This is a genomic window from Streptomyces sp. NPDC043812, from assembly GCF_056436245.1.
The window spans coordinates 1-230,686 of the sequence record NZ_JBWKCY010000012.1 but is presented as its reverse complement, the minus strand read 5'-3'; the positions used below and the strand labels follow the sequence as shown (position 1 = coordinate 230,686).

Genomic DNA, 230,686 nt, shown 5'->3' with positions numbered 1-230,686 from the left:
GTGACCGCGGCCGATGGTGCCGAGTGCCTGGACGTCGTGCATCAGGTGCGGCCCGATGTGATCACCCTCGACGTCGTCATGCCCCGGCTCGACGGGCTTCGCACCGCCGCCCGGCTGCGGGACGACCCGCGGACCCGGCATCTCCCCCTCGCGATCGTCAGCGCCTGCACGCAGTACGAGGTGGAGAACGGGGTGGCCGCCGGCGTGGATGCCTTCCTGGCCAAGCCGTTCGAGCCGGCCGAGCTCGTCAGGATCGTGCGGCAGTTGATGTACCGGGAACGTCGGGAGGGTCCGCCGTCAGTCGACGGCAGGCATGAGGCCGGCCGGGCCGGGAGCACCAGGGGCTGAGGCCGCGCCGGGCCGGCATGTGCGACGTGCCGTGGTCCCTGTCGAGGTCCTCCACCTGACCGCATACCGAAACCGGTTCGCAAAGCGCCCCCCTTCCTCCCATACGCTTGTCCCGTGACCCCCGCCGAGCTCTCCCGTACCGTGCTGCACGCCGTGCGCCGCGCGGTGGAGGACGGTGCTCTGCGTGTGGACGTGCCCGAGAGCGTCAAGGTCGAGCGGCCACGGCCCGGAGGGCGCGGAGACTACGTCACCAACGTGGCGCTGCGGCTCGCCCGGCCCGCGGGCAGGCCGGCCGCCGATGTCGCCGAGATCCTGCGGGAGCGCATCGCGCGTGGGCAGGGTGTCGAGCGGGTCGAGATCACCGGTCCGGGGTTCCTGAACGTCACCCTCGCGGACAGCGCGCAACAGCAGCTCGTCCGCACCGTGCTGAGAGAGGGCGCACAGTACGGGGTGCCGTCGGCCGGGGGCGTGTTCCCGCACGCCGACGAGCCGCGTGCCCGAGTCTGGGCCGAGACCCTCGTACGGCTCGGCGCCCGTCCTCGCGACGGTGAGATCGTCAAGGTCGTGCCCGCAGCCCATGAGGACGTCGGCGAGGACCTTGGCGAGGGCACCGACAAGAACATCGACAAGGACGCCGACGAGGGCATCGTCGCGCGCCTGGGGTCGGACGCGGCGCGCTGGGCCTTCCTCTCCGCCGCCGCACACGACAGGCCGAGGACCGGCGGACTTCTCGTACAGACCGAGCGCAATCCGCTGCACAAGGTGAGGTACGCGTACGCACGCACGCGGGCGCTCGGGCGCAACGCCCGGCAGCTCGGCTTCGCAGCCGTCCCCGACCAGTACGTCGACGCGCCCGCCCTCACCGCCGCCGTCGGCGACCATCCCTCCGTCGTCGCCGGCGCCGCGCGGCTGCGCGCGCCCGACCGGCTCGCCCGGCATCTCGACGTCACAGCCGACGCCCTGCTCGCCTTCCAGCACACGGTGCTGCCCGTCGGGGACGAGAAACCCTCGGCCGCCCACCGTTCCCGGCTCGCCCTCGCCGAGGCTGCCGGGACGGTGCTCGCCGGTGGCCTGTCCCTGCTCGGCATCAGCGCACCCGAATACTTGTGAGACGTGAGAGAGACCAGAGACTGATGAGCCGATCCGCACACCCCGCCGGGCCCCGTCACGCCGATGTCCTTCCCGAGGGGCACTACACCGCCCCTCCCACCGACCTCAACGCACTCGACGCGAAGGTGTGGGCGAAGACGGTGGACAGGAACGAGGACGGTGCCGTCACCGTCGGCGGGATCGAAGTGACAAGGCTGGCGGAGGAGTTCGGGACCCCGGCCTACTTCCTCGACGAGGCCGACTTCCGTGCCCGCTGCCGCGCCTGGGCCGAAGCCTTCGGCAAGGACGCGGACGTGTTCTACGCCGGGAAGGCGTTCCTCAGCCGGGCCGTCGTCAGGTGGCTGCAGGAGGAAGGGCTCAACCTCGACGTGTGCTCGGGCGGAGAGCTCGCCACCGCCCTCGACGCCGGGATGCCCGCCGAGCGCATCGCCTTCCACGGCAACAACAAGTCGGCGCAGGAGATCGAGCGCGCGGTGCGTGCCGGTGTCGGGCGTATCGTGCTCGACTCCTTCCAGGAGATCGTCCGCGTCGCGCACGTCGCGCAGTCGCTCGGCAAGCGCCAGCGCGTGCAGATCCGGGTGACCGTCGGCGTGGAGGCACACACCCACGAGTTCATCGCCACCGCGCACGAGGACCAGAAGTTCGGGATCGCGCTCGCCGGGGGACAGGCCGCGGAAGCCGTGCGGCGTGCGCTGAAGCTCGACGGCATCGAGCTCATCGGGATCCACTCCCACATCGGTTCGCAGATCTTCGACATGGCCGGGTTCGAGGTCTCGGCCCGCCGGGTGGTGCAGCTGCTCGCCGAGGTACGGGACGAGCACGGTGTCGAGTTGCCCGAGATCGACCTCGGCGGCGGCCTCGGTATCGCGTACACGTCCGACGACGACCCGCGAGAGCCGCACGAGATCGCCAAGTCGCTCGGCGAGATCGTGACGAGGGAGTGCGAGGCGGCGGGGCTGCGTACACCTCGTATCTCCGTCGAGCCGGGGCGCGCCATCGTCGGGCCGACCGCGTTCACGCTGTACGAGGTGGGCACAGTGAAGCCGCTCGAGGGGCTGCGGACGTACGTCAGTGTCGACGGCGGTATGTCGGACAACATCCGTACCGCCCTGTACGACGCGGAGTACAGCGTTGCCCTGGTGTCGCGCAGGAGCGACGCCGCCCCCATGCTCAGCCGCGTCGTCGGCAAGCACTGCGAGAGCGGCGACATCGTGGTCAAGGACGCGTTCCTGCCCGCCGACCTGGCGCCGGGCGATCTGATCGCGGTGCCGGCCACCGGCGCGTACTGCCGTTCCATGGCCAGCAACTACAACCACGCACTTCGCCCGCCCGTCGTCGCCGTGAAGGACGGGCAGGCGCGGGTGATCGTCCGGCGTGAGACGGAGGAAGATCTCCTGCGTCTCGATGTCGGATAGCTGAGATAGATGTCTCGTATGGCGGACGCGCTATAGAAACTTGCGTCCGGTAAGTGAGACTGGTCCAACCGTAGAAGTAGAAGGAAACGAGGTCGGATGATGCGTACGCGTCCGCTGAAGGTGGCGCTGCTGGGCTGTGGAGTGGTCGGCTCAGAGGTGGCGCGCATCATGACGACGCACGCCGACGACCTCGCCGCGCGTATCGGCGCCCCGGTGGAGCTCGCCGGGGTCGCCGTGCGCCGGGCCGGAAAGGCCCGCGCGGGCATTCCCGACGAGCTCATCACCACCGATGCGACCGCGCTCGTCAAACGCGGGGACATCGACGTCGTCGTCGAGGTCATCGGCGGTATCGAGCCCGCCCGCTCCCTGATCACCGCGGCGTTCGAGCACGGCGCCTCCGTCGTCTCCGCCAACAAGGCGCTTCTCGCCGAGGACGGTGCCACCCTCTACGCAGCTGCCGAGCAGCACGGTCGCGATCTCTACTTCGAGGCCGCAGTCGCAGGTGCCATCCCGCTGATCAGGCCGCTGCGCGAGTCCCTCGCCGGTGACAAGGTCAACCGCGTGCTCGGCATCGTCAACGGCACGACCAACTTCATCCTCGACAAGATGGACAGCTCCGGGGCGGGGTATTCGGAGGCCCTGGACGAGGCCACCGCCCTCGGATACGCGGAGGCCGACCCGACCGCCGACGTCGAGGGCTTCGACGCCGCCGCCAAGGCAGCCATCCTTGCCGGGATCGCCTTCCACACCCGCGTGCGGCTCGACGACGTCTACCGCGAGGGCCTGACCGAGGTCACCGCCGCCGACATGGCCTCGGCGCGGCGGATGGGCTGCACCGTCAAGCTCCTCGCCATCTGCGAGCGCGCCGCCGACGGCCGGTCCGTCACCGCCCGTGTGCACCCCGCGATGATCCCGCTCAGCCATCCGCTGGCCTCGGTCCGCGAGGCGTACAACGCGGTGTTCGTCGAGGCCGAGGCCGCCGGTCAGCTGATGTTCTACGGCCCCGGTGCCGGCGGTGCGCCCACCGCGTCCGCGGTCCTCGGCGACCTCGTCGCCGTCTGCCGCAACAAGCTTGCCGAGGCGACGGGGCCCGGCGAGTCCGCGTACACCCAGCTGCCCGTGAGCCCCATGGGCGACGTGGTGACGCGGTACCACATCAGTCTCGACGTGGCCGACAAACCGGGCGTGCTCGCCCAGGTCGCGACGGTCTTCGCCGAGCACGGCGTATCGATCGACACGGTCCGCCAGCAGGGCAAGGACGGCGAGGCATCGCTCGTCGTCGTCACCCACCGCGCGCCCGACGCCGCCCTCTCCGGGACCGTCGAGGCGCTGCGCAAGCTCGACACCGTGCGCGGTGTCGCCAGCATCATGCGTGTTGAAGGGGAGTAAGGGACCCATGACCACCAACGGCACCCACCAGTGGCGCGGCATCATCGAGGAGTACCGGGACCGCCTTCCGGTCACGGACACGACGCCGGTCGTCACGCTCCGTGAGGGTGGCACGCCGCTCGTCCCGGCGCAGGTCCTCTCCGAGCGCACGGGCTGCGAAGTGCACCTCAAGGTCGAGGGCGCCAACCCCACCGGTTCCTTCAAGGACCGCGGGATGACGATGGCCATCACCAAGGCCAAGGAGGAGGGCGCGAAGGCCGTCATCTGCGCCTCCACCGGCAACACCTCGGCCTCGGCCGCCGCCTACGCCGTCCGCGCGGGCATGGTCTGCGCCGTCCTCGTGCCGCAGGGCAAGATCGCGCTGGGCAAGATGGGCCAGGCGCTCGTCTACGGCTCGAAGATCCTCCAGGTCGACGGCAACTTCGACGACTGCCTCAACCTGGCCCGCGCCCTGTCCGAGAACTACCCGGTCGCGCTGGTCAATTCCGTCAATCCGTACCGCATCGAGGGTCAGAAGACCGCGTCCTTCGAGATCGTCGACGCACTCGGCGACGCCCCCGACATCCATGTACTGCCCGTCGGCAACGCCGGCAACATCACGGCGTACTGGAAGGGGTACAAGGAGTACGCGGCGGACGGGATGGCCGGCAGGACTCCCCGGATGTGGGGTTTCCAGGCATCCGGCTCCGCGCCGATCGTGCGCGGCGAGGTCGTCAAGGATCCGTCGACCATCGCCACCGCGATCCGTATCGGCAACCCCGCCTCGTGGCAGCAGGCGCTCGCCGCGCGGGACGAGTCGGGCGGCTTCATCGACGAGGTGACGGACCGTGAGATCCTGCGCGCCTACCGCCTGTTGGCCTCGCAGGAAGGTGTGTTCGTCGAGCCCGCCTCCGCCGCTTCCGTGGCCGGTCTGCTGAAGGCTGCCGAGCAGGGCAAGGTCGACCCGGGGCAGAGGATCGTGTGCACGGTCACCGGCAACGGCCTGAAGGACCCCGACTGGGCGGTCGCCGGAGCGCCGCAGCCGGTCACGGTCCCCGTGGACGCGGCGGCTGCCGCCGAGCGCCTCGGCCTGGTCTAGGGCCTGATCCGGCGGACAGACTCTCGAGCCTGTCCGCCGGACCGCCCCGATCTGTCGGTATCCGGCTCAAAACCCTCTTGCGGCCGTCCAGTTGCCCTACGGGAAAGTATGGCAAGCGGGACAACGGCACACGTAGGGGCACGGAGGAGTCGCGACACGCATCGTGCGCCTCCTGTGCGCCCTATGTCGCAGGTGAACCTTCCTTCGATAGGCTGTACCCGAACCCGCCCCGCCGCATATGCCGCGGTGTTGTTGCCGTTGAGGCCCTCGGGTATTTCGCACCTTTCGAATAGATCTCGTACATCTCATCTCACAGTTCAGAACCAAGGAGAGTCGTCGAGCGATGGCCGGTCCAGCGTTCCGCGCCGCCGCCGTCCGGGTGCGCGTCCCTGCCACCAGCGCCAATCTCGGTCCGGGCTTCGATGCCTTCGGACTGTCGCTCGGCCTGTACGACGACGTGGTCGTCAGGGTCGCGGACTCCGGGCTGCACATCGACATCGCAGGTGAGGGTGCCGACACCCTGCCGCGCGACGAGAGTCACCTGCTCGTGCGCTCCCTGCGCACCGCCTTCGACCTGCTCGGCGGTCAGCCGCGGGGCCTCGAGGTGGTCTGCGCCAACCGCATCCCGCACGGCCGCGGCCTCGGTTCCTCCTCCGCCGCCATCTGCGCCGGCATCGTCGCCGCCCGGGCGGTCACCATAGGCGGGGACGCCAAGCTCGACGACGAGGCGCTGCTCGCGCTCGCCACGGAGATCGAGGGGCATCCCGACAATGTGGCCGCCTGTCTGCTCGGCGGCTTCACCCTTGCCTGGACCGAGTCGGGAGCGGCGCGCGCGATCAGGATGGATCCCGTCGCTTCCGTCGTTCCGGTGGTTTTCGTCCCCGGCAAGCCCGTGCTCACCGAGACGGCGCGCGGACTGCTTCCGCGTACCGTCCCGCACGTCGACGCCGCCGCCAACGCGGGCCGCGCCGCACTGCTCGTCGAGGCGCTGACCAGGCGTCCTGAGCTGCTGCTTGCCGCCACGGAGGACCGTTTGCACCAGGAGTACCGCGGCCCGGCGATGCCGCAGAGTCTCGACCTGGTGAACCGACTGCGCGCGGACGGCGTCCCTGCAGTCATCTCCGGTGCGGGCCCCACGGTGCTCGCACTGGCCGAGGACAGTGCGGCCGACAAGGTCGCACGGCTGGCGGGCGAGGGGTGGGCGGCCAATCGGCTCACCTTCGACGCGGCGGGAGCGAGCGTCCTGCCCCTGGCCACGCAGTGACACACGATTGCCGGTGGGAGAGAGGGGGAATGTTTGTTGGAGCCGGTAGTGTTAACCTCAAGTCTGCAACCGCCGTCGATGCGGCGTGGTGCTTTGCGTCCCTCATGGGGACCACCATTCTTCCGGGAGCCTCCCAAACTGCCTGAGCAGCCTGCCTGAGCAGTTTCGAGCACGCTCCGGAACCGGCACGACACCCCTCGCTTGTCCAGGAGTGGGCCGAGCAGGGGGACCTCGGGCCGGGCCTTGCACGTATGCATGTATCTCTCTCCGCCGTTGATTTGCACCGGCGGGACCACCGCTCCGACACGATCCGCTACGAAGGACCGCTGTCGGACAGCACAACCGGTCGCCGAGCCAGAAGGCCGACGTCCGCTCCAGGGAAGGACCCTTCGTGAGCGACACCACCGATCTGATGGGCGTGACTGCCGACAACAACGTCGACACCACCGCGCCCGCCGCAGGTGCTGCCTCCGGCACCACCGCACGGCGCCGCCGCTCCGGCACCGGCCTCGAGGGCATGGTCCTGGCCGAGCTGCAGCAGGTCGCGTCCGGCCTCGGAATCAGGGGTACTGCGCGGATGCGCAAGAGCCAGCTGATCGAGGTCATCAAGGAGGCGCAGGCCGGCTCTGGGGCCTCCTCCCCGGCGAAGACCGCCGACGCGGGTACCGGCGATGCCCCGGCGAAGCCGAAGCGCCGCGCCACCTCCAAGACCCGCACCGGCGACGACGCCGCTGCGCCGGCCGCGGAGAAGGCCGAGAAGGCGGACAAGGCCGAGAAGGCCGTCGCCCAGCAGCAGATCGACATCCCGGGACAGCCGGCCAGCGACGACCAGCCGGCCGGTGAGCGCCGCCGTCGCCGCGCCACCGCGCAGGCGGGCAGCCCGGAGACCCGCGCCGAGGGCTCCGTCGACGTCAAGACCGAGGTCAAGGCCGAACCGCAGTCCGACGCCAAGGCCGAGGGCGCTGTCGGCGCCCAGGACGGCGAGGGCCGCCGGGACCGCGGCCAGCGCGGTGACCGCGGTGAGCGCGGCGACCGCCGTGACCGCCAGCGCGACCGCCGCGGCAAGGGCGACGACCAGCAGGGCGGCGGCGGGCAGCGCCAGCAGCGCCAGGGCGGCCAGCAGGGCCCGCAGGGCGGCGGCCCGCAGGACGACTTCGACGAGGACGGCGGCGGCCGTCGCGGCCGTCGTGGCCGTTACCGCGACCGCCGCGGCCGTCGTGGCCGCGACGAGTTCGGCCCCAACGAGCCGCAGGTCTCCGACGACGACGTGCTGATCCCGGTCGCGGGCATCCTGGACATCCTCGACAACTACGCGTTCATCCGGACCTCCGGCTACCTGCCCGGTCCGAACGACGTGTACGTGTCCCTGGCCCAGGTCCGCAAGAACGGCCTGCGCAAGGGCGACCACGTCACCGGCGCGGTCCGTCAGCCCAAGGAGGGCGAGCGCCGCGAGAAGTTCAACGCGCTGGTCCGCCTCGACTCGGCGAACGGAATGGCGGCCGAATCCGGCCGCGGCCGCCCCGAGTTCAACAAGCTGACCCCGCTGTACCCGCAGGACCGGCTCCGTCTGGAGACCGACCCGGGTGTGCTGACGACGCGGATCATCGACCTCGTGGCGCCGATCGGCAAGGGCCAGCGTGGCCTGATCGTGGCCCCGCCGAAGACCGGCAAGACCATGATCATGCAGGCGATCGCCAACGCGATCACCCACAACAACCCCGAGTGCCACCTGATGGTCGTCCTCGTCGACGAGCGTCCGGAAGAGGTCACCGACATGCAGCGGTCGGTGAAGGGCGAGGTCATCTCCTCGACCTTCGACCGCCCCGCCGAGGACCACACCACCGTCGCCGAGCTGGCCATCGAGCGCGCCAAGCGTCTCGTCGAGCTGGGTCACGACGTGGTCGTCCTGCTGGACTCGATCACCCGCCTCGGCCGTGCGTACAACCTCGCGGCCCCGGCCTCCGGGCGCATCCTGTCCGGTGGTGTCGACTCGACCGCGCTCTACCCGCCGAAGCGCTTCTTCGGTGCCGCGCGCAACATCGAGGACGGCGGCTCGCTGACCATCCTGGCCACCGCGCTGGTCGACACCGGCTCGCGGATGGACGAGGTGATCTTCGAGGAGTTCAAGGGCACCGGTAACGCGGAGTTGAAGCTCGACCGGAAGCTCGCCGACAAGCGCATCTTCCCCGCGGTGGACGTCGACGCGTCCGGCACCCGCAAGGAAGAGATCCTGCTCGGCAGCGACGAGCTCGCCATCACCTGGAAGCTGCGCCGCGTGCTCCACGCGCTGGACCAGCAGCAGGCGATCGAGCTGCTGCTCGACAAGATGAAGCAGACGAAGTCGAACGCCGAGTTCCTGCTGCAGATCCAGAAGACCACTCCGTCCGCCGGCAACGGCAACGACTGAGAGATCTTCGCCACAGCCGTGGGGCCCGGGAACGGGCCCCCGGCACTCCCGCCCCGCCCGCCGAACTGGCAGGTGAGGACGGAGAGTCGGCCCCGCTGAACGGCCCGTTGTGCCCACCGTGCGAAGCACGGTGGGCACACGTCGTTCTCAGGGACTTCTCAGGCGGCCGTGCAACCCTTCTGGATGCTTCACCGTCTGAACAAGTGCCGACATACCGCTCCTGAACACCAAGACTGGGGGCAGCGGGGCGAGGAGTCGAGGAGACCATGACTGAACGGACAAGCAACAGCGGCGGCCGAATACGCGGCGGCGGAAAGCGCCGCAAGCAGCCCACCACGGCCCGCCGCATGTGGACCGCGGCCGCATGGTCGACCGCGGCCCTGGTGCTCGTCGGCGGCTCCGGCCTCGGCTACGTCTACTTCAAGGTCAACGGGAACCTCGACGGCGTCGACATCAACCAGGCACTCGGTACCGAGCGGCCCAAGAACATCGACAACGGCTCCATGGACATCCTGGTCCTGGGCTCCGACTCCCGCTCCGGTGCGAACTCCGAGTACGGCACCGACGAGGGCGCCGCCCGCTCCGACACCGCGATGGTCATGCACGTCTACCAGGGCCACAAGAAGGCCAGTGTCGTCTCCATCCCCCGCGACACACTGATCGAGCGACCCGACTGCACCGACCGCGCGGGCACCGCCGTCGACGGCGAGCAGCGCGCGATGTTCAACACCGCGTACGAGGTCGGCGGCCCGGCCTGTGCCGTCAAGACCGTCGAGGCGATGTCCGGTATCCGCATGGACCACTACCTCGAGGTCGACTTCACCGGCTTCAAGAAGCTGATCGACAAGCTCGGCGGCGTGGAGATCACCACCAATCAGCCGATCAACGACGCCAAGAGCCACCTCAGCCTCGAACCCGGCACCCAGACCCTGGACGGCGAGGAGTCCCTCGGACTCGTCCGCACCCGCAAGAGCGTCGGCGACGGCAGCGACCTGGGACGGATCCAGCTCCAGCAGGCCTTCATCAAGGCCTTCATCAACCAGGTCAAGGACGTCGGCGTCTTCAGCAACCCGAAGAAGCTCCTCGACCTCGCCGACACCGGCAGCAAGGCGATCACGCCGGATTCCGAGCTGGACTCCGTCAACGAGCTGATGGGCTTCGCCCGCGGTCTGAGCTCCCTGGGCGCCGAGGACGTGCACATGGTCACCATGCCTGTGCGCTACGATCCGGCCGACCCCAACCGTGTGGTCCCCGTCGAGAGCGGGGCCCGTCAGGTCTGGCGTGCGCTCAAGCAGGATCAGCCCGTGCCCGCCGGCGCGCTGAAGGACTCCGCCGGCGACAAGGGCGAGGCCGCGGACGTGGTGAGCAGCAGGTAGCGGCCGGTAGTGGTCCGGGGACGGCATGTGGCCGTAAGAGCCATCCGTACCCGCGAACGCCATCCGGAATACTTCCGGCCCCACCCCCGTTTTGGGAGATACGGCCGGTCCTGGCAGACTGGTACGTCGGCCCCGGTTCACGTACGAGCAAACCGCACGTACGACCCGGTGCCCTCCCGAAAGTAGGAGACACCTTGAAGCGCGACATCCACCCCCAGTACGTCGAGACCCAGGTCAGCTGCACCTGCGGCGCGTCGTTCACCACCCGTAGCACGATCGAGAGCGGCAGCGTCCGTGCCGAGGTCTGCTCCGAGTGCCACCCGTTCTACACGGGCAAGCAGAAGATCCTCGACACCGGTGGCCGTGTGGCCCGCTTCGAGGCCCGCTTCGGCAAGGCTGCCGGCTCCGCCGCGAAGTAGCGCGCCACTGCGCCGGTCTTTGGCCGCCCCTTCCCGGGCGGCCGGGACCGGCGCTTTGTCCGTTCTGAGCAGCCACCCTTCGCGCAAGAAAACCAGGAGCCCCCGATGTTCGAGGCGGTCGAGGAACTGATCGGCGAGCACGCCGATCTCGAGAAGAAGCTCGCCGACCCTTCGGTCCACGCGGACCAGGCGAACGCTCGCAAGCTGAACAAGCGCTACGCCGAGCTGACGCCGATCGTCGGCACGTACCGTTCCTGGAAGCAGACCGGCGACGACATCGGGACGGCGCGTGAACTCGCCGCCGACGACCCGGACTTCGCCGCCGAGGTGAAGGAACTGGAGAAGCAGCGCGGGGAGCTGACCGAGAAGCTGCGGCTGCTGCTCGTTCCGCGCGACCCCAGCGACGACAAGGACGTCATCCTCGAGGTCAAGGCGGGCGCAGGCGGCGACGAGTCCGCACTGTTCGCCGGCGACCTGCTGCGCATGTATCTGCGGTACGCGGAGCGCGTCGGCTGGAAGACCGAGATCATCGACGCCACCGAGTCCGAGCTCGGCGGCTACAAGGACGTTCAGGTCGCCGTGAAGACCAAGGGCGGTCAGGGCGCGACCGAGCCCGGCCAGGGCGTGTGGGCACGGCTGAAGTACGAGGGCGGTGTGCATCGCGTGCAGCGCGTACCCGCCACCGAGTCCCAGGGCCGCATCCACACCTCCGCGGCGGGTGTGCTCGTCACGCCCGAGGCCGAGGAGATCGACGTCGAGATCCACGCGAACGACCTGCGCATCGACGTCTACCGGTCGTCGGGTCCCGGCGGCCAGTCCGTCAACACCACCGACTCCGCCGTGCGCATCACCCACCTGCCGACCGGCATCGTCGCCTCCTGCCAGAACGAGAAGAGCCAGCTCCAGAACAAGGAGCAGGCCATGCGTATCCTGCGCTCCAGGCTGCTTGCCGCGGCACAGGAGGAGGCCGAGAAGGAGGCCGCGGACGCGCGCCGCAGCCAGGTGCGCACCGTGGACCGCTCCGAGAAGATCCGGACGTACAACTTCCCGGAAAACCGGATCTCGGACCACCGCGTCGGCTTCAAGGCGTACAACTTGGACCAGGTGCTCGACGGGGAACTGGACGCTGTGATCCAGGCCTGTGTCGACGCCGACTCCGCGGCCAAGCTCGCCGCCGCCCAGTAGGGCGCGCCGAGCCCCGAATCCCGCACGAACCCGCACCCGCGGGCCCGCACCAACGCACCGCACCGGAGGACCAGAGGGTGAACCTGCTGCTTGCCGAGGTGGCTCAGGCCACCCAGCGGCTGGCCGACGCCGGCGTGCCGTCCCCGCGATTCGACGCGGAGGAGCTCGCCGCGTTCGTGCACGGCGTGAAGCGGGGGGAGCTGCACCTCGTCAAGGACGCGGACTTCGACGCCCGTTACTGGGAAGCCGTCGCCCGCCGGGAGGCCCGCGAGCCGCTGCAGCACATCACCGGGCGCGCCTTCTTCCGCTTTCTGGAACTCCAGGTCGGCCCCGGTGTCTTCGTGCCCCGCCCCGAGACCGAGTCGGTCGTCGGCTGGGCCATAGAGGCCGTGCGGGCGATGGACGTCGTCGAGCCGCTCATCGTCGACCTGTGCACGGGCTCGGGTGCGATCGCCCTCGCCATGGCCCAGGAGGTGCCGCGTTCGCGCGTGCACGCCGTGGAGCTGTCGGACGACGCCCTGACGTGGACCCGGAAGAACGCCCAGGATTCCAGGGTCACCGTCCACCAGGGCGACGCGCTGAGCGCCCTGCCCGAACTCGACGGCCAGGTCGACCTGGTCATCTCCAACCCGCCGTACATCCCGCTCACCGAGTGGGAGTACGTCGCCCCCGAGGCCCGCGACCACGATCCGCAGATGGCCCTGTTCTCCGGCGAGGACGGACTGGACACCATCCGCGGCATCGAGCGCACCGCACACCGGCTGCTGCGCCCGGGCGGCCTCGTCGTCGTCGAGCACGCCGACACCCAGGGCGGCCAGGTGCCGTGGATCTTCAACGAGGAATCCGGCTGGGCCGACGCCGCCGACCACCCCGACCTCAACAAGCGGCCGCGGTTCGCGACCGCGCGCAAGGCGATGCCGTGAGTGCTTCGCGATCAACCGTCGACGCACGCTTGGGCCCCTCGTGGGGGTCCCCCCGCCGAAGGCAGGGGGAGAACCGAGTGCTCAACAAGAAGGAGGCCCGCTGATGGCACGGCGATACGACTGCAACGACGCGACCGACCGTTCGACGGGGCTGCGCGAAGCCGCATCGGCGGTCCGCCGCGGCGAGCTCGTCGTGCTGCCCACCGACACCGTGTACGGGATCGGTGCGGACGCCTTCACCTCCGAGGCCGTCGCCGACCTGCTCGACGCCAAGGGACGCGGCCGGAACATGCCCACCCCTGTCCTCATCGGCTCCCCGAACACCCTGCACGGCCTGGTCACCGACTTCTCCGAGCAGGCCTGGGAGCTCGTCGACGCCTTCTGGCCGGGCGCGCTGACGCTGGTCGCCAAGCACCAGCCGTCGCTGCAGTGGGACCTGGGCGACACCCGGGGAACCGTCGCGATCCGGATGCCGCTGCACCCGGTCGCCATCGAACTGCTCACCGAGGTGGGCCCGATGGCGGTCTCCAGCGCCAACCTCACGGGACACCCCTCTCCTGAGGACTGCGACGCTGCGCAGGAGATGCTCGGCGACTCCGTCTCCGTGTATCTGGACGGCGGCCCCACCCCGGGCATCGTGCCGTCCTCGATCGTCGACGTCACGGGCAAGGTCCCCGTTCTGCTGCGCCAGGGAGCGCTCTCGGCGGACGAGCTGCGCAAGGTCGTACCCGACCTCGAGGTGGCCAATTGACCGCCCCTGAGGGGCGTGGAATAGCGGAACCCGGCAAAGCGGCCTCCACCTTCCGCATCCTCCACGTCAGCACCGGCAACGTCTGCCGCTCGCCCATCACCGAGCGGCTGACCCGCCATGCCCTGAGCGACCGCCTCGGCGATCCCCTCACGGGCGGCCTGATCGTGGAGAGCGCAGGCACCTGGGGCCACGAGGGCGCCCCGATGGAGGCGAACGCCGAGGTCGTCCTCGCCGACTTCGGCGCGGACGCGAGCGGCTTCGTGGGACGTGAACTGCTCGACGAGCATGTGATCCGCGCGGATCTGGTCCTCACGGCGACCCGTGACCACCGCGCGCAGGTCATCTCGATGGGGCACTCGGCGGGCCTGCGGACCTTCACGCTGAAGGAGTTCACCCGCCTGGTGCGGGCGATCGATCCGGCCACCCTGCCCGACCCGCGCGAGGACGGCGTGGTCGAGCGCGCGCGTGCGCTCGTGCGCGCGGCCGCGGCTCTACGCGGGTGGCTTCTGGCGCCGAGCCCGGACGCGGACGAGGTCTTCGACCCGTACGGGGCGCCCATCACGTTCTTCCGCTCGATCGGCGACGAGATCCACCAGGCGCTGGACCCGGTGGTCACCGCGCTGACGGGCGTTTCCCCCACCCGCCCGCGCCCGTAACCGGACTCCGCCCGCACCCGCTACCGCTGCGGAGGCGCTGGGGCCGGCCCGGCAGCGCACACGGTCGCCGCGAACGGCGCGCGCTCGCACCGCCCCGGTCCTACATTGGAGGTGCCGCCGCTCCTCCGAGGCCCGGAGCCGTCATGTCCGTCACCCACGAAGTCAGTTCCGCACCGGCCGTTTACGCGAGCCAGTCCTTCGAGGCGCTGCGCCGCCAGGACCCGCAGGCCGCCGACATCCTGTACGGCGAGGGCCGTCGACAGGCCACGACGCTGCAGCTCATCGCGGCGGAGAACTTCACCTCGCCCGCGGTCCTCGCCGCCCTCGGGTCGCCGCTCGCCAACAAGTACGCCGAGGGCTATCCGGGTGCCCGGCACCACGGCGGCTGCGAGCTCGTCGACATCGCGGAGCGGCTGGCCGTCGACCGGGCGCGCACCCTTTTCGGCGCCGAACACGCCAATGTCCAGCCCCATTCCGGCTCCTCGGCCGTCCTCGCGGCGTACGCGGCGCTGCTGAAACCGGGCGACACCGTGCTCGCCATGGGACTGCCGTACGGCGGCCATCTCACCCACGGCTCTCCCGCGAACTTCTCCGGCCGGTGGTTCGACTTCGCCGCCTACGGGGTCGACGCGGAGACCGGCCTCATCGACTACGAACAGGTCCGCACGCTCGCGCGGCAGCTCAAGCCCAAGGCGATCGTCTGCGGTTCGATCTCCTACCCCCGCCACCCCGACTATGCGACGTTCCGTGAGATCGCCGACGAGGTGGGCGCCTATCTCATCGCCGATGCCGCGCATCCCATCGGTCTGGTGGCGGGCGGCGCCGCACCCAGCCCCGTCCCCTACGCGGACGTGGTCTGCGCCACCACGCACAAGGTGCTGCGCGGGCCGCGGGGCGGAATGATCCTGTGCGGCGCGGACCTGGCCGACTGCATCGACCGCGCGGTCTTCCCGTTCACCCAGGGCGGCGCGCAGATGCACACGATCGCGGCGAAGGCGGTCGCGTTCGGTGAAGCGGCGACGCCGGCGTTCGCGGCGTACGCCCATCAGGTGGTCGCCAACGCACGGGCACTCGCCGAGGGCCTGGAGGCGGAGGGCTTCGCCGTGCTCACGGGCGGCACGGACACCCATATCGTCGGCGCGGACCCGGCTCCGCTGGGTATCGACGGGCGTATCGCGCGCAGCCGTCTTGCCGCGGCGGGCATGGTTCTCGACACATGTGCCCTGCCGTACGGCGGCGGGCGGGGCATCCGGCTCGGGACCGCGGCGGTCACCACCCAGGGCATGGGCCGGCCGGAGATGGCGCACATCGCCACCCTGTTCGGGGAGGCGATCCGGGAGGAGGGCCGGGTACTCGATCAGGTGCAGGAGATCACGGCACGCTTCCCGCCGTACCCGCGCTGAGCCGGGCGGGGGTCGGGAGGCGGCCTCGGGCGGGTGCAACTGCCGCCCGTTCCGCGTCGTCCTATGTCTTAAGGTGTGGAGCGGCGCGTCGTCCAACACATGGGGAACCATTGCGCGAGTACCTGCTGACGCTCTGTGTCACGGTCGCGGTGACATATCTGCTGACCGGACCGGTGCGGAAGTTCGCCATCGCCGCCGGCGCGATGCCGGAGATCCGTGCACGTGACGTGCACCGGGAACCGACACCGCGGCTCGGCGGTATCGCCATGTTCGGCGGCCTGTGCGCGGGGCTGCTCTTCGCGGACCATCTCGCGAATCTGAACGACGTCTTCGAGCTGTCGAACGAGCCGCGGGCGCTGCTCTCGGGCGCGGCCCTGATCTGGCTGATCGGTGTCCTCGACGACAAGTTCGAGATCGACGCCCTGATCAAGCTCGGCGGCCAGATGATTGCCGCGGGTGTGATGGTCGCGCAGGGTCTGACCATCCTGTGGATCCCCGTGCCCGGCGTCGGCACGGTCTCACTGACGGCATGGCAGGGGAATCTGCTGACGGTCGCGCTGGTGGTCATCACCATCAACGCGGTCAACTTCGTCGACGGCCTCGACGGGCTCGCGGCGGGCATGGTGTGCATCACCTCGGGCGCGTTCTTCATGTACGCCTATCGCCTCTGGTACGGCTACGGGATCGAGGAGGCGGCCCCCGCGACGCTGTTCGCCGCCATCCTGATGGGCATGTGCCTCGGCTTCCTGCCGCACAACATGCATCCGGCGCGGATCTTCATGGGCGACTCGGGCTCGATGCTCATCGGTCTGGTGCTGGCCGCCGGCGCGATCTCCATCACGGGGCAGGTGGACCCGGACCGGCTGGGCATCTTCGTCGGCGGCGAGCGGGCGGCGACGCACGCGATGCTTCCGGTCTTCATTCCGCTGCTGCTGCCGCTGACGATCACGGCGCTTCCGGTCGCCGACCTGCTGCTGGCGATCGTCCGTCGCACCTGGCGGGGCCAGTCGCCGTTCGCTGCGGACCGCGGTCACCTCCACCACCGTCTGCTGGAGATCGGCCACTCCCACAGCCGCGCGGTGCTGATCATGTACTTCTGGTCGGCGCTGATCGCGTTCGGCACGGTGGCGTACTCGGTGAACGCGGGCTCGATGTGGATCGTGCTGCTGATCGTGGCGCTGAGCGCGGCGGGCCTGGTCCTGTTGCTGCTGCCCCGCTTCACACCGCGCGCCCCGAAGTGGGCGGAGTCGTTCGTGCCGCCCCGCTACCGGCGCGGCGGGCGGGCGGCGGGATCCGCGGGGGAGCGGACGACGCCTGTGGCGTCCGGGCACGACGACGAGGACCGGGTGCCGGTCGGGGTGGGAGTGAGCGGCATGAACGGCGCGACGGCGGTGGGTGCGCGGGCCCGGTTCCCGGAGCGGGACAGCGTGCGGTCGGGCCGCTGACGGCGCCCCACGGCCGTACCTCCATGGGGGTAAGTCCCCGGCGGTAAGCTGACAAGGCCGACGCAGAGTGCCGCATTACCAGACATAACGACCTGTTGTCGCGCACACACGCGCGCACTCACTCTCATGTGTGAGAGTTGGCACACCTCTGGGTAAAGACCTCATCAAATAGTTTGTGATACCGTTCACGAGACCCGGAGACAGCGCCGAAGGACCGTAGTGCGACGGTCCGTTGGCCCCGAGGAACCGTCTCGGACCGGGCCTACGCTCGTCCATGACGACACCACTGCCCCCACCAAGCAAGCGGAGCTGCCGCCATGCCGTCCAATGACGCACGCACTCTTCTTCTCGCCGCCGTGCCCACTGCTGCCGCCGGCGCGATCGCCGCTGTGATCAGTGGAGTGGTCGCCGGTGGAAAGGGAGCGCTCGGCGCAGTGGTCGGCACCCTGGTGGTGATCCTCTTCATGGGGATGGGCATGCTGGTGCTCCAGCGGACGGCCAAGAACTTCCCGCACCTGTTCCAGGCGATGGGGCTGATGCTCTACACCGCCCAGCTGCTGTTGCTTCTCGTCTTCATGGCGGTGTTCCAGGACACCAGCCTGTTCAACGCCAAGGCCTTCGCCTTCACGCTTCTCGCGTCGACCCTCGTGTGGGTCTCCGCCCAGGCGCGTGCCTATATGAAGGCGAAGATCCTCTACGTCGACCCCGAGTCCGCCAAGGGTGAAACGCCCGTCAAGAGCGGCTCGACGACGTGAGAGGTAGGGGCGGGATAAATGGCCGTTCGGGATCCTGCTATCGTCCGGTGCCAACTGCGGCACTGCGGGCGCGGGCATCTGAGCTGACGCCTGTTCCATCGCGAGGCTCACTGCCTGACAGCCGCCCCCACATCCGAAACACCAGTCCAGTGCCGAACCGCGGCGGCATGCCGCGCCGACACAACGAGGTTGCCGTACCTATGCGCCACGCTGAAGGAGCCCGCGGTGAGTGCTGACCCCCAGATGCTCGCCTTCGACGCAAGCTGTCAGATCTTCAGGGACTGTGGCTTCCCGGCACCCGGGCTCCATTCCTTCCTGTTCAAGCCCATCTTCACCGTCGGCAGCTTCGAGTTCAACAAGGCGATGCTGCTGGCATTCCTCGCGTCGATCGTCGTCGTCGGGTTCTTCTGGGCGGCGTTCAGCAAGCCGAAGCTGGTTCCCGGCAAGCTGCAGATGGTCGGCGAGGCCGGTTACGACTTCGTCCGCCGCGGGATCGTCTACGAGATCATGGGCAAGAAGGACGGCGAGAAGTACGTCCCGCTGATGGTCTCCCTGTTCTTCTTCATCTGGATCATGAACCTCTGGTCCGTGATTCCGCTGGCCCAGTTCCCGGTGACGTCGATCATCGCCTACCCCCTGGGCATGGCGCTCCTGGTCTACGTGCTGTGGGTGAGCCTGACCTTCAAGACGCACGGCTTCGTGGGCGGCTGGAAGAACATCACCGGCTACGACAACTCGCTCGGCCCGGTCAAGTGGCTCGTCGCGTTCATCGACCTCTTCTCCAACCTGCTGATCCGGCCGTTCACCCACGCGGTCCGGCTCTTCGCGAACATGTTCGCGGGCCACATGCTGCTGGTGATGTTCACCCTCGCCAGCTGGTACCTGCTCAACGGCATCGGCATCGTCTATGCCGGCACGTCGTTCGTGATGGTCATCGTCATGACCGGCTTCGAGCTCTTCATCCAGGCTGTTCAGGCATACGTCTTCGTGCTCCTGGCCTGCAGCTACCTCCAGGGCGCGCTCGCCAAGAGCCACTGAGCGACCCGACCCCCCTGCCCAACAGACGTCCGGTGGCCAACCCCCACCGGTCCGTGAAAGAGAAGGAAGAACTGGCATGTCCCAGACCCTTGCCGCCGTCACCGGCAACCTCGGCTCCATCGGTTACGGCCTTGCCGCCATCGGCCCCGGCGTCGGCGTCGGCATCATCTTCGGTAACGGCACCCAGGCTCTCGCCCGTCAGCCCGAGGCGGCCGGTCTGATCCGTACCAACCAGATCATGGGTTTCGCCTTCTGTGAGGCGCTTGCCCTCATCGGCATCGTCATGGGCTTCGTCTTCCGTACCTGATCGTCGGACGACAGCCCAACCCCATTACGGAAGGCATTGATGTGAACCCTCTGGTTCAGCTCGCGGCTGTGGAGGAGCAGAATCCGCTCATTCCGCACCTCGATGAGCTTGTCATCGGCCTGATCGCCTTTGCCATCGTCTTCTTCTTCCTCGCGAAGAAGCTCCTCCCGAACATCAACCGTGTTCTGGAAGAGCGTCGTGAGGCCATCGAAGGCGGTATCGAGAAGGCCGATGCGGCCAAGATCGAGGCCGAGAGCGTGCTCGAGCAGTACAAGGCTCAGCTCGCCGAGGCCCGCCACGAGGCCGCCCGGCTGCGCCAGGAGGCCACCGAGCAGGGCACCGCGATCATCCAGGAGATGAAGGCGGAAGGCCAGCGGCAGCGCGAGGAGATCATCGCTGCCGGCCACGCCCAGATCGCGGCCGACCGCAAGGCTGCGGCCGCTGCGCTGCGTCAGGACGTGGGCAAGCTCGCCACCGACCTGGCCGGCAAGCTCGTCGGCGAGTCCCTCGAGGACCACGCCCGTCAGAGCCGCACCATCGACCGCTTCCTCGACTCGCTCGAGGACGGCGCTTCGAAGGCCGAGGCCGGCCGATGAACGGAGCCAGCCGCGAGGCACTGGCCGCCGCGCACGAGTCGCTCGACGCGCTGACCGACAACTCGTCGGTCGACGCGGCGAAGCTCGCCGGCGAGCTGGCTGCCGTCACCGCGCTGCTCGACCGTGAGGTGTCGCTGCGTCGGGTCCTGACCGACCCGGCGCAGGCCGGCGAGGCCAAGGCCGAGCTGGCCGGGCGCATCTTCGGTGGTCAGGTGGGTGGCGAGGCCGCCGATCTGATCAAGGGCATGGTCCGGTCCCGCTGGTCGCAGTCGCGCGACCTGGTCGACTCGCTCGAGGAACTGGCGAACACCGCCGACCTCACCGCCGCGCAGCAGACCGGTGCTCTCGACAACGTCGAGGACGAGCTGTTCCGGTTCGGCCGGATCCTCTCGTCCAGCACGGAACTGCGGTCCGCGCTGACCAACCGGTCCGCGTCGGCCGCCGCCAAGGGCGGGCTGCTGAGCGGTCTGCTCGGCGGCAAGACCCAGGCGGTCACCGAGCGTCTGATCATCCGCCTTGTCACGCACCCTCGTGGACGTAGCCTGGAAGCGGGACTCGACTCCCTGTCCAAGCTCGCCGCGGCGCGGCGGGACCGGATGGTCGCCGTGGTCACCTCAGCGGTGCCGCTGACCGATGCGCAGAAGCAACGCCTCGGCGCAGGGCTGGCGCGGGTGTACGGCCGCGAGATGCACCTCAATCTCGAAGTGGACCCCGAGGTCCTCGGCGGGATCTCGGTGCGGGTGGGCGACGAGATCATCAACGGCACCATCGCGGATCGTCTCGACGAGGCGAAGCGCCGGATCGCCGGCTGACAGCGCTCAGCGACGCATTAACTGAAATTGGCAAGACCAGCGGCCCGGTTGGGCCGTGCAGAGATTGCAGAAGATTCCTGGGGGTCGGCCCCCAGACCCCCAAAGAAACTTCGGGCCCAACAAGGAGAGCAGGGAACCCAGATGGCGGAGCTCACGATCCGGCCGGAGGAGATCCGGGACGCGCTGGAGAACTTTGTCCAGTCGTACCAGCCGGACGCGGCCTCGCGCGAGGAGGTCGGCACGGTCAGCCTGGCCGGCGACGGTATCGCGAAGGTCGAGGGTCTTCCCTCGGCCATGGCGAACGAGCTGCTGAAGTTCGAGGACGGCACCCTCGGTCTCGCCCTCAACCTCGAGGAGCGCGAGATCGGTGCGATCGTCCTCGGCGAGTTCAGCGGCATCGAGGAGGGCCAGTCGGTCACCCGCACCGGCGAGGTGCTGTCCGTCGCCGTGGGCGAGGGCTACCTCGGCCGTGTCGTCGACCCGCTCGGCAACGCGATCGACGGCCTCGGCGAGATCGAGACCTCGGGCCGCCGCGCCCTTGAACTGCAGGCCCCCACGGTCATGCAGCGCAAGTCGGTGCACGAGCCCATGGAGACCGGCTACAAGGCCGTCGACGCGATGACGCCGATCGGCCGTGGCCAGCGTCAGCTGATCATCGGTGACCGTCAGACCGGCAAGACCGCCCTGGCCGTCGACACGATCATCAACCAGCGCGACAACTGGCGCTCGGGCGACGTGAACAAGCAGGTTCGCTGCATCTACGTCGCCATCGGCCAGAAGGGCTCGACCATCGCGTCCGTGCGCGGCGCTCTGGAAGAGGCCGGCGCGCTCGAGTACACGACGATCGTCGCCGCCCCGGCGTCCGACCCGGCGGGCTTCAAGTACCTTGCCCCGTACACCGGTTCGGCCATCGGTCAGCAGTGGATGTACGAGGGCAAGCACGTCCTCATCATCTTCGACGACCTCTCGAAGCAGGCCGACGCCTACCGCGCCGTGTCCCTGCTGCTGCGTCGTCCGCCGGGCCGCGAGGCCTACCCGGGTGACGTCTTCTACCTGCACTCGCGTCTGCTGGAGCGCTGCGCCAAGCTCTCCGACGACATGGGCGCCGGTTCGATGACGGGTCTGCCGATCGTCGAGACCAAGGCCAACGACGTGTCGGCGTTCATCCCGACCAACGTCATCTCCATCACCGACGGCCAGTGCTTCCTGGAGTCCGACCTGTTCAACGCCGGTCAGCGTCCGGCCCTGAACGTCGGTATCTCGGTCTCCCGAGTCGGTGGCTCCGCCCAGCACAAGGCGATGCGCCAGGTCTCCGGCCGTCTGCGTGTGGACCTCGCCCAGTACCGCGAGCTGGAGGCGTTCGCCGCCTTCGGTTCCGACCTGGACGCCGCGTCCAAGGCTTCGCTGGAGCGCGGTAAGCGCATGGTCGAGCTGCTCAAGCAGCCGCAGTACCAGCCGATGCCGACCGAGGACCAGGTCGTCTCCGTCTGGGCCGGCACCACCGGCCGCATGGACGACGTCCCGGTTCAGGACATCCGCCGGTTCGAGCGCGAGCTGCTGGAGTACCTGCACCGCGAGGAGTCGGGTCTGATGATCTCGATCCGCGAGGGCGCCAAGATGTCGGACGACACGCTGACCAAGGTCGCGGACTCCATCGCGGACTTCAAGAAGCAGTTCGAGACCTTCGACGGCAAGCTGCTCGGCGAGGACGCCCCGGCCGCCGTCAACGTCTCCAAGTGACGACGGAAGGGACCTGACTCATGGGAGCGCAGCTCCGGGTCTACAAGCGTCGCATCCGGTCCGTCACCGCGACGAAGAAGATCACCAAGGCGATGGAGATGATCGCCGCCTCGCGCATCGTCAAGGCGCAGCGCAAGGTGGCGGCCTCCACGCCGTACGCGACCGAGCTCACCCGCGCGGTCACTGCGGTGGCGACCGGATCGAACACCAAGCACCCCCTGACCACGGAGGCCGAGTCTCCGGCGCGGGCCGCGATTCTGCTCATCACGAGCGACCGCGGTCTGGCCGGCGGCTACTCCTCCAACGCCATCAAGGCGGCCGACCGGCTCACCGAGCGGCTCCGCGGCGAGGGCAAGGAGGTCGACACGTACATCGTCGGCCGCAAGGGTGTCGCCTACTACGGCTTCCGTGAGCTCAAGGTCACGGACTCGTGGACCGGGTTCACGGACAGCCCGGACTACGCGGACGCCAAGAAGGTTGCCGCACCGCTCATCGAGGCTGTCCAGCTGGACACCGCGGAGGGCGGCGTCGACGAGCTGCACATCGTCTTCACGGAGTTCGTGTCGATGATGACGCAGACGCCCGTCGACGACCGGATGCTGCCGCTCAGCCTCGACGAGGCCGTGGAGGAGACGGGCGCGAAGGACGAGATCCTTCCGCTGTTCGACTTCGAGCCGTCGGCGGAGGACGTCCTCGACGCCCTGCTGCCGCGCTATGTCGAGAGCCGCATCTACAACGCCCTGCTGCAGGCCGCCGCTTCCGAGCACGCGGCCCGCCGTCGGGCGATGAAGTCGGCCACCGACAACGCGGGCGAGCTGATCAACACGCTCTCCCGACTTGCCAACGCGGCCCGCCAGGCCGAAATCACCCAGGAAATCAGCGAGATCGTCGGTGGCTCCAGCGCCTTGGCCGACGCGACCGCGGGGAGTGACAAGTAATGACGACCACTGTTGAGACGGCCGCCGCCACGGGCCGCGTCGCCCGGGTCATCGGCCCGGTCGTCGACGTGGAGTTCCCCGTCGACGCGATGCCGGAGATCTACAACGCCCTGCACGTCGAGGTCGCAGACCCGGCCCAGGACGGCGCCAAGAAGACGCTGACGCTCGAGGTGTCCCAGCACCTCGGTGACGGCATCGTCCGCACCATCTCGATGCAGCCCACCGACGGCCTGGTCCGCCAGGCCCCGGTGACCGACACGGGCGTGGGCATCAGCGTCCCCGTCGGCGACTTCACCAAGGGCAAGGTGTTCAACACCCTCGGTGAGGTGCTGAACCACCCCGAGGAGAACGCCAACGTCGGTGAGCGCTGGCCGATCCACCGCAAGGCCCCGGCCTTCGACCAGCTCGAGTCCAAGACCGAGATGTTCGAGACCGGCCTGAAGGTCGTCGACCTTCTCACCCCGTACGTCAAGGGTGGAAAGATCGGTCTGTTCGGTGGTGCCGGTGTCGGCAAGACCGTTCTGATCCAGGAAATGATCATGCGTGTCGCCAACCTCCACGAGGGCGTTTCCGTCTTCGCGGGTGTCGGTGAGCGTACGCGTGAGGGCAACGACCTGATCGCGGAGATGGAGGAGTCCGGCGTTCTCGACAAGACCGCGCTGGTCTTCGGTCAGATGGACGAGCCCCCGGGCACCCGTCTGCGCGTCGCCCTGGCCGGTCTGACCATGGCGGAGTACTTCCGCGATGTGCAGAAGCAGGACGTGCTCTTCTTCATCGACAACATCTTCCGGTTCACCCAGGCCGGTTCCGAGGTGTCCACCCTGCTCGGCCGTATGCCGTCCGCGGTGGGTTACCAGCCGAACCTGGCGGACGAGATGGGTCTGCTGCAGGAGCGCATCACCTCGACGCGTGGTCACTCGATCACCTCGATGCAGGCGATCTACGTCCCCGCGGACGACCTGACCGACCCGGCGCCGGCCACCACCTTCGCCCACCTCGACGCGACGACGGTTCTCTCCCGTCCGATCTCCGAGAAGGGCATCTACCCCGCGGTGGACCCGCTGGACTCGACGTCCCGCATCCTGGACCCGCGCTACATCGCGCAGGACCACTACGAGGCCGCCATGCGCGTCAAGGGGATCCTGCAGAAGTACAAGGACCTCCAGGACATCATCGCGATCCTCGGTATCGACGAGCTGGGCGAGGAGGACAAGCTCGTTGTCCACCGTGCCCGTCGTGTCGAGCGCTTCCTGTCCCAGAACACCCACGCGGCGAAGCAGTTCACCGGCGTGGACGGTTCGGACGTGCCGCTCGACGAGTCGATCGCCGCGTTCAACTCGATCTGCGACGGTGAGTACGACCACTTCCCCGAGCAGGCGTTCTTCATGTGCGGTGGTCTTGAGGACCTCAAGAACAACGCCAAGGAGCTCGGCGTCTCCTGAGTCCCATGACTCGCTGAAGAGGGGCGGGTTCCGTCCCGCCCCTCTTCGCACGCCTTTCCCGGGCCTCGCCCGGGACAGCCCCCGGCGCTCCGGCGTCCGGAGCCCTATTAGACTTATGACCCAACACCCGGCATGACCGCCGGGTGGTGACCCGAGGAGCCACCCTTGGCTGCTGAGCTGCACGTCGAGCTGGTCGCCGCGGACCGTAGTGTCTGGTCCGGCGAGGCCACCCTGGTCGTCGCGCGCACCACGTCCGGCGACATCGGCGTCATGCCCGGTCACCAGCCGCTGCTCGGTGTGCTGGAGTCGGGCCCGGTGACCATCCGTACGAGTGAGGGCGGCACTGTCGTCGCCGCCGTCCATGGCGGATTCATCTCGTTCGCGGACAACAAGCTGTCGCTGCTGGCGGAAATCGCCGAGCTGGCGGATGAGATCGATGTCCAGCGCGCGGAGCGTGCGCTGGACCGCGCCAAGTCGGACACGGACGCCGCCGCCGAGCGTCGCGCCGACGTCCGGCTGCGTGCGGTGGCGGTGCACTAGCACCCCGCCGACAGGTTTGTCCCTCAGCCGCGGCCCGGGCTGGAGCTTCTCCAGACCGTGCCGCGGCTGAGGCGATGCAGGTGCAGGTGCACGTGGTATTCGGTTTTACGGGACGATGCGAGGAGGTCGGTGGAGATGTTCCTCGCTCTTCTTGTGAGCGGCCTGGTCGTCCTGCTGGTGGTGGTCGCTCTCTTGGTCTTCGGTCTCCGCAGGCGGCTGATCCAGCGCTCCGGGGGGACCTTCGACTGCAGTCTGCGCTGGAACGTCCCCGAGGAGGGAGACCCTTCCAGCAAGGGCTGGGTGTACGGAGTCGCCCGCTACAGCGGTGACCGGATCGAGTGGTACCGGGTCTTCTCGTACGCTCCCCGTCCTCGGCGCACGCTGGAGCGTTCCGCCATCGAGGTGCTGGCCCGGCGCACGCCGGACAGCGAGGAGGAGCTCGCCCTGCTGTCGGACTCCGTGGTCCTGGGCTGTCTGCACCGCGGCACCCGTCTGGAGCTGGCGATGAGCGAGGACGCCCTGACGGGCTTCCTCGCCTGGCTGGAGGCGGCACCTCCGGGCCAGCGAGTCAATGTGGCCTGAGGGCTTTCGCGCAGGCGGGGCCCTGTCCGGGGCACGTGCACGCGGCCTGATCGTTCGGACATGACGAAGCCCGGGAGAGGGGACTCTCCCGGGCTTCGCGGTCAGCTGGGTACTGCCCCGGGACTACCCGAGCCCGGTGTTGATCGCGCTGACCAGTTCCCCGTTCGTGGTGTCACCGCTGAACTCCCAGAAGAACGCTCCGCCCAGCCCCTGGCCGTTCGCCCAGCTCATCTTGGAGCGGATGGTCGTGGGGGTGTCGTAGCTCCACCAGTTGCTGCCGCAGTGCGCATAGGCCGTGCCGGCGATCGTGCCGTTCGCCGGGCAGCTGTTCTTGAGGACCTTGTAGTCCTCGATGCCCTGCTCGTACGTGCCCGCAGCCGGTCCGGTCGCCGTGCCGCCTGGGGCCGACTGGGTCACCCCGGTCCAGCCGCGTCCGTAGAAGCCGATGCCCAGCAGCAGCTTGGACGACGGCACGCCCTTCGCCTTGAACTTGGCGATCGCCTCGGCGGAGTTGAAGCCCGCCTGCGGGATGCCCGGGTACGAGGTGAGGGGGGAGTGCGGGGCGGTCGGGCCCTGGGCGGCCCAAGCGCCGAAGAAGTCGTACGTCATCACGTTGTACCAGTCGATGTACTGCGCGGCGCCGCCGTAGTCGGCGGCGTCGATCTTGCCGCCGGAGGAGGCGTCCGCCGTGACGGCCGCGGTGACCAGGTTGTTCGTGCCGAACTTGGCACGCATCGCCTGCATCATGTTCTTGAACGCCGCGGGACCGCTGGTGTCGCAGGACAGACCGCAGGCGTTCGGGTACTCCCAGTCCAGGTCGATGCCGTCGAAGACATCGGCCCAGCGCGGGTCCTCGACCAGGTCGTAGCAGGACTGGGCGAAGGCGGCCGGGTTCGCCGCGGCCTGGCCGAAGCCACCGGACCAGGTCCAGCCGCCGAACGACCACAGCACCTTGATGTTCGGGTACTTGGCCTTCAGCTTGCGCAGCTGGTTGAAGTTTCCGCGCAGCGGCTGGTCCCAGGTGTCGGCGACGCCGTCGACGGACTGGTCGGCGGTGTACGCCTTGTCGTAGTCGGCGTAGGCGTCACCGATGGTGCAGCGGCCGCCGGAGACGTTGCCGAAGGCGTAGTTGATGTGCGTGATCTTGGCTGCGGAGCCCGAGGTCACGAGGTTCTTCACGTGGTAGTTGCGCCCGTAGACGCCCCATTCGGTGAAGTAGCCCAGCTTGACCTTGCCACCGGGGCCGGGGCCCGGGTCGGTGCCGCCGCCGGTGGTGCGCACCGCGCGGGCGCCGCTGACGGGACCGGTCTGGTCGGCGCTGTCACGGGCCTGGACGCTGTAGGAGTAGTCGGTGCCAGCGGTCAGCCCGGTGTTGGTGTACGAGGTGCCGGTGACCGTGGCGACCTTGGCGCCGTCGCGCAGCACGTCGTAGTTCTTGATGCCCTTGTCGTCGGTGGCAGCGCTCCAGCTCAGCGTCACCGACGTGTTGGTGATGTTGCTCGCGCTCGGGGTGCCGGGTGCGGAAGGCGGGTTGTCGCCGGGGACGGAGCCGCCGTCGCAGGACGCGCCGTTGAGCTTGCAGCCGGAGGGGGAGCCGGGGCCGCTGCCGTTGAAGCCGAACGTGACGGAGGCGCCGGCGGCCAGCGTGCCGTTCCAGCTCTTGTTCTTCGCGGTCCAGTGGGTGCCCGAGCTCGTCACGTCCGCGTCCCATGCGGAGGTGACGGAGGTCCCGGAGGGGAAGTCCCACTCGACGGTCCAGGAGCTGAGGGCGGTGGTGCCGGTGTTCTTCACCGTCCACTTGCCCTCGAAGCCGGTGCCCCAGTCGGAGACCTTGGCGTACGTGGCGGTCGCCGAGGCGGCTGCCTCGGCGGGGGAGGCGAGGCCGACCATGGCGGCGAGGGGGAGGAGCAGCGCGGTCAGGCCCGCGGTCGCTCTGGCTCTGAGGCCCGGTCTGTTTCTGAGGGCGGATCTGCTTCTGGGGCGGGGCGCCCCGGTGACATGGGTGCTCAAGGAAGCTCCTCGAGTTGCGGACGGACAAGTCGGGGTGGTCCGTACTGCGCACACCGCGTGGCTCACCGCAGCGTGTGTGCCGTGAGAGTAGGAAGGTCTGGACCAATCGTCAATAGGTCCAGACCACAGGTGCCCGTGCTTCCGCAGAGGCCGCCGTCAGATCCCCAACTCCTGCGCCAGCACCGCCGCTTGGACCCGACTGCGCAGGTCGAGCTTTGCCAGCAGCCTGCTGACGTGGGTCTTCACCGTGGCCTCGGCCATCGACAGCCGCCTCGCGATCTCGGCGTTCGACAGCCCCTCCCCGAGACACGCCAGCACCTCGCGCTCACGACGGGTGAGCGCATCCAGCACCGCCGCGTCCCGCCCGCCCGGAGCCCGTGCGGGAGAGGGGGCGGCGAACTCCGCGATCAGCCGTCGCGTGACCGCGGGGGCGATCAGCCCCTCGCCGCGCGCCACGGTGCGCACCGCCAGGATCAGATCCTTCGCCTCCGTGTTCTTGAGCAGAAACCCCGCAGCTCCGGCACGCAGCGCCCCGAAGACGTACTCGTCGAGATCGAACGTCGTCAGTACCAGGACGTCCGCCAGCTTCTCCGCGACCACCTGCCGGGTGGCCGACACCCCGTCCAGCCGTGGCATCTGCACATCCATGAGCACCAGGTCGGGGCGCAGCTCCCGTGCCATCCGCACCGCCTCCTCCCCGTCCGCCGCCTCTCCCACGACGTCGATGTCCGGCGCGCTGCGCAGGATCAGCACCAGCCCGGCGCGCACCGCGCTCTGGTCCTCGGCGACCAGCACCCGGTACGTGCGCGGGACCTCACCCGCCGGCTCGTGCGGCTCGGCAGCGGGAGACGTCATGACCAGGGCTCCTTGTCGTTCAGTACAGGCAGGACGGCCCGTACGCACCAGATCTCCTGCGGCCCCTCGGGCGGCCCCTCGGCCGGGCCGGCCTCGAACGCCCCGTCCAGCAGCACGACCCGCTCCTCCATGCCGACCAGACCGGCACCCGAGCCGGGAGCGCGGGGTCCCGGGCGGCTGCCGTACGGGCTGGTCACCGCGACCGTGAGCGCATCAGGAGCGGCGGACACGATGACCTGCACCACGCCCGGATCCGCGTGCTTGATCGCATTGGTCAGCGACTCCTGCACGATGCGGTACGCCGCGAGCTCCACGGGCGCGGGCAGCGTGTCCCCCTCACCCCGGCGGTCGTCCAGCACGAACGTCAGCCCGCTCGACGACCCGTTCGTCCGGGCCTGTCCGACCAGCGCCTCCAGGCCGGCCAGGGTGGGCGCGGCTGCCGGTTCCGCGTCACCACTGCTGTCCCGCAACAGTCCGATCAGCCGGCGCATCTCCGCCAGGCCCTCGACGCTGTTCTCCCGGATCACCGTCAGCGCCTGCCGGGTCGTCGCCGCGTCGTCCAGGGAGATCGCCGCGGTGGAGTGGATCGCGATGGCAGAAAGGTGGTTGGCCACCATGTCATGCAGTTCCCTGGCCATCCGTGCCCGTTCCGCGACCACCGCCTGGGCGCGGTCCATCTCCGCGAGGAGTGCCGTCTGTTCGGCGCGCAGCCGGGCGGCGTCCGCCGCGTCGCGGTGGTTGCGCACGATCACGCCGGTGATGGCGGGGAAGAACGAGATCAGCCCGGTGACCACGCCGACCAGCAGGGCCTCGGGGCTGCGGAACCACACCAGGCACCCGATGGTGACCGCGATGGTGACCATGCCCGTGACGACCGGGATGCGCCGCGCCGCCCCGGGTGTCCCGTAGAGCACGGCGGCGTATGCCAGGTCGGCGAACATCATGACGGTGGCGATGTTGCCCTGGGTGAACTGGTCGCCGACCACCGCGACCGTGCCGACGAGCAGCGCGGTGCTCGGCGTGATCCGGCGCACCAACTCCAGCGCAGCCATCACGGCGAGCGGCACCAGCACCGTCCACTCCGGGAGCAGACCCCGGCTGCTCTGGGTGTGCAGACCGAGGGACCACAGCAGCACGCCGATGAGCAGACCGCCGACGGCGAGGAGCACGTCGTCGCGGTGAGGGCGGGGGAAGGTCACCACCCCATCAAACACGGAGCGGGTGCGCGGACGCCTCACCGTGGGGGCTGACCCGCGACTACATCGAACGATGCAGGCCCACTTCCTCACTGCCGACGACGATTCGGGCGCCGGCCGCCGCGAGGCTGGAGGAAACGACAAGGAGAGCTGCCGTGATCGTCGCGCTGATCGTGATCTGCGAGGTCGGCTTCTGGGTGCTGCTGGCCGCCGGACTCGCCGTCCGCTACCTGCTGAAGATGCCGCGCACCGGAGCCGCACTGCTGCTGTGCGAACCGTTGCTGGAGGTCGTGCTGCTGATCGTGACCGCGATCGACCTCAAGAACGGAGCAGACCCGAGCGCGAAGCACGGCCTCGCGGCGCTCTACATCGGCTACACCGTCGGCCACGGCCACCGCACCGTGAAGTGGCTCGACGGCCATGCCGCGCACCGGCTCGGCAACGCCCCGCCGCCGACCAGGCCGCCGCGCTACGGCATGGCCCGCGCCAAGCACGAGGGCAGGATCTGGCTCGGCACGCTCCTGGCGGCGGTCGTCACCACCGTGCTGCTCCAGATCGCGATCTGGTACGTGGGCGAAGCGGGCCGGACCGATTCACTGCAGAGCTGGATGTACACCGCCTGGCGGGGGGCCGGCATCCACGGCCTGATCGCTCTCTCGTACACGCTCTGGCCGAAGAAGGCACCCGTCCCCGAGCCGAAGGCCGACCGTGAGCCGGTCCGCGCGGACACGGACTAGGGTCTTTCGTTTGGATCAGGCCGGATCAGTGAGCGGGGTCTGGTGCGTGCGATCGCAAGGCGGAGGAGGGAGGCATGGCGGAGCCATGCCGACCGACGACAACGCGGCGAGCGTGCGTACCAGGGCACGCGAGGCCGGCAAGATCCGAACGAGAGGCCCTAGCGTTCGCCGCCCGGCACCCACAGCACGTCGCCGACCTCCTTGTTCGCCGTCCTGGCGAGAATGAACAGGAGGTCGGACAGGCGGTTGAGGTACGTCGCCGTCAGCGCGTTCATGCTCTCGCCGTGCACCTCCAGCGCCGCCCACGTCGAGCGTTCCGCCCGCCGTACGACCGTGCACGCCTGGTGCAGCAGCGCCGCGCCCGGCGTGCCGCCCGGCAGGATGAAGCTGCGCAGCTTGTCCAACTCCTCCAGGAATCGGTCGCAATCGGCCTCCAGCTTGTCGATGTAGGACTGCTCCACCCGCAGCGGCGGGTACTTCGGGTCCTCGACCACCGGCGTCGACAGGTCCGCGCCCACGTCGAACAGGTCGTTCTGCACCCGGACGAGAACCTTCACGACCTCCTCCCCGAGCTGTCCCAGGGCGATGGCCGTGCCGATGACGGCATTGGCCTCGTTGGCGTCGGCGTACGCGGCGATGCGCAGATCGGTCTTGGCGGTGCGGCTCATGTCGCCGAGAGCGGTGGTGCCCTGGTCGCCGGTACGGGTGTAGATGCGCGTCAGATTGACCATGCCGCAAGCGTAGTTACGCTCCGGCCGCGCGGAGCGCACGTGTGCCGACTGTCACGGAGAAGGCGACCGGGACGGCCGAAGCGGACGGGTGTGACCGCCCTCGAAAGCCCGCCCGCGGGGCCGAACGGCCGCCCGTCGGTGTGATGTCCGCCATGTGGGACGTGACGCGCATCTCTTCGTGGTCACACGGCACCTCACGGGCGCTAACCTCCGCCAGAGAGCGAATATGTAAACAGCTGTTAAGGGGTGTCGCAGTGGCCAGGAAGCTCGCCGTCATCGGGGCCGGACTCATGGGGTCCGGAATCGCGCAGGTCTCGGCGCAGGCCGGCTGGGACGTCGTCCTCCGCGATGTCACCGACGAGGCCCTGGCCCGCGGACGCGACGGCATCAAGGCGTCGTACGACCGCTTCGTCTCCAAGGGCAAGCTCGAAGCCGCCGACGCCGACGCGGCGTTGGCGCGCATCACCACCACGACCGACCTGGACGCCGTCGCCGACGCGGACATCGTCGTCGAGGCGGTCTTCGAGAAGCTCGAGGTCAAGCACGAGATCTTCCGCGCGCTCGACAAGATCGTGCGGGACGACGCCGTCCTCGCCTCCAACACCTCCGCCATCCCGATCACCAAGATCGCGGCCGTGACGGAGCGTCCGGAACGCGTCGTCGGCGCCCACTTCTTCTCGCCGGTGCCGATGATGCAGCTGTGCGAACTGGTGCGCGGCTACAAGACCAGCGACGAAACACTCGCCATCACGCGGGAGTTCGCCGAGTCCGTCGGCAAGACCTGCATCGTCGTCAACCGCGACGTCGCCGGATTCGTCACGACCCGCCTGATCTCGGCTCTCATCGTCGAGGCGGCGAAGCTTTACGAATCGGGCGTCGCCACCGCCGAGGACATCGACATCGCCTGCAAGCTGGGCTTCGGTCACGCGATGGGGCCGCTGGCCACCGCCGACCTGACCGGCGTCGACATCCTGCTGCACGCCACGAGCAACATCTACACCGAGTCGCAGGACGAGAAGTTCGCGCCGCCGGAGCTGATGCGCCGGATGGTGGACGCCGGTGACATCGGGCGCAAGAGCGGGCAGGGCTTCTACAAGCACTGAACCTTATTGACCGATTCGGTATCGCCCGCCGGGGTGAATTCGGTATCGGTTCGCTTACAAGCAGCAACCCTCGCGCTTGCGCGGCAGTCAGTTGTTGCAAGACGGACAAGTAACGAACACGGGGCAACGAAGAGATCTCAGGGGAGCGCATATGCACATCAGGGGCGACCACGCCGAGCTGGTCGTCGGGGGCCGCCTCGACGTCCGCAGCGCGGCGGACGCCCGTACGGTCCTGCACTCGGCCGTCGATGACGGTGTCGGCGACCTCGTGCTCGACCTGACTCGGCTCGACTCCTGGGACGCCACCGGACTCGGGGTGATCATGGGCGCGCACCGGCGGGCCGGCAGGTGCGGCCGCCGGCTGGTGCTGCGCGGCGTGCCGCCGCAGATGCAGAGACTCCTGGTCGCCACCAGGCTGCACCGCATCCTTGCCATCGAAGGCGGCATCGCGGCCGAATCGCTCCCCCGGGTCTGAGTCGGGTGCGATCGACAGGAGGCGCGCAAACCTCCTGAGACCGTGACGTCCCGGACGGCGCACGACCCCGACGGTTCCGCGATGCCGACAGAGCGTCTAGGGTTCGATCGCCCACCCTTTCGAAGGACCCATGAGGTGGGCACCGGACCGAAGCGACGGCGAGTGTGCAGAGAGGCCGGGAGGGCATCAGCACGCGGCTCCGGCCCCGGGATTCCAGTGATCTTGGCGGAGCGAAGCCAGGCAACCGTATCTAGGGGCTTTCACCATGGACAACGACAGCTTCGGCGAGGGCAAGGGCGTGGGACCGGCGCGGCCGCCGCGTGACGCGATCACGCCGGTCGGACAGTCCGCACCGGCTACCGCCCGCACCGTCCGGCTCGTGTCCGGCGACTTCCTGCTGACCGTCAACCCCGTCGACGGCAGCGAGATCGAACCCTGCCCGCCCGGGGAGCAGCCCTCCAGGCCGGTCCGCCGCACCGCGGCCGAACGCACCGAGCTGCAGCGCGCCGCACTGCCTCCCCTCCCGCCGGGACCCGCGTCGCCGAGGCTGCCCCTGCTGGAGCGTGACGAGGAACGCGAGCGCCTCGTCCGGCTGCTGAGCCAGGGCCGTTCCGTCCGGCTCACCGGCCCCTCGGGATCCGGCCGCAGCGCCCTCCTCGACGTTGTCGCCGACCAGTGCACGGAGCTCGCCCCCGACGGTGTCGTGCGCCTCAACGGCCACCACCGGGCACCCGGCGAACTCCTCCAGGATCTCTTCGCCGTCGTCTTCGCCTCGCCCGGTCACCGTCCCGACCGCAACGCCCTCGCCGGCTTCGTCCGCGACATCGGCGCCGTGGTGATCCTCGACGACCTGGAGTTCGGCGGCGCAGCGCTCGACGAGCTGCTCGACGCCGCGCCCGAATGCGCCTTCCTGCTCGCAGCGACGCCCGACGTCGCCGCTCCCTCCGCCGAATCGCCCCTGGAAGAGGTCTTCCTCGGCGGCCTGGGCCGCGCCACCGCGCTGGAGCTGCTCGAGCGCACCGTGGACCGGCCGCTGAGCGAGGAGGAGTCCAATTGGGCGGGCGACCTCTGGTTCGAGTCCGAGGGGCTGCCGCTGCGCTTCGTCCAGGCCGGCGCGCTGCTCCGGCAGTGCGACAACCTGCGTGGTGACCCGGAGGCGTTCGAGGAGTTCGCTCCGTTCGACGCGGCCCAGGGCAAGGACGTACCGCTGCCGACGCTGGGAGAGGGTGCGGCTCCCGCGCCGCTGCTCGCCTCACGGCTCGGCGAATCCGCCCGGCAGACCCTGCGCATCTCCGTCGCGCTCGGCGGCGAGGTGCCCCACCAGGCGCATCTGCCGGCGCTCATCGGGGACACGCACGCGGACGCGGCGCTCGGGGAGCTGATGAGCTGCGGACTGCTGTCCCCGGTCGGCCCGCGCTACCGGCTCGCCGCCGGGGTGCTCGCGCAGCTGCGCGAGAAGGGCTACGACGAGGACGCCGTCGCTCATGCTCACAACGCCGCACAGCACTACGCCTGGTGGTCCGGGCACCCGTCCGTCACGCCCGAGCGTGCCGTCGCCGAGGCGGACGCGGTCCTCGCCGCGCTCGGCGCGCTGGTTCCCGGCCACGACGCCGGCCACTCCAGCACGGCCGTCCTGCTCGCCCGCAGCGCGGCCCCCGTCTTCGCCGCCGGGCAGCACTGGGGCGCGTGGGAGCGGACGCTGCGGGTCGGCTCGGAGGCCGCCCGGATCTCGGGTGAGGTCGCCGAAGAGGCTTACTTCCACCACGAGTTGGGCGTCCTCGCGCTCTGCACCGGCAACCTCGACCGGGCCAGGGCAGAGCTGGAGGCATCGATCGCCATGCGCGGGGCGCTCGCCGACAAGAGCGGCACGGTCGCCGGGCGCCGGGCGCTGGCGCTCGTCGAGGACCGCACGAAGGTGCCGGGGCTCGCACCCAAGCCGGAGGCGCTGACCGTACGCGGCGAGGAGCCGGCCTCACCGGCCCGCGGTGTGGCGGCCCTGCGGCCGTTGTCCGGTCTGAGCGCCACGACCCCGAAACTGCCCCGTACGGACCTGGCGGAGCAGCCCGCGACCCTGGCGTCCCCTCCCGCGTCGCCGGGCCGCCGGCCCGCGCTCCTGGGCGGTGCCCGCCGCAACCTGGTCGCCGCCGGCGCGGGCGCGCTGCTCGCGGCCGTCCTCGGCACCGTCGTGACCCTCGGCGCCACCTCCGACAAGGAGGACCCGCCGGCGGACAACGTCAGGAACGGCCAGCCGGCGGACGACGATCTGCAGGACGACTGGGACACCCCGCAGGACCCGGCGGACGACACGTCGGACGCCCCCGACGACAAGGGCGCCACGAAGAAGCCGACGTCGTCGTCGACGCCGGGCGGCACGTCGTCCCCCGACGCGCCGTCGACCCCGGAGGAGTCCCCGTCGTCGACCGCATCGCAGCCTGGGACCCCGTCGGACACGCCGCGACCGCCGAGGCCGACACCGACGAAGACGACGCCGAAGCCGCCGTCTTCGACCCCGACGCCGACGCCGACACCCCCCACGGGGTCTCCGTCACCCTCCGACAGTCAGACGACGTCCCCGTCGGCCCCTGACGCCGGCACATCGGCGAGCGGCCCGACGGCCACGGAGGCGTCGGCGGCGCAGGTCATGTGACGCCGTGGCGGACCAGCCCTGTTCCGCGGGGCGGCGTGGTCCGTCGGGCTTGCCACGAAAGCCGGGGCGGACGGCGATCGCAATCGAGACGTCGGTGGCAAGGCGCGGTCGGATGCCGCGCATCCCGTGCGCACGGGACATGCCTCCGCGCGGCGGCGCGATCCTTCCGGGCGTACCTGCCGCGGAAGTGGGTGCCGATGGTGGTCGACAGGGCACGGTCGCCCCGTGCGGACCGCCCCTGCCACGGGCGTGGCGAGGGCGCGGCCCGGAGGGTCAGAACAGGCGGAGCTTGTCGTCCTCGATGCCGCGCAGCGCGTCGTAGTCCAGCACCACGCACCCGATTCCGCGGTCCGTCGCCAGGACGCGGGCCTGGGGCTTGATCTCCTGGGCCGCGAACACGCCCTTCACCGGCGCGAGATGCGGGTCGCGGTTGAGCAGGTCCAGATAGCGCGTGAGCTGTTCCACGCCGTCGATCTCACCGCGGCGTTTGATCTCCACCGCCACTGTCGCGCCGTCCGCGTCGCGGCACAGGATGTCCACCGGGCCGATGGCCGTGGGGTATTCGCGGCGGATGAGGCTGTATCCCTCGCCGAGTGTCTCGATCCGGTCGGCGAGCAGCTCCTGGAGGTGCGCTTCCACGCCGTCCTTGATGAGGCCGGGGTCCACTCCGAGCTCGTGCGACGAGTCGTGGAGGATTTCCTCCATCGTGATGATCAGTTTCTCGCCCGCTTTGTTCACCACGGTCCAGACGTCGTCGTCGCCCTCCTTCAACGTGCAGGGCGGCGACATCCAGTTCAGCGGTTTGTACGCCCGGTCGTCGGCGTGGATGGACACGCTGCCGTCCGCCTTGACCAGGATCAATCGAGGTGCGGAGGGCAGATGGGCGGTGAGCCGGCCCGCGTAGTCCACGGAGCAGCGGGCGATGACGAGACGCATGGTGCGCAACGCTACTCGACCGGTGCTGCCCCGCGCGATTCGCCCCGTCGCCTTCGAGGTCCTTCGGGTCGCCTGCCCCGATTCGCCCCCATCGTTATTTGGCCGGTTGTGTTCCCAATCTCCTGGTGCGCTCAAGACAGCGCACTTACCGTGGAAGCGGGAGGTTGCCGGTCGTGCACTCTGCGTCGTCCTACGTCGTTCGTATGTCGTCGTTTCGCTCGCTTCCTCCTTCCCTGCCCGTAAGGCCCCATTTGTCCGGGGCCGCGAGAGGAGAACCCATGTCGCTCGACGTCTCACCGGCGCTGTTGGAACAGGCCGAGCGAGGCGAGGTCGACGAAGCAGCTTTCGTCGACTGCGTCCGGACCTCCCTGCCCTACGCATGGGAGATGATCAGTTCTCTGGTGGCTCAGCTGAAGGTGGACGGCGGCGAGTTCGCCGACAACCAGACGCCTCCGCCGGACGAGCAGGCACGTGGTCAGCTGCTGCGCGCACTCGCGAGTGACGCGATTCGCGGTGCGCTCCAGCGGCATTTCGGTGTGCGTCTGGCTTTCCAGAACTGCCACCGCGTAGCGGTGTTCCCGATGGACTCCTCGGTGGACGAGCGGCTCGCCCGCTTCACTTCCGTTCGGGGCCAGCTGCTGAACCAGTCGCCCGAACTGCGCGACTGCTGAGGTCCGTACGAGTCCGTACGCGTGCGTACGACCCCGGCCGGGACGACGGGTCCGGCCGGGGGCGTAGGGGCGCGCTCAGGCGAGGAGCGGCAGTACCTCCGCGCCCAGCCGCCGTACGTTCTCCTCGGTGGCACTGAGATCGCCGGAGCCCTCCGCCAGCAGCGCGAAACGTGTGATGCCCGTCCGCTCGGCCGTCGCCGCGAGCCGGTCGGCCGCGAGGCGCGGAGTGCCCACCGGGTGCAGAGCGCACAGCAGTTCCGTGTAGGTCACGGGGTCGCGCATGGCGCGGTGCCGCCCGTCGACGGTGATGTGCGCGTCCAGGCCCTGCTTCAACCAGCCGGGCATCGCCTTCACCAGTGTCTCGGTCGCTTCCGTGGTGTCGTCGGCGATCTGGACGACCCCGGCAGACACATGACCGGCGCCCGCGATCTCGTCGGGGGTGCGGCCGGCGGCCAGCGCATGCCTGCGCCACAGGGCCACCATCTCCGCCTTCTCCTCGTCCCCGCAGTGCATCCCGAGCAGCATCGGCAGCCCGCGCTCGCCGGCGAGCTTCACGCTTTTCGGGGACGTGCACGCGACGACCACCTCCGGGCCGCCGGGCGGGCCGCCGAGCAGTTCGTCAGGGCGTGGCACGACCGGGACCTCGCGGAAGGCGAACCGCTCGCCGTCCGCTCCGACGCGCCGGTCGCGAAGCCAGCGCAGCAGCAGATCGAGTGATTCCGGAAACTCCCGTTCGTACGCCGGGAGTCCGCCGCCGAAGACCTCCAGATCGACCCATGGCCCGCCCCGCCCCACGCCGAGCGTGAAGCGCCCGCCGGAGGTGAGATGCAACAGGGCGGTCTGCTCGCCCAGCGCCACGGGATGGGCACTCGGCAGCACGCTCACCGCGGTGCCGACGTGGATCCTGCGGGTGCGGCCGAGCAGCAGGGCGGCGAGTGTCACGGCCGAGGGGCACACCCCGTACGGCACGAAATGGTGCTCCGCCAACCACACGCAGTCCAGGCCGGATTCCTCCGCGACCTCGGCCGAGCGCACCGCGCGGTGCAGTGCCTCTCCCTGCCCCTGTCCCGGGAACTGGGCTGCCAGTACGAAAGTCCCCACGCGCATCGCCTATTGCCTCCTTGCGGCCGACGCGTCACTCCCCCTACCGGCAACAACGTCCGACACGTGCCAAAGGCACGGCCGATCGGGAAGTTGTTGCGATTTTCCGGTAACCGGCGACTGCGGGAGCCACGGTCTCATCGTGACAGGGCAGGTGCCCCCGATTCGGGCCCTTACGCTGGAAGGGACTTGTCCGGACCACCGCCGAGTGAGGTGCCACGTGTCCCCGCGCCGCAACCGCCCCCGAGGCGGCGAGAAGCCGACCGAGCGAGCCGACGTGAGCGGCGACCGGTACGGCGGCTTCGGGAGCAGCGAGTCCTGGCAGGGCGAGGACTGGTCGGTCCGGCATGTTGCCGGCGCACGTGCTGCAGGCAAGACGTACCGCTGCCCGGGCTGCGACCAGGAGATCCCCTCCGGCGTCCCGCATGTCGTGGCCTGGCCCGAGCACGGCGGGGTCGACGACCGCCGCCACTGGCACAAGGCCTGCTGGAACGCGAAGGACCGCCGCACCACAAGGGTGCAGCGGTCCCGTAACGCGCCGCGGTACTGAGTCCGTCAGACGTCGCGGTTGCTCAGGGCGGCGAAGGCGCCACCGAGCGCCACGGCGGCCAGACCGAACATGATCCCCACCGGCTGCCAGCCGAGCGGGCCTTCCGAACTGGCCGCAGCGTCCTCGCCGTAGACGCCGATGAGCTGGCTCGGGATCGCGTACTCCAGCAGGAACTCCTGCACGTCCGCGAGCGACTCCGAGAACATGAACATGGCCGCGACCAGCGGCAGCAGCATCACGCCGATCATGGTCGTGATCGCGCCGGCCGAGTGGCGGATGATGGCGCCGAGGGCCAGCGACAGCAGGCCGAGCGCGGCGACGAACAGTCCCACGCCGACAGTGGCACGCAGCCACTCGGCGCCGGTGGGCTCCGCGGCCTCCACCATCGCGTCCTGGGCGACGGCGACGATCGCGGCCACCACGGTCGTGATCGTGAAGACGAGCAGGAAGAAGACGATCGCCTTCGCCGCGAGCACCCGGCCCCGGCTGGGGCAGGCCGTCAGCGTCGTGCGGATCATGCCCGTGCCGTACTCCGAGGCGATGGTGAGCACGCCCAGGGTCATCACGCAGATCGAGCCGGGAAGCACACCGAAGAATCCCATGCCGAGCGCGGAGGCCTCGCCCATTTCGGCCGATTCTCCGGCGGCCGCGACGAGTGCCGCGACCCCGAGGCCGATGCCGAGCATGAGCACGATCATCACGCCCAGCGTCCACATCGTGGAACGCACGGAGCGGATCTTGGTCCACTCGGAGGCGAGCGCGTCGCCGAGGTGCGCCCCGCGGACCGGGATCGGGGAGGCGTACGAAGGCGCGGGGGCGCCCGTCTGCTGGTAGGGGGTGCTCATCGGGCGTCCTCGGGCTTGGTCAGGTCGGCGGGCGCGGCGGCCGGGGGAGCGGGGGGAGCAGCAGGTGCGGCCGGGGCCGTGGGGGCGGGGGCGCCGCTCGGCACCGGTGCCGCGTACGGGTTCTGGCCGGGTCCCGGCGGCGGCGGGGCGTACCAGCCCTGCTGCGGCACGTCGGGGATCTGCTGCGGCGGAGGCATGTACCCCATCGGCGGCTGCTGCATCAGTCCCGCCTTCTGGTCCTCGGTGGAGCGGTAGTCGACCGCACCCTGCGTCATCCGCATGTAGGCCTCCTCCAGCGAGGCCTGGTGCGGCGACAGCTCCCACAGACGGACGTCCGCCGCGTGGGCCACGTCGCTGATGCGCGGCAGCGCGAGACCGGTGACGCGCAGGGCGCCGTCCGGCTCGGACATCACCTGGCCGCCCGCCTCCGTCAGCGCCGACGACAGCTTCTCGCGCTGCTGCGGCTCCGTCTGGGGCGTCCGTACGCGCGCGAAGTCGGCGGAGTTGTGCGAGATGAAGTCCTTGACGCTCATGTCCGCGAGCAGCTGACCACGGCCGATCACGATCAAGTGGTCGGCGGTGAGCGCCATTTCGCTCATCAGGTGCGAGGAAACGAAGACCGTGCGGCCCTCGGCGGCCAACTGCTTCATCAGATTGCGGACCCACAGGATGCCCTCGGGGTCCAGACCGTTGACCGGTTCGTCGAAGAGCAGCACCTGCGGGTCGCCGAGCAGCGCCGCGGCGATACCGAGCCGCTGCCCCATGCCGAGCGAGAAGCCGTTGGAGCGCCTCTTGGCGACGTCCTGCAGACCGACGACACCGAGTACCTCGTCGACGCGGCGGGCCGGGATGCCGGACAGCTGGGCGAGCGAGAGCAGATGGTTGCGGGCGCTGCGGCCGCCGTGGACAGCCTTCGCGTCCAGCAGCGCACCGACCTGCCGCGGCGCGTTCGGCAGCTGCCGGTACGGCCGGCCGCTGATGGTGACCTGGCCCTCGGTCGGCCTGTCGAGGCCGAGGATCATGCGCATGGTCGTGGACTTGCCGGCACCGTTGGGCCCGAGAAATCCGGTGACGGCGCCTGGCCGCACCTGGAAGGAAAGGTTGTACACGGCCGTCTTGGCGCCGTAGCGCTTCGTCAGGCCGACTGCCTCGATCATTTCTCCAGCCCCATTGAACTGTCGGGTCGTCGGGGCCCTGGCCGTACTGCCGTATGCCCCCCGTAAGAGTTAGGAGGATATCCGGGCCTTGACGGTTCCAGCCAAGCCCTTGTCCTCATACGGAGCGTCCCCGTAGCCGGGCCGTGACCTAGGCGTCGCGATTCTTGAGCACCAGGAAGCCGCCGATCAGCGCCGCAGCCACCCAGATGAGCATGATGCCCAGGCCGCCCCATGGGCCGTACGGCGAGTCCCCGCTGTTCATCGCGTTCGGGACGACCTGCATGATCTTCGCCCCGGCCTGGTCGGGGAAGTAGCGTGCGACGTCCTTCGCGCCCGGCACCGCGGCCAGGATCTGGGAGACCAGGAAGAAGAACGGCATCAGGATGCCCAGCGACAGCATCGAGCTGCGCAGCATCGAAGCGACGCCCATGGAGAAGATCGCCATCAGTCCCATGTAGATGCCGCCGCCGACCACCGCCCGCAGCACGTTCTCCTCGCCGATCGTCGTGCGGTGGTCACCGAGCAGCGCCTGGCCGAGGAAGAAGGTGAGGAAGCTCGTCGCCATCCCGACCACCAGCGCCAGCAGCCCGGCCACCGCGATCTTGCTGAAGAGGAACGTGGCACGCTGCGGGACCGCGGCGAGCGACGTGCGGATCATGCCCGAGCTGTACTCGGTGCCGACGACGAGGACGCCGAAGACCACCATCGCGAGCTGCCCCAGCACCATCCCGGAGAAGCTGATCAGGGTGGGGTCGAAGGTCAGCCGCTCGGCATCCGGCAGATCGTCGAAGGTGGCGTTCATCAGGGCGCACAGCGCGGCACTCATGGCGACCGTCACGCCCAGCGCGCAGACCAGGGTCCAGCGTGTGGAGGAGACTGTGCGGATCTTCGTCCACTCGGACTGGAGGACGGCGGGAACGGAAGCCATCGGTCAGTCTCCCTTGTTGCGCGGGGCCCACTGAGGGGCGTCGGGGCCGGGCGGTGGAGGCAGCGTCGGCCGGGTGCCGGTGGAGTGCGCGTGGTACTCCACCGCGCCCGCCGTCATCTGCATGAACGCCTCCTCGAGCGAGGCACGTTGGGCACTCAGCTCGTGCAGCACGATCTGGTGCCGCGCGGCAAGCTCGCCGATCTGCTCGGTGGAGGCGCCGTCGATCTCCAGCGTGCCGTTCCCCGATTCGACGGCGATCAGACCGGCCTGGTGCAGGACGTCCAGCACCCTCTCCCGCTGCGGGGAACGGAGCCGGACATAGCTGCGGGAGTTCTCGTGGATGAAATCGGCCATGGACGTATCGGCGAGCAGCTTGCCCTGGCCGATCACGATCAAGTGATCGGCCGTCAGGGCCATTTCACTCATCAGATGCGAGGAGACGAAGATCGTCCGGCCTTCCTGCGCCAGGGTTTTCATCAGATTGCGGATCCAGTGAATTCCCTCGGGGTCCAGACCGTTGACCGGCTCGTCGAACATCAGGATCTCGGGATCGCCGAGCAGCGCAGAGGCGATTCCCAGCCGCTGGCCCATACCGAGCGAGAAGCCCTTGGACTTCTTTCGCGCGACCGCGGTCAGTCCGACCACGTCGAGGACCTCCGCCACGCGGCTCTGGGGGATGCGGTTCGCCTGGGCCAGGCACAGCAGGTTGTTGTACGCGCTGCGGCCACCGTGCATCGCCTTGGCGTCCAGCAGGGCGCCGATGTACTTCAGCGGCTCGGCCAGATCGCGATAGTGCTTGCCGTCGATCCGGACCTTCCCGCTGGTGGGGTTGTCCAGATCGAGCATCATACGCATCGTGGTCGACTTGCCCGCGCCGTTGGGACCGAGGAAACCGGTCACCACCCCGGGGCGGACTGTGAAGGACAGACGGTCGACGGCGACCTTCGTTCCGAAGTGTTTGGTGAGACCCTCGAGCTCGATCATGCGTTCACGCTACGGGGGCGGGAAAGGCAACGCCACCGGGTTGGGCCAACGACACGGGACAGTTGTGCAACACCCCCGGGATGCACCGGTGCCCGGCACCTGAACGGCACCGGGCACCGGAACATCCGGGTGTGTCAGCGGGTCTGCTGGGCCGGGACTCCACGGGAGATCGGCTCGTCGTCCGCCGGCGTGCCCGCCGCGGCAACGGCCGCACCGGTCAGCGTGGCCAGCATCTCGCGGACGTTGGTCAGCTGGGCGTTGATCGAGTCGCGGCGGTTCGTCAGGGCCGCCAGCTCGCGCTCCGATTCGCTGCGGATCCGGTCCGCCTTCGCGTTCGCGTCGGCCACGATGTCCTCGGCCTGGCGCTGCGCGGTCTCCACCGTCTGACGGGCCCGGCGCTCCGCGTCCGTGCGCAGCTTCTCGGCCTCCAGGCGCAGCTGCTCGGCGCGGTGCTCGATCTCCGCCAGACGCTTCTCCGCCTTCGCCTGACGCGAGGCCAGGTCCCGCTCCGACTGCTCCCGGCGCTTGGCCAGGTTCGTCTCGAAGTCCGCGGCGGCCTGGGCGGCCTTGGCGCGGGTCTCCTCGAAGAGGGCGTCGGCCTCCTCGCGCTTGGACTGCGCGTCCTTCTGCGCCTCACTGCGCAGGGTCTGGGCCTCGCCCTTCGCCTTCTCGACGATCCGGACGCCCTCGTCCTCCGCCTTCGTCCTGCGCTCAGCCGCGAACGACTCGGCGTCGTTGCGCACTTGCTGGGCGGCGGACTCGGCGAGCTCACGGTGCTGCTCGGCCGCGCGACGGGCCTCCTCGCGCAGGTCCTTCGCCTCCTCCTCGGCGAGGCGGAGGATCTTCTCAACACGCGCGCCGAGACCGGCGTACGACGGCTCCGCGTCGTTGACCTGGGCCTGGGCGTTCTGCGTCTCGAGGTGGAGCTCCTCGATGCGCTTTTCCAGAGAGGTGATTCGGGTCAGAGCACTATCACGGTCGGCGACGAGTTTGGTAATGCGGTCGTCCACCTGACCGCGGTCGTAACCACGCCGCACGAGCTCGAAGCCGAAGGGGGAGGAAGTGTCGCTCATGGGGTTCCTGTCGAATGAGACCGGTGAGGTGTTAGGGGGAATCCTAGGGGTGGAAGCGGCGTGTCATCGAGCGGATGCCGGTTTGGTATGGAGAATGTCCAGCCTTTTGAGTGGCTAGCCGTCGGACGACTTGCCACTCGAACGTGTAACCCCTGCTGATGCGCCCGCCTTGACCGCCCCCGCCCCGGAGCCGCCATTGGCCGAAGCCTTACCCCCGGGCGCCTCGAATGATTCCAACGCCTCCAGCACGTCCTGGACTCGCGAGATCTCGGCCTGGATGTCCTCGCGCCTGCGCACCAGCACATCAAGCTCCCGCTTGCCCTCGCTGATCGTGTGCTCGGCCTCCTTGTCGGCCTCCGCCTTCGCGCGCTCCGCCTCCCGGACCAGCTCGGCCTTCTTGGTCTCGGCCTCCTTCAGGAGCGCCTCGGCCTTCTTCACGGCGGCGATCCGGACCTTGCCGGCCTCCGAATTGGCCTCCGACACCAGCTGCTTGGCCTTGGCCTCGGCGTCGGCGCGCTGCTCCTCGGCCGCCTTGACCAGATTGTCGACCCGTTCGCCGGCCGTCTTCAGCTGCTCCGCGGTCTCCCGGCGGGCCCGCTCGTGCAGCTCCTCGATCTCGGCCTCGACCCGGGCCCGCAGCTCCTCGCCGCGCTCCCTGATCGCCGTCGCGTCCCGGCGCGCGCCGACCAGCAGTTCGTCGGCGTCCGTACGGGACTTCTCCACGAGCGAGTTGCCCTCGACGGTGGCCTCGGCGACCAGCCGCTCCGCCTCATTGCGGGCCGCGCCCACCATGGTGTCGGCCTGCTCCTCGGCCTCGGTGGCCGCGCGCAGCGCCTCCTCCTGCGCCTTGGCCATGAGCTGGTCCGCCTGCTCGGCGGCGTCGGCACGGCGCTTGGCCGCCGCCTCGCGTGCCTCGTCGAGCATCCGGTCGGCCTCGGCACGGGCCTCGGCCCGCATCCGGTCGGCCTCCGCCTCGGCATCCGCCTTGACCCGTTGCGACTCGGACGCGATGCGCTCGGCCACCTGCTGCGCGGTGCCCACGTTCTCGGCGGCCTCGGCCCGCAGCCGCTCCGCCTCCCCGCTCGCCTCGCCGATCAGCTGGTCGGCCTGGGCGGCGGCGTCGGCACGCCGCTTGTCCGCGGCCTGCCGCGCCTCGTCGAGCACCTGCTCCCGGTCGCTGCGCACGGCCGCGCGCATCTGCTCGACCTCGGCCTCGCCGTCCACCTTGATCTGCTCGGCCTCGGTGAGCAGCCGGGTCGCGTTCGCCTCGGCGGCGGCCAGTACGTCGGCGGCCTCGGTGCGCAGCCGCTCGCTCTCGCTCGTGGCCTCGCCGATCAGCAGATCCGCCTGCGTGGCGGCCTCTGAACGGATCCGGTTCGCGTCCTCGCGTGCCTCGGCACGCGCCCGTGCCGCATCCTGCTCGGCGGCCGCGAGCGCGTCCGACGCCTCCGTACGCATCCGCTGCGCGTACTCGGCGGTGTCGGCCCGCAGCCGGTCCGACTCCGTGATGGCGTCGCCGACGGTCCGCTCGGCCAGCGCCTGCGCGGCGTCGGTCTCCTCCTGCGCCCGCTGCCGCAGCCGGGCCGCGTCCTCGGAGGCCCGCTCCCGCTCCGCGTACGCGTCGGCGCGGACCCGGTCCGCCTCCTCCTGCGCCTCGGTCCTGGTGCGTTCGGCGGAGTGCTCGGCGGCGTTGCGCAGCCCGGCGATCTCCTGCTCGGCCTGCTCCTGCAGTCCGTTGACCGAGTCGCGCACCTGCTGGGCGGTCTGCTCGGCCGCCGACACCATCTCCGTGGCGCGCCGGTCGGCCTCCTCCACCAGGCGCTGTGCCTCGGTCTGCGCTTCCTCGACCCGCTTGCGGGCGGAAGCCAGCAGTTCCTCGCTCTGCTCGCGGGCGCGCTCGCGCTCCTGCCCCGCCTCGGAGCGGGCCGAATCGAGGGTCTCCTCGGCCTCCCGGCGGCGGCGGACCGCCTCCTCCTGCGCAGCGGCCAGTGCCTCGGCAGCCTCGGCGCCGACACGTTCGGCGGCGGCCGCGGCCTCCGCCCGCACCCGGTCGGCGGTGTCCTGCGCCTCGTTCTTGAGCCGCTCCGCCTCGGTGGCCGCATCGCTGTGCAGCCGTACGGCGACGGCCTCGGCCTCCGCGCGGGACGCCGACGCGTCGGCGGCGGCCTCGGTGCGCAGCCGCTCCGCCTCCTGCTCCGCCTGCGCCTGGAGCGTACGCAGCCGCTCGGCGGCCTCGCCGCGCAGCCGCTCGGTCTCCTCCGCCGCCTCGCGGCGGATCCGCTCGCCCTCGGTGCGGGCCTCGGACAGCTGCTCCTCGGCGCTCCTGAGCCGGGTCTCGGCCTCGGTGTGCAGCCGCCTCAGCTCGTCGGCGGCCTCCGCCTGCCGCGCCTCGACACCGCGCTCGGTCTCCTCGCGCAGCTCACCGGCGGCCGCTTCGGCCGCCGCCCGTACACCGTCCGCCTGCTCCTCGGCCTCGGCGCGCAGCCGGTCGGCCTCGGCGCGGGTGCGCTCCAGGGTCTCCTCGGCCTGCTTGCGCAACGTCGTGGCGCGCTCGATGGCCTCGGTGCGCACCTTCTCGCTGTCGCCGGACGCCTTCGCCCGCAGCTCGTCGGCGTCGGTGCGTGCCTTCGTCAGCAGTTCCTCGGCGGTGGACGCCGCTTCCTCGATCTGCTGGACGGCCTCGCGCCGCGCCTCACCACGGATCCGCTCGCCCTCGGCGACCGCCTCGGCACGCAGCTGCTCGGCCTCGCCGCGCAGGCGGCGCGCCTCCTCCTGCAGCTCGACCGTCTTGGCGCGGTACTCCTTGGTGTCGTCCTTCGCTGCGCCCTTGAGCTGGTCCGCCTGCTCGGCGGCCTCGCCGCGCAGCCGGTCCGCCTCCAACTCGGCCTCGCGCTTGATCCGCTCGGCCTCCTCGCTCGCCGCCCGGGTGGTGGCCTTGGCGTCGTCCGACGCCTTGGTCAGCACCTCCTCGGCGGTGCGGGCGGCCTTGGCGAGATGCGCCGCCGAGTCCTCGGCGGCGGCGGTGCGTGCCGTGTCGGCAGCGGCGGCGACCAGCTTCTCGGCCTCGGCGCGGGCGTCGGCGAGTGCCTGCTCGGCCTCGGCCTTCAGCGCCTCGGAGTCCTTGGTCGCCTCGCCGACCAGCCGCGCGATCTCCGCCTTTGCCGTACGGGTGCGCTGCTCGTTGACCGACTCCGCCGACGCCAACTGCTTGGCCGCGGACTCCTTGGCCTCCGTCAGCAGCTTCTCCGACTCGGAGCGGGCCTCGCGGAGCTTCTCCTCCGCCTCCTGCATCCGGGCCTCGGCGGTCCGGCTCAGCTCCGCGGCCTGTTGGCGCGCCTGGTCGGACTCGGCGCTGGTCGAGGAACGCAGCTGCTCGGCGTGGGTGGTGGCCTCCTGCGCCTGGTTGGACGCGGCGGTCAGCAGCCGCTCGGCGTCCTTGCGGGCGCGCAGCAGGATCGCCTCGGCCTCGGCGCGGGCGGACTCCGCCTCGGAACCGAGCCGCCTGCGGGCCTCCTCGGCGATCCGGGTGGCCTCGGCACGGGCGGCGGCGAGCGACTGCTCGGCCTCCGCGCGGGACTGGTCCATCAGCCGCTGGGCCTGCGATTCGGAGCGGGCGCGCAGCTGCTCGGCCCAGGCGACGTTCTCGTTGACGTGGGACTCGACGGTCTGCCGGCGCTCGGACAGCTCCTGGTCGAGCCGCTGCCTGCGCTGCACGGCCTCGGCATGCAGCTCGGCCTGCAGCCGCGCCTGGTGCTCGGCGTGCTCCTGCAGGATGCGCTGGGTCTGCGCCCGCGCGTCGCGCAGCTCCCGCTCGGCGTCCGAACGCAGCTGGTCGGCCTGGATCTGCGCGTTACGCAGCATCTGCTCGGCCTGGTAGCCGATGTCGGCGCTGTCGTACGCGGGACGGGTGGCGAGATTGCGGCGTGCCTCATGCAGCTTGGCACGCAAGACCTCGACCTGGTAGCCGAGGTCCTCGGCGTGCTGGACGGCCTTCTCCCGCTCGGTCTTCAGCCGGTCCATCTCGGCTTCGAACCGCGAGAGGTGGTCGTCGTCAGCTCGGTGGCTCTCCTGGCGTTCGTAGCCCCGCACTGCGCGGTCCCATCCGTCCCCTGGTCGCAACTGTCTCCAAACGAGCACCGTTCGCCGGCGAACGGCCCCCCGGGGAATGGTGACAGATCAACGACGGAGACGCGGCACGGCCCCGACCCGGCCCCGGCCCGGAACCGCCCACTCTACCGGGCCGGGAATCCGCCGGGTCAGTGCTCCGTTGCAGAGGTGACGAGTTCGGTGAGAACGCCGTGGCAGTCCTTGGGATGCAGGAAGGTGATCCGCGATCCCATGGAGCCGATACGCGGCTCGTCGTACAGCACCCGCACACCCTTGTCCCGGATGTCCTGCGCATCCGCGTCCACGTCCGCCGTACCGAAGGCGATGTGGTGGACGCCCTCGCCGTTCTTGGCCAGCCACTTGCCCACCGCGGAGTCCTCGCGGGTGGGCTCCAGCAGCTGGAGGTAGGAGGCGCCGCCGTCGGACGTCTCATTGATCTTGAGCATGGCCTCCCGGACGCCCTGCTCCTCGTTGACCTCGGAGTGGAAGACCTCGAAGCCGTAGGTCGCACGGTAGAACTCAACAGTCTTGTCGAGGTCGAAACAGGCGATTCCGATGTGGTCGATTCGCGTCAGCATTTCCCCAGTGCAGCGCCCCGACGGGCGGTTACGCAACGTGCGCGCCGTCACACCGGCTGCCCGGTGACCTGGAGCAGTACCGCTCAGTACATTTGAGTAAACCCTCGTTCACTCCTCAGCTGCGGCTGAAAGGGGATCGTGCACATGTCTGGAACGACCGGTACCACGTCGGTGATCGTCGCGGGTGCCCGTACGCCCATGGGCCGCCTGCTCGGCTCGCTCAAGTCCTTCTCCGGCGCCGACCTCGGCGGTTTCGCCATCAAGGCCGCCCTCGACCGTGCGGGCATCGGCGGCGACCAGGTGCAGTACGTGATCATGGGCCAGGTGCTCCAGGCCGGGGCGGGGCAGATCCCGGCCCGCCAGGCCGCGGTCAAGGGCGGCATTCCCATGAACGTCCCCGCGCTCACCATCAACAAGGTCTGTCTCTCCGGTCTCGACGCCATCGCGCTCGCCGACCAGCTGATCCGCGCCGGCGAGTTCGACGTGGTCGTGGCCGGCGGCCAGGAGTCCATGACCAACGCCCCGCACCTGCTGCCGAAGTCCCGCGAGGGCTTCAAGTACGGCGCGATCGAGATGCTCGACGCGATGGCCTACGACGGCCTGACCGACTCCTTCGAGAACGTCGCCATGGGCGAGTCGACGGAGAAGCACAACACCCGCCTCGGTATCCCGCGCGACGTGCAGGACGAGATCGCCGCGCTCTCCCACCAGCGTGCAGCCGCCGCGCAGAAGAACGGCCTCTTCGAGGCGGAGATCACGCCCGTCGAGATCCCGCAGCGCAAGGGCGACCCGATCCTGTTCTCCAAGGACGAGGGCATCCGCGCCGAGACGACGGCAGAGTCGCTGGGCAAGCTGCGCCCCGCGTTCGCGAAGGACGGCACCATCACCGCCGGTACGTCCTCGCAGATCTCGGACGGCGCCGCGGCCGTCGTCGTGATGAGCAAGGCCAAGGCCCAGGAGCTCGGCCTCGAGTGGATCGCGGAGATCGGCGCCCATGGAAACGTGGCCGGCCCCGACAACTCCCTGCAGTCCCAGCCCTCCAACGCCATCCGGCACGCGCTGAAGAAGGAGGGCCTCGGCGTCGAGGACCTCGACCTCATCGAGATCAACGAGGCCTTCGCCGCGGTTGCGCACCAGTCAATGAAGGACCTCGGCGTTACGCCGGAAAAGGTGAACGTGAACGGTGGCGCGATCGCGCTCGGCCACCCGATCGGCATGTCCGGCGCGCGCGTCGTTCTGCACCTGGCGCTCGAGCTCAAGCGGCGCGGCGGCGGTGTGGGTGCGGCGGCACTGTGCGGCGGCGGCGGTCAGGGCGACGCGCTGATCGTCCGCGTCCCGGCCAAGTAGGAGGAGCAGGAGTGATGGTGGACGTCCCCCAGCTGGTCGCCCAGGCGAGGGAAGGCCGGCCGCGTGCGGTTGCCCGGCTGATCTCACTCGTGGAGGGGGCGTCCCCGGAACTGCGCGAGGTCATGGCGGCGCTGGCGCCGCTGACCGGCGGCGCGTACGTCGTCGGGCTCACGGGCTCGCCGGGTGTCGGCAAATCGACATCCACGTCGGCACTGGTGTCCGCCTACCGGCGGGCCGGAAAGCGGGTCGGCGTCCTCGCCGTCGACCCGTCCTCGCCCTTCTCGGGCGGGGCGCTGCTCGGCGACCGGGTCCGGATGTCGGACCACGCGTCCGACCCGGGTGTCTACATCCGCTCGATGGCCACCCGCGGCCACCTCGGTGGCCTCGCCTGGGCGGCACCGCAGGCGATCCGTGTCCTCGACGCGGCCGGCTGCGACGTGATCCTCGTCGAGACGGTGGGTGTCGGCCAGTCCGAGGTGGAGATCGCCTCCCAGGCGGACACGTCGGTGGTGCTGCTGGCGCCCGGCATGGGCGACGGCATCCAGGCGGCGAAGGCGGGCATCCTCGAGATCGGCGACGTGTACGTCGTCAACAAGGCGGACCGGGACGGCGCGGACGCGACGGCCCGCGAGCTGAACCACATGCTGGGCCTCGGCGAGGCCCGCGGCCCTGGAGACTGGCGCCCCCCGATCGTGAAGACGGTCGCGGCGCGGGGCGAGGGCGTGGACGAGGTCGTCGAGGCGCTGGAGAAGCACCGGGCGTGGATGGAGGAGCACGGCGTGCTCGCCGAACGCCGGGCCAGCCGGGCGGCCACGGAGGTCGAGACGATCGCGGTCACGGCCCTGCGCGAACGCATCGGCGACCTCCACGGAGACCGCCGCCTCGGCGCGCTGGCGGCGCGCATCGTGGCGGGCGAGCTGGACCCGTACCGGGCGGCGGACGAGCTGGTGGCGGGCCTGACGCAGTCGTAGCCCGAGGGCCTGGGCCCGGCTCCCGTTTCCTGGAGCCCGGGCCACTCCGGGCTCGTGCGCGGGACCGCTTCCGTACGTACGACGCTCCACGTCCCGCACACGCCCCTGCGCACCCCGTACCAGTGACGGGACCGCACGCACCCGCCCCGTTGCAGCGGGCGAATCCGTCCCCGTCCGGGACCACCGGCCGCCCCGCACACGCCCCCTATGGGCAGCGAATCCCGCCATCGGCGACGACCACTGGCCGCAACGGTCGAGTCCGGCGTGAGGGGGACGGGGTCGGAGGAGGGGGGTGCCCGGACGTAAGGCGTCGTGAGTCCGGTGCGACGCAAGTACGGGAAAGCAGTCCGGGTAGCCTCCTCCGGAGGCCCCGGCACCAGCACCCGCCACCGGCCCACGTGGTTCAGGAGGGCGTCAGTCGTCGCGGTCGTCGCGGTCGTCCGAGCCGTCGTCGTCCGCGTCCGCCTTCTCCGTCGTCGCCTTCGCCGTCTTCGCGTCGACCGCCACCTCGATCTCGTGGCCCTTGTCGTCGCGGAGTTCGACGTCCCAGTGGGCCGGCCCACCGCGGTCGTCGTCGTCCCGGTCGTTCTTGTCGTCCCGGTCGTCGTCGAAGTCGACCGACGTCACCGTCGCACCCGGGTGGGACTTCAGCGCCGCCTCCGCAGCCTGCCGGGCATCCACGGTCGCGGCACGCACCGCCTCGCGGTCGTCCCGGTCGTCGCGGTCGTCCTTGTCATCCCGGTCGTCCCGGTCGTCCCGGTCGTCGGCCGTCACGGCTGCCCCGGGGGCGGACAGCGAAGTCGCCGCTTGCGACGACGACGGGCTCGCGTCGTCCGCCGCCACGGCCACCGCCGTGTACGCCCCGCCGCCGACCAGTACCGCCGCTGTGACCGTCGCGATCACCAGATTGCGCTTCATGTGGGTTCCTCCCGAGTCGTTCGGTTGCGACGGAACCAATCTCGCTGCGGCATGCTGAACCCAGCCTGAAGTCACCTGAAGAGATCTTCAGCCGCGGTTTGCGACCCTGATCCCATGAGGTTGTTGATCGTGGAGGACGAGAAGCGGCTCGCCCTGTCCCTCGCCGGGGGACTGACGGCCGAGGGGTTCGCCGTGGACGTCGTCCACGACGGTCTGGAGGGGCTGCACCGTGCCGCCGAGGGCGTGCACGACCTCGTCGTGCTGGACATCATGCTCCCCGGCATGAACGGCTACCGCGTCTGCGCCGCCCTCCGCGCCGCGGGCAACGACGTGCCGATCCTCATGCTCACCGCCAAGGACGGGGAGTACGACGAGGCCGAGGGACTCGACACCGGCGCCGACGACTACCTCACCAAGCCCTTCTCGTACGTCGTCCTCGTGGCCCGGGTGAAGGCGCTGCTGCGCCGCCGCGGCCGCACCGGTGCATCGCCCGTGCTGGCGGTCGGCGACATGCGCGTGGACACCGCCGCCCGCCGCGTGTACTGCGGGGAGGACGAAGTGACGCTGACGGCCAAGGAGTTCGCGGTGCTCGAACAGTTGGCGTCGCGCGCAGGCGAGGTGATCGGCAAGCCCGACATCCTGGAGCACGTCTGGGACTTCGCCTACGACGGCGACCCGAACATCGTCGAGGTCTACATCAGCGCCCTGCGCCGGAAGCTCGGCGCCGGCCGCATCCAGACCGTCCGCGGTGCCGGATACCGGCTCGTGGCGGCGTCATGAGGTCCGTACGGGCACGGGCGGCCCTCGGTGCCACCCTCGTCGTCGCCGTGGCCCTGCTCGCCGCGGGGGCCGCCGTCCTGCTGGCGCTGCGGTCCAGCCTCATCGACCGGACGGATCTGCAGGCCGAGATCACGGCACGCGAGGTCGCCTCCCAGATCGCGACGGACATCCCCGTCGACCGCCTGGAGCTGCCGGACGGCGAGGAGCAGCCCGTGCAGATCGTTGCCGACGACGGGCGCGTGGTCGCGGTCAGCGACCATCTGGAAGCGATCTCCGGTACCGGCACCAGCGGCGTGGCCCCGCAGCCACCGTCCGCCCCGGCCGGGGTGGACGACGACGATGACGACGATGACGACGACCCCGCCCGTGGCGAGGTCTCGAACGACGAGCCGCGCTTCAGCTCCGGCACCGCGACCGTCGACGGCGAACGTGCCGACTACCGCTTCGCCGCTGTCGAGGTGACCTCCGGCCGGCAGCAGACGTACACCGTCCACGCCGGTGCACCCCTGGCGACGGAACAGGACGCCGTCGACACCGTCCGCGACGCGATGCTCGTCGGCCTGCCGCTGCTGCTCGTGGTCGTCGGCGGAGTGACATGGCTGGTGACCCGCCGTGCGCTGCGCCCCGTCGAGGGCATCAGGAGCGAGATGGCGGCCATCACCGCGTCCGAGGACCTGTCCCGCCGTGTCCCCGAGCCGGGCTCACGCGACGAGGTGGCCCGGCTGGCACGAACGACGAACGAGACGCTGGCGGCGCTGGAGGCGTCCGTGGAGCGTCAACGCCGCTTCGTCGCGGATGCCTCGCACGAACTGCGCAGCCCCATCGCGTCCTTGCGCACACAGCTGGAAGTGGGCGCGGCGCACCCGGACCTGCTGGATGTGCCGGGCGCGGTCCAGGACACCGTACGGCTTCAGCAGCTGGCCGCGGACCTGTTGCTGCTGGCGCGGCTGGATGCGGGGGAGCGCCCGGCGGCGACCCGCCTCGATCCGGCGCGGCTGCTGCGTGAGGAGGCGGAACGCAGGACCGGCGACCGGGTCCCGGTCGAGGTGACCGCCTCGGACGGCCTGGAAGTGGAGGGATCACGCGGCCAGTTGGCCCGGGTGCTGACCAATCTGCTGGACAACGCCCAGCGTCACGCGGCCACGTCGGTCACGGCGGAGGTGCGGGCGGAGGGCGACCGGGTCGTGCTGGCGGTGGGGGACGACGGCGAGGGCGTGCCGGAGGCTCAACACGAGCGGATCTTCGAGCGTTTCGTACGGCTCGACGACGCCCGCAGCCGTGACGAGGGCGGTGCCGGTCTCGGCCTGGCGATCGCCCGCGACGTCGCCCGCCGGCACGGCGGCACGCTCACGGTCTCCCGCTCGTCGGCGGGTGGCGCTCTCTTCGAGCTCGCACTGCCGAAGGCGCGGCCGCACGGCACCCGGTGACGGGTCGGACCGGGTCCGGGTGCCGCGGAGGAGTCAGAGCTTGCCGCGCCGGCCGCGCAGATGCTCGGCGACCGGGGTCAGGGACTCGCGCAGATCGGCGAGCGCCTCGGGGGTGAGCAGATCGATGAAGTGTTTGCGTACGGAGGCGACATGGTGCGGCGCGACCTTCTGCATGGTGGCGACGCCGTCGTCGGTCAGCACGGCGTAGAGGCCGCGCCGGTCCGACTCGCAGTTCTCCCGCCGCACCAGCCCGGCGTTCTCCATGCGCGTGATCTGGTGCGAGAGGCGGCTCTTGGACTGCAGCGTGGCCGCGGCGAGGTCACTCATCCGCATGCGCCGGTCCGCCGACTCGGAGAGGTTGACCAGGATCTCGTAGTCGTTGTTGGTCAGGCCGAACGGCTGGAGGTCCTTCTCGAGCTGGTGCATCAACAGCTTGTTGACTTCCAGATGCGTGCGCCAGGTGCACTGCTCGTTGTCGGTCAGCCAGCGAGTGGCCGTCTCGGTCTCCATATATGGATTCTACCTAAGAAGTTGAAAAGCGGACGAAGTCGGGGGGTGTGACGTCTGGCACCCGGGTGCCGTAGGGAGTACCAGGGGCGCAGACGTTCGACGTCACACTCCGCAGACTACCGTTCACAGCCCGAAGCGACGCTGGAGGTCTCCGAGCTGGCCGGGAAGGCGCGGTCCGGATCCGTGCTGCCCCGCGCCGCCGAGAGGCCCGCCACCACCTGGAACGCCCGGTTCCGATGTGATCACGCCCGTCGCCTGCTCTGCCATCAGTGCCTCGCTCGACTGAAGCAGCACCGTCCCTGCCCCGACGAACTCGAACTGGTGCTCCTCGCCCGACGCTCCGCCGATCCCGGTCAGTGCCCGCAGGCCGCCCATCACCCCGGACATGTAGCCGTGGTCGTAGTGATGGCAGGGCGACGGACAGTCCGCCCACCCCACCAGGGCCTGCGGATCCACCCGGATCGGGGGTTCCATGAACACCACGGGCCCGTTGGACGCGGCCACGAACTTCCCCGTCCCGATCAGGGTCAGGAAGCCCGGCACGATCGACTGCTTCAGTGCCAGCGTGGGCTGGTACGCCAGCAGATTGCCCGAGCGGATGGTGAGATTGCCGTTCTCCAGGTCGTACGAATTCACGTCGAAGGCGCGGTCGGCGAGCAGCATCTTCCCGCTGCCCTCGGCCACCACCCAGTCGCTCGCGTGCAGGGGCGAGTGGAACGACGTCCGCATCAGCCGGTCGAGCCGGCCGTGGCCGATTCCGTTGAAGTCGATGCTCCCGTAGTAGGCGATCATCTTGCCCTTCTGCAGGAACCACTGACTGCCCTTGAGTTCCACGCAGAAGGTGTACGCGTTGACGTTGTCGTCGCTCGGCAGCGTCGCCGGGTCGTGAATGACGGGCGTGCTCACAGCTTCTCCTCCGACGCCTGGACGTACACCGCACCACTGCCGCTCAGCTCCAGCTGGAACGCCTCGCCCGAGCCGCGCCCCACCATGTCGCGCCAGCCGAGCGCGGTGGAGAGTTTGTTGCGTACGTCGCCGTGGTGGGCGACGTACGCCTGGGGGTCGACATGGACCGCCCGGCCGGGGGTGATCGCCAGCTCGATCACCCCGCCGTGCGCCATCACCGCGACGGCGCCGTGCCCCTTGAGGGTCGTGGTGAACAGGCCCTGGCCGGTGACCTGTCCGCGCACCATGCCCATGACCCCCCCCTGCGAGCCCATGAACATCGTGCCCTGCGTCAGCGACCCGTCGAAGGCGAGCAGCCGGTCCGCCTCGACGTAGAGGGTGTCGCCGGTCAGCTGGATGACCTGGATGTGGTGGCCGCCGTGGCCGAACATGACCGTTCCCTGGCCCTCCACCGTCATCAGCGGCGTCGCCTCGTTGGCCACCCGCCGCCCGATCATCGACATCAGGCCGCCCTGGCCGCCCTGCATGTTCGGCGTGAAGGAGACGTCGCCCTTGTAGGCGAGCATCGCGCCGCGCTGGCTGAACATCTTCTGGCCGGGGGCGATCGTCGCCTCGACCATCCTCGAGTTGATCTCGCGGAACGGCATCAGACGTCCCCTCCCACGGTGTTCCGCTCGCTCGGCTGCACGTAGACGAGTCCGTCACCCTCGAAGCGGATCTGGAACGCCTCGCCGCCGCCCTCGCCCATCAGCGTGCGGAAGGTCACACCCGACTGGAAGTCCTGACGCAGGTTGCCCTGGTGGGCGATGTACGCGCCGGGGTCGACGGAGAGCGGGTACTGCGGGGTCACGCGCAGGATCACGGCCGGGCCGTCCGACATGATCGCCGCGTGGCCCGTGCCCTCGACGGTCGTCGTGAACAGCCCGTTGCCCTGCGAGGCGCCACGCAGCCCGGTGAATGTGGTGCCCGTGCGCAGCCCGCCGTCTGTGCACAGCAGGTTGCTGGACTCGACGTAGAGCTTGTCGCCGTGCAGCTGCACGAGGTTGATCTCGCTCGCCCGGTCGGCGAAGTAACAGGTGCCCTGCCCCTTCACCTCCATCACGGTCATCTGCTCGCCGGTGAGCCGGCGGGTTACCATCCCGCGGATGCCCTCACCGCCGCCGGACATCTTCTTGAAGGCCATCTGGCCGTCGTAGGCGACCATCGAGCCGTTCTTCGCTTTGACGGTGTCGCCTGTCATGTCGACGGCGAGCACCTTGCTGCCTTGGAGTCGGAACATTGCCACGGAGCGACGTTATCCGGTGATCTGTTCCCCGCACAGGGTCCGCAAGGAGGATCCGGACCCTGATAAAGGCTTCGCAAAGTGAGCTGCCACAATGATGCGGACGCTTGTGCATGTGTTCACAAGATCGCTGTTCCCCCTCCCAACGAAGGTGCCTGAAGTGGACATCAAGACCGCCTCCTCCCTCCACCGCCTCCGGCTGGTCTCCGCACCGGAGGCCGTGTCGTTCCTGCTGCTGCTCGTCTGCTCGGTGCTCAAGCGCACGACGGAGTTCAACGCGGTCCCGGTCATGGGGGCGATCCACGGTGTGCTCTTCATCCTCTACGTCCTGTTCTGGCTGGACGCCTGGAACCGCACCAAGTGGAACGTGAAGACCGCCGTCCTCTACTTCGTGCTCTCGGTCCTGCCCTTCGGTGGCTTCTTCGCCGAGCGCAAGCTCAAGCGCGAGGCCGAGGACGCCGTGATCGCCTCCCGCGCCCGCGAAGAGGGCAAGGTCGACGCCGCATGATCGTCGCCTTCTCCGTCACGCCGCTGGGAGTGGGCGAGGAGGTCGGGGAGTACGTCGCCGACGCGGTCCGTGTCGTCCGCGACTCCGGGCTGCCGCACCGCACCGACGCCATGTTCACCTCGATCGAGGGGGGGTGGGACGAGGTGATGGACGTGGTCAAGCGCGCGGTCGCCGCGGTCGAGGCCCGCGCCCCGCGCGTCTCGGTGGTCCTCAAGGCGGACATCCGCCCGGGGGTGACCGACGGCCTCACCTCCAAGGTCGCCACGGTCGAGCGCCATCTGTCCGCCTGACCGTCGCCGCCCGCGCAAGCCCCCGGCCCACCGGCCGGGGGCTTTTCCGCGCCCACTCGAGCAGCCGGCGGAGCCGTCGTGGCGTTCGAGGCGCTCGGCCTTGGTGGGGCATCGGGCGGGCGGTCCGCCTCCACGTGGAGCGCTCCCGGCGCCGTTGACCTTGCAACCGGGCAGCGGGCTGGGCCGAAGGAGGGAACCGACCGAAAGGCGAGACAGGGCTGACCACCATGTGACCAGTGGGTAAGGTCGTGCCGTGCCGAAGCCGCTCAGCCTCCCCTTCGATCCCATCGCCCGTGCCGACGAGCTCTGGCAGCAGCGGTGGGGGCCCGTGCCGTCGATGGCGGCGATCACCTCCATCATGCGCGCGCACCAGATCCTGCTCGCCGAGGTCGACGCCGTCGTCAAGCCGTACGGGCTGACCTTCGCCCGTTACGAGGCTCTGGTGCTCCTCACCTTCTCCAAGGCCGGTGAACTGCCGATGTCCAAGATCGGCGAGCGGCTGATGGTCCACCCGACCTCGGTCACCAACACCGTCGACCGGCTCGTGAAATCCGGTCTCGTCGACAAGCGGCCCAATCCCAACGACGGCCGCGGAACCCTGGCCTCCATCACCGACAAGGGCCGGGAGGTCGTCGAGGCGGCCACCCGCGAGCTGATGGAGATGGACTTCGGGCTCGGGACGTACGACTCCGAGGAATGCGCGGAGATCTTCGCGATGCTGCGCCCGCTGCGGGTCGCCGCGCACGACTTCGACGAGAAGTAGCCCCGGGCAGCCCCGGCGAAGATCGCCCCTGACCCCCGGTTACGCTCGATGCCATGAAAGCGAATGTGCTGACCCGCTACCGGGTGATGGCGTACGTCACCGCCGTGTGGCTCCTCGTGTTCACCGGCGCCATCGTCCTGAAGTACGGGTTCGACACCGGCGACACCATGTTGATCTCGCAGATCCACGGTGTGCTGTTCATCGTCTACGTGGTCTTCGCCTTCGACCTCGGCTCCAAGGCGAAGTGGCCGTTCGGCAAGCTGCTGTGGGTGCTGGCCGCGGGCTGCATCCCCTTCGCCTCGTTCTTCGTCGAGCCGAAGGTCAGCCGTGAGGCGCGGGCGCTGATCACGGACGGCACGGCCCCGGTCAAGGCCGAGGCGTAGGTCCCGTAAACGGGTGCGAGCGCGGCTCGCACCCGTTTGCCATCGACATTTACTAGGACGTCCTAGTAAATTCGAGGTATGGACGCTGACGCGATCGAGGAAGGCCGCCGACGCTGGCAGGCCCGTTACGACAAGGCCCGCAAGCGGGACGCCGACTTCACCACGCTCTCCGGGGACCCGGTCGAGCCTGTCTACGGGCCGCGGCCCGGGGACAGCTACGAGGGCTTCGAGCGCATCGGCTGGCCCGGTGAGTACCCCTTCACCCGTGGACTGCACGCCACCGGCTACCGCGGCCGCACCTGGACCATCCGCCAGTTCGCCGGCTTCGGCAATGCCGAGCAGACCAACGAGCGCTACAAGATGATCCTGGCCAACGGCGGCGGCGGGCTCTCCGTCGCCTTCGACATGCCGACGCTGATGGGCCGCGACTCCGACGACCCGCGCTCGCTCGGCGAGGTCGGCCACTGCGGTGTCGCCATCGACTCCGCCGCCGACATGGAGGTCCTCTTCAAGGACATCCCGCTCGGCGACGTGACGACGTCCATGACGATCTCGGGCCCGGCCGTTCCCGTCTTCTGCATGTACCTGGTCGCCGCCGAGCGCCAGGGCATCGACCCGGCCGTGCTCAACGGCACGCTGCAGACCGACATCTTCAAGGAGTACATCGCGCAGAAGGAGTGGCTCTTCCAGCCCGAGCCGCATCTGCGCCTGATCGGCGACCTGATGGAGCACTGCGCTCAGGGCATCCCCGCGTACAAGCCGCTGTCGGTCTCCGGCTATCACATCCGTGAGGCCGGGGCGACGGCCGCGCAGGAGCTCGCGTACACCCTCGCCGACGGCTTCGGCTACGTCGAACTGGGCCTGTCCCGCGGCCTGGACGTCGACACGTTCGCCCCCGGCCTGTCCTTCTTCTTCGACGCGCACCTCGACTTCTTCGAGGAGATCGCCAAGTTCCGCGCCGCGCGCCGGATCTGGGCGCGCTGGATGAAGGAGGTGTACGGGGCGAAGACCGACAAGGCGCAGTGGCTGCGCTTCCACACCCAGACCGCCGGTGTCTCGCTCACCGCCCAGCAGCCGTACAACAACGTGGTGCGCACCGCGGTCGAGGCCCTGTCCGCCGTCCTCGGCGGCACCAACTCCCTGCACACCAACGCCCTCGACGAGACCCTGGCGCTGCCGTCCGAGCAGGCGGCCGAAATCGCCCTGCGCACGCAGCAGGTGCTGATGGAGGAGACCGGGGTCGCCAACGTCGCGGACCCGCTGGGCGGTTCGTGGTACGTGGAGCAGCTCACCGACCGCATCGAGGCCGACGCCGAGAAGATCTTCGACCAGATCAAGGAGCGCGGCCGCCGGGCGCACCCCGACGGCAAGCACCCGATCGGACCGATCACCTCCGGCATCCTGCGCGGTATCGAGGACGGCTGGTTCACCGGCGAGATCGCCGAGTCGGCCTTCCAGTACCAGCAGTCCCTGGAGAAGGGCGACAAGCGCGTCGTCGGTGTCAACGTCCACCACGGCTCGGTCACGGGCGACCTGGAGATCCTTCGGGTCAGCCACGAGGTCGAGTGGGAGCAGGTTCGCGTGCTCGGCGAGCGCAAGGGCAAGCGGGACGAGGCGCGCGTCAAGGCGTCGCTGGACGCGATGCTCACGGCCGCCCGCGACGGTTCCAACATGATCGTGCCGATGCTCGACGCCGTCCGTGCGGAGGCCACACTCGGCGAGATCTGCGGAGTGCTGCGCGACGAGTGGGGCGTGTACACGGAGCCGCCCGGCTTCTGAGCCGGGTCCGGCGCGGCCGGTCCGCTCCCGGCCCTCAGGCGGCCAGGGAGCGGAGCCCGGACACCAGCAGGGTCGTGAACCGGCGGGCCCACTCCGCGTCCACCGGCTCCGCGCTCACCAGCGCCCGGTGGACCACCGCGCCCGCCACCACGTCGAAGATCAGGTCCGTGTTGCGGGCTTCCGCCCCGGGGTCGTCCTCGTAAGGAAGCTCGCCACGGGCCTGAGCGCGTTCCCGGCCCTCCACCACCAGCCGCTTCTGCCGTTCGACGATCGCGGAGCGGATCCGGCCGCGCAGCGCGTCGTCGCAGGTCGATTCCGCGACGACACCCATCAGCGCCGTCTTGGTCTCGGGCTGCGCCAGCAGCTCGGCGAACTGGAGCACCACGCCCTCCACGTCGGCCACGAGGCTGCCGCGGTCGGGGAGTTCGAGTTGGTCGAAGAGCACGGCGACCGCGTCGACGACCAGTTCGTTCTTGTTCGCCCAGCGCCGGTAGAGCGTGGTCTTGGCGACCCCCGCCCGGGTGGCGACATCGCCCATGGTCAGCTTCGACCAGCCCAGCTCGACGAGCGAGGCGCGGGTGGCCGCGAGGATCGCGGCGTCGGCCTCGGCGCTGCGAGGCCGGCCCGTACGGCTCCCGCGGGCGGTGTTCGGCCGGATGCTGCTGGACATGGCCGAGACGATACCGGCCGGTAAGCAGAACGCTGTGAGCCAGTTCACCGGGGAAATCTCACACGGGTGAACGCCGATACAGATACGCTACGACCTGTAGCGAAAGCCCGGTCGGACCCCCCGGGCGAGAGCGACAACCACAGGCGCCGAGGTGGGGACCCGGCGCCGACCGAACGGATCGTACGGCCGGCTTTTCACTTGCGCGCGCGGAAGGGGGAGGATGTACCCATGCAGCCTAGGAACATGTCCATGAGCGGCGTCGTCGACCTCGCCGCGGTGAAGGCGGCCGGCGAGGCCAAGGCCAAGGCGGAGCAGGCGCGCGCCGAGTCCGCCCGGCAGGGCGGCGGCGGCGCCGTTGCGCCCGCAAGTCTGGTGATCGACACCGACGAGGCGCGCTTCGAGCGCGACGTACTGCAGCGCTCCACCGAGGTCCCGGTCGTCATCGACTTCTGGGCCGAGTGGTGCGAGCCGTGCAAGCAGCTCAGCCCTCTGCTCGACCGTCTCGCCAAGGAGTACAACGGGCGGTTCGTCCTCGCCAAGATCGACGTGGACGCCAATCAGATGCTGATGCAGCAGTTCGGCATCCAGGGCATCCCTGCCGTCTTCGCGGTGGTGGCCGGCCAGGCGCTGCCCCTCTTCCAGGGTGCGGCCCCCGAGGCGCAGATCCGTCAGACGCTGGACCAGCTGATCCAGGTGGCCGAGGAGCGCTTCGGGCTCACGGGCATCGCGGTCGACGCGGATGCTTCGGACGAGGAGGCGGCGGAGGCTCCCGTTCCCGCCGGTCCCTACGACGCCGTGCTGGGGGCGGCCATGGACGCACTGGACGCGGGCGACTTCGGCGGCGCGGTGCAGGCGTACAAGAACGTGCTGGCCGACGACCCGGGCAACACCGAGGCCAAGCTGGGTCTCGCGCAGGCCGAACTGCTGGGCCGGGTCAAGGACATGGACCCGCAGCAGGTGCGCCAGGACGCCGCGAGCAATCCGGCCGATGTGCAGGCGCAGATCGCCGCGGCCGATCTGGACCTCGTCGGCGGCCATGTCGAGGATGCCTTCGGCCGGCTTGTCGAGACGGTTCGCCGCACGGCCGGAACCGATCGCGACGCGGCCCGTGTGCGACTCCTCGAACTCTTCGAGGTGGTCGGCCCGGACGACCCGCGGGTGACGGCGGCACGGCAGGCGCTCGCGAGGGTGCTGTTCTGATGTCGCATTGACATCCGTTCTGACAACGACGCCCCGAGGGCGCCGATCTGTCGGATTTGCGGCGGTGGCGCGTGCTCGCGCCATCGCCGTTTTGGCGACACAGTGACAAAACGCGGCAACGCTTTGCCAAAACTTGGTAATCCTGGCGGCTGTTACTCCTAGTACTTCAAACCGCTTGTTCTGTCCGTTTTTTGACGCCTATCCACCCCTCTGGCTCCTCACTCGGTGGCACCCTGAGTGCCTGCCCGACATCAGGCCGTCGTGGCGTGGTTATCAGGCCGTTACTAGCGAGTAACGAACCCCCTTGTATCCGGGCCGGGAATGGACCACGATCGGCGACGCTCGGTCCAATTCCGCACCAGCCCGGCCCCCAGCCGTGCCGCGGTCCGTTGGGTCCCCACCGGGCCGGTCGGCGGCAGTGGCGCCGACCGCGGACAGGGGGGTTCCTGCTCGAACGGCAGGGCCTGTCCGACCGGTTGCGCGAGAGTGCGGCCAGTGGTTGTCGCTCGGGGGTGATCGCCGGTGTTTTTCGGACGCAGCAAGCGCCTGAAAGTGCAGGCGCTCTCCTTCCCGAGGACGTAGCACTTCTCCCATCCCAGGACGGGCCCGCGGGTCCGGACCGGAGATGTACGTCCGAGAAGGAGGAATGTCATGGAGTCTGTGACTCGCGGTGGAACCAGATGGAAGCGGTTCGCCCTTGTCATGGTGCCGAGTGTGGCCGCGACGGCTGCGATAGGCATCGGCCTGGCCCAGGGTGCGCTCGCCGCGTCCTTCAGCATTTCCGGCCAGGAGTTCAAGGTCAGCGCCGACAGTCTGAACGGCACCAACTTCGTTCAGTACGGCAGCGTGGCGACAGGCAAGACGCTGGACGGCAAGGACTTTGCCGCCCCGGTGGCGGTGTCCGGCTTCAAGACGGCCAGCATCACCAACATGTGCCAGTCGGTCGTCACGCCGAACGTCCCGTTCATCGGCAACGTCAGCCTTGAGCTGCGTGCCGGCCAGGACCCCAAGAAGCCGGTCGAGGCCTCGAACATCTACCTGGATGTCTCGGAGCTGAAGGCCGACGCCGAGTTCGGCAACATCGACATCGGCGTCGCGGCGGGTCAGCTGAAGGACCCGGGCATCCAGCCCGGCACCAAGGCCAACCCGAACGGCTTCTCGCAGCGTGCCGAGACGGCCAAGCTGACGGGTGTGGAGCAGAAGGCGTGGGCGACCACCGCCGGCACCTTCAAGCTCAGCGGCCTGTCGCTGAAGCTGCACAAGGGCGTCAAGGAGTGCTTTTAAGGGCTGACGCCCTCCGGGACGGGCGGGTGAGACTCCGGCTTCGCCCGCCCGTCTCCGTTCACACAGCAACGCCAGTATCAGGGAGCTTTTTCCATGAGCGCCGAGACTTCAGCAGCACACGGGCGGGACGAGCACTTCCTCCGCGTCTTTCGGCGGGCCTTTCGCATCTGGCGTGGGCAGCGGCCGTTCTGGGCCGGTCTGTTCACCATGATCGGCGGTGTACCGATCGCGTATCTGCCGTACGCCGACCTCCGGCTCGGCAACATCACTCTTGCGATGGCCACCACGGCCGGCGCCGGCTCGCTCATCATCGGCGTCCTGCTGGTCACGCTCGGCCTGACGATGTGGTTCCAGTCCGCGGTCCGGGTGTTCGCGGGTATCGCGGCGCTCGTGCTCGCGCTGATCTCGATCCCCGTGGCCAACATCGGCGGTTTCCTCATCGGCTTCCTGTTCGCGCTGCTGGGTGGTGCCCTGTCCATCTCGTGGGCGCCGGCCAAGCAGGCCGCGGGACCCGCTGAACCTGCGCAGGCTCCCGAGCCGACCGGTGACACGGACACGGCCGCGCTGATGGTCCCGGGGCCGCGTGCCGACGAGCAGTACCACCCGAACGTGACCGAAACGACTGCCCACGCCGACGGCGGGAGGAACAGTGCGGGGTGACGACACACAGCTCAGCGCGGCTGAGGGCGGTGAGTTCCGCGAGAGAAAAGGGCCGCGCCACGCGGCTCCCAGGAAGTCGCTGCTGACCAAGCTCCACCTGCCCGCGAGCAAGGCCATGGCGCTGGCCGCGATGCCCACCGCCGTGTTCGTGGGTATGGGCCTCACCCCGAAGCTGGCCCTTGCCGACGACAAGGACATCCCCTTCGCTCCCGGTCCGTGCGTGACCCGCTCGGACGAGCCTGCGGAGTCCGAATCGCCGTCCCCCACCGAGTCGGCGAAGCCGTCCGAGACCCCGTCTCCCTCCGACACCGAGAAGCCGGAACCGACGCCGAGCGCGACGTCCGGCACGGGTGAGGAGGCGCAGGAGCCCAAGCCGTCCGAGAGCCCGTCCGCGGGCGAGGGCGACAAGGCCGCCGACGCGGACAAGGCACCCGGGACCACACCGGCGCCGGGCGAGACCAAGAACCCGCTCGACCCACTGGGCGTGGGGGAGAAGGTCGAGGACTTCTTCGACGGCATCGGTGACGCGCTCAAGGGTGAGACGACGCCGCCGGAGAGCAGTGAGCCCTCCGACGAGCCGAGCGAGCCTGCCGAGGAGCCGAGCAAGCCTGCCGAGGAGCCTGCCGAGGAGCCGACGCAGAAGCCTGCCGAGAAGCCCGCCGACGCGGTGGGCGACACGGCGGACGGCACGGTCGACAAGTCCAAGGAAGCGATCAAGGACGCCGCCGACAAGGTGGGTGCCTCGGTCGAGGAGCTGGACGAGGACGTCAAGGGACTCGACCCCAAGAAGGACGAGAACATCCCGGACGAGGCCAAGCCGCGCTTCCCGTGCCCGACCGCGGACCCCGAGGCACTCGCCGCGGCGGACCTGGAGCAGGGCCGTCCGCTGCTGCCGGACGACCCGTGGACGCTCAAGAGCACGATGCTCACCCTGACGGGCCTCGACTACAAGGGCATCGTCGAGGTGCAGACGCAGGGCGGCAAGGTCAAGAAGGTCCTGAAGTTCACCGCGACGGGCGTGGACATCAAGGACCTGCACCAGCTGGTCGTCGGCCCGAACGGCACGACGGCGCACGTCGAGGCGAGCAAGGGTTCGACCTCGAAGATCCGCAACGGCGAAGTGACGATGTACACGGAGGTGCTGGAGGGCAAGCTCTTCGGCATCATCCCGGTCAAGTTCGCCCCGGACAGCCCTCCGCCGCTGAACGTTCCGTTCGCGTTCTTCACCGATGTGACGGTCACGCAGGCCGGCCAGTTCGGCGGGACGCTGTCCGTGCCGGGCCTGCACAACTACTTCACGGGCGGAAACAGCGGGAACTGATCCCAGATCCACCGGGAGCCGCAGAACACTGTGGGCCGCACCCCCTCGGGGTGCGGCCCACAGTGGTGCATGCCCGGTCCGCAAGGGTTTCCGGTTCGAAAGGGTGGCGGCCCCGGCCCCACACGCAGCCCCGGGGCGAACCGGCCACCGGCGGCATCCGTCTGCGGGACGGCGAGCCTCCGGCGTCGGTCCGTCTCCTGTGGCATCGGAGCGTTGCGACGCCCTGCCTCGTGGGCGCGCAAAAGGCGGCCCCCGGTGTTCACCGGAAGCCGCCTCCTACGCAGGCGGGAAGCCGCCTCCTACGCACGCGCAGACGTGTCAGGCCTTCGCTTCCCCGCCCAGGTGGTGCACCCGGACCATGTTCGTCGTGCCCGGGACGCCCGGGGGCGAGCCCGCCGTCACGATCATCGTGTCGCCCTCGTTGTAGCGCTGGAGCTTGAGCAGCTCCGCGTCCACCAGGTCCACCATCGCGTCCGTCGTCTCGACGAACGGCGCCAGGAAGGACTCCACACCCCAGCTCAGCGTGAGCTGGTTGCGCGTCGCGGCGTCCGTCGTGAACGCCAGGATCGGCTGGGCCGCGCGGTAGCGGGAGAGGCGGCGGGCCGTGTCGCCCGACTTCGTGAAGGCGACGAGCGCCTTGCCGCCGAGGAAGTCCGCGATCTCGCAGGCCGCGCGGGCGACCGAACCGCCCTGCGTGCGCGGCTTCTTGCCGGGGACCAAGGGCTGGAGGCCCTTGGCGAGCAGCTCTTCCTCAGCCGCCGTGACGATCTTCGACATCGTCTTGACCGTCTCGATCGGGTACGCGCCGACCGAGGACTCCGCGGAGAGCATGACCGCGTCCGCGCCGTCCAGGATCGCGTTGGCGACGTCGGACGCCTCGGCGCGCGTGGGGCGGGAGTTGGTGATCATCGACTCCATCATCTGGGTCGCCACGATCACCGGCTTGGCGTTGCGGCGGCACATCTCGATGAGGCGCTTCTGCACCATCGGGACCTTCTCGAGCGGGTACTCGACGGCCAGGTCGCCGCGCGCCACCATCACCGCGTCGAACGCGGCGACGACATCCGCCATGTTCTCGACGGCCTGGGGCTTCTCCACCTTGGCGATGACGGGGACCCGGCGGCCCTCCTGGTCCATCACCTTGTGGACGTCCTTGACGTCGTCCGCGTTGCGCACGAACGAGAGGGCGACCATGTCGCAGCCCATCCGCAGTGCGAAGCGGAGGTCCTCGACGTCCTTCTCGGACAGGGCCGGGACGTTGACCGCCGCGCCGGGCAGGTTGATGCCCTTGTGGTCGGAGATCACGCCGCCCTCGATGACGATGGTCTTGACCCGGGGGCCTTCGACCTCCGTGACGCGCAGTTCGACGTTGCCGTCGTTGATCAGGATCTGGTCGCCCTTGGAGACGTCACCGGGCAGACCCTTGTACGTCGTCCCGCAGATCGACTTGTCGCCGGGGACGTCGTCGGTGGTGATGGTGAACTCGTCGCCGCGGACCAGTTCGACCGGCCCCTCGGCGAATGTTTCCAGTCGGATCTTGGGGCCCTGGAGGTCGGCGAGCACTCCGACCGCGCGGCCGGTGTCCTCGGACGCCTTGCGGACGCGGTGGTACCGCTCCTCGTGGTCGGCGTGGGTCCCATGGCTGAAGTTGAAGCGGGCCACGTTCATGCCGGCCTCGATGAGCGCTTTCAGCTGCTCGTAGGAGTCGACGGCGGGGCCCAGTGTGCAGACGATTTTGGAACGGCGCATGAGGCGGATCCTATCGGTTTGTTTCTCTGCGGAATATTCCGTCTGGTGGAATGTACAAATGGGCGCCGGTCCGCTCAGGCGTTCACCGATTCACTCCACCGATTCAGTTCACAAGATCGAAGGTCTGTCGGGCGATTTCCAGCTCCTCGTCCGTCGGGACCACGGCCACCGCGACCCGCGCGTACTCCGGCGAGATCAGCCGTGCCTCACCGGACCGTACGGCGTTGAGGTCGGCGTCCAATGCCAGGCCCAGCTCCTCCAGACCCGCGATCGCAGCCTCTCGCACCGGTGCGGCATTCTCACCCACACCTGCGGTGAAAACGACCGCGTCCACCCGGCCGAGCACCGCGTAATACGCCCCGATGTACTTCTTCAGCCGGTGGACGTAGATGTCGAACGCCAGCTTGGCCCGCGCGTCGCCCTCGTCGATACGACGGCGGATCTCCCGCATGTCGTTGTCACCACAAAGCCCCACCAGGCCGCTTTTCTTGTTGAGCAGCGTGTCGATCTCATCGGTGGACATTCCCGCCACCCGCTTCAGATGGAACGTCACCGCCGGATCGATGTCCCCGGAGCGCGTACCCATCACGAGCCCCTCCAAGGGAGTCAAGCCCATCGAGGTGTCCACGCAGCGTCCGCCGGCCACCGCGGAGGCGGACGCACCGTTGCCGAGATGCAGCACGATGACGTTCACCTCGGACGGGTCCCTGCCCAGGAGGGCCGCCGTCGCCCGCGAGACATAGGCGTGGGACGTGCCGTGGAAGCCGTAACGGCGGATACGGTGCGCGTCCGCGGTCTCCACGTCGATGGCGTAACGGGCCGCCGGCTCCGGCATCGTCGTGTGGAACGCCGTGTCGAAGACCGCGACCTGCGGGAGGTCGGGACGCAGCGCCCGAGCGGTGCGGATGCCGGTGATGTTCGCCGGGTTGTGCAGCGGGGCGACCGGGACCAGCCGCTCGATCTCCGCCAGGACCTCGTCCGTGATCACGGTCGGTGCGGTGAAGCGCAGGCCGCCGTGCACCACCCGGTGGCCGATGGCCACGAGCTCGGGCGAGTCCAGCCCGAGTCCGTCGTGGGCCAGTTCCTCGGCGACCGCTTTCAGCGCCGAGTCGTGATCGGCGATCGGCCCGTTGCGCTCCCGCTTCTCGGTGCCACCGCCCTCCTGTGGGGCATGCACGAGCCGGGACGTCTGCTCGCCGATCCGCTCCACCAGGCCGACCGCCAGCCGCGAGGAGTCCCGCATGTCCAGGAGCTGGTACTTCACCGACGACGAACCGGAGTTGAGGACGAGTACGCGGGTGCCGGTCATGCGGGGAGCTCCTGACCCTGGGCCTGGATCGCGGTGATCGCGACCGTGTTGACGATGTCGCTGACGAGCGCGCCGCGGGAGAGGTCGTTGACCGGCTTGCGCAGACCCTGGAGCACCGGGCCGACGGCCACGGCGCCCGCCGAACGCTGCACGGCCTTGTACGTGTTGTTGCCGGTGTTCAGGTCCGGGAAGATCAGGACCGTCGCCCGGCCGGCCACCTCCGAGTCGGGCAGCTTCGTCGCCGCCACCGACGGCTCGACCGCCGCGTCGTACTGGATCGGGCCCTCGATCCGCAGATCCGGCCGGGCCTCGCGCACCAGTTTGGTCGCCTCGCGCACCTTGTCCACGTCCGCGCCGGAACCCGAAGTGCCCGTCGAGTACGACAGCATCGCGATCCGCGGCTCCACACCGAAGCGGGCGGCAGTCGCCGCCGACTGGATGGCGATGTCCGCCAGCTGTTCGGCGTCCGGGTCCGGGTTGACCGCGCAGTCGCCGTACACGAGAACCCTGTCGGCCAGGCACATGAAGAACACGGACGACACGATCGACGCTTCCGGCGTGGTCTTGATGATCTCGAACGCCGGGCGGATCGTCGCGGCCGTGGAGTGCACGGAGCCCGACACCATGCCGTCGGCCAGGCCCTCCTGGACCATCAGCGTGCCGAAGTAGTTGACGTCCGCCACGACGTCATGGGCCAGCTCCTCCGTCACACCGCGGTGGGCGCGCAGCTGCGCGTACCGCTCGGCGAAGGACTGGCGCAGATCGGAGACGGCCGGGTCGATCAGCTGGGCGGACGACAGATCGATGCCGAGGTCGGCGGCCTTCTTGCGGATCAGTTCGGTGTCGCCGAGCAGCGTCAGATCGCACACATCGCGGCGGATCAGCACATCCGCGGCGCGCAGGACGCGCTCCTCCGCGCCCTCCGGCAGCACGACGCGACGGCGGTCGGCGCGGGCCTGCTCCAGCAGGTCGTGCTCGAACATCATCGGCGTCACGCGGCCGCTGCGGGCCACCGCGAGCCGCTCCAGCAGGTCGGAGGTGTCGGCGTAACGCTCGAAGAGCCCGAGGGCGGTCTCCGCCTTGCGCGGCGTGGAGGCGTTCAACTTGCCCTCCATCGCGAACAGTTCGCTCGCCGTCGGGAAGCTGGTGCCTTCGACCGAGACGACCGGGGTGCCGGGTGCCAGGCGGTTCGCGAGGGTGAGGATCTCCTCGCTCGGGCGCTCGTTCAGTGTCAGCAGGAGGCCCGCGATGGGCGGGGTGCCCGCCGAGTGCGCGGCGAGCGCGCCCACGACCAGGTCGGCGCGGTCGCCGGGGGTGACCACCATGCAGCCGGGGGTCAGGGCGGGCAGGAAGTTCGGCAGCATCGCGCCGCCGAAGACGAAGTCCAGGGCGTCGCGCGCGAGACCGGAGTCGTCGCCGAGGAGGACCGTGCCGCCCAGGGCATGCGTGATCTGGGCGACCGTGGGAGCGGCGAGCGCGGGGTCGTCGGGCAGGACGTAGCAGGGAACCGGCAGGCGGGCCGCCAGCCGCTCGGCTATCGCCGCGCGCTCGTCGGGCGCGACCCGGTTGGCGACCATCGCGAGGACGTTGCAGCCCAGGCCCTCGTAGGCGCGGTAGGCGTTGCGCGTCTCGGCGCGCACGGCCTCCGGGGTCTGGCCCTTGCCGCCGACGACCGCGATCAGCGAGGCGCCGAACTCGTTCGCCAGGCGGGCATTGAGCGCGAGCTCGTCGGGAAGCTGGGTGTCCGAGTAGTCGGTGCCGAGCACGAGGACCACCTCGTACTCCCTGGCCACCTGGAGGAAGCGCTCGACCAGGTGGGAGACCAGCTCGTCGGTACCCTTCTCGGCCTGCAGCGCGGCGGCCTCGTGGTAGTCGATGCCGTACACCGACGACGGGTCCTGGGAGAGCCGGTAGCGCGCCCGCAGCAGCTCGAACAGGCGGTCGGGGCCGTCGTGGACCAGGGGACGGAACACGCCGACGCGGTCCACCTGGCGGGTCAGAGTCTCCATGACCCCCAGCTCGACCACCTGCCGTCCGTCCCCGCGGTCGATCCCGGTCACGTACACGCTGCGCGTCACGCGTGCTCTCCCGTCCATGCGTCGTCCGTCGTCGTCGGCCGGCGGTTCCGGCGCTCCGACCGAAATCTGTGCGTGCAAAAAAGCCGCCCGGGGCGGCATAGCCCTCTTGACAATACCCTTGCGGGTGGCTAAGGCGCCCGTCGGGCGGGGGTGGGCGCCCGGGTCCCGCCCGGTCGGCTGGGAGCGCGGGGCCTTCGGGGCCCGTGGGACAATTGGACCCGGGCCGGAGGGTACGACGACGAGCAGGAGACACGTCACGATGCGCATCGGAGTTCTCACCGCAGGCGGAGACTGCCCGGGCCTGAACGCAGTGATCCGTTCGGTCGTCCATCGCGCCCTGACCGGACACGGTGACGAAGTCATCGGCTTCGAGGACGGGTTCAGGGGGCTGCTCGACGGTCACTTCCGGCCCCTCGACCTCAATGCGGTGGGCGGCATCCTCGCCCGTGGCGGCACCATTCTCGGCTCCACCCGTCTCGAGCGCGACCGGCTGCGCGAAGCCGCCGAGAACGCGGCGGAGTTGGCGAAGCAGTACGGCATCGACGCCCTCATCCCCATCGGCGGCGAGGGCACGCTCACCGCGTCCCGGATGCTGGCCGAGGCCGGGATGCCCGTCATCGGCGTCCCGAAGACCATCGACAACGACATCTCCTCCACTGACCGCACCTTCGGCTTCGACACCGCCGTCATGGTCGCCACCGAGGCCATCGACCGCCTCAAGACCACCGCGGAATCCCATCAGCGCGTGATGGTCGTCGAGGTCATGGGACGGCATGCCGGCTGGATCGCCCTCGAGTCCGGAATGGCCGGCGGCGCGCACGGCATCTGTCTGCCGGAACGCCCCTTCCAGGTCGACGACCTGGTGAAGATGGTCGAGGAGCGCTTCGCACGCGGCAAGAAGTTCGCCGTCGTCTGCGTGGCGGAGGGCGCGCATCCGGCGGAGGGCTCGATGGAGTACGCCAAGGGCGAGATCGACCAGTTCGGCCACGAGCGCTTCCAGGGCATCGGCAACCGGCTGGCCGCCGAACTGGAGCACCGTCTCGGCAAGGAGGCCAAGCCGGTCATCCTCGGCCATGTGCAGCGCGGTGGCACGCCGACCGCGTACGACAGGGTGCTCGCCACCCGCTTCGGCTGGCACGCGGTGGAGGCCGTGCACCGCGGCGAGTTCGGCATGATGACGGCACTGCGTGGCACGGACGTGGTGATGGTGCCGCTTGCGGAGGCCGTGACGCAGCTGAAGACCGTACCGGCGGAGCGGATGTTCGAGGCCGAGTCGGTCTTCTGAGCCGCCGCCGCCACAGACCACTCGGGGCTGCGTCTGCATGCATGCACGCCCTGCCCGCCGCGTTCGCCCTCGCCGATGTGCGGCCGACGAACGGGAAGGTGTTCCTCGACCGGACGGCTCGCCGGACCGGCGCCCAGGTCGTGGACGAGCCGGTCGATCCGCGAGTCGGCCGGTCGGCTCAACGGCTCACCTGACTGGCTCGCCCACCGCCCGTTCCCACGCGTGCTCCGAGCCGTCGGAGGGTGGGATGACCTCGTGCGGACCGCTCGGTCCGCCGACAGTCCTCTCGCGCTCTCCGCCGTGTCGCATCCTTGGACTCGACCGTCCCGAACAGGCCTAGATGCCGTGCGCCACTTCCCAGAAGTGGTCCACGATGCGCTCCAGGAATTCGCGGCCCGCGATGCCCGTGTCCTGTGACGTGGCGCCCCAGCTCAGAGTCGCCACCATCCGGGACTGGTAGTCCGCGTGCAGCTGCTCGAGCACGTCCTCCAGATGGTCGCGGCCCAGTGGGAGCATCTTGCCGACCGGGCGGACGTACGCCTGCCAGCGTGAGGTCACCGCGTTGCGCAGCAGTTCGGCGAGCTCCTCGTCGCGGCCGGTCGCCGCGATCAGTTCACGGGGGCCGAGCTGCAGCGCCTCGGCGAGCGCCGTCGTCTGGCGTTCGTTGCCGCGCCAGCGGCCCGAGTCCTCCATGCGCCGGTACGCCCCCGCTTCCAGGCCGACCCGGCGGGCGAGATCGTCACTCGCCCAGCCGCGGGCGATCCGATGCTCGCGCAGGGTCGTCGCAGCGGCGAACAGTTCGCCCGGGGAGCACCACAGCACACCCGCGAGCGCGGTCAGCTCACGGGAGTCGGGCACGGCGAGCCCGCGCTCCCACGCCACGACCGTGTCCGGTGTGACCTGGAGGCCGTACTGGGCCCGCAGGCCGTACGCCACATGGCCGGGCGCCATCCCCAGCGCCTGGCGCAGTCGGCGCGCGGCGGGGGCGTTGAAGGGTGGGGACGGGGTGTGCTGCACGCACACAACGTACGGGCAGGGCGGCCACGGCGACTACGGTGCGTTCACCCCAAGCTACAACTCGTAGGATTCTCCGAGCTGATCAATGGGTGTTGCGGCTACCGCGGGGTACGCCGGCCCGGCGCTCACCCCTTGACCGCTCCGCCCAGCGCGAAGCCGCCGCCGAGCCTGCGGGCGATCAGCACGTACAGCACCAGGACCGGTGCGGAGTACAGCAGGGAGAACGCCGCCAGCTGACCGTAGATGACGGAACCGTAATTGCCGAAGAAGGTGAAGATGGACACGGACGCGGGCAGTTGCTCGGGGGACAGGATCAGCATGAAGGGGACGAAGAAGTTTCCCCACAGCATGATGAACGTGTAGATCGTCACCACCGTCAGCCCGGGACCCATCAGCGGCAGCACCACCCTGGTCAGCGTCTGAAGACTCGACGCCCCGTCCGTCCAGGCCGCCTCCTCCAGAACCAGCGGCACGCCGTCCATGAAGTTCTTCATCAGCCAGATGGCGAACGGGAGTTGGGAGGTGGCGAGGAACAATGCCGTGCCATACATCGTGTCGATCAGATCGACCTGCACGAACAGTCCGTACACCGGGACCATGATGGCCGTGATCGGCAGACAGGTCGTGAACAGGATCGTCAGCAGATAGGGGCGGTTGAACCGGGACCTGTGCCGCGACAGCGGATACGCGGCGAGCACCGCGCCCACCACCGACACCACCGTCGCCCCGCCGCACAGCAGCAGACTGTTCAGCATCGGCGTGAACGTGATCTCGTCGGTCAGCACCGCGCCGAAGTTCTCGGACGTGACCGACGAGGGCACCCGTACGCGCAGATCGGCATCCGCGTCCACCGACGCGAGCACCAGCCACAGCAGGGGGACGGCGAAGGCGGCGGCCGTCAGCAGCAGCGCGCCGTTCGCCGCGAGGCGGGCGCGGGTGGCGCGGCGCATCACACCTCCACCTTCATGAGACGCAGATACACGACCGAGAACAGCGAGCCGACCAGCAGGAGCAGCAGCGCAACCGCCGTGCCGTAGCCGATCAGCGATTTCAGGAACGCCTGGTCGTACATGAACACCGGCAGCGTCTGGCTCCTGTTGCCAGGTCCGCCGCGGGTCATCGCCCAGATCAGACCGAAGACCGACAGCGTGGAGAGCGTGTTCAGCATCAGGTTCGTGCCGATGGAGCGGCGGATCATCGGCAGCGTGATGTGCCAGACCCGGCGCGGTCCGGAAGCCCCGTCGACCTCCGCCGCCTCCGTGATGTCCCGGGGGATCTCGGCGAGCGCCGCGGAGTAGATGAGCATCGAGAACGCCGTCCCGCGCCAGACGTTGGCGAACGACACGGCCAGGATCGGCAGGGTGAACAGCCAGTTCTGCGACGGCAGATGCAGCCAGTCCAGGATGGCGTTCAGCGTGCCCTCCCGGCGGAAGAAGGTGTAGAGGAGGAAGGCCGCCACGATCTCCGGCAGCACCCACGCCGTGATCACGAGCGAACCGGTGAGCGTACGGACGGGACGGGAAGCGGCCCGCATCAGACCCGCGAGCGCCAGGCCGAGGGTGTTCTGGCCGGCCACCGCGGAGACGAAGGTGAAGACGAGCGTGAGCCAGACCGCGTTGCGGAAGTCGTCGTCGGCGAACGCGCGGCGGAAGTTGTCCAGGCCCACGAACTCGGCGCCCGACTGGCCCGTCAACTGGGTGTCGGTGAAGGCGATCCAGACGCAGTAGCCGATCGGTCCGGCCAGGAACAGGAGCAGCAGGATGGTGGCGGGGGCGAGCGGTACCCACCGCCACCATCCCGTTCGTGAGGCGCTCACCCGGTGCTCACCGGGAGACGACTGCGCCGTCGGCGATGGTCCTCAGCTGGTCGTCGTACGCCTTCGCCGCCTCCGCCGGGGACGCGTCGCCGGTGGTCACCTTCTCCATCGCCTCGCCGATGGCCGTCGACACCTGCGGGTAGACGGGCAGGGCGGGGCGGTAGTGGGTGTACTGCACCAGGCCGGTGAAGAAGTCGATGCCCGGCATGGACTGCAGATAACGGGGATCGGCAGCCACGTCCTTGCGCACCGCGATCTGTGCGCCGACGACGCACCACTCGGTCGCGCTCTCCTTCGACTGCAGCGTCTTGACGAACTCGAAGGCCAGGTCGGGGTTTCCGGCCTTCGACGGGATCGACCAGGCCCAGCCGCCGGACATCGACACCTTGCCGGGCGCCTGGCCGTTCTGCGTCGGCATCGGGGCCTGCGCGAGCTTCTCGCTCCACTCGGGCCATTCCTTGGGGCCCTTGTTGATCCAGTTCTGGCCCATCCAGGAGCCGTCGAGCGAGATCGCGAGCTTGCCCTCGGGGAAGAACTCGGTGGCGACGCGGGTGCCGATGTTCGGGTCGAGGGCGTCGGAGACGTCCGGGCCCAGCTTCTCCTTGTAGACCGTGCCCACGAAGTCGAGCGCGTCGGTGAAGCCCTTCCCGCCGGTGACCCACTTCTTCTGCGACGCGTCGTAGAGGGGGTTCTCGCCCGTGCCGTACAGCAGCATCTCGAAGCCCTGCATGACCGCGGCCTCGCCCGGTCCCTTGCCGGTGTAGACGTTGATCGGGATGGCGTCGGGGACCTTCTCCTTGACCGTGCGGGCGGCGTCCAGGATCTCCGCCCAGTTCTTCGGCTGCCAGTCGGCCGGCAGGCCGGCCTCGGCGAAGATCTCCTTGTTGAACCACAGCCCGCGGGTGTCGGTGCCGTCCGGAATGCCGTACGTCCGGCCGTCCTCCGCCTTCGCCGCGGCCTTCGCGGTGTCGACGAACTGGTCCCACTGGTCCCACTTGGGCAGATAGTCGTCCAGTGGCTTCAAGTACCCGGCCTTGATGTCGGAGTTGATGCGGAACGTGTCCTCGTAGACCAGATCGGGCGCGGTCTTGGAGGAGCGCATCATCTGCTGCGCCTTGGTGGCGTAGTCGTTGTCAGGGGCCTGGATCGGGATCAGTTTGACCTTCTTGCCGGGGTGGTCCTTCTCGAACTGCTTCTTGGCCGCCTCCAGATAGGCGTCCTTGAACCGGATCTTGTTGTCGGTGGACCGGTTGTAGACGACTTCGACGATGTCCGGGTCGCTGCTCGATCCGCCGCCGCAGGCGGTGAGGGTCGCCGCGAGGGCGGTGACGGCGGTGGCGAGGACCAGTGGGGCGGTGGGGCGCACGGGCACGACCTCCTCTGAGCCGGGGGAGCCGGGCAGGCGAATGCGGGGCTCGGGGGCTGCCCGTGACCGTATGACCGGTCAGTTGACAAAATCAATCCCCGTGCAGAGCACAGCGATTGGCCCGCGGCCCGGAGGACCGGTGGTTCGCGGCGACTCAGCGCTTGGCGGTGATCCAGCGGTACTGGAGCTCCGGCCGGCCGATCTGGCCGTACTGAGGGCTGCGGGCCGCCCGCCCGCCGGTGACCAGGTGCTCCAGATAGCGACGTGCGGTGATCCGCGAAATACCCACGGCCGCGGCGGCCTCGGCAGCGGTGAGGCCCTCGGCGGACTCGCGCAGTGTGCGGGTGACCGCCTCCAGGGTGGGCGCGCTCAGCCCCTTCGGCAGCGTGGTCGCCGTGCGCGGCGCCCGCAGAGTGGCCAGCGCCCGGTCGACCTCGTCCTGACCGCTGGCCTCGCCCGCTGACGCCCGGAACTCGGCGTAACGGCTGAGCCGGTCGCGCAGCGTGGCGAAGGTGAAGGGCTTGAGCACGTACTGCACGACCCCGAGCGAGACGCCCTCCCGGACGATGGCGAGATCCCGGGCGGAGGTGACGGCGATGACATCGGCGGAATGGCCTGCCGCGCGGAGCGAGCGGACGAGGTTCAGCCCGTGCCCGTCGGGGAGGTACAGGTCGAGCAGCAGCAGATCGACATCGGCCCGCTCCAGCGCCCGCACGGCCTCCGCGCGGGAATGCGCAACCCCGACAACGGCGAACCCGGCCACGCGGCCGACGTACATCGCGTGCGCGTCGGCGGCGACGGGGTCGTCCTCGACGACGAGGACTCTGATGGTCATGGGCGCGCCTCCGCAGTGTCCAGCGGCAGCAGCACCGTGAACTCGGCGCCGCCGTCCGGGCCTTGGTCGACAGCAATGGTGCCGCGGCCGCGGTGCACCGCCTGCTGGACCAGTGCCAGCCCGATGCCGCGCCCGGGGCCGTGGGTGGACCAGCCCCGGCGGAAGACGTCCTGCGCACGCTCGGGATCGACACCGGGTCCCGTGTCGGCGACCCGCAGCAGCAGCTCGCCCTGCTCCGCCCGCGCGGTCACGGTGACCCGCGCGCGGATGCCTCCGGGCGGGGGCGGCGCGACACGGACGTCGGCCGGCGCGGCCTGCACGCCTGCCGGGGCGTGGTCCGGACCGAGGCCGGCCCGGCCCGCCAGGGCCGACTCCGTCGACGGCGCCGCGATGCCACCCGCCGCGTCCACCGCGTTGTCGATCAGGTTGCCCAGGATCGTCACCAGGTCCCGTGACGTGAGCGACTCGGGCAGGACTCCGTCGTCGATACGGCTGTCCTCCGCGAGGACCAGCTCCACGCCCCGCTCGTTCGCCTGAGCCGCCTTGCCGAGCAGCAGCGCCGCCAGCACCGGTTCCCCGACCGCCCCCACCACGCGGTCGGTCAGCGCCTGCGCCAGTTCCAGCTCCGCCGTGGCGAAGTCGACCGCCTCGTCCGTGCGGCCCAGTTCGATCAGCGACACCACCGTGTGCAGGCGGTTCGCAGCCTCGTGGGCCTGGGAACGCAGCGCCTGTGTGAAGTCCCGTTCCGAGTCCAGCTCGCCCGAGAGGGCCTGGAGCTCGGTGTGGTCGCGCAGGGTCACCACCGTGCCGCGCTGCTCGCCGCCGACGACCGGTTGTGTGTTCACCACGACGACCCGGTCCGCGGTCAGATGGAGTTCGTCGACCCGCGGCTCGGACGCCAGCAGCGCGCCCGTGAGGGGGGCGGGCAGGCCCAGGTCGGCGACCGGCCGGCCCACGGCCTCCTCACCGAGCCCGAGCAGCTCCCGCGCGCCGTCGTTGACCAGCGCAATCCGCCGGGCGCCGTCGAGCATCAGCAGTCCCTCGCGCACCGCGTGCAGCGCGGCCTCGTGGTAGTCGTGCATGCGGCCCAGCTCCGCGGCGTTCATGCCATGGGTGTGCCGCCGCAGCCTGGCGTTGATCACATACGTGCCGACGCCGCCGAGTGCGAGTGCCGCGCCCGCCATGCCCAGCAGCGCCGTGACCTGCTTGGCGACCTGCTCGCTGATCTCGTCGATCGTGATGCCCGCGCTGACGATCGCGACGACCTCGCCGCCGTCGCGCACCGGTGCCACCGTCCGCACGGACTGGCCGAGTGTTCCGCGGTACTGCTCGCTGTAGATCTCGCCGCGCAGGGCGGGCTCGATATGGCCGAGATACGTCCGGCCTATCTGGCCCGCCTCCGGGTGCGTCCAGCGCTGCCCCGCCGGGTTCATGATCACGACGAAGTCCATGCCCGCGTCCTTGCGCAGGGCCTCCGCGTACGGCTGGAGAACGGCCGACGGGTGCTCGGACCGCACGGCCTCGGCCACGGCCGGGGAGCGCGCCGCTGCCGCCGCAGCCGCGGTGGTCTGCAGCCGTGCGGACTCCTCGGCCTGGGAGCGGTCGGTCAGATACGCGAAGAGCGCGCAGCCCGCCACGATCGCGGCGACCAGCACGACCTGCATCGCGAAGAGCTGCCCCGCGAGGCTGCGGGGACGGGGAATGCGCATGCGGTAAGTCTGCCTGGCCGGAATTGTGTGAACGAAACGAACGCAAGGGTGACCGGGGTCACAGGCGTGATGGATAGTCGCGGGGATCCATCGGGACATGGACGCGCAATTCGACGAGGAGGCACCCGTGGCCACTGCAACCGGCAGGCGGGACCGTACCCACTATCTGTACATCGCAGTCATCGGGGCCGTGGTGCTCGGCATCATCGTGGGGTTCGCCGCCCCCGGGGTCGCCGTCGAGCTGAAGCCGATCGGCACCGGATTCGTCAATCTCATCAAGATGATGATCTCGCCGGTGATCTTCTGCACGATCGTGCTCGGCATCGGCTCCGTCCGCAAGGCCGCCAAGGTGGGCGCGGTCGGCGGACTCGCCCTCGGCTACTTCCTGGTGATGTCGACCGTGGCCCTCGCCATCGGTCTGCTCGTCGGCAACCTGCTGGAGCCGGGCGCCGGGCTGCACCTGACGGAGGCGGCGCGCGAGGCCGGCGCGGAGCAGGCGTCCGGCGCGAGCGAGAGCACCGCGGACTTCCTCCTCGGCATCATCCCGACCACCCTGGTCTCCGCGTTCACCGAGGGCGAGGTGCTGCAGACCCTGCTGGTCGCGCTGCTCGCGGGCTTCGCGCTGCAGGCCATGGGCGCGGCCGGCGAGCCGGTGCTGCGCGGCATCGGGCACATCCAGCGCCTGGTCTTCCGCATCCTCGCGATGATCATGTGGGCCGCGCCCATCGGTGCCTTCGGCGCGATCGCGGCGGTGGTCGGCGAGACCGGTCTGGACGCTCTGAAGTCGCTCGCGGTCATCATGATCGGCTTCTATGTCACCTGCGCCCTGTTCGTCTTCGTCGTCCTCGGCGCCCTGCTGCGGATCTTCGCCGGCGTGAACCTTTTCTCGCTGCTGCGCTACCTCGGCCGTGAATTCCTGCTGATCCTCTCCACCTCGTCGTCCGAGTCGGCGCTGCCGCGTCTGATCGCGAAGATGGAGCACCTGGGTGTGAGCAAGCCCGTCGTCGGCATCACCGTTCCGACCGGCTACTCCTTCAACCTCGACGGCACCGCGATCTATCTGACGATGGCGTCGCTGTTCATCGCCAACGCGACCGGTGCGCCGCTGAGCGCCGGTGAGCAGATCTCACTGCTCGTCTTCATGATCATCGCGTCGAAGGGTGCTGCGGGTGTGACCGGCGCAGGTCTGGCGACGCTGGCCGGCGGCCTGCAGTCGCACCGCCCCGACCTCGTCGACGGCGTCGGTCTCATCGTCGGTATCGACCGCTTCATGAGCGAGGCGCGTGCCCTGACGAACTTCGCGGGCAACGCGGTCGCGACCGTCCTTGTGGGCACCTGGACGAAGGAGATCGACAAGGACCGTGCCGCACAGGTGCTGGCGGGCAGGGTGCCGTTCGACGAGAAGACCCTGGTCGACGATCACGCCCCGCACCACGCCACGGAGGTGCCGGGGCCCCGCGAGGAGGAGTCCCGGCCCCTGAAGGTCTGACCCTCCGCATCCCCACCGGGCGTGTGCCGGACCCACCCCCCAGGGTCCGGCACACTTCCGCGTCACGGCCGGTCCTCACTGCTGGATCGGCCGTCCGTCCGTCCCGCAGATGTAGCCCGCCACGATGCAGTCGGTGACCCGGCGCTTCAGTTCGTTCTCGTCCCACGCGTTGAAGAAGTCGCCGTGGAACGTGTAGCCGGGCTGATCGGTGACGTTGGTGCCGTTCCTGGTGCCCGCGAGCGTCAGCCCGCCGCCGTTCACCGGCCAGGTGATCAGCAGTTCCAGTCGCGGTACGACGACCGGGTGGGACGACGGGCAGTTCTGGCCGACCGCGTAGGCCATGTGGTCCCGGTGGTTGACGCTGTCCAGGTTCTGTCCGTCCCAGCAGGTCGGGAAGTCCAGATAGTTCTCCAGCTTCGTGCCGGGCGGGCAGGTGAGGAAGTCGCGGCTCGATTCCGGTCTGCCGACGCAGGACCAGCGCGCTGCCGGGTTCTGGTCGGGCGAGGTGGCGAGGGCATTGCCCACCACGTACCGCAGACCGCGCGGATGGGCGACGGCACGCGTGTGGTCGGTGATGCCCTGGTAGTAGACGGTGACCCGCTCGGGGGCCACGGGGACTCCGTTCTTGTACAGGGTGGGCGTCCAGTAGGAGGAAAGGTCCACCTGGGGGGTGCAGTTGGTGGTCCCGGCGGCCAGCGACTGGAGGGTGGAGGAGGCGTTGGCCGTGCGGTTCCCGTAGAACTCGTGGATGTGCGAGCGGCCCGCCTGTCCCGGGAAGACGATCGGGTCGTCGCCCTTGCGATGGCTGGAGAGGCAGTCGGCGCGGAACTCACTGCCCCGCACCGGCGCCGCAGCCTGCGCGACGATCGCCGCCGCCTGTGTGTCGGTGTACGTGTACGCGTGCGCCCGATGGGCCGAGTGGCTGCTTGTGTCTTCCTGGGTGCCGAGCCGCCCGGCCGTGATCAGAAGGAGCACCGCCGCGGCGCCCGCGAGCAGTTTGCGGATCATGAGGTCGGTCGCCTTCCGGTCAGCCGAACGGGATGCGGACGACGGACTGGTTGCCGATGCCGACCGTGCTGGTGCCGTTGCCTATGGCGTTCCAGACCTCGATGCGCACCTTGCCGTTGGTCAGGTTGCCGTGCGCCCCGGTGGCCGATGCGAGGCCTCTGGCCTGGGTGTAGTGCTCGTATCCGGGCACGGGATCGGTGGCGAAGTACTGGTACGTCTCGGTGCGTTCCCAGGTGCCGTCCCCGGTGCGGTCGTAACTCACCCTGATCTGCTGGCCGTTGGCCACCGTCGTGCCGGCATCGACGAGCAGGTCGAACTGTGTGGCGCCGCCGTTGTAGGTACGGGTGATCGGCCCCGAGGTGAAGACCTGCGGACTGTGCGGGGTGCCGTCGTGGTTCGCGCCGCCCGCCGAGGCGAGTGTCGCCGTCGCGGCCGATGCCGCCGCGTCTCCCGCGCCGCTGCCGGGGCGCAGATACAGCTGGGAGGAACCGGACGGCGGAGGGTCGCTCGGGTCGGGCGGGGGAGTCGTACCGCCGCCTCCTCCGCGCGTCCACACCGCCACGTAGTCGACGAGCATCGACCGGCCCGGGACGGTCGCGCCCGTCGGGGTGGCGAACCCGGCGAGGGCGTCGGGGAAGGCGCCGCCCATCGCGACGTTGAGCAGGATGAAGTACCCGGCGTGGTCGGTCATGTTGGCCCAGGTGGCCGCGTCGAAGCGGTCCTGGCCGACGCTGTGGAAGAGCTGGCCGTCCACGTACCAGCGCAGCTGGTTGGGTGCGACGGAGCGGTCCCACTCGAAGCGGTACGTGTGGAAGGCCGACTGGCAGGAGGCGCCGGGGCAGGCGCGGCTGGCGCCGATGCCGCTGGTCTCGTTGCACGGACCGCCGGGATTCACTCCGCAGTGCAGGACGCCCCACACGGAGTTGATGCCATTGACGTTCTCCATCACGTCGAACTCGCCGATGGACGGCCAGTTCCAGTAGTTGCCGCGGTAGGGGGCGCCGAGCGCCCAGAAGGCGGGCCAGTAGCCGAGTGCGGCCTGACCGGTGACGTCGGGCATCCGGATACGGCCCTCGATGCGCAGGGTGCCGCCCGCCGGAGCCTTGAAGTCGGCGCGGCGGGTCTCGATCCGGGCCGAGGTCCAGCCCGCGCCGTCGCGGAGCGGGGTGATGCGCAGGTTGCCGTTGCCGTCGTGGCTGATGTTGTCGGGGCTGGCGGTGTAGTTCTGGATCTCGCCGGTACCCCAGTTGCCGGGGCCGCCGGGATAGCCGTGCCCGGTGTCGATCTGCCAGTTGGCGGAGGAGGGCAGGGTGCGGTCGGCGCCGGTGAAGTCGTCGCTCCACTGGAGGTTCCAGCCGGGGGTGGGCGGCACGTCGCCCCGTGCGGTCCCGGCGCCGGTGACGGCGACCAGACCGGCCAGGGCGACGGCCATGGCCAGGGCGACAGCGAGGAGTGGGGTGCGTCGGATGCGGCTCGTGCTCAAGGAAACCTCCGGGGGAGGACGGTGCCGAGACCGGGGACGGGGGTTTTGAGAGCGCTCTCAATGAGGTTTGTAGAGGGAGACGACGGCCCCGTCAATGGCTACCGGCAGTTCACTTCCTGGCGCCGGCCGACGGTTGGCTGCTGAACGGCTGCTCAGCAGCCAGACGCTCCCCGCGCCGGCCCACCCGTCCTGGCTCGGACGTCCCGGCTCAGGCGTCCAATGCCGCCAACTCCGGTGCGCTCAACGTCAGTTCATCCGCTCTCGCCGAGTCCCTGATGGTCTGCGGGCGGCTCGCGCCGGGAATCGGCACGACCGTGGGCGACGCGGCGAGAAGCCATGCGAGCGCCACCTGTTGAGGGCTCACGCCACGCTCCCGCGCCACATCGTGGAAGGCGGCGCAGGCGGTGGGTGTGGTGGCCGCCCCGGTCGGCACCGGGCCGTCCAGCGAGCTGCGCGAGATGCCGCCGAGCGGGCTCCACGGCAGAAACGCCAGTCCCAGCTCGGCGCACAGTCGCAGCTCCGGTGCGCTGTCGCGGACCTCGGGCGAGTAGCGGTTCTGCACGGACACCAGCCGGTCGCCCAGGATCTCCCGGGCCAGCAGGATCTGTGTGGTGTCCGCGTTGGAGATCCCGGCATGCCGGATCGTGCCCTCGTCCAGCAGCTCCGCGAGCGCACCGACCGACTCCGCGTACGGAACGACCGGGTCGGGCTTGTGCAGTTGGTACAGCCCGATCGCGTCGCCGCCCAAGCGCGCCAGCGAGGCGCGGGCGGCCTGCTTCAGCCGCCGGGGACGGCCGTCGACGGTCCAGCCGCCGTCGGCGCTGCGCCCGCGGCCTCCCTTGGTGGCGACGAGCACGGCATCCCGGTCCCCGCCGTACGCGGCCAGTGCGCGCGCGACGAGCAACTCGCCGTGGCCCGGCTCCCCACCGGGCACGTAGTAGGAGTCCGCGGTGTCGATCAGTGTCACGCCCGCGTCGAGCGCCGCGTGGACGGTGGCGACTGCCCGGCGCTCGTCCGGGTGCCCCTCGATCGACAGCGGCATCGCGCCGAAACCGATCGGCCCGACCCGCATGTCGCCGAGCATCCGGTAGCCGCTCACCGGCCCTCCCCGCCGGCGCCGAGGGTCTCGGCGACGGCGTCCGCCAGCCAGTCCGGCGCCCGGCCGAAGCCGAAGCCCAGTCGCACGGCGCGGCTGTTGTCCATGGCGTACGAGCGGGCGAACGAGAACGGTGAGACCTCGCCGACCTCCACCGCGCTGAATTCCGTCTGCCCGCCGGTCACGCGCTCGACGGCCGCGCAGATTTCTTCGGTGGTGAGCGTGCCGTGGGAGTTCGCGTTCACCGGCCCAGTGAATTCCGATCCCGCCGCCCAGAAAAGGAAATCGGCAATCTCCTCCACGTGGATGTAGGCCGCCGGACGGTTGCGCGCCGGGACGCGGATCGGCCGCCCGTCGGCGATCCGTTGCGCGTAATGACCGATCCGGCCGGTGAAGTCGTCGTCCCCGCCGAGCACATGGGCGACCCGGACGGACACGAACGGCAGGGCTCCGGCACCCGAGAGGACGGCCTCGGCCTGACGCTTGCCCTCGCCGTAGTGGGAGTCGCGATAGCCGGCGTCGTCCCAGGGGGCGTCCAGGTCCACCTGCACGGTGAGCGGGTCGATCGCCTCCTCGCGGACCGGCGTGGCCGAGTCCTCGTACTCGTACACCTCGACGGTGGAGGTCATCACATACCGCTTCGTCCGGCCACCGAAGACCCGGCGTGCGATGTCCGCCTGGCGCGGCGTGTAGCAGACCTGGTCGATGACGACGTCGAAGTCGAGGTCGCCGACGGCAGTCCGGAGGGATTCCTCGTCGTCCCGGTCGGCGAGGAGATGACGCACACCTTCGGGCGGCGCGGACGAACCGCGATTGATGACGGTCACGCGGTCCCCGGAATGCAGCAGCCGCGATATCAGCCGCTTTCCGAAATAGCGGTTCCCCCCGATGACGCATACGTCCCGCATGTTCTCCCACTCTCCGCTCGGCAGGGCAATTCCCTTTGCCCTGACCAGTGTTATGTTTGGCGGCCACGTTCTGAAGGGGGAAACATGGGAGATCCGGTCGTTGCGCCGAAAGAACCACGACATCTGCGGTCCGCCGCCAACGATTCGTCGGCGACCGGCTTCGACGCCGTCGACCGCCACATCCTGGAGGTCCTCCAGTCGGACGGCCGCATCAAGCTCAGCGAGCTCGGCCGCCGGGTGCGGCTGAGCCCGGCGGCGGTCACCGAACGGGTCCGCAGGCTGGAGGCCGCCGGGGCGATCACCGGCTACGGGGCGCATGTCTCACCCGCCCGGCTCGGCTACGGCATTCAGGCCTTCATCCGCGTCGACCCGCACGCCGGATACAACTTCAAGCACCCGAGAACGCTGGAGCTGCTGCAGCGCCCCGAGATCGTCGAGGCCCACCATGTCGTCGGCGAGGACTGCTGGATCCTCAAGGTCGCGGTGACCGACACCGTCCACCTGGAAGCGGTGCTCGACCAGGTCTCCGCGCTGGGCCGTACGACGACGTCGATCGTGCTCACCTCCCCGCTGGAACGGAAGCCGCTGTTGCCGCACCAGGACTGAGTGCTCGGCTTCAACCGTTCCCGTTCCCGTCCCCGGCCCCTTCCCCGTTTCCGTCCTCGCTCCGTGCCCTTGCCTTGACGTCGGCGTCAAGGATTACGGTCGGCACCATGAGAATCGGCGAGCTCGCGGAGCGGGCGGGGACCACCACGCGCACGCTGCGCTACTACGAGTCGCGCGGGCTCCTGCCCGCGCGGCGCGGGGTGAACGGCTACCGCGCCTACGACGAGGACGACCTGCGGCTCCTCCAGCAGATCCGGACACTGCAGGACTTCGGCTTCGACCTCGAGGAGACCCGGCCGTTCGTCGAATGCCTGCGCGCAGGCCATCCGGCGGGCGACTCCTGCCCCGCGTCGCTCGCCGTCTACCGGGCCAAGATCGGCGAGCTCGACGCGCTCATCGAACAGTTGCAGTCGGTGCGTGCGCAGGTCGGCGCGCAACTGCTGCGCGCCGAGGCCGAACTGCCGGACGGCCCGGACCCCACGTGCGAATTCGGAGGCTGACGATGATCAAGGCAGCAGGTGTTGCCACGGTGACGGACACGGACTTCACCGCACAGGTGCTGGGCGCGGACCGCCCGGTCCTGGTGGAGTTCACCGCGGACTGGTGCGGCCCGTGCCGTCAGCTCGCACCGGTCCTGAGCGCGGTCGCCGCCGAAGAGGCCGAGCGGCTGAAGGTCGTGCAGATCGACGCGGACACCAATCCGGAGACGGTGTCCCGGTACGGGGTGCTGTCCATGCCCACGCTGATGGTGTTCCAGCAGGGAGAGCCGGTGCGGTCCATGGTGGGCGCCCGGCCCAAGCGCAAGCTGCTCCAGGAGCTGGAGGACGTGCTCGCCTAGGCCCTGTCCGGGCCCGGCCCCTGTCCGGGCCTCCGCTTCGGCCGGTCTCAGACCAGCCGGCGGATCTCTCCGCGCACGCGGTAGAAGCCGGACTGCGCGGGGTGCAGCGCCTCGACGACGTATCGGGCGCCCACCTCGCGTATCCCGCGCGGGAACTGCACGTTCCACGACGGGTCGAAGCCGTCGGAGACGACGTGCACCCGCAGCTTGCCGCCCATCTGGACGCACTCCACCACGATGCCGCCGGCCGGTGGCGCCGAGACCGTCTCCACCGCCATGAGCGAGGCCGCGGGCGTGTAGGTCGGCAGGGCGGCAGCGGATTTCACATCCCTCGCCACGGGGACCGTGCCCTGCTGCGCGGCCGCCACCGCGGACTCGCTTGCGTCCATGCACACCAGCGAGCCGTCTGTGGTGACCATGTACAGCTTCTCGTCGCAGTACTGCATGGACAGGGCCGAGCCCCCGCCCGTGCGGAGCTTCCACAGACGGGTGCCGTCGGTGTCGAAGCAGTACACCGACGACGACGAGTCACCGGCGAAGACATGGCGCCCGTCCGGTGAGGTCGCGCACGAGTACACCGCGGTGTCGCAGCGGTACGTCGCCTCGACCGCGCCCGTCGCCTTCGAGAGCCGCTGCACGACGTTGCGCGCCGTGCCTGCGTACACCGACTCGTCCTCCTGCCACCCGAAGAGCACCGAGCCCGTCGTCGGTGTGTGCCACAACTCCCCGCTGCCGCCCGGCGCGTACGCCGTGACGCCCTTCTGGTGGCCGTGGTAGACCGCACGGTCGTCCGCCCGCACCATCCATGCCTGGCCGCCGGCCGACTTCCGTGCCCACTGGTACTCGTCCTCGTGGTCGATGACCGTCAGGCCGCCGTCCGCGTCGGACACGTTGAGCACGCCCTCGCGGATGTCGAGCCAGAAGATGTCGACGTCCGCCGCGATGTCGTACGCGGCGAACGGCAGCTTGGACGAGAGGTCGTACACCTTGCCGTCGTCGCAGCCCGCGTAGATCCAGAAGTCGTCCGCCACGAGGCACTTGACGCCGTCGGGCAGGGAATACCGCGCCAGGACCTCTCCGCCGTGACTGAGGGTGAACACGTCGCCCGCCTGGTTGCCCACCCAGCAGCGGTCCTCGTCGATGTGGATGCCGAAGGCGGCGGAGCCGGTCCGGAACCGCCACAGGACCGGTGCGGTGGAGCGGGCCGTGGACGGCGCCGAGGTCACCTGGCGACGCGTCACCGGCCGGGCGGCGCGCTGCCCCTGGACGGCCGGGGCATACCCCTTGCGCACCTTCTCGCCGATCTTCCTTGCCGCCGCGGCCTGCGCCTTGTCGGCCGTGGGGAACGACGAGGTCTGCAACTGCCCGCCCGCGCCGATGCGTCCGTAGCGCACCGAGACGACCGTCCCCTCCACGGTCACCTCGTAGAACTTGTGCGCGCCGCCGTCGTCCTGCGACAGCTCCAGATACGTCTTCGTCCGCGACACGGGCAGACCCCTCCCCAGGACCGAACGGGCGGCCGTTTCCCGCCCGTTCCCACTGCAGAGAACGCTACGGGCTGCCACTGACAACGGGCCCGGCCGCCGGCGCGAGGGTGAGGCGGACCTGGTGCCGGGCGACGTTGACGGAAGCGACCCGGACATCGACCGGGTCGCCGACGCGCAGCTCACGGCCGTTCAGATCGTCGTTGTGGAGGAGGCCCTCGACACCGTCCGCCACCCGGACGAACACCCCGAACGGCGCTTCCTTGGTCACCGGGCAGTCCCGCACGACGTCGCCCATCCGTGTGCGGGCGAGCTCCCGCATCGGGTCGGGGTGGAGATCCTTGAGCGACAGCGAGATCCGGTCACGGCCGCTGCGGTCCTCCAGATCGACGCCCAGGACGGTGAAGGCGAGCTCCTGACCCTCGTGGATCACCTCGGAAGGAGCGTCGATGTGCCTCCAGGACACCTCGGGAATGTTCATCATGGCTTCCACGCCGCCCAGTTCCACGAAGGTGACGCCGAAGCTCGCGATGACGGAGACGACACCCGTCACCACATCGCCCCGTTCGAGTCCGCGCAGGAACGCCTGCCGCTCCTCACCGCGCAGGGCCAGCGCCTCGCGGACGTCCCTGTACGCCGCCTCCGTCAGCAGCCGGCGCCATGCCGTGAACAGCCGCAGCAGCGCGCCGCCGTGCTCGGCCCTGACCTTCTCGTTCACCAGGGCCACATCGAGTTCGTTCGCGGCCGTGAGCTCCGCGAAGTCCCGCAGCCGTCCGGGCTCCGGTGTGAACACGCGGCCCGTGAACCGGTCCCGAAAGCGTGCGTCCTCCCGTGCCAGGCTCCCGTACGAGGCCTTGCGGTCGCAGCTCGCGTAGAAGTGCACGAGCTCCTCGGCCTCGGCACCGATCGCCGCGGCCAGTTCGCCTCGCCGCTGCAGCGGGAGCAGCGACTCGGCGAAGCCGTCCGTCCCGTAGAAGGCGTGGCACAGGCCGGCGAGCTGCAGATCGACCCCGGCACCCCAGTCGGCGAGCCGTTGCCGTACGCGCTCCAGATGCGCGAGCAGCGTGCCGCCGGGGTGTGGCATGTGCTGAGCGCCGTGAGCCATCAGCAGCGCCGTCGCCCGTGCCGCCGCCGTATCGGACGTCCCCTCCACGCGAGCCCCTCGTGACGTGTCCCCGGCACAGAGAAATACCCCGCACCGAATTGACGGCCGGGGTATTTCTCTGCGTATATTAAGTGTTTCCGACTTCACCGGAAACCGTGCGTGAGAAGACGCGCGGATAAGTTCAATAAACGCACTCTACCGCGTCAGGAGCTGAATTGTCAACCGAGGAATTGCGGCGGGAACAGCAATTCGTCTCCCTACTCCATGAGCGGCTCGACCAGCTCAGGGCGGAGGCGGAATCCGCCATGCGCGGTGCGGTCGCCCAGGTCGGGACCGGTCTGCAGGCGCGCGTCGAGCGGGATATCGGAGTCATCGAGCACTCCGCGACCCTTGCCGCACTGAATGCCGCAGACTCCGGGCTGTGTTTCGGGCGAATCGACAGCCGTGACGGAGTGACGCACCACATCGGACGGACCGGAATCCGCAGGGACGACGCCGAACGCACACCGATGCTGATCGACTGGCGCGCTCCGGTCGCGCGGCCGTTCTATCTCGCGACCGGATACGAACCGATGGGGCTGCGCCGGCGGCGCCACATCACCACAGAGGGGCGCATCGTCACCGCGCTCCACGACGAGATCATGGATCTCGCCGACACCACCCGCACCGGGTACGAGTCGCACGACGCCGACGAGGTCCTGCTCGCCGCGCTGAACAGCGCCCGCACCGGGCGGATGGGCGACATCGTGTCGACCATCCAGGCCGAGCAGGACCGCATCATCCGCGCCCCCCAGCGCGGAGTGCTCGTCGTCGAGGGCGGGCCGGGCACCGGGAAGACCGCCGTCGCCCTGCACCGGGCGGCGTATCTGCTGTACGCGTACCGGGAGCAGCTCGCCAAGCGTGCCGTGCTCGTCGTCGGGCCCAACCCGGCCTTCCTCGGCTACATCGGCGAGGTCCTGCCCTCGCTCGGCGAGACGGGCGTGCTGCTCGCCACGGTCGGCGAACTGTTCCCCGGTGTGCACGCCACAGGCACCGACAGCCCGGACGCCGCGGCCGTCAAGGGCCGGGCACGGATGGCCGACGCACTGGCCGAGGCCGTGTACGACCGGCAGCAGGTGCCCGACAAGGACGAACCGCTCGTCGTGCCGCACGACGACGGCGACCTCGTCATCGACTGGGGCATGGCGATCGAGGCGCGGCACAAGGCGCGCGAGACCGGACTGCCCCACAACCTCGCGCGGCCGCACTTCGTGTTCCGGATCATCGACGACCTGACCACTCAGCTCGCGGACCGCATCGGTGCCGATCCGTACGGCGGACCCAACTTCCTCGGCCCCGACGACATCGCCCAGCTCGGCAAGGCCATCGCCGCGAGCGCCGATGTGCACGAGGCCATCGCGACGCTGTGGCCTCCGCTCACCCCGCAGCAGCTCCTCGCGGACTACCTCGCCGGCCCCACCCATCTGCCCGAGGAGGAGGCCGGGTTGATCCGGCGGGCCGACGGGCCGTGGACCGCCGCCGACGTGGCGCTGCTCGACGAGGTCGCCGAGCTCCTCGGCGAGGACGACTCCGCCGCCCTCGCCGCCGCCGAGGCCGAGCGCTCCCGGCGGATCGCCTACGCGCAGGGTGTGCTCGACGTCTCGTACGCCTCCCGCACCTACGAGTTCGAGGACAAGGACGACGAGGATTCCGAGGTGCTCGCCGCGCACGACATCATCGACGCCGAGCGCATGGCCGACCGCCATGACGAGACCGACCACCGCAGTGCCGCCGAACGCGCCGCGGAGGACCGGACCTGGGCGTTCGGGCACATCATCGTGGACGAGGCGCAGGAGCTGTCCGCGATGGCCTGGCGGATGCTGATGCGCCGCTGCCCGACCCGTTCCATGACGCTGGTCGGCGACCCGGCCCAGACCGGCGACGCCGCGGGCTGCGGATCGTGGCAGGAGATCCTTCAGCCGTACGTCGGCGACCGCTACGAACACACTCGGCTCGGCGTCAACTACCGCACGCCCGCCGAGATCATGGAGCTCGCGGCCGAGGTCCGACGCAGTCAGGACCCGGCGTTCGAGCCGCCGCGCTCCGTGCGGTCGACCGGCGTCGAACCGTGGGAGACGGCTGTCGCCCCCGAGGAACTCGCACGCACCGTGGCCGAACGCGTCGCCGAGGCACCGCACGAGGGACGGCTCGCGGTGATCGCACCCGCGGCGCTGCACACCGAACTCGCCGCCGGCCTGCCGGACGTGACGGCGGGCGGCAAGCCCGACCTCACCCGGCCTGTGGTGCTCCTCGATCCCATGGCGGCGAAGGGGCTGGAGTTCGACACCGTGATCGTGGTCGAGCCGGAGCGGATCCGCTCCGGCTCGGCGCACGGGGTCAACGACCTCTATGTGGCCTACACCCGCGCCACACAGCGGCTGGGTGTGGTGCGCACCAAGCGGTGACCGGGTGGCGGGGCCACGGTTGCCGTGGCCCCGCCGGCCCTCGGGTCAGGCCGGGCGCAGCCAGATCGTCGCCAGCGGCGGCAACGTCAGCGCCACGGACGTCCGGTGGCCGTGGGACTCCACCGGCTCCGGCTTCAGCGGATCCGCGTTGCCCACCCCCGAGCCGCCGAAGCGCTGCTCGTCCGTGTTCAGCACCTCCGCCCAGACGGGCACCGATCCCGGCACCCCGAGCCGGAAGTCGTGCCGCACCACCGGCGAGAAGTTGCTCACCGCGAGGAGCGGCGCGCCGTCCGCGTCGAAGCGCAGGAACGCGAAGACGTTGTCCTCGGCCGCGCCGCCGTCCACCCAGGAGAAGCCCTCGGGGACGGTGTCGCGCTGCCACAGCGCCGGAGTGTCGCCGTACACCGCGTTCAGCTCGCGGACCAGGTCCCGCACACCGCGGTGGTCGGGCTCCGCCTCGTACGAGGGATCCAGCAGCCACCAGTCGGGCCCATGGCCTTCGGACCACTCCGCGCCCTGCGCGAACTCCTGCCCCATGAAGAGCAGTTGCTTGCCGGGGTGCGCCCACATGAAGCCCAGGTACGCGCGGTGGTTGGCACGCTGCTGCCACCAGTCGCCCGGCATCTTGCTCACCAGCGACCGCTTGCCGTGCACCACTTCGTCGTGCGAGATCGGCAGCACGTAGTTCTCGCTGTATGCGTACACCATCGAGAACGTCATCTCGTTGTGGTGGAACCTGCGGTGCACCGGCTCGTGCTCCACATAGCCGAGCGAGTCGTGCATCCAGCCCATGTTCCACTTCAGACCGAAACCGAGACCGCCGAATCCGCCGTGGCCCACATGGTGGGTCGCCCGCGTGACACCGTCCCAGGCCGTGGACTCCTCGGCGATCGTGACCACGCCGGGGCAGCGGCGGTAGACCGTCGCGTTCATCTCCTGCAGGAAGGCGACCGTGTCCAGGTTCTCCCGGCCGCCGTGCTCGTTCGGTGACCATTCGCCGTGCTCGCGCGAGTAGTCGAGATAGAGCATCGAGGCGACGGCGTCCACGCGCAGCCCGTCGATGTGGAACTCCTGGCACCAGTACACGGCGTTGGCGACCAGGAAGTTGCGCACCTCCGTGCGTCCGTAGTCGAACTCGAGCGTGCCCCAGTCCGGGTGCGCCGCCCGCGCCGGATCGCTGTGTTCGTACAGTGGCCGGCCGTCGAACTCCGCCAGCGCCCAGTCGTCCCGCGGGAAGTGCGCGGGCACCCAGTCGACCAGCACACCGATGCCGGCCCGGTGCAGGCTGTCCACGAGATACCGGAAGTCGTCGGGGGTGCCCATACGGGAGGTCGGTGCGTAGAAGCCGGTGACCTGGTAACCCCAGGAGCCGCCGAAGGGGTGCTCGGCGACCGGCATGAACTCCACGTGGGTGAAGCCCAGATCCCGGACGTACTGGGGCAGTTGTACAGCTAGCTGTCGGTACGTCAGCCCCGGCCGCCAGGAGGCGAGATGCACCTCGTAGACGGAGAACGGCGCCTCGTGGACCGGCCGGTCGCCCCGGTGCGCCATCCACTCCTCGTCCTGCCACACATGGTGCGACTCGGTGACGATCGAGGCGTTCGCCGGGGGCACCTCGGTCCGGCGGGCCATCGGGTCCGCCCGCTGGGTGTGCGAGCCGTCGGGGCGTGTGATCTCGAACTTGTACAGCGCCCCCTCGGCGACACCGGGCAGGAACAGCTCCCACACGCCGGTCCCGCCCAGCGAACGCATCGGATGACCGGTGCCGTCCCAGAAGTTGAAGTCGCCCACGACCCGCACGCCGCGGGCGTTGGGAGCCCAGACCGTGAACCGCGTGCCGGTGACCCCCTGGTGGGTCATCGGCTGCGCGCCGAGCGCCTTCCACAGCTCCTCGTGCCGTCCCTCGCCGATGAGATGCAGATCGAGGTCGCCCACCGCGGGCAGGAAGCGGTACGGGTCGTCGGCCTCGAACGGCTCGTCATGGCCCTCGTAGGAGACCAGGAGCCGGTAGTCGGGGACGGTGCTCTGGGGCAGCACACCGGAGAAGAGCCCGTCGCCGTCGTCGTCCAGCTCGGCGCGCAGGCCCTTGGCGACGACGGTCACGGACAGGGCGTGCGGGCGCAGGACACGCAGCTGGATGCCGCCGCGGACGGAGTGGGCGCCGAGGAGCGCGTGCGGGTCGTGGTGATTGCCGGACAGCAGTCGGCCGCGGTCGTCGTCCCCGAGCGGTTTGGCCACGCGCACGCCACCGCTGCGCGGCCGGGGAGCTGCGGCACGGCCGCCGGACCGCGCCCCGGCCGCTCCGGCGGGCGCCTTGCCCGCGGTGCCCCGGCCTCCTGGACCGTCTCCCGTGCCCGGTGCCGCCTCGGGCCCACGGCCCCTGCCCCGCCCGGGGCGCGCAGCGGATCCCTCGGGACCCGCACCGCCCGGGGTCCGAGCCGCGCCGGAGCGCCCGGATCCGCCTGTCCCGGTGCCTGTGCCCGGCTCACCCCCGGGCGTGGCCGTCCAGCCTGTGGTGGCGCGGCGCCGCCCCGGTCCCGTCACGGATTCGGCCGCGGTGAGGATGGGGTGCCCGGCGGTGGACTCCGAGGCGTCGGCCTTGCGGGCCGCGGTGACGCGTGCCGCTGCCGGTCCGTCGGCCACGGGAGTGGTGTCGGCCACCGTCGGCTCGTCGGCCGGGGTGGCCGGGGCGGTGGCGTCGGGCTCCTCGGAGACGGCCGGCACGCGCCGGGCCGCCGGTGCCGCGTCCGCCTCGCCGCCGGCGGACCCTCGCCCGGATGCGGGACGGCCCTTGCCCGCACCGGTCTTCGTCTTTCCGCCCGTGCCGCCACCGGCGGCGGCCTCGCGTGCTCTGCCGCGCCCGGCCTTGGACGCGGACGCCTTCTTCGCCGGGGAACCGGTGCCGGACACCGTTTCGGCCGTCGGCGCTGCGGCCGGGTCGGCCGCGTCGGCCGGGTCGGGTACCGAGGTTCGCCCGGTGGGCGCGGGCGCCGCGTCCGTGGAGGTCGGGGGAGTGGGGTCGGAGTTGCGGGAGGAGCGGCGGGCGGTCACGAGGTCGGCCTCCTGGGCACGTGTGAGGGGCGGCGGTGGGTAGGGGTGTCCTGTGGATCAGGCCGGGCTCGCGTGCCCTGGCACGCGCCGCCACAGCCTTCCGCGTGGGCGGGACCCCCACCCCCGTAGCCCTTCGGGCTCGGGAGCCGGCCCCACGCAGCGTTGTCGTCGGTCGGCATGGCTCCGCCTTGCGATCGCACGCGCCGGACCCCACGCACTGATCCGGCCTGATCCACAGGACACCCCCTAGTCGAGCGTCGCGAGGCGGTCGATCGCGGCCATGGGCACCGGCAGCCAGTCCGGCCGGTGCCTGGCCTCGTAGACCACCTCGTAGACGGCCTTGTCGGTCTCGTACGCACGGAGCAGTTCGGGCTCCTCGCGCGGGTCGGTGCCGCCGGCCTCCGCGTAGCCCGTGCAGTAGGCGTCTCGGCAGGTCTCGGCCCAGGCGGGGTTCCACGGACGGTGCGTACGTGCCGCGTAGTCGAACGAGCGGAGCATTCCCGCCACGTCCCGCACCGCGGGCTGCGGTCTGCAGCGTTCGGTGAGCGGCCTGGCCGGTTCGCCCTCGAAGTCGATGACGGACCACGGTGTGTTCACGGGGCCGCGCAGTATCTGGCCGAGATGCAGGTCGCCGTGCACCCGCTGCGCGGCCCAGATCCGTCCGCGCCGGCCGAGTACCGCGACCGCCTCGAAGGCCGTCCGCAGCCGTGGGGCGTACGGCACCAGAGCGGGTACGGCCCGTGCGGCGGCCTCCAGCCGCTGGGTCATCGCGGCGGCCAGCCGCTCGGTCTGCGCACCGCTCAGCTTCACCGTCGGCAGGGCGTCGGCAAGCGCGGTGTGCACCTCCGCGGTCACCCGGCCGAGTTCGCCGGCCTCGGCACGGAACGAGCGTCCGCCGGCCAGTGCCTCCAACGCGAGCACCCAGCCGTCGCGCGAGCCGGGCAGGAAGGGCTGCAGCACGCCGAGGGTGAAAGGTTCCGGCGTGGCCGATTCGTACCAGGCGACGGGGACGGGGACGCGGTCGCACCCGGCGCGGGCGAGCGCCAGCGGCAGTTCCAGGTCGGGGTTGTGGCCCGGGTGGAGGCGACGGAAGAGCTTGAGGATGTACGCATCGCCGTAGACGAGCGAGGAGTTGGACTGCTCGGCGTCCAGCACCCGTGCCGCGGGCCGCCCGGAGATGGCGGGCGCCGCGTCGTACCGCTGGAAGCGCAGCGGCCCCAGCGTCCCGGGTGTGCGCAGCCGCTCCAGCAGCAGCGCCGCGAGGCGAGGGTCGTGGGTGCCCTCGTAGACGGTGCGTCCCGCCAGCGGGCCGTCGGTGAGGTGTCCGATGAGCGCGGGGGCGAGCGGGGCCGGCAGGGTTTCCCTTACGCCGAGGAGCAGTTGATAGCAGTCGGCGGAGCCTTGCTGTTCGACCCGTACGAGCAGATGCAGCAGCCCCGGCCCCGGTCCTCGCACGGGAAGCAGTTCCGTCGCCGACACCGGCGAGAAGCCGGTGACCGGGGTTCCCTTGCCCGCGAACCAGCGCTGCCGGGGCAGCCATTGGTGCAGCAGGGGGGCGAGCGAGGGAAGCAGGGCGAGCGAAGTCCGGGTGGATGCAGCCTCCGACATGGGCATCGCGTCCTTTCCCCGGGTACACCACGAATGCGCAAAGTGTCCCGGATTACAGCTGTGGCTGTCCGGCGGCGCGCGGGGGTGAGGGGGAGAGTGCCCGATGCGGGGCGGCAGAAACCGCCCCGCCGGTGCAGGGGTCGCCTTTCGGACCCCTGCCGCATCCCCCTCGGAGACCGTCAGGCCGTCGTGGCGCCCGTGGTCGTCACCGGTGCGGTGTCCTTCCGCAGCCGGAACCAGTAGAAGCCGTGGCCCGCGAGCGTCAGGAGGTACGGCCACTGGCCGATGGCCGGGAACCGCACACCGCCGATCAGTTCCACGGGGTGGCGGCCGCTGAAGGTCCGCAGATCGAGCTCGGTGGGCTGTGCGAACCGCGAGAAGTTGTGCACGCAGAGCACCAGATCGTCCTTGTACTCGCGCAGAAACGCCAGCACGGCCGGGTTGGACGACGGCAGCTCCGTGTAGGAGCCGAGCCCGAAGGCGGGATTCTGCTTGCGGATCTCGATCATCCGCCGGGTCCAGTGCAGCAGTGACGACGGCGACGACATGGACGCCTCGACGTTGGTGACCTGGTAGCCGTAGACCGGGTCCATGATGGTGGGCAGATACAGTCGGCCCGGGTCGCACGAGGAGAAGCCGGCGTTGCGGTCCGGCGTCCACTGCATCGGGGTGCGCACCGCGTCCCGGTCACCGAGCCAGATGTTGTCGCCCATGCCGATCTCGTCGCCGTAGTAGAGGATCGGCGAGCCGGGCAGGGAGAGCAGCAGCGCGGTGAACAGCTCGATCTGGTTGCGGTCGTTGTCCAGCAGAGGGGCGAGCCGCCGGCGGATGCCGATGTTGGCCCGCATCCGTGGGTCCTTGGCGTACTCCGCGTACATGTAGTCGCGCTCTTCGTCCGTGACCATCTCGAGGGTGAGCTCGTCATGGTTGCGCAGGAAGATGCCCCACTGGCAGTTCTGCGGGATCGACGGTGTCTTGGCCAGGATTTCCGAGACCGGGTAGCGGGACTCGCGCCGCACCGCCATGAAGATCCGTGGCATCACCGGGAAGTGGAACGCCATGTGGCATTCGTCGCCCCCCGCGCTGTAGTCGCCGAAGTAGTCGACGACGTCTTCCGGCCACTGGTTGGCCTCGGCGAGCAGCACGGTGTCCGGGTAGTGCGCGTCGATCTCCTTGCGCACCCGCTTGAGAAAGCCGTGGGTGCGCGGGAGATTCTCGCAGTTGGTGCCCTCCTCCTGGTACAGGTAGGGCACGGCGTCGAGCCGGAATCCGTCGATGCCGAGGTCCAGCCAGAAGCGCAGCGCGGAGACGATCTCCTCCTGCACGGCCGGGTTCTCGTAGTTGAGGTCGGGCTGGTGCGAGAAGAAGCGGTGCCAGTAGTACTGCTTTCGTACCGGGTCGAACGTCCAGTTCGACGACTCGGTGTCGACGAAGATGATGCGCGCGTCCTGGTACTGCTTGTCGTCGTCGGCCCAGACGTAGTAGTCGCCGTAGGGGCCGTCGGGGTTGGTGCGCGACTCCTGGAACCACGGGTGCTGGTCGCTCGTGTGGTTCACGACGAAGTCGATGATGACGCGCATGCCGCGCTGGTGCGCGGCGTCGACGAACTCCACGAAGTCGGCCAGATCGCCGAACTCGGGCAGCACCGAGGTGTAGTCGGCGACGTCGTAACCACCGTCCCGTAGAGGGGACTTGAAGAACGGCGGCAGCCACAGGCAGTCCACGCCCAGCCACTGCAGATAGTCCAGCTTGGCGGTGATGCCCTTGAGGTCACCGACGCCGTCGCCGTTGCTGTCCTGGAAGGAACGGACCAGGACCTCGTAGAAGACGGCCCGCTTGAACCAGTCGGGGTCGCGGTCGCGCGCGGGGGTGTCCTCGAACTTGTCGGGGACGGGCTCATTGACGATCATGATGTGGGTGACCCTCCGGTCTGCGGGGACGGTCGCAGGACGACGATGTGCGCGGGCGTGGTGCCCGGCTCGAGGCGCACATAGTTGGCCCTGCCCCAGTGATAGGTCTCGCCGGTGAGCTCGTCGCGCACCGGTACGGTCTCGTGTTCTTCGAACCCGAGTCGCGGCATGTCCAACGAGACCGTGGCCTCCTGGGTGTGGTGGGGGTCGAGGTTGGCGACGACGAGGACGACGTCCTGCCCCGAGCGCTTGGAGTAGGCGATGACCGCGTCGTTGTCGGCGTGGTGGAAGTGGACGTCGCGCAACTGCTGGAGCGCGGGGTGGCGGCGCCTGATCCGGTTCAGCCTGGTGATCAGCGGGGCGATCGTGCGGCCTTCGCGTTCTGCGGATTCCCAGTCGCGGGGCCGGAGTTGGTACTTCTCCGAGCTGCGGTACTCCTCGCTGCCGACGCGCAGCGGCACGTTCTCGCACAGCTCGAAACCGGCGTACACGCCCCATGACGGGGACATCGTCGCGGCCAGCACCGCCCGCACCTCGAACGCAGGCCGGCCGCCCTCCTGGAGGTAGGCGTGCAGGATGTCGGGGGTGTTCACGAAGAAGTTCGGCCGCATGTACGAGGCGGCGTCGCCGGAGAGTTCGGTGACGTACTCGGTCAGCTCGTGCTTGGTGTTGCGCCAGGTGAAGTAGGTGTACGACTGCTGGAAGCCGACCGCCGCGAGGGTGTGCATCATGGCCGGCCTCGTGAACGCCTCGGCCAGGAAGAGGACATCCGGGTCCGTCCCGTTGATCTCGGCGATCACCTTCTCCCAGAAGAGCACGGGCTTGGTGTGCGGATTGTCGACACGGAAGATGCGCACCCCCCTGTCCATCCAGAAACGCAGCACCCGCACCGTCTCGCCGACCAGGCCAGGCATGTCCGTGTCGAAGGCGATCGGATAGATGTCCTGGTACTTCTTCGGCGGGTTCTCCGCATAGGCGATCGAGCCGTCCGCACGGTGGTGGAACCATTCCGGGTGCTCCTTCACCCAGGGGTGGTCGGGCGAGCACTGGAGCGCGAAGTCCAGCGCGATCTCCATACGCAGCGAGCGGGCGGCGGTCACGAAATGGTCGAAGTCCGTGAACGTGCCGAGGTCGGGATGGAGGGCGTCGTGGCCGCCCTCGGCGGAACCGATCGCCCAGGGCACGCCGACGTCGTACGGGCCGGGGGTCAGGGAATTGTCGGGGCCCTTGCGATGGGTGGTGCCGATGGGGTGGACGGGCGGCAGGTACACCACGTCGAAACCCATCGCCGCAATGGCCGGAAGTCGCTCCGCCGCGGTGCGGAAGGTGCCGGAGACCGGAGGCTCGCCCTCCGTCACCACGGCGCCCTCGGAGCGCGGGAACATCTCGTACCAGGAGCCGTACAGCGCCCTTCGGCGCTCGACCCGCAGCGGCAGCGGCGGCGAGGCGCTGACCAGCTCGCGCAGCGGATGCCGGGCGAGGGCCGCGGCGGCATCGGCCGCGAGGGCCGCGGAAAGCCGCCCGGATGCCGGGCGCGCCGTGTCGCGCAGCGCGTCGGCGACCGCGAGCACGGCCTCTCGGCCGTCCTTCTTCGGGACCCCGGCGGCTGCACGTTCGTACAGCTCAGCGCCCTCCGCCAGCACCAGTTCGGTGTCGATGCCCGCGGGGATCTTGATCTGCGCGTGGTGCCGCCAGGTGGCGACCGGATCGCTCCACGCCTCGACCGTGTAGGTCCAGTCGCCCTCGGCGTCCGGGGTGACGAAAGCACCCCAACGGTCGGAGCCCGGGGCGAGTTCCGCCATCGGGGTGAAGGGAGACGGGCGGCCCGACGGATCGTGCAGTACGACATTGGCCGCGACCGCGTCATGGCCTTCGCGGAAGACCGTGGCGGTGACCTGGAAGGTCTCACCCGCCACAGCCTTCGCTGGCCTTTTGCCGCAGTCGACGAGCGGGCGGACGTCCAGGACGGGAATGCGACCAATCAGCGAGTTCACTACATCACCTGAGGGCTGTTCGGGCAGGTCGGGTTGATCACGTAGGTGGGGATTGCGCAGTGTGTGTCTTCTTTGTAACTGCTCAGTCGGTGCCTGGCCGGGTGCGGGCATGTCGGCTCCTGTCCGCGTTCACTCGGGTGGACGGAAAGGATGCGGGGAGAGGGTGTGCTCGCTTGCGTACCGGATGAGCCTTCCCACGCCGCTCCGGTGGGCAATCCGGCTATGTGTTAACTACTAGGACGTAGGGGGCTGCACAAGACACACGAAAAAGGACCGGCCCCGTCACGTGGACGGAACCGGTCCTCTCTGCCGCGTTCTGTATACGGAAACCTCTGACGGGCTCTCAGGCCTGCCCGGTGGACTCCGCCGGCCTGCCCGAGGCTTCTCAGGCGGGCTCGGCAGACTCCGCGGTGCGGCTCGACCACATCTGCCACGGCCGGCGGGTGACCCACTCCTCCACCGGCGACGGCGCCAGCGAGAGGGTGCGCGCGGCCTCACCGCCGTCGTCCGCCATCAGCTCCGGCCCGAACCCGCTCGCCATGAAGTGGTAGATGCCCGCCACCCCCGCCGCCGTCTCCGGGCCCAGGATCTGCGCGAGGCTCTGCTCGAAGGCATGCGGCTCCAGCGCCGTGTAACGCACGCTGCGCCCGAGTCCGCGGCCGAACGCCGCCGCCAGTTCGGAGCCCGTCAGGCTCCGCGCGCCCCCGATGTCGAACGTGCGCCCCCCGATGTCCTCCGTGGTGAGCGCCGCGGCCACGGCCCGCGCCAGATCGCGGTGCGAGATCCAGGCAGTGGGAGCGTCGGCGGGCAGCGGATAGGCCAGTACGCCCTCGTTCACCAGCGCCGGGCCGTTCCACGGGCTGAAGAGGTTGTCCAGGTACACCGGCGGGCGCACCACCACCAGCTCCACACCGCTCTCGGCAAGGCTCTCGCGCAGCACGGTCTCCACCAGCCGGCGGGTCTCGAACGCGGCGAGATTCGTGGTCCGCTCCGGGACACGGGTGTTGGCGTTGTAGACGATCCTGTGGACCCTGCTGTCCCGCGCCGCCTTCGCGATGTGCTGGGCGTAGCGCATGACCTTCTCCGCCTCGTACACCAGCGGCATCGTCACGGCGGCATGCGTCGCGCCCTCGAAGAGCTGTCGCACGTCCTCCTGTCGCCCGAGGTCTCCGCTCGCGACGGAGACACCGGGCAGCTTCGGGCGGTCGGCCTCGGGCTTGCGGCTGAGGGTGCGCACCCGGTGGCCCCGCCCGGCCAGCAGACGGGCCGTCGCGCCGCCCTGGAAACCGGTCGCCCCAACGACGGCCACGCGCATCGGAATGTGATCGGACATGTCTGTGAATTGGCCCTTCGATAGGGTGTGACTGCTGCCGCGAACGGCTACTCCAGGCTCGCGGCGGCGACTTCGGCCGATCAATTAAAAAAGCGGGGCGGGGGTTGAAGGATCGTCCAATGGAGCGACCACTGGAACCGACCCAGAGCGAACGCGACGACCTCCTGAGCGAGCTGCTGAAACCGCTGCGCCTCACCGGGGTCTTCGACAGTCGTTGGCACGTCCGGGCCCCCTGGGCCATCGAGGGGGACGCGGAACAGAGCTGCGCCGTACTGCACTTCATCACCGAGGGCGGCTGCTGGATCACCGGTGAGGACCAGACGCCGATCGAACTGCACGCGGGGGACCTCGCACTGTTCCCCACCGGCGCCGCGCACCGGCTCGCCGACCGGCCGAACCGCAGGGGCGTCTCGCTCGCCGCCGTACTGCCCGAACGGCAGCCCGGCACCTCCGGCGAGATCCGCATCGAGGGGGAGGGCCCCGTCAGCCGGCTGCTGTGCGCCGGGCTGCACTACGACGCGAGCGCGGCGACCGGTCTGTACAAGGCGCTGCCGTGGGCGCTGGTGCTCGACCGCTCCCAGGTCGACCAGGAGCCGCTGCTGCGCGACACGTTGAGACTGCTGGCGACGACGGACCGGCCCGTCGGCCCGGGGGACCGGCTGATCACCCTGCGCGCGTTCGAGATGGCGCTCGTCCTCGCCCTGCGTCCGCTGCTGCGCGAACTGGCCGACACCCCGTCCGCGCTGCCCGTCCTCGGGCATCCCGGCATCAGTAAGGCGATGGTCGTCATCGCGACCCGGTTCGCCGAGCCGTGGACCATCGAATCGCTCGCCCGCGAGGTCGGCATGTCCCGTTCCGCCTTCACCGCCGCCTTCCGGGAACTGGTCGGCGAGGCGCCCGCCCGCCACCTGACAGGGCGCCGGATGCAGGAGGCGGCGCGGCTGCTCGGCGAGACCTGTCTGCCGCAGTCCGCGGTGCCGGAACGGGTCGGTTACCAGAGCGCGGTCGGCTTCCACCTCGCCTTTCGCAAGTGGTACGGCATGACGCCCGGCGAATACCGCACCAAGGGCGCCTCAGCTGCATGACTGGCGGGTTATTAAGGACCGCTGGACGGTCGTTCATTGCCCGGCGTCCTCGACGGGATACAGGCTCGGCTGAAACCAGTGGTGTCCGGTTCGTTCGTTCGGTTCGAGGAGAGACGTTGACCAGGTCCGGCCATGAGTACCTCGCATCGCTGAGGGACGGGCGCGAGGTATGGCTCGACGGCGAACGCGTCGCCGACATCACCCGTCACAAGGCCTTCCGCAACACCGCGGCATCCGTCGCCCGGCTCTACGACCTGGCGCACGACTCCGAGCACTCCGCCGAACTCACCGTGGACGGGGCGCACCGGGCGTTCGCGGTGCCGCGCTCGTACGAGGACCTGGTCGCGCGGCGCCGCGCGTACAAGCTGTGGGCCGAGTCGAGCTTCGGTTTCCTCGGCCGCACACCGGACTGCATGGCGAGCGGGGCGGCCGGATTCGCGGCGGTGCCACAGCTGTTCACGACGGACGCCTTCGACGGCGCTGACCATGCCCATGCTCTCCACCGCAGGCTCGCCGAGGGCGACCTCTATGCGACGTTCACCCTCACCAATCCGCAGATCGACCGCACCAGGCCGGCGTCCGAGCAGGAGGAGGACGACCTGGTGGTGCGGGTCGTCGCCGAGAAGGACGGCGGCGTCGTCGTGCGAGGCGCCAAGATGATCGGCACGGCCGCCGTGTTCGGCAACGAGGTGATCGTCGGCACCATCGAGCCGCTGGCGCCCCAGGACGTCGATCACGCCCTGTGCTTCTCGATCCCTGTCGACACCCCCGGTCTGAAGTTCCTCTCGCGCACCTCGTACGAGGGGCAGGCGCGCAGTGTCTTCGACAATCCGCTCTCCTCGCGCTTCGACGAGAACGACGCACTGCTCGTGTGCGACGACGTGTTCGTGCCGTGGGAGCGGATGCTGACGTACCGCAACACCGACGCGACGTTCCGGATGTGGTGGGGGACCCCGGCGTACGTGAACTTCGTGCACCAGGCCGCCACGCGCTTCTGGACCAAGCTGGAGTTCCTGACCGGGATGGCGATCCTGCTCACCAAAGCCAACAACACCTTCCAACTGCCCCCGGTCACCCAGGCGATCGGCCGCCTCATGGGCAGGGTCGCGCAGGCGAAGGCGTTCGTGCTGGCGGCCGAGGCCTCGTACGAGGAGGTCGACGAAGGCCGCGGGGGCGTGATGCCCGGCAAGGACATCTCCTTCGCCCAGCGGATCATGGCGGGTGAGCTGTACCCGGCGGCGGTCCAGGAGATCAAGCTGCTCGCGGGCGGCGGCGTCATCCAGCTCCCGGCGTCCGGGGCCGACCTGCTCCACCCGGAGCTCGGCCCCCTGGTCAAGCAGTACATCCGCTCCCCCGGCCACCCCGCCGAGGACCGCGTCAAACTGCTCAAGCTGGCGTGGGACGCGCTGGGTTCGGAGTTCGCGTCCCGCCACGAGCAGTACGAGCGCTTCTACCACGGCGCACCGCACGTCTATCTGATGCAGCAGGTGTGGGAGGGCGACACCGACAGCTGCGAGTCGCTGGCGCGGGAGTGCCTGTCGAGCTACGGGTTGTCCGAGGAGACCGTGCAGCGGTGACCCCCGACGACGCGACGACCACCCCGTTCCCGGCCGCGCCCGGCCGTCCGACCGCCGGGGGGCGGCCGGACGGTCCACCGGCCGCCGGCGCACACCTCGCGCTCATGGTGCTCGCCGCGACGCAGCTGCTGCTCATCATGGACACCGCCATCATCAACGTCGCCCTGCCGTCCGTCGGCGACGACCTCGGGTCCGGGTCCGCGGGACTGTCGTGGGTGGCCAACGCCTACCTCATCACCTTCGGAGGACTGCTGCTGCTCGGCGGGCGCACCGCCGACCTGCTCGGACACCGGCGGCTGTATCTCGGGGGGCTCGGGCTGCTCGCCGCCGCCTCCGCCGCGGGCGGTGTCGCGGACACCGCCGGGCAGTTGATCGCCGCGCGCGCCGTGCAGGGCGTCGGTGCCGCACTCGCCGCGGCCGCCGCCTTCGCGCTGCTGCTCACCCTCTTCCCCGACGGACCCGGCCGCCACAAGGCACTCGGCGTGTTCGCCGCGATGGGCGGGCTCGGCGGGGTGCTCGGCACCGTGCTCGGAGGCGTACTGACCGATCTGCTCGGCTGGCGCTCCACGTTCTGGCTCAACGTGCTCGTCGCCCTCGTGCTCGGCATCGCCGCCCTGCGGCTGCTCGCCCCCGGAGCGCGCGGCCGTGAGCCCGGGTTCGACCTCGCCGGCGCCCTCACCGCCACCGGCGGTCTCGGTCTGCTCGCCTACGCACTCGTCGGAGCCGGCGACGCCGGCTGGACCAGCGCCAGGACGGCCGTGTCGGCGACCGCGGGCCTTGCGCTGCTCGTGGTGTTCGCCGTGCTGGAGCGCCGCATCGCCCGCCCCCTCGTGCCGCCCGCCGTGCTGCGCAGGCCTGCCCTGCGACTCGCGAACATCCTCAGTGCGCTGGCCCAGATGGCGCTGTTCCCGATGTTCTTCCTGGTCAGTCTGTATCTGCAGCGCGTGCTCGGACAGTCCCCGCTCACCGGCGGACTCGGTCTGCTCCCCCTGTCGCTCGTCGTCGTGGCCGTCGCCCCGGCGACCGGCCGGCTCATCGGCCGGCTCGGACTGCGGCCCACCATGACGCTCGGCTTCTCGCTGCTGTTCGCCGGGACCGTCTGGCTCGCGCTGGCACTCGCCGCCGACGGCACATTCGCCACGACCGTCCTCGCCCCCAGCCTCATGCTCGGCGTCGCCCTGCCGCTCGTCATGGTCACCACCAACGTGGCCGCCACCGCGGAGGCCTCGTCCGCGGAGACGGGCCTGGCCTCCGGACTCGTCAACACCAGCCAGCAGTTCGGCTCGGTCCTGGGCCTCGCGGTCCTGGTCGCCGTCGCCACCGCCGGCACCACGACCGTGGGCGACGCCGCGGCCGAGACCGCGGGCTTCAGGTCCGCCCTTCTGGCCGGTGCCGGCTTCGCCGCACTGGCCGCCCTGCTCTCCAACCGGCTGCGGCTGCCCGCGCCCGCCATGGCGCCGCCACGCCAGGACCGGGTCGGCGGCGCCGTGGAGTGACCACGGGGCGGGCCGGTGCCCGACGGCACCCTGCGCACCAGGTGCACATGCCCGCCCCCATCCCACCAGTGAACCGATTCCGTCCGAGGGGGACATTCCGTTGACCCTGTACGACCTTGTCGCGCCCGGTCTCGACGTGCTTGGCGAACCGCGTTACCGGATAGCGGAGATACGTGCGGCGGACCCGCTCGGCGCGGACGCGCTCCTCGCCGCGCTGCCCGCGATGAACGCGGCGGCGGACGTGCCCGCGCTCACCGTGGCGCTGCGCACCCTGGTGCCCGACGCCGACCGGGCCGCCTCGCTCGGCATCGTCGACGCGCTGGCGGCGATGCGTGACCTCGGCATCGTCCTCGGCTCGCTGAAACGTCACGGCACCGAGCCCGTGGCCGCCGTGCCCGAGGTGCTGCCCGTGCTGGAGGAGCTCGGCAGGCGCACCGACATGGTGCCGCGCGACACCGTGCACCACTACACGACCTGGAACCCGCTGGGAAAGCGGCAGCGGATGTACACGGGCGACCCGATGGAGGGCAACCTCCAGGACGCCGTCCGCATGGTCTTCCCGAGCCTCGTCGCCTCGCTCGACACCTGCGCGGAACTCGCCCGGCTCGAACCCTACGATCCGCGCTTCGCACGCGCCCTCGACCGCACCGCCGAGCACGTGCAGGCCATGGTGGAATCCATCGACTTCACCGTCGCCCATGTGTCCCCCGTCTTCTTCGCCCGCGAAATGCGCTCCTACTTCGAGGAGATCGACGTCGCCGGCCGTGACTACCTCGGCCCGGCCGCCGCCCAGGTCCCGCTCTGGCTCATCGATCTGACGCTGTGGCAGTGCGACCGCAGCAACGCCCGCTACGACGCGTTCCTCGAGGACTCCGTCCAGTACAGCCTGCCGTCCTGGCGCGCCCACTACGCGGCCCACAAGGGCGGCGTCTCGGCCGTCTCCAAGCTCTCCGCGGCCCTCAGCTGGGAGGGCGCCCACAAGGTGCCCGCCCCGCTCGCCGCGTCCGCGGTCGCCCTCGCCCGTGTGCTGCGCACCCTCAAGACCTTCCGCGCCCGGCACATCACCATCGCCCGCAAGGCATACAGCGAGGAAGTACGTCTCTACGACGTCGGCAGCGGCGGCGCCCCCGTCGAACTCCTGCGCTCCGTACTCGATCTGACCCGGGACAACGAGACCCTCGTGCGCCACTCGGTGGATCGGCCGCCCGCCGCCGCCCACTGACCGCCGAAGGAGAGCCCAGGAACGTTCGAGGAGACCCTCCCCATGACCCACATCATGATCGCCGGCGGTGGCATCGCCGGTCTCACCGCGGCACTCGCCCTGCACACGGCAGGGTTCGAGCGGATCACGGTCGTCGAGGCCGCCCGGGAGATCCGGCCGGTCGGCGCGGGCCTGAACATCATGCCGAACGCGGTACGCGAACTCGATGCGCTCGGCGTGCTCGACGCGCTGGAGCGGCGAGCCGTACGCACCCGGGAACTGCGCTACTACCACCGCAGTGGCGGGCTCATCTCCCGCGATCTGCGCGGACTCGGCGCCGGGTACCACTGGCCGCAACTGTCCGTCCACCGCGGCGACCTCCAGTGCGTCCTCGCCGAGGCAGTGCGGGCCAGGCTCGGCGCGTCCGCGTTGCTCAGCGGCGTCCGGGTCACGGGCGTGGAGCAGCTCGCCGGCACCCGCCCCCGCATTACGCTGGAATACCGCGACGGTGTCCACCGCGGCCGGGCGTCGCTGGAACCCGATGTGCTCATCGGCGCCGACGGCATCCGCTCCGCCGTGCGGGCGGCGCTCAACCCCGCCGAGGGCGAGCCGCCGTGGAACGGGCTGCTCGTCTGGCGGGGTGTCTCCTGCATGCCGTCGGACAGGGCCGGCGACTTCATGTTCATCGCCGGCGACGACCGGCGCAGGGCGGTCGTCTACCCGATCTCGATGCCCGCCGCCGGTGGTGGCGTCCTCGTCAACTGGGCTGTGGCCGCCCCTGCGGAATCGGCCGCCGCCACGTACCGCGGCGACTGGAACCGGGCCGTGCCCGTCGACACGTTCGCGCACCACTTCGAGGGCTGGGAGTTCGACGGCGTGAGCGTCCCCGAGGTGCTGCGCGCCGCCGATGCCGCCTACGAGTACCCGATGGTGGACCGCGAGCCGCTGCCCGTCTGGTCACGGGGGCGCACGACGCTGATCGGGGACGCGGCACACGCGATGTACCCGGTCGGCTCCAACGGCGCCACGCAGTCGGTCGTCGACGGGCGCGCGCTCGCCCACGCGATGGCGAGCCACCGCGATCCCGTCACCGCGCTCGCGGCCTACGAGGCCGACCGCCGGCCGGCCATGACCGAATTGCAGCAGTCCAACCGGCAGCTCGGTCCCGAGGCCGTCATCACGCTGGCCCACCAGCGCGCGCCCGGTGGTTTCACGCACATCCACGACGTGATCCCGGCGGCCGAGCTCGCGGGCATCGCGGCCCGGTACGCGGCAACGGGGGCGTTCGACCCGGGCAGCGTGAACCAGGGCTCCCCGTACGGCGCCACCCTGCCCAAACGGTCCTAGGACTTGTCCGGCGGACCAGGGCGGGCCCGCAACAGCGGCCGCGGCGCCCGGCGAGTGCTCCCGTCGGGTGTCCGTGCGCCGTGGCCCGGGGGGACGGGGCGGCACTACGGTCGTAAATGACGGAAAAGGGCGCACACCGTCGTGCGTCCGCTCGGATGCGTACCTCCCCTGCGAAGGTGGGACCTGTGAAGGCCATTCGTCGATTCACCGTCCGCCCCGTCCTCCCCGAACCACTGCAACCGCTCAGCGGCCTTGCGCGCAATCTGCGCTGGTCCTGGCACACCGAGACCCAAGAACTGTTCCGCTGCGTCGATCCCGAAGGGTGGCAGGCCGTCGCCGGCGATCCCGTGCGCCTCCTCGGGAACGTCTCCGCAGGCCGGATGGCCGAACTGGCCAAGGACCGGCGCTTTCTGCGCAGACTCGCCGCGGCCGCCGACGACCTGGACGACTATCTGCACGGTCGCAGGTGGTACCAGTCCGGCGACAGCGGCTCGGGCAGTACCGAATTCCCGTCCGCCATCGCCTACTTCTCTCCCGAGTTCGGTGTCACCGCCGCCCTGCCCCAGTACTCCGGTGGCCTCGGCATCCTGGCCGGCGACCATCTCAAGGCGGCCAGCGACCTCGGCGTGCCGCTGATCGGCGTCGGGCTCCTCTACCGGCACGGCTATTTCCGCCAGTCGCTGTCCCGCGACGGCTGGCAACAGGAGCACTATCCCGTGCTCGACCCCAACGAACTGCCCGTCGGTCTGCTGCGGGAGCCGGACGGCACACCCGCCCGCGTCTCTCTCGCCCTGCCCGGCGGGCGTCTGCTGCACGCCCACATCTGGGTCGCCCAGGTCGGCCGCGTCCCGCTGCTGATGCTCGACTCCGACGTCGAGGGCAACGGGCCCGCGGCGCGCGACGTCACCGACCGGCTGTACGGGGGCGGCAGCGAGCACCGGCTGCTGCAGGAGATGCTGCTCGGCATCGGTGGTGTGCGGGCCGTCCGCGCGTACTGCCGGCTCACCGGCCACTCGGCACCCGAGGTGTTCCACACCAATGAAGGCCACGCGGGCTTCCTCGGTCTCGAACGCATCCGGGAGCTGGGCGACGACCCCGGCCTCGGCTTCGACGCCGCGCTGGAGGCCGTGCGTGCCGGCACGGTGTTCACCACCCACACCCCGGTGCCCGCCGGAATCGACCGCTTCGACCGCGAACTGGTCGCCCGCCACTTCGCGGACGGCGCCGAACTCCCCGGAGTGCCGGCCGACCGGATCCTCCAGCTGGGCACGGAGAGTTACCCGGGCGGCGAGCCCGGCCTGTTCAACATGGCGGTCATGGGCCTGCGGCTAGCCCAGCGCGCCAACGGCGTCTCCGAACTGCACGGCGCGGTCAGCCGCGACATGTTCTCCGGCCTGTGGCCGGGCTTCGACGCCGCCGAGGTGCCGATCACCTCGGTCACCAACGGTGTGCACGCCCCGACCTGGGTGGCGCCCGAGGTGTTCCGGCTCGGCGCGCGCCAGATCGGCGCCGGCCGGGCGGAGGACGCCCTCTCGGTCGGCGGCTCCTCCCGCTGGGACTCCGTGGCGAACATCCCGGACGCGGAGATCTGGGAACTGCGCCGCTCCCTGCGCGAGCAGCTCGTGCTGGAGGTGCGGGAGCGGCTGCGGGCCTCCTGGCGGCAGCGCGGCGCCGGGGCGGCCGAACTGGGCTGGATCGACGGGGTGCTCGACCCCGACGTCCTCACCATCGGGTTCGCCCGCCGGGTGCCCTCGTACAAACGGCTCACGCTGATGCTGCGCGACCGCGCGCGGCTCACCGAGCTGCTGCTGCACCCCACCCAGCCGATCCAGATCGTCGTCGCGGGCAAGGCACACCCGGCGGACGACGGCGGCAAGCGGCTCGTACGCGAGCTGGTGCGCTTCGCCGACGACCCGAAGGTGCGCCACCGCATCGTCTTCCTGCCCGACTACGGGATGGCGATGGCGAAGAAGCTCTACCCGGGCTGCGACGTGTGGCTCAACAATCCGCTGCGCCCGCTGGAGGCCTGCGGCACGAGCGGGATGAAGGCCGCGCTCAACGGCGCCCTCAACCTCTCGGTGCTCGACGGCTGGTGGGACGAGTGGTACGAGCCGGACTTCGGCTGGGCGATCCCCACCGCCGACGGCGCCGCCACCGACGAGGACCGGCGGGACGAGCTGGAGGCCGCCGCGCTGTACGCCCTGATCGAGGAGCGGGTGGCGCCGCGCTTCTACGACCAGGGCAGCGGCGGACTGCCGGACCGGTGGATCGAGATGGTGCGCCGCACCCTGACCACGCTCGGCCCCAAGGTGCTCGCGGGGCGGATGGTGCGCGAGTACGTGGAACGGCTGTACGCTCCCGCCGCCAAGGCCCATCGCGCCCTGGACGCCGCGGGCGCCGTGGAGTTGGCGGACTGGAAGGCGCGGGTGCGGGCGGGCTGGCCGCAGGTGGCGGTCGACCATGTGGAGACCGTCGACCAGGATGCGGCCGCGGGTTCCGCCGCCGCGCCCGGGCTCGGCTCCACGCTGACCCTGCGGGTGCAGGCGAGGCTCGGCGAACTCCGGCCGGAGGACGTGGAGGTGCAGGCGGTGGCGGGCCGGGTGGACTCGGACGACGCCATCCGTGACGCGCAGACGTTCCCGCTCAAACCGGCGAGCGGCCCCGATCTGGAGGGCCGCTGGGTGTACGAGGGGCCGTTCGCGCTGGACCGGACGGGGCCGTTCGGCTACACGGTGCGGGTGCTGCCCGCACACCGGCTGGTTCCGGCGGGGGCGGACATGGGACTCGTCGTGCTGCCTGCGGAGGCGGCGGGTAAGGAGGCCGGCGTACTGCTGCGCTGACGCGAGGCACGCGGGTACACGGGGGCACGGCCCTTCCGGACGTTCCGGGAGGGCCGGGCCCTTGCGTATGTCCAGGGCTTTCTTCACGCCGTGAATCCCGAGCCTTGACGTGCTCATGGGGCGCCTCTACTTTCCTCACACACCGCCTCGTTCATCTTCCAGTCCAATGTTCATGTGGATGAACAAGTCGGCGCCCCCCGACCGGAAGGCAACCCCCCATGCGCACCGGATCCAGCAGGCACGCCCTGCGCCGGCCGAGAGCCCTCGTCCTCACCCTGTCCGCCGTCGTCGCCGGCGTCCTCGCCGCCGCACTCGTGGTCCCGGCCTCGGCGGAGAAGGCCCCTGTGGAGAGCACCGCCGCGCCCGCACCCGCCGCCGCGGCGCCCGCGGCCTTCACCCATCCCGGCGTCCTCGTCAGCAAGCCCCAGCTCGACTTCGTCAAGTCCCGTGTCCAGGCGGGCGCGCAGCCCTGGAAGGCCGCCTACGACCAGATGATGGGCAGCAAGTACGCCTCGCTGTCCCGCGTACCCAAGCCCCGTGCCGTCGTCGAGTGCGGGTCGTACTCGAACCCCAACTACGGATGCACGGACGAGCGCGAGGACGCCATCGCCGCGTACACCACCGCGCTCGCCTGGTACCTCACCGGTGACAGCCGCTACGCGAAGAAGTCCATCGAGCTCATGGACGCCTGGTCCGCCGTGATCAAGGACCACACCAACAGCAATGCCCCACTGCAGACCGGCTGGGCCGGCTCCTCCTGGCCGCGTGCCGCCGAGATCGTCAAGTACACGTACTCGGGCGGCTGGCCGAACTCCGGCCGCTTCGGCACCATGCTGCGCAACGTCTACCTGCCGGAGGTCACCAACGGCTCCCACTCCAACGGCAACTGGGAGCTGAGCATGACGGAGGCCGCGATAGGCATCGCGGTGTTCCTGGAGGACCGTGCCGCCTACGACAAAGCCGTCTCCAAGTTCCGCGGGCGTGTGCCCGCGTACATCTATCTGACCAGTGACGGCTCCCTGCCGAAGACCGCACCCGGCTCGGGCCTCGACACCCGTGACGAGATCGTCCGCTACTGGCAGGGCCAGTCGACGTTCACCATGAACGGCATCAGCCAGGAGACGTGCCGCGACCTGACCCACGCCGGATACGGCTTCTCGGCCATCTCCCACATCGCGGAGACCAGCCGCATCCAGGGGCAGGACCTCTACCCGGAGATCGCCGACCGCCTGCGCCACACGCTCGGCCTGCACACCAAGTACCAGCTCGGCGTGGAGCCGGTGCCCGGAAGCCTGTGCGGCGGCAGCCTGAAGGACAAGCTGGGCCCGATCACCGAGGTCGGCTACAACGCGTTGGCCAACCGCATGGGGTACGGAATGACCAACACCCTGCGCCTGACCGAGCAGCAGCGGCCTGCCGGGTCCAACAACCTGTTCGTGGCGTGGGAGACGCTGACGCACGCCGGCAGCCCGAACTAGAGAGACTGGACGGCCGGTTGCCCCCTGAGGGCACCGGCCGTCCGTCCTCGCCTCGGAGCACAGCCGCGACGCGGCTGTGCTCCGGTCTATTGCTGCGCGAGCGAGGCGCGGATGGCGGCGATCGCCTCCAGGGCGTTCGCCTCTGCCGCCGCCTTGTCGATGCCGAGCGCGGAGAGTGGACCCGTGCCGTCCTCCGCCTCCAGCAGGGCGAGCAGGATGTGCTCCGTGCCCACGTAGTTGTGCCCCAGGCGCAGTGCCTCGCGGAACGTGAGCTCCAGAACCTTGCGTGCCCGTGCGTCGTACGGAGCGAGCTCGGGCAGTTCGTCGGCGGCCGGCGGCAGGGCCGTCGTGGCGGAGGCGCGGACGCTGTCGAGGCTGACACCCTGCGCGACGATCGCCTTGGCGGCCAGGCCGTCGGGTTCGGTCAGCAGCCCGAGCGTGAGATGTTCCGGGCCGACATGGCTGTTGTGCGCCTCGCGGGCCTCGTTGCTCGCCGCCGCGACCACGTTCCTGGCCCGGTCCGTGAAGCGGCCGAAGCCCTGGCTGGGGTCGAGGTCGATCGGCTGGTCGGACTCCTTGGTGACGAAGCGCTTCTGGGCGGCCTGCTTGGTGACGCCCATGGACCTGCCGATGTCGGTCCAGGATGCGCCGGAACGGCGGGCCTGGTCCACGAAGTGGCCGATGAGGTGGTCGGCGATGTCGCCCAGATGGTCCGCCGCGATGACCGCGTCGGACAGCTGGTCGAGCTCGCTGGAGTGTGCCTTCTTGATGGCCTCGATCAGATCGTCGAGCCGTACGGGATGCGTCAAACGGACTGGATCGGTCATGCGACAACCCTAGGTTGACGACCCCATGATCGTCAACCCCCGGTTGACGATTGGTTCAGTGCGCGCGCTTCGTCGCCGGCGTCGCGATCCGGACCGGCTCCGGGGGGAACAGGTACTGCGGCTGAGCGGAGCCCGCGGACCGCGAAAGGTGTTGCCCGGGAGCCGTACGGCTCCCGGGCAACACCTGTCATGCACAGAGGTCGAGCGCGTGGGTCGGCCTCAGAAGGTGAGCTTCCAGCTGTTGATGTAGCCCGTGTCGTACCGCGCCACGTCCTGCACCCGCAGCTTCCAGGCGCCGTTGGCCACCTCGCTGGAGGCGTTGACCGTGTAGGTGGCCTTGACGTTGTCCGCCGAGTCCGAACCGCTCGAGTTCTTCAGGCGGTACGCGGTCCCGTCCGGGGCCAGCAGGTCGATCACCAGGTCACCGCGCCAGGTGTGGACGATGTCCACGTCGACCTTGAGGGTCGAGGGCGCGTTGCCCGTACGGCCGGTGACGTTGATCGAGGACGTCACCGCGGCGCCGGGGGAGTCCGCGATGGTCACGTCGGCCGTGTTCTCGAAGACGGTGCCCGGCTCGCCCGGGTCGCCGCCGCCGGGGCGGGCGCCGACCGCGATGCCTGCCCAGGCGTCGGTGACCGACTTGACCTCGGCGCTGCTCGCTCCGTACAGCTCCGTCGCCACGGCGATGGTGCCGGTACGGGCGCCCGCGTAGTTCGTCGTCGAGTTGAACTTCGTGGTGAGCGCCTTGAACCAGATCAGCGAGGCCTTGTCGCGGCCGATGCCGGTGACCGGCAGACCGTCCGAGGTGGCGGAGTTGTAGTTCACGCCGTTGATGGTCTTGGCGCCGCTGCCCTCGGAGAGCAGGTAGTACCAGTGGTTCGCCGGGCCCGAGGAGTAGTGGACGTCGACGTTGCCTATCCCCGAGTACCAGTAGTCCTTGGACGCGCCGTCCTTGCTCGGCTTGTCCATGTAGCGCAGCGGGGTGCCGTCGCCGTTGATGTCGATCTTCTCGCCGACCAGGTAGTCGCCGACGTCCTGGGCGTTGTTGGCGTGGAACTCGACCGCGGCGGCGAAGATGTCGCTGGTCGCCTCGTTGAGGCCGCCGGACTCGCCGCTGTAGATGAGACCCGCGGTGTTGGAGGTGACGCCGTGCGTCATCTCGTGCGCGGCCACGTCGATCGACGTCAGCGGCTTGGAGTTGCCGGAGCCGTCGCCGTACGTCATGCAGAAGCAGCTGTCGGACCAGAAGGCGTTGACGTAGTTGTTCCCGTAGTGGACACGGGAGTACGCGCCGACGCCGTCACCGCGGATACCGGAGCGGCCTTGCACGTTCTTGTAGTAGTCCCAGGTGAGCGCGGCACCGTAGTGCGCGTCCGCGCCCGCGGTCTCCAGGTTCGACGGGGAGCCGTTGCCCCACACGTCGTCGGAGCCCGAGAACAGCGTGCCGGAGCCAGACGTACCCCGGTTGAGGTTGTTCGTCTTGTGGTTGCCGCGGCCGGTGTCCGTCAGCGTGTAGGACGGTGCCGTGCCGAGCGTGACGGTGCCGCTGTACTGGGTGTTGCCGGTACCGGTGTGGATCGCCTCGCGCTCGAACAGCTTCGCGCCGGTCGTGGCGTCCGTGACGACGTGCAGCTCGCTCGGCGTGCCGTCGTGCTGGAGGCCGCCGACGACCGTTTCGTACGCCAGGGTCGGCTTGCCCTCGGCGAGCCAGATCACCTTGCGCGGCGCCTTCTCGGCCTTCGTCTTGGCGGACCCCTCCGCCTTCGCCGCGCTCAGTGCCTGCTTCTCGGCCGTGGCCGGGACGATGTCGGCACTGGTGTCGACGTTCTTCAGGGCGGCCCTCGACGCCTTGCTGACCGATTCGGTGGCACCCGCCTTCGTCTCGGCGACCACGAGGTCGCCGCCGAGGACGGGCATTCCGGCGTAGGTGCGCTCGTACCGGGTGTGCGTGGTGCCGTCACGGTCCTGCGTGACGTCCCGTACGACGAGCTTCTCCTGGGCGGTCAGGCCCAGTTCCTTCGCGGTGGCGGCCGTGGTGGCCTGCGCCGCGCGGATCAGCTCCGCGCGCTGGGCGGGGGAGAGGGCGGCCGGCAGTGCGCCGGGGTCGGCCTTGCCCGCCTTCGCCGCGGCGGGGGCCGCCGTGGGCTGGGCTGCGGCCGAGGTGCCGGTCTGGAAGCCGACGAGAAGCGCGGCGGATGCGATGAGGGCTCCGGTCGCTGTGACGCGACGGCGATGCGTGGGTCTCACGCGGACTCCTTCTGCGAGGGGGGTACCGGTCGGCTGGGTGGGTCGGCCGGGCGGAGCATGCGGTGCCTTGGTGCATGCGGTGCAGTGGAGCGTGGATCGGGGGAAGAGTGGCAGCCGTGAATGCCTCCTGTCAGGAGCGCGACAAGAAGTTGGCCGGAAATCGTCCGTTGTCCGAAGGGTCATGTTCGTTAAGCGGACGTTTCGTCGATCATGGCGGCGAGGTCGCCGTCCGTTTGTGCGGGGCCGAGCGGAAACAGGGATCGAGGCCACCGTCCGGTGGCCCCGGCTGTGAACGCAGTGTTGAGCGGGTCGGACGGGTGCCCGAGGCCTCCCGCACCACAGGTGGCCGAATCCGAGCGCCCTGCACGGGCACCGCAGACGAGTACTCGGAGTCCTTCACGGCCGGACACCGCGTACACGTCGGCAACCGGGCGTCAGCCCACCACGCTGTCCCGCCATGCGCGGTGCAGACCCGCGAACCGGCCCTGGCCACCGATCAGTTCGCCGGGCGAGCCGTCCTCCACGATCCGGCCCCGCTCCATCACGAGCACCCGGTCGGCGATCTCGACCGTCGACAGCCGGTGCGCGATCACCACGGCCGTGCGGCCCTGCAGCACCGTGTCCATGGCCCGCTGCACGGCCCGCTCGCCGGGGATGTCCAGTGAGCTCGTCGCCTCGTCCAGGATCAGCACCGCCGGGTCCGCGAGCAGCGCACGGGCGAAGGCCACCAACTGCCGCTGACCCGCAGAGATACGCCCGCCGCGCTTGCGTACGTCCGTGTCGTAGCCCTCGGGGAGTGCGGAGATGAAGTCATGGGCGCCGATCGCCTTCGCGGCCTGCTCGATCTCCGCGCGGGACGCCTCCGGGCGCCCGATCGCGATGTTCTCGGCGACCGTCCCCGAGAACAGGAACGCCTCCTGCGTCACCATCACCACCCCGCGGCGCAGTTCGGGCGTCGCCAGCTCACGCAGATCGGTGCCGTCGAGCAGCACCCGCCCCTCGGTGGGGTCGTAGAAGCGTGCCAGGAGCTTGGCGAGGGTGGATTTGCCCGCGCCCGTCGAACCGACGACGGCCACGGTCTGTCCGGCCGGGATCGTCAGATCGAACCGGGGCAGCACCTCACCGCCCGTGCGGTAGCCGAAACCGACCTGCTCGAAGACAACCTCGCGGCCCGGCCGGCCGGCGGCGCGCACCGGCAGCTCACGCGGTGCGGAGGCCTCGGGGACGGACGGGACCTGCGCCAGCAGACCGGCGATCTTCTCCAGTGAAGCGGCCGCCGACTGGTAGGAGTTCAGGAACATGCCGAGCCGGTCGATCGGGTCGTACAGCCGCCGCAGATACAGCACCGCGGCCGCCAGCACGCCCAGCGCGAGCGTCCCGCCGGCGACCCGGTAGGCGCCCCACAGCACGATCCCGGCCACCGCCGTGTTGGCGACCAGCCGCGAACCGACGACATAACGGGCCATCTCCAGGAGCGCGTCACCGTTGCTGCGCTCATGGCGGCGGTTCAGCACCTTGAACGCGGCGTCGTTGGCCCGCTCACGGCGGAACGCACGCACCGGCCGGATACCGTTCATCGTCTCCGCGAACTTCACGATGACCGCGGCGATCGCCGTCGAGCGGGTCATGTACACGGCCTTCGCACGCCGCTGGTAGAGCCGCACCAGCAGATACAGCGGGACGAACGACAGGACCGCGACCGCGCCGAGACCGAGGTCCAGCCACAGCAGCATCGCCGAGATGTAGACGAACGCGAGGATGACGACGATCAGTTCCTGCAGCCCCTCGGCCAGCAGCTCCCGCAGGGACTCGACATCCGTGGTGGACCGGGAGATCAGCCGGCCCGAGGTGTAGCGCTCGTGGAAGTCGACGCTCAGGGCCTGGGCGTGTCGGAAGATCCGGCCCCGCAGGTCGAGCAGCACGTCCTGGTTGACGCGGGCCGAGGCGCGGATGAAGGCGTACTGGAGGAGGCCCGCGGCCAGCGCGGACACCGTGTACCCGGCGCCGACGGCGATCAGCGGGCCGTAGTCGTGCGCGCGGAAGGCCGGGACGCCGCTGTCGATGGCGTAGGCGACGAGCAGTGGGCCGGCCTGTACCGCGGCCTGTTGCAGGAGCAGGAGTACCGCGGCGAGCGCGACCCGGACCCGGTGGGGCGCGAGCAGGGAACGCAGCAGGGCACCGGTGGCGCCGTCGGGAGTGGGCAGGGCGTCGCGGTCGAACGGGTCGTCCGCGACCCTGTCGTCCGGCCGGGCCGGGGCGTCGGGCACGCCCGTGGCCCCGGCCGATGGCTGCTTCGTCAGGTCCGAGGCCGGACCTGTCGTCGAACCCGTCGTCGTCACCGTGCCGTCCCTTCGGCGATCGTGTCCGTCATGGCGTCCGCATCCGCCCGTTCCGCTTCGCTTTCGGGGCCGTCCGCGCCGGACATCAGCCAGGCGTACTCGGCGTTCGTCCGCAGCAGTTCGTGGTGGGTGCCGACGGCGGAGATCCGGCCCTCGGACAGCAGCGCCACCCGGTCCGCGAGCATCACCGTCGACGGCCGGTGCGCCACGACCAGGGCCGTGGTGTCCGCCAGCACCCGCCGCAGCGCCGCCTCCACCAGGGCCTCGGTGTGGACGTCGAGCGCCGAGAGCGGGTCGTCGAGCACCAGGAAGCGCGGCCGGCCGACGACCGCGCGGGCGAGCGCGAGCCGCTGGCGCTGACCGCCGGACAGACTCAGACCCTGCTCGCCGACCTGCGTGTCCGCGCCGTGCGGCAGCGTGTCGACGAACCCGGCCTGGGCGACGTCGAGCGACCGGCGCAGCTCCGCCTCCCCGGCGTCCTGCGCGCCCATCAGCACGTTCTCGCCGACGCTCGCCGAGAACAGCGTCGGTTCCTCGAACGCGACCGAGACCAGTTCGCGCAGCCGCTCGCGCGGCAGTGCCGTGATGTCCTGTCCGTCGAGCGTGATCCGCCCGCCGGTGACGTCGTACAGCCGTGGCACGAGCGCGGTGAGCGTCGTCTTGCCGCTGCCGGTGGCGCCGACGAGCGCCATCGTCTCGCCCGGCCGCACATGCAGATCGATCCGGGAGAGGACGGGCGCGGTGTCCTTCGGCGCGTCCGGGTAGCGGAACACGACGCCGTCGAACCGCAGTCCGCCCTCCGCGGCCTTCGGCCCGGGACGCGACCCGTCGACCGTCTCCTGCTCCTGCGGCGCGTCCAGCACTTCGAAGTAGCGGTCGGCTGCCGTTGCCGCCTCCTGACTCATCGCCAGCAGGAACCCGATCGACTCCACCGGCCACCGCAGCGCCAGCGCGGTGGACAGGAACGCCACCAGCGTGCCCGTCGACAGTCCGCCGTCGGCGACCTGCACCGTGCCCAGCACGAGCGCGGCACCGATCGCCAGCTCCGGGATGATCGTGATCAGCGCCCAGATGCCACCCAGCAGCCGCGCCTTGCCCAGCTCCGTGCCGCGCAGCCGCTGCGACAGCGCCCGGAAGGCATCGGCCTGGCTGCGGTGCCTGCCGAAGCCCTTGACGATGCGGATGCCGAGGACGCTCTCCTCCACGACGGTGGTCAGATCCCCGACCTGGTCCTGCGCGCGGCGGGCGACGAGGGAGTACCGCGTCTCGAACAGCAGGCAGGCGATGACGAGCGGCACGACGGGCGCCAGCAGCACCAGACCCAGCGTCCACTCCTGCGCCAGCAGGATCACAAAGCCGACCAGGATCGTCGTCCCGTTGACCAGCAGGAACGTCAGCGGGAAGGCGAGGAACATCCGCAGCAGCATCAGATCCGTGGTGCCGCGGGACAGCAACTGACCCGACGCCCACCGGTCGTGGAACGCCACGGGCAGACGCTGCAGATGCCGGAAGAGATCCGCACGCATCGCCGCCTCCACCCCGGCGAGCGGCCGGGCGACCAGCCAGCGGCGGAAGCCGAACAGCAGGGCCTCCGCGATGCCCAGTGCGAGCAGGGCGAAAGCGCCCAGCCAGACCCCGCCCGGGTCACCGTCGGCGACCGGCCCGTCCACCATCCACTTGAGGACCAGCGGGATGACGAGGCTCAGACAGGAGGCGAGGATCGCCACCAGGGCCGCGCTGAACAGGCGGGAACGCACGGGCCGTACGTACGGCCACAGACGCAGCAGCGAGCGTACGGCGGAGCGTTCGACGGGTCCGGCGGGCGTTTCGCCGACGTGGTCGGCAGCGGGCTCACCGGCGGGCGTACCGGGGGAGACGGGTGTAGTGGGCATCAGGAGTGAGCCTACGGTTCACCACTGACAGGGCTCACGTGGTTTTCTCCGCCGGGCCTGCGTGCCGCGCGGGCGTACCGGGACATCAACCGATCGGCGGATGCAGGGTCGAGCGCGATGGGCGATGCCGCCGGGCACCGCCGCGCGCGAGTCTCGTGTCATGGCAATCGTGGAAGTGAACGGCCTGCGCAAGGTGTACGGCGGACGGCCCGTGGTCGACGGGGTGAGTTTCGCCGTCGAGGAGGGCGAAATCTTCGGAATCCTCGGACCGAACGGGGCGGGCAAGACGACCACCGTGGAGTGCGTCGAGGGACTTCGCGTCCCCGACGAGGGCACGGTCACCGTCACCGGGCTCGACCCGGTGGCGGACCACGAGCAGGTCACGCGGCTGCTCGGGGCCCAGCTCCAGGAGAGCGAGCTGCAGCCGAAGATCACCGTCCGTGAGGCGTTCGCACTGTATGCCTCGTTCTACGAGCGGCCCGCCGACTGGCGGCAGCTGGCCGAACGGCTCGGCCTGGAAGCCCAGCTCGCCACCGGATTCGCCCGGCTCTCGGGCGGACAGAAGCAGCGCCTGTTCATCGCGCTCGCCCTCATCGGCAATCCTCGCGTCGTCGTGCTCGACGAACTGACCACCAGCCTCGACCCGCGGGCCCGCCGCGACACCTGGCAACTGATCGAGGAGATACGGGACTCCGGTGTCACCGTGCTGCTGGTCACCCACTTCATGGAGGAGGCGCAGCGCCTCTGCGACCGGGTCGCCGTCATCGACAAGGGGCGGGTCGCGGCACTCGACACCCCCGCCGGACTGATCGGCCGCTCGGCGGCCTCCACGGTCATCTCCTTCACGCCCTCCGAGCCGCTCGACGAGCGGGAACTCGCCGGGCTGGCGCAGGCCGCGTCCGTCGAGCACCGCGCCGGCCGGATCGTCATCAACGGCACTGACGAGACCGTCAACGCGGTGATCTCGCTGCTCGCCAGGCACCGCATCACGGCAGGACAACTCCGCGTCTTCGACGCCTCCCTGGACGACGCCTTCCTCGACCTCACGGAAGAGAGCCCCCGATGACCACCGCAGCCGCCGCCTCCGCGCGGTCCTCGGCGTCCGCCACCGTGCTGAGGACCGAGGCCCGCCTCTTCCTCCGTGAGCCCGCCGCACTGTTCTGGATCATCCTCTTCCCGACCGCTCTGCTGACGATCCTCGGCCTGATCCCCTCCTTCGGCGAGGCCTCCGACGATCTGGGCGGCCGACGCGTCATCGATCTGTACGTCCCCGTCGTCGTCCTGCTCGCCACGATCATGTCCGGGCTGCAGGCCATGCCTCCCGTCCTCACCGGCTACCGCGAACGGGGCATCCTGCGCCGGATGTCCACCACGCCCGTCCGGCCGTCCGCTCTCCTGACCGCGCAGCTCGTTCTGCACGGGGCGGCCGTTCTCCTCTCGGCCGTGCTCGCGATGGCCGTCGGGCGGATCGCGTTCGACGTGGCGCTGCCCGGACAGCTCGCCGGGTACGGGCTCGCCCTGGTGCTGACGACAGCGAACGCTCTCGCCCTCGGCGCCACCGTCTGCGCGATCTCCCGTACGCAGAAGATCGCGACCGCGATCGGGTCCGTCGTCTTCTTCCCCAGCATGTTCACCGCCGGCGTGTGGGTGCCCGTGCAGGTCATGCCCGAGACCTTGCAGCGCATCGTCCATCTCACCCCGTTCGGCGCGGCCTCCGAGGCGCTCGACCGTGCGGCGTCCGGTGGTTGGCCGGGCTGGGCCGACCTGGGGGTGACCGCGCTGTGGGCGGTGCTGCTGACGACGGCTGCCGCCCGTTGGTTCCGCTGGGAATGAAGGGGACCGGAGGGACGGGGCCGGTGGAGACTGGGCCCATGAGACCGTCCGACGCCGTGCCGAGGCCCGTCCGGATCCCGCAGGTCGAGGAGCGCTGGGCGCAGTTCTACCGCCGTGGCCCCTACGCCCTGCTGGGGCTCGCCACGCTGATCTCCGGTGCCACGGCAGGCCACTTCATGAGCGCCGGCGAGATGTCCGTCGGCGGCGGCCTGGTCGTCGTGGCGCTCGGTGTCGAATGCTGGTGGAGCCGTACGCGTGCCGGACTGCCCGAGCAGGCGGCACCCGGCAGGATCTACTTCGTCCTGCGCACGGCGGTCTCCTTCGCGCTGACCTGGCTGAACCCGCTCTTCGCCGTCTACGCGGTCATGGGCTACTTCGACCCCGCGCATCTGCTGCCGCCCCGCGCGGTGCGTGCCGCGCTGCTGGTCACCGCCGTCACCATGGCAGGCTCCCAGTCCGGCGGGCTGCCGCCCGCTTCCCTGGTGAACTGGGTGCTCTTCGGCGCCTTGTACATCCTCAACGCCTCGCTGTGTCTGCTCTTCGCCAACATCGGTGTCCACGAGGCCGAGCGCGCCCGGCAGCGCCTCGCCACGATCACCCAGCTGGAAGAGACCAACGCGCGACTGGAACAGGCGCTCGACGAGAACGCCGGTCTCCACGCCCAACTGCTCCTCCAGGCACGGGAGGCGGGCGTCGCGGACGAGCGCCGCAGGCTCGCCGCCGAGATTCACGACACCATCGCCCAGGGGCTGGCGGGCATCATCGCCCAGCTGGAGGTCGTCGGTTCGGCCGAGGACCCCGACGTCGCCCGTGTGCACCTGGCCCGCGCCTCCGCCCTCGCACGCCACAGCCTGGGCGAGGCCCGCCGGTCCGTGCACGACCTCGCCCCCGTCGCCCTGGCGCACGCCACGCTCCCCGAGGCACTGAGAAAGACCGTCGCCGAATGGTCCGACCGCATCGGCGTCGCGGCCCGGTTCACCGTCACCGGCACCGAGGAGGCCCTGCACGAGGAGGTGGCGGCGACCCTGCTCCGTATCGCGGAGGAAGCCCTGTCCAACACCGCCAGGCACGCGCGCGCCACCCGGGCCGGCGTCACCCTCTCGTACATGGGCGACGAGGTGTCCCTCGACATCCGCGACGACGGCCACGGCTTCGACCCTCGCACCCTGCCGCCCCGTTCGGGTTCCGGCGGCTTCGGACTCGACGGCATGCGGGCCCGGGCGGAGCGCATCGCGGGGGCGGTCACCGTCGAATCGGAACGCGGGCAGGGTACGGCCGTCTCCGCTCGCGTACCTTTGGTGCGCCATGGCTGAGCCCACCATCACGCTGATCGTCGTCGACGACCACCCCGTCGTACGGGATGGCCTGCGCGGCATGTTCGAATCCGCGTCCGGCTTCCTGGTCCTCGGCGAGGCCGCGAACGGTGTCGAGGGCGTCGAGCTCGCCGCCCGTCTGGACCCGGATGTCGTCCTGATGGACCTCCGCATGCCGGGTGGCGGGGGAGTGGTCGCCATCGCCGAGCTGGCCCGCCGCGGCATCCGCGCCAAGGTCCTGGTCCTCACCACGTACGACACGGACTCCGACACGTTGCCCGCGATCGAGGCGGGTGCCACCGGATATCTCCTCAAGGACGCGCCGCGCGAGGAGCTGTTCACCGCGGTGCGGGCGGCAGCCGACGGCCGTACCGTGCTCTCCCCGGCGGTTGCCACACGGCTGGTCACCCATGTCCGCACCCCGGCGCCGCCGGGCGGCGAGCAGCTGTCGGCGCGCGAGCGCGAAGTGATCGAACTGGTCGCCAAAGGCACCTCGAACCGGGAGATCGCGGCCGAGCTGTTCATCAGCGAGGCGACGGTGAAGACGCATCTGACGCACATCTTCACCAAGTTGGCTGCGAAGGACCGGGCGGCGGCGGTCGCCGTCGCCTACGGCCGCGGCATACTCGGCTGAGCCTGAGGGACGTGCTCGGGTCTCACCCCCGCACCCGCAGCAGCAGTACCGACCGCGCCGGGACGGTCACTGTCGCGCCGCCCGCATGCACCGTTGCCGGGGCTTCGGCCTGCTCCTCGAGCGAAGTGTCGACCGCCAGCTCGTACGCCTCGGCCCACGGCGGCCCCGGCAGCCGGAACTCCACCGGCTGGTCCGCCGCGTGCAGGACCGTCAGGAAGCTGTCGTCGCTCACCTGCTCCCCGCGCGCGTCCCGCCCGGGGATGTCGCGACCGGAGAGATAGAGCGCGAGCGTCGACGACGGCGCGTACCAGTCGGCCTCGGTCATCTCGGCGCCCTCGGGTGTGAACCAGGCGAGGTCCCGCAGCCCGTCGGGCGCCTGCGGCCGCCCCGAGAAGAACGCCCTGCGGCGCAGCACCGGATGCGCGTGGCGCAGCGCGAGCAGCCGCCGGGTCAGCGCCAGCAGCCCGCCGCCGTCCGGCTGTCCGGGCAGTGTCCAGTCCAGCCAGCTGACCTCGTTGTCCTGGCAGTACGCGTTGTTGCTGCCGCGCTGTGTGCGCCCCATCTCGTCCCCGGCGACCAGCATCGGCACACCGGTCGACAGCAGCAGGGTGGTGAGCAGGTTGCGCAGCTGCCGCCGGCGCAGCGCGATGATCTCCGGGTCGTCCGTGTCACCCTCGGCGCCGCAGTTCCAGGACCGGTTGTCGTTCGTGCCGTCGCGGTTCCCCTCGCCGTTGGCCTCGTTGTGCTTGTGCGCGTAGCTGACCAGATCGCGCAGGGTGAAGCCGTCGTGGGCGGTGATGAAGTTGATCGAGGCGTAGGGGCGGCGGCCGCCCCAGGCGTACAGATCGCTCGAACCGGACAGCCGGTATCCGAGGTCGCGCACATCGTGCAGCGCGCCGCGCCAGAAGTCGCGGACGGCATCGCGGTAGCGGTCGTTCCACTCCGTCCACAGCGGAGGGAAGGCGCCCACCTGGTATCCGCCGTTGCCCACGTCCCACGGCTCGGCGATCAGCTTCACCCGGCGCAGCACCGGGTCCTGTGCGATGACGGCGAGAAAGGGGGACAGCATGTCGACGTCGTGCATGGAGCGGGCGAGCGCGGCGGCCAGGTCGAAGCGGAACCCGTCGACGCCCATCTCGGTCACCCAGTAGCGCAGCGAATCGGTGATCAGCCGCAGCACGTGGGGCTGGACCACATGCAGGGTGTTGCCGCACCCCGTGTAGTCGGCGTACCGCCGGGCGTCGGCCTGCAGGCGGTAGTAGCCGCGGTTGTCGATGCCGCGCAGCGACAGCATCGGCCCCAGCTCGCCCGCCTCCGCCGTGTGGTTGTAGACCACGTCGAGGATGACCTCGATCCCCGCGGCGTGCAGCGCCCGCACCATCCGCTTGAATTCGCCCACCTGCTGCCCGGCCGTGCCGGATGCCGCGTACCCCGCATGCGGGGCGAAGTAGCCGATCGAGTTGTAGCCCCAGTAGTTGACGAGCCCGCGGCGCAGCAGATGGTCCTCGTGCGCGAACTGGTGCACCGGCAGCAGCTCGACCGCCGTCACCCCGAGGCCGGTCAGATGCTCGATCGCCGCCGGATGCGCGAGCCCCGCGTAGCTGCCTCGCAGCTCCTCGGGGATCCCGGGGTGCAGTTTGGTGAAGCCGCGCACGTGCAACTCGTAGATGACCGAGTCCGCCCACGGTGTCTTGGGCCGGCGGTCGTCCATCCACTCGTCGCCGTCGGCGTCGTCGTGGACGACGACGCCCTTGGGCACGTACGGGCCCGAGTCCCGGTCGTCGCGCACGGTGTCGGCGACATGCTGCTGCGGCCAGTCACGCACATGCCCGTACACCTCGGCGGGCAGGGCACGGTAGTCGTTTCCCCCGGCGGCGTCGACCGCGCGTGCGTACGGGTCGAGGAGCAGCTTCGCCGGATTCCAGCGCGCGCCGGTCCACGGGTCCCAGCGACCGTGCACCCGGTAGCCGTACCGCTGGCCGGGCTGTACGCCGGGCACGAAGCCGTGCCAGATCTCGTGCGTCAGCTCGGTCAGCGGCACTCTGGTCTCCGCCGCCGAAGGGCCCGGCCCGTCGAAGAGGCACAGCTCGACGCCTTCCGCGCCGCCGGCCCACAGGGCGAAGTTCGTGCCGGCGACCCCGTCCGGTCCCACGCGGTAACGCGCGCCCAGAGGTGTCGGGGTGCCCGGCCACACCCGTGCCCCGACCTGGCCTGCCACCGGGCGGCGGCCGTCCTGGCCGGCCGCCGGGGCCGGCGTGCGCGGCGGGCCGCCCCGCACTCCTTCGTCCACCGTTTCCTGCTCGGCTGCGCTCGACACCTGTCGGCCTCCCGCGGCTCGTCGGGCCCCTGCCGGGAGACGCCTCCCGGCCAACCGGGGGGCCACGGAGTCCCTTCCGTGGCCCCCTGGTGCGGTCCTCCCACCATTTCTGCCCGCACGGCCCTCGTCCCAACATCGCCCCGCCCCCACGTTGCCCCGGCAGGGGGCCGGTCGTTGGGCGGTACGTGAAACATGTACTGAAGCGGGCAGGGCGCCGCGCGGCTGTCGCCCTGGCAGGGGCAGGACTGATCGCGGGGCTTGCCGCGTGCACGAACGGGACTCGCGATGTCGGGAGCAAGCCGCGGGCGTCCGAGGACACCATTCGCGTTCTGCCGGAGGACGGTGCCAAGAACGTCAGCCCCGAAACGCCGTTGCGGGTGAAGCTGGCCAGCGGCCGCCTGGAGCGGGTGAAGGTCACCCGGGTCGAGGCCGCGGGCAGCGCCGAGGTGCCTGGCAGCATCTCCGAGGACGGTCTGCGCTGGGAACCCGACGAGGGCACGAGACTCGGGCTCGCCGCCAAGTACAGCGTCGACGTGGTGGCCTTGGACGGGCGCAACCGCCGCACGGCACGCCACACCACGTTCACCACCGTGGTTCCCGAGCACCGCTTCATCGGCTACTTCAATGCGGAGAACCGCTCGACCGTCGGTACCGGGATGATCGTCTCGTTCTCCTTCAACCGCGAGATCGACCACCGCGCCTCCGTCGAGCGTGCCATCCGCATCACCTCCGATCCGCCGGTCGAGGTCGCCGCCCACTGGTTCGGCCCGCAGCGGCTCGACTTCCGCCCGCGCACCTACTGGGAGCCCGGCACCGAGGTCACCGTGGACCTGCGGCTGCGCGATGTGGAGGCCGCGCCCGGCATGTTCGGAATCCAGCAGAAGTCGATCACCTTCACCGTGGGCCGCTCCCAGGTCTCCACCGTCGACGCGGCGGCGCACACCATGAGAGTCGTACGGGACGGAGCCCTGCTGGCGACCCTGCCGGTCACGGCGGGTGCGCCCAAGACGCCGACGTACAACGGGAAGATGGTCGTCTCCGAGATGTTCGACGTGACCCGCATGAACGGCGCGACCGTGGGTTTCAAGAAGAAGAACGGCAAGGGGGAGTACGACATCAAGGACGTGCCGCACGCGGTCCGGCTGACGACGTCGGGAACCTTCCTGCACGGCAACTACTGGGCCGCACCCGAAACCTTCGGGTCGGCGAACGTCTCGCACGGCTGCGTCGGGCTGCGCGACGACAAGGGCGGCAGCGGCGAATCGCCTGCGGGCTGGTTCTTCGACCGGACGCTGATCGGCGATGTGGTGGAGGTGGTCAACTCGAAGGACAAAACGGTCGCACCCGACAACGGGCTCAGCGGCTGGAACGTCGACTGGCAGAGCTGGAAGGCGGGTTCGGCCCTCGACTGACCGCCCTTCGCCGGCCCCGGCGGTCCCCTCGGCCCGGTCCGTGCCCCCTGCTGCCCGCCGACGATCCCCCGGCAGCCGTTTCCCCGCCTGGCCCGATGGACAGTTTGGGACTGAACGGTGACATCCGCGGGGACGTCCGATGACCTGCGGTGTGATTATCTATCGCCGTGCGTGCGTGAGGCGCGCGGGGGTGCGGGCCGTGGCGGTGCCAGGCCGTGCGAGGGGAGAACAGGACTGTGAACGGGCAGCCGATATCGGGGGCATCGGCCGGGGCCGGACGCGGGCGCGGGGGCGCCCGGCTGTCCGCACTGGCGCTGGGCGCGTTGCTGGTGCTGACGGCCTGCGGGGGCGGGGGCGCCGGCAAGGGCGACGACACCGACGCGGGCGGCAAGGGCGGCGGGAACAAGGTCGAGAACGCGGCCTCCCGGGCCGTGGTGACGATCGCGCCGAAGGACGGCGCCGACGCCGTCGCCACGATGGGCGCCCTGAAGGTGACCGCGGCCGAGGGCAAGCTGACCACGGTCACGGTGCAGGACGACAAGGGCACCAGGATCGACGGCAAGATATCCGGTGACGGCGCCCGGTGGGAGCCGCTGCAGCATCTCGCCGGCTCCACCAAGTACAAGGTGCACGCCGTCGCGAAGGACGCGGAGGGCCGCGAGTCGGCCAAGGACACCACGTTCACCACGCTCGTCCCACAGAACACCTTCATCGGCCACTACACGCCCGAGGACGGTTCGACCGTCGGCGTCGGCATGCCGGTGTCCATCAACTTCACCCGCGGCATCACCGATCCCGAGGCCGTCGAGAAGGCCATCAAGGTCACCGCGGAGCCGTCCGTCCCGGTCGAGGGCCACTGGTTCGGCAACGACCGTCTCGACTTCCGCCCGGAGAAGTACTGGGCCGCGGGCACCAAGGTGACCGTGAAGCTCAACCTCGACGGGGTCGAGGGCCGGCCCGGCGTCTACGGCGAGCAGGCCAAGACCTTCTCGTTCACCATCGGCCGCTCCCAGGTCTCCACCGTGGACGCGAGCGCGCACACCATGAAGGTCGTGCGGGACGGCAAGCAGATCAAGAACATCCCGATCACCGCGGGCGCGCCGTCGACCACCACGTACAACGGGCAGATGGTCATCAGCGAGAAGTACAAGGTGACGCGGATGAACGGCGCCACCGTCGGCTTCGGTGGCGAGTACGACATCAAGGACGTGCCGAACGCGATGCGGCTGTCCACCTCGGGCACCTTCATCCACGGCAACTACTGGGCGTCCGCGGGCACGTTCGGCTCGGCGAACGTCAGCCATGGCTGTGTCGGTCTGCGCGACGTGCGCGGCGGGTACGACAAGAACACCCCGGCGGCCTGGATGTTCGAGAACTCGATCATCGGTGACGTGGTGATCGTGAAGAACTCCAAGGACAAGCAGATCGCCCCGGGGAACGGGCTGAACGGCTGGAACATGTCCTGGGCCGAGTGGACGAAGTAGGACGCCTGCGTACGGGCCCGGTGCTGTGAGCAACAGCACCGGGCCCGCTGCGGTTAACGACAGCTAACCTCGGTCCATGACCGTTTCCCTGGAAGTCTCCGAAGGCGTCGGCACCATCCGCCTGGACCGGCCGCCGATGAATGCCCTGGACATCGCCGTGCAGGACCGCCTGCGCGAGCTCGCCGAAGAGGCCGGCCGCCGCGACGACGTGCGTGCCGTGATTCTCTACGGCGGCGAGAAGGTGTTCGCCGCGGGCGCGGACATCAAGGAGATGCAGGCCATGGATCACGCCGCGATGGTCGTGCGCTCCCGGGCACTGCAGGAGTCCTTCACCGCTGTCGCCCGCATCCCCAAGCCCGTCGTCGCGGCCGTCACCGGCTACGCGCTCGGCGGCGGCTGCGAACTCGCCCTCTGCGCCGACTACCGCATCGCGGCCGACAACGCCAAGCTCGGCCAGCCCGAGATCCTGCTCGGTCTGATCCCGGGAGCCGGTGGCACCCAGCGCCTGTCGCGGCTCATCGGTCCGTCCCGCGCGAAGGACCTGATCTTCACCGGCCGGATGGTGAAGGCGGAGGAGGCCCTCACCCTGGGCCTGGTGGACCGGATCGTTCCCGCGGCCGAGGTCTACGAGCAGGCCCGTGCATGGGCCGCAGCGCTCGCCAAGGGTCCCGCGCTGGCGCTGCGCGCCGCGAAGGAGTCGGTGGACGCGGGTCTGGAGACGGACATCGAGACCGGCCTCGCGGTCGAACGGAACTGGTTCGCGGGCCTGTTCGCCACCGAGGACCGCGAGCGCGGGATGCGCAGCTTCGTGGAGGAGGGACCGGGCAAGGCCAAGTTCCTCTGAGGGAAGGGCGGTTGACGCGGCGTCGGCTCCTTCGGGCGTCGCGTCAATCGCACGGTGCGCTTATCCCTGTCTTAAGGCAACCTTAAGCAGTTTCGCTCCCCGAGTGCTGCGCGGTCATCCGTACGTGTGGCGTCGGTGCAGCTCAGGCGGGGTATGAATGACCGCATGAAGCCAGAGGCATATGCCGGACGCCCCTCTCGGAATGCTTCATTCCGGGGGCCCTATTCCCGGGGAACCGCCACGGGGGCGGCCCTTTGCGGCCATGATGGAGACATGGCGGGCCTGGAGGGTGTGGGACAACCGCGGCAGCGCGCCGGCGCGACCGCCGCACGGTGGGTCCCGGTCGTTGACGACGAACAGGCGCTCAAGGCGCTGGAGTTGTACGGCAATCCGACGGAGGACGAGGTCCGGCTGCCCTCCCGCCCCGAATCCGCAGGAACCGCGCGCAGGCTCACTCAGGGCGTGGTGCTGCGCCAGTGGGCTCTCCCGGCCCAGACCTGCGAACACGCGGTGCTGCTCGTCTCGGAATTAGTGGGCAACGCGGTGCGGCACACGGGCGCGCGGGTCTTCGGTCTGCGCATGCTGCGCCGGCGGGGGTGGATCCGTGTCGAGGTGCGCGATCCGTCCCGCGGACTGCCCTGTCTGATGCCGGTGCAGGAGATGGACACCAGCGGCCGAGGGCTGTTCCTCGTCGACACCCTGTCCGACCGCTGGGGCGTCGACCTGCTGCCCCGCGGAAAGACCACCTGGTTCGAGATGCGCGTCGCCGACCGCTGACCCCGCCGCCGTGATCAGGACGCACAGAAGCCCCCATGCGCCTTGGTGCAGCGCCCTGGGGGCTTCTGTGTGGAGCGCCGTGGATTGGGGGGGGTGTATCCACGGCCGCTTACGGCGACCTGGCCCGGGTCAATGGGGGTCGTGTCTCCGACTATGGCAGACGGGCACCTCATCGCCAAACCGTCGTACCTCACCACTCTGGTGCAATACGGTCATTTCGTCGATGAATCTCAGGTGAGATGGGCCACTGGCCTGGTAAATGCTGCGTAAATATCACTCCTGGAGAGTGATTCATCGACGTACCGCGAGAGCTGTCGACTGTCCGTGCGCGACCCGTGGGTCCGAAGAATTGGGTCAATCATTACCTTTGACCACTTTCGCGCCTACTGTGCTTTCCCGTGACCCCGATCGACCTGATGCATCCGACGACATCCCGCACCAAGACCACCGTGCTGCTCGTCGGCGTACTCCTCGCCGTCCTCGCAGTCCTCGCCGGCTGCGGCTCGGGCGGCGAGCGGACCGGGGAGCGCGCCACCGGGGCGGCCGTCCCGTCCGCCGAGTCCGAGAAGGCCGCACTCCCCGCCGGACTCCCTGGCATGCCGCCCGTCCAGGACCCCAAGGACGTCTACGCGGCCGACCGGCCCGGCATGCTCTCGCCGGTCGTCAAGGACTTTCCGTCCCGGGTGTACGTCCCCAACACCAACTCCAACACCGTCTCGGTCATCGACCCCGGGACGTACAAGGTCATCGACACCATCCCGGTCGGTGTGCAGCCACAGCACGTCGTCCCCTCCTGGGACCTGAAGACGCTGTGGGTCAACAACAACCGGGGCCACACGCTCACCCCCATCGACCCGGCGACGGGCGAGGCGGGCGAGGCCGTCGATGTGCACGACCCGTACAACCTCTACTTCACCCCCAACGGCAAGTACGCCGTCGTGATGGCATCCCTCGACCGCGAGCTCGTCTTCCGCGACCCGCATACCATGGAGACCAAGCACACGGTTCCGGTCTCCTGCTACGGCGTGAACCACGCCGACTTCTCCGCCGACGGCAGGTACTTCATCGTCTCGTGCGAGTTCTCGGCCGAACTGCTCAAGGTCGACACGGAGAAGATGAAGGTCGTCGCCCAGCAGCGGCTGCCGTTCGAGGGCGCCATGCCGCAGGACGTGAAGCTCTCCCCGGACGGCAGGACGTTCTACATCGCCGACATGATGGCGCACGGCGTGTGGGTGCTCGACGGAGAGAAGTTCACCGAGCCGAAGCTGCTGCCCACCGGCAAGGGCGCCCACGGTCTCTACATCAGCCGTGACTCCAAGGAGATGTACATCCCCAACCGCGGCGAGGGCACCATCTCCGTCTTCGGCTTCGCACAGAACAAGCTGACCAAGAAGTGGCGGCTTCCGGACGGCGGCAGCCCCGACATGGGCGGCGTTTCCGCCGACGGCAAGGTGCTGTGGCTGTCCGGGCGTTACGACTCCGAGGTGTACGCGATCGACACGAAGACAGGGAAGCAGCTGGCCCGTATCCCGGTCGGAAGCGGCCCGCACGGGCTTGCCGTCTACCCGCAGCCCGGCCGCTACTCCCTCGGCCACACAGGTGTCTTCCGCTGAGGTGACGCACAACTCGCCCACGGGCGGGTGCCGCTGCGGCATCCGCCGCGAGCGCTGGCGCTGCTGAGCGGCGCCGAACCGGCCGGGCGCGTCCCCGGGCGCGCCCGGTCAGCGCTTCGCGAGGACCGCCTCCGACCCGACCGGCCGGTATCCGGCGGTCTGGAACGCCCGCACACTGCGGGCGTTGCCCGGGGACTGCTGGGACCACACGACCGGGCCGGGCACCAGGTGGCGGGCCGCCCGCGCGAGGACCGGGCCGAGGCCCTTGCCGCGCGCCTCCTCGTCCACCTCGATCGAGGTCTCCCACCGCCCTGCGATCCCTCGGCCGAGGACCAGCACGCCGCCCTCGGCGGCCCACACCCGTACGTCGTCGCGGCGCTTCATCGCGCTGACCACCCGCGGGTGGGCGCGGTCCTCGATCTCACGCAGCGCGAGGTCCGGCTCCCCGGGCAGCGCACTCGCGACCGTCAACAGGTCGATGGTGTCCATGGAGCGGCCCGTGCGGGCCATCAGGGCGCAGAGGAAGCCCGGGTTCATCGGGGCTGCCAGCCGGTCGGACGAGGCCGCCGCCAGCTCCTGCCGCACCCACTGCGGATCCTCGTCCGTGAAGACGACCGAGTGCGCGGTGAACGCCACCACTCCCGCATCGCGCGGATCCGCCTGGGGCACCACCGTCACCTCCCCGTCCGGAGGCGGGAAACAGCCTCCGGCCGCCGCGTCCAGAATCTCCGCCAGTACCTTGCTCATCGCACGCCTCCCCATGCCCCCGTATCCGGGCTCCCGTCCATGATCGGCCAATGGGGCCGATAATCTGACCCTCGTCAGTAATGCACCAGGAAAGGGTGACCGGTGGCGGACATCGAGGAAGCGCGCAAGGCGTTCGATCGCTACGACGCGGACGGCGACGGCTTCATCACTGCGGCCGAGTACAAGACGGCCATGGCTCAGATGGGTGACTGGAACGTCACCGAGGCGGTGGCCGAGGCCGTGATCGCCGCGCAGGACGCCGACAAGGACAAGCTCCTGTCGTTCGACGAGTTCTGGGCGCACCTGAACAAGGCCTGACGCAGCGGGACATGCGCGTGGCCCCCGGCGAGAACGCCGGGGGCCACGCGCATGCCCGGATCACGTACCGCCTGTCCACTCCTTCTCGAGGGACTCCGGTGAGGGCGGCTTCCGATAGGCGTCACGAGGCGTCGGCGAAGTTGCTCCGGGAGACCTGCCTCCGCGAGGCAGCCCAGTTTCTCGGCCATGACCCGGGTCGCGGAGTGAAGGATGACCATCAAGGCGCGACTCTGCTCGCTCGCCGACAGTCCGGTCAGGACGTTGTCGCGCGTCAGGTAGAGGGCTCCGGCGATCACGGGAGGACCGTTCTTCTTCAGTCCCGCGGTGCACCGGAAGGAGATGCCCGCACCGTCCGGATAGCCCGTGGAGATCAACCCCGTCCGGTAGTAGGTGTGATCCGGGTCGATCTTGTCCGGCCAGCCGAAGCCGGCGTCAAGATGGGTGAACTCGATGTGGAAAAGTCTCTCTTCGCCTTCCCTCACGTCGCACACGACGCTTCGCGAGGTGCTGACCTCAACGTGATCGCGCAGCCGGAGCACGGCCCTGTCCCAGGATTCGGGAAGCTCTTGGTATGTGCCTGAGCTGATTTGCTTCAAGGCGTTCCTGGCATCGCGCGAGAGCGACGAGTCACACAGCTTATCGGCGGGTATGCCGTCCGCCTTTTCCTTGTCGGCCGAGCACGAAGCGACGGCCAGTACCGTGCACAGCACAACAGCGAGCCATGGCATGCGGCGGCGGGAGATGCGCGTGCTTCGCGTGGCCCGACCGTCCTCAACCTGTGTACGGCTTCTGGCCACGACGGGCGTTCTCCTCTGCCCCGTGTCGTAGTTGTTCTTGAGGTCGTCGGACAGATTTCCGATGGCATCGGGTTCACTGCTGTGCCCCTCGAGATATGTGGCCGCCGTCGCGCCCAGGGCCTCCTCGCCGCGGATGTAGAACTCGCGCGAGTCGACGGGAGCAGGAGGTTCGGGTCCGCCGAACACGGCGTCGTTGTGGAACACCTTCGCGAATTCGGTACCGGCGCCCACGGCGATGGGGACGAGCATTCCCCAGGGGCCTGCCTTGCCGACCACGGAGACGATTCCGGCGCTCAGCGCCGGCGCGGCTCCGCTGTAGCCCACCCGCGTCTCCGCCAAATCCGTCTCGATGTCATCGAGCGCCTTCTTCGCCGCCCGGAAGTCCTCCAGCCCCTGCTGCAGCACAGCGTGCACCCGGCGGGACTCGTCCGCGGCAGCTTGCAATTGCCCTTGAGGGTCCCGGACACCTGCCCGGTCTCGCGCACCACCTCGTCGTCGGCCTTGAGGAACTGGCCGAGCACGACCTCCGCCTTGCCCGCGCGTTCCTTGAGGACGGACGCGGTGACCTTCAGTTTCGGCCCCGGTGCCGCAGGGCCGTACGGGCCGTCGACGTGATCGAGCGACATGCTCGCGAACGCCGACCTCCCCTGGGCCCCGGCCGCCTGTCCCGCTTCCCCCGCTAATGCCACGTGGCTTTCCTCCGTTCGCCCGGCGACGAACTCGCCGATGCGTGCCGAGAAGCTAGTGGCCGAAGAAAGACGGAAGGTGTCGTACCAGGGGCTGCACGATGGACGCGCAGACCCCGGAGGACTCGCTCAGCACTCGATGATGTTCACCGCGAGACCGCCCCGCGCCGTCTCCTTGTACTTCACGGACATGTCCGCGCCCGTGTCCTTCATCGTCTTGATGACCTTGTCGAGCGACACCTTGTGGCTTCCGTCGCCGCGCATCGCCATCTTCGCGGCGGTGACCGCCTTGACCGCCGCCATGCCGTTGCGCTCGATGCACGGGATCTGCACGAGGCCGCCGACCGGGTCGCAGGTCAGGCCCAGGTTGTGCTCCATGCCGATCTCCGCGGCGTTCTCGACCTGCTCGGGGGACCCGCCCAGCACCTCGGCCAGTGCGCCCGCAGCCATCGAGCAGGCGGAGCCGACCTCGCCCTGGCAGCCGACCTCGGCGCCGGAGATCGAGGCGTTCTCCTTGAAGAGCATGCCGATCGCGCTCGCGGCGAGCAGGAAGCGGACCACGCCTTCCTCGTCGGCGCCGGGCACGAAGTTCATGTAGTAGTGCAGGACGGCCGGGATGATGCCGGCGGCGCCGTTCGTCGGGGCGGTGACGACGCGGCCACCCGCCGCGTTCTCCTCGTTCACGGCCATCGCGTAGAGCGTGATCCACTCCATCGCGAGCGCCTGCGGGTCCCCCTCGGAGCGCAGCTTGCGGGCCGTGGTCGCCGCACGGCGGCGCACCTTCAGGCCGCCCGGCAGAATGCCCTCGCGCGACATGCCGCGCGAGACACAGGCCTGCATGGCCCGCCAAATCTCCAGCAGCCCCTCGCGGATCTCGTCCTCGGTGCGCCAGGCCTTCTCGTTCTCCAGCATCAGCGCGGAGATCGACAGGCCGGTCTCCTTGGTCAGGCGCAGCAGCTCGTCACCGGTGCGGAAGGGGTGCTTCAGCACGGTGTCGTCGAGCACGATCCGGTCCTCGCCCACCGCGTCCTCGTCGACGACGAAGCCGCCGCCCACCGAGTAGTACGTCTTCTCCAGGACGAGCGTGCCCTCCGCGTCGTAGGCGAAGACCGTCATGCCGTTGGCGTGGTAGGGCAGGGCCTTGCGGCGGTGCAGGATCAGGTCCTCGTCGAAGTCGAAGCCGATCTCGTGCATGCCGAGCAGACTGATGCGCTTGTCCGTCCTGATCCGCTCGACCTGCTCGTCGGCGCTCTCCACGTCGACCGTCCGCGGGGAGTTGCCCTCCAGGCCCAGCAGGACCGCCTTGGGGGTGCCGTGACCGTGACCGGTCGCGCCCAGTGAGCCGTACAGCTCGGCGCGTATCGAGGCGGTGTGGGCCAGCAGGCCCTCGTTCTTCAGCCGCCTGGCGAACATCCGGGCCGCACGCATCGGGCCCACCGTGTGGGAGCTGGACGGGCCGATGCCGATCGAGAACAGGTCGAAGACCGAAATGGCCACGGGGAACTCCTTGTGGGGGTGGTAGACGCCGTTGTCTGCCGGGTGGTGCAGAGGCATTGCGTGTGTACGTGGTGCGGGGCACCGCACTCACTGTCCAGTGTGCGCGGTGCCCCGTTTTTTTTGTGCTCAGGTCTGGTTACAGACCAGGGTAAAGCGGGTGCTTCTCGGCGAGGGCCGTCACCCGGGCGCGCAGGCCCTCGGCGTCGTAGGACGGCTTCAGTGCCTCGGCGATGATGTCCGCGACCTCGCGGAAGTCCTCGTCCTGGAAACCGCGGGTGGCAAGCGCCGGCGTGCCGATCCGCAGACCCGAGGTGACCATCGGCGGCCGCGGGTCGTTCGGGATGGCGTTGCGGTTGACCGTGATGCCCACCTCGTGGAGGCGGTCCTCGGCCTGCTGGCCGTCCAGCTCGCTGTTGCGCAGGTCCACCAGGACCAGGTGCACGTCCGTGCCGCCGGACAGCACGGAGACACCGTGCTCGGTGACGTCCGGCTGGACGAGCCGCTCGGCGAGGATGCGGGCGCCGTCCAGCGTGCGCTGCTGTCGCTCCTTGAAGTCCTCGGAGGCGGCGACCTTGAAGGAGACCGCCTTCGCCGCGATGACGTGCTCCAGCGGACCGCCCTGCTGGCCGGGGAAGACCGCGGAGTTGATCTTCTTGGCGAGCTCGGCCGTGGAGAGGATCACACCGCCGCGCGGACCGCCGAGGGTCTTGTGCGTGGTGGTGGTCACGACGTGGGCGTGCGGCACCGGGTTGGGGTGCAGACCCGCGGCGACCAGGCCCGCGAAGTGGGCCATGTCGACCATCAGGTACGCGCCGACCTCGTCGGCGATCCGGCGGAAGGCCGCGAAGTCCAGCTGGCGCGGGTACGCGGACCAGCCGGCCACGATCAGCTTCGGCTTGGACTCCTTGGCGAGCTTCTCGACCTCGGCCATGTCCACGCGGCCGGTCTCGTCGACGTGGTACGCGACCACGTTGTAGAGCTTGCCCGAGAAGTTGATCTTCATGCCGTGGGTCAGGTGACCGCCGTGGGCCAGGTTCAGGCCCATGATCGTGTCGCCCGGCTTCAGCAGTGCGAACATCGCGGCGGCGTTGGCCTGCGCGCCGGAGTGCGGCTGCACATTGGCGTGCTCGGCGCCGAAGAGCTCCTTGATGCGGTCGATCGCGATCTGCTCGATCACGTCGACGTGCTCGCAGCCGCCGTAGTAACGGCGGCCCGGGTAACCCTCGGCGTACTTGTTGGTGAGGACGGAGCCCTGCGCCTCCATGACCGCGACCGGAGCGAAGTTCTCCGAGGCGATCATCTCGAGGGTGGACTGCTGACGGTGGAGCTCGGCGTCGACGGCGGCGGCGACGTCCGGGTCCAGCTCGTGGAGAGGGGTGTTCAGAAGCGACATCGGGAAGATCCTTAGTTGCCGGAGAACTCGGTGTACTCGTCGGCGGAGAGCAGGTCCTTCGGCTCCTCGCCCACGCGCACCTTGAAGAGCCACCCGCCCTCGAACGGGGCGGAGTTCACCAGCGACGGGTCGTCGACGACGTTCTGGTTCGCCTCGACGACCTCACCGGTGACCGGCGAGTAGAGGTCGCTGACGGACTTGGTCGACTCCAGCTCGCCGCAGGTCTCGCCTGCGGTCACGGTGTCGCCGACCTCCGGGAGCTGGGCGTAGACGACATCGCCGAGCGCGTTGGCCGCGAACTCCGTGATGCCGACCGTCGACACGCCGTCCTCGGCGGCCGACAGCCACTCGTGCTCCTTGCTGTAGCGCAGCTGCTGGGGGTTGCTCATGACCTGAATTCTCCTGTACGCGGGGGAGTGCTGGTGAACGTGAAGAGGGTGCGGACGATCACTTCTGGCGCTTGTAGAACGGCAGCGCCACGACCTCGTACGGTTCATGGGTACCGCGGATGTCGACCCCGACGCCCGGCGTGCCGGGCTCCGCGTGGGCCGCGTCGACGTAGGCCATGGCGACGGGCTTGCCGAGGGTGGGGCTCGGGGCACCCGAGGTGACCTCGCCGATGACCTCCCCACCGGCGACCACGGACATGCCGGCACGCGGGACACGACGGCCCTCGGCGATCAGACCGACGAGCTTGCGCGGCGGCGCGGTCTCGGCGCGCTCGGCCGCCGCCTGCAGCGCCAGACGGCCGACGAAGTCGCCGTCCTTCTCGAACTTCACGACCCGGCCCAGGCCCGCGTCGAACGGCGTCAGGGCGGTGGTCAGCTCGTGCCCGTACAGCGGCATGCCCGCCTCCAGGCGCAGCGTGTCCCGGCAGGACAGACCGCACGGGATCAGCCCGACGCCCTGGCCCGCCTCGGTCAGCGCCTGCCACAGCTTCTCCGCGTACTGCGGCTCGACGAACAGCTCGAAGCCGTCCTCGCCGGTGTAGCCCGTGCGGGCGATCAGCGCGGGGACACCTGCGACGGTGCCGGGCAGGCCCGCGTAGTACTTCAGGCCGTCCAGATCGGCGTCCGTGAGGGACTTCAGGATGCCGGGGGACTCGGGGCCCTGGACCGCGATCAGCGAGTAGGCGTCACGGTCGTCGCGGACCTCGGCGTCGAAACCGGCCGCCCGCTCGGTCAGGGCGTCCAGCACGATCTGGGCGTTGCCGGCGTTGGCGACGACCATGTACTCGCTCTCGCCCAGGCGGTAGACGATCAGGTCGTCGACGATGCCGCCGTCCTCGCGGCAGATCATCGTGTAGCGGGCACGGCCCCGGCCGACGGTGCCGATGTTGCCCACCAGCGCGTAGTTCAGCAGGTCCACGGCCTGCGGGCCCGTGACGGTGATCTCGCCCATGTGGGAGAGGTCGAAGAGCCCGGCCTTCGTGCGGACGGCGTTGTGCTCGTCGCGCTCACTGGCGTACCGCAGCGGCATGTCCCAGCCGGCGAAATCGGTCATGGTCGCGCCCAGGGAACGATGCAGTGCATCGAGGGCGGTCAGACGAGGGGCATTGCTCATAGGTATGGCTCCCAGGGCATGGCTGCGAGGACAATCCTCCCCATCTGTCATCGGAACCTGAGAGGTTCGCCCCGACCCCGCGTACGGATGGTCGTGGCTTGCACCTTGGGTGGAGCCGCTCGAGCACGACTCGCTTTTCAGATCTGCCTCATCGCACGCGGTACGGGGCCTGAGAGATTCAAGGGAGGATCTTGCTCCTTCGGCGCCCCGCCACACCAGGTGGCCGGGACTCTCCCGCGCGGATTCAAGCGGCCGGTATGCAGTTGGCGCGCACATCATTGCATGCATCGGGGAAGAGTGGGGGTGCGACCTCGAACCGTCCCTCTCCGGACAGCGCCGCCGCGCCGGTGGCAAAGTCGGTGGTCTCGTATTACCAATTCTTTACACTTCATGGGCAAGGCTGGGATGACCCGATCTGGGGAGGGTGATGACGTTGCAGCGGTCCGGTGCATACGCCGCCACGGCCGTGGGGGTGCCCGTCGACCAGGGCGTTCCCGTCCGGGGCACGCTCGGGACGCCCGCGCCCGTCCTGCGCGACCTGCGCGACCGGGCGGGGCGCAGCCCGCGCAGCCTCGTGTTCGCGGCGGGGGACGTGGTGGTGGTCTCCGGCCTGCCCGGGAGCGGCAAGAGCACGTTGATACAGCGCGCGGTGCCCGGCGGAGGAATCGATTCCCAGAACACCCGCGACCGGTGGGACGCACGCATGCCCCGCCTCCTGCCGTACGCCGTCTACCGCCCGCTCGTACGGATCGCGCACTACGCGGGCCTGCGGCGCGCACTGCGTTCGGGCGAGAGCGTCGTCGTCCACGACTGCGGCACCCAGACCTGGGTGCGGCGCTGGCTGGCCCGCGAGGCGCGGCGGCGCGGCAGGGCACTGCACCTGGTGCTGCTCGACGTCACTCCCCGCGTGGCGCGCCAGGGACAGCGTGAGCGGGGCCGCGGCGTGTCGGGGTACGCGTTCGCCCGTCACCGCCGGGCGGTGGGCCGCCTGCTCACCGACGCGGAGGAGGGCCGCCTGCCGACGGGCTGCGCCTCTGCGGTCCTCCTGGACCGCGCGTCGGCGGGGGCGCTGACGCTGCTGGGCTTCGACGCGGCGTAGGCCGGAAGGCTGAATTGTCAGCCCCGGCGCTCGATGTGCGGGGATCGCCGCCGGCGCTCCCGATTCGGGACAGGGCGGGGTGGCGGACCGTCCGCGCATCGGACCCACCCGCCCGCCCGTCCTCCCCGCCATTAAGGTCGTACGCGGCACACGCACGGCCGGGCGCGCCCCGGGGGAGAAGGACGAGCGCATGGACACTCCGTACAACGGCACCGGCCCCGGTGTCACCGGCACCGGCTGGCCCGGCAATGAACTCGAGGAGACCCTGACCGCCTCCCTCGGCAACCCCTCCGCCGGCGCCCGGCTCGTCGAGGTGCTCGGCCGCAGCAGCGTCTGGGTGCCGCTGCCCAACGGCGGCGGGCCCGACAGCCCGAATCTCGATCTGCCCACGATGGAGATCGACGGCGCTCCCTACGTCCCCGTCTTCAGCTCCGAGCAGCAGTTCCTCGCCATCGTCGGCGCGCACATGCCCTTCACCGTCGCGCCCGCCCGGGAGTTCGCCCGCGGACTGCCTCCGCAACTGGGCATCGCAGTGAACCCGGGCGGTGCCATCGGCGCCCCGCTGCCTCCACCCGCCGTGGCCGAATTGTGCCGGGTGGGGCGCACCCCGCTCGACGGCCCCGCCTCCGGTGGCCGGGTCCGGCTCTTCGAGCCGGACTGGCAGGAGGAGCCCGTCGACTTCCTCGCCGCGGCGGCCGGGGAGTTCGAGGCCGTCGGCGTCGTGCTCACCGCGCGACGGGCGCTGGCCTCTGTCGAAGGGGACGCGCCGGCTCTGTTCATCGGTGTGCAGCTGTCCTCGTGGGAGGGCGCCGACCGTAACGCGCCGATGGACGCGCTCGGTCGCGCGCTCGGCCGGGTCCAGGTCCCCTGGCAGGTGAATCTCGTCCTGCTGGATGTTGCGCAGGACCCCGTGGGCGACTGGATGCTGGAGCGGGTCCGGCCCTTCTACGAACGACATCCCGCGTAGAAGTCACGTCTGTGTCAGGACTCCCGCATAAGCTGGTTTGATGGCCTGACCGCAGGTCCTGCCGTGCGGCGGATCGTGGATCGGTGGATCGAAGAAGGGGCGGAATCCAGGTGAGTGCGTCAGGCACCGCGGCGACCGGACAGGTCGAGCACATGCTGCGCCAGGTGACTCCCGGACGCTACGACGCGTACGAGGCACTGCTGCACGCCCTGGCCGACCCCGCCGGCGGCCGCATCTGGATGCTGCTGTGGCACGGGCAGCCCGGCTCACCCGATGCCCAGTACGGCAACATGGAGATCGACGGCATCGGCTACGCCCCCTGCGTGACCTCCGCCCAGGAGCTCGCGGTCTCCGGCTGGAGCCGCGCGCACGAGATCGTCAGCGGCCGTGACGTCGCCCGCTCCCTCTACCCCGAGCGCTTCGGGATCTGGCTCAATCCGCATGCCCCGGGCGGCGGGGTCGGCATTCCCTGGCTGGATCTGCGCCGTATCGCCACCGGCCTCGACCGCATGCCTGCGGGTCCGCTGCGGCTGTCCGACCCGGCCATCGAGATCCCCCAGTTCTACGGTCTGCTCACGCAGAACGCGCATCGCACCCCTTCCGTGCGCGCGCTGCGCCGCGCGTGGGTGCAGCCCGCGGTGGGCCCCGCGTATCTCGCCATCGGGCTCGATCTGTACGACACGGGGCCGCAGTCGGTCGATGCGGTGCGGGCGATGATGCAGCAGACGATCGGTTCCGTCCCCGACGGTCTGCCGGTCTCCACGGTCGCGCTGTCCGACGAGTACGACCCGGTGGCGATGTGGATGCGGGCGAGCGCCCGTCCGTTCTACGACCGTGAGGCGCACGGCGGAGCCCCCGTGGCCGGTGGATACGGCTACCCCCAGCCCTACAGCCGCTGATCCGCGGCTCCGCCCACCAGTTGGGACGGCACTCGAACAGGCGTTACTGAACCCGGACTCATGACAAGGGTGTTAACCGGTCGGGCATGGATGTCCCAGATCTGACCGGTTTGTTGAGTGTCCGGGTCTCAGCTAGGTATCACCGCTATCCGGACTGTTCTCCGGGGTGTATCTGATCTGTAGTGTTCGGCCGGTCAAGACCTCTCCACATGGTGAACCAGGGGTGGACCCATGCGAATATTCAAGTCCCGAGCCACTCGGGCGATCACGGCGGCCGTGGCTGTCGGTCTGATCGCGACGGGCTGCTCCAGCGAGCGGGGCAAGGACGGTGACAAGGGCGGGGCCGAGGACACCTTCGTGTTCGCAGGCGCCGGTGACCCCGGTTCTCTGGACCCTGCACTCGCGAGCGACGGCGAGACCTTCCGGGTCACCCGGCAGGCCTTCGAGGCACTGCTCGAGCACGAGCCAGGCGGCAGCAAGCTCGTCGGCGGTCTCGCCGAGAAGTGGTCGAGCAACCCGGCCGGCACCGTGTGGACGTTCAACCTCCGCAAGAACGTGAAGTTCCACGACGGCGAGGCGTTCAACGCCGAGGCCGTCTGTGCGAACTACAACCACTGGTTCAACTGGAAGGGCACGTACCAGTCCAGCGCGGTCTCCTACTACTGGCAGACCATCATGGGCGGGTTCGCGAAGAACGAGGACAAGGAAGCGCCGAAGGCGAACTTCAAGTCCTGCACCGCCAAGGACGACAGCACCGCTGTCATCGAGGTCAACGAGCCCTCGGCGAACCTCCCCGGCGGCTTCTCCCTCCAGGCCCTCGCGATCCACTCGCCGAAGGCGCTCAAGGAGTACGAGAAGCAGGACGCGACCGCCAAGGGCGACGCGATCACGTACCCCAAGTACAGCCAGGAGGCCGGCACGGTCGCCGGTACCGGCCCGTACAAGATCGTCAAGTGGAACAAGGGCAACAAGGAAGTCTCCCTCGAGCGCTTCGACGACTACTGGGGTGACAAGGCCAAGGTCAAGAACCTGGTCTTCCGCACCATCGACACCGAGGAAGGCCGCCGTCAGGCCCTGCAGGCCGGCGACATCGACGGCTACGACCTCGTCGCCCCGGCCGATGTGAAGACCCTGGAGGGTGAGGGCTACGAGGTCCCGACCCGTGACGTCTTCAACATCTTCTACGTCGGTATGACGCAGTCGAAGAACCCCGCCCTGAAGAAGGCCGAGGTCCGCCAGGCGATCACGCACGCCATCGACCGCGAGAACATCGTCAAGACCCAGCTGCCCGAGGGTGGCAAGGCCGCGACCCAGTTCATGCCCGACACGGTCGCCGGCTTCTCGGACAAGGTGAAGAGCTACCCGTTCGACACCAACAAGGCCAAGGAGCTCCTCAAGAAGGCCGGGGAGGAGAAGCTCAAGATCGAGTTCTGCTACCCGACCGAGGTCACCCGCCCGTACATGCCTGCCCCGCAGGACATGTTCGAGCTCATGAAGGCGGACCTGGAGAAGGCCGGCATCACGGTCGTCCCGAAGGCCATGAAGTGGGCGCCGGACTACCTGGACGCCACCGAGGCGGGCTCCTGCGCCCTGCACATGCTCGGCTGGACCGGTGACTTCAACGACGGCTACAACTTCATCGGCACCTGGTTCGCCGGGCCCGACAAGCAGTGGGGCTTCAACGACAAGAAGGTCTTCGACGCGGTCAACGCGGCCTCGGAGGTGACCGACCCCGCGGGTCGCACGGACGCCTACAAGAAGGCCAACGAGGCGATCATGGAGTACGTCCCGGGTATCCCGATCTCGTCCTCCCCGCCGGCGATCGCGTTCGGCAAGAACGTCAACCCGCCGAAGGTCTCCCCGCTGACGCAGGAGAACTTCGCCGAGGTCTCCTTCAAGTAATCGCACACCAGCGGGTCCGCCCGGCCACAGAAACTCGGTGGCCGGGCGGACCCGCATCGACGCACGTGAGAAAGGGGCATGCGGGGTGCTGCGACTTGTCGTAAGAAGACTGCTACAGCTCATTCCCACCCTGCTCGGCCTGTCGGTTCTGCTGTTCCTGTGGCTGAACCGGCTGCCCGGCGGACCCGCCTCAGCGATCCTGGGCGAGCGGGCGACCGAAGCCGAAGTAGCGAGAATCAACAGAGCGTTGGGGCTCGACGAGCCCGTCTACGTCCAGTACTGGCGCTTCCTCAAGCGCATCATCGAGCTCGATCTCGGCACTTCCACCCAGACCGGCCAGCCGGTGTGGGAAGAATTCACCCTGCGCTTCCCGGCCACCGTGGAGCTCAGCATCGCGGCGATCCTCATCGCCGTCGTGGTCGGCATCCCGCTCGGCTACCTGGCCGCCAAGCGCCGCGGCGGCTGGCTCGATGTCGCCGCTGTCTCCGGGTCGCTGATCGGCATCTGCATTCCGGTCTTCTTCCTCGCGCTGCTGCTCAAGGGCATCTTCGCGGTGGAGCTGGGCATCTTCCCGAGCTACGGGCGGCTGTCCACCGGCCTCAACGCCACGGACATCACCGGATTCGCCATTCTCGACGGCGTGTTGACCGGTGAGTTCGACGCCAGCTGGGACGCGATCATGCACCTGGTGCTGCCCGCCGTCGCACTGTCCTCCATCCCGCTCGCCGTGATCGTGCGCATGACCCGCGCCAGTGTCCTGGAGGTGCTCGGCGAGGACTACATCCGCACCGCCGAGTCCAAGGGCCTGGACAAGCGTGTCGTCCGTGGCCGGCACGTCCTGCGCAACGCGATGCTGCCGGTCGTCACCGCCGTCGGTCTGCTGACCGGAAGCCTGCTGTCGGGCGCGGTGCTCACCGAATCGGTGTTCTCCTTCGGCGGCATCGGCAACTTCATCCGCACCTCGATCGACGCCCGTGACTACCCGGTGCTCGTCGGCTTCATCCTCTTCATCGCGATGGTGTACGTCCTCATCAACCTGCTGGTCGACCTCGCGTACAGCATCATCGACCCGAGAGTGCGGGTGCACTGACGTGACGACCTTGACCAAGAAAGCAGACAAGATCGACCGGCTCGCCGAGCTGATGCAGGTGAACGAGGTGACCTCGGGCGCCAGCCTGTGGCGCGAGGCGCTGCGGCGACTGCGGTCGAGCAAGATGGCCGTCATCGGCGCGTTCATCATCGCGGCGTTCGTCGTGCTCGCGATCATCGGGCCGTGGATCGCCCCGTACACCCCCACTGCCCAGACCTGGCGCGGCGAAGTCTTCGCCAACCAGGGCAAGTTCGTCGGCATGCGCGGCGAGAACTGGTTCGGCCTCGACCACCTCGGCCGTGACATGTTCTCCCGCATGCTCGTCGGAGCCCGGCAGACCCTGCTCGTCGGCATCGTCTCGATGCTCATCGGGCTGATCATCGGTGCCGTCGTCGGCGTACTGTCCGGCGCCGCCGCCACGCTCGGCGGTCAGATGGGCCAGCGGGTCGACACCGTGATCATGCGGTTCACCGACATCATGCTGTCGCTGCCGTCGCTGCTGCTGGCGGTCTCGATCGCCGCCGTCATGGGCCAGTCCCTGACCACGGTGATGATCGCCGTCGGTGTGGTGCAGATCCCCATCTTCGCCCGCCTGCTGCGCGGTTCGATGCTCGCCCAGGGCGGCGCGGACTACGTGCTCGCCGCCAAGGCGCTCGGCATCCGCAGGAAGCGGATCGTCCTCACCCAGATCCTGCCGAACTCGCTGAGCCCGGTGATCGTCCAGGCCACTCTCAGCCTCGCCACCGCGATCATCGAGGCCGCGGCGCTCTCCTACCTGGGCCTCGGCAACCCCGACCCGGCCATCCCCGAGTGGGGCGTCATGCTCTCTCAGGCGCAGCGCTTCTTCGACAACGAGCCGATGATGGCGGTCTATCCGGCGGTCGGCATCATCATCACCGCCCTTGGCTTCACCCTTCTCGGCGAGGCCATGCGCGAAGCCCTCGACCCGAAGCTGCGAGGCTGAAGTCCCATGGCACTGCTCTCTGTTGAAGAACTCAGCGTCACCTTCGGCGGCCGTGGCCGCAAGGATTCGACGGCCGTGGACGGCGTCTCCTTCGACGTCGACCAAGGTCAGGTCGTGGGCCTGGTGGGCGAGTCGGGCTGCGGCAAGTCCGTGACCTCGCTCGCGCTGATGGGCCTGCTGCCCAGCAAGGGCGTGAAGATCGGCGGCCGTGCCGACTTCGACGGTCAGAACCTGCTCACCATGAGCCCGCGCAAGCTGCGGGACATGCGCGGCAGCCAGCTGGCGATGATCTTCCAGGACCCGCTGTCCTCGCTGAACCCGGTCGTCCCCATCGGCGTCCAGGTCACCGAGATCCTCCAGCGCCACCGCGGGCTGAAGGGGGAGGCCGCCCGCAAGGAGGCCGCCCACCTGCTCGACCGGGTCGGCATCCCCGACCCGAGGCGACGGCTCAAAGAGTTCCCGCACCAGCTCTCCGGCGGTATGCGCCAGCGTGCGCTGATCGCCATGGCGGTGGCCTGCGCCCCGCGTCTGCTGATCGCCGACGAGCCGACCACCGCACTGGATGTGACCATCCAGGCGCAGATCCTGGAGCTCCTCAAGGAGCTGGTCGACCAGGAGGGCACCGCCCTGCTGATGATCACCCACGATCTGGGCGTGGTGGCCGGCCTCTGCGACGAGGTCAATGTGCTCTACGCGGGACGGGCGGTGGAATCGGCGGGGCGCCGCGAGCTGTTCGCGCACCCCACCCACCCGTACGCGCACGGCCTCCTCGGCTCCATCCCGCGGCTCGACGCGCCGCGCGGCGAGCCGCTCAACCCGATCCGGGGTTCCATCAACGACAAGATCGCCTGGGCCGACGGCTGCGCCTTCGCGCCCCGTTGCGACTCCTACACGATGGAGTGCCTGACCGGCACACCCGAACTGACCGAACCACGCACGGCCGGACACCAGGTGCGCTGCGTCAACCCGGTCCTGCCCAAGGCGGAGGTCTCGGCATGAGTCTTCTCGAACTGGACGGCGTCAAGGTCCACTTCCCGGTCAAGAAGGGTCTCTTCTTCGACCGCACGGTGGGCCATGTCTACGCCGTCGACGGTGTCTCGCTGAAGGTCGAGGCGGGTCAGACCTACGGCCTCGTGGGCGAGTCGGGCTGTGGCAAGACCACGCTCGGGCGCGCGGTGCTGCGGCTCGTGGACATCACCGACGGCGGGGTCGTCTTCGACGGCACGGATCTCGCGAAGCTGCCGTCCGAGGAGATGCGCTCCTTCCGCAGGCGGCTGCAGATGGTCTTCCAGGACCCGCTCGGCAGCCTCAACCCGCGGCAGAACATCGAGTCGATCCTCTCCGAGGGCATGGCCGCCCACGGCATCGGCAAGGACCAGAAGGACCGACGGGAGAAGATCAAGGAGATCCTCGCCAAGGTCGGACTCCCGGCGAACGCGCTGTCCCGCTACCCGCACGAGTTCTCCGGCGGACAGCGCCAGCGCATCGGCATCGCCCGCGCGCTCGTCCTCGAACCGGACGTGATCATCTGCGACGAGCCGGTTTCCGCGCTCGACGTGTCGATCCAGGCGCAGGTCATCAACCTGCTCGAGGAACTGCAGGAGTCGCTGGGCCTCACCTATCTCGTCATCGCCCACGACCTCGCCGTCGTCCGCCACATCTCGGACGTCATCGGGGTCATGTACCTGGGCTCACTGGTCGAGGAGGCGCCGAGCGACGCGCTGTACGCGGGGCCGAGGCACCCGTACACCAAGGCGCTCATGTCCGCCGTGCCGGTGCCCGACCCGGAGGTCGAGGACCGGCGTGAGCGGATCCTGCTCCAGGGCGACCTGCCGTCGCCGGCGAATCCGCCGGCCGGCTGCCGTTTCCACACCCGCTGCCCGTGGGCCCAGGACAAGTGCGCGGTCGAGCGCCCGGTCCTGACGGACCTGGGGGACGGGCACAAGGTGGCGTGCCACTTCGCGAAGGAGATCGAGGAGGGCACGATCGGGCTGACCCGCCCGACAGGCATCGAGGCCGTTGTCGCGACGGAGGCGGTGGCTTCCCAGGAGGCAGAGGTCTCGGACGCGGCCGTGGATCTGGACGCGGTGCCCGTGGCGACGGCCTCCTTGGAGGCCGCGCCGTCGAAGGAGGACGCGGTCCCGGAGCCGGTCGCGAAGTCCGAGACCGCCGACGCTTTTGAAGCGGACGCCGGGGACGACGCTCCCGACGCCGCGGAGCAGCCGTCCCCGGCCGCCCCGGACGAGGCGGGCAGCGCGGAGACGTCACAGGAGGCGGCCGAAACGGACGAGGCGCCGCTCTCGGCCGAGGCCGCGGACGACGATGCCGCCGAGGCGGAACCGGCTGCCGAGGCGGCCGACGCCGGCCCGGCTGCCGAGCCCGTCGCATCCGTGCCGGAGCAGGCCACCGCCGAGCCCACTGCCGCCGAGGCGGCGGGCAAGGGCGCGGCGGAGAAGGGCTGACGGGGCCCGCAGGACGCCCGGGAACACCGGACAGGGATACGCACGGTAGAACTGTCCGGTGTTCCAAGAACTGTTCACGCCCTCCGTCCAGCACGCGCTCGACCTCGTGGGGATCTTCGTCTTCGCCATCTCGGGTGCGCTGCTCGCCGTACGCAAGAACTTCGACGTGTTCGGCATCGCCGTGCTCGCCGAGATCACGGCGCTGGGCGGAGGGCTGCTGCGTGACATGATCATCGGCGCCGTACCGCCCGCGGCGTTCACCGATCTCGGGTACTTCCTCACGCCCCTGGTGGCCACGGCCTTCGTCTTCTTCCTGCATCCGCACGTGGAGCGCATCCAGGTCGGCGTCAACGTCTTCGACGCGGCGGGCCTCGGGCTCTTCTGCGTGACCGGCACGACCAAGGCGTACGAGTACGGGCTCGGGCTCACCGCCTCCGCCGCGCTCGGCCTTGCCACGGCGGTCGGCGGCGGTGTGCTGCGCGACGTGCTGGCCAACGAGGTGCCCTCGCTGCTGCGCTGGGACCGCGATCTGTACGCCGTCCCCGCGATCGTGGGCGCCGTCATGGTGGTGCTCTGCATCCAGTTCGACGTGCTGAACGCGGCGACGAGCGGCCTGGCGGTCGTGACCGCCTTCGTGCTGCGGCTGCTGGCGATGCGTTTCCACTGGCGGGCGCCGCGCGCCTGGAACCGGCGGTCGGAGGCCACCGAGGAGTAAAAAGCTACCGCTCAGTAATTGTTTGTTGTACCGTACCGCCATGGCAGAGGCAGCACAGGCGACGCAGGCGACCGTCGGCAACAGTGAGTTCGATCGCGACACCGCGATCACCCTGCGCGAGACGGGCGTCTACGACGCGGAGCTCTCGGCGGGCTGGACGATCATCCACGCCGTCAACGGCGGGTATCTGCTCGCGATGCTGGGCCGCGCGCTCGGCGACGCCCTCCCGCACCCGGACCCCTTCACGGTCTCGGCGCACTACCTCACGGCGTCCCAGCCCGGCCCCGCGGTCATCCGCACCGAGGTCATCCGCACGGGCCGCACGCTCTCCACCGGCCAGGCATCCCTCCTCCAGTACGCCGAGGACGGCACCGAGGTCGAGCGGATCCGGGTGCTCGCCTCCTACGGCGACCTCGACACGCTTCCCGACGACGTCCGCACCACGGCGAAGCCGCCGGCGATCCCGCCGATCGAGCACTGCTTCGGCCCGTCGGACGGCCCCGCGCGCATCCCCGGCAGCTCGGCGATCACCGAGCGCCTCGACATCAGGCTGGATCCGGCGACCGTCGGCTGGGCCGTGGGCGCGCCTTCGGGCAAGGGGGAGATGCGCGGCTGGTTCGGGCTGGCGGACGGGCGCGACGCGGACCCGCTGTCGCTGCTGCTGACCGTGGACGCGATGCCCCCGACGTCGTTCGAGCTGGGGCTGACGGGCTGGACCCCGACGGTCGAGCTGACGACGCACGTGCGTTGCCGCCCCGCGCCCGGGCCCCTGCGGGTGTCGATCACGACGCGCAATCTCGCGGGTGGCTTCCTGGAGGAGGACGCGGAGGTCTGGGACTCGGCGGACCGTCTCGTTGCCCAGTCCCGTCAACTGGCGAAGGCCCCCCGGGGCTGACGACCGCGCACCGCACCCCCGGAAGGTCTGACCTTCCGGGGGTGCGGTGCGTCACGGGCCGACTCTCGCACCCTGGGGCTCAGTCCAGCCAGTGCCGGCGCCCCAGGCTCACCAGTCGCAGCTGGCGCCGCGCCACCCGGGCAACCCGTTCCTCGCCGTCCGGTCCCGCCTCCAGGAATGCGGACGCCGTCATCACCATGTGGTCGACGTACACACCCGCGAGCATCTGCAGGTCGTCCCCGGTCCAGTCGGACGTCTCGGGCTCGCGGGCGAACACCGCGGCCACCTCGTCCGCGAACTGTCGCAACTGCTCGCCGATCGCCTCCCGCACCGGCGCCACCCCGCCGTGCCGCTCGCGGGCCACGAAGCGGACGTGCGCCGGGGACGTGCGCACGAGCTCGGCGACCAGTGCCACCGTGCGGTCGATGCGCGTCTCGTCGGCCGGTTCCGTCAGAGCCTCGCCGATCGTCGTGTGGAGGCTGCCGAGGGCTTCCTCGACGAGCGCGACGCCGAGATCGGCCATGTCCCGGAAGTGCCGGTAGAAGGCGGTCGGCGCCACCCCCACCGCTCGGGTGACCTCACGCAGGCCCACGCTGCTCAGGCTCTGCTCCTCCAGGAGTCGCAGAGCCGCGTCGAGGAGGGCCTGACGGGTCTTCTGCTTCTGGGCCTGGCGGATGCCGACGGTGTGACTCATGACATTCAGTAAACAACCGTTCTCCCGGGAACGGAAGAGTAGACTCATGAGTCAGTGAACACTCGTACTCCCAATGTTTCCCCTCGTTCACCGAAAGGACGACCGTGATAGTCCTCGTCGCAGCGCTCCTCCTGATGGGCATCATGCTCGGCGCCGTGGTCCAACTCCCCGTACCCGTATCCCTCGTGGCCGGCGCAGTCATCGGCTGCTGGCTGCTCGTCTTCGCCGTGCGCGAGCGTCGCGTCCGGCACCACTGACCCGGAAGGAGAAGAACGACATGCAACTCGCCACGCCCGTACCGATGGACGAGAAGCGCCAGGACGCCGACGGCATGGCCGTCGCCGCCTTCGTGCTCGGTCTGCTCGGTCTGCTCGTGATGAACATCGTCCTCGGGCCGACGGCCATCGTGCTCGCCGCGATCGCCCTGTGGCGCGGTTCCGCGCGCCGCGGCCGTGCCCTCCTCGGACTCGCTCTCGGCGTCGCGGACCTCGTGGTCCTCGCCGTCCTCGTGACCGCCAACGGGTCCGTGGTCTGGGGCTTCGGCGCCTGACCGACCGCCGGGGAGAGTCGCTACGAACCCCCAGGGGCGCACGCCGGACGACCGTGCCCCCCTGCGCCGCGTCCGCGCCCCCGGTGTGCCTCGTAGAATCGGGGCCACCATGGCTTACCTCGACCACGCAGCGACCACTCCGATGCTTCCGGAGGCGGTCGAGGCGATGACCGCGCACCTCACCGTCACCGGCAACGCCTCCGCACTGCACGCCGCCGGACGGCGCGCCCGCCGCACCGTCGAGGAGGCCCGCGAGACGCTCGCCGAGGCCCTCGGCGCACGGCCCAGCGAAGTCGTCTTCACCTCCGGCGGGACCGAGGCCGACAACCTCGCCGTGAAGGGCCTCTACTGGGCCCGCAGGGACGCCGACCCGGCCCGCACCAGGGTCCTCGCCAGCCCCGTCGAACACCACGCCGTCCTGGACGCCGTGGACTGGCTCGCCGAGCACGAGGGCGCCACCGTCGAGTACCTGCCGGTCGACTCCTACGGGCGGGTCCACCCCGAGGCGCTGCGCGAAGCGATCGGGCGCAACCCCGACGACGTCGCCCTCGCCACCGTGATGTGGGCCAACAACGAGATCGGTACCGTCTTTCCGGTCACCGAACTGTCCGCCGCGGCAGCGGAGTTCGACGTCCCGCTGCACGCCGACGCGGTCCAGGCGTTCGGCCAGCTCGATGTCGACTTCGCCGCATCCGGCCTCGCGGCGATGACCGTCTCCGGCCACAAGATCGGCGGCCCGTACGGCATCGGCGCGCTGCTGCTCGGGCGGGAGTACAGCCCCGTGCCCGTCCTGCACGGCGGCGGCCAGGAACGGCACGTGCGGTCCGGCACCCTCGACGCCCCGGCGATCGCGTCGTTCGCGGTCGCCGGACGGCTCGCCGCCGAACGCCGCGAGGACTACGCCCGCGACATCGGCGCCCTGCGCGACGAGCTGGTCCGCGCCGTCCGCGAGGCCGTGCCGGACGCGATCCTCGGCGGCGACCCGGTCGACCGGCTGCCCGCCAACGCCCACTTCACCTTCCCCGGTTGCGAGGGCGACTCGCTGCTTCTGCTCCTGGACGCCCAGGGAATCGAGTGCTCCACGGGCTCCGCCTGCACGGCCGGTGTCGCCCAGCCCAGCCACGTCCTGCTGGCCACCGGCACCGACCCGGACCTGGCCCGCGGCACCCTGCGCTTCAGCCTCGGCCACACCTCGACGAAGGCGGACGTGGACGCCGTCGCCCAGGCGATCGGCCCGGCGGTGGAACGGGCCCGTACGGCAGGGCTCAGCTAGGCCCTGCCCGGACGGGACCTGGGTTCTGCCCGGACAGGGGCCCGGTATGTCCGGGCGGTGGCGCGCGGCGGGGCTCAGTCTGCGGCGGCCTCGCGAGCGGCGGGCTCCGCCGCTCGGACCAGCTTCAGGTACTTGTCCCAGTTCCAGTGCGGGCCCGGGTCCGTGTGGTCGGTGCCCGGGACCTCGACGTGGCCGATGATGTGCTCACGGTCGACAGGTATGTCGTAGCGCGCGCATATCCCTGCCGTCAGCCTCGCCGACGAGCGGTACATCGCGTCCGTGAAGTCCTGCGGGCGGTCCACGAAGCCCTCGTGCTCGATGCCGACGCTGCGTTCGTTGAACGAGCGGTTCCCCGCGTGGAAGGCGACGTCCAGCTCGCGGATCATCTGTGCCACGTGACCGTCCTTGCGCACCACGTAATGCGTCGCCGCACCGTGGCCGGGGTCCTTGAAGACCTTCAGCGCCGAGGGGTAGCTGCCCTGGACGACATGGATGATCACGCGGTCGATCCCGTAGTCGTCGGGCCGGTCGGCCAGCCGCCAGTTCGCCCGGGACGCGGCCGTCCATTCCGCGCTCGTGTGGTCGAGCTCGCCCGGCTTGCGCGGCTTCGCCATCCCCGGCAGCCGCCACCAGGCGCGCCGCAGCTCGTCCTGTGCCAGGGCACCCCCGCCCACGAGCACCGCGCCCGTGCCGATCAGCACGGCCCGCCTGCTCACGCCGTTCTTCTTGCGGCCGCCGTGCTTGCTGTCGCTCCCCATGCCGACCACAACGCATACTCACGAGCTTTCGGTTCCCCGGCACCCGTACCCTGGTAGCGCTATGACTCAGACTTCCCAGCGCCCCCTCCGCGTGCTCGCCGCCATGTCGGGCGGCGTGGACTCCGCCGTCGCCGCCGCGCGGGCCGCCGAGGCCGGGCACGATGTGACCGGCGTCCACCTGGCCCTCTCCGCGAATCCGCAGTCCTTCCGCACCGGCGCCCGCGGCTGCTGCACCATCGAGGACTCGCGCGACGCCCGGCGTGCCGCGGATGTCATCGGCATCCCCTTCTACGTCTGGGATCTCGCCGAGCGCTTCCGCGAGGACGTGGTCGAGGACTTCGTCGCCGAGTACGAGGCCGGCCGCACCCCCAACCCCTGCCTGCGCTGCAACGAGAAGATCAAGTTCGCCGCGCTGCTGGACAAGGCACTCGCCCTCGGCTTCGACGCGGTGTGCACGGGGCACTACGCCACCGTCGTGCTCAACGACGACGGTACCCGCGAGCTGCACCGCGCCAGCGACATGGCCAAGGACCAGTCGTACGTCCTCGGCGTCCTGGACGAGAAGCAGCTCGCCCACGCCATGTTCCCCCTCGGTGACACGCTCACCACCAAGGACGAGATCCGGGCCGAGGCCGAGCGCCGCGGGCTCGCGGTCGCGAAGAAGCCCGACAGCCACGACATCTGCTTCATCGCGGACGGCGACACCCAGGGCTTCCTGGCGGACCGCCTCGGCGGCAAGGCGGAGGGCGACATCATCGACGAGTCGGGCGCGAAGCTCGGCAGCCACGACGGTGCCTTCGGCTTCACCATCGGCCAGCGCAAGGGCCTGCGCATCGGGCATCCCGCCCCGGACGGCAAGCCGCGCTACGTCCTCGACATCTCCCCGGTGAACAACACCGTGACGGTCGGCCCCGCCGAGGCGCTCGACGTCTCCGCCCTCACCGCGATCAAGCCCCGCTGGTGCGGCGCGGCACCTGCCGGTCCGGGCACCTACACGGCACAACTGCGCGCCCACGGCGGCGAGACGGAGGTCACGGCGGAGCTGGTCGACGGCTCGGAGCTGCGAGTGACCTTCACCGAGTCGGTGCGGGGCGTGGCCCCGGGCCAGGCCATCGTTCTCTACGACGGCACCCGCGTCGTCGGCTCGGCGACCATCGCAACGACACGGCGGGTGGCGGCGCTCGCCTGACGCGGCGACGCCGGGGCTACGCCGAGAAGAAGTCGATCAGCGTCGGCGCCAGCACCTGCGGTGCCACCTCGTGCGTCTGGCCCGTCAGCGTGCGGTGCAGGCCACGGGGGACCGCCGTGGCCACCTCACGGGCCGCGTCGCGCAGGGACGAGGGGCTGGCGCCTCCGTCGACGACAAGTGCGCGGGGTGTGACCGACCTCAGGAGCTCCGTAGGAACCTGACCGTCGCCCATGACCGCATTGTCGTACGCCAGGGTGTGTGCCAGGGCCTCCATGTCCGACCAGACCGGCAGCATCCGCAGGCCCGAGATCGCCTCCGCCGGTATGCCGACCACGGTCATGAACTCGGCGAGTGCGTCGCCCCTTCGGCCCTCGGCCAACGCCGCGTCAAGGCGGATCGTGTACCGGGCGGCACGCTCGCGGGCGGCCGACCCCCTCGCGAACGGCGGTTCGAAGAGCGACAGCCGGGTGATGGGCAGTCCGTCCGCCGCCGCCCGCAGCACCAGCGCCGCCCCCGACGACATGCCGTGCACCCCGGCGCTGCCGCCCGCCGCCCCGATCACGGCGGCGAGATCCTCCACCTCGCGCTCCACCGCGTACGGGTGCGTGTCGCCGCTCGAGCCCCGTCCCCTGCGGTCGTACGTGTACACGGTGAAGTGCGGCGCGAGCAGTTCCGCCAGGGGCGCGTCCGACGCTGCGGTGCACAGCGCGCCGCTCACCAGGATCACCGCCGCACCCGTGCCCCGGCGCTCGTACGCGAGGGGGGTGCCGTCGGCGGATTCGGTCGTCAGCGCAACCATGGTGGTGGTGTCCATACGAAGGGTGACCGGGCCCGCACCGGAAACTCATCGCCGACCGGGAAAATACTTCCGGAGATGTCGGCGGGTCCCCTTACGGTGGCCGCATGAACATCTGCGTCTTCCTCTCCGCCGCCGACCTCGACGACCGCTACACCCGGCCCGCCCGCGAGTTCGCCGAACTCATCGGCAAGGGCGGCCACACACTGGTATGGGGCGGTTCCGACGTCGGCCTGATGAAGGTCTTCGCGGACGGCGTGGAGGAGGCCGGGGGCCGACTCATCGGCGTGTCCGTGGAGTTCCTGCAGGCGAAGGCGCGGCCCACCGCCGACGAAATGGTGGTCGCCAGGGATCTCGCGGAGCGCAAGGCGCTGCTGCTCGCCAAGTCCGACGCCGTCGTCATCATGGTCGGCGGCACCGGGACGCTGGACGAGGCCACCGAGATCCTGGAGCTGAAGAAGCACGGCCACACCACGAAGCCGGTGGTCCTGCTCAACACGGCAGGTTTCTACGACGGGCTGAAGGAGCAGTTCCGTCGCATGGACGAAGAGGGCTTCCTGCCGCTGCCCCTGACCGAGCTTGTGTTCTTCGCCGAGGACGGCGTGGCGGCCATGGCCTACCTGGAGGAGAGCGCCGGGATCCAGTAGTGCGAGCATGACGGCATGGCTACCCACCTCATCACCGGCGCGGGCTCCGGCATCGGCGCGGCGGTCACCCGCCGGCTGCACGAGCGCGGCGACGACCTCATCCTCGTGGCACGCGACGCCGGGCGTGCCAAGGAGCTCGCGGACCGTTACCCCGGTGCCCGTACGCTCGTCGCCGACCTCGCGGCCCCCGACCGCATCTCCTGGGCGCTGGGCCACCAGACGATGCCCGACCGCATCGACTCGCTGCTCCACATCGCCGGCATCGTCGACCTCGGCCCGATCGGGGAATTGACCCCCAGGACGTGGCACCAGCAGCTCGACGTCAACCTCGTCGCTCCGGCCGAACTGACCCGGCTCTTCCTGCCCCAACTGCGGGTCGCCCAGGGCCATGTGGTCTTCGTCAACTCCGGAGCCGGACTCAACGCGCACGCCGAATGGGGCGCGTACGCCGCCTCCAAGCACGGACTCAAGGCGCTCGCCGACTCCCTTCGCCACGAGGAGCACGCGGGCGGGGTGCGCGTGACGTCCGTGTACCCGGGGCGTACCGCGAGCCCGATGCAGGCCAAGGTCCACTCCCAGGAGGGCAAGGAGTACGACGCCTCCCGCTGGATCGACCCGGAGTCGGTCGCCACGGCGATCATCACCGCCGTCGATCTGCCGCGCGATGCCGAGATCAACGACCTGACGGTGCGCCCGGGGCGCTGAGCGGCACGGCTGTCGCAGGGCGCCGCAACGGGCGCTCCACCGACGCCTGCTGCTGCCGGCCCGTGCCGGCAGCAGCAGCACCGCGGCGCGTGCCGCGCGGAGCGGCCGCCGCCCCGCCGTCCGCCGGGCCGGACACCGTGCGCCGCGGCCGGACGCGGCACGTACGCTTCCCGGGTGAGCGACACGAACGACTTTCCCTGGGGAACTGCCACCGGCGTCGGATCCATGCCCGGCGGCGACGCCCGGGAGAGCGCGAGGACCGTCACCGGATCCCTCGAAGGCTTCCCGTACCTCGCCGAGCTGCCCGCCCGCGGACCCGGCGCCGACATGATCGGGCGGAGCATCGGGCTGCTCGTCGAGATGTACGCCCATGTCGAGCCCAGCGGCTGGCGGGTCAGCGACCGGCCCGGCCGTGACACCCGCCGGGCCCACTCCTGGCTCGGCGAGGACCTGGACGCCCTGGAGGAGTTCACCCAGGGCTACGAGGGCCCGCTCAAGGTGCAGGCGGTCGGGCCGTGGACCCTCGCCGCCGCGCTGGAACTGCGCGGCGGCGAAGCCGCGGTGGGCGACCCGGGTGCCTGCCGTGACCTCGTCGGCTCCCTCGCCGAAGGGCTGCGCGGCCATCTCGCCGACGTACGCCGCCGCGTGCCGGGCGCCCGTGTCGTGCTGCAGCTCGACGAACCGTCCCTCACCGCCGTGCTGCGCGGTCGGATCCGCACCGCCAGCGGCTACCGCACCCACCGGGCCGTCGACCGCCAGATCATCGAGAGCGCGCTGCGCGACGTTCTCGCCGTCCACGACGGCCCGGTGATCGTGCACTCGTGCGCACCGGACGTGCCGTTCGCGCTGCTGCGCCGGGCGGGCGTGGCAGGAGTCTCGTTCGACTTCGGACTGCTCACCGAACGTGATGAGGAGACGATCGGTGAGGCCGTCGAGGCGGGAACGAAGCTGTTCGCGGGCGTGGTGCCGTCCACCGACACCGCATTGTCGGACCCTGCCGGTAGCGTCATGGGTGTCAGGACGCTGTGGCGCAGGCTGGGGCTGAATCCGGGGACTCTCACCGAGTCCGTGGTCGTCACCCCGTCCTGCGGTCTCGCCGGCGCCTCGCCCGCGTACGCGCGCGCGGCGCTCGCCCACTGCGGCCGGGCCGCGAGATCGCTCGCGGACAACCCTGAGTAACGGGTGCACGGATTACGGGAGGAACGACGGTGGCTGGCGAAGAGCAGACGGCACTGCCCGCGGACGTTCGGGAGCAGCACGCCCAACTCGCCGAGCAGATCGAGGAGCACCGCTTCCGGTACTACGTGAAGGACAGCCCGGTCGTCAGCGACGCGGAGTTCGACCGGCTCATGCGCGAGCTGCAGGCGATCGAGGAGGAGTACCCCGCGCTGCGGACCCCCGAGTCGCCGACCCAGAAGGTCTCCGGGGACTACGAGACGGAGCTGACCAAGGTCGAGCACCGTGAGCGCATGCTCTCCCTGGACAACGCCTTCGACGACGAACAGCTCGCCGCGTGGGCCGAGCGGGTCGCCCGCGACGTGGGCGCCCCCGGCTACCACTTCCTGTGCGAGCTCAAGGTGGACGGCCTCGCGGTCAACCTCACCTATGAGAAGGGCAGGCTGACCCGCGCGGCGACCCGCGGCGACGGCCGCATCGGCGAGGACATCACTCCGAACGTCCGCACCATCGCCGAGATCCCCGACCGGCTGCGCGGCGACCGTGTCCCCGACCTCGTGGAGATCCGCGGCGAGGTCTACTTCCCGATGGACCAGTTCCAGGCGCTCAACGAACGCAGGATCGCGGCCGGCGAGCAGCCGTACGCCAACCCGCGCAACTCCGCCTCCGGTTCGCTGCGCCAGAAGGACCCGAGAGTCACTGCCAAGCTCCCGCTGCACATGGTGGTCCACGGGATCGGCGCCCGCGAAGGACTGGAGATCGGCCGGCTCTCGGAGGCCTACGACCTGCTGCGCGAGTGGGGCCTGCCCACCGCCCGGCACAACAAGGTCGTGGACTCCCTCGACGCCGTACGGGAGTTCATCGCCCACTTCGGCGAGAACCGCCACTCCGTGGAGCACGAGATCGACGGCGTCGTCGTCAAGCTCGACGAGATCCGCCTCCAGGGCCGGCTCGGCTCCACGGCCCGCGCCCCGCGCTGGGCGATCGCCTGGAAGTACGCCCCGGAGGAGGTCAACACCAAGCTGGTGAACATCCGCGTCGGTGTGGGCCGCACCGGCCGGGTCACCCCGTACGCGCAGGTGGAGCCGGTCACCGTGGCCGGGTCCGAGGTCGAGTTCGCCACCCTGCACAACCAGGACGTGGTCAGGGCCAAGGGTGTCCTCATCGGCGACACCGTGGTGCTGCGCAAGGCGGGGGAGGTCATCCCGGAGATCCTCGGCCCGGTCGTCGACCTGCGGGACGGCACCGAGCGGGAGTTCGTGATGCCGGCCGAGTGCCCCGAGTGCGGGACGGCCCTGCGGGCCATGAAGGAGGGGGACGTCGACATCCGCTGCCCCAACGCCCGCTCCTGCCCGGCCCAGTTGCGGGAGCGCCTCTTCTATCTCGCCGGGCGGGACTGCCTGGACATCGAGGCGTTCGGCAAGGTGGCCGCCGCGGCGTTGACCAGCCCGCTGGAGCCCGCCGACCCGCCGCTGAGGGACGAGGGCGACCTCTTCGACCTGACGGTGGAGCAGCTGCTGCCCATCAGGGCCTATGTCCTCGACCAGGACAGCGGGCTGCCCAAGCGGGACCCGAAGACCGGCGAGGACAAGATCGTCACCGTGTTCGCCAACAAGCAGGGCGAGCCGAAGAAGAACGCCCTGGCGATGCTGGAGAACATCGAGGCGGCCAAGCAGCGCCCGTTCGCCCGTTTTCTCAACGGCCTGTCCATCCGCCATGTCGGCCCGGTGGCCGCTGCGGCGCTGGCGCGTGAATTCCCCTCCGTCGAACGGATCGAGCAGGCCACCGAGGCCGAGCTGGCGGCCACCGACGGCGTGGGACCGATCATCGCCGCGTCCCTCAAGGAGTGGTTCGAGGAGGACTGGCACCGCGAGATCCTGCGCAAGTGGCGTGCGGCCGGCGTGCCGCTGGAAGCGGAGGCCACGGGCAAGGAGGAAGGACCCCGTCCGCTGGAGGGCCTGACGGTCGTCGTCACGGGAACACTGGAGAACCACACCAGGGATGGCGCAAAAGAAGCGCTCCAGAGCCGCGGAGCGAAAGTGGCCGGTTCCGTTTCCAAGAAGACGAGCTTCGTGGTGGTCGGCGACAACCCCGGCTCCAAGTACGACAAGGCCATGCAGCTGAAGGTTCCGGTGCTGGACGAAGCGGGCTTCGCCGTCCTGTTGGAGCAGGGACCCGAGGCGGCGCGTGAGGTTGCCGTGACCGAGGAGACATGACAAATCGGGATCGACCCGCCTCGCTGCGAGGGGCGCACACGGGAGCCCGCCGGGGGCGCACGCGGCTGGAAAGCGACGTGCGGAGCGCCGGTGGAACACCCAGTACAGGTCACCCGTTCAGCGCATACCAGATGAACAAGGGTGGCCGGGTCGCATTCGGGCAAGAGCTGTAGAGCGCTGCCCGTTCGAGCCTCCTGCGCCCTACTGTTGAGACGTGCGCCTGTCGTGCACGGCTGCGTGGTGGGATTTCGGTCGTGGTGGCATGACAAAGGGAGCCGTCGACCGGACAGGACCCAGGCATCGGCTCCGCCGGCTGTGAGAGGGACGGGAATGAAACCGACCGAGAGCGCCGCCCCGGTCTCACGACCGCGTGCACTCGCGGCCCTGCTGGGCAGGCCACCCGGGCTGCCTGCCGTCGTCGTCACGAGCGCCGCGTTCGTCCTCGCTACCGGAATCGTCGCGACTGTCCGTCAAGGACACGCCCTGTTCCCCGGTTCCACCGTGGGCTGGTCCCTCGCGCTGCTCACCGGAATCATCGTCGGCCATCTCGTCGCCATCGGCCGCGACCGCTGGTGGGGCGGCACCGGATCGGGTGCCGCACTGACCCTGGCCGCACTGCTCCTGTTCGGCTGGGTGCCCGCCGGACTCGTCAGCCTCGCCGTCGTCGCGCTCGTCGGCGGCGTCAGCCGGGGCCGATGGCGCCAAGGGCTGCTGCACGGGGCCGTCGACGTGCTGGGCATCGGCGCCGCCGCGCTCGTTCTCGCCGTCTTCGGCATCGTGCCCACCGTCGAGAAGCCATGGGACCCCTTGCAGTGGGAAGTTGAGGCCGCGCCCGAGGTCGCCCTCGCCGCCACCGCCTATCTCGCCGTCACCCGGCTGCTGTTGTGGTACGTGCTCGCACCCCAGGGCGGCGGGCTGCCCACCGTCGCCCGCACCGCCCTGCTCCGGCAGGGCCTCGTCGCCGTCGCCCTCGTCGGCATCGCTCCGCTGATCTGCGTCGTCGCCGTCGCGATGCCGGTCCTGCTGCCGTTGTTCGCCGTGCCGCTGATCGCCCTCGACTCCACCCTGTGGATCGCCAGGGCCCGGGACGAGGAACAGCTGCGCGACCCGCTGACCGGACTGCCCAACCGCCAGTGGCTGCTGGAGCGCACCTGGTCCGCGCTGGAGGAGGCAGAGAACTCCGGCGCGCGCTCGGCGCTCGTCCTCATCGACCTCGACCGCTTCCGGTCCGTCAACGACACCCTCGGCCACCTCGCCGGGGACCGTCTGCTGCTGCAGATAGCCGACCGGCTGCGGCTGGCCCTGCCGCGCGGGGCCGAGGCGGCGCGGCTCGGCGGCGACGAGTTCGCGGTGCTGCTGCCCACGGCCGACTCCACGACCAGCGCCCAGCGCATCGCCCGTCATCTCGTCTCCGAACTCTCCTCCCCGCTCGACCTCGACGGCCTCACCCTCGTCCTGGAGGCCAGCGCGGGACTCGCCGTCTTCCCCGACCACGCACTCGACGCCGAAGGGCTGCTGCGGCGCGCGGACGTCGCCATGTACCAGGCCAAGCGGGACCGCACCGGCGTCGAGGTGTACGAGTCCAAGCGGGACAGCAACACCCCCGACCGGCTCGGTCTCCTCGGTGATCTCCGCCGCGCGCTCGACGCGGGCGACGTCGAGCTGCACTACCAGCCCAAGGTCCGCTTCGACGGCCATGTCGCCGGGCTCGAGGCCCTCGTCCGCTGGGTCCATCCGGAGCGTGGGCGGGTGCCCCCCGACGAGTTCATCGCCATCGCCGAGTCCTCCGGGCTGATGCCCCATCTGACGGAGTACGTCCTGGAGACGGCGCTCGCGCAGGTCGCGATCTGGCGCGCGCAGGGGCTGACGGTGCCGGTCGCCGTCAATGTGTCGCCCCGCGACGTGCACACCCCCGGCTTCGCCGGAGCGGTCGCCGCGCGGCTCGCCCGGCACGGTGTCCCGCCCGGCGCGCTCCAGCTCGAGATAACGGAGCACGTGCTGCTGGAGGACCCGCAGCGGGCCGCCGACACGCTCGCCGGGCTGGCCGACCACGGCGTGAAGATGTCGCTCGACGACTTCGGCACGGGGTACTCGTCGCTGGTGCACCTGCGCCGGCTGCCGGTCAGCGAGCTGAAGATCGACCGCTCGTTCGTGGCGCGGCTGGCCGTCGACAACGAGGACGCGGAGATCGTCCGCTGCACGATCGACCTCGCCCACTCACTGGGCCTGCTGGTCGTCGCGGAGGGCGTCGAGGACGACGAGACCTGGGAACGGCTCCGGGACCTGCGGTGCGACGCGGTGCAGGGCTGGCTGGTGGCGGCCGCGATGCCGCCGCAGGAGACGACGGCGTGGCTGCTGGCCCGCGGCGAGCGCGGCTGGCGCCGCCCTGCGGGCGAGCTGCCGCCCTCCCCGAACGGCGCGGGCCGGGCACCGGGGCACGCGGTCCCGTAGGCCGAGGCAGGTGCGCCCGGACGGGAGAGCCGGGACCCCGGGTGCGGGTCCCGGAGCAAACCGTTTCACGGTCACCCCGCCCCGCCCCATAGGATTGGGCCAAAACCAATCACACTCACCCCTGAGGATCGCTGCATGCCTGGCATCACGCGCGAGGAGGTCGCCCACCTCGCCCGGCTGGCGCGTCTCGAGCTGAAGGACGAAGAGCTCGACCACTTCGCCGGACAGCTCGACGACATCATCGGCGCGGTCGCCCGCGTCTCCGAGGTCGCCGACCAAGACGTACCCCCGACCTCCCACCCGCTGCCGCTGACCAACGTCATGCGCGCGGACGAGGTCCGTCCGTCGCTCACCCCCGGGCAGGCGCTCTCCGGAGCCCCTGCCCAGGAGCAGCAGCGTTTCAAGGTGCCGCAGATCCTGGGGGAGGACTAAGAAGTCATGACGGACATCATCAAGCTCACCGCAGCCGAGACCGCCGAGAAGATCGCCACGGGCGAGCTCACGGCCGTCGAGGTCACCGAGGCCCACCTGGCCCGGATCGAGGCCGTCGACGAGAAGGTCCACGCCTTCCTGCACATCGACCGCGAGGGCGCTCTCGCGCAGGCCCGCGCCGTCGATGACAAGCGCGCCAAGGGCGAGAAGCTCGGCCCGCTCGCGGGTGTGCCGCTCGCCCTCAAGGACATCTTCACCACCGAGGGCGTGCCGACCACCGTCGGCTCCAAGATCCTCGAGGGCTGGCTGCCGCCGTACGACGCGACGCTGACCAAGAAGCTCAAGGCAGCCGACGTCGTCATCCTCGGCAAGACCAACATGGACGAGTTCGCCATGGGGTCCTCGACCGAGAACAGCGCGTACGGCCCCACGGGCAACCCGTGGGACCTGACCCGTATCCCCGGCGGTTCCGGCGGTGGCTCGGCCGCCGCCCTGGCCGCCTACCAGGCGCCGCTCGCCATCGGCACGGACACCGGCGGCTCGATCCGCCAGCCCGCCGCCGTCACCGCCACCGTCGGCGTGAAGCCCACCTACGGCGCGGTCTCCCGCTACGGCATGGTGGCCTTCTCCTCGTCCCTCGACCAGGGCGGCCCCTGCGCCCGCACGGTCCTGGACGCGGCCCTCCTGCACGAGGTCATCGCCGGACACGACCCGCTCGACTCGACGTCCATCGACGCTCCGGTCCCGCCCGTCGTCGAGGCCGCGCGCAACGGCTCGGTCCAGGGCATGCGCGTCGGTGTCGTGAAGCAGTTCCGGGGCGATGGTTACCAGGCCGGCGTCCTGCAGCGCTTCGACGAGTCCGTCGCGCTGCTGAAGGAGCTCGGAGCCGAGATCGTCGAGCTGGACTGCCCGTCCTTCGACCTGGCGCTCGCGGCGTACTACCTGATCGCCCCGTCCGAGTGCTCCTCGAACCTCGCCCGCTTCGACGCCATGCGCTACGGCATGCGCGTCGGCGACGACGGCACGAAGTCCGCCGAGGACGTCACCGCGCTCACCCGCGAGGCCGGCTTCGGCCCCGAGGTCAAGCGCCGCATCATGCTCGGCACGTACGCGCTCAGCTCCGGCTACTACGACGCGTACTACGGCTCGGCGCAGAAGGTCCGCACCCTCATCACGCGCGACTTCGAGAAGTCGTTCGAGCAGGTCGACGTCATCGTCTCCCCGACGACCCCGACCACCGCCTTCCCGATCGGCGAGCGCGCCGACGACCCGATGGCGATGTACCTCGCGGACCTGTGCACCATCCCGACCAACCTGGCCGGAAACGCGGCGATGTCCCTGCCGTGCGGACTCGCACCCGAGGACGGTCTGCCCGTCGGCCTGCAGATCATCGCCCCTGCCATGAAGGACGACCGCCTCTACAAGGTCGGTGCCGCCGTCGAGGCCGCCTTCGTGGAAAGGTGGGGGCACCCGCTGTTGGAGGAGGCTCCGTCGCTGTGAGTGCCATGGCAAAGAAGGCCAAGAACTTCAAGAAGTCCAAGACCGGGCTGTACGTGTCGCTCGGCAGCACCGCGTTCGGCGCGATCAGCGTCGCCAAGCAGGCCAAGCTCGCCCGCCAGGACGGCGACTTCCTGCGACTGGCCGATGCCGTCGTGTCCGCCGCTGCCATCGTCACCGGACTGGCCATCCTCTACCGCGAGCTGAAGCGGCTCGGCGACGACGACGTTCTGCTGGGCTGAGAGGGAAAGTTTCATCGTGACCGTCACTGAACTGGTGTCGTACGAGGACGCCCTCGCGTCCTACGACCCCGTCATGGGCCTTGAGGTCCATGTCGAGCTCGGCACCAAGACCAAGATGTTCTGCGGGTGTTCGACCGAGCTGGGTGCCGAGCCCAACTCGCAGACCTGCCCCACGTGCCTCGGCCTGCCCGGCTCCCTCCCGGTCGTCAACGCGATCGGCGTCGAGTCGGCAGTCAAGATCGGCCTCGCGCTGCACTGCGAGATCGCCGAGTGGTGCCGCTTCGCCCGGAAGAACTACTTCTACCCGGACATGCCGAAGAACTTCCAGACCTCCCAGTACGACGAGCCGATCGCCTTCAACGGCTATCTGGACGTCCAGCTGGAGGACGGCGAGGTCTTCCGTGTGGAGATCGAGCGCGCCCACATGGAGGAGGACACCGGCAAGTCGACGCACGTCGGCGGTGCCACCGGCCGCATCCACGGCGCGTCCCACTCCCTGCTCGACTACAACCGCGCCGGCATCCCGCTGATCGAGATCGTCACCAAGCCGATCGAGGGCGCGGGCGAGCGGGCCCCCGAGGTCGCCAAGGCGTACGTCGCCGAGCTGCGCGAGCTCATCAGGGCGCTCGGCGTCTCCGAGGCCCGTATGGAGATGGGCCAGATGCGCTGCGACGTGAACCTGTCGCTGCGCCCGAACGGCACCTCGAAGTTCGGCACCCGCAGCGAGACGAAGAACGTCAACTCGCTGCGTTCGGTCGAGCGTGCGGCCCGCTTCGAGATCCAGCGGCATGCCGCGGTGCTCTCGTCCGGCGGCACGATCATCCAGGAGACCCGCCACTTCCACGAGGAGGACGGCTCCACGACGTCGGGCCGGGTCAAGGAGGAGGCGGAGGACTACCGCTACTTCCCCGAGCCCGACCTGGTCCCGGTCGCGCCGTCGCGTGAGTGGGTCGAGGAGCTGCGTGGCACGCTGCCCGAGCTGCCGCGGGTGCGCCGCAACAGGCTCCGCGAGGAGTGGGGCATCTCGGAGCACGACATGCAGTCGATCCTCAACGCGGGTGCGGTCGACCTGATCGTCGCGACGATCGACGCGGGCGCCCCGGCCGACCAGGCCCGCAAGTGGTGGATGGGTGAACTGGCCCGTAACGCCAACGAGTCGGGCAAGGGCCTGGACGCCCTGGCGATCACCCCGGCGCAGGTTGCCCGGGTGACGGCGCTCGTCGCGTCCGGCGACCTGAACGACAAGCTGGCCCGCCAGGTGATCGAGGGCGTGCTCGCGGGCGAGGGCGACCCGGACACGGTCGTGGAGAAGCGCGGTCTGAAGGTCGTCTCGGACGAGGGCGCGCTCGGCGCGGCCGTCGACGAGGCGATCGCGGGCAACGCTGCGATCGCCGACAAGATCCGCGGCGGCAAGGTCGCGGCGGTCGGCGCGCTCGTCGGCGCGGTCATGAAGACGACCCGCGGTCAGGCGGACGCGGCGCGCGTCAAGCAGCTGATCCTGGAGAAGCTCGGCGTGTCCGAGGGCTGACGGACTCCGCAGTCGTGACGAGGGGCGGTGCGCACCGAGGGTGCGCACCGCCCCCTCGCCCTTCGCGCCCGGCCTCTTCGGCCGTCCGCCCGTGCCTGACACGACCCGCCGGCCCGGTGGTCGCGGCACCGCCCCTGCTGCGCCGCGCACCGCACGAGTGAGCGGCCGCACGGGGCCGTGACCGATCATCCGCCCGTCCGTTGCTCACGGCATGACCACAGCACAGCGCGTATTCGCCGCCCTTGCCCTCGCCACCGGTGCGGGCGCCCTTGCCGCCCCCGCCGCGAGCGCGGCCACTCCCGCGGAGCTTCCCCAGGCCGTGTCGGTGATGGGCGAACTCGACTCCCTCGCGGCCGACTCGGTCAACCCCGAGCACCGCAGTGAACTGCCGACCCCCTCCCAGCAGCTCGCCGGGCTGAACCGGCTGGCCGGAGTGCCGAACGACCTGGCCCCGCTCACCGGTCAACTCGCGCCCGTGGCAGGGCTGCTCGGCTGACCGGCCGACCGCGGCGTCAGTGGCGTATGCCCAGGCCGGGCAGCCACATTTCGCCGCGGTCCTTGCAGTTGACGTCCCTGGCACGCAGCTCCTCCGGCTCCGTCGTGCCGCGGGCCCGCAGCTCGGCGACGACCAGCGCGGCCACGGCCGCCGCGTCCGCCCGCTCCGGTGCGGCGAACTCCGTCTGCCACCAGCCCCGGTCCCGGGACTGCCAGCCGCGGGCGCGCAACTGCTGCGCGCGCTCCTCGTTGTCCCGGCCGTCGCGGTCGTCGATCGATGCGTACAGACCGTCCTCGATGCTGTACGAGACGATCAGGCGACGGCCGCGGTCGGCGGAGCTCGTCAGGCAGAGACTGGTCCAGTCCGTGCCGACCTGCACCGGCAGTTGTTCGGCCCAGGACGCGACGAGCAGCTCGAGACTGTTCCGGAAGTGGTCGAGGGTCGCGGCCAGGCGGGCGGCAGGGCGGGCCGGCGGGCGCTCACCGGGGCCGCCGCGGTCCAGCTGCCAGACGTACGGCAGGAAGTCGAAGCCGTGCGGTGCGTCGCCCGCCCAGGCGCCGCCCCACTCGAACGTCCGGTGCTCCTCGCTCTCCAGCACCTGGGTCTCGTGGACGGACAGGCCGACCTGCTGACGGTCGCCGCCGACCAGCACGGTCCTGCGGCTGTCACGCCAGCGGATGCTGGGGCCGTCCGACGATCCGCCGTACAGCGTCGGCTCGCCGATGCGGGCGACGATGGCCTCGTACACCCCGCGGAACGCCTCTCGCCGCTCGGCGAGGGACGCGCCCGGCTCGTGGACGAGCACCGGAACGGGTGCCCGGCCCAGATGCGGGCCGGGTGCTTCGTGGAGCATGCGGGCGAACTCCGCGGCGTCCGCGGGCGTCAGTGCCGTCTGATGGTTCCCCCTGTTTTCCATATCGGCCATCGTGCCAGCCGCCACCGACAAATCCGGTCGGTCCCGGGGACCCGGCCGATTCCTGCCGCTGCTCACCGGTTGGCATGTCCATACCATGATGAGGGTGGCGGAGCGGACGGACGCGGACCCATGGACGTTCACCGGTGCGCCGTGCCCCCGACCCGTCGAGGCCACTCCGCCTCATTACGGTCCGGGCTGCAACACTGCATTCAGGAGGATCACTTGTCCAAGGACATGTCACGACGGCGTCTGCTCGCACTCGGCAGCGGAGTCGTCGGCGCAGCGGCCACCGGCTCCCTGCTCCCGCCGTCCCTGCAGGCCGCCCTCGCCGCGGAACCGCCCTCCGGCGGGCTGGACTCCGTGCGCCACGTGGTCATCCTCATGCAGGAGAACCGATCGTTCGACCACTACTTCGGCAGCCTGCGCGGCGTTCGTGGCTTCGGCGACCGCAACGCAGTCGAACTGCCCTCCGGCGAGCCGGTCTTCGCGCAGCCCCGCACCCCGGCCGGCACCGTGCTCCCGTTCCCCGTACGGGACGCCGCCGAGGCACAGAAGAAGGACCTCCAGTACATAGGCGACCTCGACCACTCCTGGAGCGGTGGCGCCAAGGCATGGCGCGACGGCTGGATGGACGGCTGGGTCTCGGCCAAGACGGCCGCCACCATGGCGTACTACGACCGCCGCGACCTGCCGCTGCACTACGAGCTCGCGGACACCTTCACCATCTGCGACGCCTATCACTCGTCCACCCACACCTCCACGAGCCCCAACCGCAATCACCTGTGGAGCGGCTGGACCGGGTACGAGGCCGACGGCAGCAGGGCCGTGACGAACGCGGCGTACGCCGAGGGCACCCATCCCGGCTATCCGTGGCCCACCTATGCGGAGCGCCTGGAGAAGGCCGGCCGCAGCTGGAAGACGTACAGCGAGTGGGAGAACTTCACCGACAACAACATCGAGTTCTTCACCGCCTTCAAGAAGATCGCGCGCAAGGCCCTGTCCGGGGCGGGCGACTTCACCTACATGGAAGCCTTCTACGCGAAGGTGCGCGAGACCCCGGACGACGCCGAGCGGGCCCGGCTGCTGGCCGCGCTGGAAGAGGGCGTGGCAGCGCTGACGCCCGCCGAGCGCTCCCTCTTCGAGCGCGGGCTCCGGCGCGTGGAGACCGGCCGTCTCGCCGACGCCTTCCGGGCCGACGTCGCCGCGGGCACCCTGCCCGAGGTCTCCTACCTGGTGCCGTCCGCGGTCGACTCCGAGCACCCCGGCGCCTCCTCGCCGATCGCGTCCGCCTCCCTCGTCTACAAGGTGCTCGACGCACTCGCCTCCCACCCCGAGGTGTGGCGGCACACCGTCGTACTGATCAACTACGACGAGAACGACGGCTTCTTCGACCACGTCCCGCCGCCGGTCCCGCCCGCCGGCACCACCGAGGAGCGCTGGCAGGGCCTGCCCACCGGCCTCGGCATACGCGTCCCGATGCTCGTCGTGTCGCCCTGGTCGGTCGGCGGCTACGTCTGCTCCGAGGTCTTCGACCACACGTCGGTGATCAGACTGCTGGAGCGATGGACCGGCATCCAGGAGCCCAACATCACGCGCTGGCGCCGCACCGTCACCGGCGACCTCACCTCCGCGTTCGACTTCCGGCGCGGCAGGCCGCAGCCGGAGGTCGAGCAGCCGGGGCCCGTCCCGCCGTTCACCGGACGCTGGCGCCCGGTGCCGCCCGCAGTGCAGCACATGCCCGTCCAGGAGCCCGGCACCCGCCCCGCGCGCGCCCTGCCGTACCAGCCCGACGCCCACGGCCGGGCCGAGGGGCGGACGTTCACCGTGACGCTGCGCAACACGGGACGCGCGAGCGCGCACTTCGCGCTCTACCCGTACGCCGGTGAGTTCGACGTTCCGCAGCACCAGGACGTGAGGGGCGAGGCGCAGTGGCGTGTGCCCCTCACCGGCGAGCGCTACCGGTTCACGATCACGGGCCCCAACGGCTTCCGGCGCGAGTTCGCCGGCCGTGCCGCGGGCGCCGCCGGGGTCACCTCCCGCATCGATCACCACGACCGGGACGTCCACCTCACGCTCCGCAACAGCGGCAGCGCGCCCGTCACGTTCACGGTCCGCCCCCTCGGCTATGTCGAGGATGCCGATCTGGGCGACTGGACCCGGACCGTCACCGTGAAGCCGGGGCGCAGCCGCACCGTCGTGCACTCGGCGGCCGACGCGCACGGCTGGTACGACGTCGAGGTGACCGCCGACGGCGACGAGGGCTTCCGCCGGCGGCTGATGGGCCACATCGAGAACGGGCGCGCCAGCGTCTCCGGCTGACACCCGGCCGCGTGGTGGTGCGCGGGAGCCGGCAGGCGAACGCTCCGGCTTGCGCGCACCCCCTGTGAGTAACCCCACGAATCGGGCAAAGGATCATGTTTGCCTGCGAGAGTGTCCCTCGCATGTCATGAGTTCTTTGCGGGCCGTTCCCGGTCAAAGATCCACGAACCACCCAGGGAGCAGGTCCGGTGGCAGCTATCGCACGGTGGTGCGTCAGGCACCGCCTCGTCGTTGTCCTGCTCTGGCTTCTCGCCCTCGGCGGCGTCGCGGCGGCGGCGGGCACCGCCGGATCGGCGTACTCAAACGACTACGAGGTCCCCGGCACCGAGTCCGGCCGCGCCACCAGCCTCCTGGAGGAGGGCTTCCACGGCCGCGGCGGCGACAGCGACACCATCGTCTGGCACACCGAGAACGGCAGCATCCGTGCCCCGGGCACCGAGCAACGCGTCTCCCAGATGCTCGACGAGGTCGCCGGGCTCGACGGCGTCGCCTCCGTCATCAGCCCCTACGGAAGTCAGGGCGGCGCACAGATCAGCGCCGACGGACGCACCGCGTACGCCGTCATCACCTTCGACCGCCAGGCCGACGACATTCCCGTGGCCCAGGCCAGGGCCGTCGTCGACACCGCCCAGGACGCCCGGTCCGACGACCTGCGGATCGAACTCGGCGGCAGCGCCATCGCCCTGACCGAGGCATCCGGCGGACATCTCGCCGAGATCGTCGGCGTGGCCGTCGCCGCCGTCGTCCTCTTCCTGGCGTTCGGCACACTCGCCGCCAGCCTGCTCCCCATCGCCACGGCACTGGTCTCGGTCGGCACCGCGTACGCCGGCATAGTGCTCCTCGGCCATGTCATGACCGTCGCCGACTTCGCGCCCATGCTCGGGCTGCTGATCGGCCTCGGGGTCGGCATCGACTACGCGCTGTTCATCGTCACCAGACACCGCAAGGGACTCAAACGCGGGCTTCCGGTCGCCGAGGCGGCGCGCGAGGCGGTGGCCACCACCGGCCGCGCGGTCGTCTTCGCCGGCGCCACCGTCTGCATCGCCCTCCTCGGGATGCTGATCCTGCGCCTGGGCTTCCTCAACGGTGTCGCGATCGCCGCCTCCCTGACCGTCGTCCTCACCGTCGCCGCGTCCGTCACCCTGCTGCCCGCGCTGCTCTCCTTCATCGGCATGCGCGCCCTCACCCCTCGCGAGCGGCGCCGACTGGCCAGGCGCGGGCCCCGGCCCGAACTGCCGACCGGCTTCGCCGCACGCTGGTCCGCCTTCGTCGAACGTCACCCCAAGCCCCTCGGTGCCGTCGCCGCCGTCGTGATGCTCGTGCTCGCGCTGCCGACGTTCTCGCTCCACCTCGGCACCTCCGACCAGGGCAACGGCCCGGCCACGGCCACCACCCGCCAGGCATACGACCTGCTCGCCGAGGGCTTCGGTCCCGGAGTCAACGGTCCGCTGACCGTTGTCGCCTCCCTCGACGGCGCGGACGACCGGCTCGCGATGGACCGGCTGCCCAGGATCCTGCACGCCACCGACGGCGTCGCCTCCGTCAGTCCCGTCGCCTACAACGGCAGCCGTGACACCGCGGTGCTCACCGTCGTACCGGCGTCCTCGCCCCAGTCCCGCGCGACGAGCGAACTGGTCGACAGACTGCGCACGGACGTGCTGCCCGCCGCGGAAGTGGACACCAGCCTGACCGCGCACGTGGGTGGTGTCACCGCGAGCTACGACGACTTCGCCGAGATCATCGTCGGCAAGCTCCCGCTGTTCGTCGGGGTCGTCATCGCGCTCGGCTGTCTGCTCCTGCTGCTCGCCTTCCGCTCCCTCGGTATCCCGCTGAAGGCGGCGGTGATGAACGTCGCCGCCGTCGCCTCCGCGTTCGGCGTCGTCGTCGCGATCTTCCAGTGGGGCTGGGGCAGCGAACTGCTCGGCCTCGGCCGCGCGGGACCGATCGAGCCCTTCCTCCCGGTGATCATGGTTTCGGTGCTCTTCGGGCTCTCCATGGACTACCAGGTCTTCCTCGTGAGCCGGATGTACGAGGAATGGCTGGAGACCGGTGACAACCGGCGTGCCGTGCGTATCGGCCTCGCCGAGACCAGCCGGGTCATCAACTCCGCGGCCGTGATCATGATCTCGGTCTTCCTCGCCTTCGTCCTCAGCGGCGACCGGGTCATCGCGATGTTCGGCATCGGCCTCGCGGCCGCCGTCGCGCTGGACGCCTTCGTCCTGCGCACCCTGCTCGTGCCCGCCCTCATGCACATGCTGGGCGGGGCGAACTGGTGGCTGCCGCGCGGACTGGACCGCCTGTTGCCGCGCATCAGCATCGAAAAGCCCGAGTACCGCGAGGCCGCCCGTGCGAAACTCCCCGTGCGGCGGACGAGCCGGGACGGGGAGCTCGTCCCCTGATCCTGGAGGAACGACGTGTTCGCACTGAGCCTGGGCAACGACGGAGCCGAACTGCGGCCGTTGGAACCGTGGCAGGCCGAGGAGTACTTCGCCCACATCGAGCGCGGTCGTGAGTTCATCGGCCGGTACATCGCGCTGGCGGACGTCGCCAAGGACGTCCCTTCCGCCCGCGCCTTCCTCCAGTCGTACGCGGACAAGGCCGCCGCCGACGCAGGACGCATCTACGGCATATGGCTGGACGGCACACTCGTCGGCGGAGTGCTCTTCCGCACCATGGACGTGACCGCGGGCACCTGCGAGGCGGGCTGCTGGCTGGAACCGTCCGCCGCGGGCCGCGGACTCGTCACCCGCGCCGCACAGCTGATCATCGACTGGGCGGTCGAGCAGCGCGGGATGCACCGGGTCGAATGGCAGGTGTCGTCCGCGAACAAGGCGAGCATCGCCGTCGCCGAGCGACTGGGGATGACGTACGAGGGCGCCCAGCGCGAGCGTTTCTCGTACCGGGGTGTACGGCACGACATGGAGATCTGGTCGGTGCTGGCCCCGGAGTGGCGCGAGCGGCGCACGGGGCAGCGTCAGGCTTGATGCTGCTCACGGGTGTCATCGTCGATTCGCCTGTTGTAATTAAGAGATCTCTCAGACAGGCCCCCTAGCGTGCCGTCAATGACTGCCAAGAACACCGAACAGACGACCGGCGTGCTCGACAAGCAGGAGCCGGGCGACGAGACGACCGACCAGGCCACTGAGGCGGCCGAGGGCAACGAGCAGCACACGGGGGACAAGGACCACCGGGGCGCGAACACGGCAGCGGCCGAGGACCGGGTCGACGATGCGGACGACAGCGAGGAGACCTACGGCGACATCGAGCCGGCGCCGGGGCCCGGCACCGGCATCAAGTCCGCCGCCGCGTCCGTCGTCGCTGCCGGTCTCGGCATCGTGGCCCTCAGCGGAAGCTGGGTCGGCAAGGTCGCGGCAGAGCGCCAGGGGCTCGTCGGACAGATCGAGACGGCCCAGGGCGGCACCCCCGCCCAGCAGATCTCCGCGATCTACGCGGACGCCTGGCACACCACCGCCCTCGTCGACGGGATCTTCGCCCTGCTCGCGCTGATCGTCGGCGTCGCCGTCCTGACCCTGCCGCGCAAGCACGGCTGGGTCCGCGCTGTCGCCGCGGCCGGAGCCGTACTCGGCGCCCTCGGGCTGGTCGCCTCGGCCGGGATGTACTTCGACCTCTTCCTGGCGCTGCCGAGCACCGGCTCGTAGGGACACGAAAACCGGTGGGGTGCGGGCCGGGCCGGGTGCTGCAATACCCGGATGGATCACCAGACCACGCTCGCGCTCTTCGACAGTCAGATACGCCGCCGGTCCGCGGACCCCGGACAGCTCGCCGGGCGGGTGCGGCGGACGGCCGATGAAGGTGACGGCTGGTCCGGCGTGCTCTGGTCGGGGCTCACCGCGGACACCGCCGACGCGGAGATCGCCGAACAGGTGCGGTACTTCACCGGGCTCGGCCGGGCCTTCGAGTGGAAGCTGTACGACTACGACAGCCCCGCCGACCTGGGCGACAGGCTGCTGGCGGCCGGATTCGTCCCCGAGCCGGTCGAGACGCTGATGATCGCCGAGGTGAGCGAACTCCCCGTGTCCGCCGGGCTCCCCGAGGGCGTCCGTCTCGAACGGGTCACCGACGCGGCGGGCGTGGACCTCGTGGCACAGGCGCACGAGGCCGCGTTCGGCACCGACAGCGCGTGGCTGCGCAGCGGGCTGCTCAGGCAGCTCGCCGAGTCCCCCGACTCGGTCGTCGTCACGGTCGCCATGGCCGGCGACCTGCCGGTGTCCTCGGCCCGCATCGAGTTCACCCCGGGCACGGACTTCGCCGGGCTCTGGGGCGGCGGCACCCACCCCGACTGGCGCGGCCGCGGTATCTACCGGGCCCTGGTCGCCCACCGCGTCCGGATCGCGGCCGAGCGGGGTGTGCGGTATCTGCAGGTCGACGCGTCGGACGACAGCAGGCCCATCCTGCGGCGTCTCGGCTTCGCACAGCTGTGCACCACGACGCCCTACGTCCACCGGCCCCCGGTGGTTGGATGAGGGGACTGCAGGCTTCCGGAGTTGGGGGATGAACCGTGCACTTCCGTGAGGTGGTCGACCGCCTCGACCGCTGGCTTCAGACCCACGCCCGCCACGACTTACGGCTCTCAACCCGCCCGCCACGCCGGGGGAGATCGCTGCCGTCGCCGAGAACCGGTTCCCCCTCGACCCCGACCTCGGTGCCTGGCTCGGCGCGCACAACGGGGTCTCCACCTGCATGCGGCACAGTGGGCCCGGCGGTTTCCTGCCCGGCGGTTTCTACCTGTTGGACGCCGAGAGCATGCGGCTGGGCCAGCGCGACATGGAGAACGACGTCGCCTGGAGCGTCGAGGACGAGAGCGTGGACCTCGTCGTCGGCAGAAGCGCGCACGTGAAGTGGGTGCCCTTCGGCAGGACGCACGTCGGCACACTGCTCGTCGTCGACCACAGGGAGGGCGAGAGCCGCGGCGCGGTCCTGGAGATCGACGAGGACCTGGAACTGTGGGGCGAGCCCCGGTGGGCGAGCCTGTCGGAGATGTTCCGGGCGACGCTGGAGTCGCTGGAGACCGGACAGCCGCTCACGGCAGCGACGGGGGAGGAGATCACCCCCGAGGTCGTCACGGAATCCGACGGTACGCCGCAGATCATCTGGCGCTGAAGCGCAGTCCGGCCGCCTCCGGGCAGCGCGCCGCGACAGGCGGGGGCCCGGCTCGGCCGGGCCCCCGCCCTTTCGCCTCTCAGCCCGCGGTCATGGGCGGCGGATGATGCAGACGTCGTTCACATTGCATCCTTCGACCCCCGGCACCTCCATGTAGAAGGGGCCGCCGTCCAGCACACGTGCCTTGGTGTAGAAGCCGGACGTGTTCAGGTATCCCTTGACGGCTTGGTCCACCGCCCATTCCACCTAGCGCGGCTTGGGCTGCATGGCCTGATTGCGGGGATCGTTGCGCGGCACCGAGCACGTGCGCTCGTCCTCTACCGGATCGTTGGGCGAAGCGGCCGCCGCGACCTTGCGAGTGGTGCCGGGTGGGGCCTTGGCGCCGGCCGTGACACCGGGGGAGAGGTCGCGGCCCTGCGCCTGGTGGCGCGAGCGGCGCTCGGCCGGGTCCACGGTGAACGTCGTCCGGCGGCCGCTGTCACGCACGGTCATGGCCACCTTCACGGGCCGGGAGGCGAATGCCTCCCCCGGCTGGACGAGCGTTCCCCTGCCGTCCCCGCGGTGCCGTCCTTGGCAGGTACTCCGGAAGTGAGCTGCCCCTTGACGCGGACCGGTGCGCTCAGCCGGCCGGTCGCCGCGTCGAGGCGCAGCAGCCGTGTGCCGGAGGTGTCCTCGTCACCGGACTGGGTCAGCACGGCCTGTTCGCCGGCGCCGCACCCCGGGTTGTAGTACGACAGCGAGGTCTTGACGCCGAGCTTGGTCACCTTGCCGGTGTCCAGCTGCACCACGGCGGTGAAGCCGCCCCTGGCCATCAGCGTGGGCTTGTTGGTGAAGGTCCGCGGCGCGTACACCACGACCGCGCGCTTGCCGGACGCGGTGACACACACATTGCCGATCCACGCGTCGGCGTCGAAACCCGGCTCCGAGAGGGAGGCGGCAGTACGCCAGGCGTACCCGTCCTTCTCCCGGGCGGTCAGGATGTGGAACCCGTCGGCGTCGCCCGATGTGGTCCACGCCAGGTCGGGTGACGCCTTCCAGTCCTTGCCCAATACGGCCGCGCGTTGCGCCGTGGGCACCTGGGAGGGGTGCACCTGCGTGGCGGCCGGGCGGGGGCCGGCTGTCCGTTCGGTGGACCGCGCGTCGGCGGCCTGTGCCGATGCCTGTATCAGTCCGGCGAGTACCGCGCCTGCGGCTGCCGCCGCCAAAGGCGCCCGCGCTCTTCGTCTCGAATACAACACTGCTCCTTCGATCGATCGTGCCGCGCCGAACGGCGCGGCATCCCGGCCCGGCCTCGGCGGTACCGCCTTCTCCGGGTGGGAAGTTCTGTGGAAGCCGACCGGCTCGGGTGCCGTCGGCTCGGCGCTGCCGCCGGGGCACTCGTACGCGGCCGGTGCTGTCCGGTCCGCCCAGGCACCTGTGAAGCACGGTCATGGCGGGGACCTGCCAAGAGCGGGTTCGTGGGAGGCCGCAGGCGCCTTCCGCGGTTCCGTCAGGACGTCGCGAAGTGCGTGGCGCGGTGGCCGGACTCAGATGGTCGGGAGGCGGGCGGTGCCGAGGTGCGGCGGGGCCTTCGACGGCCCGCGGCAAAGGAGCCGTCGGCGCGGCGGCGCGTCCTCAGCCACCCGCGCGGCACGCAGCATCGTGAGTACCCGGCAACTTCCAGCCCCGTTCGTCAGGATCGCTGAACGCGCGCAGCCGAAGGCGTCCCGTTCCGCCGGCACGACAGATGCGTGCGCGGATCCGGGGAGGCGTGCTGCCCAGGCGGCGCCTTGATCCTACTCATGAGGGGCAGGCCCGGCGTGCTCCATTTTCCCGTCGTCCAGGGCCAGTTGGGCGCTTCGCAGGCAAGAACGGCACCGTGAATGCACGGGCCCAGGGCCCCTGATCCGGACGGGGTCCTAAGGCCCCGCCTCTTCGACGGGGCGAAGTCCTAAGGCTCTGCCTCTTCGACAGGGCGAGGTCCTAAGGCCCCCGCCCTGTCGAAGATGCGGCAGGCGCCTCATGCGGGACCCCCGCCTGGGAGACCAAAGTCGAGGCATCGGCACAGCCGATGCCCTCCCGGGGGACACCGGGACCGAACCGACGAGGAGCACCCCATGCAGCACCCCGACATCCTGGAACTGCGCCGTGCCGACCTGATCCGCGAGGCCGAGCACGCCCGCCTCGCCCGGGAGGCGCGCGCCGCGCGCCGCGCCGCCCGGGGAGCGCGGCGGTCGAAACGGAGCGGTGGGACAGGACCACCCTCCCGCCTTCGCTTCGCCCACGCGGCCTGAACCGCGGTGCGGCCCTTCACCACCGGCCGTGCCGGTGCTCCGCACGGCTGTGCGATGCTCGACGCTGTGGAGACCAGGTCCGTAAGCCCGGTGTTCGTCGGCAGGGCCGGCGAGCTGGCACTGCTCACCGATGCGCTCGGCCGTGTCGCCGGCAGCTCGTCCCCGGAAGCGGGCACCGGGGGCGAGCCGCTGGCGTACCTCGTCGGCGGTGAGGCGGGCGTCGGCAAGACCCGGCTCACCGAGGAGCTGGTGAGCGAGGCACGCCGCCGTGGGGCCGTCGTCGCCGTCGGCGGCTGCGTCGAGATCGGTGCCGACGAGCTGCCGTTCGCTGCGTTCTCCACCGCGCTGCGCGCCCTGCACCGGCTGCTGCCCGGAGAGCTGGCGGAGGCCGCGGAGGGCCAGGAGGAGGAACTGGCGCGGCTGTTGCCCGAGCTGGGCCCGGCCACCCGCGGCGCCTCCGGCCGGCACGACGAGGAGGGCATGGCCCGCCTCTTCGAACTCACCGCGCGTCTGCTGGAACGGCTCGCCGCGGACCGAACGGTCGTCCTGGTGCTGGAGGACCTCCACTGGGCAGGTGCCTCCACCCGCCATCTGCTCGCCTACCTCTTCCGCACACTGCGCAGCGGCAGGCTCCTCCTCGTCGCCACTTACCGCTCCGACGATGTGCACCGCCGGCATCCGCTGCGTCCCCTGCTCGCCGAGCTCGACCGCACCCGCCATGTCCAGCGCATCGAGCTCACCCGCTTCACCCGCGACGAGGTCGGCCGGCAGATGGCCGGCATCCTCGCCGACGAACCGGCGCCCGCCCTCGTCGACCGCATCTTCGAACGCTCCGACGGCAACGCCTTCTTCGTCGAGGAACTCGCTGCCAGCATCAGCGACGACTTCTGCTCGGGACTGCCCGATTCGTTGCGCGACATCCTGCTCGTCCGCGTCGAGGCGCTGCCCGAGGACGCCCAGCGCGTCGCACGTGTCGTCGCCGAGGGGGGCTCCACCGTCGAGCACGGGCTGCTGCACGCCGTCGCCGGGCTGCCCGACGACGACCTCGACGAGGCGCTGCGGGCCGCCGTCGGCGCGAACATCCTCCTCGCCACATCCGACGGCGACGGCTACCGCTTCCGCCACTCCCTGGCCCGCGAGGCCGTCAGCGACGATCTGCTGCCGGGCGAGCGCTCCCGGCTCAACCGCCGCTACGCCCAGGCCCTGGAGGCCGCACCCGGGCTCGTGCGCGAGGACGAGCGTGTCATGCGTCTGGCCACCTACTGGTACCGCGCCAACGACGCCGCCAAGGCCCTGCCCGCCGTGCTCGACGCCTCCGTGGAGGCCCGGCGCCGCCACGCCTACGCGGAACAACTGCGGCTGCTGGAGCGGGCGATGGAGCTGTGGGACTCGGCTCCGGAAGAGGTACGCGAACAACTGCGCCCCACCGACCAGGCCGAGGCCCACCACCCCCTCACGTTCGGCAGGGCAGGCTCCGGCGACCCGGCCGCGACGCCGCTGAGCTACCTCGACCTGATGGCCGAGGCCGCGGTGGCCGGCCGCTTCTGCGGCGAACGCGAACGCGCCCTGAAGATCACCAAGCGCGGGGAGCGGCTCGCCCGTGCCGAGGGCGAGGACGTGCGCGCCGCGTGGTTCCTCGTCCAGCGCTCCCGGCTGGTCTCGGCTCTCGGGCGCGGTGACGGATGGGCCGAACTGAGCGCGGCCCAGGACCTCGTCCGCGGTCTGCCGCCGTCCGCCGTGCATGCCGAGGTCCTCGCGGAGGCGGCGGTGTGGGGCATGCTGCACGAGCCGGGGCACGAAAGCCTGGTGACCGCCGAACGCGCCGTGGAATACGCGCGCATGCTCGACGACGAGGACACCGAACTGCGTGCTCGCCTCACCCTCGGCAGTCTCATGGTCGACGCGGGCGACGTCGAGGGCGGCCTCGCGGAGATGTACGAGGTGATGCGCCGGGCCCTGGCACTCGAACTTCCCGCGCACATCGGCCACAGCCATGTGAACCTGCCGTCGGTGCTGGAGAACGTCGGCCGTTCGCAGGAGGCCGTCTGCCTCCTGGTCGACGGTGTGGTGCTGGCCCAGAAATACAGCCTGGTCGACAGCGAGGCATGGATCACCAACAACCTGGCGGAGTCGTACCACACCCTCGGGCGATGGAACGAGTCGCAGCGGAGCGCCGAACACGCCCTCCGTATCTCGCTGAGCCCCAAACCCCGCGGACACGCCTGCGCCTTGCTCGCCCGCCTTGCGGTGGCCCGAGGAGACACCGCACGGGCCGCCGAACTGCTGAGCCTCGCCCATGAGCACTTCGGTCCGAACGACCCGGTGCCCCAGGTCACCCTCCCGATGACCACGATCGCGCTGCACATCGCCGCCGCCCAGGGGCGGGTGAGCGATGCCCGGGCCGATCTGCAGCGCGTCGTCGAGGCCGGCTTCCCGCCCGGCACGCAGTGCTACGCCTGGCCGTTGCTCGTGACCGCGGCCACCCTCGAGGCGGACACCCGCGGACTGCCCTCCGCAGAGCCCGGCCGAGCCGAGTCGATCGAACGGATCCGCAAGGCAGCGAGCCCGCTCGTCACCTCCGCACCCGTATGGGGCGCGCACGAACTCTGGGTCCGTGCGGAACTGCTGCGCGCACAGGGCAGCGACACCACCGACGACTGGGAGCGGGCGGCCGAGGCCTTCGGGTCGCTGGAACGTCCCCACGATCTCGCCCGGATCCAGCTGCGCCTGGCGGAGTCACTGCTGGGCGCCGCCGGACCGGGAGCGGGGGACCTTGGCCGTGTCCGGGCGGCCGGACTCCTGCGGACGGCACACACAACGGTCCGTGAACTCGCTGCCCGCCCGGTGGCCGAGGACATCGAACTCCTCGCCCGCCGCGCCCGCGTCGACCTCGCCGGTGACACCGGCGCGCAGGCCGCGCATGCCGCTCCCGAGGAGCCACCGGCCGGGACCGGTCTCGGGCTCACCCCACGTGAACTGGACGTCCTGCGACTGGTCGCCGTCGGCCACAGCAATCGCCGCATCGCCGAGGAGCTCTACATCTCGCCGAAGACTGCGAGTGTCCATGTGTCCAACATCCTGGCCAAGCTCGGTGTCTCGGGCCGCGGCGAGGCAGCCGCTCTCGCCCACCGGATGCGGCTGTTCACCGATCTGCTGGAAGGGGCGACGGCTCATCCGGACGGGGCTCCTGTGTCACCCGGATCGTGACCTTGCCCGAGGCGAGGTCTATCGGGCCGCTCCCCGGGTCGTTGTCCCCGACGTCGGTGCGCGTCAGCGCCAGGCGGTGGCGCTCCTCGTCGGTATGTTTGCGACCCGGCGAGAAGAACTCCTCGAAAACGTTGAACACCCGCCGACCACCCCCTACTTCACCTCCAGACGGAGGATCCTGTCGTCACCCGGTTCGGGTGTGCCCCGGGTGTCCGTCTCGCTGGTGACGAGCAGGAGCTCGCCCCCGTCCGTCGGCAGCACGGTGCGCAGACGGCCGTACTCCTCTTCGAGGAACTCCTGGGGCTCCGCGGAAGGTTCCGCTCCGGCCAGCGGGATGCGCCAGAGCCGCTCACCACGCAGCCCGGCCATCCAGATCGACCCCTCGGCAAAGGCGATACCGCTCGGCGAGGCGTCCTCCGTCCGCCACTGCGCGACCGGATCGACGAAGCCCGCCTTGCCCGCCTCGCCCTCGACCTCCGGCCAGCCGTAGTTCTTCCCCGGCTCGATCAGATTCAGCTCGTCCCACGTGTTCTGCCCGAACTCGGCGGCCCACAGCCGCTTCTCCGAGTCCCACGCGAGGCCCTGCACATTGCGGTGGCCGTACGAATACACCACCGAGTCGGCCTCGGGATTGCCGTGCACCGGCTGTCCGTCCGGGGTCATCCGGAGGATCTTGCCGCCCAGCGACTCCTTGTCCTGCGCCAGCCCCGTGTCGCCTGTCTCGCCCGTGCCCGCGTAGAGCATCTTGTCCGGGCCGAACGCGATCCGTCCGCCGTTGTGGATCCTGCCCTTGGGGATGCCCCGCAGCACCGTGTCCGGCGCGCCCAACTGCTGACCGGCGGGCTTCCGCTCGTCGTACAGCATGCGGGCGATGCGATTGTCCGACGCGGTGGTGAAGTAGGCGTAGACCTGGCCGTCGGAAGCGAACGAGGGGGAGACCGCCAGGCCCAGGAGACCGCCCTCGCCGCCGGGCTCGACGCCCGGCACAGAGCCGATCTCGGTCTTCTTGCCGCCGTCCGCGGCCACCCGCGTGATCGTCCCCTCGTCCCGGGACGCGACCAGCAGATCGCCGTCGGGCAGTGCGGCGACACCCCAGGGCGACTCCAGGCCCTCGGTCAGCGTCGACACCACCTTCACGGAGCCCTTGGCCGGCGGACCCTTCGGCCGGGCGGCCTCGCCCGTGGGGCTGCCCGGGGGTGAGGTGGATTTCGAGGAGGACGCGGCGGCGCCGTCCGCCGGATCCTTCCCCTCGCCCGAGGAGCACCCGGCCGTGAGGACGAGCACGGCGGCGGCCACGACGGCCGTCATTGCTGGACGGTGCACGGTGGTGATCCCTTCGACGGCTGCTTGGGCTGCCCGGAGAGCCGGGTGAACTGCCTGACTACTGTTCTTACACCGCAGCCCGCGGCGAGGTTCCCGATCTTCGAGAAGCATTCCATCGGCCGGCCGGGAGAACAGTCCGCCAAGCCGGGGCCCGCCCCATGCCGTGTCTCGCGGTCCCTGGCCGGGCCACGGCCTCCACTCCGGCCCGGATCCGGCGGACATGCCCTGGCTCCTGTCGCCCTAGCTAGTCCCAGGATCCCAACGCCCCCGGAAGTGCCGCGATCTCCGCGAGGTCCCGGCCGGTCAGCGTCAGATCCGCCGCGCCCGCGTTCTCCACCGCCCACTGCGGGCGCTTCGTGCCCGGCAGCGGCACCACGTGCCGCCCCTGCCCCAGCACCCATGCCAGTGCCACTGTGGCCGGGGTCGTCGCCCCCGGGCCGTGCCGTGCGGCGACTCTCCGCAGTCCCGCGACCACCGGCTGGTTCGCCGCCATCATCTCGGCCGTGAACCGGGGATGCCGCGCCCGCACGTCGTCCGCCTCGAAGCCCTGCCCGGGGGTCAGCGTCCCGGTGAGGAAACCGTTCCCCAGCGGCATCGCCGCCAGGAAGCCCACCCCACGCGCCTCGCACCAGGGCAGCAGCCGCTCCAGAGCCTCGGGCGACCACACCGACAGCTCCGCCTCGACGGCGCTCACCGGGAAGACCTGTTGAACCCGCTCCAGTTGCCGGATCGTTCCTGCGTGCATGTCCGCGTCCGAACGACGGCCGGCCCGCGCCCCCACGGCACACAGCCCCAGCGCCCGGACCTTCCCCGCGGAGACGAGCTCCGCCATCGCGCCCCAGGTCTCCTCCACCGGTACCTCGGGGTCGGCACGGTGCAACTGGTAGAGGTCGATCACATCGGTCTGCAGCCGCCGCAGCGACGCGTCGCAGGCCCGTTTCACGTAGCCGGGGCGGCCGTTGGCGACCACATGCTGGTCCCCGACGAGCAGCCCCACCTTCGTCGACACGAAGGCGTCCGCGCGGCGGTTCCTCAGCGCCCGGCCGAGCAGCAGTTCATTGGTGAACGGTCCGTACATGTCCGCGGTGTCCAACAGGGTCGAACCGGCGTCCAGAGCCGCGTGCACGGTCCGCAGCGAACGTTCGCCGCGCTGCTCCGAACCGGTGTACGCCCAGCTCATCGGCATGCACCCGAGTCCGACGGCGCCCACGCCGAGGGCTGCCGCACCAAGGGTCCTGCGCTCCAACTCCCCCTACCTTCCGCTTGGCCGCGTCCTGGCCGCGTCCAAAGTAGCCAATGCGTGGCGGAGCTCTTCGCATAGCCTCCTGACCATGACTGCTGATGTGTGGCTGCCCATCCCGGCCGACGAGATCGACGGCCTTCCCGACCCCGCCGCAGCGGGTCTCACGTACCGCTTCTGGGACGGGGGTGCGGACTTCCCCGCCGACCCCGCCGACTGCGTCTTCTACGCCGTCCCGTACATGAGGGGCATGGAGGTCGCCATAAGGCCGCTGCCCGCCATGCGGTCCGTGCAGGTCGTCCAGACCCTCTCCGCCGGCACCGACCATGTGGCGCCGGGTCTCTCCTCACTTCCCGCGGGCATCCGCCTGTGCAACGCCAAGGGTGTGCACGAGGCGTCCACCGCCGAACTCACCCTCGCCCTGATCCTCGCCTCCCTGCGTGGCATCCCCGGGTTCGTGCGCGGCCAGGACGCGGAGGAATGGAGGTCCGGCTTCTATCCGGCACTCGCCGACAAGTCCGTGCTCATCGTCGGCTACGGCTCGATCGGTGCGGCCATCGAGGACCGGCTCGCGCCCTTCGAGTGCGCGCGGGTGGCGCGCGTCGCGCGCTCCGCCCGGACAACGGAGCGCGGCGAAGTGCGCGCACTCGCCGAGCTGCCGGAGCTGCTGCCGGCCGCGGACGTCGTCATCGTCTCCACGCCGTTGACGGAGCAGACGAAGGGCCTGGTGGGAGCCGATTTCCTGCACCGGATGAAGGACGGCGCGCTGTTGGTGAACGTCGCGCGCGGATCTGTCGTCGACACAAAGGCGCTGCTTGCAGAGCTGGAGAGCGGGCGGATCACCGCTGCGCTCGACGTGACCGATCCCGAGCCGCTGCCCGCGGGACACCCCCTCTGGCATGCCCGGGGCGTACTGATCAGCCCCCATGTCGGAGGCTCGACCTCGGCGTTCATGCCGCGGGCCAAGCGGCTGCTCGCCGATCAGCTCACCCGGTTCGCCGCGGGGGAGACCGTGCGCAACGTGGTGGTCACGACGGGCGATTGAGTGCCCGCCGCACCTTGTCCATAACTCTGTGGAGTCACTCGAATGCACCGCGTGCCCCCGTTGTCGCACGCCGTCACTGAGAGTAGAGGGCCTATGTCGCTGAGTGACGATATTGGTGTATCGTCCCGAGCTGGGGGCTGCGCCGGACGCGACGGGCGGTGCAGCAACGCGAACTGATTGCCGATCAGACCTGAGGGGGGCGACGGGCGATGCAGGGGCGATGGAAGAACGATCCGACGCGGCAGGGCCGCCCGCAGCGGTTTCCGGGTGCTCCGCCGCGGGGACCCGACCGGGCGACGCACACTCCGAGGAACCGGCCGCGGACAGTTCGTCCGCAGACCGTGACTGCACCGGCCGTACTGCCCCTGCGGGACCTGCCGGCCGCGCGCAGGACCCTCACCCATCCGGCACGGCCGCAGCCGCCGACCGCCCGCCCGACGGCGGTCCGGTGAGTGCGCCCGGGGCCTTGATGGCCCGCGAGTCCGCGCCCTCCGGCAACGGGATGTTCCCGCAGCTGACGGTCGCCTTCGTGTGCGCCGCGTACGGCGTGGGAGCCGCCTTCGGCTGGGGATCGCGCGGACTGGCGCTGTTCATGGGCGACTTCGGGCTGAGTGCTGCCGCGATGATCGCCGCCGTCTCCTGCTTCCTCTACGCGCGCACACCCCGCTGTCGTTTCCGGCCCGCCTGGCTGCTCTTCGCACTCTCGTCGCTGATGGCTTCGGCCGGGAACGCCGTGTGGGGCTGGTACGAGGTGGTGCTCGCCCGCGAGGTGCCGAGCCCCTCCGTCGCGGACCTGTTCTTCCTCTGCTTCGCGCCGCCTGCCATCGTCGGTCTCCTCGTCCTCGCCAAGCGCCCGGTCACCAGGGCCGGCTGGGTGTGCCTCGGGCTGGACGCGTGGCTGATCGGCGGTTCGCTGCTGACCCTGTCCTGGAGTCTCGCTCTCGCCCACACCGCGCACGCCACGGGCGAGAGCGTGGCCCCGGCCGCTCTCTCACTGGCCTATCCGCTGCTGGACATCGTGCTGGTCAGCATGGTGCTCGCGCTGCACTTCAGGCGTTCGTCCGCCAACCGCTCCGCCGTCAACACCGCGATCGCCGGGCTCGCCCTGACCGTCCTGTGCGACGCACTGTTCACCTCTCCGCTGCTGCGCGAGAGCTACCGCTCCGGCCAGCTCCTGGACGCCGGCTGGTTCGCCGGTTCGCTGCTGCTCGCGTACGCGCCCTGGGGTGCGTCGCGCAGGGCACCGGAGGCGGCGGCGCCTCCGCGCGGTCCCCGCCGGCCGGCCAGGCCCCTGATGGGCTCGCTGTCCGCCCTCACGCCGTATCTCGCCGCCGCCGTGTGCACCCTCGGAATCCTGTACAGCGTCACCGAGGGCCGCCGTGTCGACCGCGTCGTCGTGATCACAGGGTGCACCGTCGTCCTTGCCCTCGTCGTACGCCAGGGCATCATGCTCCTGGACAACATCGCACTCACGCACGAACTGGCGCAGAAGGAGAACCACTTCCGCTCCCTGGTGCAGGGCTCCAGCGATGTGATCATGATCGCCGCCTCCACCGGGGTGCTGCGCTATGTCTCACCCGCGGCCACCAAGGTCTACGGCCGCGACGCCGAGGAGCTCGTCGGCTCCGAACTGGCCTCGCTCATCCATCCCGAGGACCTCGGCCGTGTCGTGCACGAACTGCGGCGCTTCCTCACCGCCGGGTCGGCGGACGAGCCCACGATGCGCATGGAGTGCCGCTTCAGATCGGGCGGGGGCGACTGGCTCAATGTGGAGTCCACCGTCAGCCGCCACCAGGGCGGGCTGATCTTCAACAGCCGCGACGTCACCGAACGCGTCCGGCTGCAGGCCCAGTTGCAGCACAACGCCGAGCACGACCCGCTCACCGATCTGCCCAACCGCGCCCTGTTCACCGAGCGGGTGCGCGGCGCCCTCAGCGGCCGCAGAGCGGGTGATCCCGGCACCGCGGTGCTCTTCATCGACCTCGACGGTTTCAAGGGTGTCAACGACCGCCTCGGCCATCAGGTCGGCGACGAGCTGCTGATCCAGGCGGCCCGCCGACTGGCCGATTCCGTGCGGGCAGGGGACACCGCGGCCCGACTCGGCGGAGACGAGTTCGCCGCCCTCATCGTCGGCGACGGCACCCGCGACCAGAGCGCCCGCGAGCTCCAGATCCACGAGATCGCCGACCGGCTGCGGCTGATGCTCTCCCAGCCGTACCGCATCGACGGCGCCGAGGTGCGGGTGGCCGCCTCCATCGGGGTCGCGTTCGCCGAACCGGCGATGAGCCCCACCGACCTGATGCGCAACGCGGACCTCGCCATGTACCGCGCCAAGGCCGCCGGCAAGGACCGCGTCGAGCTGTACGCGCCGCAGATGCAGGCGGACGTGGTGCGCCGCACCGAGCTGGCTGCCCGGCTGCGCAGCGCCCTGCACGAGGGCGAGTTCGCGCTGCTCCACCAGCCCGTGGTGAGCCTGACCACCGGCCGGATCGCCGCCGTGTCCGCGCAGGGCCGTTGGCGGTCGGCGCAGGGCATCCTCTTCACGCCCGCCGAGTTCCTGCGCGTCGCCGAGGACGGCAACCGCACCGCCGAGCTCGGCCGCTGGCTGCTCGAAGAGGCCGTGGAGCAGGCCGCCGAGCGCAGCAGGCAGGGCCATCCCACCCCCGTGTCCGTCCGGCTGTCCGCCCGTCTGCTGCTCGACAGATCCCTGCCGCTCGGCTCGATCGAGGCGCTGCTCACCCGCCACCAGCTGCCCTCGGGCGCGCTGGTCATCGAGCTCGCGGACAGCGATCCGCGGATCTCCTTCGACGAACTGGAGCACCGGCTGGCCGCGCTGCGCAGACTGGGCGTGCGGATCGCGCTGGACGGCTTCGGCAGCGGTTACGCGGCGATCAACGCGCTGCGCAGGCTGCCCGTGGACGTCCTCAAGCTCGACCGCGGGCTGGTCGAGGGCGTCGTCGAGTCCGCCCGACTGCACAAGATCACCAGCGGTCTGCTCCGGATCGCCCGCGATCTCGGCATGCAGTCCGTGGCGGACGGTGTGGACGTGCCGGAGCAGGTGCTCGCCCTGCGCGCCATGGGCTGCACACACGGCCAGGGCATGGCGTTCTCCGGGCCGCTGGACGAGTATCGGCTGCGTCGTGCCCTGGCCAGGCACGAGTACCCGGTGCCGGGCGGGCTGGCGCAGCCGGTGCTGACCGGGGGCGTCTCGCCTGCACGCAATGGCTCAAATACTGAGACGCGCGTCCCACCCACTTGACAGTGACAGTGCGTCGGGGAGAGGGTCAGTGCCATGCGCACCCGAATTCTCGTACTTGGAAAGCGCGTCGGCTGAGCAGAGCCGCCCGACAGGCTCTGCGGACACCACCGACGCGCTCCCCTCGCTTGCCTCACGGCACGAGGGGTTTTTTGTTGCACCGGCTCGTACCGAACTCGTACCAAACCCTCGCAAAAACCCTCAGCATCGAGAAGAGAATGCCGATGACCGAGCAGGCCACCGGGGCCCACCATCCGCAGCCGCGGGCCCGTAGCGGCGGACAGCCGTCCGCCACCGTCGAACACGTCACGGGCGCGCAGTCCCTCATTCGCTCTCTCGAGGAAGTAGGGGCCGAGACGGTCTTCGGCATTCCGGGCGGTGCGATCCTCCCGGCGTACGACCCGATGATGGACTCCGCCAAGGTCCGCCACGTCCTGGTCCGCCACGAGCAGGGCGCCGGCCACGCGGCCACCGGCTACGCGCAGGCCACCGGCAAGGTCGGTGTCTGCATGGCCACCTCCGGCCCGGGTGCCACCAACCTGGTCACGCCGATCGCCGACGCGCACATGGACTCCGTGCCGCTCGTCGCGATCACCGGCCAGGTCGCCTCCAAGGCGATCGGCACCGACGCCTTCCAGGAGGCGGACATCTGCGGCATCACGATGCCGATCACCAAGCACAACTTCCTGGTCACCAAGGCCGAGGACATCCCGCGCACCATTGCCGAGGCGTTCCACATCGCCTCCACCGGCCGCCCGGGCCCGGTCCTGGTCGACATCGCCAAGGACGCACTCCAGGCGAAGACCGTCTTCAGCTGGCCGCCGCAGACGGACCTGCCCGGCTACCGGCCGGTCACCAAGCCGCACGCCAAGCAGATCCGTGAGGCGGCCAAGCTGATCACCGCCGCCAAGCGCCCGGTCCTGTACGTCGGCGGCGGCGTCCTCAAGGCCGGTGCCACCGGCGAGCTGAAGGTTCTCGCCGAGCTCACCGGAGCCCCCGTCACCACCACCCTGATGGCGCTGGGCGCGTTCCCCGACAGCCACCCGCTGCACGTGGGAATGCCGGGCATGCACGGTGCGGTCACCGCCGTCACCGCGCTGCAGAAGGCCGACCTGATCGTCGCCCTCGGAGCCCGCTTCGACGACCGCGTCACCGGCAAGCTGGACAGCTTCGCCCCGTACGCCAAGATCGTCCACGCCGACATCGACCCGGCCGAGATCGGCAAGAACCGCACCGCCGACGTCCCGATCGTCGGCGACGCCCGCGAGGTCATCGCCGACCTGGTCCAGGCCGTCCAGGCCGAGCACAGCGACGGCAACACCGGTGACTACAGCGCCTGGTGGAAGGACCTCAACCGCTGGCGCGAGACGTACCCGCTCGGCTACGACCAGCCCGACGACGGCAGCCTCGCACCGCAGCAGGTCATCCAGCGCATCGGCGAACTCGCGCCCGAGGGCACGATCTTCGCCGCGGGCGTCGGCCAGCACCAGATGTGGGCCGCCCACTTCATCGACTACGAGAAGCCCGCCACGTGGCTCAACTCCGGCGGCGCCGGGACGATGGGCTACGCGGTCCCGGCCGCGATGGGTGCCAAGGCCGGCAAGCCCGGCCGCACGGTCTGGGCGATCGACGGCGACGGCTGCTTCCAGATGACCAACCAGGAGCTCACCACCTGCGCCCTGAACAACATCCCGATCAAGGTCGCGATCATCAACAACGGCGCCCTCGGGATGGTCCGCCAGTGGCAGACCCTCTTCTACAACCAGCGCTACTCCAACACGGTGCTGCACTCCGGCCCCGACGCCGACGGCAAGCAGCCGAGCGCAGGCACCCGCGTCCCGGACTTCGTCAAGCTGTCGGAGGCGATGGGCTGCCACGCCATCCGCTGCGAGTCCCCGGACGACCTCGACAGGGTCATCGCCGAGGCCAACGCCATCAACGACCGCCCGGTCGTCGTGGACTTCATCGTCCACGAGGACGCCCAGGTGTGGCCGATGGTCGCCGCAGGCACGTCCAACGACGAGGTCATGGCCGCCCGTGGTGTGCGCCCCGACTTCGGCGACAACGAAGACGACTGAGAGCCGTAGGAAGAGGAACGACGCACATGTCCAAGCACACGCTCTCCGTCCTGGTGGAGAACACCCCCGGCATCCTGGCCAGGATCGCCGCCCTGTTCTCCCGCCGCGGCTTCAACATCGACTCGCTCGCCGTCGGTGTCACCGAGCACCCCGACATCTCCCGGATCACCATCGTGGTCAATGTCGAGGACCTTCCTCTGGAGCAGGTGACGAAGCAGCTCAACAAGCTCGTCAACGTGCTGAAGATCGTCGAACTCGAGCCGGGGTCCGCCATCCAGCGCGAACTCGTGCTGGTGAAGGTCCGCGCCGACAACGAGACCCGCTCCCAGATCGTGGAGATCGTCCAGCTGTTCCGCGCCAAGACCGTCGACGTCTCGCCCGAGGCCGTCACGATCGAGGCCACCGGTTCGAGTGACAAGCTGGAGGCGATGCTCAAGATGCTGGAGCAGTTCGGCATCAAGGAGCTCGTCCAGTCCGGCACGATCGCCATAGGGCGTGGCGCCCGGTCCATCACGGACCGCTCGCTGCGGGCCCTGGACCGTTCCGCGTAACGCCGGCGTTCTCGCCTGGCGAGACCCCGAAACTTCCCTGACCACTCCCGCCGTACGGTGGGACGCAACACCAGCACTCCAAGGAGAATCCCAGTGGCCGAGCTGTTCTACGACGACGACGCCGACCTGTCCATCATCCAGAACCGCAAGGTCGCGGTCATCGGTTACGGCAGCCAGGGCCACGCCCACGCGCTGTCGCTGCGTGACTCGGGTGTCGACGTCCGTGTCGGTCTGCACGAGGGCTCCAAGTCCAAGGCCAAGGCCGAGGAGCAGGGTCTGCGCGTCGTGACGCCCGCCGAGGCCGCCGCCGAGGCCGACGTCATCATGATCCTCGTCCCGGACCCGATCCAGGCCCAGGTCTACGAGGAGTCGATCAAGGACAACCTGAAGGACGGCGACGCGCTGTTCTTCGGCCACGGCCTCAACGTCCGTTTCGGCTTCATCAAGCCGCCGGCCGGTGTCGACGTCGCCATGGTCGCCCCCAAGGGACCGGGCCACCTGGTCCGCCGTCAGTACGAGGAGGGCCGCGGCGTTCCGTGTATCGCCGCCGTCGAGCAGGACGCCACGGGCAAGGCCTTCGACCTGGCGCTGTCGTACGCCAAGGGAATCGGCGGCACCCGCGCCGGCGTCATCAAGACGACGTTCAAGGAAGAGACCGAGACCGACCTGTTCGGTGAGCAGGCCGTGCTCTGCGGTGGCACCGCCGCGCTGGTCAAGGCGGGCTTCGAGACCCTGACCGAGGCCGGCTACCAGCCGGAGATCGCCTACTTCGAGTGCCTCCACGAGCTGAAGCTGATCGTGGACCTCATGTACGAGGGCGGCCTGGAGAAGATGCGCTGGTCGGTCTCCGAGACCGCCGAGTGGGGCGACTACGTCACGGGCCCGCGCATCATCACGGACCAGACCAAGGCGGAGATGAAGAAGGTCCTCGCCGAGATCCAGGACGGTACGTTCGCCAAGAACTGGATGGACGAGTACCACGGCGGTCTGAAGAAGTACAACGAGTACAAGACCCAGGACTCCGAGCACCTGCTGGAGACCACCGGCAAGGAGCTGCGCAAGCTCATGAGCTGGGTCGACAACGACGAGGCGTGAGCCTGTGGGTGAGGGGGTCCGTTGCGGGCCCCCTCACCTGCGCCACTTCGTCCAGCCACGGACGAGTGATCCTGCCAACGAGGCGCAAGACGCACCGTGCGGCACCACTACACTGCTCAACAACACCTACGCGTCAGGCCCACAGTGTCGTGCGTCTTCCACGCGGCTTGCCCCTCCACCGCCTGCGGCCGTCGGGACGGCCGTCCGCACTGGACTTGTGAGGACTCACGTGAGCTCGAAACCTGTCGTACTCATCGCTGAAGAGCTGTCGCCGGCCACTGTCGACGCCCTGGGCCCGGACTTCGAGATCCGGCACTGCAACGGCGCGGACCGCGCCGAGCTGATCCCCGCCATCGCCGACGTCGACGCGATCCTGGTCCGCTCGGCCACCAAGGTCGACGCAGAGGCCATCGCGGCTGCGAAGAAGCTGCGCGTCGTCGCCCGCGCCGGCGTGGGCCTGGACAACGTCGACGTGTCCGCCGCCACCAAGGCCGGCGTGATGGTCGTCAACGCCCCGACGTCCAACATCGTCACCGCCGCCGAGCTGGCCTGCGGTCTGCTCGTCGCCACCGCGCGCAACATCCCGCAGGCCAACACCGCCCTGAAGAACGGCGAGTGGAAGCGCTCGAAGTACACCGGCGTCGAGCTGAGCGAGAAGACGCTCGGCGTCGTCGGTCTCGGCCGCATCGGTGTGCTCGTCGCCCAGCGCATGTCCGCGTTCGGTATGAAGATCGTCGCGTACGACCCCTACGTACAGCCCGCGCGTGCCGCGCAGATGGGCGTCAAGCTGCTCACGCTCGACGAGCTGCTCGAGGTGTCCGACTTCATCACCGTCCACCTCCCCAAGACCCCCGAGACGCTCGGCCTGATCGGCGACGAGGCGCTGCACAAGGTCAAGCCGGCCGTCCGTATCGTCAACGCCGCGCGCGGCGGCATCGTCGACGAGGAGGCGCTGTACTCGGCGCTGAAGGAGGGCCGGGTCGCCGGCGCGGGCCTCGACGTGTACGCCAAGGAGCCGTGCACCGACTCCCCGCTCTTCGAGCTCGACCAGGTCGTCTGCACCCCGCACCTCGGCGCGTCCACGGACGAGGCGCAGGAGAAGGCCGGCATCTCGGTCGCCCGCTCGGTGCGCCTCGCGCTTGCCGGTGAGCTGGTCCCGGACGCGGTCAACGTCCAGGGCGGTGTCATCGCCGAGGACGTGCGGCCCGGACTGCCGCTCGCCGAGAAGCTGGGCCGCATCTTCACCGCCCTCGCGGGCGAGGTCGCTGTCCGTCTCGACGTCGAGGTCTACGGCGAGATCACCCAGCACGACGTCAAGGTGCTCGAACTGTCCGCGCTCAAGGGCGTGTTCGAGGACGTCGTCGACGAGACCGTGTCGTACGTCAACGCCCCGCTGTTCGCCCAGGAGCGAGGTGTCGAGGTCCGGCTGACGACCAGCTCGGAGTCCCCGGACCACCGCAACGTCGTCACGGTGCGCGGCACGCTCTCGGGCGGCGAGGAGGTCGCGGTCTCCGGCACGCTGGCCGGCCCCAAGCACCTGCAGAAGATCGTCGCGATCGGCGAGCACGACGTGGACCTGGCGCTCGCCGACCACATGGCCGTGCTGCGCTACGAGGACCGTCCGGGCGTCGTCGGCACTGTCGGCCGGATCCTCGGCGAGGCCGGTCTCAACATCGCCGGCATGCAGGTCTCGCGTGCGGAGGAGGGCGGCGAGGCACTCGTCGTCCTGACCGTGGACGACACCGTGCCGCAGCCGGTGCTGACGGAGATCGCCGAGGAGATCGGTGCGACGTCGGCGCGCTCGGTGAACCTGACGGACTGAGGTCCGCGCCGCAGGCGCGCCTCAGCGGACGGGCTGGATTTCGCGACGCGAAATCCAGCCCGTCCGGCGTTCGGGGACCGCGCGGAGCGCGGCGGGTCCGGGACCGCCGCCTACGGCACCAGCGCCGGGGCCCGGTCCGGCTCATCGGCCCGTGGCCCGCCGTCACCGCTCGCCCCGCGCAACAGCACCGCCGCGAGTACTGCGGCCCCCACCAGCAGCGCAGCCCCGCCGACGGCCGCGACGTGCATCCCGTGGGCGAACGCCTCACGCGCTGCGGCGAGCACCGCCTCGCCCATGCGGCCCGGCAGCCCCTCCGCCACCACGCTCGCGCCGCCGAGCGTCTCGCGCACGGTGTTCAGCGCGTCGGCCGGGAGACCGGAAGGCGCCGCGTCGACCACGTCCCTGCGGTAGACCGCAGCGCCCGCGCTGCCCAGGAACGCCATGCCCAGCGCGCCGCCGAACTCCTGGCCCGTCTCCAGCAGCGACGCGGCCGAACCGGCCTTCTCCGGGGGTGCGGCCGCCAGCGCCATGTCCGAGACCAGCGCCATCACGGTGACGATGCCGCAGCCGATGACGGACGCGCCCGCCAGCAGCACCCAGAGCGAATCGGTGCCGGTGAGGAGCAGCACCGCGAAGCCGGCCGCCCCGACCCCGAAACCGCCGGAGATGACCGGCCGGCGGCCGAACCGCGCCGCCAGGGTGCCGGCGACCGGCGCGGCGACGCCCACGGCGACCGAGGGCGCGATGCTCCACAGTGCGGCCTCCATGGAACCCATGCCGAGCACCGACTGCAGATACTGCGTGGTGAAGTACGCGGAGCCCATCATGGCGAACATGGCCACGGTGTTGAGAACGATCCCCGTACCGAAGCCGCGCCCGCGGAAGAGCGCCCGGCTGATCATGGCGTCCTCCCGGGTGCGCTGGCGGCGTACGAAGACGTAGCCGATGGCGGCACCGCCCGTGATGCACAGCGCCCGCACGGGACTCCAACCCTCCGCTGCGATCTCCTTGAGCCCGTAGACCACGGGCAGCACCGCGCCCATCGACAGCGGCACGCTGAGCAGATCGAAGCGGCCGGGGGCCGGGTCCTTGAACTCCGGTACCAGCAGGGGCACCAGGAGCAGCAGAAGCGCCATCGCGGGGACGTTGACGAGGAACACCGAGCCCCACCAGAAGTGGTCCAGCATGACGCCGCTCATCACCGAGCCGAGCGCGATTCCGCCGGCCATCGCTCCGGACCAGATGCCGATGGCCTTGGTCCGCTGTGCGTCGTCGCGGAAGAGATTGCGCACCAGCGCGAGGGTCGTGGGCATCAGCGTGGCCCCGCCGATGCCGAGCAACGCCCGTGCGGCGATGAGCATTTCGGCGCTCTGCGCGTACGCCGCGCCGATAGAGGCGAGTCCGAAGGCGGTGGCGCCCATCAGGAGCAGCCTGCGCCGGCCGATGCGATCGCCCAGCGAACCCATGGTGATCAGCAGCCCGGCGAGGGCGAACGCGTAGATGTCGAAGATCCAGAGCTGCTGCGTGCTCGTCGGATCGAGTTCGCGGCTGATGGCGGGGATCGCGAAGTAGAGGACGGAGACGTCCATCGAGACCAGCAGGAGCGGCAGCAACAGGACGACGAATGCGGTCCATTCGCGGCGGGCCGCACGGGGTGGCGGGGCGGTGGGAAGCGTCATGCAGAACAATGTACGGCTGTATTAAACGCTTGTCTAGAACGATTGTGTAAGACGGTTGTATGGGACGGTCGTATGGGCGGCGGTACGCTGCTGACATGGGACATCGCGAGGATCTGCTCGAAGGCGCGAAGCGCTGCCTGGTGGAGAAGGGCTTCGTGCGCACCACCGCGCGCGACATCGTCAAGGAGTCCGGGACGAACCTGGCGTCGATCGGCTACCACTACGGTTCGAAGGACGCCCTGCTCGCCGAGGCGTACGTCGCCCTCGTCGAAGGTGTCTCGGACGACTTCGACGTGACGGAGCCGGCGACGCCGCAGACGCGGCCGGGATCGCTGGAGAGGTTCGAGGAGGTGTGGTCGAACATCGTCGGCACCATGTCCGGGCCCGACTCGTTGTGGCGCCTCAGCATGGAGATCGTGGTCATGGGCGACCAACTGCCCGCGGTGCGCGATCACTTGGCCAAGGCTCAGCGCGAGGGTGCGCGCGGGATCATCCCCATGCTCATGGGCGGCGAGGAGGCGGACGTCGCCGAGGACGACGTCGACACGCTCGGCAAGTTCTACATGACCCTGATGATGGGCCTGATCGCCCAGTGGACCTTCGACCCCGGTACGGCCACCCGCGCGGACGAGCTCACTGAGGGGCTGCGTCGCCTGATGAAGGCGGCCGGCGAGTCGTCATAGCCGTGCGCTCTTGAGCGCCATGTGCAGCAGCAGACGGTGCTCGCCGTCGTCGAGGTCCAGGCCGGTGAGCTGTTCGACGCGCGAGAGCCGGTAGTAGAGCGTCTGGCGGTGGATGCCCAGCTCCGCCGCAGTGCGGCCCGCCTGGCCCGCGCAGTCGAGGAACACCTCGGCGGTGCGGGCCAGTTCGGTGTGCGAGGGGGCGAGCAGCTCCCGCACCGCGGGGTCGTGGGCAGCGTCCGCGGGAAGCGCCGTCAGCAAGCGGTACGGGCCGAGGTCCGTCCAGTGGGCGACCGGCGCGAGCCGGGGCTCGGCCTGCGCCGCGCGGGCCGCCGACCTCGCTTCGAGCCACGCGCGGCCCAGGCCGGCCAGCCCGAGCAGTGGGGTGGCCACTCCTGCGGCGACCGCCGCGCCCGCGTCCGTCCCGCGGCGGGAGGCTCCGGCGGCGGACGGCCCCGGCCCCGCGCCTGCCGCATCACGCAGACGGGATGCCACTGTCAGTGCGGGGGAGAGGTTGTCGGCGGTGCGCAGCCGGACCAGCGCCGCCACGGCGTGGACGGGAGATCCGGACGCGGCCTCGGCGTCACCCTGGCCGCCCCCGCCCGGGGCGGCAGGCAACGGCACCGTGCACAGGGCCGACGCACTCGGCAGCGAGCGCGCCGAGGGCGCGTCACCGGGCGGCCACGGGCCGACGCACACCAGTGTGTGCAACCCCTCCGCGTCCGCGCCCAGTTCTGGGCGCAGCGCGTCCACCGCCATGTCGTACTGCCAGCCCCGCTCAGCCGTCAGGACCGCGCGCAGCTCCCGGGACAGATCGGCCCCCGCGCGCTCCTCGTCCGCGAGCAGGGTGCCGATCCGCGCCGCCACCTCCATCGCGGCGGCCAGCTGCCCGTCGGTCGGACCCGGATCCGTGTCGAGCAGCCATACGTAGCCGAGAGCGATGCCCCGGTGCCGCACGGGCAGACAGATGCGGTCACGGAAGACCCCGGCGTCCGGGGCGGCCGGAATGCGCACCGGACCCGTCGCGCGGGTGATGCCGAAACCCTCGAACCAGACACGCACCGCCGGGGTCGACCTACGGGTCAGGATCGAGCGGGTGCGGACCGGGTCCATCGCCGTGTCGTCGTCGCTGTCGTGGGCCCCGAAGGCGATCAGACCGAAATCGCGGTTCTCCAGCGTTGCCGGGACGCCCAGCAGTGCGGAGATCTCGTCGACCAGGTCCTGGTAGTCGCCCTTCACCCGGCCATTCTCGCACCCCTTCAGACATATGTCTGAGATACGGGACGCGGATGCGTGACAGGTGTCGATGGCAGAGCACGGGCGAGATCCTTAGGTTTCACGATGGTTCTTCGTGCCGTTCCCGTTTCGTTCGGTTTCGGCCTTCTTCGACACCTGTTCCGTGGAGGTGCCCCGTGCTGGGTCCCGTGATCCTCGCCGCTTCGCGCAGCGACAAGATGCGCCGCTTCGTGTCGGCCGCCCCGGGGACCAAGCAGGTCGTCGCCCGGTTCATCGCCGGTGAGACGGTCGAGCAGGTCATCCCGATCGTCCGGGACGCCGCGGCCAAGGGCCTCGAGGTCACTCTGGACGTCGTGGGCGAGGACATCACCACCCCCGAACAGGCCGCCGCCGCGCGCGACGCCTACCTGGAGCTGATCGAGCACCTCGGCGAGCTGGACCTCGGCACGAAGGCCGAGATGTCCGTGAAGCTGTCGATGTTCGGCCAGGCGCTGGAGGGCGGACACGAGCTGGCGCTCGCCAACGTCCGCCCCGTCGTCGAGGCCGCCGCCGCCATCGGCACCACCGTCACGCTGGATGCCGAGGACCACACCACCCTGGACTCGATGTTCGCCATCCACGAGGAGCTGCGGAAGGACTTCCCACAGACGGGCTGCGTCATCCAGGCGTATCTCTTCCGCACCGAGGACGACGCCCGCCGCCTCGCCGACGCCGGCAGCCGGGTCCGCATCGTGAAGGGCGCCTACAAGGAGCCCGCCTCCGTCGCCTACCAGGACAAGTCCGAGATCGACAGGGCGTACGTCCGCATCCTGAAGATCCTGATGGAGGGCGACGGCTACCCGATGATCGGGTCGCACGACCCGCGACTCATTGCCATCGCGCAGGACCTGGCCCACCGCGCAGGGCGCAAACTGGATGAGTACGAGTTCCAGATGCTGTACGGGATCCGCAGCGACGAGCACGTGCGGCTCGCGGCCGAGGGCCACCGGATGCGCGTCTACACGGCGTACGGCACCGACTGGTACGGCTACTTCATGCGCCGTCTCGCGGAGAAGCCGGCGAACCTGCTGTTCTTCGTCCGCTCGATGATCACCAAGGGCTGAGCGTGGTTGTCGCCACCCAGGTGCATCCTGGAGGACGACAACCGCCGCTCGTCGGCCGGCTGTGCCGCGCCCGTTCCGCTCTGTCTCCCGAAAGGAGCTACGGAACTCGTGACTCCGCCCCGTGGGGCTTCTCACTCGCCCGCCGAAACGTGCTCGTGACGGTCAAGCCCTGACCGCAACCCAACATATGCCGGTACTTCAGTTCCTCCCGACTGAAGTCAGCGATTCACTCGGAAGAGGTTACTCATGGACGCCGTGACCCAGGTCCCCGCCCCGGTCAACGAGCCGGTGCACGGCTACGCACCCGGCTCGCCCGAGCGCGCCCGCCTCGAGGTCAAGCTGAAGGAGCTGGCCGAGAACCCGATCGAGCTGCCGATGACCATCGGCGGCGTCAAGCGGATGGGCGGCGGCGAGCGCTTCGACGTCGTGCAGCCGCACAACCACGGGGCCGTCATCGGCACCTTCGCCGGCGCCACCGAGGACGACGCGCAGGACGCGATCGACGCCGCCCTCGCCGCTGCCCCGGCCTGGCGCGCGATGTCGTTCGACGACCGCGCCGCGATCATCCTGCGCGCCGCCGAGCTGCTGTCCGGCCCCTGGCGCGAGACGCTGGCCGCCTCCACCATGCTGGGCCAGTCGAAGACCGCCCAGCAGGCCGAGATCGACACTCCCTGCGAGCTCGTCGACTTCTGGCGCTTCAACGTCAAGTACGCCCGCGACATCCTGGCCGAGCAGCCCCCGGCCAACTCGCCCGGCGTGTGGAACCGCATGGACCACCGCCCGCTCGAGGGCTTCGTCTACGCGATCACTCCGTTCAACTTCACCGCCATCGCCGGCAACCTGCCGACCGCGCCCGCCCTCATGGGCAACGTCGTCGTCTGGAAGCCGTCCCCCACGCAGACCCACGCCGCCGTGCTGCTCATGCAGCTCCTCGAGGAGGCCGGCCTGCCCAAGGGCGTCATCAACCTGGTGACCGGTGACGGCATCGCCGTCTCCGAGGTGGCGCTGAACCACCCGATGCTCGCCGGCATCCACTTCACCGGCTCGACCAAGACCTTCCAGCACCTGTGGAAGACGGTCGGCAACAACATCGAGAAGTACCGCTCCTACCCGCGCATCGTCGGCGAGACCGGCGGCAAGGACTTCGTCGTCGCCCACCCGAGCGCCGACCGCGCCGTGCTGAAGACCGCGCTGACCCGCGGCTCCTTCGAGTTCCAGGGCCAGAAGTGCTCCGCGTCCTCGCGTGCCTACGTCCCCGCCTCGATCTGGAACTCCGGCTTCAAGGAGGAGTTCGCGGCAGAGGTCGACGGCATCCGCATGGGTGACGTCACCGACCTGACGAACTTCATCGGCGCCGTGATCGACGAGCGTTCCTTCGCCAAGAACAAGGCCGCGATCGACCGGGCGAAGCAGGACCCGACGTGCACGATCGTCGCGGGCGGCAGCTACGACGACTCCGTCGGCTACTTCGTGCGCCCGACCGTCGTCGAGTGCTCGGACCCGGCCAACGAGGTCTTCACCACGGAGTACTTCGGCCCGATCCTCGCCGTCCACGTCTACGAGGACGACGAGTACGACGCCATGCTCGAGCAGATGGAGTCCGTGTCGGACTACGCCCTGACCGGCGCGGTCATCGCGAACGACCGTGCCGCCGCCGCGCACACGATGGAGAAGCTGCGCTACGCCGCGGGCAACTTCTACATCAACGACAAGTCGACCGGCGCCGTCGTCGGCCAGCAGCCCTTCGGCGGTGGCCGCGCCTCCGGCACCAACGACAAGGCCGGCGCCCCGCAGAACCTGATGCGCTGGACGCTGACCCGTGCGATCAAGGAGACGCTGGTCGCGCCGACCGACTACTCCTACCCGCACATGGGCTGACCCCTCCGGGTCCCCTGAACTCCGCCCCCCGCCGGTCCCCACACCGGCCGGGGGCGGTTCACTTCGGGCAGGTCTACGCTGCTTGGGAGGGGGTGCCGGAAGGAGGCGTGATGCCAGGTTCAACGACGTTGAAGGCCGGGCACGGGGTCGATCCGATCGAGCACACCGATGCCGTGCGGCTGGCATCCGTACTGCGGGAACTGACCGGTCTGCTGACCGTGGACGGGCCGAACCGGCTCACCGATGCGCAGGCGAGTGCCCTGTGCGGGGCGCAGGCGCACGACCGGCAGGAGCTCGGGGCGTGGATCGCCCGGGTCGGGCAGGAGCTGAGCCGGAAGGTGGCGGAGTAACGCGGCGGGTCCTCGCGTCGTCCCGCGCTGCGCGCCTCGCGGCTCTCTCCCGTGTGGGGAGGACCGTGAGGCGCTTGACGACGGCCTGCCGGCTGACCGGCAGGCCGTCGTCATGAAGTGGTCACGCCGCTGTACCGCGGACTCGCGTCGCCTGCACGGCGCACCGGTGCTGGAAGGGATCAAGGTCAATGATCACCTCCGGCGCAGGGAGCAGCCATGCCAGAGAGCCGCAGAACAAGACCCGTCCGCCGAATCCTTCTGCACTGTTGCGTCAACGTCTTCGCGGCGACGGCCCTCGTCGCGCTGGGTGCCACGGAAGCCGGAGCCCAGGTGCAGACCTGCTTCGGCGTCCCGGTGACGACCACGACCGGGACGCCGGGATCGTGGGGAACGCACGCGGCGCCGGCGGCAACGACGTCCTGGACCTGGGCGCGGACGGCGGCACGGTCGCCGTCGGCGATCACGCCGCTTCCCAGGGCACCGCGATCGGTTCCGGCAACGACCGGATCTTCGGCGGCAGCGCGTGGCGAGTTCGAGATCATCGGAGACAGCGGTCTGGGGGACCCCACCGGAGCGACGGCGGGGCACGACCGGATCTTCGGGCGCGGGCGGGGACGACGTCGTCTTCGGTGACAACGCCGGCGTGAACGGCTCTGTGACCACGGTGGGCGGGGCCGACCGGATCGACGCGGGAAGCGGCGACGACACCCTGAAGGGCGGGCCCGCCCGCGACTTCCTCGACGGCAGCGCGGGTATGGACGACTGCGACGGCGAAGCCGGCACCGACTTCGAGATCAACTGCGAGATCTGACCCGGGCCGAGGCCCTGGGGCATCCCGTCTCGGCGAGGCGCTCACGCCTTGACGAGCATCTTCCCCAGGTTCTCGCCCCGCAGCATGCCGAGGAACGCGTCCACGATCCGCTCGAATCCCTCGACGACCGTGACGTCGGGGGCGACGGCGCCGCTCTGCAGATGCGGGACGAGGAAGTCCTCGAACTCGCCTTGCAGGGCCGTGTGCTTGCGCACCAGCACACCCTCGATGCGCAGCGCCTTGTCGACCACCTCGAACAGGTTGCGGGGCGCCGGAGGCGGCTCCGCGGAGTTGTACTGGGCGATGGCGCCGACCCAGGCGATCCGGCCGGACTCGCGCAACGAGGCGATGGCGCCCTCCAGATGGCCGCCCCCGACATTGTCCACGTAGGCGTCGATGCCTGTCGGCGCCGCCTTGGCCAGCAGCTCCGCCACCGGGCCGTCGTGGTAGTCGAAGGCCGCGTCGTACCCCACCTGCTCCGTCAGATACCGCACCTTGGCGGGCGATCCGGCGCTGCCCACGATCCGCCCCGCGCCGAGCAGCCGGGCGATCCGGCCGGCCGCCGTACCGACCCCGCCCGCGGCGGCCGACACGAACAGGTCCTCGCCCGGCTGCAGCCGCAGCGATCGGGTCAGCGCCACGTACGCGGTCAGTCCCGTGCCGCCGAGGATGCTCAAGTGCGCGAAGAGCGGGACGCCTTGGTGGGAGCGCACCAGGCGCGTCCCGTCCGCGCCGGCCGTCACCAGGGCGTGCGTACGCCAGCCCGCACGGTGGAAGACCAGGTCGCCCTCGGACAGTCCGGAGTCCCGGGAGGCTACGACCCGGCCTATGGTGCGGCCCTCCAGCGGGCTGTTCAGCTGCCACCCGCCGTCCATCAGCTCACGGTGGTAGGGGTCCACGGACCAGTAGAGGTTCTCCACCAGCGCCTGACCCTGCCCGGGCGAGGGCACAGGTGCCTGCGTGAAGGCGAACAGGTCGGGGGTGGGGAAGCCGGTGGGGCGGGCGATCTGGTGCACGGCCAGCGCGTTCTGCGTCGTCATGACCGTGACGGTAGGGGCGAAGCGGCCGTGCCGTCAGACGGTTTTGATGATCGCCGTCTCAGATAGTAGGAAGTCCGAGTAATTGTGGAGACAGAAGCGCGTAGCTGTCCTAGCTTTGTAGAAGCCGAACGTCTCGCTCGATCCAGCGAACGGCGGACGCGAGCATTGCCCCGATGCAGGCAACCCCTGCGGCACCGCTCCCCGCCCCTTCCGGCACCTTCGAAATCGTGTCTGATCTCCAAGGAGTCGATCACCATGCCCGCTGAGACCGCTCGTCGAGTCCGCCGTACGTCCCGTACCGCCGAAACCGACCGCAAGAACGCCGCCGCCGCCCTGCAGCGAGCCCTGGACCGCAGGGACAACGGCGGGGAGACCGGCCACTGAGCCCACTGCTCCTGGTCCACATGGTGGACGGCCCGTGTCAATGCATGGGACGGAGAGTAGGGTGCCCGACATGTCTCGCAGCATCAATCTCGCAGTTGTCCCCGGTGACGGCATCGGCCAGGAGGTCGTGGCGCAGGGCCTGAAGGTCCTTGCCGCCGTCCTCCCGCAGGATGTGAAGCTGGAGACCAAGGAGTACGACCTCGGCGCCAAGCGCTGGCACCGGACGGGTGAGACCCTCCCGGACGCGGAGCTCGACGCCCTGAAGAACCACGACGCGATCCTGCTCGGCGCCATCGGTGACCCGTCGGTGCCGTCCGGAGTCCTGGAGCGAGGGCTGCTGCTGAAGCTGCGGTTCGCCTTCGACCACTTCGTCAATCTGCGTCCCTCGAAGCTCTTCCCCAATACGGCGACCCCGCTCGCCGGCCGCCCGGACATCGACTTCGTCGTCGTCCGCGAAGGCACCGAGGGCCCGTACACCGGCAACGGCGGCTCGCTGCGCACCGGCACCGAGCACGAGGTCGCCACCGAGGTCAGCCTCAACACGGCGTACGGCGTGGAGCGCGTCGTCCGTGACGCGTACGAGCGGGCCGACGCCCGCCCCCGCAAGAAGCTGACGCTCGTCCACAAGAACAACGTCCTCGTCTACGCCGGTCACATGTGGAAGAACATCTTCGACCGGGTCGGCCAGGAGTACCCCGAGGTCACCACCGACTATCTGCACGTCGACGCTGCGACGATCTTCTTCGTCACCCAGCCGGAGCGCTTCGACGTCATCGTCACCGACAACCTCTTCGGCGACATCCTCACCGACCTCGCCGCGGCCGTGACCGGCGGCATCGGCCTGGCCGCCTCCGGCAACATCAACCCGACCGGCGCGTTCCCGTCGATGTTCGAGCCCGTCCACGGCTCGGCGCCCGACATCGCCGGCACCGGCAAGGCCGACCCCACGGCCACGATCCTGTCTGTCGCCCTCCTGCTGCGGCACCTCGGATTCGAGGACCAGGCCGTCCGCATCGAGCACGAGGTCGCCGCCGACCTGGCGGAACGCACGCCGGACACGGTCCGCACGACGGACGAGATCGGCGACGCGCTCGCGGTACGCGTAGCGAGCTGACCCGCCGGCATCACCCAAGCCGCCGGGTCGCATCAGCGCCCGGCGGCTTCTCCTGTGCGGCCCTCGGGTGTCACCATCAATCCCGGGCCGCAATCACGTCGTTCCCCGCCCGGTCCCACGCGCGCGATAATCGAACGTGGGCCGTGCCACGCGGCGATGCTCGGACGTCCAACGAAGTGGCGTGAGCGCGGTCCGACACAACCAAAACGGTGAAGGACACTGCACTCATGACGACGCCCACGATCGAGCTCAAGCCCTCCTCGACCCCGCTCTCCGACGCGGAGCGCGAGGGGATCCTGGCCGCACCCGGATTCGGCCGCCACTTCACCGATCACATGGTGACGATCAAGTGGACCGAGGGCCGTGGCTGGCACGACGCCGAGCTCGTCCCGTACGCGCCTCTGTCGATCGACCCGGCCAACATGACCCTGCACTACGCGCAGGAGATCTTCGAGGGGCTCAAGGCGTACCGCCGCCCCGACGGCTCCGTCGCCACCTTCCGTCCGGAGGCCAACGCCGAGCGATTCCAGCGTTCCGCCCGCCGCCTCGCCATGCCCGAGCTGCCGGTCGACACCTTCATCGCCGCGTGTGACGCGCTCGTCCAGCAGGACATTGCGTGGGTGCCCGCCCACGGTGGCGAGGAGTCGCTCTATCTGCGCCCGTTCATGATCGCGACGGAGGTCGGCCTCGGCGTCCGCCCCGCCAACGAGTACCTGTTCCTCGTCATCGCCTCGCCCGCCGGCGCCTACTTCCCCGGTGGCGTCAAGCCCGTCTCCATCTGGCTCTCCGAGGACCGCGTCCGCGCCGTCCCCGGCGGCATGGGCGACGCCAAGACCGGCGGGAACTACGCGGCCTCCCTGCTCGCCCAGGCCGAAGCGGCCTCGAAGGGCTGCGACCAGGTCGCCTACCTCGATGCCGTGGAGCACCGGTGGGTCGAGGAACTGGGCGGCATGAACCTGTACTTCGTCTACGAGGACAGGATCGTCACCCCCGAACTCACCGGCTCGCTGCTCGCCGGTATCACCCGGGACTCCCTCCTCACCCTTGCCAAGGACCTCGGCTACGCCTCCGAGGAGGGCCGGGTCTCGATCGACCAGTGGCAGGCCGACACGGAGAACGGCACGCTCAAGGAGGTCTTCGCCTGCGGCACCGCCGCGGTGATCACCCCCGTCGGCACGGTCAAGTGCGCGCGGGGCGAGTGGACCCAGTCGGGCGGCGAACCGGGTGAGGTCACGATGCGACTGCGCAAGGCACTGCTCGACATCCAGACCGGCAAGGCGGAGGACGTCCACGGCTGGACCCACCGGCTGGGCTGATCCGCACCCGTCGCAGTGACGGCAGAAGGCCCGCCCCACGCCGGGGCGGGCCTTCTGCCGTGCGCATCACTTCCTGCGCTTGTCCTGCTTGCGCCGGGAGCGCTCCTCGGGAATCAGCCCGAGCAGATCCCCGAAGTGGTAGACCACCGAGCCGATGCCCTTGAGCACCCGCACGATCACCGGACCTGCGATGTCCTCCACTGCGTTTCCCCGTTTCCTTGTTCCCCAAGTGCCGCTTCCTCAGCGGCGGTCGCCATGATCGTACGAGACGCCGGGCGGGTCAGAACGCCATGGACCACCCCTCCGATCAGGCCGGACAGGATGAAGCTGCAGTCGACGCCGCCCGTCAGAGCGAGCAGCGGTCCCTCGTACAGCGGGGTGGACACGGCGGCCAGGCCCACCGCGGCGCCCAGTGCCCAGGACAGGGTCGCCCGGGGGTGCCAGCCGGCCCGGAACCAGTAGGCCCCGCCGCGCGCCCGCCGGTTGTGGACCTGCAGTGCCTCCGCGTCGTACTCACCGCCGCAGCGGATGTGCGTCATGAGGGTGATCACGGCCCACGGAGTTCCGATCGCCGTGAGCAGCAGCACGAACGACGTCATCGCGGACTGCGCGTCCCACACGAAGTGGCCGAGGAAGACGAAGAGGGTCGCGACGGCGGCGACGACGAGTGTGGCGCGGGTACGGGTGGCCTTCGGCAGGATCGCGTCCAGGTCGAGGCCCATGGAGTAGAGCATCAGACCCGCGTTGCCCACCGACCCGGCCGCCGCGGCGACCAGCAGCGGGACGAGGTACCAGACGGGTGACGCGGCGACCAGGGGGTCGGCGTAGTCCGTTGCGGCGCGGGCGGCGAGCGCCGTGTACGTACCGAAGAGCTGCGGCACGAGCAGTCCGGCCATGAGTCCCAGACAGGTCGCGCGCAGCACGCGGCGCGGGCTGTGGCGCCGGGGCGAGATGTAGCGGGTGTAGTCGCCGAGCAGGGTGATGAACGCGATCGGCCCGCTGAGCCCGGCGGCCACGGCGGACAGTACCCAGGTCGGCCAGAACGAGCCCAGCAGAAACGGGGTGTCCGGTGGCGCGGCCGTCGTGAAGTCGGGGGCGTAGGCGATCAGGCCCAGCAGCAGGAGGCCGGTCATGCCGATCGCGAGGATCTTGCTCAGGCGCAGCAGCAGCCGGTAGCCGTACACCGCACCGACCACTGTGCAGGCAGCGAGTGCCGCGTACACCAGGGTGTGCGCGGCGCCGCCGGTGGAGACCCCGGCGATGCGGGCCAGTGTGCCGAGCATGACGTCCCCGCCGATCCACAGGGTCAGCGCGGTGTAGCCGAGGGAGAGCAGCAGGCCGACGACCGAGCCGACGAGGCGGCCGCGCACGCCGAACGCGGCGCCGCTCGAGGTCGACAGATTGGTCGCCGTGCGCAGGGACACGAGGGCGAGCGGTGCGGTGACGGCAATGCCGACGACGGTGCCCGCGACGACCGAGGTGACGGCGGGCCACAGGCCGAGACCGAACGAAACCGGCAGCCAGCCGAAGACGATCACCCCCAGGCAGAGGTTCGACCCGAGCAGGATCGACAGAAGGTCCCGAGGAGTACTGGTGCGCTCCGGCTCGGGGATGGTGTCGACTCCGCGCTGTTCCATCGGCATGCGGCTCGCTCCTGTCAGGGACTTTTGAGTGACGCTCTAATTGAGTGCTGCTCAATGTGAGCCATACCTAGCAGTAAGTCAACGGTTCCCTTCGAGGTGATGTGGTTGTTAGAGTGATGCTCAAATCTGGAGGTGCTGACGTGAGACTGACCCCGACCGAGCGCGACCGGCTGCTGCTGTTCGGTGCCGCGGAGCTGGCGCGGGCGCGCCGCGCCCGAGGACTGCGGCTCAACGTGCCAGAGGCGACCGCGCTCATCGCCGACACGGTCTGTGAAGCCGCCCGGGACGGCCGCAGGCTCGCCGAGGCGATCGAGGCGGCCCGCTCGGTGCTCGGCCCGGACGACGTTCTCCCCGGCGTCGCCGACATCGTCACCGAGGTCCACGTCGAGGCGGTCTTCGAGGACGGCTCCCGGCTGGCGGTCGTCCCCCACCCGGTCGGGGGCGGCCTGGGCGAGAGCGCGCCCGGCGCGCTCCTGCCCGGCCCCGCGTACGACGAGCCCGAGCCCGTCGCCACGCTGGCCGTGCGCAACACCGCGACCGTGCCCGTCAGCGTCACCTCGCACTTCCACTTCTTCGAGGCCAACCCGCGGCTCCGCTTCGACCGCGCCGCCGCCTACGGCATGCGTCTCGCCGTCCCCGCAGGCTCGTCCGTCCGCTTCGACCCCGGCAGCGAGGTGGAGGTGGGCCTGCTGTCCATCGGCGGTGAGCGGATCGCCATCGGCTTCGCCGGCCTCGTCGACGGACCACTCGATGCGCCCGGCGCGAAGGAAGAAGCCCTGCGACGCGCCGCGGCCTGCGGCTATCTGGGAACGGAGACCGGTTGATGGACCCCTACGAGTACGCATCCGTGCACGGGCCGCGCACCGGGGACCGCGTCGTCCTCGGCGACTCGGGGCTCGTCGTGCGCGTCGAGTCCGACGCCCAGAAGCCGGGCGACGAGTTCCTGGCCGGCTTCGGCAAGACCGCCCGCGACGGACTGCACCTCAAGGCCGCCGCCGTGCGGGAGACCTGCGACGTCGTCATCAGCAACGTGCTCGTGATCGACGCTGTGCAGGGCATCCGCAAGGTGTCCATCGGCATCCGCGAGGGCCGCATCCACGCCATCGGACGGGCCGGGAACCCGGACACCCTCGACGGCGTGGACGTCGTCGTCGGCACCGGCACGTCGATCGTCTCCGGTGAAGGGCTGATCGCCACCGCGGGCGCCGTCGACACCCACGTCCACCTACTCTCGCCGCGCATCATGGAGGCATCGCTCGCCTCCGGTGTCACGACGGTCATCGGCCAGGAGTTCGGCCCCGTGTGGGGCGTCGGGGTCAACTCGCCCTGGGCGCTGAAGCACGCGTTCAACGCCTTCGACGCCTGGCCCGTCAACATAGGCTTCCTCGCCCGTGGTTCGTCCTCCGACCCGGCCCCCCTCGTCGAGGCGCTGGCCGAGGGCGGTGCGTCCGGGTTCAAGGTGCACGAGGACATGGGCGCGCACACCCGCGCCCTGGACACCGCCCTGCGGGTCGCCGAGGAGCACGACGTACAGGTGGCCCTGCACAGCGACGGGCTGAACGAATGCCTGTCCGTCGAGGACACCCTGCGTGTCCTCGACGGCCGGACCATCCACGCCTTCCACATCGAGGGCTGCGGCGGCGGACACGTCCCGAACGTGCTGAAGATGGCCGGTGTGCCGAACGTCATCGGTTCTTCCACGAACCCCACGCTGCCCTTCGGCAGGGACGCGGTCGCCGAGCACTACGGCATGATCGTCTCCGTCCACGACCTCAAGACCGACCTGCCGGGCGACGCGGCGATGGCCCGCGACAGGATCCGCGCGGGAACGATGGGCGCGGAGGACGTCCTGCACGACCTCGGCGCAATCGGGATCACCTCCTCGGACGCGCAGGGGATGGGACGTGCGGGCGAGACCGTGCGCCGTACCTTCGCCATGGCCGGGAAGATGAAGGCCGAGCTCGGGCCGATGGACGGCGACGGCGCGCACGACGACAACGCGCGCGTGCTGCGCTACATGGCCAAACTGACGATCAACCCCGCGATCGCGCACGGCCTCTCCCACGAGATCGGCTCCATCGAGGCCGGCAAGATGGCCGACATCGTGCTGTGGCGGCCGGAGTTCTTCGGTGCGAAGCCGCAGCTGGTGCTGAAGTCCGGCTTCCCCGCCTACGGGGTGGTCGGCGACCCGAACGCGGCGACCGACACCTGCGAACCCCTGGTCCTCGGACCACAGTTCGGGGCATACGGCGCGACACCGGCCGACATCTCCGTCGCCTTCGTCGCCCAGGCCGCGGTCGACATCGGCTCCGACATGATGCCCACGCGCCGCCGCCGGGTCGCGGTGCGCGGCACGCGGGGCATCGGCCCCGGGAACCTGCTGCTCAACTCCCGTGTGGGAGACGTGTCCGTGGACGGCCGCACCGGTCTGGTCACGCTCGACGGTGACCCGTTGCGCTCCCAGCCCGCCGAGTCCATCTCCCTCAACCGCCTCTACTTCCTCTAGGAACCGCTGTGACCTTCCGTATGCCGCCCGAATGGGCCCCGCACGAGCGCACCTGGATGGCCTGGCCCGGCCCCAACCCGACGTTCACCAACGACGCCGAGCTTGTCGAGGCGCGGAGGGCCTGGGCCTCCGTGGCCCGTGCCGTACGCCGCTTCGAACCGGTCACGGTGGTCGCGGGCACCGGCCAGTCCGCGTCCGCCCACGAGCTCCTCGGCCCGGACATCGACGTCGTCGAACGGGACCTCGACGACGCGTGGATGCGCGACATCGGCCCCACCTTCGTCACCGACGGCACTCGACTGGCCGCTGTGGACTGGGTGTTCAACGGCTGGGGAGCAGCCGACTGGGCGCGCTGGGAGCACGACGCGAAGATCGCCCGCCATGTCGCGGACATCGCGGACGTACCCGTCCACGCCTCCTCGCTCGTCAACGAGGGCGGCGCGATCCACGTCGACGGCGAGGGCACGGTCCTGCTCACGGACACGGTCCAGCTCGGCCCCGAACGCAACCCCGGGTGGACCCGCACCCAGGTCGAGGCGGAGCTCCACGCCCGGCTCGGCACGACGAAGGCGATCTGGCTGCCACGCGGACTGACCGGCGACTACGGCATGTACGGCACGCGCGGCCACGTCGACATCGTCGCGGCCTTCGCAGGCCCGGGAGTCGTGGTGTGCCACACCCAGCCCGACCCCGCCCACCCCGACCACGAACTGTGCAAGGCGAACGTCGCCCTCCTGGAGTCCGCGACGGACGCGAAGGGCCGCCGACTCGAGGTCGTCGAGGTCCCGGCTCCCACGGTGCTGCGCGACGAGGACGGCGAGTGGGTCGACTACTCGTACATCAACCACTACGTCTGCAACGGGGGAGTCGTGCTGTGCGCGTTCGACGACCCGAGGGACGAGATCGCCGCCGGCATCTTCCGCAGGCTGTACCCGGGCCGGACGGTGACGCTGGTGGACGCGCGGGCGATCTTCGCGGGCGGGGGCGGAATCCACTGCATCACCCAGCAGCAGCCCGAGGTGTGATCCCGATCAGGTAGAACGTACGGGTGAACGTCATGCCCCCGGCAGCCGCCGTATGACCCCCGCTTCCCGCCGCCGCAATGTCGCGCCGCCGCGCGAGGCGCTGCTCGCCGCCGCCATGGACACCATCGCCGAGCGCGGGCTCGACGGGCTCACCATGGCGGGGCTCGGGCGCGAGGTCGGGATGAGCAGCGGGCATCTCCTCTACTACTTCCGTACCAAGGACGAGCTTTTGCTGCAGACACTGGAGTGGAGCGAGGGACGCCTCGGTCACGAGCGCAGTGCGCTGCTGTCCCGGCAGGTGACCGCGCGGGAGCGACTCGACGCGTACGTCGACCTGTACGTGCCCGACGGGCCGCGCGACCCGCACTGGACGCTGTGGCTCGAGGTCTGGAACCGCTCGCAGAACGCGGACGCCGACGCCCGTGCCCGCCAGGCGGCGATCGAGGGCGCCTGGCACCGGGATCTGGTTGCTCTGCTCGCGGAGGGCATCTCCCGCGGCGAGTTCCGTGCCGTGGACCCGGATCGCTTCGCGGCAAGGCTGCGGGCACTGCTGGACGGCTTCAGCGTGCATGTGGCCGTGGGCATACCGGGGACGGGGCGCGAGCAGGTGCTGGCGCATGTGGGCGAGTTCGTGGGGGAGGGGCTGCTGACGCGGTGAGGTGCCCCCACCCCGCCCTTCCCTCAACCGGGCTCCGCCCGGACCGGTGCCCCCGCACGGGCTGATGTCGCTCCGCGAAATCCAGCCCCGACGGCATGTGAGGCGCGGGGCCCCGGTGACGGGAAGGGCGGGTAGGGGAACAGCATCCGCGAGCCACCGCCCGCATCGTGAGATCCCCGTCCACGCCCGGCGCAACTTGTGGCAAACTGCCACCGTGCTCTCGTTCGCCATGATTATCGGCAACAGCGCGCCGGTCCGCAGTGACCGCTGACCCGTGGACAGCAATCCCGCGGCAGGCGGCACCGTGCCCCAGACCCGCGCGCAGACCTCTCGCACCCGCGAGGGGTTTTTTCGTTTTACGGCCTCACCCACGGCCGAAGGCGAGCTGCGCGCGATGATGGGGGCAAGTGGAGCCAGACATTCCGGAGCCACTCATCCGACAGGAGTCAGGACAGCATGACCACCAACGGCCAGGACACGCAGGTCGACGACAGCTTCCATGTCTTCGACACGACCCTGCGCGACGGCGCGCAGCGTGAGGGCATCAACCTCACCGTCGCGGACAAGCTGACCATCGCACGGCACCTGGACGACTTCGGCGTGGGCTTCATCGAGGGCGGCTGGCCGGGGGCGAACCCGCGCGACACCGAGTTCTTCGCACGCGCGCAGAAGGAGATCACCTTCCGCAACGCGCAGCTCGTCGCATTCGGCGCCACCCGCCGGGCCGGCGCCAAGGCCGCGGACGACCCGCAGGTCAGGGCGCTGCTCGAGTCCGGCGCGCCCGTGATCACTCTGGTCGCCAAATCGCACGACAGGCATGTCGAGCTCGCCCTGCGCACGACGCTCGACGAGAACCTCGAGATGGTCCGCGACACCGTCACCCACCTGCGCGAGCAGGGCCGCCGGGTCTTCGTCGACTGCGAGCACTTCTTCGACGGCTACCGCGCGAACGCCGAGTACGCCAAGGCGGTCGTACGGACCGCGCACGAGGCCGGTGCCGATGTCGTCATCCTCTGCGACACCAACGGCGGCATGCTGCCCGCCCAGGTGCAGGCCGTGGTCGCCACCGTGATCGCCGACACCGGAGCCCGCCTCGGAATCCACGCCCAGGACGACACCGGCTGCGCCGTCGCCAACACCCTGGCCGCGGTGGACGCGGGCGCGACGCATGTGCAGTGCACCGCCAACGGCTACGGCGAGCGGGTGGGCAACGCCAACCTGTTCCCCGTCGTCGCCGCGCTGGAGCTCAAGTACGGCAAGAAGGTCCTGCCGCAGGGCGCGCTCGCGGAGATGACCCGTATCTCGCACGCCATCGCCGAGGTCGTCAACCTCACGCCCTCCACGCATCAGCCCTACGTGGGAGTCTCCGCCTTCGCGCACAAGGCCGGACTGCACGCCTCCGCGATCAAGGTCGATCCGGACCTCTACCAGCACATCGACCCCGAACTGGTCGGCAACACCATGCGGATGCTCGTCTCCGACATGGCCGGACGCGCCTCCATCGAGCTCAAGGGCAAGGAGCTGGGGATCGACCTCGGCGACGACCGCGAGCTCGTCGGCCGGGTCGTCGAGCGGGTCAAGGAGCGCGAGCTCAAGGGCTACACCTACGAGGCGGCCGACGCGTCCTTCGAACTGCTGCTGCGCGCCGAGGCGGAAGGCCGCGCCCGCCGCTACTTCCGTACCGAGTCCTGGCGCGTGATCGTCGAGGACCGCCCCGACGGCACCCACGCCAACGAGGGCACGGTCAAGTTGTGGGCCAAGGGCGAGCGCATCGTCGCCACGGCCGAGGGCAACGGCCCGGTCAACGCCCTGGACCAGGCGCTGCGTGTGGGCCTGGAGAAGATCTACCCGCAGCTGGCGAAGATGGAGCTGATCGACTACAAGGTCCGCATCCTGGAAGGCCGGCACGGTTCGGGTTCGACGACACGTGTCCTGATCTCGACTGGCGACGGTGACGCCGACTGGTCCACGGTCGGTGTGGGGGACAACATCATCGCCGCGTCCTGGCAGGCGCTGGAGGACGCGTACACCTACGGCCTCCTGCGCGCGGGCGTGGAGCCGACGGAGTAGCGACGGGGGTGGGGGCGGCCCGGCCGGCCGTCCCCACCCGTACCGTCAGCCGCGCAGCTGCCACTTCTGGTTGGCCGCACCTGTGCACGACCAGAGCTGCGCGCGTGTCCCGTTCGCCGAGGTGTTGTCCGAGGCGTCCAGACACTTGTCCGCCGCGACGTTGACCAGGTCCCCGCTGCCCGTCTCGAGGCGCCACTGCTGTGCGCCGGAGCCGTTGCAGGTGTAGAGCTGGACCTTCGCGCCGTCGGCCGTCGCACCGGACGTCACGTCCAGGCATTTGCCGAGCCCCCGGACCGATCCGTCGGAGCGGATCGTCCAGCGCTGGGCCGCAGAGCCGTTGCAGTCCCAGAGCTGGACCGCGGTGCCGTCCGCCGACGAACCGCCCGCCACATCGAGGCACTTGCAGTCGAGGCCCACCAGGGTGCCGGTCTGTTCCGAGCTGCCCCCCTGGGTGCCCGACCAGGTGAAGGTCGCCGAGGTCCTGCCGGGCAGCGCATAGGCAAAGCGCTGGCCGCCCCAGTTGACGGTCATCGTCCGCGCGCTGGACGAGTCGTTGTACGCGAGGAGCGCCTTCGAACCGTCGGGGTTGCGCCAGGCCACGTTCGGCACCTCCGAGCTGCCGGTGGAGGCGATCCGGTGCGCGCCGGGTTTCACGAACTTCGTGAGGTGACCCATCGTGTAGTACTCGACCGTGTAGTCGACCTGGCCGTGCCGCCCGTCCCCGTTGTGGACGGTGATCAGACCGTCGCAGGTGCCGCAGCCGCCGTTGTGCGGGCCGCGGTTCTGGTCGACCGCGAGGGACCACTTGGTCACCGACTTCGCCCAGTTGCGGGTGTAGTCGATGATGTTCAGCATGTCCTCGCGCTGCTGGTTCGCGATCCAGGTGCCGCCGGAGTGCTCGGTCTGGAAAGCGTCCAGCTGCGGGTACTGGTTGTGGACGTCCGTCTGCTCGGAGACGTTGCCGCCGTAGCCGTGCCACGCGACACCGCCGAAGTTGGGGTGGCTGCGCACCGCCGCGTCGTTCACGGTCTGCGCCGCGTACGCGTCGTACGTGTCCCAGTTCCAGTCGTGGGCCAGCACCTTGGTGGGCAGGCCGGCGCTCGCCAGCTTCGGCAGCAGCTCGCTCTTGGTGAAGTAGGCGAGCCCGGAGCCGTTCCAGCTCATCGACGGATACCCGGCGCAGCAGGTCGGCTCGTTCTGGGCGGTGACGTAGTCGACGGGGACGCCCTGGTCGCGCCAGCCCTGCAGGTACTTCACGAAGTAGTCGGCGTACGTGCCGTAGTTCTCTGCCTTGAGCCAGCCGCCGTTGAGCTGCCCGCTGTCCTTCATCCACGCCGGGGCGGTCCACGGCGAGGCGACCAGCGTCACGGCGGGATTGAGCTGCCGTGCCTGCTTCGTCAGCGGCAGCACGTCCTGCAGATCGTGGGCGAGGGAGAACTTCGACAGCGTCGGGTCGGTCTGCCCGGCCGGCAGATCGTTGTACGTGTAGCCGAAGCGTGCCAGGTCGGAGCCGCCCATCGGGTTGCGGACGAACGACAGGCCGATGCCCTCGGTCGGTGAGAACAGCTTCTTCATCGTCGCGTCGCGCGTGGCCTGTGACAGGGCTCCGGAGCCCTTCATCAGCCAGGCGGCGGTATCGGTGAAGGATGCTCCGCCACCGGTGAAGGTCTGATAGCGGGTGTTCTCGTCGACGGTGATGTTCGTGCCGCCACCGCCGTTGCCGGCCTCGAAGGCGAGCGGGGTCTGCGGCTGGAGTCCGCGGGTGACATGACGGCCGCCGGTGTCGTCCGTCGTGGTGAGCCAGACGTCCACCTGCTCGCCCGCGGCCTGCGCGGTGCCCGCGGAGAGGCCGGTGAGCCCGGCCGTGGCGAGCGCGCCCGCGAGCAGGAATCGGAAGGTTCTCTTCGGTTGTCGCGCCATGGGCTGGAGCCCTTCTCGGCAGAAGTGTGGGGGTCGAGGCGTGAGTGAACTGCCGTTGTGAACCCTCGTCAATACTTTGCGCGTTCAGATACTGAACGCTGAACTGGCTGCACCTGCCCGGAACTTGGACTTCGGCGGATTTCGGTGTGAAGTATTGACGGCGGCGGAGCACGCCTGTTGACTCACCGCACCACCGCCGGAACCGGTTCCGGTACCGGTTCCAGCCCTCGACGCGGAGGCCATCGGATGCGAGTCACCATCGCCGACGTCGCACGTGAGGCGGGTGTCAGCAAGACCACCGTGTCGCGGGTCCTGAACACCAGGGCCGACGTCGACGCGAGCACCGCAACCCGCGTTCGTGAAGTGATCGCTGCGCTCGGCTATGTGCCCAGCTCCGGAGCCGTCGGACTGGCCCGCGGCACCAGCCGTACGGTCGCCATGCTCACCCCTCCGCTCACCTGGCCGTGGATGGGCGAGGTGCTCCAGGGCGTCGTCGACACCGTCGAGGCCGCCGGATACGGGCTGCTGCTGTTCACCTGCAACCGCGGCGCCGAGTCCGTGGACCACTTCACCAGTCAGGTCTCCGCCCGTGCCTTCGACGGACTCCTCGTCATCGAACCGGAGAACACGCTCGACACCATCACCGCCATGCACCGCCGCGGACTGCCTGTCGTCCTCATCGACGACCGCGGCCACCACCCCGAGTTCCCGTCCGTGGCGACCACCAACCGGGAAGGCGGTGCGTCCGCGGCCCGCCATCTGCTCGCCGACGGCCGCGGCCGGCCCCTGGTGGCCACCGGGCCCTCGACCTTCGGCTGCGTACGGGACCGGCTCGACGGTTTCCTCGACGTCATGCCCACCGATCTCGTCGTCCAAGGCGAGTTCACCGAGATCTCCGGCAGGCAGGCGGTCGAGCGGGCCCTCGCCGACGGCCTCGTCTTCGACTCCGTCTTCGCGCACAACGACCTCATCGCCGCAGGCGCCCTGCGCGCCCTGCGGGAGGCCGGGCGCACCGTGCCGGACGACGTCGCCGTCGTCGGCTTCGACGACATCCCGATGGCGCGCCACACCGAGCCCCCGCTGACAACGATCCGCCAGCCGATGCGCGCGATGGGGGAGACGGCCGCCCGGCTGCTGCTCGCACGGCTCGCGGGCGCCACGATCCCCGACGAGCCGGTCGTGCTGCCCACCGAACTCGTCGTCCGGGGCTCGGCTCCCGCGCGCTGAACCAGCCGAACCCCCGGACACCCCACCTGCGCGGCGCCCCGCCGCCCTGCCTTCCTGCCCCGCACCTCCGTGTCGCACCGAAGGAGCCGCAATGCCACGACCACGCCGCCCAAGACGCCGCCCGGCCCGTACGGCGCTGCTCGCCGTCACCGCCGTACTCGGGTCACTGCTCACCGGCGCGCTGCCGAGCGCGGCCGCCGCGGACGATCCGCCGCCCGTCCTCGTCGACCGCTTCGAGGGGGAGGTCCCCTTCGCCGGTCCGCCTGCCGAGGGGATCTTCACCTGGGGCAGCGACGCCGACGACCAGCCGAAACTGGAGATCAAGGAGCGTGCGGACGCCCCCGAGGGCAGCAAGGTCCTCGAGGGCGGCTACGACATCAGCGGCTGGGGCGGCATCAGCCATGACTTCGCCTTCGACGAGCCCGCGCACGACTGGACCGCGCACAAGGGCATCCGTTTCTGGTGGTACGGCCAGAACACCGCCCCCCTGCCGCCCGGTTCGGGCAAGCGCATCAACTTCGAGATCAAGGACGGCGGCGCCAACGGCGAGGCGTCCGAGCTGTGGACGACCTCGTTCACGGACGACTGGGAGGGCTGGCACCTGGTCGAGATCCCGTTCGCCGACTTCGTGTACCGCGCCGACTACCAGCCCGTGGGCGGCATCGACCAGGTACTCGGCCTCGACGAGATGTGGGGCTGGGCGCTCACCCTGCCGACCGGAGCCCCCGGCTCCTTCGCCGTCGACGGCATGGAGCTGTACGGAAAGGCCGATCCGGCCCTGAAGGCCAAGGTCATCACCGATGCCGCCGTGTACCCGGTCGACGAGGGCGGCACCGCGCAGGTGAAGCTGTCGGTCGCCACCACCGGCTCCGGCCCGATCGACGAGCCCGTCACCGTCTCGTACACGACCGGCACGGAAGGCAGTGCCGAGCCCGGCACGGACTACGCACCCGTCTCCGGCACGGTCACGTTCCCCGCGGGCACGGCGTCCGGCGCATCCCGCACGGTCGCCGTCGCCACGAAGAAGGACGGGGCCGCCGAGTCCGCCGAGACCGTGCCCCTCACGCTCGGCGTCACCGGTGCCAAGCCCCCTGCCGAGACCCCGCAGGTCGTCGTGAACGCCCACGGCCTGCCGTACCTCGACGCGAAACTGCCGGTGAACAAGCGCGTCGACGATCTGCTCTCCCGCATGTCCCTCGCGGAGAAGGCCGGTCAGATGACCCAGGCCGAGCGCAACGCACTGAGGTCCCAGGGCGACATCGCCTCCTACGACCTCGGCTCCCTGCTCTCCGGCGGCGGCTCGGTGCCGACCCCGAACGCGCCTGAGGCGTGGGCCAGGATGGTCGACACGTACCAGCTGCGCGCCCAGGCCACCCGCTACCAGATCCCGCTGATCTACGGCGTGGACGCGGTGCACGGCCACAACAACGTCATCGGTTCGACGATCATGCCGCACAACATCGGCATCGGAGCGGCCCGCGACCCGAAGCTCGCGGAGAGGACCGGCGCCGTCACCGCGAAGGAGGTGCGCGCCACCGGCATCCCGTGGGACTTCGCGCCCTGCCTGTGCGTCACCCGCGACGAGCGCTGGGGCCGCTCCTACGAGGCGTTCGGCGAGGACCCTGCCCTGGTCACCGCCATGGAGACCGTGATCAACGGCATGCAGGGCGCCCGCAACGGCAAGGACCTGGACCGCAACGACAAGGTGCTGACCAGCGCCAAGCACTTCGTCGGTGACGGCGGCACCGAGTTCGGCTCGTCGACGACCGGCTCGTACACGATCGACCAGGGCGTCACCAAGGTCACCCGCGAGGAGTTGGAGGCGGTGCATCTCGCGCCGTTCGCCGAGGCCGTCAGGCGCGGGGCCGGCACGGTCATGCCCTCGTACTCCTCGCTGGACATCCTCGGCGACGAGGCCGGCCCGGTGAAGATGCATGCCAACGCAGAGATGATCAACGGGGTGCTCAAGGACCGCATGGGCTTCGACGGCTTCGTCATCAGTGACTGGCAGGCCATCGACCAGATCCCCGGCGACTACCCCAGCGATGTGCGCACCTCGGTCAACGCCGGACTCGACATGATCATGGTCCCGACCAACTACCAGGACTTCACCAGGACGTTGAAGGACGAGGTGACGGCCGGGCGGATCAGCGAGGCCCGGATCGACGACGCCGTCTCCCGCATCCTGGCCCAGAAGTTCCGGCTCGGCCTGTTCGAGAAGCCGTACGCCGACACCACCCACCTCGGCCGGGTCGGCTCGGCCGAGCACCGCGCCGTGGCGCGTGAGGCCGCCGCAGCCTCCCAGGTGCTGCTCAAGAACGACGGCGCTGTGCTGCCGCTGAAGAAGTCCCAGAAGGTCTATGTCGCCGGCTCCAACGCAGACGACCTCGGCAACCAGGCCGGCGGCTGGACCATCAGCTGGCAGGGCTCCTCCGGAAAGAGCACCACGGGCACCACGATCCTCGAGGGCATGAAGAAGGCCGCCCCCGACGCCGAGATCTCGTACTCCAAGGACGCCTCCGCGGCCACCGACGGCTACGACGTCGGAGTGGTCGTCGTGGGCGAGACCCCGTACGCCGAGGGCTTCGGCGACGTCGGCAACGGCAACGACCTGGAGCTCACGGCTGCCGACAAGGCAGCCGTGGACAAGGTCTGCGCCGCGATGACGTGCGCGGTCCTCGTCGTCTCCGGCCGGCCGCAGCTCATCGGCGCCCGTCTGGCCGGCATCGACGCGCTCGTCGCGTCCTGGTTGCCGGGCACCGAGGGCGACGGCGTGGCCGACGTCCTCTACGGCAAGCGGGCCTTCACCGGTCGGCTTCCCGTCACCTGGCCGAAGTCCGAGGCCCAGCTCCCGATCAACGTCGGCGACGCGAGCTACGACCCACAGTTCCCCTACGGCTGGGGACTGACCACTCTGCGGCGGCCCCCCGGCGGCGGTGAACTCACCCTCAAGGCCATCGGCCTCGCCGCCAGGGTCCTTCAGGCGACCGGCCGGGGCGCGTCCCCCGAAGCGCGGGAACTGGTCGGCAAGGCGCGGCTGCTCGTCCAGCAGAAGATCGGCTCCGACATCGGCGAGGCGTCGGCGAAGCCGTTCGCAGAGGCCGACCATCTGCTGCTCTCCGGTGACCCGACGGGAGCGGTCGCTGAACTGACCGCTGCCTACCGGGCAGCCTGATCGCGCGTCGGCGGCGCCATCCTCGAGGTGCCGCCGCCGACCGCCTGCCGCCTGCCGCCTGCCGCCGACCGCCGACCGCCGGGGGCCGCACTCCGCTCGCCGCCCACGGCGCTATGCCCGCAACCCGGGACTATGTCCAGTTCGCCCCGCTTCGGGTAGCGTCGTGGTATGAGGACACGGCCGTTCACCCTTGTGTCGGCCCTCGCGGGTCTGACGATGCTGCTGCTCCTGATTCTGGCGCCCGCCTCCGGAGCCGCCGCCAGGGCCACGAGCCTGTCCGACGCCGCCGAAGCCCTGAAGCAGGGTCCGGTGTACGTCCACCCCGACATGGCCGGGCAGCTCTCGCCGTCCGAAGCCACTGCGCTCACGGAGAAGATCGAGAGCGCCGACAAGCCGGTGTTCGTCGCCGTGCTGCCTGCCACCGAGGAATTCCCGCCGGACGATCTGCTGCGCAACCTGCGCACCGAGACAGGGATCACCGGGCTGTACGCGATCCGGCTCGGTGACGGTTTCAACGCCGCGGCCGACTCCTCCGTCATGTCCCCGCGTGCCGTCCTCAACATCACCGAAGGAGTCAAGGGCGACAGCCCCGTCGACGCGGCCACCCAGCTCGACAACTTCGTCGACCAGGCCCTCCCCGGTGCCCGCGGCACCGCACCCGCCTCCTGGGACACCGGCGCCGACGACAACGCCGGTGTGAGCGCCGGCGCACTGATCACCCTCGGAGCGGTCGTCGCCGCGGGCGGCGCGGGCGCGTACGCAGTCGTCCGCGCCAAGCGGCGTCGCAAGGAGGCCGAGGAGCGGGCCGCCCTCGACAAGCTCCGCGTCGTCGTCGACGAGGACATCACCGCCTTCGGCGAGGAGCTCGACCGCCTCGACTTCCACCCGTCCGAGAAGGGTGCCGACGACACCATGCGGGCCGACTACGAGCGCGCCCTCGACTCGTACGACACGGCCAAGTCCCGCATGGGCATGGCCGAGCGCCCCGGGGACGTGCGCGGAGTGACCGAGGCACTGGACGACGGCCGCCACTCCCTCGCCGTGCTCGCCGCGCGGCGCGAGCGCCGGCCCGTCCCCGAGCGCCGGCCCCCCTGCTTCTTCGACCCCCGGCACGGCCCCTCGGTCGCCGATGTCTCCTGGGCCCCGAGTGCCGGCGCCGCACGTGACGTGCCGGTCTGTGCGGCCGACAAGGCACGGGTGGAGACCGGCGGTGACCCGATGGCCCGCACCGTCGAGACCGACTCCGGCCGCCGCCCCTACTGGGAGGCCGGCCCCGCGTACGGTCCCTGGGCGGGTGGCTACTTCGGCGGCGGAATCCTGCCCGGTCTGCTGCTGGGCACGACGCTCGGCTACATGCTGGCGACCCCGGCCTACGCGGCGGACTACGGGGGCGGTGAGTTCGGTTCGGGCGAGTACGGAGGCGGTGACGTGTCCGGCGGGGACTTCGACTCCTCGGACTTCGGCGGCGGTGGCTGGGGCGGCGGGGACTTCGGCGGGGGCGGCGGCTTCGACGGCGGCGGCGGTTTCTGACGCCGGGTCGCGAAAGTATGCGCGTGCGGCCGGTGGTGTACGGCATCACCGGCGGTGTACGGCATCAGAGGGGGCACGATTCGGAATCGCTACCGATAGTAGGAATAGCTTACTCAGCGTGCTTCTCTCGTGCGCATGCGCACAAGAACCAGGCTCAGCGCCTGCGCCGCGGCCACAGCCGCGCTTCTCCTGTCCACCGGTCCCGCGATGGCGACCGCCGATCCCAGCCCGTCCCGGACCCCCGCACCTCTGTACCGGTCCAGTGCACCGGTCGCGGGCCAGTACATCGTCTCCCTCACCGGAACCGCCGACGCCAAGGCGGTGACGGAGGAGATGGGTGTGAAGTCCCTGTACACGTACTCATCCGTGTTCAGCGGCTTCGCCGCCAAACTGACCCTCAAGCAGCTGGACGCCATCCGCGCCGCCCCCGGGGTGGCTGCCGTCGAGGAGGACGCCGAGGTCAGCGCCGCCGGTACGGTTCCGGCCGGCGACCGCCTCGCGCCCGCCGCCTCGTGGGGGCTGGACCGGATCGACCAGCCCGACCTGCCGCTCGACCAGGACTTCACGGTGAGCGGCACCGGTGCGGGCACGACCGGATACATCCTCGACACCGGGATCGACTACGCGCACGAGGAGTTCGAGGGCCGGGCCCAGCTCGGCTTCGACGCCATCGGGGACGGACGCGACGGCAACGACTGCCACGGCCACGGCACCCATGTCGCCGGCACGGTCGGCGGTGAAACGTTCGGCGTCGCGCGTGAGGCGGACCTCGTGAGCGTCCGTGTGCTCGACTGCGAGGGGTCGGGCACCTGGTCCGGCGTCATCGCGGGGCTCGACTGGGTCGCGGACAACGCGGACCAGCCCGCCGTGCTGAACGCCTCGCTGGGCGGTCCGGCGTCGCAGATGGTGAACGACGCCCTGGACCGGGTCGCCGAAGGCGGGGTCGTCCCCGTCGTCGCGGCGGGCAACGACGGCACTGACGCCTGCGACGTCTCGCCCGCCTCCGCCCCGAGTGCGTTCACCGTCGGCGCGAGCGACGCACAGGACCGGCAGACGAGCTTCTCCAACGACGGCGAGTGTGTGGCGATCTTCGCGCCGGGCGCCGACATCGTCTCGGCGCAGCTCGGCGGCGGCAGCATCGCGCACGACGGCACCTCCATGGCCTCTCCGCATGTGGCGGGCGCTGCGCTGCTGGCCCGCGAGGCCGCTCCGGACGCGGATGTCGACGCGATCGAGGAGCTGCTCGTGGACACCGCCGTCCCGGACACGCTCACTGTGAGCTCGGATTCGCCGAACCTTCTGCTCAACACCGGGGTTCTGTGACGCGCGCATCGGACGCGCGAGCGCCCGCCCATGCCGGTGAAGGCCGGCAGGGCGGGCGCGCTCGTGTGGTGACTCGGGCGTACGCGGTCAGGCAGCGGCCCTGATCGCGGAGATGTCGAAGGTCAGCTTGACCTTGTCACTGACCATCACGCCGCCGGCCTCCAGCGCCGCGTTCCACGTGAGACCCCAGTCGGAACGCAGGATCTCGGTGCCGCCCTCGAATCCGACGCGCTCGTTGCCGTAGACGTCGGTGGCCGTGCCCTGGAACTCCAGGTCGATCGCGAGGGGCCGCGTAACGTCCTTGATCGTCAGGTCGCCGCTGATCCGGTACTTGTCGCCGCCGAGCTGCTCGGCAGCGGTGGAGCGGAACGTCATCTTCGGGAAGGCCTCGGCGTCGAAGAAGTCACCGCTGCGCAGGTGGCCGTCGCGGTCCGCGATACCCGTGTCGACGCTGGCGATGTCGACGTCGAGCACAGCGCTGGACCGCGACGGGTCGGCGCCGTCGAGGGTCAGGGTTCCTTCGTGGGAGCCGAAGGAGCCGCGGACGTTGGTCACCATGGCGTGCCGCACGGTGAAGCCGATGCTGCTGTGGGCCGGGTCGATCGTGTAGTCGCCGGTCAGGGCGGCCAGCGCCGGGTCCACGGTGGCGACGGCGGTCGCGACGGCGGTGTCGTTCTTGCGGTTGAAGAGACCCATGACTGCTCCTTGGGGGCGGGCGACGGGGGGCTCCCATCGCGATTGTTCAAGCTTCAACGAAATCGACTGTAGGCCCATTCCCTTCAACATTCAACATTTTCGGCGAACGTTCACCCGGAGAACGGTCACGCCCTCTGGCGGACGCGCGTAGAACTCGGGCACCATCTGCGTGCTCCACCTGCACAGCCGTTCCACCGCAAGCACGGTCCACCACGGTCTTCAGCAGGAGGGATCCCCGCCATGAAAATCCGCTCCGCCCTCAGTGCGCTCGCACTCGTCTCGGGTGCGTTGTTCGCCCCGGGCTTCGGCGTCCTCACCGCCGCCACGGACGCCCACGCCGTCACCAAGATCAGCCATGCGACCGCGACCTCGATGTTCCGTTCGTCGGGCATCACCTGGTCGTCCTCGGGCGGCTGCTCCAACAGGAACAACCCGACCTGTACGTCCTTCGAGCAGCTCAACCAGGCCACCGCCAAGGGGGCTCAGACCCTCAGAAGCGCGAGTGGCTGTGCCCTCAACATCACCGGCGGCACCGAGACGGGCCACGCCGGCGGCACGTACTCGCACTGGAACGGCTACAAGCTCGACTTCAGCAAGTACGCCTGTGTCGGGAACTACATCAAGAACACCTTCACGTACATCGGCGTCCGCGGCGACGGCGCACCTCAATGGCAGTCCGGCTCCGGCAACGTCTATGCGGACGAGGGCAATCACTGGGACGTGACGTACTACAACTGCGGCGGCTGCTGACCGGCATCGCACACGCAAGGGCGCCCGTCCCCCCCGGACGGGCGCCGTTGTGAACGGCGAGGGCGCGGGTCAGGACCCCACGCTCACCGTGAAGCGCTTCGGATTGCCGTCGTGCGCCGCTCCCGAGACGTCCGGCTGCCCGTCCGGGCGGACGTCGTCGTACGGGAAGGCGTAGCCGATCGGGGAGTTGGCGTGCACGATGCGCGACCAGTGGTTGGTCGACGGGTCGCGGTAGTAGTCGTCCGCCGTCGGGCCGTTCGGCTGGTCGGGGTGGCTCAGCAGCGTGCTCCGGTTGAAGCCTGCCGCGATCCGCGCAAGCAGGGCCTTCTTGTCGTCGGGGTCGTCCGGGTTGTTGGTGAACGGACCGTGGTTGCAGGTGAAGATGTCCTTCGACGAGGGCTTGGCGAAGGTGTGGCCGCCCGCGAAGGTGAGGGTGTCGCCGCTCACGCGGCCCCCGAGCACACCCCGGCCGCCCTGCAGGTCGACGCGCAGATCGGTCGAGCGGTACTTCTCCCAGACCTGGTTGATGTAGCTGTCGAACACGTTCCGGAAGGGCATCTCGGCCGGACGGTCGAAGTACGGCGCCATCAGGGTCTGCGGGGATATCACGCGCAGCACCTTGCCGCCGTCGCCCCGGATGATCAGCTTGTCCCACGGCTGACCGTCCTTCGCCGCCTGTGCGGCGAGATCGTCCGCGATCTTCTCCAGCGCGCCTTCCGGCAGCGGCGCGACCGAGTGGGTGGCGTCGCCGGTGAGGGTGAGCCCGATGGGCAGCGCGGTCACCAGGTCGACGTAGCTGATGTTGGCGTACAGCTGCTCGGAGTTGAAGGTGAACTCGCAGAACGACCAGGTGCGGCCGTAGTTGGGGTCGGTCTCGGTGGCGAAGGCCGGCTCGACCAGCGAGGGGCCGGGGTTGACGAGGAAGTCCAGCTTGCCGTCGCGCACGAAGTAGACGCGGGCGCCGAACATCCGCGGCAGCGTGAGCACGACCGGCCCCGCGCCGGCCGCCTTCAGGGGGATGGCGCAGTCCACGGTCAGCGGGGTCCCCGGCGCCGAGGGGTTCTCCGGCCTGTGGACACTTCCGTCGGCGCGCAGGAGCACCCAGTCGCCGCTGCCGTCCGCGTGGCCGGTGACGTAGGCGTTGACGGTCCCGGGAAGCGAGGTGTTCTCCAGGGCGAGTTCGCAGGTGGCGGGTGCGGCGCCCGCGCGCGGGCTGAGAGCGCTTCCCCAGGCGGGATAGGTCAGCGCTGTGGCAGTTGCTGCGGCTCCGGTCAGGAACATGCGACGGGAAATCACGGGTGTACTCCTGGTGCTGTGGGGGGTGTTGTGGGGGGACCGCCCACTCTTGCGACGGATGGTGCAGGCGTCAAGAGTTGTGACTGAGAGCGCTCTCAATCATCCGTCATCTTCACAAGTCGACCGCCTGAGAGCGGACTTGGACTAACGCGCGGGCGTTGTTGGACTGCCGCGCCCGTGGGCACCCCCGTTCGTTGACGTGTCCGAAAGCAGGGGACTAGTCAGTCCCCATGCCTCGTAGATTCCGAGCGGCGTGTGCCGTCGCCGCTGCCTCCTGTGCCGTGTTCGCCCTGGCCGGGCCCGCGCATCCGGCCGCCCCCCGAGTCGATGGGCCCGCCGCCGTGACCCCCTCCGGCGCCGGGCCCGTCATCAACTCCGGCCCGCTCGCGGTGAGCCTCGCGGACGACTTCCCGCGGGTGCTCTCGTACACCGACCGGGCGAGCGGCGCCTGGCTGCTCGGCAGTACGCGCCCGGTCACCGAGGTCACCCTCAACGGCAAGCCGTACGGCGTCCGGCTGAAGGAGGCACCGCGCGTGGAGCACTCCGCCGCGCGCTACACCCTCGCCTTCCCCGAACTGCCGGGCGTGGAGATCGACGCCGCTCTGTCCGTCTCCGGCCGTGCCGTGACGTTCAGGGTCGCCGCGGTCCGCGACACCGAGGCGTTCCGGGTCGGCACCCTCGACATCCCCGGGCACGACCTGGTCTCCGTCGGCAGTACGGAGGAGGGCGCCGCCACCGCGTTCACCCTGCTCGACCCCGACTCCACCCGCACCGCGGACGTCTTCGCCGAGGTCACCGCGGACACCCCCGCCGACGCGAACCCCGTGGGTGCCTCGTACGCCATCGTCAACACCTCGGCCCTCGCCGCCGCCGTCGAGTCCAACTCCTCGTACGACAAGCCGAGCGGCCCGACCGGCGGCGACGACGCCCGCTTCTGGCATCAGGCCCGCAAGGCCGCGGACGGCTCGACACGCGTCGGTGTCTCCTCCGGTCAGTGGACCTACCGCGGCGCCGGAGCCCCCGAGCCGGAGAGCGGCGACAGCCTGCCCTGGGCGAAGGTCGTCGTCACGCCCGACGCCAACGCGGACAGGAAGGTCGACTGGCAGGACGGCGCCGTCGCTTTCCGGTCCATCGGCGTCACGGCACCCGGCAGCAAGGACACCCCGGACCGGGTGATCACCCACATCCCGTTCAACTTCGCGAGCCAGGCCACGCACCCGTTCCTGCGCACGCTCGACGACGTCAAGCGCATCTCGCTCGCCACCGACGGACTCGGCCAGCTCGCCGTCCTCAAGGGGTACGGCTCCGAGGGCCACGACTCGGCCCACCCCGACTACGGCGGCAACTACAACAAGCGGGCAGGCGGCCTCACCGACCTCAACAAGCTGCTGGCCGCGGGCAGGAAGTGGGGCGCGGAGTTCGGCGTCCACCTCAACGCCACCGAGTCCTACCCGGAGGCGAACGCCTTCGACGAGAAGCTCGTCGACAGGACGAAGCCCGGCTGGAACTGGCTCAACCAGAGCTACTACATCGACCAGCGGCGCGACATCAACAGCGGTGACCTCGCCCGCCGCTTCCAGCAGTTGCGCGACGAGACGGACGGCAATCTGAACCTCCTCTACATCGACGTCTACTACTCGCACGGCTGGATCGCCGACAAGACCGTGCAGGCCGTGCAGAAGCAGGGCTGGCAGGTCGCCACCGAGTGGGCGGACAAGTTCGAGCGGGCCTCGCTCTGGTCCCACTGGGCGAACGACCTGGACTACGGCGGAGCCACCAACAAGGGCCTCAACTCCCAGATCATCCGCTTCATCCGCAACGGCGAGAAGGACATCTGGAACCACCACCCGGTCCTCGGCCAGACCGCCCTGGTGGACTTCGAGGGCTGGACCGGCGAGACCGACTGGAACGCCTTCTACGCCAACGTCTGGCAGCGCGACCTGCCCGCCAAGTACCTCCAGCACGAGCGGATCACGCGCTGGAACGGCAATGACATCGCCTTCACGGGCGGTCTGCGCGGCACGGTCGAAGACGGCCGGCGCACCTTCTACGACCACGACCGCAAGGTCCTCGATGGGGACCGCTATCTGCTGCCGTGGGACGGCGGCAAGAAGTTGTACCACTACAACAAGGCTGGTGGTACGACCAGTTGGGCCGTCAAGGGCAGGAGCACGTACAGCGTGTACAAGCTCACCGACAACGGCCGGGTCAAGACCGGGACGGTGAGGCCCGTCGACGGGCGGATCACGCTCACCGCTGCTGCGGGACAGCCGTACGTGCTGCACCCCGACCGCGCTCCGGCCCCGCGTGACGCCCGCTGGGGCGAGGGCGGCCCGGTCGCCGACCCAGGCTTCAACGACGCCGCACTCGACGCCTGGACCACGCAGGGCACGGTCGCACGCGACACCGACGACCAGGGCCGCAACAGCGCCGCGCTGACCGGTGAGGCCGCCGCTTCCCTGTCCCAGCGGATCACGGGCCTCACACCGGGCAAGCGGTACACCGCCTCCGCCTGGATCGAGGTGGAGCCGGGCAGCTCGCGCCGCACGACACTGTCCGCCGGTGGCAGGTCCGTCACCGTCGAACGGTCCACCGCCAAGGACATGGTCGCCGCCTCCGACCGGCACGGGACCCACTTCCAGCGGGCCAAGGTCAACTTCACCGCGCCCGCCTCCGCAGTGACGCTGAGGATCGAGGCGGCGGCCGGGAGCCCCGCCCGGGTCCGGGCCGACGACGTGCGCCTCGTCGCCAACGCGCCCGCCACCAAGGAGGGCACGCTGGTGTACGAGGACTTCGAGGCGGTCGACCAGGGCTGGGGCCCGTTCCTCAAGGGCGACGCGGGCGGTGTCACCGACCCCCGCACCCATGTGAGCCAACTGCACGCGCCGTACACCCAGGCGGGCTGGAACGGGAAGCTGATCGACGACGTGCTCGGCGGCAAGGAGTCCCTGAAGTCCCACGAAGAGAACACCGGCCTCGTCTACCGCTCCGCGCCCTGGACCGTGCCGATGAAGGACGGCCACCGCTACCGGATCGCGTACGACCACCAGTCGAGCCACGCCGGGGCCTATGAATGGGTGACCGGTTACGACCGGGCGACCGGCGGCTCCGTGGAGACCCGGCGCACACCGATGGGCGAACAGCGGACCACCGGCCGCTTCACCGAGACCGTCACGGCGGGGTGCGGCGACACCTGGGTCGGTCTGCGCAAGCGCGCGGACGCGCCGGAGGGCGCGGACTTCGTCATGGACGACTTCACCGTCACCGACCTGGGCCCGGCCTCGGAGCGTGCCGCGTGCGCCACCCTCACGGTCACGGCGCCGGAGACCCTGGCACCGGGCAAGCCGAACAGGGCAGAGGCCGTCTTCACCAACGACGAGGCGACCGCCGCGAAGGACGTGACACCGACCCTCGCGCTGCCCGAGGGCTGGACGGCGCAGCCCGTGGGACCGGTGACGTTCGAGACGGTCGCACCCGGTGCGAAGGCGACGGCGGCATGGCAGGTGACACCGCCGGCGGACGCGCGGTACGACACGTACACGATCGGTTCCACCGCCGCCTACACCGTCGGCGACGAGGCACGCACCGTCACCGCGACCACCTCCGTACGCACCCTGCCGCCACCACCCACCGCCGACACCTGGGCGAGCGACCTCGACTGGGCGTCCGCCACGAACGGCTGGGGGCCCGTCGAGCGCGATCTGTCCAACGGCGAGACGGGCACCGGTGACGGCAGCCCGCTGCGGATCGGGGGAGTGGCCTACGAGAAGGGCCTGGGAACCCACGCGCCGGCGAAGGTCCGCTACTACCTGGGCGGGAAGTGCACGTCGTTCACCGCCGAGGTGGGTGTGGACGACGTCCAGACCACGCGCGGCACGGTCCGCTTCTCGGTCCTCGCGGACGGTGACGAGAAGGTGACCTCGCCCGTGCTGAAGGCGGCGGACCCGGCCTGGTCCGTGACGGCGGACGTCACCGGCGCCGACTACGTGGAGCTGGTCGCCGGCGACGCCGACGACGGAAACGGGAACGACCACGCCGACTGGGGTGCCGCCCGCTTCCACTGCGGCGGCTGACACGGGGGCACAGGTGGTGTACCGCCCGGCCCGCGAAACGACGGGCGGGCGGTACGCACCGTTCCGGGGTCCCGGTACGGTGGGCCGCCGCGATCCGGTCCCGCCGGGCCCCCGCCGCGGCACGGAGTTCACCCGGTCGGCTCATGCGCGACATCCGGCTGTGGGCGAGCTCTCATCCAGCAGTGTTGTGGGACTCGCACAAAGGACCTCCCGCCCGAGCTGGTGGTTGACGCTCTGTGCGGATTGGTTCTGTGCAAGGCCAACAGGAGAACGGTCGCGAGACTGTACAGAGTCGACGGCAGGGTTTTCTTGGTCCGATCCGTAGGGTCGATACATGACCGTTTTGGACCAGACCACCAGCGAGCCGGCCGACGCGCGTGGCCGCGTCGCCGAGCTGCACTCCCTGCGCGAGCAGGCGGAGCGCGGCCCGAGTGACCGGGCCACCGAGGCTCAGCACGCCAAGGGCAAGCTGACCGCCCGCGAGCGCATCGCGCTGCTGCTGGACGAGGGTTCGTTCAAGGAGGTCGAGCAGCTGCGTCGGCACCGGGCCAGCGGGTTCGGTCTCGAGGCCAAGAAGCCGTACACCGACGGTGTCATCACCGGCTGGGGCACGGTCGAGGGCCGCACGGTGTTCGTCTACGCGCACGACTTCCGGATCTTCGGCGGCGCGCTCGGCGAGGCGCACGCCACAAAGATCCACAAGATCATGGACATGGCGATCTCGGCGGGTGCCCCGCTGGTCTCGCTCAACGACGGCGCGGGCGCCCGCATCCAGGAGGGCGTCTCGGCGCTCGCCGGCTACGGAGGCATCTTCCAGCGCAACACCCGGGCCTCGGGTGTCATCCCGCAGATCTCCGTGATGCTCGGCCCCTGCGCCGGCGGCGCGGCCTACAGCCCGGCCCTCACGGACTTCGTGTTCATGGTCCGCGAGACCTCGCAGATGTTCATCACCGGTCCGGACGTCGTCAAGGCCGTCACCGGCGAGGAGATCACCCAGAACGGGCTCGGCGGCGCGGACGTGCACGCCGAGACCTCGGGCGTCGCGCACTTCGCGTACGACGACGAGGAGACCTGCATCGCGGAGGTCCGCTACCTGCTGTCGATGCTCCCGCAGAACAACCGGGAGAACCCGCCCTCCGTCGCCGGCGAGGACGCCCCGGACCGCCGTTCCGAGGTCCTGCTGGACCTGGTCCCGGCCGACGGCAACCGCCCGTACGACATGCACAAGGTGATCGAGGAGCTCGTCGACGACGGCGACTACCTCGAGATCCACGAGCGCTGGGCCCGCAACATCATCTGCGCCCTGGCCCGCCTGGACGGACAGGTCGTCGGCATCGTGGCCAACCAGCCGCAGTCGCTGGCCGGCGTCCTCGACATCGAGGCCTCCGAGAAGGCCGCACGTTTCGTCCAGATGTGCGACGCTTTCAATATCCCGATCGTGACGCTGCTGGACGTGCCCGGCTTCCTCCCCGGTGTCGACCAGGAGCACGGCGGCATCATCCGGCACGGCGCGAAGCTGCTCTACGCGTACTGCAACGCGACGGTGCCGCGGATCTCGTTGATCCTCCGCAAGGCGTACGGCGGCGCGTACATCGTCATGGACTCGCAGTCCATCGGTGCCGACCTCACCTACGCCTGGCCCACCAACGAGATCGCGGTCATGGGCGCGGAGGGTGCGGCGAACGTCATCTTCCGCAAGCAGATCGCCGACGCCGAGGACCCCGAGGCCATGCGCACCCGCATGGTCAAGGAGTACAAGGCCGAGCTCATGCATCCCTACTACGCCGCGGAGCGCGGGCTCGTCGACGACGTCATCGACCCGGCCGAGACGCGCGAGGTGCTCATCCGCTCCCTCGCCATGCTCCGCACGAAGCACGCCGACCTGCCGTCCCGCAAGCACGGCAACCCGCCGCAGTGACCCTGCGAAGAGACTGGAGCCCGACCTCATGAGCACTCCTGCCGATCCTTCGTCCCTTCTCCGCGTCGAGAAGGGGCACGCCGAGCCCGAGGAGCTGGCGGCCATCACGGCGATCCTGATGGCCCGTGCGGCCTCGCGCACGGACGCCGCCCCCCAGCCGCACCGCGGTCGCACGGCGGCGGGATGGCGGCGCCTTGAGCGCCAGCGCGGCTTCCGGCCGTCCCACAGCTGGCAGGGCTGACGCCCTGACCCGGAAGGCCCCGCACACCATGGGTGTGCGGGGCCTTCCCACGTCCGGGTGGCGGGTCCGAGCCGGGCTCCTACGCCTGGCGGCGTGGGGGCCCCAGGAGCCGGTACCGCGCTGCGCGGGCGCGCCTCCCCTCCCCGCAACAGCAACGGCCCCCCGGGGCTCCGGACGGAGCTCGGGGGGCCGTTCCTCAGGGCGTACAGGGTCCGCCGGCGACCGGCTAGCGCAGGCGGGCCATGAGGGCGTGTTCGACGAGCGTGATGAGGGCGCTCTTGGCGTCCGCGCGGTGGCGGGCGTCGGTGGTGATGATCGGGGTGTCGGGGCCGATCTGGAGTGCTTCGCGGACTTCTTCGGGGTTGTAGGGCTGGTGTCCGTCGAAGCCGTTGAGGGCGATGACGAAGGGCAGGCCGGAGTTCTCGAAGTAGTCGACTGCGGGGAAGCAGTCGGCGAGGCGGCGGGTGTCGACGAG

Annotated in this window: 194 protein-coding genes, 1 pseudogene and 1 riboswitch (1 of these 196 cut by a window edge); of the genes and pseudogenes, 127 read left to right on the top strand and 68 right to left on the bottom strand. The window is 70.3% G+C overall.

All coding sequences use genetic code 11. From position 1 onward, the window contains the following. From AC067Z_RS19810 to AC067Z_RS19690, 25 genes are all read left to right on the top strand, one after another. A protein-coding gene (locus AC067Z_RS19810) for a response regulator (protein WP_478790838.1) crosses the window boundary here: on the top strand, nt 1–348 show its 3' portion. It extends 144 nt beyond the left edge of the window; only the last 348 of its 492 coding nucleotides appear in the window; its start codon lies off the left edge, out of view; the stop codon is at nt 346–348. A 114-nt stretch (nt 349–462) separates the two neighbouring features. Further along, complete coding sequence (nrtL, locus tag AC067Z_RS19805; RefSeq protein ID WP_478790837.1) at nt 463–1,458, top strand: ArgS-related anticodon-binding protein NrtL; 996 nt, start codon at nt 463–465, stop codon at nt 1,456–1,458. Nucleotides 1,459–1,481: 23 nt separating this feature from the next. After that, entirely contained in the window at nt 1,482–2,873 is a 1,392-nt protein-coding gene (gene lysA / locus AC067Z_RS19800; protein WP_478790836.1) for a diaminopimelate decarboxylase, read from the top strand. Between the two features lie 96 nt (nt 2,874–2,969). After that, nucleotides 2,970–4,262, top strand: coding sequence for a homoserine dehydrogenase (locus tag AC067Z_RS19795; RefSeq protein WP_478790835.1), 1,293 nt, complete (start codon nt 2,970–2,972; stop codon nt 4,260–4,262). A 7-nt stretch (nt 4,263–4,269) separates the two neighbouring features. Continuing rightward, nucleotides 4,270–5,340 (top strand): threonine synthase, encoded by a 1,071-nt coding sequence (thrC, locus tag AC067Z_RS19790; RefSeq protein WP_478790834.1) that lies wholly within the window; start codon nt 4,270–4,272, stop codon nt 5,338–5,340. 343 nt (nt 5,341–5,683) lie between these two features. Continuing rightward, the gene (gene thrB, locus AC067Z_RS19785; RefSeq protein ID WP_478790833.1) at nt 5,684–6,604 is read left to right on the top strand and encodes a homoserine kinase; all 921 of its coding nucleotides are present in this window, start codon (nt 5,684–5,686) and stop codon (nt 6,602–6,604) included. A 391-nt stretch (nt 6,605–6,995) separates the two neighbouring features. After that, the gene (gene rho / locus AC067Z_RS19780) at nt 6,996–9,011 is read left to right on the top strand and encodes a transcription termination factor Rho (RefSeq protein ID WP_478790832.1); all 2,016 of its coding nucleotides are present in this window, start codon (nt 6,996–6,998) and stop codon (nt 9,009–9,011) included. A gap of 266 nt (nt 9,012–9,277) precedes the next feature. Continuing rightward, nucleotides 9,278–10,387, top strand: a complete 1,110-nt coding sequence (locus AC067Z_RS19775) for an LCP family protein (protein WP_478790831.1) — start codon at nt 9,278–9,280, stop codon at nt 10,385–10,387. A gap of 194 nt (nt 10,388–10,581) precedes the next feature. Next, on the top strand, nt 10,582–10,806 hold the full coding sequence (rpmE, locus tag AC067Z_RS19770; protein WP_478790830.1) for a 50S ribosomal protein L31: 225 nt from the start codon (nt 10,582–10,584) through the stop codon (nt 10,804–10,806). Nucleotides 10,807–10,911: 105 nt separating this feature from the next. Continuing rightward, nucleotides 10,912–11,991 (top strand): peptide chain release factor 1, encoded by a 1,080-nt coding sequence (prfA, locus tag AC067Z_RS19765; protein WP_478790829.1) that lies wholly within the window; start codon nt 10,912–10,914, stop codon nt 11,989–11,991. 77 nt (nt 11,992–12,068) lie between these two features. Then, nucleotides 12,069–12,914: a peptide chain release factor N(5)-glutamine methyltransferase gene (gene prmC, locus AC067Z_RS19760; protein WP_478790828.1), complete on the top strand. Its 846-nt coding sequence runs from the start codon at nt 12,069–12,071 to the stop codon at nt 12,912–12,914. 103 nt (nt 12,915–13,017) lie between these two features. Further along, on the top strand, nt 13,018–13,665 hold the full coding sequence (locus tag AC067Z_RS19755; RefSeq protein WP_478790827.1) for an L-threonylcarbamoyladenylate synthase: 648 nt from the start codon (nt 13,018–13,020) through the stop codon (nt 13,663–13,665). Then, nucleotides 13,662–14,321, top strand: a complete 660-nt coding sequence (locus AC067Z_RS19750) for an arsenate reductase/protein-tyrosine-phosphatase family protein (protein WP_478790826.1) — start codon at nt 13,662–13,664, stop codon at nt 14,319–14,321. The genes AC067Z_RS19755 and AC067Z_RS19750 overlap by 4 nt, the downstream gene beginning before the upstream one ends. A gap of 143 nt (nt 14,322–14,464) precedes the next feature. After that, nucleotides 14,465–15,724: a serine hydroxymethyltransferase gene (locus AC067Z_RS19745; protein WP_478790825.1), complete on the top strand. Its 1,260-nt coding sequence runs from the start codon at nt 14,465–14,467 to the stop codon at nt 15,722–15,724. A gap of 110 nt (nt 15,725–15,834) precedes the next feature. Continuing rightward, complete coding sequence (locus AC067Z_RS19740) at nt 15,835–17,169, top strand: MraY family glycosyltransferase (RefSeq protein ID WP_478790824.1); 1,335 nt, start codon at nt 15,835–15,837, stop codon at nt 17,167–17,169. 317 nt (nt 17,170–17,486) lie between these two features. Beyond that, nucleotides 17,487–17,924 carry a hypothetical protein gene (locus AC067Z_RS19735; protein ID WP_478790823.1) on the top strand — a complete coding sequence of 146 codons (438 nt, stop codon included), beginning with the start codon at nt 17,487–17,489 and terminating at the stop codon, nt 17,922–17,924. Between the two features lie 225 nt (nt 17,925–18,149). Then, nucleotides 18,150–18,962, top strand: coding sequence for a F0F1 ATP synthase subunit A (gene atpB, locus AC067Z_RS19730; RefSeq protein ID WP_478790822.1), 813 nt, complete (start codon nt 18,150–18,152; stop codon nt 18,960–18,962). Between the two features lie 76 nt (nt 18,963–19,038). Further along, nucleotides 19,039–19,269 carry an ATP synthase F0 subunit C gene (atpE, locus tag AC067Z_RS19725; RefSeq protein ID WP_478790821.1) on the top strand — a complete coding sequence of 77 codons (231 nt, stop codon included), beginning with the start codon at nt 19,039–19,041 and terminating at the stop codon, nt 19,267–19,269. A 41-nt stretch (nt 19,270–19,310) separates the two neighbouring features. Continuing rightward, on the top strand, nt 19,311–19,865 hold the full coding sequence (locus tag AC067Z_RS19720) for a F0F1 ATP synthase subunit B (protein WP_478790820.1): 555 nt from the start codon (nt 19,311–19,313) through the stop codon (nt 19,863–19,865). Continuing rightward, nucleotides 19,862–20,677, top strand: coding sequence for a F0F1 ATP synthase subunit delta (locus AC067Z_RS19715; RefSeq protein ID WP_478790819.1), 816 nt, complete (start codon nt 19,862–19,864; stop codon nt 20,675–20,677). Before AC067Z_RS19720 ends, AC067Z_RS19715 begins: the two co-directional genes overlap by 4 nt. Before the next feature lie 141 nt (nt 20,678–20,818). Beyond that, on the top strand, nt 20,819–22,417 hold the full coding sequence (gene atpA, locus AC067Z_RS19710) for a F0F1 ATP synthase subunit alpha (protein ID WP_478790818.1): 1,599 nt from the start codon (nt 20,819–20,821) through the stop codon (nt 22,415–22,417). A gap of 20 nt (nt 22,418–22,437) precedes the next feature. Next, nucleotides 22,438–23,355 carry a F0F1 ATP synthase subunit gamma gene (locus AC067Z_RS19705; RefSeq protein WP_478790817.1) on the top strand — a complete coding sequence of 306 codons (918 nt, stop codon included), beginning with the start codon at nt 22,438–22,440 and terminating at the stop codon, nt 23,353–23,355. Continuing rightward, a complete protein-coding gene (gene atpD, locus AC067Z_RS19700) occupies nt 23,355–24,797 on the top strand; it encodes a F0F1 ATP synthase subunit beta (protein ID WP_478790816.1) in 1,443 nt (480 codons plus the stop codon). Before AC067Z_RS19705 ends, atpD begins: the two co-directional genes overlap by 1 nt. 165 nt (nt 24,798–24,962) lie before the next feature. Further along, nucleotides 24,963–25,337: a F0F1 ATP synthase subunit epsilon gene (locus tag AC067Z_RS19695; RefSeq protein WP_478790815.1), complete on the top strand. Its 375-nt coding sequence runs from the start codon at nt 24,963–24,965 to the stop codon at nt 25,335–25,337. 135 nt (nt 25,338–25,472) lie between these two features. Further along, a complete protein-coding gene (locus AC067Z_RS19690) occupies nt 25,473–25,919 on the top strand; it encodes a DUF2550 domain-containing protein (RefSeq protein ID WP_478790864.1) in 447 nt (148 codons plus the stop codon). A 123-nt stretch (nt 25,920–26,042) separates the two neighbouring features. Here the strand turns inward: AC067Z_RS19690 and AC067Z_RS19685 are convergent, their stop codons facing one another. The 3 genes from AC067Z_RS19685 to AC067Z_RS19675 all read right to left on the bottom strand — a co-directional run bounded on the left by AC067Z_RS19685 (nt 26,043) and on the right by AC067Z_RS19675 (nt 29,983). Continuing rightward, the gene (locus AC067Z_RS19685) at nt 26,043–27,809 is read right to left on the bottom strand and encodes a glycosyl hydrolase family 18 protein (protein ID WP_478790863.1); all 1,767 of its coding nucleotides are present in this window, start codon (nt 27,807–27,809) and stop codon (nt 26,043–26,045) included. A 276-nt stretch (nt 27,810–28,085) separates the two neighbouring features. Beyond that, nucleotides 28,086–28,784 (bottom strand): response regulator, encoded by a 699-nt coding sequence (locus AC067Z_RS19680; RefSeq protein ID WP_478790814.1) that lies wholly within the window; start codon nt 28,782–28,784, stop codon nt 28,086–28,088. Next, nucleotides 28,781–29,983 carry a sensor histidine kinase gene (locus tag AC067Z_RS19675; protein WP_478790813.1) on the bottom strand — a complete coding sequence of 401 codons (1,203 nt, stop codon included), beginning with the start codon at nt 29,981–29,983 and terminating at the stop codon, nt 28,781–28,783. Before AC067Z_RS19675 ends, AC067Z_RS19680 begins: the two co-directional genes overlap by 4 nt. Before the next feature lie 152 nt (nt 29,984–30,135). Here AC067Z_RS19675 and AC067Z_RS19670 point away from each other — a divergent pair, with 152 nt between their 5' ends. Further along, complete coding sequence (locus tag AC067Z_RS19670; protein WP_478790812.1) at nt 30,136–30,717, top strand: hypothetical protein; 582 nt, start codon at nt 30,136–30,138, stop codon at nt 30,715–30,717. A gap of 158 nt (nt 30,718–30,875) precedes the next feature. Here AC067Z_RS19670 and AC067Z_RS19665 read toward each other — a convergent pair whose 3' ends face one another. Further along, the gene (locus AC067Z_RS19665) at nt 30,876–31,448 is read right to left on the bottom strand and encodes a cob(I)yrinic acid a,c-diamide adenosyltransferase (RefSeq protein ID WP_478790811.1); all 573 of its coding nucleotides are present in this window, start codon (nt 31,446–31,448) and stop codon (nt 30,876–30,878) included. A gap of 254 nt (nt 31,449–31,702) precedes the next feature. Between AC067Z_RS19665 and AC067Z_RS19660 the strand changes: the two genes are divergently transcribed. The 3 genes from AC067Z_RS19660 (at nt 31,703) to AC067Z_RS19650 (ending at nt 35,673) form a co-directional block, all read left to right on the top strand. After that, the gene (locus tag AC067Z_RS19660; protein ID WP_478790810.1) at nt 31,703–32,551 is read left to right on the top strand and encodes a 3-hydroxyacyl-CoA dehydrogenase family protein; all 849 of its coding nucleotides are present in this window, start codon (nt 31,703–31,705) and stop codon (nt 32,549–32,551) included. 151 nt (nt 32,552–32,702) lie between these two features. Next, nucleotides 32,703–33,026 (top strand): STAS domain-containing protein, encoded by a 324-nt coding sequence (locus AC067Z_RS19655; RefSeq protein WP_478790809.1) that lies wholly within the window; start codon nt 32,703–32,705, stop codon nt 33,024–33,026. A 265-nt stretch (nt 33,027–33,291) separates the two neighbouring features. Beyond that, nucleotides 33,292–35,673, top strand: a complete 2,382-nt coding sequence (locus tag AC067Z_RS19650; protein WP_478790808.1) for an ATP-binding protein — start codon at nt 33,292–33,294, stop codon at nt 35,671–35,673. 273 nt (nt 35,674–35,946) lie between these two features. On the opposite strand, the gene nucS is transcribed toward AC067Z_RS19650, so the two are convergent. Further along, on the bottom strand, nt 35,947–36,609 hold the full coding sequence (gene nucS, locus AC067Z_RS19645) for an endonuclease NucS (RefSeq protein WP_478790807.1): 663 nt from the start codon (nt 36,607–36,609) through the stop codon (nt 35,947–35,949). A 278-nt stretch (nt 36,610–36,887) separates the two neighbouring features. Between nucS and AC067Z_RS19640 the strand changes: the two genes are divergently transcribed. Continuing rightward, nucleotides 36,888–37,280 carry an SCO5389 family protein gene (locus AC067Z_RS19640; protein WP_478790806.1) on the top strand — a complete coding sequence of 131 codons (393 nt, stop codon included), beginning with the start codon at nt 36,888–36,890 and terminating at the stop codon, nt 37,278–37,280. 75 nt (nt 37,281–37,355) lie between these two features. Here AC067Z_RS19640 and AC067Z_RS19635 read toward each other — a convergent pair whose 3' ends face one another. Further along, nucleotides 37,356–38,387: an LLM class flavin-dependent oxidoreductase gene (locus AC067Z_RS19635; RefSeq protein WP_478790805.1), complete on the bottom strand. Its 1,032-nt coding sequence runs from the start codon at nt 38,385–38,387 to the stop codon at nt 37,356–37,358. 214 nt (nt 38,388–38,601) lie between these two features. Between AC067Z_RS19635 and AC067Z_RS19630 the strand changes: the two genes are divergently transcribed. Continuing rightward, on the top strand, nt 38,602–38,931 hold the full coding sequence (locus AC067Z_RS19630; RefSeq protein ID WP_478790804.1) for an ATP/GTP-binding protein: 330 nt from the start codon (nt 38,602–38,604) through the stop codon (nt 38,929–38,931). Between the two features lie 5 nt (nt 38,932–38,936). Here the strand turns inward: AC067Z_RS19630 and AC067Z_RS19625 are convergent, their stop codons facing one another. From AC067Z_RS19625 to mce, 7 genes are all read right to left on the bottom strand, one after another. Then, nucleotides 38,937–39,776 carry an ABC transporter permease gene (locus AC067Z_RS19625; RefSeq protein ID WP_478790803.1) on the bottom strand — a complete coding sequence of 280 codons (840 nt, stop codon included), beginning with the start codon at nt 39,774–39,776 and terminating at the stop codon, nt 38,937–38,939. Continuing rightward, complete coding sequence (locus AC067Z_RS19620; protein WP_478790802.1) at nt 39,773–40,933, bottom strand: ABC transporter ATP-binding protein; 1,161 nt, start codon at nt 40,931–40,933, stop codon at nt 39,773–39,775. The genes AC067Z_RS19625 and AC067Z_RS19620 overlap by 4 nt, the downstream gene beginning before the upstream one ends. 148 nt (nt 40,934–41,081) lie before the next feature. Beyond that, nucleotides 41,082–41,861, bottom strand: coding sequence for an ABC transporter permease (locus AC067Z_RS19615; RefSeq protein WP_478790801.1), 780 nt, complete (start codon nt 41,859–41,861; stop codon nt 41,082–41,084). A 3-nt stretch (nt 41,862–41,864) separates the two neighbouring features. Beyond that, nucleotides 41,865–42,845, bottom strand: coding sequence for an ATP-binding cassette domain-containing protein (locus AC067Z_RS19610; RefSeq protein WP_478790800.1), 981 nt, complete (start codon nt 42,843–42,845; stop codon nt 41,865–41,867). Between the two features lie 134 nt (nt 42,846–42,979). Beyond that, a complete protein-coding gene (locus AC067Z_RS19605; RefSeq protein WP_478790799.1) occupies nt 42,980–43,918 on the bottom strand; it encodes a cellulose-binding protein in 939 nt (312 codons plus the stop codon). 114 nt (nt 43,919–44,032) lie between these two features. Continuing rightward, the gene (gene scy, locus AC067Z_RS19600) at nt 44,033–48,007 is read right to left on the bottom strand and encodes a polarized growth protein Scy (protein ID WP_478790798.1); all 3,975 of its coding nucleotides are present in this window, start codon (nt 48,005–48,007) and stop codon (nt 44,033–44,035) included. A gap of 167 nt (nt 48,008–48,174) precedes the next feature. Beyond that, nucleotides 48,175–48,603, bottom strand: coding sequence for a methylmalonyl-CoA epimerase (gene mce, locus AC067Z_RS19595; protein ID WP_100109188.1), 429 nt, complete (start codon nt 48,601–48,603; stop codon nt 48,175–48,177). A 144-nt stretch (nt 48,604–48,747) separates the two neighbouring features. Between mce and AC067Z_RS19590 the strand changes: the two genes are divergently transcribed. Both AC067Z_RS19590 and meaB read left to right on the top strand, forming a co-directional pair. Further along, nucleotides 48,748–49,950: an acetyl-CoA C-acetyltransferase gene (locus tag AC067Z_RS19590; RefSeq protein WP_478790797.1), complete on the top strand. Its 1,203-nt coding sequence runs from the start codon at nt 48,748–48,750 to the stop codon at nt 49,948–49,950. Between the two features lie 14 nt (nt 49,951–49,964). After that, nucleotides 49,965–50,921 carry a methylmalonyl Co-A mutase-associated GTPase MeaB gene (meaB, locus tag AC067Z_RS19585; protein ID WP_478790796.1) on the top strand — a complete coding sequence of 319 codons (957 nt, stop codon included), beginning with the start codon at nt 49,965–49,967 and terminating at the stop codon, nt 50,919–50,921. A gap of 414 nt (nt 50,922–51,335) precedes the next feature. On the opposite strand, the gene AC067Z_RS19580 is transcribed toward meaB, so the two are convergent. Then, the gene (locus tag AC067Z_RS19580) at nt 51,336–51,839 is read right to left on the bottom strand and encodes a PepSY domain-containing protein (protein WP_478790795.1); all 504 of its coding nucleotides are present in this window, start codon (nt 51,837–51,839) and stop codon (nt 51,336–51,338) included. Between the two features lie 114 nt (nt 51,840–51,953). Between AC067Z_RS19580 and AC067Z_RS19575 the strand changes: the two genes are divergently transcribed. Together AC067Z_RS19575 and AC067Z_RS19570 are read left to right on the top strand one after the other, a co-directional pair. After that, entirely contained in the window at nt 51,954–52,619 is a 666-nt protein-coding gene (locus AC067Z_RS19575; RefSeq protein WP_478790794.1) for a response regulator transcription factor, read from the top strand. Further along, a complete protein-coding gene (locus tag AC067Z_RS19570) occupies nt 52,616–54,046 on the top strand; it encodes a sensor histidine kinase (protein WP_478790793.1) in 1,431 nt (476 codons plus the stop codon). The genes AC067Z_RS19575 and AC067Z_RS19570 overlap by 4 nt, the downstream gene beginning before the upstream one ends. Before the next feature lie 33 nt (nt 54,047–54,079). On the opposite strand, the gene AC067Z_RS19565 is transcribed toward AC067Z_RS19570, so the two are convergent. The 4 genes from AC067Z_RS19565 to AC067Z_RS19550 all read right to left on the bottom strand — a co-directional run bounded on the left by AC067Z_RS19565 (nt 54,080) and on the right by AC067Z_RS19550 (nt 56,741). Continuing rightward, nucleotides 54,080–54,556: a MarR family winged helix-turn-helix transcriptional regulator gene (locus AC067Z_RS19565; protein WP_478790792.1), complete on the bottom strand. Its 477-nt coding sequence runs from the start codon at nt 54,554–54,556 to the stop codon at nt 54,080–54,082. Between the two features lie 123 nt (nt 54,557–54,679). Then, nucleotides 54,680–55,462 carry an AIM24 family protein gene (locus tag AC067Z_RS19560; protein WP_478790791.1) on the bottom strand — a complete coding sequence of 261 codons (783 nt, stop codon included), beginning with the start codon at nt 55,460–55,462 and terminating at the stop codon, nt 54,680–54,682. After that, the gene (locus AC067Z_RS19555; protein ID WP_478790790.1) at nt 55,459–56,109 is read right to left on the bottom strand and encodes an AIM24 family protein; all 651 of its coding nucleotides are present in this window, start codon (nt 56,107–56,109) and stop codon (nt 55,459–55,461) included. The genes AC067Z_RS19560 and AC067Z_RS19555 overlap by 4 nt, the downstream gene beginning before the upstream one ends. Next, on the bottom strand, nt 56,109–56,741 hold the full coding sequence (locus AC067Z_RS19550; protein ID WP_478790862.1) for an AIM24 family protein: 633 nt from the start codon (nt 56,739–56,741) through the stop codon (nt 56,109–56,111). Before AC067Z_RS19550 ends, AC067Z_RS19555 begins: the two co-directional genes overlap by 1 nt. A gap of 163 nt (nt 56,742–56,904) precedes the next feature. Between AC067Z_RS19550 and AC067Z_RS19545 the strand changes: the two genes are divergently transcribed. From AC067Z_RS19545 to AC067Z_RS19525, 5 genes are all read left to right on the top strand, one after another. Continuing rightward, a complete protein-coding gene (locus AC067Z_RS19545) occupies nt 56,905–57,252 on the top strand; it encodes a DUF3817 domain-containing protein (protein ID WP_478790789.1) in 348 nt (115 codons plus the stop codon). After that, nucleotides 57,249–57,542, top strand: a complete 294-nt coding sequence (locus AC067Z_RS19540; RefSeq protein WP_478790788.1) for an MTH1187 family thiamine-binding protein — start codon at nt 57,249–57,251, stop codon at nt 57,540–57,542. The genes AC067Z_RS19545 and AC067Z_RS19540 overlap by 4 nt, the downstream gene beginning before the upstream one ends. A gap of 253 nt (nt 57,543–57,795) precedes the next feature. Further along, entirely contained in the window at nt 57,796–58,305 is a 510-nt protein-coding gene (locus AC067Z_RS19535; protein WP_478790787.1) for a MarR family winged helix-turn-helix transcriptional regulator, read from the top strand. A 53-nt stretch (nt 58,306–58,358) separates the two neighbouring features. Then, nucleotides 58,359–58,688, top strand: coding sequence for a DUF3817 domain-containing protein (locus AC067Z_RS19530; protein WP_478790786.1), 330 nt, complete (start codon nt 58,359–58,361; stop codon nt 58,686–58,688). Between the two features lie 78 nt (nt 58,689–58,766). Continuing rightward, nucleotides 58,767–60,467 carry an acyl-CoA mutase large subunit family protein gene (locus tag AC067Z_RS19525; RefSeq protein ID WP_478790785.1) on the top strand — a complete coding sequence of 567 codons (1,701 nt, stop codon included), beginning with the start codon at nt 58,767–58,769 and terminating at the stop codon, nt 60,465–60,467. 34 nt (nt 60,468–60,501) lie between these two features. On the opposite strand, the gene AC067Z_RS19520 is transcribed toward AC067Z_RS19525, so the two are convergent. Then, nucleotides 60,502–61,137, bottom strand: a complete 636-nt coding sequence (locus tag AC067Z_RS19520) for a TetR/AcrR family transcriptional regulator (RefSeq protein ID WP_478790784.1) — start codon at nt 61,135–61,137, stop codon at nt 60,502–60,504. A gap of 228 nt (nt 61,138–61,365) precedes the next feature. On the opposite strand from AC067Z_RS19520, the gene AC067Z_RS19515 reads away from it, so the two are divergent. From AC067Z_RS19515 to AC067Z_RS19500, 4 genes are all read left to right on the top strand, one after another. Beyond that, entirely contained in the window at nt 61,366–62,337 is a 972-nt protein-coding gene (locus AC067Z_RS19515; RefSeq protein ID WP_478790783.1) for a tetratricopeptide repeat protein, read from the top strand. Nucleotides 62,338–62,988: 651 nt separating this feature from the next. Continuing rightward, nucleotides 62,989–63,621 (top strand): DUF6230 family protein, encoded by a 633-nt coding sequence (locus AC067Z_RS19510; RefSeq protein WP_478790782.1) that lies wholly within the window; start codon nt 62,989–62,991, stop codon nt 63,619–63,621. A 93-nt stretch (nt 63,622–63,714) separates the two neighbouring features. Next, nucleotides 63,715–64,281: a DUF6114 domain-containing protein gene (locus tag AC067Z_RS19505; RefSeq protein ID WP_478790781.1), complete on the top strand. Its 567-nt coding sequence runs from the start codon at nt 63,715–63,717 to the stop codon at nt 64,279–64,281. Continuing rightward, entirely contained in the window at nt 64,271–65,602 is a 1,332-nt protein-coding gene (locus AC067Z_RS19500; protein WP_478790780.1) for a hypothetical protein, read from the top strand. The genes AC067Z_RS19505 and AC067Z_RS19500 overlap by 11 nt, the downstream gene beginning before the upstream one ends. A gap of 318 nt (nt 65,603–65,920) precedes the next feature. On the opposite strand, the gene pyk is transcribed toward AC067Z_RS19500, so the two are convergent. The 3 genes from pyk to pta form a co-directional block, all read right to left on the bottom strand. Beyond that, a complete protein-coding gene (gene pyk / locus AC067Z_RS19495; RefSeq protein ID WP_478790779.1) occupies nt 65,921–67,351 on the bottom strand; it encodes a pyruvate kinase in 1,431 nt (476 codons plus the stop codon). A gap of 103 nt (nt 67,352–67,454) precedes the next feature. Next, on the bottom strand, nt 67,455–68,660 hold the full coding sequence (locus tag AC067Z_RS19490; protein ID WP_478790778.1) for an acetate kinase: 1,206 nt from the start codon (nt 68,658–68,660) through the stop codon (nt 67,455–67,457). Then, nucleotides 68,657–70,738, bottom strand: a complete 2,082-nt coding sequence (gene pta / locus AC067Z_RS19485) for a phosphate acetyltransferase (RefSeq protein WP_478790777.1) — start codon at nt 70,736–70,738, stop codon at nt 68,657–68,659. The genes AC067Z_RS19490 and pta overlap by 4 nt, the downstream gene beginning before the upstream one ends. Nucleotides 70,739–70,997: 259 nt before the next feature. Between pta and AC067Z_RS19480 the strand changes: the two genes are divergently transcribed. Next, a complete protein-coding gene (locus AC067Z_RS19480) occupies nt 70,998–72,023 on the top strand; it encodes an ATP-dependent 6-phosphofructokinase (RefSeq protein ID WP_478790776.1) in 1,026 nt (341 codons plus the stop codon). Nucleotides 72,024–72,064: 41 nt separating this feature from the next. Continuing rightward, on the top strand, nt 72,065–72,217 hold the full coding sequence (locus AC067Z_RS19475; protein WP_478790775.1) for a hypothetical protein: 153 nt from the start codon (nt 72,065–72,067) through the stop codon (nt 72,215–72,217). A 142-nt stretch (nt 72,218–72,359) separates the two neighbouring features. Here the strand turns inward: AC067Z_RS19475 and AC067Z_RS19470 are convergent, their stop codons facing one another. From AC067Z_RS19470 to AC067Z_RS19445, 6 genes are all read right to left on the bottom strand, one after another. Next, a complete protein-coding gene (locus AC067Z_RS19470) occupies nt 72,360–73,046 on the bottom strand; it encodes a helix-turn-helix transcriptional regulator (protein ID WP_478790774.1) in 687 nt (228 codons plus the stop codon). Nucleotides 73,047–73,165: 119 nt separating this feature from the next. Beyond that, nucleotides 73,166–73,990: a carbohydrate ABC transporter permease gene (locus AC067Z_RS19465; protein WP_478790773.1), complete on the bottom strand. Its 825-nt coding sequence runs from the start codon at nt 73,988–73,990 to the stop codon at nt 73,166–73,168. After that, a complete protein-coding gene (locus AC067Z_RS19460; protein WP_478790772.1) occupies nt 73,990–74,856 on the bottom strand; it encodes a carbohydrate ABC transporter permease in 867 nt (288 codons plus the stop codon). The genes AC067Z_RS19465 and AC067Z_RS19460 overlap by 1 nt, the downstream gene beginning before the upstream one ends. Before the next feature lie 7 nt (nt 74,857–74,863). Continuing rightward, complete coding sequence (locus AC067Z_RS19455) at nt 74,864–76,222, bottom strand: ABC transporter substrate-binding protein (RefSeq protein ID WP_478790771.1); 1,359 nt, start codon at nt 76,220–76,222, stop codon at nt 74,864–74,866. Between the two features lie 154 nt (nt 76,223–76,376). Continuing rightward, the gene (locus AC067Z_RS19450; RefSeq protein WP_478790770.1) at nt 76,377–77,057 is read right to left on the bottom strand and encodes a response regulator; all 681 of its coding nucleotides are present in this window, start codon (nt 77,055–77,057) and stop codon (nt 76,377–76,379) included. Next, entirely contained in the window at nt 77,054–78,766 is a 1,713-nt protein-coding gene (locus AC067Z_RS19445; protein WP_478790769.1) for a sensor histidine kinase, read from the bottom strand. Before AC067Z_RS19445 ends, AC067Z_RS19450 begins: the two co-directional genes overlap by 4 nt. A gap of 127 nt (nt 78,767–78,893) precedes the next feature. Between AC067Z_RS19445 and AC067Z_RS19440 the strand changes: the two genes are divergently transcribed. Then, complete coding sequence (locus AC067Z_RS19440; protein WP_478790768.1) at nt 78,894–80,255, top strand: cation:dicarboxylate symporter family transporter; 1,362 nt, start codon at nt 78,894–78,896, stop codon at nt 80,253–80,255. 75 nt (nt 80,256–80,330) lie between these two features. On the opposite strand, the gene AC067Z_RS19435 is transcribed toward AC067Z_RS19440, so the two are convergent. The 4 genes from AC067Z_RS19435 to AC067Z_RS19420 form a co-directional block, all read right to left on the bottom strand. Further along, nucleotides 80,331–81,263 carry a DUF1996 domain-containing protein gene (locus AC067Z_RS19435; protein WP_478790767.1) on the bottom strand — a complete coding sequence of 311 codons (933 nt, stop codon included), beginning with the start codon at nt 81,261–81,263 and terminating at the stop codon, nt 80,331–80,333. Nucleotides 81,264–81,282: 19 nt separating this feature from the next. Beyond that, nucleotides 81,283–82,695: a glycoside hydrolase family 16 protein gene (locus tag AC067Z_RS19430; RefSeq protein ID WP_478790861.1), complete on the bottom strand. Its 1,413-nt coding sequence runs from the start codon at nt 82,693–82,695 to the stop codon at nt 81,283–81,285. A 259-nt stretch (nt 82,696–82,954) separates the two neighbouring features. After that, nucleotides 82,955–83,830, bottom strand: coding sequence for an aldo/keto reductase (locus AC067Z_RS19425; protein ID WP_478790860.1), 876 nt, complete (start codon nt 83,828–83,830; stop codon nt 82,955–82,957). A gap of 11 nt (nt 83,831–83,841) precedes the next feature. Then, a complete protein-coding gene (locus AC067Z_RS19420; RefSeq protein WP_478790766.1) occupies nt 83,842–84,750 on the bottom strand; it encodes an NAD-dependent epimerase/dehydratase family protein in 909 nt (302 codons plus the stop codon). A gap of 84 nt (nt 84,751–84,834) precedes the next feature. Between AC067Z_RS19420 and AC067Z_RS19415 the strand changes: the two genes are divergently transcribed. From AC067Z_RS19415 to trxA, 3 genes are all read left to right on the top strand, one after another. Next, nucleotides 84,835–85,356: an Lrp/AsnC family transcriptional regulator gene (locus AC067Z_RS19415; RefSeq protein ID WP_478790765.1), complete on the top strand. Its 522-nt coding sequence runs from the start codon at nt 84,835–84,837 to the stop codon at nt 85,354–85,356. Nucleotides 85,357–85,463: 107 nt separating this feature from the next. Beyond that, nucleotides 85,464–85,856 (top strand): MerR family transcriptional regulator, encoded by a 393-nt coding sequence (locus tag AC067Z_RS19410; RefSeq protein ID WP_478790764.1) that lies wholly within the window; start codon nt 85,464–85,466, stop codon nt 85,854–85,856. Nucleotides 85,857–85,858: 2 nt separating this feature from the next. Beyond that, complete coding sequence (gene trxA, locus AC067Z_RS19405; RefSeq protein ID WP_478790763.1) at nt 85,859–86,194, top strand: thioredoxin; 336 nt, start codon at nt 85,859–85,861, stop codon at nt 86,192–86,194. A gap of 47 nt (nt 86,195–86,241) precedes the next feature. Here the strand turns inward: trxA and AC067Z_RS19400 are convergent, their stop codons facing one another. Both AC067Z_RS19400 and AC067Z_RS19395 read right to left on the bottom strand, forming a co-directional pair. Beyond that, the gene (locus AC067Z_RS19400; protein WP_478790762.1) at nt 86,242–87,681 is read right to left on the bottom strand and encodes a WGR domain-containing protein; all 1,440 of its coding nucleotides are present in this window, start codon (nt 87,679–87,681) and stop codon (nt 86,242–86,244) included. Between the two features lie 64 nt (nt 87,682–87,745). Then, complete coding sequence (locus AC067Z_RS19395) at nt 87,746–88,831, bottom strand: DUF6817 domain-containing protein (RefSeq protein WP_478790761.1); 1,086 nt, start codon at nt 88,829–88,831, stop codon at nt 87,746–87,748. Between the two features lie 167 nt (nt 88,832–88,998). Between AC067Z_RS19395 and AC067Z_RS19390 the strand changes: the two genes are divergently transcribed. Next, nucleotides 88,999–91,227 carry a HelD family protein gene (locus AC067Z_RS19390; RefSeq protein WP_478790760.1) on the top strand — a complete coding sequence of 743 codons (2,229 nt, stop codon included), beginning with the start codon at nt 88,999–89,001 and terminating at the stop codon, nt 91,225–91,227. Between the two features lie 45 nt (nt 91,228–91,272). On the opposite strand, the gene glgB is transcribed toward AC067Z_RS19390, so the two are convergent. The 5 genes from glgB to AC067Z_RS19365 form a co-directional block, all read right to left on the bottom strand. Then, complete coding sequence (gene glgB / locus AC067Z_RS19385; RefSeq protein ID WP_478790759.1) at nt 91,273–94,278, bottom strand: 1,4-alpha-glucan branching enzyme; 3,006 nt, start codon at nt 94,276–94,278, stop codon at nt 91,273–91,275. 246 nt (nt 94,279–94,524) lie between these two features. After that, nucleotides 94,525–95,886, bottom strand: coding sequence for a maltokinase N-terminal cap-like domain-containing protein (locus AC067Z_RS19380; protein WP_478790758.1), 1,362 nt, complete (start codon nt 95,884–95,886; stop codon nt 94,525–94,527). 179 nt (nt 95,887–96,065) lie between these two features. Next, nucleotides 96,066–97,796: a maltose alpha-D-glucosyltransferase gene (gene treS, locus AC067Z_RS19375; protein WP_478790757.1), complete on the bottom strand. Its 1,731-nt coding sequence runs from the start codon at nt 97,794–97,796 to the stop codon at nt 96,066–96,068. Next, nucleotides 97,793–99,781 (bottom strand): alpha-1,4-glucan--maltose-1-phosphate maltosyltransferase, encoded by a 1,989-nt coding sequence (locus tag AC067Z_RS19370; RefSeq protein ID WP_478790859.1) that lies wholly within the window; start codon nt 99,779–99,781, stop codon nt 97,793–97,795. The genes treS and AC067Z_RS19370 overlap by 4 nt, the downstream gene beginning before the upstream one ends. A gap of 394 nt (nt 99,782–100,175) precedes the next feature. Further along, nucleotides 100,176–101,123, bottom strand: a complete 948-nt coding sequence (locus AC067Z_RS19365) for an SDR family oxidoreductase (protein WP_478790756.1) — start codon at nt 101,121–101,123, stop codon at nt 100,176–100,178. A gap of 119 nt (nt 101,124–101,242) precedes the next feature. Here AC067Z_RS19365 and AC067Z_RS19360 point away from each other — a divergent pair, with 119 nt between their 5' ends. From AC067Z_RS19360 to AC067Z_RS19330, 7 genes are all read left to right on the top strand, one after another. After that, complete coding sequence (locus AC067Z_RS19360) at nt 101,243–102,208, top strand: AraC family transcriptional regulator (RefSeq protein ID WP_478790755.1); 966 nt, start codon at nt 101,243–101,245, stop codon at nt 102,206–102,208. 116 nt (nt 102,209–102,324) lie between these two features. Continuing rightward, the gene (locus tag AC067Z_RS19355; RefSeq protein WP_478790754.1) at nt 102,325–103,785 is read left to right on the top strand and encodes a 4-hydroxyphenylacetate 3-hydroxylase family protein; all 1,461 of its coding nucleotides are present in this window, start codon (nt 102,325–102,327) and stop codon (nt 103,783–103,785) included. Continuing rightward, nucleotides 103,782–105,281: an MFS transporter gene (locus tag AC067Z_RS19350; RefSeq protein WP_478790753.1), complete on the top strand. Its 1,500-nt coding sequence runs from the start codon at nt 103,782–103,784 to the stop codon at nt 105,279–105,281. Before AC067Z_RS19355 ends, AC067Z_RS19350 begins: the two co-directional genes overlap by 4 nt. 100 nt (nt 105,282–105,381) lie before the next feature. Beyond that, nucleotides 105,382–106,503: a monodechloroaminopyrrolnitrin synthase PrnB family protein gene (locus tag AC067Z_RS19345; RefSeq protein WP_478790752.1), complete on the top strand. Its 1,122-nt coding sequence runs from the start codon at nt 105,382–105,384 to the stop codon at nt 106,501–106,503. A gap of 42 nt (nt 106,504–106,545) precedes the next feature. After that, on the top strand, nt 106,546–107,829 hold the full coding sequence (locus AC067Z_RS19340; RefSeq protein WP_478790751.1) for a flavin-dependent oxidoreductase: 1,284 nt from the start codon (nt 106,546–106,548) through the stop codon (nt 107,827–107,829). 185 nt (nt 107,830–108,014) lie between these two features. Further along, entirely contained in the window at nt 108,015–110,669 is a 2,655-nt protein-coding gene (gene glgP / locus AC067Z_RS19335) for an alpha-glucan family phosphorylase (RefSeq protein WP_478790750.1), read from the top strand. Between the two features lie 218 nt (nt 110,670–110,887). Then, the gene (locus tag AC067Z_RS19330; RefSeq protein ID WP_478790749.1) at nt 110,888–112,147 is read left to right on the top strand and encodes an alginate lyase family protein; all 1,260 of its coding nucleotides are present in this window, start codon (nt 110,888–110,890) and stop codon (nt 112,145–112,147) included. A gap of 86 nt (nt 112,148–112,233) precedes the next feature. Here the strand turns inward: AC067Z_RS19330 and AC067Z_RS19325 are convergent, their stop codons facing one another. From AC067Z_RS19325 to AC067Z_RS19310, 4 genes are all read right to left on the bottom strand, one after another. Next, nucleotides 112,234–112,974 carry a Clp protease N-terminal domain-containing protein gene (locus AC067Z_RS19325; protein ID WP_478790748.1) on the bottom strand — a complete coding sequence of 247 codons (741 nt, stop codon included), beginning with the start codon at nt 112,972–112,974 and terminating at the stop codon, nt 112,234–112,236. Nucleotides 112,975–113,193: 219 nt separating this feature from the next. Further along, on the bottom strand, nt 113,194–115,221 hold the full coding sequence (locus AC067Z_RS19320; protein ID WP_478790747.1) for a M4 family metallopeptidase: 2,028 nt from the start codon (nt 115,219–115,221) through the stop codon (nt 113,194–113,196). 434 nt (nt 115,222–115,655) lie between these two features. Further along, nucleotides 115,656–117,488, bottom strand: coding sequence for an ABC transporter ATP-binding protein (locus AC067Z_RS19315; RefSeq protein ID WP_478790858.1), 1,833 nt, complete (start codon nt 117,486–117,488; stop codon nt 115,656–115,658). Nucleotides 117,489–117,556: 68 nt separating this feature from the next. Continuing rightward, nucleotides 117,557–119,452 (bottom strand): ABC transporter ATP-binding protein, encoded by a 1,896-nt coding sequence (locus AC067Z_RS19310; RefSeq protein WP_478790746.1) that lies wholly within the window; start codon nt 119,450–119,452, stop codon nt 117,557–117,559. 160 nt (nt 119,453–119,612) lie between these two features. On the opposite strand from AC067Z_RS19310, the gene AC067Z_RS19305 reads away from it, so the two are divergent. The 4 genes from AC067Z_RS19305 to AC067Z_RS19290 are packed head-to-tail and all read left to right on the top strand — an operon-like array spanning nt 119,613 to nt 123,232. Then, complete coding sequence (locus AC067Z_RS19305; protein WP_478790745.1) at nt 119,613–120,518, top strand: ABC transporter ATP-binding protein; 906 nt, start codon at nt 119,613–119,615, stop codon at nt 120,516–120,518. Then, entirely contained in the window at nt 120,515–121,285 is a 771-nt protein-coding gene (locus AC067Z_RS19300) for an ABC transporter permease (RefSeq protein ID WP_478790744.1), read from the top strand. The genes AC067Z_RS19305 and AC067Z_RS19300 overlap by 4 nt, the downstream gene beginning before the upstream one ends. A 38-nt stretch (nt 121,286–121,323) precedes the next feature. After that, nucleotides 121,324–122,598 carry a sensor histidine kinase gene (locus tag AC067Z_RS19295; RefSeq protein WP_478790743.1) on the top strand — a complete coding sequence of 425 codons (1,275 nt, stop codon included), beginning with the start codon at nt 121,324–121,326 and terminating at the stop codon, nt 122,596–122,598. Beyond that, nucleotides 122,591–123,232: a response regulator gene (locus AC067Z_RS19290; protein WP_478790742.1), complete on the top strand. Its 642-nt coding sequence runs from the start codon at nt 122,591–122,593 to the stop codon at nt 123,230–123,232. Before AC067Z_RS19295 ends, AC067Z_RS19290 begins: the two co-directional genes overlap by 8 nt. A 22-nt stretch (nt 123,233–123,254) precedes the next feature. Here AC067Z_RS19290 and glgX read toward each other — a convergent pair whose 3' ends face one another. Then, complete coding sequence (glgX, locus tag AC067Z_RS19285; protein ID WP_478790741.1) at nt 123,255–125,549, bottom strand: glycogen debranching protein GlgX; 2,295 nt, start codon at nt 125,547–125,549, stop codon at nt 123,255–123,257. A 185-nt stretch (nt 125,550–125,734) separates the two neighbouring features. Between glgX and AC067Z_RS19280 the strand changes: the two genes are divergently transcribed. The 5 genes from AC067Z_RS19280 to AC067Z_RS19260 all read left to right on the top strand — a co-directional run bounded on the left by AC067Z_RS19280 (nt 125,735) and on the right by AC067Z_RS19260 (nt 131,679). Continuing rightward, a complete protein-coding gene (locus AC067Z_RS19280; protein ID WP_478790740.1) occupies nt 125,735–126,961 on the top strand; it encodes a L,D-transpeptidase in 1,227 nt (408 codons plus the stop codon). A gap of 236 nt (nt 126,962–127,197) precedes the next feature. After that, a complete protein-coding gene (locus AC067Z_RS19275; protein WP_478790739.1) occupies nt 127,198–128,445 on the top strand; it encodes a L,D-transpeptidase in 1,248 nt (415 codons plus the stop codon). Nucleotides 128,446–128,521: 76 nt separating this feature from the next. Further along, the gene (locus AC067Z_RS19270) at nt 128,522–129,289 is read left to right on the top strand and encodes an enoyl-CoA hydratase/isomerase family protein (protein WP_478790738.1); all 768 of its coding nucleotides are present in this window, start codon (nt 128,522–128,524) and stop codon (nt 129,287–129,289) included. Nucleotides 129,290–129,562: 273 nt separating this feature from the next. Further along, on the top strand, nt 129,563–130,066 hold the full coding sequence (locus tag AC067Z_RS19265; protein ID WP_478790737.1) for an ATP-binding protein: 504 nt from the start codon (nt 129,563–129,565) through the stop codon (nt 130,064–130,066). 416 nt (nt 130,067–130,482) lie between these two features. After that, entirely contained in the window at nt 130,483–131,679 is a 1,197-nt protein-coding gene (locus AC067Z_RS19260; RefSeq protein WP_478790857.1) for a YncE family protein, read from the top strand. Nucleotides 131,680–131,787: 108 nt separating this feature from the next. Here the strand turns inward: AC067Z_RS19260 and AC067Z_RS19255 are convergent, their stop codons facing one another. Then, complete coding sequence (locus AC067Z_RS19255) at nt 131,788–132,426, bottom strand: GNAT family protein (RefSeq protein ID WP_478790736.1); 639 nt, start codon at nt 132,424–132,426, stop codon at nt 131,788–131,790. A gap of 102 nt (nt 132,427–132,528) precedes the next feature. Here AC067Z_RS19255 and AC067Z_RS19250 point away from each other — a divergent pair, with 102 nt between their 5' ends. After that, nucleotides 132,529–132,744: an EF-hand domain-containing protein gene (locus AC067Z_RS19250; protein ID WP_478790735.1), complete on the top strand. Its 216-nt coding sequence runs from the start codon at nt 132,529–132,531 to the stop codon at nt 132,742–132,744. A 1,612-nt stretch (nt 132,745–134,356) separates the two neighbouring features. Here AC067Z_RS19250 and AC067Z_RS19245 read toward each other — a convergent pair. From AC067Z_RS19245 to gcvT, 4 genes are all read right to left on the bottom strand, one after another. After that, the gene (locus AC067Z_RS19245) at nt 134,357–135,724 is read right to left on the bottom strand and encodes an L-serine ammonia-lyase (RefSeq protein WP_478790734.1); all 1,368 of its coding nucleotides are present in this window, start codon (nt 135,722–135,724) and stop codon (nt 134,357–134,359) included. Between the two features lie 136 nt (nt 135,725–135,860). Beyond that, nucleotides 135,861–137,117 carry a serine hydroxymethyltransferase gene (gene glyA, locus AC067Z_RS19240; protein ID WP_478790733.1) on the bottom strand — a complete coding sequence of 419 codons (1,257 nt, stop codon included), beginning with the start codon at nt 137,115–137,117 and terminating at the stop codon, nt 135,861–135,863. 11 nt (nt 137,118–137,128) lie between these two features. Continuing rightward, nucleotides 137,129–137,506, bottom strand: a complete 378-nt coding sequence (gcvH, locus tag AC067Z_RS19235; protein WP_478790732.1) for a glycine cleavage system protein GcvH — start codon at nt 137,504–137,506, stop codon at nt 137,129–137,131. 58 nt (nt 137,507–137,564) lie between these two features. Then, on the bottom strand, nt 137,565–138,680 hold the full coding sequence (gene gcvT, locus AC067Z_RS19230; protein WP_478790731.1) for a glycine cleavage system aminomethyltransferase GcvT: 1,116 nt from the start codon (nt 138,678–138,680) through the stop codon (nt 137,565–137,567). Between the two features lie 148 nt (nt 138,681–138,828). Then, nucleotides 138,829–138,927: riboswitch (glycine riboswitch) on the bottom strand. A gap of 180 nt (nt 138,928–139,107) precedes the next feature. Between gcvT and AC067Z_RS19225 the strand changes: the two genes are divergently transcribed. From AC067Z_RS19225 to AC067Z_RS19180, 10 genes are all read left to right on the top strand, one after another. Next, nucleotides 139,108–139,779 carry an AAA family ATPase gene (locus AC067Z_RS19225; protein WP_478790730.1) on the top strand — a complete coding sequence of 224 codons (672 nt, stop codon included), beginning with the start codon at nt 139,108–139,110 and terminating at the stop codon, nt 139,777–139,779. Nucleotides 139,780–139,969: 190 nt separating this feature from the next. Then, entirely contained in the window at nt 139,970–140,746 is a 777-nt protein-coding gene (locus AC067Z_RS19220; protein ID WP_478790729.1) for an enhanced serine sensitivity protein SseB, read from the top strand. Nucleotides 140,747–140,856: 110 nt separating this feature from the next. Beyond that, entirely contained in the window at nt 140,857–141,645 is a 789-nt protein-coding gene (locus tag AC067Z_RS19215) for an enhanced serine sensitivity protein SseB C-terminal domain-containing protein (RefSeq protein WP_478790728.1), read from the top strand. A 231-nt stretch (nt 141,646–141,876) separates the two neighbouring features. Next, nucleotides 141,877–143,547 carry an ABC transporter substrate-binding protein gene (locus tag AC067Z_RS19210; RefSeq protein ID WP_478790727.1) on the top strand — a complete coding sequence of 557 codons (1,671 nt, stop codon included), beginning with the start codon at nt 141,877–141,879 and terminating at the stop codon, nt 143,545–143,547. Nucleotides 143,548–143,632: 85 nt separating this feature from the next. Beyond that, nucleotides 143,633–144,637, top strand: coding sequence for an ABC transporter permease (locus AC067Z_RS19205; RefSeq protein WP_478790726.1), 1,005 nt, complete (start codon nt 143,633–143,635; stop codon nt 144,635–144,637). Between the two features lies 1 nt (nt 144,638). Next, nucleotides 144,639–145,601 carry an ABC transporter permease gene (locus AC067Z_RS19200; protein WP_478790725.1) on the top strand — a complete coding sequence of 321 codons (963 nt, stop codon included), beginning with the start codon at nt 144,639–144,641 and terminating at the stop codon, nt 145,599–145,601. Nucleotides 145,602–145,607: 6 nt separating this feature from the next. Next, nucleotides 145,608–146,600, top strand: a complete 993-nt coding sequence (locus tag AC067Z_RS19195; protein WP_478790724.1) for an ABC transporter ATP-binding protein — start codon at nt 145,608–145,610, stop codon at nt 146,598–146,600. Then, nucleotides 146,597–148,063, top strand: a complete 1,467-nt coding sequence (locus AC067Z_RS19190; RefSeq protein WP_478790723.1) for an ABC transporter ATP-binding protein — start codon at nt 146,597–146,599, stop codon at nt 148,061–148,063. Before AC067Z_RS19195 ends, AC067Z_RS19190 begins: the two co-directional genes overlap by 4 nt. Before the next feature lie 58 nt (nt 148,064–148,121). Then, on the top strand, nt 148,122–148,778 hold the full coding sequence (locus tag AC067Z_RS19185; RefSeq protein ID WP_478790722.1) for a trimeric intracellular cation channel family protein: 657 nt from the start codon (nt 148,122–148,124) through the stop codon (nt 148,776–148,778). 40 nt (nt 148,779–148,818) lie between these two features. After that, a complete protein-coding gene (locus AC067Z_RS19180) occupies nt 148,819–149,673 on the top strand; it encodes a thioesterase family protein (protein ID WP_478790721.1) in 855 nt (284 codons plus the stop codon). Between the two features lie 79 nt (nt 149,674–149,752). Here the strand turns inward: AC067Z_RS19180 and AC067Z_RS19175 are convergent, their stop codons facing one another. Further along, the gene (locus tag AC067Z_RS19175) at nt 149,753–150,367 is read right to left on the bottom strand and encodes a TetR family transcriptional regulator (RefSeq protein WP_478790720.1); all 615 of its coding nucleotides are present in this window, start codon (nt 150,365–150,367) and stop codon (nt 149,753–149,755) included. Between the two features lie 104 nt (nt 150,368–150,471). On the opposite strand from AC067Z_RS19175, the gene AC067Z_RS19170 reads away from it, so the two are divergent. The 3 genes from AC067Z_RS19170 (at nt 150,472) to AC067Z_RS19160 (ending at nt 152,190) form a co-directional block, all read left to right on the top strand. After that, nucleotides 150,472–150,624, top strand: coding sequence for a hypothetical protein (locus tag AC067Z_RS19170; protein WP_478790719.1), 153 nt, complete (start codon nt 150,472–150,474; stop codon nt 150,622–150,624). Between the two features lie 20 nt (nt 150,625–150,644). Further along, nucleotides 150,645–150,917, top strand: a complete 273-nt coding sequence (locus AC067Z_RS19165; protein WP_478790718.1) for a DUF4190 domain-containing protein — start codon at nt 150,645–150,647, stop codon at nt 150,915–150,917. A 109-nt stretch (nt 150,918–151,026) separates the two neighbouring features. Then, nucleotides 151,027–152,190, top strand: a complete 1,164-nt coding sequence (locus AC067Z_RS19160; protein WP_478790717.1) for a cysteine desulfurase family protein — start codon at nt 151,027–151,029, stop codon at nt 152,188–152,190. Between the two features lie 74 nt (nt 152,191–152,264). On the opposite strand, the gene AC067Z_RS19155 is transcribed toward AC067Z_RS19160, so the two are convergent. After that, nucleotides 152,265–152,948: an N-acetylmuramoyl-L-alanine amidase gene (locus tag AC067Z_RS19155; protein WP_478790716.1), complete on the bottom strand. Its 684-nt coding sequence runs from the start codon at nt 152,946–152,948 to the stop codon at nt 152,265–152,267. A 61-nt stretch (nt 152,949–153,009) separates the two neighbouring features. On the opposite strand from AC067Z_RS19155, the gene mnmA reads away from it, so the two are divergent. After that, nucleotides 153,010–154,137 carry a tRNA 2-thiouridine(34) synthase MnmA gene (mnmA, locus tag AC067Z_RS19150; RefSeq protein WP_478790715.1) on the top strand — a complete coding sequence of 376 codons (1,128 nt, stop codon included), beginning with the start codon at nt 153,010–153,012 and terminating at the stop codon, nt 154,135–154,137. Between the two features lie 16 nt (nt 154,138–154,153). Here the strand turns inward: mnmA and AC067Z_RS19145 are convergent, their stop codons facing one another. Next, nucleotides 154,154–154,951, bottom strand: a complete 798-nt coding sequence (locus AC067Z_RS19145) for an alpha/beta fold hydrolase (protein WP_478790714.1) — start codon at nt 154,949–154,951, stop codon at nt 154,154–154,156. An 89-nt stretch (nt 154,952–155,040) separates the two neighbouring features. On the opposite strand from AC067Z_RS19145, the gene AC067Z_RS19140 reads away from it, so the two are divergent. From AC067Z_RS19140 to AC067Z_RS19095, 10 genes are all read left to right on the top strand, one after another. Then, nucleotides 155,041–155,580, top strand: a complete 540-nt coding sequence (locus AC067Z_RS19140) for an LOG family protein (RefSeq protein ID WP_478790713.1) — start codon at nt 155,041–155,043, stop codon at nt 155,578–155,580. 15 nt (nt 155,581–155,595) lie between these two features. Beyond that, complete coding sequence (locus AC067Z_RS19135) at nt 155,596–156,285, top strand: SDR family oxidoreductase (protein WP_478790712.1); 690 nt, start codon at nt 155,596–155,598, stop codon at nt 156,283–156,285. Nucleotides 156,286–156,459: 174 nt separating this feature from the next. Next, nucleotides 156,460–157,464: a methionine synthase gene (locus tag AC067Z_RS19130; RefSeq protein WP_478790711.1), complete on the top strand. Its 1,005-nt coding sequence runs from the start codon at nt 156,460–156,462 to the stop codon at nt 157,462–157,464. Nucleotides 157,465–157,493: 29 nt separating this feature from the next. Continuing rightward, nucleotides 157,494–159,677, top strand: coding sequence for an NAD-dependent DNA ligase LigA (gene ligA, locus AC067Z_RS19125; RefSeq protein WP_478790710.1), 2,184 nt, complete (start codon nt 157,494–157,496; stop codon nt 159,675–159,677). 330 nt (nt 159,678–160,007) lie between these two features. After that, nucleotides 160,008–162,128: a putative bifunctional diguanylate cyclase/phosphodiesterase gene (locus tag AC067Z_RS19120; RefSeq protein ID WP_478790709.1), complete on the top strand. Its 2,121-nt coding sequence runs from the start codon at nt 160,008–160,010 to the stop codon at nt 162,126–162,128. A 135-nt stretch (nt 162,129–162,263) separates the two neighbouring features. Further along, nucleotides 162,264–162,560, top strand: a complete 297-nt coding sequence (gatC, locus tag AC067Z_RS19115; RefSeq protein WP_478790708.1) for an Asp-tRNA(Asn)/Glu-tRNA(Gln) amidotransferase subunit GatC — start codon at nt 162,264–162,266, stop codon at nt 162,558–162,560. Nucleotides 162,561–162,566: 6 nt separating this feature from the next. After that, nucleotides 162,567–164,060, top strand: a complete 1,494-nt coding sequence (gatA, locus tag AC067Z_RS19110) for an Asp-tRNA(Asn)/Glu-tRNA(Gln) amidotransferase subunit GatA (RefSeq protein WP_478790707.1) — start codon at nt 162,567–162,569, stop codon at nt 164,058–164,060. A gap of 5 nt (nt 164,061–164,065) precedes the next feature. Then, nucleotides 164,066–164,299, top strand: a complete 234-nt coding sequence (locus AC067Z_RS19105; protein WP_478790856.1) for a hypothetical protein — start codon at nt 164,066–164,068, stop codon at nt 164,297–164,299. 16 nt (nt 164,300–164,315) lie between these two features. Beyond that, the gene (gene gatB / locus AC067Z_RS19100; protein ID WP_478790706.1) at nt 164,316–165,827 is read left to right on the top strand and encodes an Asp-tRNA(Asn)/Glu-tRNA(Gln) amidotransferase subunit GatB; all 1,512 of its coding nucleotides are present in this window, start codon (nt 164,316–164,318) and stop codon (nt 165,825–165,827) included. Nucleotides 165,828–166,038: 211 nt separating this feature from the next. Then, on the top strand, nt 166,039–166,323 hold the full coding sequence (locus AC067Z_RS19095) for a hypothetical protein (RefSeq protein ID WP_478790705.1): 285 nt from the start codon (nt 166,039–166,041) through the stop codon (nt 166,321–166,323). Nucleotides 166,324–166,339: 16 nt separating this feature from the next. Here AC067Z_RS19095 and AC067Z_RS19090 read toward each other — a convergent pair whose 3' ends face one another. Further along, a complete protein-coding gene (locus AC067Z_RS19090; protein WP_478790704.1) occupies nt 166,340–167,239 on the bottom strand; it encodes a TY-Chap domain-containing protein in 900 nt (299 codons plus the stop codon). Nucleotides 167,240–167,461: 222 nt separating this feature from the next. On the opposite strand from AC067Z_RS19090, the gene AC067Z_RS19085 reads away from it, so the two are divergent. From AC067Z_RS19085 to AC067Z_RS19060, 6 genes are all read left to right on the top strand, one after another. Beyond that, nucleotides 167,462–169,558, top strand: coding sequence for a phosphocholine-specific phospholipase C (locus AC067Z_RS19085; protein WP_478790703.1), 2,097 nt, complete (start codon nt 167,462–167,464; stop codon nt 169,556–169,558). 188 nt (nt 169,559–169,746) lie between these two features. After that, entirely contained in the window at nt 169,747–171,957 is a 2,211-nt protein-coding gene (locus tag AC067Z_RS19080; RefSeq protein WP_478790702.1) for an MMPL family transporter, read from the top strand. A 15-nt stretch (nt 171,958–171,972) separates the two neighbouring features. Beyond that, a complete protein-coding gene (locus tag AC067Z_RS19075) occupies nt 171,973–172,542 on the top strand; it encodes a GNAT family N-acetyltransferase (protein WP_478790701.1) in 570 nt (189 codons plus the stop codon). Nucleotides 172,543–172,620: 78 nt separating this feature from the next. Continuing rightward, the gene (locus tag AC067Z_RS19070) at nt 172,621–173,217 is read left to right on the top strand and encodes a hypothetical protein (protein WP_478790700.1); all 597 of its coding nucleotides are present in this window, start codon (nt 172,621–172,623) and stop codon (nt 173,215–173,217) included. 51 nt (nt 173,218–173,268) lie between these two features. Further along, nucleotides 173,269–174,042 (top strand): GNAT family N-acetyltransferase, encoded by a 774-nt coding sequence (locus tag AC067Z_RS19065; protein ID WP_478790699.1) that lies wholly within the window; start codon nt 173,269–173,271, stop codon nt 174,040–174,042. 217 nt (nt 174,043–174,259) lie between these two features. Continuing rightward, on the top strand, nt 174,260–174,679 hold the full coding sequence (locus AC067Z_RS19060; protein WP_478790698.1) for an SMI1/KNR4 family protein: 420 nt from the start codon (nt 174,260–174,262) through the stop codon (nt 174,677–174,679). Between the two features lie 90 nt (nt 174,680–174,769). On the opposite strand, the gene AC067Z_RS19055 is transcribed toward AC067Z_RS19060, so the two are convergent. Genes AC067Z_RS19055 through AC067Z_RS19045 form a run of 3 tightly spaced genes read right to left on the bottom strand, consistent with a single transcriptional unit; the run spans nt 174,770 to nt 175,914 of the window. Next, the gene (locus tag AC067Z_RS19055) at nt 174,770–174,913 is read right to left on the bottom strand and encodes a hypothetical protein (RefSeq protein WP_478790697.1); all 144 of its coding nucleotides are present in this window, start codon (nt 174,911–174,913) and stop codon (nt 174,770–174,772) included. 12 nt (nt 174,914–174,925) lie between these two features. Further along, complete coding sequence (locus AC067Z_RS19050) at nt 174,926–175,171, bottom strand: hypothetical protein (RefSeq protein WP_478790696.1); 246 nt, start codon at nt 175,169–175,171, stop codon at nt 174,926–174,928. Between the two features lie 8 nt (nt 175,172–175,179). Beyond that, nucleotides 175,180–175,914, bottom strand: coding sequence for a hypothetical protein (locus AC067Z_RS19045; protein WP_478790695.1), 735 nt, complete (start codon nt 175,912–175,914; stop codon nt 175,180–175,182). An 861-nt stretch (nt 175,915–176,775) separates the two neighbouring features. Here AC067Z_RS19045 and AC067Z_RS19040 point away from each other — a divergent pair. Both AC067Z_RS19040 and AC067Z_RS19035 read left to right on the top strand, forming a co-directional pair. After that, on the top strand, nt 176,776–176,952 hold the full coding sequence (locus AC067Z_RS19040; RefSeq protein WP_478790694.1) for a hypothetical protein: 177 nt from the start codon (nt 176,776–176,778) through the stop codon (nt 176,950–176,952). Nucleotides 176,953–177,006: 54 nt separating this feature from the next. Further along, complete coding sequence (locus tag AC067Z_RS19035; protein ID WP_478790693.1) at nt 177,007–180,159, top strand: helix-turn-helix transcriptional regulator; 3,153 nt, start codon at nt 177,007–177,009, stop codon at nt 180,157–180,159. On the opposite strand, the gene AC067Z_RS19030 is transcribed toward AC067Z_RS19035, so the two are convergent. The 3 genes from AC067Z_RS19030 to AC067Z_RS19020 form a co-directional block, all read right to left on the bottom strand. Next, nucleotides 180,095–180,298, bottom strand: coding sequence for a DUF6191 domain-containing protein (locus tag AC067Z_RS19030; RefSeq protein WP_478790692.1), 204 nt, complete (start codon nt 180,296–180,298; stop codon nt 180,095–180,097). The genes AC067Z_RS19035 and AC067Z_RS19030 overlap by 65 nt on opposite strands. A 14-nt stretch (nt 180,299–180,312) precedes the next feature. Further along, the gene (locus AC067Z_RS19025) at nt 180,313–181,467 is read right to left on the bottom strand and encodes a PQQ-dependent sugar dehydrogenase (RefSeq protein ID WP_478790691.1); all 1,155 of its coding nucleotides are present in this window, start codon (nt 181,465–181,467) and stop codon (nt 180,313–180,315) included. A gap of 259 nt (nt 181,468–181,726) precedes the next feature. Further along, complete coding sequence (locus tag AC067Z_RS19020) at nt 181,727–182,728, bottom strand: aldo/keto reductase (protein ID WP_478790690.1); 1,002 nt, start codon at nt 182,726–182,728, stop codon at nt 181,727–181,729. An 85-nt stretch (nt 182,729–182,813) separates the two neighbouring features. Between AC067Z_RS19020 and AC067Z_RS19015 the strand changes: the two genes are divergently transcribed. From AC067Z_RS19015 to serA, 6 genes are all read left to right on the top strand, one after another. Then, nucleotides 182,814–183,767, top strand: coding sequence for a 2-hydroxyacid dehydrogenase (locus AC067Z_RS19015; RefSeq protein ID WP_478790689.1), 954 nt, complete (start codon nt 182,814–182,816; stop codon nt 183,765–183,767). Between the two features lie 448 nt (nt 183,768–184,215). Beyond that, entirely contained in the window at nt 184,216–187,026 is a 2,811-nt protein-coding gene (locus tag AC067Z_RS19010) for a putative bifunctional diguanylate cyclase/phosphodiesterase (RefSeq protein ID WP_478790688.1), read from the top strand. 215 nt (nt 187,027–187,241) lie between these two features. Continuing rightward, nucleotides 187,242–189,101 (top strand): acetolactate synthase large subunit, encoded by a 1,860-nt coding sequence (locus AC067Z_RS19005; protein WP_478790687.1) that lies wholly within the window; start codon nt 187,242–187,244, stop codon nt 189,099–189,101. 26 nt (nt 189,102–189,127) lie between these two features. Then, a complete protein-coding gene (gene ilvN / locus AC067Z_RS19000; RefSeq protein ID WP_385310221.1) occupies nt 189,128–189,652 on the top strand; it encodes an acetolactate synthase small subunit in 525 nt (174 codons plus the stop codon). A 93-nt stretch (nt 189,653–189,745) separates the two neighbouring features. Further along, a complete protein-coding gene (gene ilvC / locus AC067Z_RS18995; RefSeq protein WP_356633939.1) occupies nt 189,746–190,747 on the top strand; it encodes a ketol-acid reductoisomerase in 1,002 nt (333 codons plus the stop codon). Between the two features lie 229 nt (nt 190,748–190,976). Beyond that, nucleotides 190,977–192,569: a phosphoglycerate dehydrogenase gene (gene serA / locus AC067Z_RS18990; RefSeq protein ID WP_478790686.1), complete on the top strand. Its 1,593-nt coding sequence runs from the start codon at nt 190,977–190,979 to the stop codon at nt 192,567–192,569. A gap of 110 nt (nt 192,570–192,679) precedes the next feature. Here the strand turns inward: serA and AC067Z_RS18985 are convergent, their stop codons facing one another. Beyond that, complete coding sequence (locus AC067Z_RS18985) at nt 192,680–194,248, bottom strand: MFS transporter (RefSeq protein ID WP_478790685.1); 1,569 nt, start codon at nt 194,246–194,248, stop codon at nt 192,680–192,682. Between the two features lie 95 nt (nt 194,249–194,343). On the opposite strand from AC067Z_RS18985, the gene AC067Z_RS18980 reads away from it, so the two are divergent. Then, entirely contained in the window at nt 194,344–194,931 is a 588-nt protein-coding gene (locus AC067Z_RS18980) for a TetR/AcrR family transcriptional regulator (protein ID WP_478790684.1), read from the top strand. Here AC067Z_RS18980 and AC067Z_RS18975 read toward each other — a convergent pair. Then, a complete protein-coding gene (locus tag AC067Z_RS18975) occupies nt 194,926–196,167 on the bottom strand; it encodes a PucR family transcriptional regulator (protein ID WP_478790683.1) in 1,242 nt (413 codons plus the stop codon). The two genes, AC067Z_RS18980 and AC067Z_RS18975, sit on opposite strands and share 6 nt — an antisense overlap. 173 nt (nt 196,168–196,340) lie before the next feature. On the opposite strand from AC067Z_RS18975, the gene AC067Z_RS18970 reads away from it, so the two are divergent. The 4 genes from AC067Z_RS18970 to AC067Z_RS18955 all read left to right on the top strand — a co-directional run bounded on the left by AC067Z_RS18970 (nt 196,341) and on the right by AC067Z_RS18955 (nt 200,306). After that, entirely contained in the window at nt 196,341–197,267 is a 927-nt protein-coding gene (locus tag AC067Z_RS18970) for a proline dehydrogenase family protein (protein WP_478790682.1), read from the top strand. Between the two features lie 246 nt (nt 197,268–197,513). Next, nucleotides 197,514–199,145 carry an L-glutamate gamma-semialdehyde dehydrogenase gene (gene pruA / locus AC067Z_RS18965; protein ID WP_478790681.1) on the top strand — a complete coding sequence of 544 codons (1,632 nt, stop codon included), beginning with the start codon at nt 197,514–197,516 and terminating at the stop codon, nt 199,143–199,145. A 110-nt stretch (nt 199,146–199,255) separates the two neighbouring features. Next, the gene (locus AC067Z_RS18960) at nt 199,256–199,495 is read left to right on the top strand and encodes a hypothetical protein (RefSeq protein ID WP_478790680.1); all 240 of its coding nucleotides are present in this window, start codon (nt 199,256–199,258) and stop codon (nt 199,493–199,495) included. A 643-nt stretch (nt 199,496–200,138) separates the two neighbouring features. Beyond that, the gene (locus tag AC067Z_RS18955; protein WP_478790679.1) at nt 200,139–200,306 is read left to right on the top strand and encodes a hypothetical protein; all 168 of its coding nucleotides are present in this window, start codon (nt 200,139–200,141) and stop codon (nt 200,304–200,306) included. Nucleotides 200,307–200,347: 41 nt separating this feature from the next. On the opposite strand, the gene AC067Z_RS18950 is transcribed toward AC067Z_RS18955, so the two are convergent. Next, on the bottom strand, nt 200,348–201,346 hold the full coding sequence (locus tag AC067Z_RS18950) for a zinc-binding dehydrogenase (RefSeq protein WP_478790678.1): 999 nt from the start codon (nt 201,344–201,346) through the stop codon (nt 200,348–200,350). A 255-nt stretch (nt 201,347–201,601) separates the two neighbouring features. Here AC067Z_RS18950 and AC067Z_RS18945 point away from each other — a divergent pair, with 255 nt between their 5' ends. The 3 genes from AC067Z_RS18945 (at nt 201,602) to AC067Z_RS18935 (ending at nt 204,160) form a co-directional block, all read left to right on the top strand. Further along, nucleotides 201,602–201,730 carry a hypothetical protein gene (locus AC067Z_RS18945; protein ID WP_478790677.1) on the top strand — a complete coding sequence of 43 codons (129 nt, stop codon included), beginning with the start codon at nt 201,602–201,604 and terminating at the stop codon, nt 201,728–201,730. Between the two features lie 70 nt (nt 201,731–201,800). Then, complete coding sequence (locus tag AC067Z_RS18940; RefSeq protein ID WP_478790676.1) at nt 201,801–202,844, top strand: 3-isopropylmalate dehydrogenase; 1,044 nt, start codon at nt 201,801–201,803, stop codon at nt 202,842–202,844. Nucleotides 202,845–203,071: 227 nt separating this feature from the next. After that, nucleotides 203,072–204,160 (top strand): branched-chain amino acid aminotransferase, encoded by a 1,089-nt coding sequence (locus AC067Z_RS18935; protein ID WP_478790675.1) that lies wholly within the window; start codon nt 203,072–203,074, stop codon nt 204,158–204,160. Nucleotides 204,161–204,226: 66 nt separating this feature from the next. Here the strand turns inward: AC067Z_RS18935 and AC067Z_RS18930 are convergent, their stop codons facing one another. Further along, complete coding sequence (locus AC067Z_RS18930; protein WP_478790674.1) at nt 204,227–204,361, bottom strand: hypothetical protein; 135 nt, start codon at nt 204,359–204,361, stop codon at nt 204,227–204,229. Continuing rightward, nucleotides 204,337–205,803 carry a cytosine permease gene (locus tag AC067Z_RS18925; protein ID WP_478790673.1) on the bottom strand — a complete coding sequence of 489 codons (1,467 nt, stop codon included), beginning with the start codon at nt 205,801–205,803 and terminating at the stop codon, nt 204,337–204,339. Before AC067Z_RS18925 ends, AC067Z_RS18930 begins: the two co-directional genes overlap by 25 nt. A 140-nt stretch (nt 205,804–205,943) precedes the next feature. Between AC067Z_RS18925 and ureA the strand changes: the two genes are divergently transcribed. The 5 genes from ureA to cimA all read left to right on the top strand — a co-directional run bounded on the left by ureA (nt 205,944) and on the right by cimA (nt 212,062). After that, the gene (gene ureA / locus AC067Z_RS18920) at nt 205,944–206,627 is read left to right on the top strand and encodes an urease subunit gamma (protein WP_478790672.1); all 684 of its coding nucleotides are present in this window, start codon (nt 205,944–205,946) and stop codon (nt 206,625–206,627) included. Beyond that, nucleotides 206,627–208,309, top strand: coding sequence for an urease subunit alpha (locus AC067Z_RS18915; RefSeq protein ID WP_478790671.1), 1,683 nt, complete (start codon nt 206,627–206,629; stop codon nt 208,307–208,309). Before ureA ends, AC067Z_RS18915 begins: the two co-directional genes overlap by 1 nt. A gap of 8 nt (nt 208,310–208,317) precedes the next feature. After that, nucleotides 208,318–209,334, top strand: a complete 1,017-nt coding sequence (locus tag AC067Z_RS18910; RefSeq protein ID WP_478790670.1) for an agmatine deiminase family protein — start codon at nt 208,318–208,320, stop codon at nt 209,332–209,334. A 52-nt stretch (nt 209,335–209,386) separates the two neighbouring features. After that, complete coding sequence (locus AC067Z_RS18905) at nt 209,387–209,992, top strand: TetR family transcriptional regulator C-terminal domain-containing protein (RefSeq protein ID WP_478790669.1); 606 nt, start codon at nt 209,387–209,389, stop codon at nt 209,990–209,992. Nucleotides 209,993–210,448: 456 nt separating this feature from the next. After that, on the top strand, nt 210,449–212,062 hold the full coding sequence (gene cimA, locus AC067Z_RS18900) for a citramalate synthase (RefSeq protein ID WP_478790668.1): 1,614 nt from the start codon (nt 210,449–210,451) through the stop codon (nt 212,060–212,062). 45 nt (nt 212,063–212,107) lie between these two features. Here cimA and AC067Z_RS18895 read toward each other — a convergent pair whose 3' ends face one another. Further along, complete coding sequence (locus AC067Z_RS18895; protein WP_478790667.1) at nt 212,108–213,982, bottom strand: RICIN domain-containing protein; 1,875 nt, start codon at nt 213,980–213,982, stop codon at nt 212,108–212,110. A gap of 246 nt (nt 213,983–214,228) precedes the next feature. Here AC067Z_RS18895 and AC067Z_RS18890 point away from each other — a divergent pair, with 246 nt between their 5' ends. The 4 genes from AC067Z_RS18890 to AC067Z_RS18875 all read left to right on the top strand — a co-directional run bounded on the left by AC067Z_RS18890 (nt 214,229) and on the right by AC067Z_RS18875 (nt 221,237). After that, nucleotides 214,229–215,209 carry a LacI family DNA-binding transcriptional regulator gene (locus AC067Z_RS18890; RefSeq protein WP_478790666.1) on the top strand — a complete coding sequence of 327 codons (981 nt, stop codon included), beginning with the start codon at nt 214,229–214,231 and terminating at the stop codon, nt 215,207–215,209. A gap of 91 nt (nt 215,210–215,300) precedes the next feature. Further along, on the top strand, nt 215,301–218,384 hold the full coding sequence (locus AC067Z_RS18885; protein ID WP_478790665.1) for a glycoside hydrolase family 3 protein: 3,084 nt from the start codon (nt 215,301–215,303) through the stop codon (nt 218,382–218,384). A 168-nt stretch (nt 218,385–218,552) separates the two neighbouring features. After that, on the top strand, nt 218,553–219,914 hold the full coding sequence (locus AC067Z_RS18880) for a hypothetical protein (protein WP_478790664.1): 1,362 nt from the start codon (nt 218,553–218,555) through the stop codon (nt 219,912–219,914). A gap of 135 nt (nt 219,915–220,049) precedes the next feature. Then, nucleotides 220,050–221,237 (top strand): S8 family peptidase, encoded by a 1,188-nt coding sequence (locus AC067Z_RS18875; protein WP_478790663.1) that lies wholly within the window; start codon nt 220,050–220,052, stop codon nt 221,235–221,237. Between the two features lie 87 nt (nt 221,238–221,324). Here the strand turns inward: AC067Z_RS18875 and AC067Z_RS18870 are convergent, their stop codons facing one another. Next, nucleotides 221,325–221,933 (bottom strand): YceI family protein, encoded by a 609-nt coding sequence (locus AC067Z_RS18870; protein WP_478790662.1) that lies wholly within the window; start codon nt 221,931–221,933, stop codon nt 221,325–221,327. Nucleotides 221,934–222,173: 240 nt separating this feature from the next. Between AC067Z_RS18870 and AC067Z_RS18865 the strand changes: the two genes are divergently transcribed. After that, nucleotides 222,174–222,683, top strand: a complete 510-nt coding sequence (locus AC067Z_RS18865) for a hypothetical protein (protein WP_478790661.1) — start codon at nt 222,174–222,176, stop codon at nt 222,681–222,683. Nucleotides 222,684–222,752: 69 nt separating this feature from the next. Here AC067Z_RS18865 and AC067Z_RS18860 read toward each other — a convergent pair whose 3' ends face one another. Next, nucleotides 222,753–223,964, bottom strand: a complete 1,212-nt coding sequence (locus AC067Z_RS18860) for a glycoside hydrolase family 64 protein (RefSeq protein WP_478790855.1) — start codon at nt 223,962–223,964, stop codon at nt 222,753–222,755. Nucleotides 223,965–224,209: 245 nt separating this feature from the next. Between AC067Z_RS18860 and AC067Z_RS18855 the strand changes: the two genes are divergently transcribed. The 3 genes from AC067Z_RS18855 (at nt 224,210) to AC067Z_RS18845 (ending at nt 230,211) form a co-directional block, all read left to right on the top strand. Beyond that, nucleotides 224,210–228,052, top strand: coding sequence for an endo-alpha-N-acetylgalactosaminidase family protein (locus AC067Z_RS18855; RefSeq protein ID WP_478790660.1), 3,843 nt, complete (start codon nt 224,210–224,212; stop codon nt 228,050–228,052). Nucleotides 228,053–228,386: 334 nt separating this feature from the next. Further along, on the top strand, nt 228,387–229,970 hold the full coding sequence (locus tag AC067Z_RS18850; RefSeq protein ID WP_478790659.1) for an acyl-CoA carboxylase subunit beta: 1,584 nt from the start codon (nt 228,387–228,389) through the stop codon (nt 229,968–229,970). 28 nt (nt 229,971–229,998) lie between these two features. Beyond that, the gene (locus AC067Z_RS18845) at nt 229,999–230,211 is read left to right on the top strand and encodes an acyl-CoA carboxylase subunit epsilon (protein ID WP_478790658.1); all 213 of its coding nucleotides are present in this window, start codon (nt 229,999–230,001) and stop codon (nt 230,209–230,211) included. Nucleotides 230,212–230,437: 226 nt separating this feature from the next. Here AC067Z_RS18845 and AC067Z_RS18840 read toward each other — a convergent pair. After that, nucleotides 230,438–230,686 (bottom strand): annotated as a pseudogene (locus AC067Z_RS18840) (ATP-binding protein); the annotation flags it as partial.

Excerpts from the sequence above, each read along its gene's own strand:
- ilvN (WP_385310221.1), top strand. The coding sequence starts at position 189,128 with ATGTCCAAGCACACGCTCTCCGTCCTGGTGGAGAACACCCCCGGCATC.
- AC067Z_RS19025 (WP_478790691.1), bottom strand. The coding sequence starts at position 181,467 with ATGACGGCCGTCGTGGCCGCCGCCGTGCTCGTCCTCACGGCCGGGTGC.
- AC067Z_RS19615 (WP_478790801.1), bottom strand. The coding sequence starts at position 41,861 with ATGGCTTCCGTTCCCGCCGTCCTCCAGTCCGAGTGGACGAAGATCCGC.
- AC067Z_RS19505 (WP_478790781.1), top strand. The coding sequence starts at position 63,715 with ATGAGCGCCGAGACTTCAGCAGCACACGGGCGGGACGAGCACTTCCTC.
- AC067Z_RS19705 (WP_478790817.1), top strand. The coding sequence starts at position 22,438 with ATGGGAGCGCAGCTCCGGGTCTACAAGCGTCGCATCCGGTCCGTCACC.
- AC067Z_RS19525 (WP_478790785.1), top strand. The coding sequence starts at position 58,767 with ATGGACGCTGACGCGATCGAGGAAGGCCGCCGACGCTGGCAGGCCCGT.
- AC067Z_RS18945 (WP_478790677.1), top strand. The coding sequence starts at position 201,602 with ATGCCCGCTGAGACCGCTCGTCGAGTCCGCCGTACGTCCCGTACCGCC.
- AC067Z_RS19430 (WP_478790861.1), bottom strand. The coding sequence starts at position 82,695 with ATGGCCGTCGCCCTGGCCGGTCTGGTCGCCGTCACCGGCGCCGGGACC.
- lysA (WP_478790836.1), top strand. The coding sequence starts at position 1,482 with ATGAGCCGATCCGCACACCCCGCCGGGCCCCGTCACGCCGATGTCCTT.
- AC067Z_RS18915 (WP_478790671.1), top strand. The coding sequence starts at position 206,627 with ATGGACCCCTACGAGTACGCATCCGTGCACGGGCCGCGCACCGGGGAC.
- AC067Z_RS18905 (WP_478790669.1), top strand. The coding sequence starts at position 209,387 with ATGACCCCCGCTTCCCGCCGCCGCAATGTCGCGCCGCCGCGCGAGGCG.
- prfA (WP_478790829.1), top strand. The coding sequence starts at position 10,912 with ATGTTCGAGGCGGTCGAGGAACTGATCGGCGAGCACGCCGATCTCGAG.
- gatC (WP_478790708.1), top strand. The coding sequence starts at position 162,264 with ATGCCTGGCATCACGCGCGAGGAGGTCGCCCACCTCGCCCGGCTGGCG.
- AC067Z_RS18870 (WP_478790662.1), bottom strand. The coding sequence starts at position 221,933 with ATGGGTCTCTTCAACCGCAAGAACGACACCGCCGTCGCGACCGCCGTC.
- AC067Z_RS19300 (WP_478790744.1), top strand. The coding sequence starts at position 120,515 with ATGACCACCGCAGCCGCCGCCTCCGCGCGGTCCTCGGCGTCCGCCACC.
- AC067Z_RS19060 (WP_478790698.1), top strand. The coding sequence starts at position 174,260 with ATGCGGCACAGTGGGCCCGGCGGTTTCCTGCCCGGCGGTTTCTACCTG.
- AC067Z_RS19635 (WP_478790805.1), bottom strand. The coding sequence starts at position 38,387 with ATGCGCGTGGGGACTTTCGTACTGGCAGCCCAGTTCCCGGGACAGGGG.
- AC067Z_RS18960 (WP_478790680.1), top strand. The coding sequence starts at position 199,256 with ATGCCAGGTTCAACGACGTTGAAGGCCGGGCACGGGGTCGATCCGATC.
- AC067Z_RS19650 (WP_478790808.1), top strand. The coding sequence starts at position 33,292 with ATGGACAACGACAGCTTCGGCGAGGGCAAGGGCGTGGGACCGGCGCGG.
- AC067Z_RS19565 (WP_478790792.1), bottom strand. The coding sequence starts at position 54,556 with ATGGAGACCGAGACGGCCACTCGCTGGCTGACCGACAACGAGCAGTGC.
- AC067Z_RS19575 (WP_478790794.1), top strand. The coding sequence starts at position 51,954 with ATGAGGTTGTTGATCGTGGAGGACGAGAAGCGGCTCGCCCTGTCCCTC.
- AC067Z_RS19160 (WP_478790717.1), top strand. The coding sequence starts at position 151,027 with ATGGCTTACCTCGACCACGCAGCGACCACTCCGATGCTTCCGGAGGCG.
- AC067Z_RS19620 (WP_478790802.1), bottom strand. The coding sequence starts at position 40,933 with ATGATCGAGGCAGTCGGCCTGACGAAGCGCTACGGCGCCAAGACGGCC.
- AC067Z_RS19255 (WP_478790736.1), bottom strand. The coding sequence starts at position 132,426 with ATGAGCAAGGTACTGGCGGAGATTCTGGACGCGGCGGCCGGAGGCTGT.
- AC067Z_RS19515 (WP_478790783.1), top strand. The coding sequence starts at position 61,366 with ATGCAGCCTAGGAACATGTCCATGAGCGGCGTCGTCGACCTCGCCGCG.
- trxA (WP_478790763.1), top strand. The coding sequence starts at position 85,859 with ATGATCAAGGCAGCAGGTGTTGCCACGGTGACGGACACGGACTTCACC.
- AC067Z_RS19295 (WP_478790743.1), top strand. The coding sequence starts at position 121,324 with ATGAGACCGTCCGACGCCGTGCCGAGGCCCGTCCGGATCCCGCAGGTC.
- AC067Z_RS19665 (WP_478790811.1), bottom strand. The coding sequence starts at position 31,448 with ATGGTCAATCTGACGCGCATCTACACCCGTACCGGCGACCAGGGCACC.
- AC067Z_RS19365 (WP_478790756.1), bottom strand. The coding sequence starts at position 101,123 with ATGTCCGATCACATTCCGATGCGCGTGGCCGTCGTTGGGGCGACCGGT.
- AC067Z_RS19225 (WP_478790730.1), top strand. The coding sequence starts at position 139,108 with ATGACGTTGCAGCGGTCCGGTGCATACGCCGCCACGGCCGTGGGGGTG.
- AC067Z_RS19680 (WP_478790814.1), bottom strand. The coding sequence starts at position 28,784 with ATGACGTCTCCCGCTGCCGAGCCGCACGAGCCGGCGGGTGAGGTCCCG.
- AC067Z_RS19465 (WP_478790773.1), bottom strand. The coding sequence starts at position 73,990 with ATGCGCCGCGCCACCCGCGCCCGCCTCGCGGCGAACGGCGCGCTGCTG.
- AC067Z_RS19330 (WP_478790749.1), top strand. The coding sequence starts at position 110,888 with ATGCGCACCGGATCCAGCAGGCACGCCCTGCGCCGGCCGAGAGCCCTC.
- AC067Z_RS19310 (WP_478790746.1), bottom strand. The coding sequence starts at position 119,452 with ATGCCCACTACACCCGTCTCCCCCGGTACGCCCGCCGGTGAGCCCGCT.
- AC067Z_RS18860 (WP_478790855.1), bottom strand. The coding sequence starts at position 223,964 with ATGTTCCTGACCGGAGCCGCAGCAACTGCCACAGCGCTGACCTATCCC.
- AC067Z_RS19640 (WP_478790806.1), top strand. The coding sequence starts at position 36,888 with ATGTCGCTCGACGTCTCACCGGCGCTGTTGGAACAGGCCGAGCGAGGC.
- AC067Z_RS19490 (WP_478790778.1), bottom strand. The coding sequence starts at position 68,660 with ATGACCGGCACCCGCGTACTCGTCCTCAACTCCGGTTCGTCGTCGGTG.
- AC067Z_RS19140 (WP_478790713.1), top strand. The coding sequence starts at position 155,041 with ATGAACATCTGCGTCTTCCTCTCCGCCGCCGACCTCGACGACCGCTAC.
- AC067Z_RS19065 (WP_478790699.1), top strand. The coding sequence starts at position 173,269 with ATGGATCACCAGACCACGCTCGCGCTCTTCGACAGTCAGATACGCCGC.
- AC067Z_RS18890 (WP_478790666.1), top strand. The coding sequence starts at position 214,229 with ATGCGAGTCACCATCGCCGACGTCGCACGTGAGGCGGGTGTCAGCAAG.
- AC067Z_RS18980 (WP_478790684.1), top strand. The coding sequence starts at position 194,344 with ATGGGACATCGCGAGGATCTGCTCGAAGGCGCGAAGCGCTGCCTGGTG.
- AC067Z_RS19015 (WP_478790689.1), top strand. The coding sequence starts at position 182,814 with ATGACTGCTGATGTGTGGCTGCCCATCCCGGCCGACGAGATCGACGGC.
- AC067Z_RS18850 (WP_478790659.1), top strand. The coding sequence starts at position 228,387 with ATGACCGTTTTGGACCAGACCACCAGCGAGCCGGCCGACGCGCGTGGC.
- glyA (WP_478790733.1), bottom strand. The coding sequence starts at position 137,117 with ATGTCGCTTCTGAACACCCCTCTCCACGAGCTGGACCCGGACGTCGCC.
- AC067Z_RS19570 (WP_478790793.1), top strand. The coding sequence starts at position 52,616 with ATGAGGTCCGTACGGGCACGGGCGGCCCTCGGTGCCACCCTCGTCGTC.
- AC067Z_RS19325 (WP_478790748.1), bottom strand. The coding sequence starts at position 112,974 with ATGACCGATCCAGTCCGTTTGACGCATCCCGTACGGCTCGACGATCTG.
- mce (WP_100109188.1), bottom strand. The coding sequence starts at position 48,603 with ATGCTGACGCGAATCGACCACATCGGAATCGCCTGTTTCGACCTCGAC.
- AC067Z_RS19580 (WP_478790795.1), bottom strand. The coding sequence starts at position 51,839 with ATGAAGCGCAATCTGGTGATCGCGACGGTCACAGCGGCGGTACTGGTC.
- AC067Z_RS19135 (WP_478790712.1), top strand. The coding sequence starts at position 155,596 with ATGGCTACCCACCTCATCACCGGCGCGGGCTCCGGCATCGGCGCGGCG.
- gatA (WP_478790707.1), top strand. The coding sequence starts at position 162,567 with ATGACGGACATCATCAAGCTCACCGCAGCCGAGACCGCCGAGAAGATC.
- AC067Z_RS18935 (WP_478790675.1), top strand. The coding sequence starts at position 203,072 with ATGACGACGCCCACGATCGAGCTCAAGCCCTCCTCGACCCCGCTCTCC.
- AC067Z_RS18855 (WP_478790660.1), top strand. The coding sequence starts at position 224,210 with ATGCCTCGTAGATTCCGAGCGGCGTGTGCCGTCGCCGCTGCCTCCTGT.
- mnmA (WP_478790715.1), top strand. The coding sequence starts at position 153,010 with ATGACTCAGACTTCCCAGCGCCCCCTCCGCGTGCTCGCCGCCATGTCG.
- AC067Z_RS19270 (WP_478790738.1), top strand. The coding sequence starts at position 128,522 with ATGACCGTTTCCCTGGAAGTCTCCGAAGGCGTCGGCACCATCCGCCTG.
- AC067Z_RS19480 (WP_478790776.1), top strand. The coding sequence starts at position 70,998 with ATGCGCATCGGAGTTCTCACCGCAGGCGGAGACTGCCCGGGCCTGAAC.
- AC067Z_RS19220 (WP_478790729.1), top strand. The coding sequence starts at position 139,970 with ATGGACACTCCGTACAACGGCACCGGCCCCGGTGTCACCGGCACCGGC.
- AC067Z_RS18985 (WP_478790685.1), bottom strand. The coding sequence starts at position 194,248 with ATGACGCTTCCCACCGCCCCGCCACCCCGTGCGGCCCGCCGCGAATGG.
- pruA (WP_478790681.1), top strand. The coding sequence starts at position 197,514 with ATGGACGCCGTGACCCAGGTCCCCGCCCCGGTCAACGAGCCGGTGCAC.
- AC067Z_RS19260 (WP_478790857.1), top strand. The coding sequence starts at position 130,483 with ATGCATCCGACGACATCCCGCACCAAGACCACCGTGCTGCTCGTCGGC.
- AC067Z_RS19435 (WP_478790767.1), bottom strand. The coding sequence starts at position 81,263 with ATGATCCGCAAACTGCTCGCGGGCGCCGCGGCGGTGCTCCTTCTGATC.
- AC067Z_RS19775 (WP_478790831.1), top strand. The coding sequence starts at position 9,278 with ATGACTGAACGGACAAGCAACAGCGGCGGCCGAATACGCGGCGGCGGA.
- AC067Z_RS18925 (WP_478790673.1), bottom strand. The coding sequence starts at position 205,803 with ATGCCGATGGAACAGCGCGGAGTCGACACCATCCCCGAGCCGGAGCGC.
- cimA (WP_478790668.1), top strand. The coding sequence starts at position 210,449 with ATGACCACCAACGGCCAGGACACGCAGGTCGACGACAGCTTCCATGTC.
- AC067Z_RS19165 (WP_478790718.1), top strand. The coding sequence starts at position 150,645 with ATGCAACTCGCCACGCCCGTACCGATGGACGAGAAGCGCCAGGACGCC.
- AC067Z_RS19380 (WP_478790758.1), bottom strand. The coding sequence starts at position 95,886 with ATGTCGGAGGCTGCATCCACCCGGACTTCGCTCGCCCTGCTTCCCTCG.
- AC067Z_RS19210 (WP_478790727.1), top strand. The coding sequence starts at position 141,877 with ATGCGAATATTCAAGTCCCGAGCCACTCGGGCGATCACGGCGGCCGTG.
- gcvT (WP_478790731.1), bottom strand. The coding sequence starts at position 138,680 with ATGAGCAATGCCCCTCGTCTGACCGCCCTCGATGCACTGCATCGTTCC.
- AC067Z_RS19510 (WP_478790782.1), top strand. The coding sequence starts at position 62,989 with ATGGAGTCTGTGACTCGCGGTGGAACCAGATGGAAGCGGTTCGCCCTT.
- AC067Z_RS18865 (WP_478790661.1), top strand. The coding sequence starts at position 222,174 with ATGAAAATCCGCTCCGCCCTCAGTGCGCTCGCACTCGTCTCGGGTGCG.
- AC067Z_RS19305 (WP_478790745.1), top strand. The coding sequence starts at position 119,613 with ATGGCAATCGTGGAAGTGAACGGCCTGCGCAAGGTGTACGGCGGACGG.
- AC067Z_RS19145 (WP_478790714.1), bottom strand. The coding sequence starts at position 154,951 with ATGGACACCACCACCATGGTTGCGCTGACGACCGAATCCGCCGACGGC.
- treS (WP_478790757.1), bottom strand. The coding sequence starts at position 97,796 with ATGATCGTCAATGAGCCCGTCCCCGACAAGTTCGAGGACACCCCCGCG.
- meaB (WP_478790796.1), top strand. The coding sequence starts at position 49,965 with ATGGTGGACGTCCCCCAGCTGGTCGCCCAGGCGAGGGAAGGCCGGCCG.
- nucS (WP_478790807.1), bottom strand. The coding sequence starts at position 36,609 with ATGCGTCTCGTCATCGCCCGCTGCTCCGTGGACTACGCGGGCCGGCTC.
- AC067Z_RS19195 (WP_478790724.1), top strand. The coding sequence starts at position 145,608 with ATGGCACTGCTCTCTGTTGAAGAACTCAGCGTCACCTTCGGCGGCCGT.
- AC067Z_RS19340 (WP_478790751.1), top strand. The coding sequence starts at position 106,546 with ATGACCCACATCATGATCGCCGGCGGTGGCATCGCCGGTCTCACCGCG.
- AC067Z_RS18845 (WP_478790658.1), top strand. The coding sequence starts at position 229,999 with ATGAGCACTCCTGCCGATCCTTCGTCCCTTCTCCGCGTCGAGAAGGGG.
- AC067Z_RS19625 (WP_478790803.1), bottom strand. The coding sequence starts at position 39,776 with ATGAGCACCCCCTACCAGCAGACGGGCGCCCCCGCGCCTTCGTACGCC.
- AC067Z_RS19360 (WP_478790755.1), top strand. The coding sequence starts at position 101,243 with ATGGAGCGACCACTGGAACCGACCCAGAGCGAACGCGACGACCTCCTG.
- AC067Z_RS19035 (WP_478790693.1), top strand. The coding sequence starts at position 177,007 with ATGCTCGACGCTGTGGAGACCAGGTCCGTAAGCCCGGTGTTCGTCGGC.
- pyk (WP_478790779.1), bottom strand. The coding sequence starts at position 67,351 with ATGCGCCGTTCCAAAATCGTCTGCACACTGGGCCCCGCCGTCGACTCC.
- AC067Z_RS19690 (WP_478790864.1), top strand. The coding sequence starts at position 25,473 with ATGTTCCTCGCTCTTCTTGTGAGCGGCCTGGTCGTCCTGCTGGTGGTG.
- atpE (WP_478790821.1), top strand. The coding sequence starts at position 19,039 with ATGTCCCAGACCCTTGCCGCCGTCACCGGCAACCTCGGCTCCATCGGT.
- AC067Z_RS19735 (WP_478790823.1), top strand. The coding sequence starts at position 17,487 with ATGCCGTCCAATGACGCACGCACTCTTCTTCTCGCCGCCGTGCCCACT.
- AC067Z_RS19175 (WP_478790720.1), bottom strand. The coding sequence starts at position 150,367 with ATGAGTCACACCGTCGGCATCCGCCAGGCCCAGAAGCAGAAGACCCGT.
- AC067Z_RS19425 (WP_478790860.1), bottom strand. The coding sequence starts at position 83,830 with ATGCTCGGCGACATGCGGGTCGGGCCGATCGGTTTCGGCGCGATGCCG.
- AC067Z_RS19550 (WP_478790862.1), bottom strand. The coding sequence starts at position 56,741 with ATGTTCCGACTCCAAGGCAGCAAGGTGCTCGCCGTCGACATGACAGGC.
- AC067Z_RS19265 (WP_478790737.1), top strand. The coding sequence starts at position 129,563 with ATGGCGGGCCTGGAGGGTGTGGGACAACCGCGGCAGCGCGCCGGCGCG.
- AC067Z_RS19530 (WP_478790786.1), top strand. The coding sequence starts at position 58,359 with ATGAAAGCGAATGTGCTGACCCGCTACCGGGTGATGGCGTACGTCACC.
- AC067Z_RS18880 (WP_478790664.1), top strand. The coding sequence starts at position 218,553 with ATGAGGACACGGCCGTTCACCCTTGTGTCGGCCCTCGCGGGTCTGACG.
- AC067Z_RS19410 (WP_478790764.1), top strand. The coding sequence starts at position 85,464 with ATGAGAATCGGCGAGCTCGCGGAGCGGGCGGGGACCACCACGCGCACG.
- AC067Z_RS19040 (WP_478790694.1), top strand. The coding sequence starts at position 176,776 with ATGCAGCACCCCGACATCCTGGAACTGCGCCGTGCCGACCTGATCCGC.
- gcvH (WP_478790732.1), bottom strand. The coding sequence starts at position 137,506 with ATGAGCAACCCCCAGCAGCTGCGCTACAGCAAGGAGCACGAGTGGCTG.
- AC067Z_RS19520 (WP_478790784.1), bottom strand. The coding sequence starts at position 61,137 with ATGTCCAGCAGCATCCGGCCGAACACCGCCCGCGGGAGCCGTACGGGC.
- AC067Z_RS19180 (WP_478790721.1), top strand. The coding sequence starts at position 148,819 with ATGGCAGAGGCAGCACAGGCGACGCAGGCGACCGTCGGCAACAGTGAG.
- AC067Z_RS19475 (WP_478790775.1), top strand. The coding sequence starts at position 72,065 with ATGCACGCCCTGCCCGCCGCGTTCGCCCTCGCCGATGTGCGGCCGACG.
- AC067Z_RS19795 (WP_478790835.1), top strand. The coding sequence starts at position 2,970 with ATGATGCGTACGCGTCCGCTGAAGGTGGCGCTGCTGGGCTGTGGAGTG.
- AC067Z_RS18885 (WP_478790665.1), top strand. The coding sequence starts at position 215,301 with ATGCCACGACCACGCCGCCCAAGACGCCGCCCGGCCCGTACGGCGCTG.
- AC067Z_RS19420 (WP_478790766.1), bottom strand. The coding sequence starts at position 84,750 with ATGCGGGACGTATGCGTCATCGGGGGGAACCGCTATTTCGGAAAGCGG.
- AC067Z_RS19540 (WP_478790788.1), top strand. The coding sequence starts at position 57,249 with ATGATCGTCGCCTTCTCCGTCACGCCGCTGGGAGTGGGCGAGGAGGTC.
- AC067Z_RS19655 (WP_478790809.1), top strand. The coding sequence starts at position 32,703 with ATGCACATCAGGGGCGACCACGCCGAGCTGGTCGTCGGGGGCCGCCTC.
- AC067Z_RS18940 (WP_478790676.1), top strand. The coding sequence starts at position 201,801 with ATGTCTCGCAGCATCAATCTCGCAGTTGTCCCCGGTGACGGCATCGGC.
- AC067Z_RS19610 (WP_478790800.1), bottom strand. The coding sequence starts at position 42,845 with ATGATCGAGCTCGAGGGTCTCACCAAACACTTCGGAACGAAGGTCGCC.
- AC067Z_RS19555 (WP_478790790.1), bottom strand. The coding sequence starts at position 56,109 with ATGCCGTTCCGCGAGATCAACTCGAGGATGGTCGAGGCGACGATCGCC.
- AC067Z_RS19450 (WP_478790770.1), bottom strand. The coding sequence starts at position 77,057 with ATGACCATCAGAGTCCTCGTCGTCGAGGACGACCCCGTCGCCGCCGAC.
- AC067Z_RS18895 (WP_478790667.1), bottom strand. The coding sequence starts at position 213,982 with ATGGCGCGACAACCGAAGAGAACCTTCCGATTCCTGCTCGCGGGCGCG.
- AC067Z_RS19605 (WP_478790799.1), bottom strand. The coding sequence starts at position 43,918 with ATGAGCGACACTTCCTCCCCCTTCGGCTTCGAGCTCGTGCGGCGTGGT.
- atpA (WP_478790818.1), top strand. The coding sequence starts at position 20,819 with ATGGCGGAGCTCACGATCCGGCCGGAGGAGATCCGGGACGCGCTGGAG.
- AC067Z_RS19070 (WP_478790700.1), top strand. The coding sequence starts at position 172,621 with ATGACTGCCAAGAACACCGAACAGACGACCGGCGTGCTCGACAAGCAG.
- AC067Z_RS19155 (WP_478790716.1), bottom strand. The coding sequence starts at position 152,948 with ATGGGGAGCGACAGCAAGCACGGCGGCCGCAAGAAGAACGGCGTGAGC.
- atpD (WP_478790816.1), top strand. The coding sequence starts at position 23,355 with ATGACGACCACTGTTGAGACGGCCGCCGCCACGGGCCGCGTCGCCCGG.
- AC067Z_RS19715 (WP_478790819.1), top strand. The coding sequence starts at position 19,862 with ATGAACGGAGCCAGCCGCGAGGCACTGGCCGCCGCGCACGAGTCGCTC.
- AC067Z_RS19290 (WP_478790742.1), top strand. The coding sequence starts at position 122,591 with ATGGCTGAGCCCACCATCACGCTGATCGTCGTCGACGACCACCCCGTC.
- AC067Z_RS19415 (WP_478790765.1), top strand. The coding sequence starts at position 84,835 with ATGGGAGATCCGGTCGTTGCGCCGAAAGAACCACGACATCTGCGGTCC.
- AC067Z_RS19445 (WP_478790769.1), bottom strand. The coding sequence starts at position 78,766 with ATGCGCATTCCCCGTCCCCGCAGCCTCGCGGGGCAGCTCTTCGCGATG.
- AC067Z_RS19755 (WP_478790827.1), top strand. The coding sequence starts at position 13,018 with ATGGCACGGCGATACGACTGCAACGACGCGACCGACCGTTCGACGGGG.
- AC067Z_RS19005 (WP_478790687.1), top strand. The coding sequence starts at position 187,242 with ATGCCGATGACCGAGCAGGCCACCGGGGCCCACCATCCGCAGCCGCGG.
- AC067Z_RS19105 (WP_478790856.1), top strand. The coding sequence starts at position 164,066 with ATGGCAAAGAAGGCCAAGAACTTCAAGAAGTCCAAGACCGGGCTGTAC.
- thrB (WP_478790833.1), top strand. The coding sequence starts at position 5,684 with ATGGCCGGTCCAGCGTTCCGCGCCGCCGCCGTCCGGGTGCGCGTCCCT.
- thrC (WP_478790834.1), top strand. The coding sequence starts at position 4,270 with ATGACCACCAACGGCACCCACCAGTGGCGCGGCATCATCGAGGAGTAC.
- AC067Z_RS19590 (WP_478790797.1), top strand. The coding sequence starts at position 48,748 with ATGTCTGGAACGACCGGTACCACGTCGGTGATCGTCGCGGGTGCCCGT.
- AC067Z_RS19050 (WP_478790696.1), bottom strand. The coding sequence starts at position 175,171 with ATGACCGTGCGTGACAGCGGCCGCCGGACGACGTTCACCGTGGACCCG.
- AC067Z_RS19095 (WP_478790705.1), top strand. The coding sequence starts at position 166,039 with ATGACCACAGCACAGCGCGTATTCGCCGCCCTTGCCCTCGCCACCGGT.
- AC067Z_RS19090 (WP_478790704.1), bottom strand. The coding sequence starts at position 167,239 with ATGGAAAACAGGGGGAACCATCAGACGGCACTGACGCCCGCGGACGCC.
- AC067Z_RS18950 (WP_478790678.1), bottom strand. The coding sequence starts at position 201,346 with ATGACGACGCAGAACGCGCTGGCCGTGCACCAGATCGCCCGCCCCACC.
- AC067Z_RS19190 (WP_478790723.1), top strand. The coding sequence starts at position 146,597 with ATGAGTCTTCTCGAACTGGACGGCGTCAAGGTCCACTTCCCGGTCAAG.
- AC067Z_RS19685 (WP_478790863.1), bottom strand. The coding sequence starts at position 27,809 with ATGGTCGGCCTCGCCTCCCCCGCCGAGGCAGCCGCCTCGGCGACCGCC.
- AC067Z_RS19120 (WP_478790709.1), top strand. The coding sequence starts at position 160,008 with ATGAAACCGACCGAGAGCGCCGCCCCGGTCTCACGACCGCGTGCACTC.
- AC067Z_RS18875 (WP_478790663.1), top strand. The coding sequence starts at position 220,050 with ATGCGCACAAGAACCAGGCTCAGCGCCTGCGCCGCGGCCACAGCCGCG.
- AC067Z_RS19745 (WP_478790825.1), top strand. The coding sequence starts at position 14,465 with ATGTCCGTCACCCACGAAGTCAGTTCCGCACCGGCCGTTTACGCGAGC.